The organism is Aquisalimonas sp. 2447 (assembly GCF_012044895.1).
Taxonomy (GTDB): domain Bacteria; phylum Pseudomonadota; class Gammaproteobacteria; order Nitrococcales; family Aquisalimonadaceae; genus Aquisalimonas.
Window position 1 is genome coordinate 1 of sequence record NZ_CP050695.1, and the last position, 229831, is coordinate 229831.

General features: G+C 65.9%; 200 protein-coding genes, 1 pseudogene and 2 riboswitches (1 of these 203 cut by a window edge). Of the genes and pseudogenes, 112 read left to right on the plus strand and 89 right to left on the minus strand.

Features of this window, described 5'->3' with window-relative positions; all coding sequences use genetic code 11:
• The 4 genes from dnaA to gyrB all read left to right on the plus strand — a co-directional run bounded on the left by dnaA (window position 1) and on the right by gyrB (window position 6418).
• Complete coding sequence (gene dnaA / locus KU884_RS00005) at window positions 1-1347, plus strand: chromosomal replication initiator protein DnaA (protein WP_167780698.1); 1347 nt, start codon at window positions 1-3, stop codon at window positions 1345-1347.
• A gap of 235 nt (window positions 1348-1582) precedes the next feature.
• On the plus strand, window positions 1583-2683 hold the full coding sequence (gene dnaN / locus KU884_RS00010; RefSeq protein ID WP_167780699.1) for a DNA polymerase III subunit beta: 1101 nt from the start codon (window positions 1583-1585) through the stop codon (window positions 2681-2683).
• 73 nt (window positions 2684-2756) lie between these two features.
• The gene (gene recF, locus KU884_RS00015) at window positions 2757-3824 is read left to right on the plus strand and encodes a DNA replication/repair protein RecF (protein ID WP_167780700.1); all 1068 of its coding nucleotides are present in this window, start codon (window positions 2757-2759) and stop codon (window positions 3822-3824) included.
• A 176-nt stretch (window positions 3825-4000) separates the two neighbouring features.
• Window positions 4001-6418, plus strand: coding sequence for a DNA topoisomerase (ATP-hydrolyzing) subunit B (gene gyrB, locus KU884_RS00020; RefSeq protein ID WP_167780701.1), 2418 nt, complete (start codon window positions 4001-4003; stop codon window positions 6416-6418).
• An 83-nt stretch (window positions 6419-6501) separates the two neighbouring features.
• On the opposite strand, the gene KU884_RS00025 is transcribed toward gyrB, so the two are convergent.
• From KU884_RS00025 to glyQ, 4 genes are read right to left on the minus strand one after another with little or no spacing between them, the layout of a single operon-like run.
• Window positions 6502-7311, minus strand: coding sequence for a 1-acyl-sn-glycerol-3-phosphate acyltransferase (locus KU884_RS00025; protein ID WP_254432283.1), 810 nt, complete (start codon window positions 7309-7311; stop codon window positions 6502-6504).
• A gap of 45 nt (window positions 7312-7356) precedes the next feature.
• Window positions 7357-7926 carry a D-glycero-beta-D-manno-heptose 1,7-bisphosphate 7-phosphatase gene (gmhB, locus tag KU884_RS00030; RefSeq protein ID WP_167780702.1) on the minus strand — a complete coding sequence of 190 codons (570 nt, stop codon included), beginning with the start codon at window positions 7924-7926 and terminating at the stop codon, window positions 7357-7359.
• Entirely contained in the window at window positions 7923-10007 is a 2085-nt protein-coding gene (gene glyS, locus KU884_RS00035) for a glycine--tRNA ligase subunit beta (RefSeq protein WP_167780703.1), read from the minus strand. The genes gmhB and glyS overlap by 4 nt, the downstream gene beginning before the upstream one ends.
• Window positions 10000-10938 (minus strand): glycine--tRNA ligase subunit alpha, encoded by a 939-nt coding sequence (gene glyQ / locus KU884_RS00040; RefSeq protein WP_254432123.1) that lies wholly within the window; start codon window positions 10936-10938, stop codon window positions 10000-10002. Before glyQ ends, glyS begins: the two co-directional genes overlap by 8 nt.
• 633 nt (window positions 10939-11571) lie before the next feature.
• On the opposite strand from glyQ, the gene KU884_RS00045 reads away from it, so the two are divergent.
• The 6 genes from KU884_RS00045 (at window position 11572) to glnG (ending at window position 17852) form a co-directional block, all read left to right on the plus strand.
• Complete coding sequence (locus tag KU884_RS00045; RefSeq protein ID WP_254432124.1) at window positions 11572-12621, plus strand: tRNA (5-methylaminomethyl-2-thiouridylate)-methyltransferase; 1050 nt, start codon at window positions 11572-11574, stop codon at window positions 12619-12621.
• Window positions 12614-12865, plus strand: coding sequence for a sulfurtransferase TusA family protein (locus KU884_RS00050; protein WP_254432125.1), 252 nt, complete (start codon window positions 12614-12616; stop codon window positions 12863-12865). The genes KU884_RS00045 and KU884_RS00050 overlap by 8 nt, the downstream gene beginning before the upstream one ends.
• 213 nt (window positions 12866-13078) lie before the next feature.
• Complete coding sequence (gene glnA / locus KU884_RS00055; RefSeq protein ID WP_167780705.1) at window positions 13079-14494, plus strand: glutamate--ammonia ligase; 1416 nt, start codon at window positions 13079-13081, stop codon at window positions 14492-14494.
• 126 nt (window positions 14495-14620) lie between these two features.
• Window positions 14621-15202 carry a DUF4124 domain-containing protein gene (locus tag KU884_RS00060; RefSeq protein ID WP_167780706.1) on the plus strand — a complete coding sequence of 194 codons (582 nt, stop codon included), beginning with the start codon at window positions 14621-14623 and terminating at the stop codon, window positions 15200-15202.
• A 192-nt stretch (window positions 15203-15394) separates the two neighbouring features.
• The gene (gene glnL, locus KU884_RS00065) at window positions 15395-16468 is read left to right on the plus strand and encodes a nitrogen regulation protein NR(II) (protein WP_167780707.1); all 1074 of its coding nucleotides are present in this window, start codon (window positions 15395-15397) and stop codon (window positions 16466-16468) included.
• Entirely contained in the window at window positions 16452-17852 is a 1401-nt protein-coding gene (glnG, locus tag KU884_RS00070; protein WP_167784052.1) for a nitrogen regulation protein NR(I), read from the plus strand. Before glnL ends, glnG begins: the two co-directional genes overlap by 17 nt.
• Window positions 17853-17886: 34 nt before the next feature.
• On the opposite strand, the gene fabG is transcribed toward glnG, so the two are convergent.
• A complete protein-coding gene (gene fabG / locus KU884_RS00075; RefSeq protein WP_167780708.1) occupies window positions 17887-18630 on the minus strand; it encodes a 3-oxoacyl-[acyl-carrier-protein] reductase in 744 nt (247 codons plus the stop codon).
• 196 nt (window positions 18631-18826) lie between these two features.
• Between fabG and KU884_RS00080 the strand changes: the two genes are divergently transcribed.
• Window positions 18827-19291: a tRNA (cytidine(34)-2'-O)-methyltransferase gene (locus tag KU884_RS00080; protein ID WP_167780709.1), complete on the plus strand. Its 465-nt coding sequence runs from the start codon at window positions 18827-18829 to the stop codon at window positions 19289-19291.
• A gap of 39 nt (window positions 19292-19330) precedes the next feature.
• Here the strand turns inward: KU884_RS00080 and KU884_RS00085 are convergent, their stop codons facing one another.
• From KU884_RS00085 to KU884_RS00095, 3 genes are read right to left on the minus strand one after another with little or no spacing between them, the layout of a single operon-like run.
• Complete coding sequence (locus KU884_RS00085) at window positions 19331-20332, minus strand: NAD(P)H-dependent glycerol-3-phosphate dehydrogenase (protein WP_167780710.1); 1002 nt, start codon at window positions 20330-20332, stop codon at window positions 19331-19333.
• A gap of 5 nt (window positions 20333-20337) precedes the next feature.
• On the minus strand, window positions 20338-20859 hold the full coding sequence (secB, locus tag KU884_RS00090; RefSeq protein WP_167780711.1) for a protein-export chaperone SecB: 522 nt from the start codon (window positions 20857-20859) through the stop codon (window positions 20338-20340).
• A gap of 58 nt (window positions 20860-20917) precedes the next feature.
• Window positions 20918-21346, minus strand: coding sequence for a rhodanese-like domain-containing protein (locus KU884_RS00095; protein ID WP_167780712.1), 429 nt, complete (start codon window positions 21344-21346; stop codon window positions 20918-20920).
• Window positions 21347-21581: 235 nt separating this feature from the next.
• Between KU884_RS00095 and KU884_RS00100 the strand changes: the two genes are divergently transcribed.
• The 7 genes from KU884_RS00100 to KU884_RS00130 all read left to right on the plus strand — a co-directional run bounded on the left by KU884_RS00100 (window position 21582) and on the right by KU884_RS00130 (window position 27134).
• Complete coding sequence (locus KU884_RS00100; protein ID WP_167780713.1) at window positions 21582-22730, plus strand: murein hydrolase activator EnvC; 1149 nt, start codon at window positions 21582-21584, stop codon at window positions 22728-22730.
• A 78-nt stretch (window positions 22731-22808) separates the two neighbouring features.
• Entirely contained in the window at window positions 22809-24029 is a 1221-nt protein-coding gene (locus KU884_RS00105) for a S41 family peptidase (protein WP_167780714.1), read from the plus strand.
• Complete coding sequence (locus KU884_RS00110) at window positions 24029-24775, plus strand: divergent polysaccharide deacetylase family protein (RefSeq protein WP_167780715.1); 747 nt, start codon at window positions 24029-24031, stop codon at window positions 24773-24775. Before KU884_RS00105 ends, KU884_RS00110 begins: the two co-directional genes overlap by 1 nt.
• A gap of 36 nt (window positions 24776-24811) precedes the next feature.
• The gene (locus tag KU884_RS00115; protein WP_167780716.1) at window positions 24812-25630 is read left to right on the plus strand and encodes a motility protein A; all 819 of its coding nucleotides are present in this window, start codon (window positions 24812-24814) and stop codon (window positions 25628-25630) included.
• Window positions 25627-26358 carry an OmpA family protein gene (locus KU884_RS00120; RefSeq protein WP_167780717.1) on the plus strand — a complete coding sequence of 244 codons (732 nt, stop codon included), beginning with the start codon at window positions 25627-25629 and terminating at the stop codon, window positions 26356-26358. Before KU884_RS00115 ends, KU884_RS00120 begins: the two co-directional genes overlap by 4 nt.
• A gap of 77 nt (window positions 26359-26435) precedes the next feature.
• The gene (locus tag KU884_RS00125; protein ID WP_167780718.1) at window positions 26436-26690 is read left to right on the plus strand and encodes a YcgL domain-containing protein; all 255 of its coding nucleotides are present in this window, start codon (window positions 26436-26438) and stop codon (window positions 26688-26690) included.
• Between the two features lie 87 nt (window positions 26691-26777).
• Window positions 26778-27134, plus strand: a complete 357-nt coding sequence (locus KU884_RS00130) for a hypothetical protein (protein ID WP_167780719.1) — start codon at window positions 26778-26780, stop codon at window positions 27132-27134.
• A 16-nt stretch (window positions 27135-27150) separates the two neighbouring features.
• Here KU884_RS00130 and tesB read toward each other — a convergent pair whose 3' ends face one another.
• From tesB to KU884_RS00190, 12 genes are all read right to left on the minus strand, one after another.
• Complete coding sequence (gene tesB / locus KU884_RS00135; RefSeq protein ID WP_167780720.1) at window positions 27151-28017, minus strand: acyl-CoA thioesterase II; 867 nt, start codon at window positions 28015-28017, stop codon at window positions 27151-27153.
• 136 nt (window positions 28018-28153) lie between these two features.
• The gene (gene ubiB, locus KU884_RS00140) at window positions 28154-29812 is read right to left on the minus strand and encodes a ubiquinone biosynthesis regulatory protein kinase UbiB (RefSeq protein WP_167780721.1); all 1659 of its coding nucleotides are present in this window, start codon (window positions 29810-29812) and stop codon (window positions 28154-28156) included.
• A complete protein-coding gene (locus tag KU884_RS00145; protein WP_167780722.1) occupies window positions 29809-30423 on the minus strand; it encodes an SCP2 domain-containing protein in 615 nt (204 codons plus the stop codon). Before KU884_RS00145 ends, ubiB begins: the two co-directional genes overlap by 4 nt.
• A 28-nt stretch (window positions 30424-30451) precedes the next feature.
• Window positions 30452-31213, minus strand: coding sequence for a class I SAM-dependent methyltransferase (locus tag KU884_RS00150; RefSeq protein ID WP_305793267.1), 762 nt, complete (start codon window positions 31211-31213; stop codon window positions 30452-30454).
• A gap of 433 nt (window positions 31214-31646) precedes the next feature.
• Window positions 31647-32000 carry a gamma-butyrobetaine hydroxylase-like domain-containing protein gene (locus KU884_RS00155; protein ID WP_167780724.1) on the minus strand — a complete coding sequence of 118 codons (354 nt, stop codon included), beginning with the start codon at window positions 31998-32000 and terminating at the stop codon, window positions 31647-31649.
• Between the two features lie 176 nt (window positions 32001-32176).
• Window positions 32177-33505 carry an ATP-dependent protease ATPase subunit HslU gene (hslU, locus tag KU884_RS00160; RefSeq protein WP_167780725.1) on the minus strand — a complete coding sequence of 443 codons (1329 nt, stop codon included), beginning with the start codon at window positions 33503-33505 and terminating at the stop codon, window positions 32177-32179.
• 7 nt (window positions 33506-33512) lie between these two features.
• Window positions 33513-34073 (minus strand): ATP-dependent protease subunit HslV, encoded by a 561-nt coding sequence (gene hslV / locus KU884_RS00165; protein ID WP_167780726.1) that lies wholly within the window; start codon window positions 34071-34073, stop codon window positions 33513-33515.
• A gap of 100 nt (window positions 34074-34173) precedes the next feature.
• Entirely contained in the window at window positions 34174-35088 is a 915-nt protein-coding gene (gene xerC, locus KU884_RS00170) for a tyrosine recombinase XerC (RefSeq protein WP_167780727.1), read from the minus strand.
• A gap of 2 nt (window positions 35089-35090) precedes the next feature.
• Window positions 35091-35786: a DUF484 family protein gene (locus KU884_RS00175; RefSeq protein ID WP_167780728.1), complete on the minus strand. Its 696-nt coding sequence runs from the start codon at window positions 35784-35786 to the stop codon at window positions 35091-35093.
• A gap of 121 nt (window positions 35787-35907) precedes the next feature.
• Window positions 35908-36750, minus strand: a complete 843-nt coding sequence (gene dapF, locus KU884_RS00180; RefSeq protein ID WP_167780729.1) for a diaminopimelate epimerase — start codon at window positions 36748-36750, stop codon at window positions 35908-35910.
• Window positions 36747-38006 (minus strand): diaminopimelate decarboxylase, encoded by a 1260-nt coding sequence (gene lysA / locus KU884_RS00185; RefSeq protein WP_167780730.1) that lies wholly within the window; start codon window positions 38004-38006, stop codon window positions 36747-36749. Before lysA ends, dapF begins: the two co-directional genes overlap by 4 nt.
• Window positions 38003-38149, minus strand: a complete 147-nt coding sequence (locus KU884_RS00190; RefSeq protein ID WP_167780731.1) for a lipoprotein — start codon at window positions 38147-38149, stop codon at window positions 38003-38005. Before KU884_RS00190 ends, lysA begins: the two co-directional genes overlap by 4 nt.
• A gap of 492 nt (window positions 38150-38641) precedes the next feature.
• Between KU884_RS00190 and KU884_RS00195 the strand changes: the two genes are divergently transcribed.
• Window positions 38642-39313, plus strand: a complete 672-nt coding sequence (locus KU884_RS00195) for an alpha/beta hydrolase (RefSeq protein WP_167780732.1) — start codon at window positions 38642-38644, stop codon at window positions 39311-39313.
• Window positions 39314-39408: 95 nt separating this feature from the next.
• Here the strand turns inward: KU884_RS00195 and argH are convergent, their stop codons facing one another.
• Window positions 39409-40806, minus strand: a complete 1398-nt coding sequence (argH, locus tag KU884_RS00200) for an argininosuccinate lyase (RefSeq protein WP_167780733.1) — start codon at window positions 40804-40806, stop codon at window positions 39409-39411.
• 283 nt (window positions 40807-41089) lie between these two features.
• Between argH and KU884_RS00205 the strand changes: the two genes are divergently transcribed.
• The 6 genes from KU884_RS00205 (at window position 41090) to KU884_RS00230 (ending at window position 47261) form a co-directional block, all read left to right on the plus strand.
• Window positions 41090-42190 carry a sensor histidine kinase gene (locus tag KU884_RS00205; RefSeq protein WP_167780734.1) on the plus strand — a complete coding sequence of 367 codons (1101 nt, stop codon included), beginning with the start codon at window positions 41090-41092 and terminating at the stop codon, window positions 42188-42190.
• Window positions 42168-42920 (plus strand): LytTR family DNA-binding domain-containing protein, encoded by a 753-nt coding sequence (locus KU884_RS00210; protein ID WP_167780735.1) that lies wholly within the window; start codon window positions 42168-42170, stop codon window positions 42918-42920. The genes KU884_RS00205 and KU884_RS00210 overlap by 23 nt, the downstream gene beginning before the upstream one ends.
• Before the next feature lie 89 nt (window positions 42921-43009).
• Entirely contained in the window at window positions 43010-43951 is a 942-nt protein-coding gene (hemC, locus tag KU884_RS00215; RefSeq protein WP_167780736.1) for a hydroxymethylbilane synthase, read from the plus strand.
• Window positions 43952-43954: 3 nt separating this feature from the next.
• Entirely contained in the window at window positions 43955-44761 is an 807-nt protein-coding gene (locus KU884_RS00220) for a uroporphyrinogen-III synthase (RefSeq protein ID WP_167780737.1), read from the plus strand.
• Window positions 44758-46005, plus strand: coding sequence for a uroporphyrinogen-III C-methyltransferase (locus tag KU884_RS00225; RefSeq protein WP_167780738.1), 1248 nt, complete (start codon window positions 44758-44760; stop codon window positions 46003-46005). The genes KU884_RS00220 and KU884_RS00225 overlap by 4 nt, the downstream gene beginning before the upstream one ends.
• On the plus strand, window positions 46002-47261 hold the full coding sequence (locus tag KU884_RS00230; protein ID WP_167780739.1) for a heme biosynthesis HemY N-terminal domain-containing protein: 1260 nt from the start codon (window positions 46002-46004) through the stop codon (window positions 47259-47261). The genes KU884_RS00225 and KU884_RS00230 overlap by 4 nt, the downstream gene beginning before the upstream one ends.
• A 48-nt stretch (window positions 47262-47309) precedes the next feature.
• On the opposite strand, the gene KU884_RS00235 is transcribed toward KU884_RS00230, so the two are convergent.
• From KU884_RS00235 to KU884_RS00250, 4 genes are all read right to left on the minus strand, one after another.
• Window positions 47310-48290 (minus strand): quinone oxidoreductase, encoded by a 981-nt coding sequence (locus KU884_RS00235; RefSeq protein WP_167780740.1) that lies wholly within the window; start codon window positions 48288-48290, stop codon window positions 47310-47312.
• A 31-nt stretch (window positions 48291-48321) separates the two neighbouring features.
• Window positions 48322-50616 (minus strand): NADP-dependent malic enzyme, encoded by a 2295-nt coding sequence (locus tag KU884_RS00240; RefSeq protein ID WP_167780741.1) that lies wholly within the window; start codon window positions 50614-50616, stop codon window positions 48322-48324.
• Between the two features lie 104 nt (window positions 50617-50720).
• Window positions 50721-51497 (minus strand): alpha/beta fold hydrolase, encoded by a 777-nt coding sequence (locus tag KU884_RS00245; protein ID WP_167780742.1) that lies wholly within the window; start codon window positions 51495-51497, stop codon window positions 50721-50723.
• Window positions 51494-56335 (minus strand): NAD-glutamate dehydrogenase, encoded by a 4842-nt coding sequence (locus tag KU884_RS00250; RefSeq protein ID WP_167780743.1) that lies wholly within the window; start codon window positions 56333-56335, stop codon window positions 51494-51496. The genes KU884_RS00245 and KU884_RS00250 overlap by 4 nt, the downstream gene beginning before the upstream one ends.
• Before the next feature lie 142 nt (window positions 56336-56477).
• On the opposite strand from KU884_RS00250, the gene KU884_RS00255 reads away from it, so the two are divergent.
• Both KU884_RS00255 and KU884_RS00260 read left to right on the plus strand, forming a co-directional pair.
• Window positions 56478-57131: a hypothetical protein gene (locus tag KU884_RS00255; protein ID WP_167780744.1), complete on the plus strand. Its 654-nt coding sequence runs from the start codon at window positions 56478-56480 to the stop codon at window positions 57129-57131.
• The gene (locus KU884_RS00260) at window positions 57131-58177 is read left to right on the plus strand and encodes an alpha/beta fold hydrolase (RefSeq protein WP_167780745.1); all 1047 of its coding nucleotides are present in this window, start codon (window positions 57131-57133) and stop codon (window positions 58175-58177) included. The genes KU884_RS00255 and KU884_RS00260 overlap by 1 nt, the downstream gene beginning before the upstream one ends.
• Window positions 58178-58246: 69 nt before the next feature.
• Here the strand turns inward: KU884_RS00260 and KU884_RS00265 are convergent, their stop codons facing one another.
• The 14 genes from KU884_RS00265 to KU884_RS00330 all read right to left on the minus strand — a co-directional run bounded on the left by KU884_RS00265 (window position 58247) and on the right by KU884_RS00330 (window position 75934).
• A complete protein-coding gene (locus KU884_RS00265; RefSeq protein WP_167780746.1) occupies window positions 58247-59242 on the minus strand; it encodes a 3-oxoacyl-ACP synthase III family protein in 996 nt (331 codons plus the stop codon).
• 628 nt (window positions 59243-59870) lie between these two features.
• Window positions 59871-61649 (minus strand): dihydrolipoyl dehydrogenase, encoded by a 1779-nt coding sequence (lpdA, locus tag KU884_RS00270; protein ID WP_167780747.1) that lies wholly within the window; start codon window positions 61647-61649, stop codon window positions 59871-59873.
• A 245-nt stretch (window positions 61650-61894) separates the two neighbouring features.
• Complete coding sequence (gene aceF / locus KU884_RS00275; RefSeq protein ID WP_167780748.1) at window positions 61895-63574, minus strand: dihydrolipoyllysine-residue acetyltransferase; 1680 nt, start codon at window positions 63572-63574, stop codon at window positions 61895-61897.
• Window positions 63575-63639: 65 nt separating this feature from the next.
• Window positions 63640-66297 carry a pyruvate dehydrogenase (acetyl-transferring), homodimeric type gene (aceE, locus tag KU884_RS00280; protein ID WP_167780749.1) on the minus strand — a complete coding sequence of 886 codons (2658 nt, stop codon included), beginning with the start codon at window positions 66295-66297 and terminating at the stop codon, window positions 63640-63642.
• Window positions 66298-66522: 225 nt separating this feature from the next.
• On the minus strand, window positions 66523-67149 hold the full coding sequence (locus KU884_RS00285) for a DUF502 domain-containing protein (protein WP_167780750.1): 627 nt from the start codon (window positions 67147-67149) through the stop codon (window positions 66523-66525).
• Window positions 67150-67205: 56 nt separating this feature from the next.
• The gene (locus tag KU884_RS00290) at window positions 67206-67919 is read right to left on the minus strand and encodes a DUF4197 domain-containing protein (protein WP_167780751.1); all 714 of its coding nucleotides are present in this window, start codon (window positions 67917-67919) and stop codon (window positions 67206-67208) included.
• A 111-nt stretch (window positions 67920-68030) separates the two neighbouring features.
• Window positions 68031-68345, minus strand: a complete 315-nt coding sequence (locus tag KU884_RS00295; protein ID WP_167780752.1) for a high-potential iron-sulfur protein — start codon at window positions 68343-68345, stop codon at window positions 68031-68033.
• 177 nt (window positions 68346-68522) lie between these two features.
• Window positions 68523-69245, minus strand: coding sequence for a hypothetical protein (locus tag KU884_RS00300; protein WP_167780753.1), 723 nt, complete (start codon window positions 69243-69245; stop codon window positions 68523-68525).
• A gap of 70 nt (window positions 69246-69315) precedes the next feature.
• On the minus strand, window positions 69316-70233 hold the full coding sequence (hemF, locus tag KU884_RS00305; RefSeq protein ID WP_167780754.1) for an oxygen-dependent coproporphyrinogen oxidase: 918 nt from the start codon (window positions 70231-70233) through the stop codon (window positions 69316-69318).
• 9 nt (window positions 70234-70242) lie between these two features.
• Window positions 70243-70791, minus strand: coding sequence for an L-threonylcarbamoyladenylate synthase (locus tag KU884_RS00310; protein ID WP_167784053.1), 549 nt, complete (start codon window positions 70789-70791; stop codon window positions 70243-70245).
• Between the two features lie 35 nt (window positions 70792-70826).
• Complete coding sequence (locus KU884_RS00315) at window positions 70827-73184, minus strand: DNA topoisomerase I (protein WP_167780755.1); 2358 nt, start codon at window positions 73182-73184, stop codon at window positions 70827-70829.
• A gap of 124 nt (window positions 73185-73308) precedes the next feature.
• Entirely contained in the window at window positions 73309-73785 is a 477-nt protein-coding gene (locus KU884_RS00320; protein WP_167780756.1) for a DUF494 domain-containing protein, read from the minus strand.
• Window positions 73782-74906: a DNA-processing protein DprA gene (gene dprA, locus KU884_RS00325; RefSeq protein WP_167780757.1), complete on the minus strand. Its 1125-nt coding sequence runs from the start codon at window positions 74904-74906 to the stop codon at window positions 73782-73784. Before dprA ends, KU884_RS00320 begins: the two co-directional genes overlap by 4 nt.
• A 5-nt stretch (window positions 74907-74911) precedes the next feature.
• Complete coding sequence (locus tag KU884_RS00330; protein WP_254432126.1) at window positions 74912-75934, minus strand: LysM peptidoglycan-binding domain-containing protein; 1023 nt, start codon at window positions 75932-75934, stop codon at window positions 74912-74914.
• A gap of 127 nt (window positions 75935-76061) precedes the next feature.
• On the opposite strand from KU884_RS00330, the gene def reads away from it, so the two are divergent.
• The 9 genes from def (at window position 76062) to KU884_RS00375 (ending at window position 86361) form a co-directional block, all read left to right on the plus strand.
• A complete protein-coding gene (def, locus tag KU884_RS00335; RefSeq protein WP_167780758.1) occupies window positions 76062-76565 on the plus strand; it encodes a peptide deformylase in 504 nt (167 codons plus the stop codon).
• Window positions 76566-76643: 78 nt separating this feature from the next.
• A complete protein-coding gene (fmt, locus tag KU884_RS00340; RefSeq protein ID WP_167780759.1) occupies window positions 76644-77585 on the plus strand; it encodes a methionyl-tRNA formyltransferase in 942 nt (313 codons plus the stop codon).
• On the plus strand, window positions 77585-78910 hold the full coding sequence (rsmB, locus tag KU884_RS00345; protein ID WP_167780760.1) for a 16S rRNA (cytosine(967)-C(5))-methyltransferase RsmB: 1326 nt from the start codon (window positions 77585-77587) through the stop codon (window positions 78908-78910). The genes fmt and rsmB overlap by 1 nt, the downstream gene beginning before the upstream one ends.
• The gene (locus KU884_RS00350; protein ID WP_167780761.1) at window positions 78907-79494 is read left to right on the plus strand and encodes a DUF4390 domain-containing protein; all 588 of its coding nucleotides are present in this window, start codon (window positions 78907-78909) and stop codon (window positions 79492-79494) included. The genes rsmB and KU884_RS00350 overlap by 4 nt, the downstream gene beginning before the upstream one ends.
• Entirely contained in the window at window positions 79476-81686 is a 2211-nt protein-coding gene (locus KU884_RS00355; RefSeq protein ID WP_167780762.1) for an ATP-binding protein, read from the plus strand. The genes KU884_RS00350 and KU884_RS00355 overlap by 19 nt, the downstream gene beginning before the upstream one ends.
• Complete coding sequence (locus KU884_RS00360; RefSeq protein WP_167780763.1) at window positions 81683-83044, plus strand: sigma-54 dependent transcriptional regulator; 1362 nt, start codon at window positions 81683-81685, stop codon at window positions 83042-83044. Before KU884_RS00355 ends, KU884_RS00360 begins: the two co-directional genes overlap by 4 nt.
• A 36-nt stretch (window positions 83045-83080) precedes the next feature.
• Entirely contained in the window at window positions 83081-84457 is a 1377-nt protein-coding gene (gene trkA / locus KU884_RS00365; RefSeq protein WP_167780764.1) for a Trk system potassium transporter TrkA, read from the plus strand.
• Window positions 84458-84473: 16 nt separating this feature from the next.
• Window positions 84474-85925 (plus strand): TrkH family potassium uptake protein, encoded by a 1452-nt coding sequence (locus KU884_RS00370; protein ID WP_167780765.1) that lies wholly within the window; start codon window positions 84474-84476, stop codon window positions 85923-85925.
• Window positions 85926-86052: 127 nt separating this feature from the next.
• The gene (locus tag KU884_RS00375; RefSeq protein ID WP_167780766.1) at window positions 86053-86361 is read left to right on the plus strand and encodes a tetratricopeptide repeat protein; all 309 of its coding nucleotides are present in this window, start codon (window positions 86053-86055) and stop codon (window positions 86359-86361) included.
• Window positions 86362-86406: 45 nt separating this feature from the next.
• On the opposite strand, the gene KU884_RS00380 is transcribed toward KU884_RS00375, so the two are convergent.
• The gene (locus tag KU884_RS00380) at window positions 86407-87288 is read right to left on the minus strand and encodes a lysophospholipid acyltransferase family protein (protein WP_167780767.1); all 882 of its coding nucleotides are present in this window, start codon (window positions 87286-87288) and stop codon (window positions 86407-86409) included.
• Between the two features lie 135 nt (window positions 87289-87423).
• Here KU884_RS00380 and KU884_RS00385 point away from each other — a divergent pair, with 135 nt between their 5' ends.
• The 11 genes from KU884_RS00385 (at window position 87424) to tatC (ending at window position 93985) form a co-directional block, all read left to right on the plus strand.
• Window positions 87424-87942 carry a hypothetical protein gene (locus KU884_RS00385; protein ID WP_167780768.1) on the plus strand — a complete coding sequence of 173 codons (519 nt, stop codon included), beginning with the start codon at window positions 87424-87426 and terminating at the stop codon, window positions 87940-87942.
• Between the two features lie 366 nt (window positions 87943-88308).
• Window positions 88309-88758 carry a D-aminoacyl-tRNA deacylase gene (dtd, locus tag KU884_RS00390; RefSeq protein WP_167780769.1) on the plus strand — a complete coding sequence of 150 codons (450 nt, stop codon included), beginning with the start codon at window positions 88309-88311 and terminating at the stop codon, window positions 88756-88758.
• A gap of 83 nt (window positions 88759-88841) precedes the next feature.
• Window positions 88842-89435: an imidazoleglycerol-phosphate dehydratase HisB gene (hisB, locus tag KU884_RS00395; RefSeq protein ID WP_167780770.1), complete on the plus strand. Its 594-nt coding sequence runs from the start codon at window positions 88842-88844 to the stop codon at window positions 89433-89435.
• Between the two features lie 21 nt (window positions 89436-89456).
• A complete protein-coding gene (hisH, locus tag KU884_RS00400; protein ID WP_167780771.1) occupies window positions 89457-90104 on the plus strand; it encodes an imidazole glycerol phosphate synthase subunit HisH in 648 nt (215 codons plus the stop codon).
• A 9-nt stretch (window positions 90105-90113) separates the two neighbouring features.
• On the plus strand, window positions 90114-90869 hold the full coding sequence (hisA, locus tag KU884_RS00405) for a 1-(5-phosphoribosyl)-5-[(5-phosphoribosylamino)methylideneamino]imidazole-4-carboxamide isomerase (protein WP_167780772.1): 756 nt from the start codon (window positions 90114-90116) through the stop codon (window positions 90867-90869).
• Window positions 90866-91651 carry an imidazole glycerol phosphate synthase subunit HisF gene (hisF, locus tag KU884_RS00410; protein ID WP_167780773.1) on the plus strand — a complete coding sequence of 262 codons (786 nt, stop codon included), beginning with the start codon at window positions 90866-90868 and terminating at the stop codon, window positions 91649-91651. The genes hisA and hisF overlap by 4 nt, the downstream gene beginning before the upstream one ends.
• Window positions 91648-92040 (plus strand): phosphoribosyl-AMP cyclohydrolase, encoded by a 393-nt coding sequence (gene hisI, locus KU884_RS00415; RefSeq protein WP_167780774.1) that lies wholly within the window; start codon window positions 91648-91650, stop codon window positions 92038-92040. Before hisF ends, hisI begins: the two co-directional genes overlap by 4 nt.
• Entirely contained in the window at window positions 92033-92365 is a 333-nt protein-coding gene (locus tag KU884_RS00420; protein ID WP_254432127.1) for a phosphoribosyl-ATP diphosphatase, read from the plus strand. Before hisI ends, KU884_RS00420 begins: the two co-directional genes overlap by 8 nt.
• Before the next feature lie 39 nt (window positions 92366-92404).
• A complete protein-coding gene (tatA, locus tag KU884_RS00425; RefSeq protein ID WP_167780776.1) occupies window positions 92405-92686 on the plus strand; it encodes a twin-arginine translocase TatA/TatE family subunit in 282 nt (93 codons plus the stop codon).
• A gap of 116 nt (window positions 92687-92802) precedes the next feature.
• Window positions 92803-93240, plus strand: coding sequence for a Sec-independent protein translocase protein TatB (gene tatB / locus KU884_RS00430; RefSeq protein ID WP_167780777.1), 438 nt, complete (start codon window positions 92803-92805; stop codon window positions 93238-93240).
• Window positions 93227-93985 carry a twin-arginine translocase subunit TatC gene (tatC, locus tag KU884_RS00435; RefSeq protein WP_167780778.1) on the plus strand — a complete coding sequence of 253 codons (759 nt, stop codon included), beginning with the start codon at window positions 93227-93229 and terminating at the stop codon, window positions 93983-93985. The genes tatB and tatC overlap by 14 nt, the downstream gene beginning before the upstream one ends.
• A 25-nt stretch (window positions 93986-94010) precedes the next feature.
• On the opposite strand, the gene KU884_RS00440 is transcribed toward tatC, so the two are convergent.
• Window positions 94011-95792: a hypothetical protein gene (locus tag KU884_RS00440; protein WP_167780779.1), complete on the minus strand. Its 1782-nt coding sequence runs from the start codon at window positions 95790-95792 to the stop codon at window positions 94011-94013.
• A gap of 430 nt (window positions 95793-96222) precedes the next feature.
• Between KU884_RS00440 and KU884_RS00445 the strand changes: the two genes are divergently transcribed.
• From KU884_RS00445 to KU884_RS00485, 9 genes are all read left to right on the plus strand, one after another.
• Window positions 96223-99054 carry a 2-oxoglutarate dehydrogenase E1 component gene (locus tag KU884_RS00445; RefSeq protein ID WP_167780780.1) on the plus strand — a complete coding sequence of 944 codons (2832 nt, stop codon included), beginning with the start codon at window positions 96223-96225 and terminating at the stop codon, window positions 99052-99054.
• Window positions 99055-99181: 127 nt separating this feature from the next.
• Window positions 99182-100510 (plus strand): 2-oxoglutarate dehydrogenase complex dihydrolipoyllysine-residue succinyltransferase, encoded by a 1329-nt coding sequence (gene odhB, locus KU884_RS00450; protein WP_167780781.1) that lies wholly within the window; start codon window positions 99182-99184, stop codon window positions 100508-100510.
• Between the two features lie 36 nt (window positions 100511-100546).
• Complete coding sequence (gene lpdA / locus KU884_RS00455; protein ID WP_167780782.1) at window positions 100547-101968, plus strand: dihydrolipoyl dehydrogenase; 1422 nt, start codon at window positions 100547-100549, stop codon at window positions 101966-101968.
• Between the two features lie 229 nt (window positions 101969-102197).
• Window positions 102198-103196: an oxidoreductase gene (locus KU884_RS00460; RefSeq protein WP_167780783.1), complete on the plus strand. Its 999-nt coding sequence runs from the start codon at window positions 102198-102200 to the stop codon at window positions 103194-103196.
• Between the two features lies 1 nt (window position 103197).
• Window positions 103198-104082, plus strand: a complete 885-nt coding sequence (gene prpB / locus KU884_RS00465) for a methylisocitrate lyase (protein ID WP_167780784.1) — start codon at window positions 103198-103200, stop codon at window positions 104080-104082.
• 51 nt (window positions 104083-104133) lie between these two features.
• Window positions 104134-105261, plus strand: coding sequence for a 2-methylcitrate synthase (prpC, locus tag KU884_RS00470; protein ID WP_167780785.1), 1128 nt, complete (start codon window positions 104134-104136; stop codon window positions 105259-105261).
• Window positions 105262-105370: 109 nt separating this feature from the next.
• Window positions 105371-107998, plus strand: coding sequence for a Fe/S-dependent 2-methylisocitrate dehydratase AcnD (acnD, locus tag KU884_RS00475; protein WP_167780786.1), 2628 nt, complete (start codon window positions 105371-105373; stop codon window positions 107996-107998).
• Window positions 107999-108075: 77 nt separating this feature from the next.
• Window positions 108076-109257 carry a 2-methylaconitate cis-trans isomerase PrpF gene (prpF, locus tag KU884_RS00480; RefSeq protein WP_167780787.1) on the plus strand — a complete coding sequence of 394 codons (1182 nt, stop codon included), beginning with the start codon at window positions 108076-108078 and terminating at the stop codon, window positions 109255-109257.
• An 84-nt stretch (window positions 109258-109341) separates the two neighbouring features.
• Window positions 109342-110793: a bifunctional 2-methylcitrate dehydratase/aconitate hydratase gene (locus KU884_RS00485; RefSeq protein WP_167780788.1), complete on the plus strand. Its 1452-nt coding sequence runs from the start codon at window positions 109342-109344 to the stop codon at window positions 110791-110793.
• A 162-nt stretch (window positions 110794-110955) separates the two neighbouring features.
• Here KU884_RS00485 and KU884_RS00490 read toward each other — a convergent pair whose 3' ends face one another.
• The 4 genes from KU884_RS00490 to KU884_RS00505 form a co-directional block, all read right to left on the minus strand.
• Window positions 110956-111381, minus strand: coding sequence for an OsmC family protein (locus KU884_RS00490; RefSeq protein WP_167780789.1), 426 nt, complete (start codon window positions 111379-111381; stop codon window positions 110956-110958).
• Window positions 111382-111531: 150 nt separating this feature from the next.
• Window positions 111532-111948: an Hsp20/alpha crystallin family protein gene (locus KU884_RS00495; RefSeq protein ID WP_217351396.1), complete on the minus strand. Its 417-nt coding sequence runs from the start codon at window positions 111946-111948 to the stop codon at window positions 111532-111534.
• A gap of 20 nt (window positions 111949-111968) precedes the next feature.
• On the minus strand, window positions 111969-112421 hold the full coding sequence (locus KU884_RS00500) for an Hsp20/alpha crystallin family protein (RefSeq protein WP_167780790.1): 453 nt from the start codon (window positions 112419-112421) through the stop codon (window positions 111969-111971).
• 204 nt (window positions 112422-112625) lie between these two features.
• Complete coding sequence (locus KU884_RS00505) at window positions 112626-114656, minus strand: winged helix-turn-helix domain-containing protein (protein WP_167780791.1); 2031 nt, start codon at window positions 114654-114656, stop codon at window positions 112626-112628.
• Between the two features lie 323 nt (window positions 114657-114979).
• On the opposite strand from KU884_RS00505, the gene KU884_RS00510 reads away from it, so the two are divergent.
• Window positions 114980-115555 carry an outer membrane beta-barrel protein gene (locus KU884_RS00510; RefSeq protein WP_167780792.1) on the plus strand — a complete coding sequence of 192 codons (576 nt, stop codon included), beginning with the start codon at window positions 114980-114982 and terminating at the stop codon, window positions 115553-115555.
• Between the two features lie 106 nt (window positions 115556-115661).
• On the opposite strand, the gene betA is transcribed toward KU884_RS00510, so the two are convergent.
• From betA to betI, 3 genes are read right to left on the minus strand one after another with little or no spacing between them, the layout of a single operon-like run.
• Window positions 115662-117377 (minus strand): choline dehydrogenase, encoded by a 1716-nt coding sequence (gene betA, locus KU884_RS00515; RefSeq protein ID WP_254432128.1) that lies wholly within the window; start codon window positions 117375-117377, stop codon window positions 115662-115664.
• 47 nt (window positions 117378-117424) lie between these two features.
• Window positions 117425-118888, minus strand: a complete 1464-nt coding sequence (betB, locus tag KU884_RS00520) for a betaine-aldehyde dehydrogenase (RefSeq protein WP_174813701.1) — start codon at window positions 118886-118888, stop codon at window positions 117425-117427.
• Window positions 118881-119483: a transcriptional regulator BetI gene (gene betI / locus KU884_RS00525; RefSeq protein ID WP_167780793.1), complete on the minus strand. Its 603-nt coding sequence runs from the start codon at window positions 119481-119483 to the stop codon at window positions 118881-118883. The genes betB and betI overlap by 8 nt, the downstream gene beginning before the upstream one ends.
• 208 nt (window positions 119484-119691) lie before the next feature.
• On the opposite strand from betI, the gene KU884_RS00530 reads away from it, so the two are divergent.
• Both KU884_RS00530 and cobU read left to right on the plus strand, forming a co-directional pair.
• A complete protein-coding gene (locus KU884_RS00530) occupies window positions 119692-120639 on the plus strand; it encodes an ABC transporter substrate-binding protein (RefSeq protein WP_167780794.1) in 948 nt (315 codons plus the stop codon).
• 88 nt (window positions 120640-120727) lie between these two features.
• The gene (cobU, locus tag KU884_RS00535) at window positions 120728-121264 is read left to right on the plus strand and encodes a bifunctional adenosylcobinamide kinase/adenosylcobinamide-phosphate guanylyltransferase (RefSeq protein WP_167780795.1); all 537 of its coding nucleotides are present in this window, start codon (window positions 120728-120730) and stop codon (window positions 121262-121264) included.
• A gap of 295 nt (window positions 121265-121559) precedes the next feature.
• On the opposite strand, the gene cobS is transcribed toward cobU, so the two are convergent.
• Genes cobS through cobT form a run of 3 tightly spaced genes read right to left on the minus strand, consistent with a single transcriptional unit; the run spans window position 121560 to window position 123986 of the window.
• Window positions 121560-122324 (minus strand): adenosylcobinamide-GDP ribazoletransferase, encoded by a 765-nt coding sequence (gene cobS, locus KU884_RS00540; RefSeq protein WP_167780796.1) that lies wholly within the window; start codon window positions 122322-122324, stop codon window positions 121560-121562.
• Window positions 122324-122944 (minus strand): histidine phosphatase family protein, encoded by a 621-nt coding sequence (locus KU884_RS00545; protein ID WP_167780797.1) that lies wholly within the window; start codon window positions 122942-122944, stop codon window positions 122324-122326. The genes cobS and KU884_RS00545 overlap by 1 nt, the downstream gene beginning before the upstream one ends.
• Window positions 122931-123986, minus strand: a complete 1056-nt coding sequence (gene cobT / locus KU884_RS00550) for a nicotinate-nucleotide--dimethylbenzimidazole phosphoribosyltransferase (RefSeq protein ID WP_167780798.1) — start codon at window positions 123984-123986, stop codon at window positions 122931-122933. The genes KU884_RS00545 and cobT overlap by 14 nt, the downstream gene beginning before the upstream one ends.
• Window positions 123987-124105: 119 nt before the next feature.
• On the opposite strand from cobT, the gene cbiB reads away from it, so the two are divergent.
• The 14 genes from cbiB to KU884_RS18800 all read left to right on the plus strand — a co-directional run bounded on the left by cbiB (window position 124106) and on the right by KU884_RS18800 (window position 141747).
• Window positions 124106-125038, plus strand: a complete 933-nt coding sequence (gene cbiB / locus KU884_RS00555; RefSeq protein ID WP_167784058.1) for an adenosylcobinamide-phosphate synthase CbiB — start codon at window positions 124106-124108, stop codon at window positions 125036-125038.
• Entirely contained in the window at window positions 125011-126018 is a 1008-nt protein-coding gene (gene cobD / locus KU884_RS00560) for a threonine-phosphate decarboxylase CobD (protein ID WP_167780799.1), read from the plus strand. Before cbiB ends, cobD begins: the two co-directional genes overlap by 28 nt.
• A 62-nt stretch (window positions 126019-126080) precedes the next feature.
• Window positions 126081-126323: riboswitch (cobalamin riboswitch) on the plus strand.
• Between the two features lie 128 nt (window positions 126324-126451).
• A complete protein-coding gene (locus KU884_RS00565) occupies window positions 126452-128245 on the plus strand; it encodes a TonB-dependent receptor domain-containing protein (RefSeq protein ID WP_217351397.1) in 1794 nt (597 codons plus the stop codon).
• Window positions 128245-132714, plus strand: coding sequence for a cobaltochelatase subunit CobN (locus tag KU884_RS00570; protein WP_254432129.1), 4470 nt, complete (start codon window positions 128245-128247; stop codon window positions 132712-132714). Before KU884_RS00565 ends, KU884_RS00570 begins: the two co-directional genes overlap by 1 nt.
• A 101-nt stretch (window positions 132715-132815) precedes the next feature.
• Window positions 132816-133259, plus strand: coding sequence for a MotA/TolQ/ExbB proton channel family protein (locus KU884_RS00575; RefSeq protein ID WP_167780800.1), 444 nt, complete (start codon window positions 132816-132818; stop codon window positions 133257-133259).
• A complete protein-coding gene (locus tag KU884_RS00580) occupies window positions 133256-133555 on the plus strand; it encodes a DUF2149 domain-containing protein (RefSeq protein WP_167780801.1) in 300 nt (99 codons plus the stop codon). Before KU884_RS00575 ends, KU884_RS00580 begins: the two co-directional genes overlap by 4 nt.
• Complete coding sequence (locus tag KU884_RS00585) at window positions 133552-134469, plus strand: cobalamin-binding protein (RefSeq protein ID WP_167780802.1); 918 nt, start codon at window positions 133552-133554, stop codon at window positions 134467-134469. Before KU884_RS00580 ends, KU884_RS00585 begins: the two co-directional genes overlap by 4 nt.
• A gap of 97 nt (window positions 134470-134566) precedes the next feature.
• Window positions 134567-135478: an iron ABC transporter permease gene (locus KU884_RS00590; RefSeq protein ID WP_174813753.1), complete on the plus strand. Its 912-nt coding sequence runs from the start codon at window positions 134567-134569 to the stop codon at window positions 135476-135478.
• Window positions 135478-136299, plus strand: a complete 822-nt coding sequence (locus KU884_RS00595; RefSeq protein ID WP_167780803.1) for an ABC transporter ATP-binding protein — start codon at window positions 135478-135480, stop codon at window positions 136297-136299. Before KU884_RS00590 ends, KU884_RS00595 begins: the two co-directional genes overlap by 1 nt.
• Window positions 136300-136373: 74 nt before the next feature.
• Window positions 136374-137630 carry a cobyrinate a,c-diamide synthase gene (locus KU884_RS00600; RefSeq protein WP_254432229.1) on the plus strand — a complete coding sequence of 419 codons (1257 nt, stop codon included), beginning with the start codon at window positions 136374-136376 and terminating at the stop codon, window positions 137628-137630.
• Window positions 137623-138234 carry a cob(I)yrinic acid a,c-diamide adenosyltransferase gene (cobO, locus tag KU884_RS00605; protein WP_167780804.1) on the plus strand — a complete coding sequence of 204 codons (612 nt, stop codon included), beginning with the start codon at window positions 137623-137625 and terminating at the stop codon, window positions 138232-138234. The genes KU884_RS00600 and cobO overlap by 8 nt, the downstream gene beginning before the upstream one ends.
• A 14-nt stretch (window positions 138235-138248) precedes the next feature.
• Window positions 138249-139715 (plus strand): cobyric acid synthase, encoded by a 1467-nt coding sequence (locus KU884_RS00610; RefSeq protein WP_167780805.1) that lies wholly within the window; start codon window positions 138249-138251, stop codon window positions 139713-139715.
• Between the two features lie 992 nt (window positions 139716-140707).
• On the plus strand, window positions 140708-141508 hold the full coding sequence (locus KU884_RS00615; protein ID WP_254432130.1) for a reverse transcriptase domain-containing protein: 801 nt from the start codon (window positions 140708-140710) through the stop codon (window positions 141506-141508).
• A complete protein-coding gene (locus KU884_RS18800) occupies window positions 141508-141747 on the plus strand; it encodes a hypothetical protein (protein WP_217351354.1) in 240 nt (79 codons plus the stop codon). Before KU884_RS00615 ends, KU884_RS18800 begins: the two co-directional genes overlap by 1 nt.
• Window positions 141748-141905: 158 nt before the next feature.
• On the opposite strand, the gene speE is transcribed toward KU884_RS18800, so the two are convergent.
• Window positions 141906-142769 (minus strand): polyamine aminopropyltransferase, encoded by an 864-nt coding sequence (speE, locus tag KU884_RS00620; RefSeq protein ID WP_167780806.1) that lies wholly within the window; start codon window positions 142767-142769, stop codon window positions 141906-141908.
• 260 nt (window positions 142770-143029) lie between these two features.
• Here speE and KU884_RS00625 point away from each other — a divergent pair, with 260 nt between their 5' ends.
• The 5 genes from KU884_RS00625 (at window position 143030) to KU884_RS00645 (ending at window position 149694) form a co-directional block, all read left to right on the plus strand.
• A complete protein-coding gene (locus KU884_RS00625; RefSeq protein ID WP_167780807.1) occupies window positions 143030-144193 on the plus strand; it encodes an ABC transporter substrate-binding protein in 1164 nt (387 codons plus the stop codon).
• Window positions 144194-144204: 11 nt separating this feature from the next.
• Window positions 144205-146343, plus strand: a complete 2139-nt coding sequence (locus tag KU884_RS00630; RefSeq protein ID WP_167780808.1) for a methyl-accepting chemotaxis protein — start codon at window positions 144205-144207, stop codon at window positions 146341-146343.
• Window positions 146344-146453: 110 nt separating this feature from the next.
• On the plus strand, window positions 146454-148334 hold the full coding sequence (gene speA / locus KU884_RS00635) for a biosynthetic arginine decarboxylase (protein WP_167780809.1): 1881 nt from the start codon (window positions 146454-146456) through the stop codon (window positions 148332-148334).
• 26 nt (window positions 148335-148360) lie between these two features.
• Complete coding sequence (locus KU884_RS00640; protein WP_167780810.1) at window positions 148361-149245, plus strand: NAD(P)-dependent oxidoreductase; 885 nt, start codon at window positions 148361-148363, stop codon at window positions 149243-149245.
• Between the two features lie 11 nt (window positions 149246-149256).
• Window positions 149257-149694 (plus strand): SseB family protein, encoded by a 438-nt coding sequence (locus tag KU884_RS00645; RefSeq protein WP_167780811.1) that lies wholly within the window; start codon window positions 149257-149259, stop codon window positions 149692-149694.
• A 44-nt stretch (window positions 149695-149738) separates the two neighbouring features.
• Here KU884_RS00645 and KU884_RS00650 read toward each other — a convergent pair whose 3' ends face one another.
• The 4 genes from KU884_RS00650 to KU884_RS00665 form a co-directional block, all read right to left on the minus strand.
• Complete coding sequence (locus KU884_RS00650; protein ID WP_167780812.1) at window positions 149739-150374, minus strand: SPOR domain-containing protein; 636 nt, start codon at window positions 150372-150374, stop codon at window positions 149739-149741.
• Window positions 150375-150391: 17 nt separating this feature from the next.
• On the minus strand, window positions 150392-152152 hold the full coding sequence (gene argS / locus KU884_RS00655) for an arginine--tRNA ligase (protein ID WP_167780813.1): 1761 nt from the start codon (window positions 152150-152152) through the stop codon (window positions 150392-150394).
• Window positions 152153-152417: 265 nt separating this feature from the next.
• Complete coding sequence (locus KU884_RS00660) at window positions 152418-152948, minus strand: TIGR02444 family protein (RefSeq protein WP_167780814.1); 531 nt, start codon at window positions 152946-152948, stop codon at window positions 152418-152420.
• Between the two features lie 9 nt (window positions 152949-152957).
• Window positions 152958-153542 (minus strand): DNA-J related domain-containing protein, encoded by a 585-nt coding sequence (locus tag KU884_RS00665; protein WP_167780815.1) that lies wholly within the window; start codon window positions 153540-153542, stop codon window positions 152958-152960.
• Between the two features lie 462 nt (window positions 153543-154004).
• Here KU884_RS00665 and KU884_RS00670 point away from each other — a divergent pair, with 462 nt between their 5' ends.
• Window positions 154005-156200: a primosomal protein N' gene (locus KU884_RS00670; protein WP_167780816.1), complete on the plus strand. Its 2196-nt coding sequence runs from the start codon at window positions 154005-154007 to the stop codon at window positions 156198-156200.
• Window positions 156201-156264: 64 nt separating this feature from the next.
• Here KU884_RS00670 and KU884_RS00675 read toward each other — a convergent pair whose 3' ends face one another.
• The 3 genes from KU884_RS00675 to KU884_RS00685 are packed head-to-tail and all read right to left on the minus strand — an operon-like array spanning window position 156265 to window position 159107.
• A complete protein-coding gene (locus tag KU884_RS00675; RefSeq protein ID WP_167780817.1) occupies window positions 156265-157671 on the minus strand; it encodes an NAD(P)(+) transhydrogenase (Re/Si-specific) subunit beta in 1407 nt (468 codons plus the stop codon).
• A 12-nt stretch (window positions 157672-157683) separates the two neighbouring features.
• Window positions 157684-157977 (minus strand): NAD(P) transhydrogenase subunit alpha, encoded by a 294-nt coding sequence (locus tag KU884_RS00680; protein WP_254432230.1) that lies wholly within the window; start codon window positions 157975-157977, stop codon window positions 157684-157686.
• Window positions 157971-159107: a Re/Si-specific NAD(P)(+) transhydrogenase subunit alpha gene (locus KU884_RS00685; protein WP_167780819.1), complete on the minus strand. Its 1137-nt coding sequence runs from the start codon at window positions 159105-159107 to the stop codon at window positions 157971-157973. The genes KU884_RS00680 and KU884_RS00685 overlap by 7 nt, the downstream gene beginning before the upstream one ends.
• Before the next feature lie 411 nt (window positions 159108-159518).
• Between KU884_RS00685 and KU884_RS00690 the strand changes: the two genes are divergently transcribed.
• From KU884_RS00690 to KU884_RS00705, 4 genes are all read left to right on the plus strand, one after another.
• The gene (locus tag KU884_RS00690; protein ID WP_167784062.1) at window positions 159519-160097 is read left to right on the plus strand and encodes an HNH endonuclease; all 579 of its coding nucleotides are present in this window, start codon (window positions 159519-159521) and stop codon (window positions 160095-160097) included.
• 328 nt (window positions 160098-160425) lie between these two features.
• On the plus strand, window positions 160426-162147 hold the full coding sequence (leuA, locus tag KU884_RS00695) for a 2-isopropylmalate synthase (RefSeq protein ID WP_167780820.1): 1722 nt from the start codon (window positions 160426-160428) through the stop codon (window positions 162145-162147).
• A 256-nt stretch (window positions 162148-162403) separates the two neighbouring features.
• The gene (locus KU884_RS00700; RefSeq protein ID WP_254432132.1) at window positions 162404-163336 is read left to right on the plus strand and encodes a 5'-3' exonuclease H3TH domain-containing protein; all 933 of its coding nucleotides are present in this window, start codon (window positions 162404-162406) and stop codon (window positions 163334-163336) included.
• The gene (locus KU884_RS00705) at window positions 163317-164192 is read left to right on the plus strand and encodes a fructosamine kinase family protein (RefSeq protein ID WP_217351398.1); all 876 of its coding nucleotides are present in this window, start codon (window positions 163317-163319) and stop codon (window positions 164190-164192) included. The genes KU884_RS00700 and KU884_RS00705 overlap by 20 nt, the downstream gene beginning before the upstream one ends.
• A gap of 196 nt (window positions 164193-164388) precedes the next feature.
• Here the strand turns inward: KU884_RS00705 and KU884_RS00710 are convergent, their stop codons facing one another.
• The 6 genes from KU884_RS00710 to ubiD all read right to left on the minus strand — a co-directional run bounded on the left by KU884_RS00710 (window position 164389) and on the right by ubiD (window position 172726).
• On the minus strand, window positions 164389-165156 hold the full coding sequence (locus KU884_RS00710; protein ID WP_254432133.1) for a VacJ family lipoprotein: 768 nt from the start codon (window positions 165154-165156) through the stop codon (window positions 164389-164391).
• On the minus strand, window positions 165138-166214 hold the full coding sequence (locus KU884_RS00715) for a phytoene/squalene synthase family protein (protein ID WP_167780822.1): 1077 nt from the start codon (window positions 166212-166214) through the stop codon (window positions 165138-165140). Before KU884_RS00715 ends, KU884_RS00710 begins: the two co-directional genes overlap by 19 nt.
• The gene (locus KU884_RS00720) at window positions 166211-167038 is read right to left on the minus strand and encodes an alpha/beta fold hydrolase (RefSeq protein ID WP_167780823.1); all 828 of its coding nucleotides are present in this window, start codon (window positions 167036-167038) and stop codon (window positions 166211-166213) included. The genes KU884_RS00715 and KU884_RS00720 overlap by 4 nt, the downstream gene beginning before the upstream one ends.
• Before the next feature lie 58 nt (window positions 167039-167096).
• On the minus strand, window positions 167097-169898 hold the full coding sequence (locus KU884_RS00725; protein ID WP_167780824.1) for a PAS domain S-box protein: 2802 nt from the start codon (window positions 169896-169898) through the stop codon (window positions 167097-167099).
• 117 nt (window positions 169899-170015) lie between these two features.
• The gene (locus KU884_RS00730; RefSeq protein WP_167780825.1) at window positions 170016-171080 is read right to left on the minus strand and encodes a CDP-6-deoxy-delta-3,4-glucoseen reductase; all 1065 of its coding nucleotides are present in this window, start codon (window positions 171078-171080) and stop codon (window positions 170016-170018) included.
• A 176-nt stretch (window positions 171081-171256) separates the two neighbouring features.
• Entirely contained in the window at window positions 171257-172726 is a 1470-nt protein-coding gene (ubiD, locus tag KU884_RS00735) for a 4-hydroxy-3-polyprenylbenzoate decarboxylase (RefSeq protein ID WP_167784065.1), read from the minus strand.
• Window positions 172727-172856: 130 nt separating this feature from the next.
• Window positions 172857-173091: riboswitch (cobalamin riboswitch) on the plus strand.
• Window positions 173092-173273: 182 nt separating this feature from the next.
• On the opposite strand from ubiD, the gene KU884_RS00740 reads away from it, so the two are divergent.
• From KU884_RS00740 to KU884_RS00760, 5 genes are all read left to right on the plus strand, one after another.
• Window positions 173274-175409 (plus strand): TonB-dependent siderophore receptor, encoded by a 2136-nt coding sequence (locus KU884_RS00740; protein ID WP_167780826.1) that lies wholly within the window; start codon window positions 173274-173276, stop codon window positions 175407-175409.
• Window positions 175409-176851: a PepSY-associated TM helix domain-containing protein gene (locus tag KU884_RS00745; RefSeq protein WP_167780827.1), complete on the plus strand. Its 1443-nt coding sequence runs from the start codon at window positions 175409-175411 to the stop codon at window positions 176849-176851. Before KU884_RS00740 ends, KU884_RS00745 begins: the two co-directional genes overlap by 1 nt.
• A 14-nt stretch (window positions 176852-176865) precedes the next feature.
• Complete coding sequence (locus KU884_RS00750; protein WP_167780828.1) at window positions 176866-177762, plus strand: CPBP family intramembrane glutamic endopeptidase; 897 nt, start codon at window positions 176866-176868, stop codon at window positions 177760-177762.
• 447 nt (window positions 177763-178209) lie between these two features.
• Window positions 178210-178827, plus strand: a complete 618-nt coding sequence (locus KU884_RS00755) for an AAA family ATPase (RefSeq protein ID WP_167780829.1) — start codon at window positions 178210-178212, stop codon at window positions 178825-178827.
• A gap of 129 nt (window positions 178828-178956) precedes the next feature.
• Window positions 178957-179877 (plus strand): hypothetical protein, encoded by a 921-nt coding sequence (locus tag KU884_RS00760; RefSeq protein WP_254432134.1) that lies wholly within the window; start codon window positions 178957-178959, stop codon window positions 179875-179877.
• Window positions 179878-180243: 366 nt separating this feature from the next.
• Here the strand turns inward: KU884_RS00760 and KU884_RS00765 are convergent, their stop codons facing one another.
• Both KU884_RS00765 and KU884_RS00770 read right to left on the minus strand, forming a co-directional pair.
• Window positions 180244-181311, minus strand: coding sequence for an IS3 family transposase (locus KU884_RS00765; protein WP_167780831.1), 1068 nt, complete (start codon window positions 181309-181311; stop codon window positions 180244-180246).
• Window positions 181308-181694 carry a transposase gene (locus KU884_RS00770; protein WP_167780832.1) on the minus strand — a complete coding sequence of 129 codons (387 nt, stop codon included), beginning with the start codon at window positions 181692-181694 and terminating at the stop codon, window positions 181308-181310. Before KU884_RS00770 ends, KU884_RS00765 begins: the two co-directional genes overlap by 4 nt.
• A 246-nt stretch (window positions 181695-181940) precedes the next feature.
• On the opposite strand from KU884_RS00770, the gene KU884_RS00775 reads away from it, so the two are divergent.
• The 7 genes from KU884_RS00775 to KU884_RS00805 all read left to right on the plus strand — a co-directional run bounded on the left by KU884_RS00775 (window position 181941) and on the right by KU884_RS00805 (window position 185491).
• Entirely contained in the window at window positions 181941-182402 is a 462-nt protein-coding gene (locus KU884_RS00775; protein ID WP_254432231.1) for a gamma-glutamylcyclotransferase, read from the plus strand.
• 75 nt (window positions 182403-182477) lie between these two features.
• The gene (locus KU884_RS00780) at window positions 182478-183137 is read left to right on the plus strand and encodes a DUF5343 domain-containing protein (RefSeq protein ID WP_167780834.1); all 660 of its coding nucleotides are present in this window, start codon (window positions 182478-182480) and stop codon (window positions 183135-183137) included.
• Window positions 183138-183139: 2 nt separating this feature from the next.
• Window positions 183140-183712 carry a Swt1 family HEPN domain-containing protein gene (locus tag KU884_RS00785; RefSeq protein WP_167780835.1) on the plus strand — a complete coding sequence of 191 codons (573 nt, stop codon included), beginning with the start codon at window positions 183140-183142 and terminating at the stop codon, window positions 183710-183712.
• Window positions 183713-184030: 318 nt separating this feature from the next.
• Window positions 184031-184192, plus strand: a complete 162-nt coding sequence (locus KU884_RS19190) for a GFA family protein (protein ID WP_217351458.1) — start codon at window positions 184031-184033, stop codon at window positions 184190-184192.
• A gap of 78 nt (window positions 184193-184270) precedes the next feature.
• Window positions 184271-184873, plus strand: coding sequence for a GNAT family N-acetyltransferase (locus KU884_RS00795; protein WP_167780836.1), 603 nt, complete (start codon window positions 184271-184273; stop codon window positions 184871-184873).
• Window positions 184874-184988: 115 nt separating this feature from the next.
• Entirely contained in the window at window positions 184989-185231 is a 243-nt protein-coding gene (locus tag KU884_RS00800; RefSeq protein WP_167780837.1) for a type II toxin-antitoxin system Phd/YefM family antitoxin, read from the plus strand.
• Window positions 185228-185491 (plus strand): Txe/YoeB family addiction module toxin, encoded by a 264-nt coding sequence (locus tag KU884_RS00805; RefSeq protein WP_167780838.1) that lies wholly within the window; start codon window positions 185228-185230, stop codon window positions 185489-185491. The genes KU884_RS00800 and KU884_RS00805 overlap by 4 nt, the downstream gene beginning before the upstream one ends.
• A gap of 127 nt (window positions 185492-185618) precedes the next feature.
• On the opposite strand, the gene KU884_RS00810 is transcribed toward KU884_RS00805, so the two are convergent.
• Window positions 185619-186755: an aminotransferase class V-fold PLP-dependent enzyme gene (locus KU884_RS00810; RefSeq protein WP_167780839.1), complete on the minus strand. Its 1137-nt coding sequence runs from the start codon at window positions 186753-186755 to the stop codon at window positions 185619-185621.
• A 188-nt stretch (window positions 186756-186943) separates the two neighbouring features.
• Between KU884_RS00810 and KU884_RS00815 the strand changes: the two genes are divergently transcribed.
• The 6 genes and pseudogenes from KU884_RS00815 (at window position 186944) to KU884_RS19195 (ending at window position 197008) form a co-directional block, all read left to right on the plus strand.
• Window positions 186944-189736: a DEAD/DEAH box helicase family protein gene (locus KU884_RS00815; protein ID WP_167780840.1), complete on the plus strand. Its 2793-nt coding sequence runs from the start codon at window positions 186944-186946 to the stop codon at window positions 189734-189736.
• Window positions 189737-189738: 2 nt separating this feature from the next.
• A complete protein-coding gene (locus KU884_RS00820; protein ID WP_167780841.1) occupies window positions 189739-191292 on the plus strand; it encodes a restriction endonuclease subunit S in 1554 nt (517 codons plus the stop codon).
• Window positions 191289-193205, plus strand: a complete 1917-nt coding sequence (locus KU884_RS00825; RefSeq protein WP_167780842.1) for an ATP-binding protein — start codon at window positions 191289-191291, stop codon at window positions 193203-193205. Before KU884_RS00820 ends, KU884_RS00825 begins: the two co-directional genes overlap by 4 nt.
• Window positions 193206-193296: 91 nt before the next feature.
• Window positions 193297-194289 (plus strand): virulence protein RhuM/Fic/DOC family protein, encoded by a 993-nt coding sequence (gene rhuM, locus KU884_RS00830; RefSeq protein ID WP_167780843.1) that lies wholly within the window; start codon window positions 193297-193299, stop codon window positions 194287-194289.
• Window positions 194290-194417: 128 nt separating this feature from the next.
• Entirely contained in the window at window positions 194418-195515 is a 1098-nt protein-coding gene (locus KU884_RS00835; protein WP_167780844.1) for a Fic family protein, read from the plus strand.
• Between the two features lie 12 nt (window positions 195516-195527).
• A pseudogene (locus tag KU884_RS19195) lies at window positions 195528-197008 on the plus strand (N-6 DNA methylase).
• A gap of 232 nt (window positions 197009-197240) precedes the next feature.
• Here KU884_RS19195 and KU884_RS00845 read toward each other — a convergent pair.
• Entirely contained in the window at window positions 197241-198089 is an 849-nt protein-coding gene (locus KU884_RS00845) for a hypothetical protein (RefSeq protein ID WP_167780845.1), read from the minus strand.
• A gap of 208 nt (window positions 198090-198297) precedes the next feature.
• On the opposite strand from KU884_RS00845, the gene KU884_RS00850 reads away from it, so the two are divergent.
• The 3 genes from KU884_RS00850 (at window position 198298) to KU884_RS00860 (ending at window position 199670) form a co-directional block, all read left to right on the plus strand.
• Window positions 198298-198735: a hypothetical protein gene (locus KU884_RS00850; RefSeq protein ID WP_174813702.1), complete on the plus strand. Its 438-nt coding sequence runs from the start codon at window positions 198298-198300 to the stop codon at window positions 198733-198735.
• Between the two features lie 387 nt (window positions 198736-199122).
• Window positions 199123-199380, plus strand: a complete 258-nt coding sequence (locus tag KU884_RS00855) for a type II toxin-antitoxin system Phd/YefM family antitoxin (protein WP_167780846.1) — start codon at window positions 199123-199125, stop codon at window positions 199378-199380.
• Window positions 199368-199670, plus strand: a complete 303-nt coding sequence (locus KU884_RS00860; RefSeq protein ID WP_167780847.1) for a type II toxin-antitoxin system RelE/ParE family toxin — start codon at window positions 199368-199370, stop codon at window positions 199668-199670. Before KU884_RS00855 ends, KU884_RS00860 begins: the two co-directional genes overlap by 13 nt.
• 354 nt (window positions 199671-200024) lie before the next feature.
• Here the strand turns inward: KU884_RS00860 and xth are convergent, their stop codons facing one another.
• The 6 genes from xth to KU884_RS00895 form a co-directional block, all read right to left on the minus strand.
• A complete protein-coding gene (xth, locus tag KU884_RS00870) occupies window positions 200025-200795 on the minus strand; it encodes an exodeoxyribonuclease III (RefSeq protein WP_167780848.1) in 771 nt (256 codons plus the stop codon).
• Window positions 200796-201233 (minus strand): HIT family protein, encoded by a 438-nt coding sequence (locus KU884_RS00875; protein ID WP_167780849.1) that lies wholly within the window; start codon window positions 201231-201233, stop codon window positions 200796-200798.
• Between the two features lie 382 nt (window positions 201234-201615).
• Window positions 201616-203658, minus strand: coding sequence for an oligopeptidase A (prlC, locus tag KU884_RS00880; protein ID WP_167780850.1), 2043 nt, complete (start codon window positions 203656-203658; stop codon window positions 201616-201618).
• A gap of 215 nt (window positions 203659-203873) precedes the next feature.
• Window positions 203874-204167 carry a type II toxin-antitoxin system RelE/ParE family toxin gene (locus tag KU884_RS00885; protein WP_167780851.1) on the minus strand — a complete coding sequence of 98 codons (294 nt, stop codon included), beginning with the start codon at window positions 204165-204167 and terminating at the stop codon, window positions 203874-203876.
• Window positions 204164-204373: a hypothetical protein gene (locus KU884_RS00890; RefSeq protein WP_254432136.1), complete on the minus strand. Its 210-nt coding sequence runs from the start codon at window positions 204371-204373 to the stop codon at window positions 204164-204166. Before KU884_RS00890 ends, KU884_RS00885 begins: the two co-directional genes overlap by 4 nt.
• Window positions 204374-204512: 139 nt before the next feature.
• The gene (locus tag KU884_RS00895) at window positions 204513-205193 is read right to left on the minus strand and encodes a hypothetical protein (protein ID WP_167780852.1); all 681 of its coding nucleotides are present in this window, start codon (window positions 205191-205193) and stop codon (window positions 204513-204515) included.
• Between the two features lie 512 nt (window positions 205194-205705).
• Between KU884_RS00895 and gorA the strand changes: the two genes are divergently transcribed.
• On the plus strand, window positions 205706-207055 hold the full coding sequence (gene gorA, locus KU884_RS00900) for a glutathione-disulfide reductase (protein ID WP_167780853.1): 1350 nt from the start codon (window positions 205706-205708) through the stop codon (window positions 207053-207055).
• Between the two features lie 267 nt (window positions 207056-207322).
• Window positions 207323-207853 carry a gamma carbonic anhydrase family protein gene (locus tag KU884_RS00905; protein WP_167780854.1) on the plus strand — a complete coding sequence of 177 codons (531 nt, stop codon included), beginning with the start codon at window positions 207323-207325 and terminating at the stop codon, window positions 207851-207853.
• A 19-nt stretch (window positions 207854-207872) separates the two neighbouring features.
• Here the strand turns inward: KU884_RS00905 and KU884_RS00910 are convergent, their stop codons facing one another.
• Window positions 207873-208031, minus strand: a complete 159-nt coding sequence (locus KU884_RS00910; RefSeq protein ID WP_167780855.1) for a DUF1328 domain-containing protein — start codon at window positions 208029-208031, stop codon at window positions 207873-207875.
• A 139-nt stretch (window positions 208032-208170) separates the two neighbouring features.
• Here KU884_RS00910 and KU884_RS00915 point away from each other — a divergent pair, with 139 nt between their 5' ends.
• A complete protein-coding gene (locus KU884_RS00915; protein WP_167780856.1) occupies window positions 208171-209217 on the plus strand; it encodes a succinylglutamate desuccinylase/aspartoacylase family protein in 1047 nt (348 codons plus the stop codon).
• A 42-nt stretch (window positions 209218-209259) separates the two neighbouring features.
• On the opposite strand, the gene KU884_RS00920 is transcribed toward KU884_RS00915, so the two are convergent.
• Window positions 209260-210300, minus strand: a complete 1041-nt coding sequence (locus KU884_RS00920) for a hypothetical protein (RefSeq protein ID WP_167780857.1) — start codon at window positions 210298-210300, stop codon at window positions 209260-209262.
• A gap of 91 nt (window positions 210301-210391) precedes the next feature.
• On the opposite strand from KU884_RS00920, the gene KU884_RS00925 reads away from it, so the two are divergent.
• The 4 genes from KU884_RS00925 to KU884_RS00940 all read left to right on the plus strand — a co-directional run bounded on the left by KU884_RS00925 (window position 210392) and on the right by KU884_RS00940 (window position 213642).
• Entirely contained in the window at window positions 210392-210772 is a 381-nt protein-coding gene (locus KU884_RS00925; protein WP_167780858.1) for a hypothetical protein, read from the plus strand.
• The gene (locus KU884_RS00930; RefSeq protein WP_167780859.1) at window positions 210769-211221 is read left to right on the plus strand and encodes a hypothetical protein; all 453 of its coding nucleotides are present in this window, start codon (window positions 210769-210771) and stop codon (window positions 211219-211221) included. The genes KU884_RS00925 and KU884_RS00930 overlap by 4 nt, the downstream gene beginning before the upstream one ends.
• Window positions 211197-212831, plus strand: a complete 1635-nt coding sequence (locus KU884_RS00935) for a hypothetical protein (protein ID WP_167780860.1) — start codon at window positions 211197-211199, stop codon at window positions 212829-212831. The genes KU884_RS00930 and KU884_RS00935 overlap by 25 nt, the downstream gene beginning before the upstream one ends.
• A gap of 82 nt (window positions 212832-212913) precedes the next feature.
• Window positions 212914-213642 (plus strand): rhomboid family intramembrane serine protease, encoded by a 729-nt coding sequence (locus KU884_RS00940; RefSeq protein ID WP_371807945.1) that lies wholly within the window; start codon window positions 212914-212916, stop codon window positions 213640-213642.
• 122 nt (window positions 213643-213764) lie between these two features.
• Here the strand turns inward: KU884_RS00940 and KU884_RS00945 are convergent, their stop codons facing one another.
• From KU884_RS00945 to KU884_RS00960, 4 genes are all read right to left on the minus strand, one after another.
• Window positions 213765-216842, minus strand: a complete 3078-nt coding sequence (locus KU884_RS00945; protein WP_167780861.1) for an efflux RND transporter permease subunit — start codon at window positions 216840-216842, stop codon at window positions 213765-213767.
• Between the two features lie 3 nt (window positions 216843-216845).
• Window positions 216846-217925, minus strand: coding sequence for an efflux RND transporter periplasmic adaptor subunit (locus KU884_RS00950; RefSeq protein ID WP_167780862.1), 1080 nt, complete (start codon window positions 217923-217925; stop codon window positions 216846-216848).
• A gap of 32 nt (window positions 217926-217957) precedes the next feature.
• Window positions 217958-218599 carry a TetR/AcrR family transcriptional regulator gene (locus tag KU884_RS00955; RefSeq protein ID WP_167780863.1) on the minus strand — a complete coding sequence of 214 codons (642 nt, stop codon included), beginning with the start codon at window positions 218597-218599 and terminating at the stop codon, window positions 217958-217960.
• 216 nt (window positions 218600-218815) lie between these two features.
• Window positions 218816-219163, minus strand: coding sequence for a hypothetical protein (locus KU884_RS00960; protein ID WP_167780864.1), 348 nt, complete (start codon window positions 219161-219163; stop codon window positions 218816-218818).
• Between the two features lie 151 nt (window positions 219164-219314).
• Between KU884_RS00960 and KU884_RS00965 the strand changes: the two genes are divergently transcribed.
• Window positions 219315-219647 (plus strand): hypothetical protein, encoded by a 333-nt coding sequence (locus tag KU884_RS00965; protein ID WP_167780865.1) that lies wholly within the window; start codon window positions 219315-219317, stop codon window positions 219645-219647.
• Between the two features lie 4 nt (window positions 219648-219651).
• Here the strand turns inward: KU884_RS00965 and KU884_RS00970 are convergent, their stop codons facing one another.
• The 8 genes from KU884_RS00970 to gltB form a co-directional block, all read right to left on the minus strand.
• On the minus strand, window positions 219652-221220 hold the full coding sequence (locus tag KU884_RS00970) for a bifunctional aminoglycoside phosphotransferase/ATP-binding protein (RefSeq protein WP_167780866.1): 1569 nt from the start codon (window positions 221218-221220) through the stop codon (window positions 219652-219654).
• Entirely contained in the window at window positions 221217-222059 is an 843-nt protein-coding gene (gene aroE, locus KU884_RS00975; protein WP_167780867.1) for a shikimate dehydrogenase, read from the minus strand. Before aroE ends, KU884_RS00970 begins: the two co-directional genes overlap by 4 nt.
• 14 nt (window positions 222060-222073) lie before the next feature.
• The gene (hemB, locus tag KU884_RS00980; protein WP_254432137.1) at window positions 222074-223099 is read right to left on the minus strand and encodes a porphobilinogen synthase; all 1026 of its coding nucleotides are present in this window, start codon (window positions 223097-223099) and stop codon (window positions 222074-222076) included.
• A 142-nt stretch (window positions 223100-223241) separates the two neighbouring features.
• Window positions 223242-224198 carry a radical SAM protein gene (locus tag KU884_RS00985; protein ID WP_167780868.1) on the minus strand — a complete coding sequence of 319 codons (957 nt, stop codon included), beginning with the start codon at window positions 224196-224198 and terminating at the stop codon, window positions 223242-223244.
• Window positions 224199-224279: 81 nt separating this feature from the next.
• Window positions 224280-224753, minus strand: a complete 474-nt coding sequence (locus KU884_RS00990; RefSeq protein ID WP_167780869.1) for a bis(5'-nucleosyl)-tetraphosphatase — start codon at window positions 224751-224753, stop codon at window positions 224280-224282.
• 24 nt (window positions 224754-224777) lie between these two features.
• Window positions 224778-225854, minus strand: coding sequence for a uroporphyrinogen decarboxylase (gene hemE / locus KU884_RS00995; RefSeq protein WP_167780871.1), 1077 nt, complete (start codon window positions 225852-225854; stop codon window positions 224778-224780).
• Window positions 225855-226006: 152 nt separating this feature from the next.
• Entirely contained in the window at window positions 226007-227413 is a 1407-nt protein-coding gene (locus KU884_RS01000) for an FAD-dependent oxidoreductase (RefSeq protein ID WP_167780872.1), read from the minus strand.
• 79 nt (window positions 227414-227492) lie between these two features.
• Window positions 227493-229831: the 3' portion of a glutamate synthase large subunit gene (gene gltB / locus KU884_RS01005; RefSeq protein WP_254432138.1), read on the minus strand. Its footprint extends 2137 nt past the window's final position; 2339 of the gene's 4476 nt are visible here — the last part of the coding sequence; its start codon lies beyond the right edge, outside the window; the stop codon is at window positions 227493-227495.

A 229831-nucleotide genomic window follows, 5' to 3' on the forward strand; every position in this document is an offset into this window, starting at 1 on the left:
GTGGCCGACTCGGTGTGGCACTATTGTCTCTCGCGGCTCGAAGGCGAGGTACCGGAGCAGCAGCTCAATACCTGGATTCGGCCATTGCAGGCCGTGGAGGACGGACGACGGTTACGGCTGCTGGCACCGAACCGATTCGTCATGGATTGGGTCCGTGATCATTTCCTCGAACGCATTCGCAGGCTGCTGGCAGAGCGGACCGGATCAACCGATACCTGGGACGTGGTACTGGAAATCGGAAGTCAGGCAGCTGCAACGCCAGCCGGAACATCGAGCGCCCGCACACGGGGGCCGAGCCCGAGCAATAGCGGAGCGCGCACGCCGGCAACCAGCAACATCAACCCCAAGTTCACCTTCGACACCTTTGTGGAAGGCAAATCCAACCAGCTGGCGCGGGCCGCTTGTACCCAGGTCGCCGGGAATCCGGGCGAGGCCTACAATCCGCTGTTTCTTTACGGCGGCGTCGGCCTGGGCAAGACCCACCTCATGCATGCCGTCGGTAATCTGATCCTCCGGGACCGGCCGGGTGCGAAGGTCCTGTACCTGCACTCGGAGCGGTTCGTGGGCGACATGGTCAAGGCGCTGCAACACAACGCCATCAACGAATTCAAGCGCCATTACCGAGGCGCGGATGCATTGCTGATTGACGACATCCAGTTCTTCGCCGGAAAAGAGCGTTCCCAGGAGGAATTCTTCCACACTTTCAATGCGTTGCTTGAAGGTCAGCAGCAGGTTGTCCTCACCTGTGACCGTTACCCCAAGGAGGTGGAGGGCCTCGAGGAGCGCCTGAAGTCCCGCTTCGGCTGGGGGCTCACCGTGGCCATCGAACCACCGGAACTGGAAACCCGCGTTGCCATCCTCATGAGCAAGGCCAGTCAGGGAGGCGTGGAGTTGCCGAACGAAGTCGCGTTCTTCATCGCCAAACGCATCTGGTCCAACATTCGTGAACTCGAAGGCGCTCTGCGGCGCGTGGTGGCGAACGCGCAATTCACCGGTCAACCCATTACCGTGGACTTCACCAAGGAAGCACTGCGGGATCTTCTGGCATTGCAGGATAAACTGGTCACCATCGAGAACATCCAGAAGACGGTGGCAGAGTATTTCAAGATCCGGGTGGCGGACCTGTTATCCAAACGCCGCAGTCGGTCCATTACCCGGCCGCGGCAAATCGGCATGTCCCTGGCCAAGGAGCTCACCAGCCACAGCCTGCCGGAGATCGGGGACGCCTTCGGCGGCAGGGACCACACCACGGTGTTGCATGCCTGTCGCAAGGTCCAGGAACTCAGGGACGCGGATACACGCATTGATGAGGACTACAACAACCTGTTGAGAACCCTGACCACATGATGTGGATAAGTCGTGGATGGCAAAGACGGGCACTGCGGGGTGAAATCTATCCACAGGTTATGACCAGGGAGTACCCGGTCAGCCTCACCGGATGTACCCCGGGGAAGTCCATCCCAAGCGGTTCTCACTGCAGACAAAACGCGACTTGTCCCATGGAGACCGCTGCCCTAGTAACAACAACAGGTTTTCTTCAAGATTCCCTAATTAGTAATTCATTGACCAGGTGGACGGTGTCATGAAGATCAAACTCCAACGTGAAGAGCTCCTCCGGCCGCTACAGTCCGTGATCGGCGTGGTTGAACGCAGGCAGACGTTGCCGGTCCTGGGTAACGTGCTGTTGGTCGCTGGCGACGACGGCATCTCGCTGACTGCGACGGATCTGGAAGTGGAACTCGTGGCAGCGGCCACGCAGGGTGTCCTGGAACCGGGGCAGGTCACGCTGCCGGCACGAAAGTTCATGGATATCGTCCGCAACCTCCCGGAGGGTGCGGAGGTCACCTTGGCGCTGGATGGTGACCGTGCCGTAGTGACCGCAGAGCGGAGCCGGTTCACGTTGTCGACCTTGCCGGCCAGCGAGTTCCCGACGGTCGAGGACATCGGGGAAACCCATCCACTGGTGTTGCCTCAGCATGACCTCCGGGAGCTCATCGACAAGACCCACTTCGCCATGGCCCTGCAGGACGTGCGCTATTATCTGAACGGTCTGCTACTGGAACTCGAACCGGGGCGGCTGCGCGCGGTGGCCACGGACGGGCACCGTCTGGCGCTGGGCGAAATCGACGGCGATGTCAGTACCGAACGACAGCAGCAGGTTATCGTGCCGCGTAAAGGGGTGCAGGAATTGTTGCGGCTTCTGGATGACACGGATGAGCAGGTACGGGTGGAGCTGGGTGGCAACCACATCCGCGTGACGCTCCCCCACTTGCGCTTTACGTCGAAGCTCATCGACGGACGTTTCCCGGACTACCAACGGGTCATTCCCGCGGTGGACGATCGGGTGCTGGAGACATCCCGGGAGACGTTGCGGCAGGCGCTGGTACGGGCGTCGATTCTCTCCAATGAAAAGTACCGGGGAGTCCGCTTCGTCCTGGCATCGGAGGAGCTGCGCATTCAGTCCAATAATCCGGAGCAGGAACAGGCTGACGAGGAGCTCGCGGTGCAGTATCAGGCGGAAGGCATGGAGGTGGGTTTCAATGCCAGTTACCTGCTGGACGCCCTGAACGCGATTGACGGCGCGAACGTGCGGATGGGGCTGGTGGATTCCAGCTCCAGCACCATCCTCGAGGATCCCGAAAACGGGCGCTTCCGGTACGTCGTCATGCCGATGCGGCTGTAATGCAGGGTGTATCAGGGCCCTTGATGGGGCTCCGGATGGGATTCGTTGACGGGGATAAAGGGAGCGGCCGCCAGTGGCGGTACATAAGCTGAGCCTGTCTGGAATCCGCAATCTCGTCGATGGGCGGGTGGGATTTCACCCGCACTGCAACGTGATCACTGGTGCGAATGCGGCGGGCAAGACCAGCGTGCTCGAGGCGATCCATATCCTGGCGCGGGCTCGGAGCTTCCGTGCGGGTCGGCTTGACCGGGTCCGTCGGGATGGCAAGGCTCCCTTGATCCTCCAGGGCGAAGTTGATGACGGGTGGCAGGTGCATCGGGTCGGGGTGGGCCGGGATGATAGCGGGACCCGGGTTCGCGTGGATGGCGAGGATGCCCGGGGGCTGTCGCAGCTGGCGCGACTGTTGCCGGTGCAGATCGTCAATACGGAGAGCCAGCGGCTGCTACAGGACGGTCCGGAAACGCGGCGGAGTTACCTCAACTGGACCGTGTTTCACGTGGAACACGATTTCCATGGCGCCTGGCGGCGTTTCGATCGCGCGCTGCGACAGCGGAATGCTGCCTTGCGCGAAGGACAGTGGCGGCTCGCTTACTCGCTTGAGCCGGAGCTGGTGAGCGCTGGCGAAGTCGTGGACGGACTACGACGGCGGGTTCTGGCGGCGCTGGAACCCCGGGTCCAGGAACGGGCGGCGCAGTGGCTGGGACCGATAAAGATCGAGCTGCACTACCGCCAGGGCTGGGCCAAGAATCGGGGGCTTGGGGAGGCCCTGGAGGCGCAGCACGCCTCCGAAGCCGCCGTGGGTTTCACCATGGTTGGTCCCCAGCGTGCAGAACTGCAGATTCTGGCCGAAGGCATGGAAGCGCGCGAGCGGCTTTCCCGTGGGCAGCAGAAAGTGCTGGTGATTGCGCTGCTGCTTGCCCAGGCGGAGGTTGTTGCAGCCGTTGGCGGGCCGCGCCCGGTGCTGCTGGTGGATGATCTTCCCGCGGAACTCGATAACGAACACCGGGATGACGTGGTGGCGTCACTGCTGGCGAGCTCCAGTCAGTGCTTCTTCACTGCCATCGCTGCGGCTGCACTTCCCGTGGACCAGGGGACACAGTTCCACGTGGAACAAGGCGTTATTACGGAAATGGTATACTGACGGACTTTGGCCCCAAGTCCGTATGCTGTTGCCCCGCTGTCCCTGGACGCGTCGGGGGTGCCGTTATCGCAGAACACGGGCCCGGGGTTCGGGCACTGCACGACGTTGCCGAGTAGAGCGGGACCGCAGAAGCGATTCCGGGACGAGAAACAGCGACGCACCAGAAGGGATCCAGAATGAGTTTCAACCCCACCTACGATTCCGAAAGCATCAAGGTGCTCCGTGGCCTGGATGCCGTCCGCAAGCGCCCTGGCATGTACATCGGTGATACCGATGACGGCACGGGGCTTCACCACATGGTGTTCGAGGTGGTGGATAACTCCATTGACGAGGCATTGGGCGGGTACTGCTCGGAGATCTCGGTGGTCATCCATGCGGACGAGTCGATTACCGTCAGTGATGACGGGCGTGGTATTCCCGTCGATGAGCACGAGGAAGAGGGCCGGTCCGCTGCCGAAGTCATCATGACCGTCCTCCATGCCGGTGGGAAATTCGATAACAACAGCTACAAGGTCTCCGGGGGTTTGCACGGCGTTGGCGTCTCCGTGGTGAATGCGCTGTCGGAACGGCTCCAGCTCACCATCAAGCGTAACGGGCATATTCACCTGCTTGAGTTCGCGCTCGGGGAACCGGTAGAGCCACTTCGAATCATCGGTGAGACGGAAGACACCGGCACGCAGATTACCTTCCGCCCCAGCGAGGAAATCTTCACCAACATCGATTTCCACTTTGACCTGTTGGCCAAGCGGTTCCGGGAGCTGTCCTTCCTCAACCCTGGCGTCCGCATCGCGCTGCGCGACGAGCGCAGCGAGAAGGAAGACGTCTTCCAGTACGACGGTGGTATCCGTGCTTTCGTCGAGCACCTGAACAAGAACAAGACGCCCCTCAATCGCGAGGTCCTGCACATGACCGAGTGGCGGGGGGACATCTGCGTGGACATCGCGCTACAGTGGAATGACTCCTACCAGGAGAATATTTTCTGCTTTACCAACAACATTCCCCAGCGGGACGGTGGCACGCACATGGCCGGGTTTCGCGCCGGCCTGACCCGGACCATCAATCAGTATCTGGAAAGCGAAGGCTTTCTTAAGAAGGCCAAGGCCACTCCCACCGGCGACGACGCCCGGGAGGGGCTCACCGCAGTGATTTCGGTGAAGGTGCCGGATCCGAAGTTTTCCTCGCAGACCAAGGACAAGCTGGTGTCGTCCGAGGTGAAAACGGCTGTAGAGTCCGTGGTGGCGCAAGGTCTGCATGACTTTCTGTATGAGCGCCCCGGGGATGCCAAGTCCATCTGCGAGAAAGTGGTGGATGCGTCACGGGCCCGGGAAGCGGCCCGTAAGGCGCGCGAGATGACCCGACGCAAGGGGGCGCTGGATGTGGCCGGGTTGCCGGGCAAGCTTGCTGATTGCCAGGAACGGGATCCGTCCCTTTCGGAACTGTACCTGGTGGAGGGTGACTCCGCCGGCGGTTCCGCCAAACAGGGACGGGACCGGAGAACGCAGGCGATTCTGCCCCTCAAGGGCAAAATCCTGAACGTGGAAAAGGCCCGGTTCGACAAGATGCTCTCGTCGGCGGAAGTCGGGACATTGATCACCGCCCTGGGCTGCGGCATCGGCCGGGACGATTTTGATCCTGACAAACTGCGTTATCACCGCATCATCATCATGACCGACGCCGATGTGGACGGTTCGCATATCCGCACGCTGCTGTTGACCTTCTTTTATCGGCAGATGCTGACCCTGGTGGAACGCGGCCACGTCTACATCGCGCAGCCGCCTCTTTACAAGATCAAGCGCGGCAAGCAGGAGCACTACGTCAAGGATGAGCGCGAGCTCACCGAGTACTTGTTGCAGCTGGCATTGAATAATGCCGTCCTGCACCCCGGCGGTGACGGCGTCCCCATCCGGGAGCAGGGGCTGGAGGATCTGGCGCGCAAATACCTGCACGTCATGGACGTCATTGAGCACATGGCGCGGACTCAGGATCGTGAACTCCTGGAAGGTTTCCTGAGCGCCGAGGTGATCACTGAGAGCCATTTTGGCGACGCCGGAGGCATGCAGCAGTGGTTCCAGGCGGTGGTGGACCGCTTGAATGTGCATCAACCACAAGGGACGCGCTACCAGGTGACCGTCACGGCGGGAACCGATGGCGGCCTGCAGGAGGCGGTGGTGTCCAAACGGCGGCACGGTATCCGTCACGACTACCGGTTTACGCCGGAATTCTTCCTGACGCCGGAGTACAAGGCCATCGCGGATCTGGCCGGTGTGCTGGTAGACCTGCTAGGCGAGGGAGCCATGGTGCAGCGAGGTGAGCGCAGCCGGGAAGTGTCGACCCTGCGGGAGGTGATCGAGTGGTTGCTGGAAGAGGCGAAGCGGGGTCAGAACATCCAGCGCTACAAGGGGTTGGGGGAAATGAATCCGGAGCAGCTGTGGGAGACGACCATGAATCCCGACACCCGGCGGCTGCTGCAGGTGCGCATCGAGGACGCCGTGGGCGCCGACGAAGTGTTCACCACCCTCATGGGGGATCATGTGGAACCGCGGCGGGAGTTTATCGAGCGTAACGCGCTGGCAGCGACGAACCTCGACATCTGATGCGCTCTCCGTCCGGACCCCGAATTCGGGGTCCGGAACGCGAACACTTCCGGAGGTGTTCCACGTGGAACACCTCCGGGACGTCAGTCCCTCCCCTGCCCCGGCCCGTCCGTCACCGGGGTTTCGTACACCTGGCTGATCTCCCGTGTATTGCCCTCGATCCACTGCCGGATCCGCTCCAGAAACTCCTCCGGAGTCGGCTCCTCGGACACCATGGGCTTGCCAATCCGCACCCGCACAACGCCCGGGTACTTCAGGAACGAGTTTCTGGGCCAGAATTCACCCGCGTTATGCGCCACTGGTACCACCGGCGTTCCGGTTTCCCACGCCAGGACGGCCCCGCCACGGCGATAATTGCCGCTACGGCCGGCGGGTATGCGCGTCCCTTCCGGGAAAACGATGACCCAGCGTCCTTGGGCTAGCCGCTCACGGCCCTGCTCAAGCATCTGCTGCATTGCTTCCTTGCGTGCACCTCGATCAATGCCAATGGGCGACAGCATGCCCAGGGCCCAGCCGATCATGGGCAGCTTCAGCAGCTCACGCTTGAGCACCCAGGTTTGTGGGTTGAACCAGTTCTGCAGGGCCAGGGTTTCCCACGCTGACTGGTGCTTGCACATCACGACGCAGGGGGTATCGGGAATGTTGTCGGCGCCTTCCACCTCGTAACGGATGCCACAGACCATCCGCGTCCACCACTGGAGGCTGTAGCTCCAGCTGACGAAGAACCAGTAACGCCGTTGATAAGGCAGTAGCGCGGCAATGCCCAGGCCGACAGTGCCGTAGGGCAGCGTGATCGCCAGCGCCCCTAGCGCCCAGATTACCGAACGCGGCAGCGCCCGCAGTTTCTCCCCAGCGGATCGCTGCAGCAGCGGAGGTTTGCGCTTGATCTCCACCAATGGCTCTCCTCTTGTTGGTCTTTGTGGTGTTGCTGTCCCCGCCTACCGCCCGTCTTTGCTCTCCGGGGCGTGGGCTCCCAGCAGCAGCGCGTCCGCGGCGGCGGCCAGGTCGGTATAGACGGCCACAGCACCGTGGGCTGTCTGCGCGGCGGTGGCTTCGCCGTTCCCTGTACGCACCAGCAGGGGCAGCGCCCCCACCGCGGCTGCGGCATCCAGGTCCCTTTGACTGTCCCCGATCACGGGAAGGTTCTGCAAGTCGAGGTCGAACGTCTCCGCCGCACGGCGCAGCAGCCCAGGACGGGGCTTGCGGCAGTCGCAGCCGTCCTCCGGTCGGTGCGGACAATGGAAAATGGCGTCAACCTGCCCGCCGCACTCGGCGACTTGACTGCACAAGACGTCGTGGATGTCCGTCAGCATGGCTTCGGAGAGCAGGCCACGCCCAACGCCGGATTGATTGGTGCAGACAATCACCCGCCAGCCCGCGCTGCTCAGACGGGCCATGGCCTCGATGCTCCCGGGTAACGGCTGCCACTCTGCCACGGACTTGATGTACGCGTCGGAATCGGCGTTGATGACGCCGTCCCGGTCCAGGATGACCGCTGGCCCGCTCATGCACCGCCGGCGGGCAGCCGGGAGATATCCGCAACCCGGGTGAACAGACCGGCCAGCCGTTGCAGCAATGCCAGACGGTTTGCCCGCACGGCGGCATCCTCGGCCATCACCATGACGCCGTCGAAGAACCGGTCCACCACCTCCCGCAGGGTGGCCAGCCGTTCCAGGGCTTCCCCGTAGTGGCCTTGCCCGGCCAGGTCGTCGATTTCCGCCACCAGGGGTGCCATGGCGTCGGCCAGGGCACGCTCCTCAGCCATGGCAAACAGGGCCGGGTCCGGCTCCCCGGGGATGGGCTCGTCGCTTTTGCGCAGAATGTTGCGCACCCGCTTGTTCGCCGCCGCAAGACTTTCCGCCGCGTCGAGCTCCAGGAAGCGGGCGCAGGCCTGGAGCCGGTGGTGGATGTCCAGGGGATCATCCAGGTCGAGGGCGGCGACGGCGTCGAAGACTTCCGCACCAATCCCCTGCTCCTGGTAGTAGCGTTTCAGGCGATCCAGGCAGAAAGTCAGCACCGCCTCGCCGTCCGCGGCGCTGGCCACGTCCTCGGGCAGTGCTGCCGCAGCCGCGCCGAACAACTGGCGCAGTGGCAGGGAACGTTCCCGTTCGATCAGCGTCCGCATCAGGCCCAGCGCCGCCCGGCGCAGGGCGAAGGGATCCTTGTCGCCGGTGGGGCCCTGGCCAATGGCGAAAATGCCCACCAGGGTATCCACCCGGTCGGCGATGGCCAGCACCTGACCCACCGGGCTTTGTGGCGTGTCATCCCCGGCAAAGCGCGGCTGGTACTGCTCCTCCATGGCGGCGGCAATCTCGGGATCCTCGCCATCGTGCCGCGCGTAGTACCGACCCATGATCCCCTGGAGTTCCGGGAACTCATCCACCATTTCCGTGAGCAGATCGCACTTCGCCAGCAGTGCTGCCCGCTCTCCGGCGCGGGCCTCCACGCCGATGCGATCCGCCACGGCGCCGGCCAGGGTTGCCACCCGCTGCTGTTTGTCGTGGAGCGACCCCAGGCGCTGCTGGAAGACGATGCCCTTCAGCCCCTCGATCCGGTCGGCCAGCGCCTGCCGCCGATCCTGATTCCAGAAGAACTCGGCGTCGGCGAGCCGCGGGCGGATAACGCGCTCGTTGCCCCGCACTACCTCATCCGGATCGTAGCTCTCCAGGTTGGCGATCATGATGAACCGCGGCAGCAGGGCACCATCGCCACCCCGCACGGGAAAAACCTTCTGATGGCCCTGCATGCTGGAGATCAACGCCTCGGCGGGGACCTTCAGGAAGCGCTGGTCGAAGCTGCCCACCATGGCCACGGGCCACTCCACCAGCGCAGCGACTTCATCCAGAAGCGCGTCGTCCGCCACCAGTGCACCGCCCAGCGTCGTGGCCAACCGCCGACCCTCCTCGGCGATGGTGTCACGTCGCCGAGCCAGATCCGCGATGACATAACCCTCGCGCTCCAGGCGCTCCGCGTACTCCGCCCCATGGGAAAGAGTCAACGGCTGCGGCGCATGGAACCGGTGCCCCCGTGTGGTGCGTCCGCTGGAGGTCCCCAGTATCGGCATCTCCACCACCTCATCGCCGAACAGCACAATGCTCCAGTGCACCGGGCGCACGAACGCGACATCGCTGCTGCCCCAGCGCATGCGCTTGGGGATCGGCAGGGCATCCAGCGCCGCGTGGATGATTGCCGGCAGCAGCGCCGTGGTGCGTTCTCCGGCCTGTTCACCGCGATAGACCAGCCAGGCGCCCTTGTCCGTCTCCATGGTCTCCAGGGCATCAAGGCCCACACCACAGGAGCGTGCGAACCCCTCGGCGGCCTTGGTGGGTTGGCCCTCAGCGTCGTAGGCTGCCTGGATCGCCGGACCTTTGCGCTCAATGGTTTGATCGGGCTGGCGATCAGCCAGGGCGTCCACCACCACAGCCAGTCGCCGCGGGGTGGCATACGCTGAGCTGTGCTTGAAGCCAATGCCGGCGCCTTCCAGCCCAGCGGTCACCCCGCGCTGGAAGGCATCCCGCAGCGTCCGCAGGGCCGCGGGCGGCAGTTCCTCAGTGCCGATCTCGATCAGCAGATCCTTGAACTCAGCCATGGGCCACCTCCGCCGAGGCCGGCTGCAGCGGGAAGCCCAGTTCCTCGCGGCGCTGGTAGTAGAGTTTCGCCACCTCCCGGGCCAGGGTGCGCACCCGGAGAATGTAGCGTTGCCGCTCGGTCACCGAGATGGCATGCCGGGCATCCAGGAGATTGAAGGTGTGCGAAGCCTTCAGGCACTGCTCGTACGCCGGCAGTGGCAATCCCAGTTCCACCAGGCGCAGACTCTCCCGTTCGCACTGCTCGAACCAGCGGAAGTGTGCCTCCACGTCGGCGTGTTCGAAGTTGTAAGCGGACTGCTCCACCTCGTTCTGGTGATAGACATCGCCGTAGGTGACCACGCCCTGGGGGCCACGGGCCCACACCAGCTCGAAGACGCTCTCGCAGGACTGCAGATACATGGCGATGCGTTCCAGCCCATAGGTGATCTCCCCCATCACCGGGCGGCAGTCCAGCCCGCCCACCTGCTGGAAGTAGGTGAACTGGCTGATTTCCATGCCGTTCAGCCACACTTCCCAGCCCAGACCCCAGGCACCCAGAGTGGGAGACTCCCAGTTGTCCTCGACGAAACGGATGTCGTGCACCAGCGGGTCCAGGCCCAGGTGGCGCAGCGAGCCCAGATACAGTTCCTGGAACTCCGCTGGCGAGGGTTTCATCACCACCTGGAACTGGTAGTAGTGCTGCAGGCGATTGGGATTCTCGCCGTAACGCCCGTCGGTGGGGCGCCGGGACGGCTGCACATAGGCCGCATTCCAGGGTTCCGGACCGATGGCCCGCAGACAGGTTGCCGGGTGGAAGGTCCCGGCCCCGACCTCCATGTCCAGCGGCTGCATGACGACGCAGCCCTGGCTGGCCCAGTAGTCCTGCAACGCCTGGATCAGGCCCTGGAACGTGTCCGTGGCCCGCGCCGGTATCTGCTGGTGTTCAGCCACAATGCCCCCTGGTTGCTCGTTTTGCCTGCATGCGCCTTCAACCGGGCGCTAGTGTCCTGTAACTCAAATTCGTTGCATTTTGAGCGCCTGTGCGGCGCCAGGGCCTGTCCTCTGGGCGGCTGAGCCGGCGTTATCGGTCCTCGCCGTAGTGACGGCTACGCCTTCGGACCGATGGCCTTGTCTCAGCCGCCCAGAGGACAGGCAAAATACAACGAACTTGGGTTACAGGACACTAGGGAAACGCTGAACAATTCCCGCGTGCCTCTGCGCGTCATGGCGGCGCTCTGGCAAGGCGGCGTTCGCAGTGAATGGCCGCAACCCTTTACAAGAACGCCAACGCAGTCCGGAGCGCCCCCATGACGCGCCCTGCGGCCGATCAGCGCGCCCACAGCCGGCGTTGCGCTGCTTGACTGTACCGGCAGTACAGCGCTGCGCAGCGCGCCTTGTCTGTGGGTGCGCTGATCGGCCAGAGGCGCGCGCGAATTGTTCAGCGTTTCCCTAGCCCGGGCAGACGAGTATACCTGTTCGGGCTTTGGCCCGAGAAGGCGCCAACGCGCTCCCGTCAACCACGGGCATGTTACCCTTTGCGGCTATCCGTACCACCGGAACGAACGCGAGCTAACGGACCGAGACATGATGAGCAGGACACCGCGCGCTGTCGCGCTGATTTCCGGAGGCCTGGATTCCATGCTTGCTGCCCGCGTGGTCAAGGAGCAGGGCGTCCACGTGGAGGGCCTCAATTTCTACACCGGCTTTTGCGTCGAGGGCCACACTCACGCCGTGCGCGCCCAGGACAAGGCGCGGCCGAAACGCAACAACGCCCTGTGGGTTGCCGAGCAGTTGGACATGAAGCTCCACATCATCGATGTCGTGGAGGATTACAAGGACGTGGTGATCAATCCGCGTCACGGTTATGGCCAGTTCATGAACCCGTGTCTCGATTGCAAGGGTTTCATGGTGGGCAAGGCCCGGGAGTGGATGGAGGCCAACGGCTTCGATTTCATCATCACCGGTGAAGTCATCGGCCAGCGCCCGAAATCCCAGCTCAAGCGGACCATGCCGGTGATCGCCACGGAGTCCGGTGCCCACGAGCGGCTGCTGCGGCCCCTGTGCGCCAAACTGCTGGAGCCCACGCTGCCGGAGCGCGAGGGCTGGGTGGACCGGGAGCAGCTGTTCGACTGGAGCGGGCGCTCCCGCAAGCCGCAGATGGACCTGGCGGAGTCCTTCGGCCTGGAAGACTACGCTCAACCCGCCGGCGGCTGCTGCTTCCTTACCGATCCCAGTTATTCACGCAAGCTCCGGGATCTCTGGCAGGCGCGGGGAGAGCGTCGTTACGAGCTCGACGACATCATGCTACTGAAGATGGGGCGGCACCTCCGCCCAAGGCCCCATTTCAAGCTCATCATTTCCCGCGAGGACGGGGAAAACCGGTTCATGCACGGCTACCGCAAGCAGTTCACGCACCTTGTCCCCACCAGTCACGGTGGACCGCTGGCGCTGCTGGACGGGGAGGCCCGTGACGGTGACCTGGAGCTAGCCGCACGCCTGGTGGCACGATTCAGCCAGGGGCGCGATGCCGATCAGGTCCGTGTCGCGGTCACCGAGCGGAACGGACCGGAACGGGAGCTGGAGGTCACCCCCATGGCTGCCGACGACGTGCCGCGGGAGTGGTACGTTGCCTGAACCAGCAATCGTCGACGCCCGTGGCCTGCTTTGCCCCCTGCCGGTGATTCGCACGCAGGATGCCATTGCCGGGCTGTCGCCGGGCTGCCGTGTCCGGGTCCTCGCCACCGATCCCGGTGTCCATGCGGACATTCCGGCCTGGTGCCGCGTTCATGGCCATACCCTCGAGGCCATCGAACACAGCGGTGATGACGATGGTGCGATCAGCGTGTGGATTCGCGTGGCCGCTGACGAGGCCAGCTGATTGACGGCCTGGCACATGCCGGCAAGTGCACGTTTATGGTGCAAATGCCCTGTCTCATGCTTTACCGTGGTGCATTGTTGCGTCTTTCAGCGCGTCCTTGCACCAGAAACGCCCGTAACTCGCTGTATTGTGGTGCTGGCACGGTCCATGCTTCATAGAGCCGCGAGTCGAATTCTCAACTGACGCACAATGCAGTCTGATCTGGAGGTAGGCATGTCAAGCACCGCAGCTGACGTTCTCAAAATGATTCAGGACGAGGACATCAAGTTCGTCGACCTGCGCTTCACGGATACGAAGGGTAAGGAACAGCACGTCACCATCCCCGCCACCGAGGTGGAGGACGACTTTTTCGAAGACGGCAAGATGTTCGATGGCTCCAGCATCCAGGGCTGGAAGGGCATCAACGAGTCGGACATGATTCTCATGCCCGATCCGTCCACGGCCACCATGGACCCGTTCTTCGATGAGCCGACCCTGAACATCACCTGCGACATCATCGAACCCAACACCATGCAGGGCTATGAGCGCGATCCGCGCTCGGTGGCCAAGCGCGCTGAGGCCTACCTGCAGTCCACCGGCCTGGGTGACACCGCCTTCTTCGGCCCGGAACCGGAGTTCTTCGTCTTCGATGACGTCCGCTGGGGCGCCACCATGAGCGGCAACTTCTACCGGATCGATTCCGAAGAGGCCGGCTGGAACTCCGAGCGCGTCTACGACGACGGCAACATGGGTCACCGCCCGAAGGTCAAGGGCGGTTACTTCCCGGTGCCGCCGGTGGACAGCCTGCACGACATCCGGACTTCGATGGTCCTGGCCATGGAAGAACTCGGCCTCAAGGTGGAGGTGCATCACCACGAGGTGGCCACCGCCGGGCAGTGCGAGATCGGCGTTGCCTTCAACACCCTGGTGAAGAAGGCCGACGAAGTGCAGAAGCTCAAGTACGCCGTGCACAACGTCGCCTCTGCCTACGGCAAGACCGCCACCTTCATGCCCAAACCCCTGGTGGGTGATAACGGCAGCGGCATGCACGTGCACATGTCCTTCGCGAAGGACGGCACCAACCAGTTCACCGGTGACCAGTACGGTGGCCTGAGCGAGACCGCGCTCTACTACATTGGCGGCATTATCAAGCACGCCAAGGCCATCAACGCCTTCGCCAACGCCTCCACCAACAGCTACAAGCGTCTGGTTCCGGGCTTCGAAGCGCCGGTGCTGCTGGCCTACTCCGCCCGCAACCGCTCGGCGTCCATCCGGGTGCCGTGGATCTCCAATCCCAAGGCCCGTCGCGTCGAGGTGCGTTTCCCCGATCCCACGGCCAACCCGTATCTGGCGTTCGCAGCCATGCTGATGGCCGGCCTTGACGGCGTCCAGAACAAGATCCACCCCGGCGATGCCATGGACAAGGACCTCTACGATCTGCCACCGGAAGAAGAGGCCGAGATCCCCAAGGTCGCCTTCTCCCTGGAGGAAGCCCTGGAGGCCCTGGACAAGGACCGCGAGTTCCTCAAGCAGGGTGGCGTGTTCACCGACGACACCATCGACGCCTACATCGAACTCAAGGGCGAGGATGTGCAGCAGCTGCGCATGACCACGCACCCGATGGAGTTCGACCTGTACTACAGCGTCTGACTGCGCCCGTCCATGCGGCAATCGAAACCCCGGCTCCGGCCGGGGTTTTTTTTGGCCTGGCAATGTCGAACCATCTCTGCCGGACCGTCTCCCCCGCTCTTCGTCCTCCTGTGCTAAATTCTGACCATGATGATCCGTGTGCTGACTCTGCTGATCTGCCTCGCCCCGGCGGCACTGCTGGCGGACGTCTACAAGCATGTCGACGAGGATGGCAATGTCACCTACACCGACGAGCCGCGGGAAGGCGCTGAGCGTCTGGAGTCCGACGAACCGGTGTCGTCCTACCAGTTTCGTGCTCCGTCACGTCAGCAGCCGCGTTCCGCGCCGGCAGATGACGACCGGGATGATCCGTCCGCCTATGCACGCGTGCGCATCATCCAGCCGGAGGATGAGGGTACGGTGCGGGACAACCAGGGCTACGTGGACGTCCAGGTAGCCCTGGATCCGAATCTCCGTGACGGGCATCGGGTCCAGTTCGTCCTTGACGGCGAACCGCGGGGCGAGCTCAGTCGCTCCACCAGCCAACGCCTCACCGAGGTGCATCGGGGTGAGCACCGGCTGCAGGTCCGGGTCGTCGATGGTGCAGGCAACACTGTCGCCGAGTCGGATCCGGTGACGTTCTATATGCATCAAGCCTCTCGACTGATGCCTGGAAGCCAGCAGGGCGCCGGCCCCAACCCGGGTGGCGTGCCCTTCCCCGGGAACTGACCCCCCCGTTTCTCTTTGCACCAAAATAGGGCATCCTGATAGTGCGCGTGCACCTGAAGTGCGCGCCGGTCTCTCGCCTTCCCCGGTCAATGAAGCGCCGCGGTGCCCGGCATTGCTGGCGTTAGCGGCCCTGCTGCGCCCTGTTTGTCGTTGCCCGGCAATGCTGGTTTGGTTTTTGCTAGGACACTGGTCATGAGCCCGCAAGAGCAACCGACACCCGCCGCGCGCGCACTGGATAACATGAGCAGCGCCGTGCTGCTCTGCGATGACGGTGGCTGCATCCGCTACATCAACAGTGCCGCCGAGGTGATGTTCGGTCTCAGCGCCCGTCAGGTGATGGGGCATCGGCTCCCCGCCAACGCGGTTCCGTGCGCCACAAGCTTGGAAGATGCCGTTATCCACGCCCTGGGCACCGGCGAGCCCTATACGAACAGGGAGATGGTGCTGGAAGTCGGCCTGGACCGCCGGGTGACCGTGGACCTGACGGTGACGCCCCTGAGCCGGAGTGAGGTGCTGCTGGAGATCAGCGACCTCAACCGGCGGCTGCGGATCACCCGGGAGCAGAACCTGATCAACCAGAACCAGGCCACGCGCCATCTTCTGCGCGGCCTGGCCCACGAGATCAAGAATCCCCTGGGCGGGCTGCGTGGCGCCGCCCAGTTACTGGAGCGTGAGCTGGGTGACTCGGATCTCAGGGAGTACACGCAGATCATCATCGGCGAAGCCGATCGCTTGCGCACGCTGGTCAACGGGCTGCTGGGGCCCAACACCCGGCCGCAGCGACGCGAGACCAACATCCACGAAGTCCTGGAGCGGGTTCGGCAGTTGGTGGCTGCAGAGGCGCCCCCCGGGATCACCATCCGGCGGGATTACGATCCCAGCATTCCGGCGCTGATCGCAGAACCCAATCAGTTGATTCAGGCGACGCTGAACATCCTGCGCAACTCCCTGCAGTCCCTGGGGGACAGTGGCGAAATCACGTTGCGCACGCGTACCCAGCGCCAGTTCACCATCGCGGACACGCCGCACCGCCTGGTGGTGCGGGTGGATCTCATCGACAACGGGCCCGGCATCCCACCGGACCTGCAGGAACGCATTTTCTATCCCATGGTCACGGGGCGTCCCGAAGGCACCGGGCTCGGTCTGTCCATTGCGCAGACGCTGGTCCACCAGCACGGCGGTCTGATCGAGTGCTGGAGTGAGCCCGGGCATACGGAATTCACCCTGTGGTTACCGCTGGAGGCGGATGATGACAACGAAGGATGATGTCTGGCTGGTCGACGACGATCGCTCCATCCGTTGGGTCCTGGATAAGGCCCTGCGCCAGGCGGGAATGCAGTCACGCAGTTTCGAAACGGGTGATGCAGCCCTGCAGGCGCTGCAGCATGGACGTCCCGGGGTCCTGATGACCGACATCCGCATGCCCGGTCTCGACGGCCTGGGCTTGCTGGAGCGCGTCCAGGAGCGCTGGCCGGACTTGCCGGTGATCGTGATCACCGCCCACTCCGATCTGGACGCGGCGGTGTCCGCCTACCAGGGCGGAGCCTTCGAGTACCTGCCGAAACCCTTCGACGTGGACGAGGCCGTGGACCTGGTCCGCCGTGCCCTGCAGAGTGCCCGGGAGCAGGCCGCCACCAGTGCCGCCCAGGACGAGAGCACGCCGGAGATCATCGGCGAGGCGCCGGCCATGCAGGAGGTCTTCCGCGCCATCGGGCGCCTGTCCTCTTCCAATATCACCGTGCTTATCAACGGTGAATCCGGCACCGGCAAGGAGTTGGTGGCTCAGGCGCTGCATCGGCACAGCCCGCGGCGGGATAACCCGTTCATCGCGCTGAACATGGCGGCGATTCCCCGGGACCTGATGGAGTCGGAGCTGTTCGGTCACGAGAAGGGCGCCTTCACGGGGGCCCAGCAGACCCGACAGGGGCGCTTCGAGCAGGCGGACGGCGGCACGCTGTTCCTGGATGAAATCGGCGACATGCCTGCCGAGCTGCAGACGCGCCTGCTCCGCGTCCTTGCCGACGGCGAGTTCTACCGTGTCGGTGGCCATACCTCGCGGACGGTGGACGTGCGCATCATTGCCGCCACCCACCAGGACCTGGAGAGCCGGGTCGCCGAGGGCAGTTTCCGCGAGGATCTGTTTCACCGGCTCAATGTCATTCGGGTGCATCTACCGGCGCTGCGGGAGCGTCGCGAGGACATCCCCAAGCTGGCACGCTTTTTCCTTGCCAAGGCCGCTGACGATCTCAACGTCGAGATCAAGCAGCTACGTCCGGAGGTGGAACGCTTTCTGATGGGGCTGACGTGGGCCGGCAATGTTCGCCAGCTGGAGAATACCTGCCGCTGGCTGACGGTGATGGCCAACGGCAGCGAGATCCACATGGAGGACCTGCCACCGGAGCTCCGCCAGGACAAGGTGGTGGAGGGCAGCACCGAGGACTGGGAAGAGTCGCTTGCAGTCTGGGCGGAGCGGGCGCTCGCCCGGGGTGAGGAGCACATTCTAGACAACGCCACCCCGCGCTTCGAGCGCATCATGATCGAAGTGGCCGTGCGTGCCACCGGCGGACGTCGCCAGGAGGCAGCGCGGCTGTTGGGCTGGGGGCGCAACACCCTGACCCGCAAGATCAAGGAACTGAATCTGGATTTCTGAACCCCGGGGCCGCGCCGGCCCCGGGGGAAGGGCGTTACATGTAGACGCCGCCGTTGACGTTGATCTGCTGTCCGGTGACATAACTGCCGTGGGCGGCCAGGAACACCACCGCTTCGGCGATCTCCTCCGGCTGACCGAACCGGCCCATGGGAATCTTGGCCAGTATTTTCTCCTGCACGTTCTCCGGGACCTGCTGCAGCATCTCCGTCATGGTAAAACCCGGTGCGATGGCGTTGACGGTGATGTTGTTTTTCGCCACTTCCTGGGCCGCACTCTTGGTAAAAGCGATGATGCCGCCCTTGCTGGCGGAATAGTTGGTCTGGCCGAAGTTGCCGGCCTGCCCCACGAACGAGCTGATGTTGATGATGCGCCCGTACTTCTGTTCCTGCATCGTCGGCAGCGCCGCGCTCACGGTGTAGTAGACGCTGTTGAGGTTGGTGTTGATGACATCTTCCCAGTCGTCGTCCGTGAGCTTTTTCAGGGTCTTGTCCTTGGTGATGCCGGCGTTGTTCACCAGGATGTCCAGCCGTCCCCAGTGGTCAATGGTCTTGGTGACGATGCCGCGGGCCTCGTCCTTCTTGCTGACATCGGCCTGCAGGACCAGCGCCTCGCCGCCCTTCTGCTTGATCTCCTCGGCGACCTGCTCGGCCTCCTTCTGGCCACCACGGTAGTTGATGGCCACCTTGGCGCCCAGGGATGCCAGCTCCAGGGCAATGACCCGCCCGATCCCGCGGGATCCGCCGGTGACGATGGCTACCTGATTGTCCAGTCGATTCATCTCAACACCTCCTCTCACTTGCTTCTGCTTGGTATTCGGGGCTGGAGCACGTTCCGCTTCATGGTCGGGCCAGGCCCGGGTCGGGATCAAGTCCTTTCGCGTCGTTGCCCGATCCTCGGCCGCCCCCTGCAAGCATAGCCGGGTTGTCCTGTCTTCTCATTGCGCAGTGCCGGCCGTGGCGGGAGAATGCGTTGTCATGCTCCACGTCATCCTGCTGCACCCGGAAATTCCCCCGAACACGGGCAATGCCATGCGTCTGTGCGCGAATACCGGCGCCGAACTGCACCTGGTGGAGCCATTGGGGTTCACATTGGATGACAGCCGCCTGCGCCGGGCGGGACTGGACTACGCCGAGTGGTCCCGCATCCACGTACATGCCGATCTGCAAAGCTGTCTGCTGGCCACGGACGCTGAACGGTGTTTCGCCCTCACCACACGCGGCACGGCCAGTGTCTACGCAACGTGCTTTCGCCCGGGCGACGCCCTGTTGTTTGGTCAGGAGACGGCGGGGCTGCCGGATGCGGTGCTGGCGGGAATACCACCCGAGCGGTGGCTGCGATTGCCCATGCGGCCGGACAGCCGTAGCCTCAACCTCTCCAATGCGGTGGCGGTCACGGTGTTCGAGGCCTGGCGACAGTTGGGGTTTCCGGGCGCCCGGTGAAGCCCGGCTGTCGGGGACAGCGCACTATTCTGCGTTTCCTTAGAATTCCGATTTGCGGCTGCGGGCCATAAGCGCGTCCAGGGCCTCATGAGCGGGACGCCCGTGGTTTACCACGGCGTGCACTTGCTCGCAGATGGGCATCTCCACCGCCTGGGCTGCGGCCAGGGAGTGAACTTCTGCCGCCGTGCGCACACTTTCCACCGTCTGGCCAATGGCGGTCACCGCCTCGGTGAGCGATTGCCCCCGTCCCAGCGCCAGCCCCAGCCGCCGGTTGCGGGACTGGTCGTCGGTGCAGGTGAGGATGAGATCCCCCACCCCGGAGAGGCCCATGAAGGTGCGGGAATCCGCGCCCATGGCCTCCCCCAGCCGCACCACCTCGGCCAGACCACGGGTAATCAGCCCGGCCCGGGTGTTGGCACCCAGCCCCATGCCGTCACCGATGCCGGTGGCCACCGCGAGTACGTTCTTCACCGCTCCGCCCAGTTCCACGCCGACGATGTCGTCGCTGGTGTAGGGGCGGAAGTTGCTGCCATGAAAAGCCGCCGCCAGTTCGGTGGCAAAGCGGTGGTCGCCGGAAGCGATGGTCACGGCAGTGGGCAGGCCCGCCGCCACCTCCCGGGCGAAGCTGGGCCCGGAGAGGACGGCCGTGGGGCGCCCGGGCAGATGTTGCTCCACCACCTGATGCAGCAGGCCCCCGGAGTTGGCTTCCAGGCCCTTGGTGGCCCAGGCAATCCGGGTATCTGGACCCGCCAGCGGCACCAGTTCCGCAATAAGCTCGACGAAGCCATGGCTGGGAACGACGATCAGTACATCCTGAACACCGTCCAGTGCCGCGGCCAGGTCACCGGTGGCCGCGAGATTGTCCGGGAACGTACTGTCCGGTAGATGACGGTGATTGCAGCGGGCCTGTTCCAGGGTGGCCATGTGGCCGGCATCGTGGCCCCAGAGGCGCACCGGCACGCCGTTGCGGGCCAGCACCAGGGCCAGTGCCGTGCCCCAGGAGCCGGCGCCGAGAACGGCCATGGGCTGCATCGTCGTCATGCCCGTTAGTGCGTGCTGCCGGACTGGTTATCGTCCGCCGTCTCGGCGGCCTGCTGCTGTTCCTGCTGCTGCTTGCGTCGCTGCATGTAAAGCGCCTCGAAGTTCACCGGCGCCAGCACCATCTGCGGGAAGCCGCCCTTGGTGACGGCGTCGGAAATCGCCTCGCGGGCATAGGGGAACAGCTGCGCCGGGCAGTAGCTGCCCAGCAACGCCTCCAGGGTCTGCTCCTCGAACCCGGAGAGCACGAAAATGCCGGCCTGCTGGACTTCGCACAGGTACGCCGTCTTGTCGTCCTGCTTGGCGGTGACGGTGACGCGGACCACCGTCTCGTAGGTGTTCTCGGCGATGCGCGTGGTGCGCGTGTCCAGGTCCACGCTGACTTCGGGCTTCCATTCGCCGGAGAAGATTCCGGGAGAGTTGGGTGCCTCGAAGGAGAAATCACGCACGTAGATCTTGCGGATGGCGAACTGCTGCTTGTTTTCCTGCTGTTGCCCCTGTCCGCCGGCGGCTTCGTTGTCTTCTGCCATGTTGGCAACTCCCTGTGTTTTGTCGTGGAGCGGTTCGCGCGAAGTGCTCGCTATTCGATCAAGTATGGACGGGGAGGTTGGCCTCCTGCCAGCCGTTGAAGCCGCCCTGGAGCTGATGCACCTTCTCGAAGCCCTTCTCCTTGAGCTGCTTGCCGACCTTGCCGCCCTGCATGCCCTGGGCATCATAGACGATCACCGGCTTGTCCTTGTGCTTGTCCAGCTTCTTGTGGCGCTGGTCCAGGTTGCCGTTGGGCACGTTGATGGCGCCGGGCAGATGACCCTTGCCGAAATCCGCCTCGCTGCGGATGTCGACGAAGAGCGCGTCCTCGCGGTTGTACAACCGCGTGGCCTCGGTGCTGTCCACCGGCGGCACGCCCCGGGCGAAGCGCGTGGACTCGCTCACCACGATCCACACGACGACCATGGCCAGGGCCAGAAACAGGACCCAGTTGTTGGTAACGAATTCGATCAGCTGGTCCATCGACATAAGGTATTGTCCTGGTGACTCGGGCATTCCGGATGGCGCCGGCGCATTGCCGCGCCAATACGCGGTTGGCGCGTCAGGGTAGCGGCTCCGTCCCGGGTTGCCAATCCCGCGACGAATCTGGAAGCCCGGCGGCAAAAGCCCGTATTATACAACCGGCCGATGGCGGCGATTCGTTACCGGCATGTCCGCACGCCGCCCGCCGCGATCTTTTTGCCGCTGCGCTTCAGGGGTCCCGTTGCCACGCTCTCCCGTTCTCCGTGTCTGTGCCGGCCTGACCGTGCTGTATGTGGCGGTCACAGGCGCGCGGGCAGAGGATTACCGGGAGTCCGCCGCGGAACTCGAGGCACTGCGCGAGCGCATCGAAGCGGTGGAGAGCGACCTCAGCGAGCGTCAGCAGCGCCGGGATCAAGTGGTCACCGAGCTGCGGGAACTCGAGCAGGCCATCGGTGCGGCGGTGAATCGCCTCGAGGATCTGGATCAGCGTCTGCAGCAGGGCGAGGCGCGGGCGGACGAGCTCCGCGAGGCGGTGGCCGCCGAGGAGGAGACTGTTCGCGAGCACCGGCGGGTGCTGCGCGCCGCCGTGCGCGAAGCCTACGTCAGCGGCCGTCAGGAGGTGCTGAAACTGCTGCTCAACCAGCAGGATCCTGCAGCAGTGGACCGTCTGCTGGTGTACATGGACTACGTCGGCGAGGCCCGTGCCGAGCGCATCCAGAGCGCGATGGTGGCGATGCAGGAGTACCGCGACCTGCGCGACGAACTGGAACAGGAACTGGCAGAAGTGGAACGCCTGCACCAGCAACAGCAGGCGGAACGCCGCAGCCTGAGCCAGCGCCGCCAGGAGCGCAGCAGCGTTCTGGAGCGCGTGGAGGCCGCCATTGGCGACGACGAGCAGCGCCTGGAGCGTCTGGCCGAAGATGAAGCCGAGCTCGAGGCGCTGCTGGATGACCTGCGTGACGCTCTGGCTGACGTCCCCGAACGTGACCTTGACCGTGCATCCTTCAGCGAACAGCGCGGTGGCCTGCCCTGGCCGGTCACCGGTGAACTGGCGGCGGAGTTTGGCGATCCACGACGCAGCGGCGGCGACTGGCGCGGCGTGCTGGTGCGCAGCGAAATGGGGACGCCGGTGGAAGCCGTGGCTCACGGGCGCGTTGTCTTCGCGGACTGGTTGCGCGGTCTGGGTTTATTGGTGATCATCGAGCATGGCGATGGCCACATGACGCTGTATGGCCACAACCAGAGTCTGTACAAGGACGTCGGTGACTGGGTCGAGGCGGGTGACGTGATCGCCCGGGTCGGTGACAGTGGCGGTCGTGACCGCGCCGGCTTGTACTTCGAACTGCGCGTCGCCGGTCAGCCCGAGGATCCGCTGCGCTGGCTGGACTGACGGCCCTTCCGGCCGGCGCCGTGTTCCCGAACCCGACGGTATTTCCGGAGAGTCGCTGCCCCGGGGGGCAGAACCACTATGAAACGATTAGCTCGCAAGACCCTGCTGCCGCTGGTAGCGGGGGTGATGCTCGGCGTCGCCGGCACCCTGACCACCAGTGTCATTGCCGACCGCAGCGGTGTCTCCGTGGACCTGCCCCTGGAGCAGTTACGCACCTTCAGTGAAGTCTTCAACCGGGTGAAGAGCGACTATGTCGCCGAGACCACCTCCGGCGAGCTGATCGAAGACGCCATCCGCGGCATGCTCAGTGGCCTCGACCCCCACTCCAGCTACCTCAAGCCGGACGAGTTCGAAGAGGTTCAGTCCGGTACCCGGGGGGAGTTCGGTGGCCTGGGTATCGAGGTGGGCCGTGAGGACGGCTTCGTCAAGGTGATCGCACCCATCGACGACACGCCGGCGGAGCGGGCCGGGCTGCAGCCCGGTGACCTCATCATCCGTGTGGATGGACAATCCACCAAGGGCCTGGAACTGAACGAAGCGGTGCGCCTGATGCGTGGCGAACCCGGCACGGAAATCGAGCTCACCATCATGCGCGACACGGACGACGGGCCGTTCACCGTCACCCTGGAGCGGGCGGTGATCCAGGTCACCAGCGTGCGCGCACGCATGCTCGACGATGACTACGGCTACGTCCGCATCAGTCAGTTCCAGTCCCGCACCGGGCCGCAGCTGCTGGATGCCATCGAGGAGCTGCAGACCGAGGGCAACGGGCGCATGCGCGGCCTGGTGCTGGATCTGCGCAACAACCCCGGTGGTGTGCTCCAGGCTGCCGTCGCCGTGTCCGACGCCTTCCTGCACGAGGGTCGCATCGTCTACACCGAGGGTCGCCGCGATCGCGCGCGTATGGAGTTCGACGCAACACCCAATGACGTCCTGGGGGGGGCGCCCATCGTGGTGCTGATCAACAGCGGCTCCGCCTCTGCCTCGGAGATTGTTGCCGGGGCGCTGCAGGACCATCGCCGCGCCGTGCTCATGGGCAACAACACCTTCGGCAAGGGCTCGGTGCAGAGCATCCTGCCCCTGAGCGGCGGCTCGGCGGTGAAACTCACCACTGCCAAGTATTTCACGCCCTCGGGCCGGGTGATCGAGGAGGGCGGCATCGATCCTGACGTGCGCCTGGATCGCGAGACCCGGCCCCGGCGGGGTGATGACGACGACGAGCGTGATCACGCCATCGACGAGGCGCTGAACCTGCTCAAGGGGCTCAACATCTTTCAGGAGCAGGGGGCCGGGCGCTGATGGGGCGGTTCGTAGCCCTGCTGGCGGCGCTTGTGTGGCTGCCGGCCCTGGTGGGCGCCGGTGACCGACCGGCGGTGCTGCTGGTGATCGACGACATGGGTGACCGCCCGGCGGAGGGGGATCGCGTGGTCGCCGTGGATGCACCCCTGGTCTGTTCCATGCTGCCGCACACGCCCCATGCCGAGCGTCAGGCCCGTGCCTGTCATGCGGCGGGCAAGGACGTCATGCTGCATCTGCCCATGCAGGCCACCGAGGACGTGCCCCTGGGGCCCGGTGGCGTGACCCTGGACATGCCGCCGGAGGAGTTCCGCGAGGTGGTCACCGACAGCCTCGACGCCGTGCCCCACGCGCGCTCGCTGAACAACCATATGGGCAGCCTGCTCACTCGCCACCCGGGGCATATGACCTGGCTCATGGAGGTGTTGCAGGAGGAGGGCGGGCTGTTATTCCTGGACAGCCGCACCTCGGAGCGCACCGTCGCCAAAGACATGGCACTGGAGGCGGAGCTGCCGGCACTGGCGCGGGACGTGTTCCTGGATCATCACCGGGATACCGAGGCGATCCGCGCTCAGCTCCATCAGTTGTTCCGCACGGCGCACCGCGAAGGCACCGCCGTGGGCATCGGCCACCCCTACCCCGAGACCCTGGATGTTCTCGAGCAGGATCTGCGCCAGTTCGCAGAGACGTACCAGGTAGAGCTGGTAGGCTTGGACGAACTCTATGAGCGCCGGAACAACCAGCACTGACCCGGCGCCGACCTGCTTGCAACGGTAGAGGCGCCCATGAACCCGTCCACAATGATCGGCATGATCTTCGGCCTGGTCCTGCTGGCCGCCGTGCTGCTGTTTGCCGCCGAAGACGCCTACGCCTATCTCAATCTGCCCGGCCTCGGTATTGTCATTGTCGGTACCCTGGCGGCCACCTTCATCAGCTATCCGTTGCGCGAAGTCCTGCGGGTCCTGGGATTGCTGGGTATCGTCTTCCGTAACGAGCGCCTCTACACCCGGGACGACATGAACGAGCTGGTCAACATGGCCACGCTCTGGTTCCGGGACGACCTGCGCGCCGTGGAACGGGCCCTGGACCGGGTGCGCAATCCCTTCCTGCGCACCGGCGTGCAGCTGGTCATTGACGGCACCCCCGAGCAGGACATCCTGGATCTGCTGCGCTGGCGTATCGCCCGGCTGCGTACCCGCGAGCATGCCGAGGCACAGATGTTCCGTTCCATGGCCAGCTTCGCCCCGGCGTTCGGAATGATCGGCACCCTGGTGGGGTTGATCAACATGCTGTTCGTGCTGGATACCGGCGACATGACCGTCATCGGCCAGCACATGGGCGTGGCCCTGCTCACCACCTTCTACGGCATTCTGCTGGCAAACCTGCTGTTCAAGCCGGTGGCGGTGAAGCTGGAGCGCCGTACCGAGGAGCGGCTGATCGCCATGAACATGGTGCTCGAAGGGGTGGCGCTGATCTGCCAGAAGCGTAACCCGACCTTCGTGCGCGAGACCCTGCGCTCGTTCATGGCCGAGTACCAGGACGAAATCCGCGAAGCCCCGGCAACGGCGCCGAAGAACCCGAGCACGGGGGCGCGGCGGTCATGAGCGAACTGTTGGCCCAGGGGCGTCACGGGGACGGCGGCAGCCGCTTCCGCGAAGAGCTGCTGGTGCCCGAGGGGGCTGACACGGAGGCGGAATCCGGTTGGATGCTGATCTACCTGGACGTGCTGACCCTGCTGCTGGTGCTGTTCATCGTCCTGCTCGCCTTCTCCGACCCGGACCCGAGTCCGCCCCAGGCCGCCCCCGAGACGCTGGTGATTCCGGTGCCGGCGCCGGCCACGGGCACGGCACTGCTGCCGGGCACCGAACAACCCGGCATGGAGGCGGAGCCCGCGGCCCGGGAAATGGACGGGCCTGATCTGGAGACCGACCGGGTGGAGGTGATCGAGGAGCGCGATCGGGTCAGCCTGCGCATCCAGGACAGTCTGCTGTTTCAGTCAGGGGCCGCCAGTCTCACCACCGAGGGCACCAGCGTGCTGGACGAGCTGGTGCAGGTCCTGCAGGATCACCCCGGCCAGATCTCCGTGGAAGGCCACACCGACAATGTGCCCATCCGCACCCAGGCATTCCCTTCCAACTGGGAACTCTCCACCGCCCGGGCGACGGAGGTGCTGCGCTACCTGGAGTCCGCCGGTGTGCCGGCGGAACGCATGCGGGCCGTGGGGCGTGCGGATACCGACCCGGTGGCACCCAATACCAATGCTCCCGGTCGAGCCGCCAATCGTCGCGTGGACCTCATTCTCCACCGGGACGACGAACAGACCGCACCCTGAGCCGTAACGCAGCAGCTCTTGCCGTCGGGTCCCGGAGTGTGGATACTCCCGGCGCCCGACCACGGTGAGGTTCTGCTATGTTATGTGCTGTCTACAAGGGCCCCAAGGCGCCCGATACCTACTTGTTCGTGCCTGGCCACGCAGCGCTGGATGAGGTGCCGGAGAACGTGCGGCAGGGCTTTGGCCCGCTGGAGCACGTCATGGATCTGGTACTGACCCCGGAGCGCCGTCTGGCCCGCATCCACGCCTGCGATCTCATGCGCCGCTTGCTGCGGGATGGCTGCTTCATTCAGATGCCTCCGGAGGATGATCGCGAGCCCCGGGAGATGTGACGGACATCACTATGCTGCAGCGCGATGTACGGGTAGAATTCAGAGAGCTACGCGAATATCTTCCAGACCTGAGTGAGGTGTGTGGCAATGCAACGGATCTGCCTGCTACTTGGCGTTTTGTGTACCCTGGCCGTCCCCGGCCTGGCAACGGCTCAGGACACCGTCGACCCCGTGCCGCTGCAGCTGAGCCTGCAGCTGGAGGCCGATGACGCGCTGCTCGACAGCGATGCGGCCCGGGCGAATGCTACCGCAGACCAGCCGCAGCCCCGTCCCGCTGTCCGCGGCGCGGTGAATCGCTCCGGTTCGGGCTACCAGGTTCGCGCCGTCATTCCGTCACTGTGTGAGGACGGCCTGCCCGGTGGACAGGTGGTGGATACCTATAATCGGGTCATGGACTGCGAGGACGACACCGTCGGCGTGTCCATCTCCATTCGCAATTACTGAGGCCTTCTCCTGCCCGTCAGTCCTCGTCGGTGGGGCGGATCAGCCCTTCCTGCACCACCGAAGCCACCAGGTCGCCATCACGGCTGAAGATATGGCCGCGGGTGAACCCCCGCGCATTGGAGGCACTGGGGCTGTCCATGTGGTAAAGCAACCACTCATCCATGCGGAACGGGCGGTGGAACCACATGGCGTGGTCCAGGCTGGCCATCTGCGTGCGCTCCTGAAAGATGCTGCGGCCATGGGGAAGCAGGGCCGTGGCTAGCAGTCGGAAATCCGAGGCATAGGCCAGCAGGGCTCGGTGGACGCCATCGTCGTCAGGGAGCGGGCCGCGGGCGCGCATCCAGGAGTTGCGGAATGGCGCCATGGGTTCGGGGGCCATGGGGTCGTCGGGCTCGATGGGGCGAATTTCGATGGGGCGCTGGTGGATCAGCGTATCCAGGAAGTGCTGTGGTAGCCGGTCGCGGAAGCGCTCCATCAGGTCCACTTCGCTCTCCACGTCCTCCGGTGCCGGGATGTCCTCGGGCATGTCCAGCTGGTGGTCGCAGCCCTCTTCCTGGATCTGGAACGACACGGACATGTTGAAGATCGGCCGCCCATGCTGGATGGCAACGATGCGCCGGGTGTTGAAGCTGCCGCCGTCCCGGGTGCGCTCCACGTCATAGACAATGGGCGCCTCGGCATCGCCGGCGCGCAGGAAGTAGGCGTGCAGGGAGTGGGCGAAACGGTCCTCCGCCACGGTGCGGCCGGCGGCCACCAGGGCCTGGCCCAGCACCTGACCGCCGAACACCCGCGACCCGACGATGGCCCGGCTTTCGCCCCGGAAAAGATTGACTTCCAGCTGCTCAAGATCGAGCAGGCCGACCAGTTTGTCCAGTTGACTCATGTCGCAACCCCGTCAATAGCCATGTCCTTGCCGCGGCGCAGCAGCAGGTGCAGGCGGAAGGTCGTTTCAAAGAATGATGATGCGATGCCGCACCGACATCACGATAACGCGGCAGGATACCAGATTTCCCCGAGGCTCAGCGGCGTAGCCAGCCAACTCCGGCGATGATGGCGCCGATGACACCCAGCCCCCAGCTGGCCACGGAGACCCCGCCTAGCTCCGGCTCCGGCGGCGAACCCAGGATTTCCAGCACGATGGCGCCGATGATCACCAGCGCGCCCACCAGCGTGCCCTCACGGCGCCAGCCGCTGCGGTCCACCGCCTGACGCAACGCCTGCAGCTCCTGGCGCTGGTTGTCCATCTGTCGGCGGGTGTCGTGCAGTGCCTCCAGGGCTTCCAGCAGCCGCTGTGGCATGCGCGGCAGCTCTTCGCCCCAGTGGGGAAGCTCGCGGCGGATGTTGCGCAGCACCGCGCCGACGCCGAGTTCCTCGCGCATCCAGCGCTCCATGTAAGGCTTGGCGGTGCGCCAGAGATCGAGTTCGGGGTAGAGCTGCCGCCCCAGGCCTTCAATGTTCAGCAGGGTCTTCTGCAGCAGCACCAGCTGCGGCTGGATCTCCATGTCGAAACGCCGGCCGGTCTGGAACAGCCGCATCAGCAGGGCGCCAAAGGAGATCTCCCGCAGCGGGCGCTCGAAGATCGGTTCGCATACGGTGCGGATGGCCGCTTCAAACTCCTCCACGCGGGTGCCCGGGGGCACCCAGCCGGATTCCACATGTAGCTCGGCCACCCGGCGGTAGTCGCGGTTGAAGAAGGCGAGAAAGTTCTCTGCCAGGTAGCGGTGGTCCACCGGCCCGAGACTGCCGACAATGCCGAAGTCAACGGCGATGTAGCGCGGGTCCGCCGGCGCGGAGGTGTCCACGAAGATGTTGCCCGGGTGCATGTCGGCGTGGAAGAAGCTGTCGCGGAAGACCTGGGTGAAGAAGATCTCCACACCCTTCTCCGCCAGACGGCGCAGATCCACCTCCTGTGCCCGCAGCGTCTCCATGTGGTTCACCGGTACCCCGCTGATCCGCTCCATGACCATGACGTGCGCGGTGGTGAGATGGAAGTGCACCGCCGGGACGTACAGCAACTCCGAGTCCTGGAAATTGCGTCGCAGCTGCGAGGCGTTGGCGGCCTCGCGCATGAGATCCAGCTCGTCGATCAGGGTTTTCTCGAACTCCGCCACCACTTCCCGCGGCCGCAGTCGCCGGCCGTGAGACCAGTACCGCTGGGTCAGGGTGGCGAAGGTGTACATGAGGCCGAGATCACGCCGGATAACCGGCTCGATGTCCGGGCGCACGACCTTGACCACCACTTCCTGGCCGTCGCGCAGGCGCGCGCCATGGACCTGGGCAATGGAGGCCGACGCAATCGGTGTGTCGTCGAAGCGCTGGAACACCTCGCCCAGCGGGTGTTCGTAGGAGCGCTCGATGATGGCCCGGGCCGCATCGGCGGGGAACGGCGGCACCCGGTCCTGCAGCCGCGCCAGCTCGTCGGCGATGTCCGGTGGCAGCAGGTCGCGCCGGGTGGAGAGGATCTGGCCGAACTTGACGAAAATCGGCCCCAATTCCTCCAGAGCTTGCCGGATGCGCTCGCCCCGGGTGCCGTGGCTGCGTCGTACCCAGTTCCAGGGCATGAAATACCGGGTCCACTGCAGCGGCCGCAGCAGCCGGGTGGCCAGGATGACGTCGTCCAGGCCGTACTTCACCAGCACCCAGTTGATGTGCAGTAGTCGCAGGCCGCGCCGGATCATGCTCCGTCGTCCCGTGTACGCTGTTCCAGCAGGGTAACGCGTGCCGCCAGGCGGTCGGCGTCGCTGCGCAGGCGGTCCACGTCGTCCAGGAAGGCATCCAGTTCGGCCCGTGGGGGCAGGTCACGCCGCTCCTCGGTGAGGTATTCCGCCAGGTTGCGTCCGGCGGCGTCGCGACTCTCGGCGAACCAGCCACGCACACCGCGGACCAGGCGGCCGATCTGGTGGGCCGGCGCGTCGCCCAGGTAGGTGGCGAGTCCCTCTTCCCAGTCCACGTCCAGGTCACGGAAGAAGCGCCGTACCTGCTGGGCCACGGCGGCATCACCCTCGAAGCGCAGGCCACTGCCGCCCGTCTCCGGGTTCCGTGCCAGGGCGAGCAGATCGCCGAGCCGCCCGTTGACCGTGACGTCGGCGACGTCCTCCCCGGGTTCTGCCAGGTGCAGGCCGTCGGTGGTGAAGGTGGCGTCGACGGTGATCTCCGGCTCGCTCAGGGCGACGCGGATGCGGCGGCCGGTGAGTGGCGCGACCCGCGTGGCGGCGTCCGGGTCCAGCCGTATGATGCGGGCGAGGATGCGGTTTGCCGGATCCAGCAGCAAGCCCAGGGGAGTGGTCATCAAGCGCCTCCGGTGGCTGCCGTATGGCTCAGTAGCGGTAGCCGCGGTGGATGGCCACCACGCCGCCGCTCATGTTGGTGTAGTCGCAGTCTTCCAGTCCGGCGCCGAGCATCATGTCCCGCAACGTGGCCTGATCCGGGTGCATACGGATGGACTCGGCCAGATAGCGGTAGCTGTCGGCATCATTGGTGACCAGCTTGCCCATGCGGGGTAGCACCTGGAACGAGTAGGCGTCGTAGACCGGGCGCAGCGCCTTGATGTAGAGCTGGGAGAACTCCAGCACCAGGGCGAACCCACCGGGCTTGAGCACCCGACGCATCTCCCGCAGGGCCTGTTCCTTGTCGGTGACGTTACGTAGGCCGAAGGCGATGGTCACCCGGTCGAAGCTGCCGCTGGCAAAGGGCAGGTGTTCGGCGTTGACCTGGGCATGGTCGATGGGGCGCAGCCAGCCGGCGTCGATGAGGCGGTTGCGGCCCTCGGTGAGCATGGCCTCGTTGATGTCGGTCATCACCACCTGCCCCTCGCGCCCGACCTTCGGCGCCATGAGCTCTACCAGGTCACCGGTGCCCGCGGCGAGATCCAGCACCCGCTGTCCCGGGCGCAGCCGTGCCATGGCCACCGTCTGGCGCTTCCACAGGCGGTGCAGTCCGGCGGACATCAGATCGTTCATCAGGTCGTAGCGACCGGCCACAGAGCGAAAGACCTCGCCCACCCGGGCAGCCTTCTCGCCGCGCGGCACGCGCTGGTAGCCGAAGTCGATGGTGTCGTCGTCCGGGGTCTGGGTGGTCACGGGTGCGTTCCTGTTCGCTACTGGCTGTCGATGATGGTTGCCAACGGTACCACTATGGCGGGGTGCGGAGAACTGGGTCACGGTTGCTCGTGTGCCGTGGGTCGGGGCGCCGGAGTCGGGTACATCGGTCACGGACACGCCGTGAATACATCCATGTAGGCTCGACTGCGGCCGTCCTGGCCGCAGACGGTCCGTGACCGATGCACCCGACTCCGGCGCCGCGGCCTGTGAGAGCGTAGGGTGGACCTTCAGGTCCACCATGACGGCTTCGATGGACCGCCTTGGCTTGCGGGTGGCAAGGCGGTGGACCTGAAGGTCCACCCTACGTCTATGTAGGACAACATGGGAGCGCCTCAGCGTAGGAGCGGCGCGAGCCGCGACCCGTCGGGCGCATTTTGAATGCACCGGTCACCCACCGCCGTCCGTGCCCGCATCACACCCGCCGCTGATACCCCGCGGCGGCCAGTGCATCCAGGTACTTCTGCCAGTAGTCGTCCTTGTTCGCGCCCAGCTCGTACAGATACTCCCACGTGTACAGCCCGGTGTGGTGTCCGTCGTCGAAATGCAGGCGCACCGCGTAGTTGCCCACCGGCTCGATGCGGGTGATGTTCACGTCTTCCTTGTTCACCTGCAGCACTTCCTGCCCCGGGCCATGGCCCTTCACCTCCGCCGAGGGGGAGTGGACGCGCAGGTATTCACAGGAAAGCTCGAAGCGGCTGCCGTCGTCGAAGCTCACCTCGAGCACCTTCGAGGCCTGGTGCAGTTGCAGTTCGGTCGGGTTCGGCATGGCGGTCTCCCGGACAGGTGTTTATGCGCTGGGGCAGCAGACCGTAGGGCAGACCTTCGGGTCTGCCGCTCGAGCGTCGATTAGCCGTGTAGGGCGGACCTTCAGGTCCGCCATTGCGGGCTCCGACGAGCCGCCTTGGCCGGCATGTTGGGGGAAGGTGGACCTGAAGGTCCACCCTACAGAATGTACCGGCTGAGATCCTCGTCCTTGGCCAGATCCCGCAGGTGCTCGTCCACGTACGCCGCGTCCACGGTGATGGTGTCGTTGCTGCGGTCCGGGGCCTGATAGGAGATCTCCTCCAGCAGGCGCTCCATGACCGTGTGTAGACGCCGGGCACCGATGTTCTCGGTGCGCTCGTTCACCTCCCAGGCCACCTGGGCGATGCGGTCGATCCCGTCATCGGTGAACACGAGCTCGCAGCCCTCGGTCTTCATCAACGCCGTGTACTGCTCGGTGAGCGAGGCGCTGGGTTCGGTGAGGATGCGCACGAAGTCCTCCACCTGGAGCGCGCTTAGCTCCACGCGGATGGGCAGGCGGCCCTGGAGCTCGGGGATCAGGTCCGAGGGCTTGGACAGGTGGAAGGCGCCGGAGGCGATGAACAGGATGTGATCGGTGCGGACCATGCCGTGCTTGGTGGACACGGTGGAGCCCTCCACCAGGGGCAGCAGGTCTCGCTGCACGCCCTCCCGGGAGACATCGCCGCCCTGCCCGCTCTCGGCGCGCTTGGCCACCTTGTCCAGCTCGTCCAGGAAGACGATGCCGTTCTGCTCCACCCGCTCCACGGCGGCGACCTTGACCTCCTCTTCATTGACCAGCCGCGCCGCTTCCTCTTCCTGGAGCACCTTGCGGGCATCACGGATCTTCATCTTGCGCTTCTGCGTACGCTGCCCGCCCATGTTCTGGAACATGCTCTGGAGCTGGTTGGTCATCTCCTCCATGCCCGGCGGGGCCATGATGTCCACGCTGGGGGAGTGCGCGGAGACGTCGACTTCCACCTCGCGGTCGTCCAGGTCACCGAAGCGCAGCTTGTTGCGCATTTTCGTGCGGGTGGCCTCGCTGTGGTCGTCGGCGTCACTGCTGTGGGTGGTGGCCCGCGGCAGCAGGATGTCCAGCAGCCGTTCCTCGGCGGCCTCCTCGGCGCGGTACTGGACCTTCTCCATTTCCTCTTCGCGGATCATCTTGATGGCGTAGTCCACCAGATCCCGGACGATGGACTCCACGTCACGGCCCACGTAGCCCACTTCGGTGAACTTGGTGGCCTCCACTTTCACGAAGGGCGCCCGGGCCAGCTTCGCCAGGCGCCGGGCGATCTCGGTCTTGCCCACGCCGGTGGGGCCGATCATGAGAATGTTCTTGGGCGTCACCTCACCGCGCAGGGGCTCGTCGAGCTGCATGCGCCGCCAGCGGTTGCGCAGGGCGATGGCCACGGCCCGCTTGGCATCGGCCTGGCCGATGATGTGGGTATCCAGCTCCTGGACGATCTCCCGGGGGGTCATCTCGGACATGGTCTTCTCAGGCCTCCACGGTGGGGTTGCTACCTGGCAGTTCCTCGATGGTGAGGTACCGGTTGGTGTAGACACAGATGTCGGCGGCGATGTTCAGCCCCTTTTCGACGATCTCGCGGGCGCCCAGCTGCGTCTCGTCCAGCAGGGCGGTGGCGGCGGCCTGGGCGTACGGACCGCCGGAGCCGATGCTGATCAGGTCCCGTTCGGGTTCGATGACGTCGCCATTGCCGGAGATCATCAGGGTGAGATCCTTGTCCGCCACCACCAGCAGCGCCTCCAGGCGCCGCAGCGCGCGGTCCGAGCGCCAGTCCTTGGCCAGCTCCACGGCGGAGCGCGCCAGGTTGCCCCGGTGCTTCTCGAGCTGGCCTTCGAAGCGCTCGAACAGGGTGAATGCGTCGGCCGTGCCGCCGGCGAAGCCGGCAATGACCTCGTTGTGGAAGAGCCGTCGCACCTTGCGGGCGTTGCCCTTCATCACGGTGTTGCCCAGGGAGACCTGGCCGTCGCCGCCCAGGGCCACCTGGCCGTTGCGGCGTACGGCGAGAATGGTAGTGCCTTCAAACTGTTCCACGAGCCTGCGACTCCTGTGCCGGGGTGGATAGCGCCCGATAGTCTATCAGGCAGGGCTCCCCCGGTGATGGGGGCGGGGCTGCCGATTTAAAGGGCGCGGGTCACTGGTCGTCACCACGGCGACGGGCCCGGGGGTGGGCGGCGTCATAGGTCCGGGCCAGGTGCTGGAAGTCCAGGTGGGTGTAGACCTGGGTGGTGCCGATGCTGGCGTGCCCCAACAGCTCCTGCACGGCGCGGAGATCACCGCTGGATTCCAGCATGTGGCTGGCGAAGGAGTGGCGCAGCATATGCGGGTGGACGGCCTGACCCAGCAGCTGCCCGGCCAGCCGCGCCAGGCGGTCCTCGATGCTGCGCACGGACAGCCGCCCGCCGCGACGATTGACGAACACCGCCTGTTCCTCGATGCGGGCCAGGCCGCCGCGGGTCTGCAGCCATTCGCCCAGGCGCTCCCTTGCCTTGCGACCGATGGGCAGCAGGCGGTCCTTGGCCCCCTTGCCGGTGACGCGCACCACGCCTTCCCGCAGATCCAGGCCGTTCAGGTCCAGGGAGGCGGCCTCGCTCAGTCGCAGGCCGCAGGAGTAGAGCAGCTCGAACAGGGCCAGGTCGCGGAGCAGGAGCGAGTCCTCCCCCGGATCCAGGCCGTCCAGCAGGCGTGCCACGCTGTCCACGTCCAGGGTGCGGGGCAGGCGCTTGCCACTCTTGGGTGCAGGGATATCGGTGGCCGGATCGTGCTGCAGGGCGCCCTCGCGCACCAGATAGCGGAAGAACGTACGCAGGGCCGCCAGGCGGCGCTGCAGGGAGCGTCCGGAGAGTCCGTGGCGATGACCGTCGGCCACGAACTGGCGAACATGGCTGGCGTGGAGGTCGCTCCAGTCGGCGAGGGCCTGTTGGTCGCACCATCGGATCAGGGCGTCCAGATCGCGGCCGTAGTGCTTCCGGGTCAGATGGGCAAGTCGGCGTTCACTGCGCAGGTGGTTGTCGAAACGCTGCAGCCACTCCAGCGCCGCCGGGTCCATGGCTATGCCGAGGCCGTCCGGTAGGGGCGCAGGGCGCGGCCGGCGAGCTGGCCCAGCTGGCGCAGGAACACGGTGCCCTGACTGGGGTTGAAGCGATCGGCGTCGAAGCTGCCCACCGCCAGCACACCCGTGACGTCGTGATTGTCACTGATGGGCACCACCGCCGCGGAGCCCAGCCGGGTGCTGGCGTGGCCGAACAGCGCCTGTGCCTGCTCCTCGCCCAGGTGACCCAGTCGCGGCTGGCCCGAGGCCATCAGGTCCGCGAGGGCGTCGCGCCCGGTTCCGCTCAGGCAGTCCTGATCACCCACCGCGAACTCCTCGGGGAAGAGGGCGATGGCCATCAGGTCGGACTCGAACTGGTGGCGCAGCCCGTCCTTGAGGGTCTGCAGCAGCCCGTCCAGGTCCTGGCTGTCCATGAGCTCCAGGGTGAGCCGGTGTAGCTGGTCGGCCAGGCGGTCGTTGTCCCGGGCCACCTGCAGGAGTTCGTCCAGACGGCCCTTGAGTTTCCGGTTCTCGTCCCGCAACCGGTCCACCTGGTAGGTGATCAGCGAGGTGGCATCGCCACACTCGTGGGGGACGCGCAGGTGAACCGTGAGTTCCGGGTGCCGGTTGAAGAACTCCGGGTTCTGCTGCAGATAGGCCGCAATGGCCTCTTCCGGGAGCTGTTCGTCCACTCCCGCGCTGTTCTGGCTGGTCATCGCCATCCTCCCGTGAGGCGCCTGCGATGGTGTTGTTGTCGTCCGGGTGCCCTGCCCGTGGGCCGGCGGGGCCGCCGATAGCAACGAATGCGTGTCAGTCTATCGGACCTGGCCGGAGCCGTCATCGTCCGGGTGGCAGGTCGATGCTGCCGTGGAAGACCGTGGTGGCCGGGCCGGTCATCCACACCGGCGACCCCTCGCCGGCCCATTCAATCACCAGGCGGCCGCCGGGGAGATCCACCCGGACGATGCTGTCCAGCAGACCCTGCACATGTCCTGCGACCGCCGCCGCGCAGGCGCCGGTGCCACAGGCCAGGGTTTCGCCGGCGCCGCGCTCGTACACCCGCAGCCGGATGTGCCCACGGTCGACGACCTCCATGAAACCGGCGTTGACCCGGGCCGGAAATGCCGCATGGCGCTCGATGGCGGGGCCCAGCCGGTCCACTGGCGCGGTGTCGACGCGGTCCACCTGCAGCACGGCATGGGGGTTGCCCATGGAGACGGCGCCGATGGTGAGTTCCTCGCCGGCCACCTCCAGGGGATACAGGGCCGCCCGCAGCCCGGCATGGAAGGGGATGGCCTCCGGCTCCAGGCGAGGCGGCCCCATGTTCACGGTAATGCGCCCGTCGGATTCCACGGTGACCTCCGTGGGCCCGCCCAGGGTCTGGATGCGCAGATGGGTCTGTGTTGTCAGCCCCTGATCCAGCAGGAAACGTGCAAGGCAGCGCACCCCGTTGCCGCACTGCTCCACTTCCGAGCCATCGCCGTTGAAGATGCGGTAGCGGAAGTCCATGCCGGGCTCCGTGGCGGATTCGGCCAGCAGCACCTGATCGCAGCCGACGCCGAACCGGCGGTCCGCCAGGTGGCGGATCGTTGCCGTGTCCAGGTCCACGGACTGGCGGATGGCATCAATGACCACGAAGTCGTTGCCCAGACCGTGCATCTTGGTGAACGCCAGGCTCATGCCGACGCCTCCGGCAGGGTGCGCTCCGGGGCCAGCTGATCCTCCACGGTTTCCCGCCGGCGAGCCAGGTGCACCTGGTCGCCGTCTACCAGCAGTTCCGGCGGCCGCCCACGGGTGTTGTAGTTGGAGCTCATGACGAAGCCGTAGGCGCCGGCGGAATGCACCGCCAGCAGATCGCCGGGTGCCAGGGCCAGCTGTCGGTCCTTGCCCAGGAAATCCCCGGTTTCGCAGACCGGACCGACAATGTCCCATCTGTGGGCTGGTGTGTCGCTGCGCTCCTGCACCGGCACGATCGCCTGCCAGGCGGAATAGAGGGACGGGCGCAGCAGGTCGTTCATGGCGGCGTCGACGATGGCGAAGTTCCGCGCTTCCGTGGGCTTCAAGTATTCCACCCGCGTGAGCAGTACCCCCGCATTGGCGGCGATGGAGCGGCCCGGCTCCACCAGTACCCGCAGGCCGCGCCGGCGCAGGTGCGGCAGCAGGGCGCTGGCGTACTCCGCCGGCTCCGGCGGGGTTTCGTCGTCGTAGCACACGCCGAGGCCGCCACCGATGTCGATGTGCTCCAGGGAGACGCCGCTGCCCTCGAGCCGGTCCAGCAGGGCCAGCACCCGCTCCAGGGCGTCCTCGAAGGGCGCTGTGCGGGTGAGCTGGGAGCCGATGTGGAAGTCCACGCCGGTGAAGCGCAGATGCGCGAAGGTGGCATGGCGCCGGTACAGCGCCTCCGCGGAGGCGACGTCGATGCCGAACTTGTTCTCGTGCAGGCCGGTGGAGATGTAGGGGTGGGTGCCCGCGTCCACGTCGGGGTTCACCCGCAGGGACACCCGCGCCACGTGACCGAGTCGCCCGGCCACGTGGTCCAGGCGCTCCAGCTCCGCCTCGGATTCCACGTTGAAACAGCCAACCCCGGCATTCAGGGCCTGCGCCATTTCATAGCGGCTCTTGCCGACCCCGGAGAACACCACCTTGGCGGGATCGGCGCCCACGCGCAGCACCCGCTCCAGTTCGCCGCCGGAGACGATGTCAAAGCCCGACCCCAGTCGCGCCAGGGTGTCCAGTACCGCCAGATTGCTGTTGGCCTTGACCGCGTAGCAGATCAGGTGGTCCACGCCCTCGAAGGCCCGGTCGTAGGCGCGCCAGTGCGCCTCCAGTGCGCCACGGGAGTACACGTAGGCCGGCGTGCCGTGCTCTGCGGCGATGTCCGCCAGGGGCACGTCCTCGGCGTGGAGGGAACCGTTCCGGTCGCTGAACGGGGTCATGCAGTCTCCTTCTCCGGCACGCTCACGGGCGTCGGGCTGGCGCTGGCGTTGTCGTCCTCGTCTTCGGGCAGATACAGATCACCCTTCTGCCCGCACCCGGCCAGCAACAGGGTCAGCAGTAAAATAAAGGCGATTCGCCGCATGACCAATCCTCCCGCGAAACGCATCAGTATACCGGTTGCCCCACCAACGACGCGACGACCACTGATTCCCCTCCTTGTGGGAGCGACGTCAGTCGCGACAGAGGGGGCCTGCGTCATGCCGACGACCGTAGTGCATCTTGATGCACCGTCTACCCCAACGCCCTGTGAGGATGGCGCTTCCCTGGAATGCTCCCGGACAGGTCGCCGCAGATCGTGTTGCGGGCTTCGTCCCGGGGCCGCTGACCGGGTACTCCGGTCCCGGACACGCTGTGAATACATCCCTGTACGCTCGGCACTGGCCTTCCATGGCCAGTGACGGTCCGGGACCGGAGTACCCGGTCAGCGGCCGTGCCTGTTTGATGCTGCCCTGCTTCGACCCCCTGGCTCCGACGTTGTCGGCGACTGCCGGATCGGCCACGCCCAGTGGCACAACCCGCCGTGGCGGCGGTAGGATGCAGCGAACTTTGGTACCGGAACCGGACGGAGATACCCATGAGCGAGGAAGTGCTGGATTGTGTCGAGGCGGGGGCGCGGGACAACGCCGTGGCCAGCGTCATCTGGCTGCACGGCCTGGGGGCCGACGGCCACGACTTCGAGCCCATTGTTCCCGAGCTGCGCCTGCCCGAAAACCTGCCCGTGCGCTTCGTCTTCCCGCACGCGCCGGTGCGACCGGTGACCCTCAACGGCGGCATGGCCATGCGGGCCTGGTACGACATCATCGCCCTGGGCGGCAATGCGCAGCAGGATGAGCCGGGGATTCGCGAGTCCGAGCAGCATGCCCATGCGCTGATCCGCCGTGAGAACGACCGCGGCATTCCCAGTGGCCGTATCGTTCTGGCCGGCTTCTCCCAGGGCGGCGCCATCGCCCTGCACACCGGCGTGCGCTATCCGGAGCCCCTGGCCGGGGTCATGGGCCTGTCCACCTATCTGCCACTTACCGAATCCGTCTCCGCGGAGCGAAGCAGCGCCAACAGTGACACGCCGATGTTCATGGCCCACGGCACCGCCGACCCGGTGCTGCCCATGCAGATGGGCCAGAAGTCCCGGGAATTCCTGGAGCAGCTGGGCTACCGCGTGGAGTGGCACGACTACCCCATGGAACACGCGGTGTGCCTGGAGGAGATCCAGGCCATCGGCGACTGGCTGCAGCGGGTGCTGGCGTAGAGCGAACCGTAGGGCGGACCTTCAGGTCCGCCGTCAAAAGCCATGCACGCCAAGGCGGCTTCTGGAAGCCTGATCGGCGGATCTGAAGATCCGCCCTACGCCTGGTTCAGGCGCTCGCGTGCCTTCTTGACCTGCGCCCGCACCTGCGCCGGGGCGGTGCCGCCGATGTGGTTGCGGGCGGCCAGGGAGCCTTCCAGGGTGAGCACCTCGTAGACGTCGTCACCGATGGTGTCGGAGAAGCCCTGCAGGGTGGCCAGATCCATGTCGGCCAGGTCCACGCCGTTGTCCACCCCGTGGCGGACGGCGGCGCCGACGATGGCGTGGGCGTCGCGGAAGGCCACGCCCTGGCGCACCAGGTAGTCGGCCAGGTCCGTCGCGGTGGAAAACCCCTTCTTGGCCGCGGCGAACATGTTGTCCCGTTTGGGCGCCATGGCCGGCACCATGTCGGCGAAGGCGCGCAGACAGTCCAGCACCGTGTCCACGGTATCGAACAGCGGCTCCTTGTCCTCCTGGTTGTCCCGGTTGTAGGCCAGCGGCTGGGACTTCATCAGCGTCAGCAGACCCACCAGGTGGCCGTTCACCCGGGCGGTCTTGCCGCGCACGATCTCCGCCACGTCCGGGTTCTTCTTCTGCGGCATGATGCTGGAGCCGGTACAGAAGCGGTCCGGCAGGTCGACGAAGTCGAACATGGGCGAGGTCCAGAGGATCATCTCCTCGGCCATGCGCGAGGTGTGGGTCAGCAGAATCGCCGCCGCCGCCGTGAACTCCATGGCGAAGTCGCGATCCGACACTGAATCCAGCGAGTTGTCGCTGGGGCGGTCAAAGTCGAGCTCCGCGCAGGTCATGTCGCGGTCGATGGGGTAACTGGTTCCCGCCAGGGCCGCCGACCCCAGGGGCATGACGTTCAGCCGCCGCCGGCAGTCTTCCATGCGCGCCTGGTCCCGCACCAGCATCTCGTACCAGGCCAGCAGGTGGTGGCCGAAACTCAGCGGCTGGGCCACCTGCAGGTGGGTGAACCCGGGCATGATGGTGTCCGCCTCGCGGTCGGCGAGCTCCACCAGCCCCCGCTGGAAGCGCATGAGCTCCGCGCAGACGGCATCGATCGCCTCGCGCAGGTAAAGCCGGATATCGGTGGCGATCTGATCGTTGCGCGAGCGCCCGGTATGCAGCTTCTTGCCCGCCTCGCCGATGCGATCGGTGAGGCGCTTTTCGATGTTCATGTGCACATCTTCCAGGGCTGGTGACCACTGGAACTCGCCGCCATCGATCTCCGCCTCGATCTCCCGCAGCCCTTGGACGATGGCATCGCGGTCCGCCTCGGTGAGCACCCCCCCGGCGGCGAGCATGCGCGCATGGGCAATGGAGCCCCGGATGTCCTGTCGGTACAGCCGCCGGTCGAAGTGCTCCGAGGCGGTGAAAGCCTCGACGAAGGCGTCAGTCGCTTCGGTGAAGCGGCCGGTCCAGAGTTGCTGGCTGGAGTTGTTATCGCTCATGGATGGAGAACCGATGTCGGCGGTGGATGTAGAGGGCGTCGAGCGAAGGTTCAATCGCTGACGCGCCACGCGTGGGACCCGGGTTTCCGGTGACGGACCGTCTCCAGCCATGGACGGCTGGAGACGAGCGTACAGGGATGTATCCACAGCGTGTCCGTCACCGGAAACGCGGGTTCTACGCCCCGGATCGAAGCCCCAGAGTATATCAGCGCCGGAACACCCGCTGCTTGCCGTGCGCTCCGTCACCCACCACACTTGACGGCAAACGGCCCAACGGCGCGCCATGGACAACAACCAACGAACTGACACGCCGGTCGACACCGGCTTCCTGCCGGACTTCTGCAACCTGCGCACCATCCTGGTGGTGGTGGTGATCGCCGAGTTGCTGGTGTTCGTGCTGGTGCTTGCCCAGCCCCCCGGAGTTGATCGCTGGCATGCGCTGAGTCTGTATACCCTCTACGTCCAGTGGATCGCCCTCGGCTGCACCGTGGCTCTGTGCCTCAGCCGTGGCTGGCTTGCCCGCATGCGTCCCCAAAAGGCCGGCATGATCGCCTGGCTGATGGTGCTCGCCATCACCGCTGCCGTCGCCTGGCTTGCATGGAGCCTGGTGCTCACCGCGGGCGGCGATCACCCCGCGGGCTTCATCCTCCGCAGCCTGGGCATTGCCGCACTGGTGTCCGCCCTGGCCCTACGCTACTTCTACCTGCAACAGGACTGGCGGCGGCGCGTCGAAGGCGCCTCCGCCGCCCGCGTGCAGGCCCTGCAGGCGCGCATTCGCCCCCACTTCCTGTTCAACAGCCTCAACACCATCGCGTCCATGATCCGTGCCCGACCCGAGCAGGCCGAAACCGCCGTGGAAGACCTGGCCGACCTGTTCCGCGCCAGCCTCGAATCCGGTGACCGTCTGGCGAGACTGGATGACGAGATCCAGCTGGCGGAAGGGTACCTGCACATGGAGGAGCTCCGCCTGGGGGAACGCCTGGTGGTGGAGTGGCAGATTGACGCACTGCCCGGCGACGCCGCGCTGCCGCCGCTGACCCTGCAGCCGCTGCTGGAGAACGCCGTCTACCATGGCATCGAGCCCCGCCGGGATGGCGGTACCATCCGTATCCTGGGCCAGTGCCAGGAGCACACCCTGATGATCTGCGTCGACAATCCGCTGCCCGCCCCGGGGCGGGATGGGGCCTCCCAGGGCGGGCTGGGCATGGCCCAGGCCAACGTGGCCGAGCGGTTACGCCACGCGTTTGGCACCACCGCGGAGCTGCTGACGGCGACGGACGCAGAGCGGTACCGTGTCTGCCTCCATCTGCCGTACCGGCCGGTGGGCGCCGGAACACAGGGAGGCAGTGACGGAGAGAGCGATGCGCATCCTCATCGTCGATGACGAAGCCCCGGCTCGCGAACGGCTGGCACAGCAGGTGTCCGACCTGGGCGGGCACGAGGTGGTGGCCGGCGCCAGCGACGGCGACGAGGCCATCCGCCTGGCCCGCAAGCACCAGCCGGACGTGGTGCTCATGGACATCCGTATGCCCGGCACCGACGGCGTCGCCGCCGCCCGCGCTCTGGCGGATGCTGATGCGCCACCGGCGGTGATCTTTGTCACCGCATACGGCGAACACGCTCTGGCCGCCTTCGATGCCCAGGCGGTGGACTACCTGGTCAAGCCCGTGCGACGCCAGCGCCTGCAGCAGGCACTTGAACGCGCCTGCCGGGTCACCCGGCCGCAGTTGGAGGCCCTGGGTACCCAGGGCGGCAGCGGCGAGGGGCCCCGGGGCCACATTCTCTGCCGGCGTCGGGGGGTGCTGGAGCTCCTGCCGGTGGCGGATATCCACTACCTCCGGGCCGATAACAAGTATGTCAGTGTCTGCCATACCGGTGGCGAAGACCTGATCGAGGAATCCCTGCGCCAGCTGGAAGACGAGTTCAACGGCTGGTTCGTGCGCATTCACCGCAATGCCCTGGTGGCCCGGGACCGGCTCGGGCGGCTCGAGAAGGACGGCGCCGGCCGCTACTGCCTGGCGCTCCGTGGGCTGACCGCCCGGCTTGAAGTCAGTCGCCGGCACGTCAGTCACGTCAAGGAGCTGCTTGAGTCCATGGGCCAGCCATCGGGCTGAGGGGCCGCCCGCTGGAGCGCGGGATTCGGCAGCCATGGTCAACTCGTGGCATCCTGTTGCGTCACCGCACCACGCCCGAGGAGCCCGGAATGTCCGTCGAGACGCTGCGTATTGCCACTCGTAAATCACCCCTCGCCGTGTGGCAGGCCGAGCACGTTGCCGAACGGCTGCAGGCGGCGCATCCCGGGCTGAACGTCGAGCTTGTGCGCATGAGTACGCGCGGTGATCGCATCCTTGATGCGCCGTTGGCGCGCATCGGCGGCAAGGGATTGTTTCTCAAGGAGCTGGAAGAGGGGCTTCTGGACGGGCGTGCCGATATCGCCGTGCACTCCATGAAGGATGTCCCCGCCGCCATCACCCCCGACCTCCATCTGCCGGTGATTCCCGAGCGGGCGGATCCCCGTGATGCCTTTCTCTCCGTACACTACACCAGCCTGTCCGACATCCCCGAAGGCGGCCTTGTGGGGAGTGCCAGTCTGCGTCGCCAGTGCCAGATCCGCGCGGCGCGGCCCGATCTGCGGGTCGAGACCTTGCGAGGCAGCGTGAATACCCGGCTGGCAAAGCTCGATGAAGGTCAGTTCGACGCCATCATTCTCGCCGCATCCGGCCTCCAGCGCCTGCAGATGGAGGCGCGCATCACACGCACCCTGCCGCCGGAGGAAAGCCTGCCCGCCGTGGGCCAGGGAGCGCTGGGGATCCAGTGCCGCACGGGCGACGATGTGGTGGAGCGGTTGATCGCACCGCTGGATCATCAGCACAGCCATATCCGCGTTGCTGCGGAGCGGGCCATGAACCGGGAGCTTGAAGGCAGTTGTCAGGTGCCCTTCGGCGCCTACGCCGAACTGGATGGTGACCGCCTGCGTCTGCGAGGCCTGGTGGGTTCACCGGATGGCAGCGAGGTTGTCCGGGGGGAAATCACCGGCACCGCCGCCGAGGCCGACACCCTGGGAACCGCTCTCGGAAGGGATCTTCTTGATCGCGGCGCCCGCGAGATCCTCACGCGGCTGTTCGCCGAGGACGAGGCCCACTGAGCCGTGTCCGCGGGCGACGGCGAGCTCGCCGGCGTGGGTGTGCTGGTGACACGGCCGGCGCACCAGGCCGAGCCCCTGTGCGCCGAACTGGAACGGCGGGGCGCCACCGTCACCCGTTTTCCGGTGCTGGCAATCGGTCCGCCCGAGGACCCGGCAGCCAGGGATCAGGGAATCCAGCGGCTGGCCGTGATGGACTGGGTCATTTTTGTCAGCCCCAATGCTGTGCATGCCCTGCTCGGTCGCCTGCATGAACTGGGTTGCGCCTGGCCAACCGGCGTGCGCACCGCCGGAGTCGGTGCCGGTACCGCCGCGGCGCTGGAAGAGTGGGGGCTGCATGTGGACTGTGTGCCGGATACTGGATTCGACAGTGAATCCCTGCTGGTGCAGCCGGCGTTCCGGCAGATGACCGGGCGGCGGACTATGCTGGTGCGAGGCGACGGTGGGCGGGAGATTCTGCGGCAAACCCTGGAGACGCGTGGCGCCGAGGTCGATGTGGTGACCGCGTACCGTCGCCTGCGGCCCGCCACGGACCCGGCGGTGCTGGACGCTGCATGGGCAGGCGGGGCGCTGGATGTGGCTGTGGTGACCAGCAGTACTGCGTTGGATAACCTGCTCACGCTGGCCGGGCCGCGGCGCCGTGAGCGCTTGCTTGCCACTGGCCTGGTGGTGATCAGCGAGCGTGTTGCCGCCCGGGCCTCGGGGCTTGGGTTCGCTAATGGTATTGTTGCAATAGAAGGCACCAGCGCAGCGGCCATGAGTGATGCCGTGGCCCGCTGGGCGAACGAAAACCGGAGACAGGCCAACCCATGACTGATCCTTCCAGGAACAACGACAAACCGGATGAACCGTCAACGGAGAGCACCGTCGACGAATCCACGCGGCCGCAGGCAGAGACAGCCGCCGCTGAGAGCGACGCGGTCACGCCGGAAGGTGGCCAGGGCAATGGTGGTGCCCCGGTGCCCGCCACCGGCGCTGCAGATGGCGGTGACGGTGGCAATCGCCGTGCACTGACCACGGCGACGGTGGCCTTGATCGTGGCGCTGCTGGTGCTGGTGGCCGTTGCTGTCGGCGGCTGGTGGCTCTGGGATCGGCTGCAGGCCCTGGAGGACGCCAGCGACGAGTATGCCGAGCGCATGGAAGTCGCCGAGCTGCGGGAACAGCTGAGCAGCCGCGACGAGCGGCTCACTGGCCGGGTGGACAACCTTTCCGAGGAGCATGCCAGCCACGTTCGCTCGCTGGCTCGGGCCGAGGAGAGCATGGAGACCATCCGCGAAAGCCAGCGGCGGGCGGATGAGCAGATGGACCGGATCGAAGAGCTGGCCGCTGCGCACCGGGACGACTGGATCCACGCCGAGGCCGCCTACCTCTACGGCATCGCGCGGTACCGCACCCGTTTCCATGGTGACGTGGACGGCGCCCTGCAGGCCCTGAAGGAGGCGGACAGGCTGCTGGAGGAACTCGGCGGTGAGACCGTCGAGCAACGCCAGGCTGTCGCCGATGCCATCAATGCCCTGCTCGACGTGCGCCGCCCCGACCGCGAAGGCATGGCCGGAGACCTCCGTGGTCTGATCAGGGCGATCGATACCTGGCCTCTGAAACAGCCCGAACGGCGGGTGGAAACCGGCGAGGTCCCGCGCCAGCGCGAAGCAGAGCTGGACTCCCTGGAAGGCTGGGCCGATGCCGGCGTCCGCGCCTGGGAGCAGTTCCGTGAGGCCATTGGTTCGCTGGTGGTGGTGCGTCGGGACGAGGCGCCACCGCGCCTCATGGCACCCGAGGAGAGCCACTACCTGCGCGAGAATCTGCGGTTGAAACTGCTCACCGCGAGGCTGGCGCTGCTCGACGGCGAGACGGCGATCTACCGCGACAGCCTCGCGGATGTGGAGGATTGGCTGGAGCGTCACTTCGAGACCGACGACGACAGCGTGCGCGAGGCCCTGAGCACGGTTCGGGATCTGCGTGATGCCCGTCTGACCGCGGACCTGCCGGACCTTGGCGAGATCCTGCCGGATCACAGGGCACCGGCTCGGGGCGCGACCAGGGAGGATGCTGAATGAAACGCCTGTTCGTCATCCTCGTTATTCTGTTCGCCAGCGCCGCGGCGGCCATCTGGTTCCACGAGCAGTCCGGGTACGTGCTCGTCTCCGTCGGTGGCACTGCCGTGGAGACTAGCCTGTTCTTTGCCGTGGGTGCCGTCGTCGTTGCGGTCATCGCCGTGCTGGTGGTTGTCGGCGTGCTACGGCGTGCCGGTTCCATGCCCCGGAACATGCGCCGCTGGATGGCCGAGCGTCGCGCCGGACGTGCCCGCGGACGGCTGGTGCGTGGCCTGGCCCGGCTAGCCGAGGGCAACTACCAGCAGGCCGAGCGCTCGCTGATCCAATCCGTGGACGCCAGCGAAACGCCGGTGCTCCACTACCTGAGTGCGGCCTGGGCCGCCCACCGCTCCGGTGCCGACGGTCGCCGCGACAGCTACCTGGCCCTGGCCGACAAGGCCGATCCCGATGCGCGCCTGGCCATTGGGCTGCTGCAGGCCCAGCTGTACCTGGAAGACGAACAGTGGGAGACGGCGTTCGCGACCTTGAACCTGCTCCAGGAGCGGTATCCGCGGCATTCGCGGGTGCTGCACCTGCTGGTGCGCGCCTGTGAAGTGCTGGGTGAGTGGGAGCGGGTTCTGGATCTGCTGCCGCGTCTGCGCCGCCACGCGGAGATGGACTCGGCGCGGCTGCAGCAACTGGAGCGCAAGGCCGCCATCGGTCTGCTGGATCAGGCTTCGCGGCAGTCCATGGATGCCGTGGAACGCGCCTGGGCGCGGTTGCCGCGCCATCTCAACGACGACCCGGAGGTTCTCCTGGCGTATGCCGATGCCGCGCTCGGCAATGCACCGGGCAGCGAACAACTGGAGAAGCGCCTGCGCCTCGCCCTTCGCGGCAAATGGGATCCGCGCTACGTGGACCGCTACGGGCGCCTGCAGCTGGACGATCCCGAGCGGCCCTTCAACATTGCCGAGGGCTGGCTGCGCGAGCATCCGGAGGATCCGGACCTGCTCCTGGCAGTGGGCCGACTGGCCGTCCGCAGCCGCCTTTGGGGGCGGGCGCGCTCGTATCTGGAAGCCTGCGTTGCCCGCAAACCCAGTGCCGAGGCCTCCTACCTGCTGGCGGACCTGCTGGAACACATGGGCGAGCGTGATGCTGCCCGTCGTGCCTACCGGCGCGCCGCCGAACAGGCCGCCGGCCTGCAGCCGCTCCCCGAACTGGAGCATCTGCGCCAGCCGCAGCCCAGCGAGGCCGGGGAGACTCGCGAGAAGTCGGCGTAGGGCGGACCTGAAGGTCCGCCCTACTGTCGGCTCCGAGCTCGCGCTTACTCAGTCCAGGGTCAGCACCGTCGACCCCGTGGTCCGGCGTCCTTCCAGCGCCCGGTGCGCTTCGGCAGCGTCCTTCAGCGGGAAGCGGTGATTGACTTCGATGGTCACCACCCCCTTCTGCACCAGATCGAACAGTTCGCCTGCGGCGTTTTCCAGCTCCTCGCGGGCGGCCACGTAGTTGAACAGCGTCGGCCGGGTGATGAACAGCGAGCCCTTCGCCGCCAGGGCGCCCAGATTCAGCGGTGCCACCGGCCCCGAGGACTGGCCGAAGGTCACCATCAGGCCGCGGGGCCGCAGGCAGTCCAGGGAGCCGTCAAAGGTGGCCTGGCCCACGGAGTCGTAGACCACCGGCAGGCCCACGCCGCCGGTCAGCTCCTTCACCCGCTGCACGAAATCCTCGGTGTTGTAGTTGATGGTGTGGTGGCAACCGTGGGCGCGGGCGAGTTCCGCCTTTTCCTCGTTGCCCACGGTACCGATCACCGTCGCCCCCAGGTGGCTGGCCCACTGGCACACAATCAGGCCCACCCCGCCGGCCGCCGCATGGATCAGGATGGTGTCGCCGGCCTTCACTGGGTAGGTGCGCCGCAGCAGATACCAGGCCGTCATGCCCTTGAGCATCATGGCGGCGGCGGTCTCGTCGCTGATGCCGTCCGGCACTTTCACCAGTCGGTCCGCGGCCATGACGCGCTGTTCGCAGTAGGCGCCCGGCGGGCCGGCCGCGTACGCGACCCGGTCACCGGGCGCAACGTGGGTCACATCCGGGCCCACGGCCTCCACCACGCCGGCCGCCTCCATGCCCGGGGTGAAAGGCAGCTGCGGCGGCGGATACAGGCCCGTGCGGAAATACACGTCGATGAAGTTCAGCCCCACTACCGTGTGCCGGATCAACGCCTGTCCCTGACCAGGCTCACCGACGCTGACGTCCTCCCAGGCCATGTTCTCCGGGCCGCCGGTTTGCTGAACGACGATTGCCTTGGCCATTGTTTCCCCTCCTCCAGTTGTCTCGTGTTGGTCAATCGGCTCTCGCGGCGTCCTCACCGGAGGGCATCATGCTCGCCTCCACGGCCGAAAGGGCGGTCATGTTAATGATGCCACGCACCGTCACCGACGGAGTGAGGATGTGGGCGGGACGGTTGGTGCCCAGCAGGATCGGCCCCACCGAAACCCCTTCGCTGGTGGCCTTGAGCAGGTTGAAGGCGATGTTGGAGGCGTCCAGGGTGGGCAGGATCAGCAGGTTCGCCGTGCCCTTGAGCCGCGCGTTGGGGAAGATGCGCTGGCGAATCTCCTCGGAAATGGCGGCATCGCCGTGCATCTCGCCTTCCACTTCCAGATTCGGGTCCCGCGCCTCGATGAGCTGCAGCGCCTCCCGCATCTTCACCGCCGAGGCGGCATCGGAGGAGCCGAAACTGGAGTGCGACAGCAGCGCCACCTTGGGCGTCATGCCGAAGCGGCGTACCTCGTCGGCGGCGAGAATGGTCATCTCCGCGAGCTGCTGGGCCGTGGGGTCCTGGTTGACGTAGGTGTCACACAGGAAGAACGTGCCCTTGGGCAGGATCAGCGTGTTCATGGCCGCCATGTTACGCACTCCGGGGCGACGCCCCAGCACCGACTCGATGTGGCCCAGCTGGCGGTGGTAGCGGCCGTCGATGCCGCAGAGCATGGCGTCCGCCTCGCCGCGCCGGACCATTAGCGCGGCGATCACCGTATTGCGGGTGCGCACCACGTTGCGTGCCTGGTCCGGCGTGATGCCCTTGCGCTCCATGATGGAGTGGTACAGCGTCCAGTACTCGCGGTAGCGCGGGTCATCCTCCGGGTCCGCCAGCTCGAAGTCTTCGTCCATCTTCAGGCGCAGCCCCATCCGTTCCAGGCGCATTTCCACGACCTTGCGACGGCCGATGAGAATGGGCTTCGCCAGGCGGTCATCCACGACCACCTGCACGGCGCGCAGCACGCGCTCCTGTTCCCCTTCGGCGTAGACCACCCGCTTGGGGTTCTCCCGGGCGCGCTCGAATAGCGGTTTCATCAGCAGCCCGGACTGGAACACGAACTGGTTCAGTCGCAGCTTGTAGGCCTGCATGTCCTCGATGGGGCGCACGGCCACGCCGCTATCCATGGCGGCCTGGGCCACCGCCGGGGCGATGCGCGAGATCAGCCGCGGGTCGAAGGGCTTGGGGATGAGGTAGTCGCGGCCGAACTGCAGCGGCTTGCCGCCGTAGGCGGTGACCACCACGTCGGAGGATTCCTCCATGGCCAGTGCGGCGATGGCCTCGACACAGGCGAGTTTCATTTCCTCGTTGATGGTGGTGGCGCCGACGTCCAGGGCCCCGCGGAAGATGAACGGGAAACACAGGACGTTGTTCACCTGGTTGGGGTAATCCGAGCGACCGGTGGCGATAACGCAGTCCGGGCGTTCCTCCTGGGCCTCCTCGGGGATGATCTCCGGGGTCGGGTTGGCCATGGCGAACACCAGCGGATCGCGGGCCATCTTCGCGACCATGGCGCGGGTGAGCACGCCGGGCCCGGAGAGGCCGATGAAGATGTCGGCACTGTCCATGGCATCGTCCAGGGTGCGCGCGTCGGTGTCCCGGGCAAAGGCGGCCTTGCGCTTGTCCAGGTTGTCGCGGCCGCTGTGGATCACGCCCCGGGAGTCCAGCATGGTGATGTGCTCACGGGGCAAGCCCAGGCTGACCAGCAGCTCCAGGCAGGAAATGGCTGCGGCGCCGGCGCCGGAGCACACCACGGTGACGTCCTCCACGTTCTTGCCCACCACCCGCAGACCGTTGCGGACTGCTGCCGCGGTAATGATGGCGGTGCCATGCTGGTCGTCGTGGAAGACCGGGATGTTCATGCGCTCCTTGAGCTGCTCCTCCACCTGGAAGCACTCCGGCGCCTTGATGTCCTCCAGGTTGATGCCGCCGAAGGTGGGTTCCAGGCTGGCAATGATCTCCACCAGGCGGTCCGGGTCGCGTTCCTGGATCTCGATATCGAACACGTCGATGCCCGAGAACTTCTTGAACAGCACGCCCTTGCCTTCCATCACCGGCTTGGAGGCCAGCGGACCGATGGCGCCGAGACCCAGTACCGCCGTGCCGTTGGTGACCACGCCCACCAGGTTGCCGCGGGCGGTAACGCTGGCCGCCTCGGTTTCGTCCTCGACGATGAGCTCGCAGGCCGCGGCGACTCCGGGTGAGTAGGCCAGGGCCAGGTCGCGCTGGGTGGCCAGGGGCTTGGTGGGGACGACCTGGAGTTTTCCGGGTCTGGGGTGGCGATGGTATTCCAGCGCGTTTTCGCGCAAGTCATCGGACATGCTGTTTCTCCTCGATGGTTCTGGGCCGTGGGCGTCCTTTACCCAGGGCTGCGGTCGGCTGGCACCATGATACCGGCCGGATCAACAGGGTCCACCGATGGCGGTCACGGGCCGTCGGCCAGGAAAGCGCGCAGCCGCCGGGTGAACGCATCCGGCTGTTCGGCGTGTAGCCAGTGGCCAGCCCCGGGAAGCGCCTCGATCCGCGCCTCCGGGAATAGCGATCTGATGTCTGCATGGGCGGATTCCGGCACATAGTCGGATTTCTCGCCGTGCAGGAACAGGGATGGCCCCGCATAGTTGGTATCGAACTCCGGGAAATCCGCAATCACCGGCAGATTGCTCTCCAGCGTCGCCAGCGGGATACGCCAGCGGAAGCCACCGTTGGCCGCCTCGAGATTGGTGAGCAGGAACTGGCGCAGCCCGGCCTCGGGGATGTCGTCGGCCAGCGCCTCGCTGGCGGCGCCGCGTGAGCCGAGACGCTGGGGATCCATGCGCTGCAGCGCGCGCAGCAGCCGCCCGTGGCCGTGATCGCCGTAGGCCATGGGCGCGATGTCGGCCACCAGTAGCCGGCGCACGTAGTCGCTATCAGTGAGTGCCAGCGCCATGGCCACTTTGCCGCCCATGCTGTGACCGACCACGGTCGCCGGAGGAATGCCGTGCTGGTCCATGGTGGCGGCCACGGCGCTGGCCATGTCCGGGTAGTGCATGTGTTCCACATGGGGCGACTGGCCGTGGTTGGGCAGATCCATGGTCACCACCAGATGATCGGATGCCAGATCACGGGCGATCCGGTTCCAGTTGGTGCCGGAACCGAACAGTCCGTGCAGGATGACCACGGCCGGCCCCTCGCCCTGGATGCGGGTGTTCAACGACTGGTTCATGATTCGGGCATGCCCTGGCTGTGTTGCCGTCCGGAAAGGACGGCCACGTTTTTCAGGTCCTGCACCGCCACCGTCAGCATGGCAAGGTCCGGGTGACCACCACCGTCGATGTCAGCCAGGGTCTGCTGCAGGCGTGCCGCCGGTCCGGCCAGGGCCAGCTGCCACTGGTCCACGAGGTCGGCGGGCGCCAGTGCCGGATCATCCTGTTGCAGGACACTGGTGGCAAGCAAGCGCAGGTAGAGAGCGTAATCGTCTTCCAGGCCCATGCGGCACCGCTCTTCCCAGGCGTTGCCGGTCTCCAGGGCGTGGATGGCAGTCTCCAGCCAGCGCAGGGACATGGCCTGGCCGAGCTGGAAGTAGACCGCCGCCGCTCGCTCCGGGTCGGCACCGGTCTCGGCGGCGACAATGGAGATGTCCAGTGCTGCCGCCAGCGGGCTCAGACAGGCCAGCCTCCGGGCCAGATCCACGGGCACGTTGCTGGCGGTCAGTTCGTCGACCCGGGCGACCAGGGCTTCGTGGTCCGGCTGCGGCAGCACCTGGTCAAGGCGTCCGCCCAGGGTCTCGATCAGGGCCGCCATGCGCTCCACCAATTCGGGGCTGGACAGGCCCGAGGGCAGCTGCCGCAGCAGCCACAGCGCAGTGCTTTCGGCCAGCCGCAGGGTCTCCAGCCGCAGGGACTGCTGCAGACCGGCATCGATCAGGTTGTCCTGGGCGTCCAGGGCGTCCCAGAGCGATTCCAGGGCATAGACCCGGCGGGCCGCGAAGTAGGCGCGTGCCACGTCCCCGGCGGCGACGCCGGTCTTGTCCTGCATGCGGAACAGAAACCCGGCGCCCATGCGGTTGAGCATGTCGTTGGTGATCTGGGTGGCAATGATCTCCCGGCGCAGGCGGTGGTCGGGCATGAACGCCCGGTGTCCCTCCTGAAGCGGTCGCGGGAAATAGCGCACCAGGATGTCCTGCAGGCTCTCGTCGTCGACCAGGTCACTGTCCACCAGGGTTTGGAAGCCGGTGAGCTTGGCGTACGCCAGCAGCACCGCGAGTTCCGGCCGGGTCAGTCCCTGTCCGGCCTGGGCTCGCTCCTCCAGTTCCACATCGTCCGGCAGCGCCTCCAGGGAGCGATCCAGTTCGCCGGCCTGCTCCAGGGCACGGAGCTGGCGGGCGTGCTCGCCCACCAGGTCGCCAGCACGGGCACTCATGGTGCTCAGCGCCTCGGTCTGCCGGTAGTTGTCCGTGAGCACCAGCCCGGCCACCTCATCGGACATCTCTGCCAGCAGGCGACTGCGCTGTTTGGCAGTGAGGTCACCCCGCTCCATCTCCTCGTTGAGCAGGATCTTGATGTTCACCTCGTGATCGGAGCAGCTAACGCCGCCGGCGTTGTCGATGGCATCGGTGTTGATGTAGCCGCCGTGGCGGGCGAATTCCACGCGTCCCCGCTGGGTGACGCCCAGATTGCCGCCCTCGCCCACCACGCGGCAGCGCAGCTGCCCCGCGTCCACCCGAATGGCGTCGTTGGCGCGGTCGCCGACCTCCAGGTGTGTCTCCGTGGAGGCCTTGATGTAGGTCCCGATACCACCGTTCCAGAACAGGTCCACCGGGGCCAGGAGAATGGCGTGCATGAGCTCGTTGGGGGTGAGCCGGTCGGCCTCGATGCCCAGCGCCTGTCGTGCCTCCGGACCTAGCTCGATGGATTTCGCGGAGCGGGGGAAAATCCCCCCGCCCCGGGAGATCAGCTTGCGGTTGTAGTTATCCCAGCTGGAGCGGGGCTTGTGGAACAGCCGCTGGCGTTCGGCGTAGCTCGTGGCGGGGTCAGGCTCGGGATCGATGAAGATGTGGCGGTGATCGAAGGCGGCCACCAGCCGGATGTGTTCCGAGAGCAGCATGCCGTTGCCGAACACGTCGCCGGACATATCGCCGACGCCGGCCACGGTGAACGCCTCGTTCTGGATGTCGCGGCCGAGTTCACGGAAGTGACGCATCACCGCCACCCAGGCTCCCCGCGCCGTGATGGCCATTTTCTTGTGGTCGTACCCATTGGAGCCCCCGGAGGCGAAGGCGTCCTGGAGCCAGAAACCGTAATCCTGGGCGATGCCGTTGGCGATGTCGGAAAAGGTTGCGGTGCCCTTGTCGGCGGCTACCACCAGATAGGGGTCGTCGTCATCGTGGCGGACCACCGACGGTGGTGGCTCGATGCGGTCGCCCACGTAGTTGTCGGTGACATCCAGCAGGGCGCTGATGAACAGACGGTAGCAGGCCTCCACCTCCGCGGGCTGCGCGTCGCGCTCCTCGGGCAACTGCTTGGCGATGAACCCGCCCTTGGCCCCCACGGGGATGATGACCGCGTTCTTGACCATCTGGGCCTTCATCAGCCCCAGCACCTCCGTGCGGAAGTCCTCCCTGCGTTCGGACCAGCGCAGCCCGCCGCGGGCCACCTTGCCGCCGCGCAAATGCACGCCCTCGGTGCGCGGCGAGTAGACGTAGACTTCATAGGCCGGCCAGGGTCGCGGCATTTCCGGAATGCGTGCCGGAATCAGTTTGAAGCTCAGTGCCGATCCGGGTGAACCGACGGCCTTGCTCTGATAGGCATTGGTGCGCACCGTGGCCTGGATGGCCGCCAGCAATCGGCGCAGCATGCGGTCCTCGTCCAGACTGGGGACGTCCACCAGGGCGCGTTCGATCTGCTCGGCCAGGCGGGTGGCACGCTTGCTGTCACAGCGCTCGAGATCGAAAAGGTTGTGGAACAGGCGGATCAGCAGCCGCGCGATGCGCGGATTGTTGGCCAGGGTCTCTTCCATGTACGCCTGGCTGTAGGGGGTGCCCGCCTGGCGGAGATAGCGGCTGTAGGCCCGGAGAACGGCGATTTCGTCCCAGCTCAGGCGGGCGGCCAGCACCAGGTGGTTGAAACCGTCATCCTCGGCGTGGCGATACCAGACCGCGGTGAAGGCCTGCTCGACGTTGCCCCGGAGCTGCTCCACGTCCAGCTCACCGCCGGGGTAGCGCAGGCCGAAGTCGTGGATCCAGGCATCCGCGGTCCCGGCGCCCCGGGGCTGCACCACGTAGGGGCGTTCGTCCAGGACACGCACCCCCATGTTCTCGAGGACCGGCAGCGCATCGGACAGGGTAATGCTGCCACCGCGATGGTAGAGCCGCAGCCGCAGGGTGTCTTCGGGGGCTTCCAGGGGGCGGTAGAGGACGATGTTGAGGCTGTGCTGAGCGTCCAGTTCCTCCAGGCGCTCGATGTCGTGAGCGGCGACCCGCGCCGAGGTGTCCTCGCGGTATGCGGCGCTGAAACTCTGGCCGTAGCGCTCATACAGCAGGTTGCCACGGGCTTCGCCGCAGTAGTCGCGCAGTGAGTCGTGGAGGTCGTCCGTCCAGGCGCGGATGGTCTCGGCCAGCTGCCGTTCCAGTTCGGTGGTGTCCACCTCCAGGGACGCGCCGTGTTGCACGTGCACGATGAAGTGGATGCGCGCCAGCACGGACTCCGAGAGGTTGACCGTGAATTCACAGTGGGCGGCGTCATAGGCCGCCTCCAGCAGCGCCTGCATGCGCTGCCGTACATCGGTGTTGTAGCGGTCCCGTGGCACGAACACCAGGCAGGAGACAAAACGCCGGTAGGTGTCCTCGCGCACGAACAGGCGCACCCGCTGCCGCTCCTGCAGCTGCAGGATGCCCATGGCGATGTCGTAGAGCCGCTCCGGATGGACCTGGAACAGCTCGTCCCGGGGGAAGGTCTCCAGGATGTTGATCAGGGCCTTGCTGGCGTGCCCCGGATGGGGCAGATCGGCCTGCTCCAGTACCTGCTGGATCTTGCGGCGCAGCAGCGGGATCGCCCGCGGGTTGCGGTTGTACGCCGCCGAGGTGTAGAGGCCGAGGAACCGGTGCTCGCCGATGACCCGGCCCTGTTCGTCCAGGCGCTTCACGCCCACGTAATCCATGTAGCCCGGCCGGTGGATCGGGGCCCGGTGGGTGGACTTGGTCAGGATCAGGAGTTCGGGTTCCCTGGCCATGGCGCGCACGGCCTCGGGAAGGGCGCTGAAGCTGTCCGACGGCCCCTTGGCACCCGGCCGGCGCAGGATGCCGAGCCCGGAGCCCTTGACCGGGGTCAGGGCGTCCTCGCCGTTACGGGTCTCGAGTTCGTAGCAGCGGTAGCCGAGAAAGGTAAAGTGGTCGGCGCTCAGCCACTCCAGGAAGGCGAGGCTCTCGTCGCGGTCCGCTCCCGCTGACCCGCGGGTTTCCAGTTCCCGGCGCGCCTCCTCCATGCGCTGGTGCATGGGTTTCCAGTCCGTGACCACCAGGTCCACGTTCTCCAGCACGGAGGTGACGTCCTGTTCGATGGTCTGCAGGCGCTCGGGGGAGCTCTGGCGATCCACCTCGAAGTGCATGCACGCTTCCGCCTGACTGCCCTGGTCCTGCGAGATGGCCTCGACCGTGCCCTGGGCATCGCGGCGCAACGGAATGATGGGGTGGATGATCAGGTGCACTGTCAGGCCCTGGCGGTTCAGTGCCATGGCCAGTGAGTCCACCAGGAACGGTTGGTCCGGGCAGACAACCTGGACAATGGTGTGGGTGGATTCCCAGCCGTGGTGCTCGGGTTCCGGGTTGTATACGTGGACCCGGTGCTGATTGTGGCGGCGTTTGCGTGCCAGGTGCCAGTGCGACAGGGCGGCGCCGTAAAGATCCGCCGCGGGCCGGCTTGTCAGGTCGTCCGCCGCCACACGGGCGAAGAACCAGCGCATGAACGTGGTGATGGCTTCCTGCTCGTCCGGCGGGCATCGTTCGGCGACGCGCTGTTCGACGGTCTGCAGCAGCTCGGCTTTGCGTCGCTCGGCATTCGTGGTCATGGGGCACCGCCTTTGTTGTTCTTCGCCTCCTCTCAGCATACGAGGTGCACCGGCAGTGTGCACACCCGGCGACGGCGATGTGCGGGCCGGCGGTGATCCGTTAGACTGCGGGATCACAGGTATTGGCAGCGAGGCAGAGGTAATGACCGAGTCGCTCGAGGAAGTGCAGCGTCGGGTGCGGCGGCAGCTCCGCCATGGCCCTCCGGATGCCGAGGATCAGACCCGCATCGCGCTCTATCTGCAGGCCGTGAAAGGGCTCAACGCCTCCGTGCTGGCCAAGCTGGAGTGGCAGCCCGTGGAGTGGCTGCCGTACCGCTTCCTGCACGGCCAGTATTACCGGGAGCTGGAATTGTCCACGCTGCTGGGCCGCGCGACACGGTGGTCTTCCCAGCCGCTGATCTATATGGAGGCGGGGACACTGAGTATGGATCTCTGGTCGCGTACCGAGGCGGCTCGTTATCTGCCCGGCTTTTTCGAAGTGGACGAGCGCTTCTACAGCTACATGGCTTTGAGCCATGCGTTCATGTCCGTGATCCGGTTCCTGCCGTTGCTGCCCCCGCACCAGGACCTGGAGTCCGACTCCTTCCTCAGTGCCATCAAGGCCATTGAGGACGAGAACGGCCGCCAGATCCAGACCCAGATCCGGATGCTTAAGGAGCTGGACGGCGGACTGTCCCGGGACGAGCGCGAGCGGGTCGTCGAGGATCAGCGCCAGCGCGTGGAGGCCTCGTTCGCGCAGCTCCTGGGCACGCTGGGGCAGCCGCCCGGGGCAACGATGCAGGGAGGTGACTCCTGATGCCGGTGTTCGAGCACGACGGCCAGTCGCTGTACTACGAGCTGCACGGCCGCGAGGGTGACCCGGTTGTTACCATCATCAATGGCTTGTCCATGCGTACCAGCCATTGGGCGCCTTACTTCGAGCAGTTGCCGGCGCGGGGCTGCCGGGTGCTCACCTATGACATGGTGGGCCAGGGGGCATCCTCGAAGCCGGTGCTGGGTGCGGACTTCGACGACCACGCCACTATGCTGGCGGCGCTGCATACCCATCTAGGCCTGGAGCGGCCGTATGTGATGGGGATTTCCTTCGGCGGCGTGGTGGCGCTCAAGTATGCGATTCGTTATCCGAATCGCATTGGCGGCCTGATCCCGGCGAGCACTTTCTCCGAGCTGGACGCCCAGCTCGAGGGGCACTCGGTGAACCTCTACCAGGGGCTGGCCAGGGTGGGTTTCGAGTTCTATCTCGATCTGCTCATGCCGCTGAATTTCAGCAACGACTATATTGCCGCCAACCGCGATCTGCTGCACGTGATCAAGCGCGTGGGGGCGTCCAACAACGAGCTCTATGGTATCCAGAATCTCATGGAGTCGCTGGCGGATTTCCGCTCCATCACGCCGGAGCTGAAGCACATCACCTGCCCGACCATGATCCTCAATGCCGAGTTCGATTGCCTCACGCCGCGGCATCTCCACGACATTATGCGGGAGAACATCCCCAGTTCACGGCTGGTGCTGGTGCCCTGGGTCTGCCATGCGTTCACGCTGGAGATACCGGAGCTGACCAGTCGGTTGTTGGCCGATTTCGTGAAATCCGTGGAATCGGGGCAGTGGGAGGGGGATCAGAGTGTGTGGATTGCCGCGGAGAATCCCGAGGCCAGCACCATACTCACCCGCTGCTCCCAGGATCACCTGCGGTCGATCCCGGTAGCGAAGCCCGGGCAGAAGGCGGCCGGTGGCGGCAGCACCGGGAAGAGCACGACTACCCGGCGGGAGAGCGTTACACCCCGAAAGAAGTCGGCCAGCAAGCCGGCCAAGGCGTCGAGCAAGAAGACCTCGAAGACTTGAGCTGAACGGTCCGTCGAGGAGGGGACGGGTTGCCACTCCATGCTGGAGTGGCAACCTGCACTGCTCTGGCTACATCCGGAAAGCGACGGCGGCCTGGTTGTAGCCGACGCCGGAACCGATCATGACCACCAGGTCTCCACTCTTGATGCGCCCTTCGTCCACGCTCCTGGACAGCGCCATGGGTATGCAGGCGGAGCCGGTGTAGCCCCACTTGTCCATGATCTTGGGCGCCTTTTCCTGGGGCAGCCCGATGTTGTCGGCGGCAAGTTCCACGGTATGGCGGTTCACCTGGGTGAAAATCACCTGGTCCACGTCAGCGACGGTGAAGCCGTTCTGCTCGGACAGGCGCTTGAACAGCAGGGGCCAGCCTTCGTCGTTGATCTCCGGCGGGTAGCGCTTGACCATGCGCACGTTGGTGCGACCTGCGCGTACCGATTCCTCGGTGGCGGGTTCGGCGGTGCCGCCGGAGTAGATGCCCCAGCAGTCGGAGTATTCGCCATTGGCCAGGAAGGAGGAGCCGATGAAGCCGGGCTCCTCGGAGGGCTCCACCACGGCTGCCCCGGCGCCGTCACCGTAGAAGAACACGGTGGGGTCGGTGGGGTCGGCGAGCTTGCGCATCATGTACACGCCCACTACCAGGATGGTGCGGAAGTGGTTGTTGGTGGCCAGCAGGCCGGCGGCGTTGGCCAGCGCCGTGGGGAAGGAGGCGCAGGCGCAGGCGACGTCGAAGGTGCCGGCCTGTTTTGCGCCCAGCTTCTGCTGCAGGACCACGGAGGTGGACGGAGTAATGTAGTCCGGCGAGTCGGTGCCCAGAATGATGAGGTCCACGTCCTCGGGCTTGCGGCCGGCCTTTTCCAGCGCCTGTTTCGCGGCCGGCAGGGCGAGATCGGAGGAGGCCCAGTCGTCGGGGGCGTACCAGCGCTGCTCGATACCGGTGCCGGCGTGGAGTTTACCCACCACTTCGGGCTTGCCAAGTTTCGTGAAGCGCTCGTTGAGCTCGTCGTTGGTGATGCAGCGTTCGGGCAGGTAGTGCGCCGTAGAGACGATCTTGGCGTTACGATTCATGGGTGATGGACCTCTGAATTAAAACATGACTCGGTAGTCACACAAGTGTTGCAGAGTACCTGAAAGATGCAAACAGTCCAACGGGTGGGGCGGGGTGTTCGTTGTCTTGTGGCGGCGGGGATGGTGTCCGCGGCTCCGCACGCTCCGCTTACGGAAGCTGCGCTTCCTACCCGCCGCTCCGGGTTGGCCTGGCGACAGCACATCCCTGTGCTGACGCCAGGTCGCTTCATCCATGAAGCGACCCCTAACGGGGCCGGACACCCTCCGCTCTGGCGCTGCGCAAGTCGCTGCGGACACCATCCCCGCCGCCACAAGACAACGAACGAATTGTTGATGGGTGGAGTTGGCGAATGCCGTGCCGCTATCAATCGCCGCGTTCGGATTTCCGGGGTGGGAAGTGCGGTTGGGGCGACTAGCGGAGCTCCGGCCCGGAGGCCGCCCGGCCCCGAAGGGGTGGCCGCATGGATGCGGCCACCGGCGCCCAGCACAAGGATGTGCTGTAAGCCGGCCAGGCCGGAGGGACGGAAACTTTCCTTCGTAAGAAGGAAAGTTAGGCGGAGCTTCGGAGCCACAACCGCACTTCCCACCCCGGAAATCCGAACCCCGATCAGGCCCCGGAGCTATCCCCCTACTTCTTCTTCGGAATATACAGATCCGTGATCGTCCCCTCGGCCACTTCCGCGGCGAAGCCCACCGTTTCGCTGAGGGTGGGGTGGGGGTGGATGGTGAGGCCGATGTCGGTGGCGTCGCTGCCCATCTCGATGGCGTGGACCACCTCGGCGATGAGATCACCGGCGCTGACACCGACGATGGCGCCGCCCACCACCTGGCCGGTGGCCTCGTCGAACAGCAGCTTGGTCATGCCCTCCTCGCGGCCCATGGCCAGGGCCCGGCCGCTGGCCTGCCAGGGGAACGTGGCCTTCTCCACCTTCACGCCCTGCTCCTTCGCCTGCTCCTCGGTGAGGCCCACCCAGGCGACTTCCGGATCCGTGTACGCCACCGACGGAATCACCCGGGCGTCGAAGGCGCTCTTCTGGCCGGCGATGACCTCGGCGGCCACCTTGCCCTCGTGGGTGGCCTTGTGGGCGAGCATGGGCTGGCCGATGACGTCGCCGATGGCGAAGATGTGAGGTACCTGCGTGCGCATCTGCTCGTCGGCATGAATGAAACCGCGATCCAGCTCCAGCCCCGCCGCCTCGGCATTGATGAGATCACCGTTGGGTCGCCGGCCCACCGACACCAGCACCCGGTCGAAGGTGTCCGATTCCGGCGCGTCCTTGCCCTCGAAGGACACCTTGATGCCCTTCTTCTGGGCCTCCATGCCGGTGACCTTCGCGCCGGTGTAGATGTTCTCGTAGCGGGCGCGGATGCGCTTCTCGAAGGGGCGGAGAATGTCCTTGTCGGCGCCGGCCATGAGCCGGTCCATGAGCTCCACCACCGTCACCTTGGAGCCCAGGGCCTCGTAGACCGTGGCCATCTCCAGGCCGATGATGCCGCCGCCCACCACCAGCAGCCGCTTGGGGATGTCCGCCAGTTCCAGGGCACCGGTGGAGTCCATGACCCGCGGGTCGTCCAGGTCCATCCCCGGCGGCGCCACCGGTCGGGAGCCGGCGGCGACGATGGCGTGCTTGAACTTGATCGTGCGCGCGCCGTCCTTGCCGTCGACTTTCAGCTCATGGGGGCCCGCAAACTCTGCCTTGCCCGTGACCGTTTCCACCTTGCGCTGCTTGGCCATGCTGGCCAGCCCGCCGGTGAGCTTCTTCACCACGCTGGACTTCCAGTCCCGCAGCTTGTCCAGCTCGATCTTCGGCTTGCCGAAGACCACGCCGTGGTCCTTGAACTGCTCGGCGGTGTCGAGAATGTGACCCACGTGGAGCAGCGCCTTGGAGGGAATGCAGCCCACGTTCAGGCAGACCCCACCCAGCGTCTCGTAGCGCTCCACGAGAATCACCTTGAGCCCCAGGTCGGCGGCCCGGAAGGCGGCGGTATAGCCACCAGGGCCGGCGCCGATGACGACGACATCGCAATCGGCATCGGCGGGGGCGTTGGAGGGTGTGGCGGTCGGAGCGGGCTTCGGGGCCTCCGGCGCTGCCGCCGGGGCCGGCTTCTCGGGCGCCTTTTCCGGCTCCGTGGGCTTGTCCGCGGGCGCCTGGCTTGCGCCCCCGCCCTCGGTGGCCTCCAGTTCCAGGATGACGTCGCCTTCCTTCACCTGGTCGCCGACCTTGATCTTCACCGAGGTCACCGTGCCGCCGGTGGTGGCGGGCACCTCCATGGTGGCCTTGTCGGACTCCAGGGTGATGAGCGACTGCTCCGGCTCCACCGTGTCGCCGTCGCTCACCAGGACTTCGATGACATCCACGGCGTTGAAATCGCCGATGTCCGGAACCGTGATCGTTGTTGTCGCCATGGGTCGGATCCTTCTGTGTTCGGTTGCGCAGGCCCGGGCCGGGAGCTGCCGGGGACCGTCCGATATCGTGATCGATCGTTGCCAGGTGGCACGAAGCGGCGAGGGCGGGGAACGGGTGGCGGACTGTCTGCGAGAGGGACCTCGCAGACAAGCCTACAAGGACGTATTCACGGCGTGTCCGCCAGCCGTTCCCCGCCCTCGCCGCGCCCCGAACCCCGGCACCTCCACACCTCGGCCGATTCACCTCAAAGCAGCAGCTTCCGCAAATCCGCCAGCAGGCCCGCCAGATAGCTGGTGAACCGGGCTGCCGCGGCCCCGTCGATCACCCGGTGGTCGTAGGAGAGCGACAGCGGCAGCATCAGCCGCGGCTCGAACTCCTTGCCGTTCCACTTGGGCTTCATCTCCGACTTCGACACCCCGAGAATCGCCACCTCCGGCGCATTGACGATGGGCGTGAACGCGGTGCCGCCAATCCCGCCCAGACTGGAGATGCTGAACGTGCCGCCCTGCATGTCCTTTGGTCCGAGCTTGCCGTCCCGCGCCTTCACGCTGAGTTCGCCGAGATCCCGGGCAATCTGGTAGACACCCTTCTTGTCGGCATCCTTGATCACCGGCACCACTAGCCCCTGGGGCGTATCCACCGCCACGCCCACATTGATGTAGTGCTTGACGATGATGGCGTCGCCCTCGGGCTTGAGCGAACTGTTGAACTCCCTGTATTTCGCCAGCGCCCCGGCGGAGGCCTTGACCATGAACGCCAGCGGCGTGAGCTTCACACCTTCCTTGTCGGCGGCATCCTTCTCTGTCTTGCGGAAGGCCTCCAGCTCCGTGATGTCCGCCTCGTCGAACTGGGTGACGTGGGGCAGGTTCAGCCAGCTGCGCTGCAGGTGCGGCCCGGAGAGCTTCTTGATCCGGGAGAGCGGGACTTCCTCCACCTCGCCGAACTTGCTGAAATCCACCGGCGGGATCGGCGGAATGCCCGTTCCGCTGCCGGTTGCCGGGGCGGCGGCGGGAGCGCCGGCACCGCTTTGGGCCTGACTGACAATGCCCTTCACGAAACGCTGCACGTCCTCTTTGAGGATGCGTCCCTTGCGCCCGGATCCCGCGTCCTTGAGGTGGCCCAGGTCCACGCCAAGGTCCCGGGCGAAGCGCCGTACCGCCGGGGAAGCGTGGGCCCGCTTGTGGGCATCGCTGTCGATCTTCTGGGTGGGAATCGGCGCGGCGTCGGCCTCCACCTGGTGCACGTGATGTTCCGCTGGAGCCGGCTGGACCGGTTGTTCGCTGCCGCCAGCCGGGGCCTCCGCGTCGGGTTTCTCCGCGGCGGGTGCGGCCGCTGCCTCACCGCCACCGGCACCCTCAAGCTCCAGGATGCGATCCCCTTCGGCCACCTGGTCACCCACCTTGATGTGGACGGTGCCGACGGTGCCGCCCGCCGGGGCGGGCACCTCCATGGTGGCCTTGTCGGACTCCAGGGTGATGAGGGATTGCTCGGGCTCCACCGTGTCGCCCTCGCTCACCAGGACTTCGATGACGTCGACCTTGTCGAAATCGCCGATGTCCGGAACGGTGACCGTCTGGCTGCCGCCGCTACCGCCGGACGACGTGGACTGTGGCGCCTGCTCGGGCTGCGGTGCCGGCGCGTTCTGTGCCGCAGCCGGCTCCTCTGCCGGGCCGGAGCTGCCGTCCGCGGCGGGCTCCAGCTCGAGAATGGTGTCCCCCTCCTTGACCTGGTCGCCCACCTTGATTTTGACCCCTTTGACCGTGCCCGCTTCCGGCGCGGGCACTTCCATGGTGGCCTTGTCGGATTCCAGGGTGATGAGGGATTGCTCGGCCTCCACGGTGTCACCGTCGGAGACCAGGACTTCGATGACATCGACGGCGTCGAAATCGCCGATGTCGGGTACCGTGATCGTCTTCGTGGCCATGATCGGGTCCTTTTCGAGACGTCTCGGCCCGGGGCGACGGCCCGCCCCGGGCGCAGGAATGCCGGTTACGCCCGGGCCGGGTTGGGCTTGTCCGGGTCGATGCCGTACTTCTTGATGGCCTTGGTCACCGTGGCGGCGTCTAGCTGACCCTCATCGGCCAGGGCCTTCAGGGCGGCGACGGTGACGTAGTAGCGGTCCACCTCGAAGTGATGGCGCAACTGCTCGCGGGTGTCCGAGCGGCCGAAACCGTCGGTGCCGAGCACGTAGAAGCGCCGATCCATGAAGCCACGGATCTGATCCGGCACGGCCTGCATGTAGTCGGTGGCGGCGATGGCCGGACCCTTGCGGCCCTTCATCTGATCCTCCACCCAGCACGTTGTCGGCTTCTTGTCCGGGTGCAGCAGATTCCAGCGTTCCGCCTCCAGCCCGTCCCGTCGCAGTTCGTTGAACGACGGGCAACCCCAGAGATCCGCATCCACCTTCCAGTCCTGCTTGAGCATGTCGGCGGCGGCAATCACCTCACGGAAGATGGTGCCCGCCCCCATGAGCTGCACCTTGTTCTTGCCCTTGCCGCCTTCCCGGAACAGGTACATGCCCTTGCGGATGCCTTCCTCGGCGCCCTTGGGCATGTCCGGCTGGGGGTAGTTCTCGTTCATCATGGTGATGTAGTAGAAGACGTTCTCGCCCTCCTTGTACATCCGCCGCAGCCCGTCCTGGATGACCACCGCCATCTCGTAGGGGAAGGTGGGATCGTAGGACACGCAGTTGGGAATGGTGGAGCTCAGCAGCAGGCTGTGGCCGTCCTGGTGCTGCAGCCCCTCGCCGTTCAGCGTGGTTCGCCCGGCGGTGCCGCCCATGAGGAAGCCGCGCGCCTGCATGTCGCCTGCCGCCCAGGCCAGATCGCCGATGCGCTGGAAGCCGAACATGGAGTAGTAGGCATAGAAGGGCACCATGTGCACGCCGTGGTTGCTGTACGCCGTGCCGGCGGCGATCCAGGAGCTGAAGGCCCCCGCCTCGTTGATGCCCTCCTGCAGGATCTGACCGTTCTTGCTCTCCTTGTAGAGCATGAGCTGGTCCGAGTCCTCGGGCTCGTACAGCTGGCCCACGGAGGAGTAGATCCCCATCTGCCGGAACAGACCCTCCATGCCGAAGGTGCGTGCCTCGTCCGGGACGATGGGAACGATGTGTTTCGCCAGCTTCTTGTCCCGGGTGAGTATGGACAGCAGACGCACGAACGCCATGGTGGTGGACATCTCGCGCTCGCCGGAATCCTTGAGCAGCAGCTCGAAGGCCGAGAGGTCCGGGATCTCCAGCGCCGGTGCGTCGGTGCGCCGCTGCGGCAGGTAGCCCCCCAGAGCCTTGCGCCGCTCGTGGAGATACTGCATCTCCGGGCTGTCTTCGTCCGGCTTGTAGAACGGCGCCTTCTCCAGTTCCTCGTCGGGAATCGGGATCTCGAACCGGTCCCGGTACTCCTTGAGTGCCTCCAGGCCCATCTTCTTCTGCTGGTGAGCGATGTTCTGCCCCTCGCCGGACTGGCCCATGCCGTAGCCCTTGACGGTCTTCGCCAGGATGACCGTGGGCTGGCCCCGGTGCTCCTGGGCCGAATGGTAGGCGGCGTAGACCTTGTGCGGATCGTGACCGCCGCGGTTGAGTCGGCGGATGTCCTCATCGGACATGTTCGAGACCATCTCCTTGAGTTCCGGGTACTTGCCGAAGAAGTGTTCCCGGGTGTACGCGCCGCCCTTGGCCTTGAAGTTCTGGTACTCGCCGTCGACGGCCTCTTCCATGCGCTTGAGCAGCAGACCCTTGTCATCCTTGTCGATGAGCGGATCCCAGTAGGAGCCCCAGATCACCTTGAGCACGTTCCAGCCGGTGCCGCGGAACTCGCCTTCCAGCTCCTGGATGATCTTGCCGTTGCCGCGCACCGGCCCGTCCAGGCGCTGCAGGTTGCAGTTGACCACGAACACCAGGTTGTCGAGCCCCTCCCGGGCGGCCACGTCGATGGCGCCCAGGGATTCCGGCTCGTCCATCTCGCCATCGCCCATGAAGGCCCAGACCTTGCGATCACCCATGTCGATGATGCCGCGGTGGTGCAGGTACTTCATGAACCGCGCCTGGTAGATGGCCATGATCGGCCCCAGACCCATGGATACCGTGGGGAACTGCCAGTAGTCCGGCATCAGCCAGGGATGCGGGTAGGAGGTGACGCCCTTGCCGCCCACGTCCTGGCGGAAGCCCCGCAGATGCTCCTCGTCCAGCCGGCCTTCCAGGTAGGAACGGGCATAAACACCCGGGGAGGAGTGGCCCTGGATGAATACCATGTCGCCGCCGTGTTCATCGTTGGGCGCGCGCCAGAAGTGGTTGAAGCCAACATCGTAGAGGGTGGCGCTGGAGGCAAAGCTGGCAATGTGGCCGCCGACTCCGGGCCGTGCCTCGTTCCCCTGGAGTACCATGGCCATGGCGTTCCAGCGGATGATGGAGCGTAAGCGCCACTCCAGGGCGTGGTCACCCGGAGAACGCGTCTCCATGTGCGGGGGGATGGTGTTGAGGTAGGCCGTTGTCGACTTGAACGGGATGTACCCGCCACGGCGTCGGGCCTTGTCCACCAGGGTTTCGATGAGGAAGTGGGCCCGGTCCGGCCCCTCCATCTCGATCACTGCTTCCAGGGCTTCCAGCCACTCGCCTGTCTCCTGGGGATCGATGTCATCCGGTCTTTCGGCCATGGACCTGCCTCGATTGTTGTGCCCGTGGTCACCGCAGCGAATCGCTGGCCAGTCTTGCGGCAGCGATCTGGCCCTCAAGCCTTGTGAGCAGCGAGGTGCTTGGTGACTTCAGGCGTGGCTTTTTCATGGTGCCCGGTCGGGCACGCGTTTCTCCTCTTCCGTTTTCATCATAGAAGCCCGGTGCGCCGCTGACCACACCGTATTTTGCCGTTGTGGGACAAGGATTTATTCCGCTGCTTTATGTTGCGATGCGCCACGGTTGGCCTGGGTGGACATGCCTGCGGTCAGGGCGAACCGCATGGCTTCATCAATGCCCATGTCCACCGGCTCCAGGTGTTTTCGCGGCAGAATCAGGGTGTAACCGCCGACCTGATAGCTCATGGGCATGTACACCGCGACCTCGTCCTCGTCGGCCATGTTCCCGGGGAGGCCGTCCCAGTCCTGCCGGGTGACCAGCCCCATGAGGCGCGCCGAGGTATCCCCCAGAGACACGCGCACCAGCACCACCTGGGATGCCTGCCGCTGATTGCCGCCGGAGACAAAGGCCATCAGGTCCTGCACCGCCGAGTAGACGGTCTTGATCAGGGGGATGCGCTGGACGAGACCCTCGCTCCACTCGAATAGACGCCGGATCAGGTAGGCCTGCAGCAGCACCCCCACGCAGAAAATCAGGGCGATGCCGAGCAGCAGGCCGATGCCGGGGACATACCAGCTCTCCGGGAGAATGAAACGGATAATGCCGCCGAGGACGTTCTCGGCGGTGCGGGCGATCCAGACGATGAGATAAACGGTGACGAATACCGGCAGTATGGCTGCCAGTCCTTTCAGGAAGATGCCGCTAATGTGGCGCATTGGTCCCTCCGTGGGGTGTGCGAGGTGCTCGCGGAGGTGGCTCCGCGATTGCCGGATCAGGAATCGTTGCCGCCGAAGTACTCGCGTAGCAGTTCGGTGGTCCGGGCGGCCGGGTTCTCCCGTATGCGGCCCTCCTCTTCGGCCAGCACGGCGAAAAGGCCCTCCAGGGCCCGGTCCGTGACGTAGCGGTCAAGATCGAGCTCCAGTTCCGGGAGTCCTGGCAGGCGGTTATAGCTGTCACGCAACGGTTGGTAGACGCGGTAGACTCCTGCTTCGCCCAGGTGCTTCTGCACCACGGGCTCGTAACGTTCCTGCAGCGTCGCTTCCGACTGGTCGCGCAGGTAACGGGTGGCGGCGTCGTCCTCGCCCCGGATGACGGCGTAGACGTCAGACGGGCGCATGTCCCTGATCGCGTCAGTGAAGATGGGAGCGGCCTCGGTGGCGGCAGCCTCGGCCGCACGATTCATGCGTTGCTCGAGTTCGTCCACCTGGCCGCCGAGGCCAACCCTGCGGAGCTGACCGGCGGCGCTGTGGAACTCCTCCGGCAGGCCGATGCGGATCATGGCGTTGCCCAGGTAGCCATCCTCGCGTCCGGTGCGATCCACGGTGCGCTCCGTGCCCACGCGCAGGGCCTCGCGGATGGCCTCGGTTCCGCGGTCGTCATCGTCGGCGCCTTGCGCGAACGGCAGATCACGGGGCAGCTCGAAGCCGGCACATGCGGTGAGCAGGAGGCTCAGGAGCAACAGGGGAAACGCACGGGGGAGACGCATGGCAAGCCATCCTCGGCATCGGGGAGTTGACCACCAATGATACGCGGGCGCACCAAACACGACAGCCCTCGCGGAGAGGGCTGTCGTGGGTGGGGTTGGTGAGGCCGAGGGTCAGCCGGCCCAGGCGCTGCACCAGCCCTTGTCCTTCACCAGGACGTCGGCGAACTCGGGGTGATGGCAGCCACCCCAGCCGTCTTCCTCCTCGCCGGCCCAGAAGGCGCAGTTGTCGCAGCGCTGGTCTTCTTCGAAGTCCGGGTGATCGGAGTCGGCACCGTCGTTGACGTAGTCCAGCGCGTGTCCGTCCTCGGCCTTGGCCATGGCCTGCACCTTGCCCTGATGGATCAGCGTGGCCAGCGGCAGCGCCGCAACGGCCATGGCGCCGGTCTTGAGGAACTTGCGACGACCCGTATCGGTTGGTTCTGTCATGGTGTTTCCTCTCGGCTTGCTTCGGATTATTGGCAGATCTCCCTGATGGTACCCGACGCGGACCGGGCAGCTAACAGGGGAGCGGCCTCGGGCGCACGGTTCCTTGACCTGGGTCAAGTCCGTTCGTCGTACCAGGTCGCTGTGATGACCGGTGGGGCCGCCGAGAGTTCCTCGGCATCAGGGAAGCGAGCCGCGCACGCCCGCCGTGCGTGGGGGGCCGGAAACGATACGGCCATGGTCATTGAGCCACAGTTCGTCGCCGCCGGCCTGATGAAACGCCATGATGAGCCGCCCGTCACGAAGATCAACGGTATGACGCTCGGTGATCGTGAAGGTCTGTCCCTGGAAGCTCACCTGCCCGGGGAAAACGCGAATGTACCTCGGGGGCTCCTCCGGGTCCGGGCTCCAGCGGGGAGAAGTCCATGCGGGCAGATCCCTGGGCGGTTGCAGCGCCCGGGGTGTTGGCGCACCTGCCTCGCCGCTGGTCACATGCTGCGCCGGTGTGAGGTCGAGCGCCCAGCCGGCGTCGGCGGCGTGATTGCGCAGGTGCTGTAGCAGTGCATCATGCTGGGCGGCGTAATCGCCTGCCGTCTCCAGCGGGAAGGGATGGTGCCAGACCGCTGCCGGTGTGGCCCGCAAGGCCCGCAGCCGGATGCTGCGCCAGGTGTCGGCGGCCAGGGCCGTGGCGGTGCCGCCGAACGGCGTCACAACGGCGGCGCCCCGCGGGTCGCGGATGGCACCGGCGAATGCTTCCCCCTCGATCCGTCCGGCGCAGTAGAGCACCAGCATGGGCCGGTGCCGGCCGCCGATCCGGTCATGCGCCGAATCCGGGTCGCCCAACAGGTGCCGCACGACCAGTTGCAGATCAACGCGATGCAGGGTGGTAATGTTTGCCGCCATGCCGCTTCTCCCGTCCACGCACAGCCAGTACACGGGAAGTCTGCGGCATCGCGCCGCGGCGCACTTGTCTTCAGGCGCCGCCCAACCAGTCTCGAGGCGTCAAATAACGGCTGGTCAGCGCCTCTTCCGGTGAACCGGGTTCGGGCTGGTAACCGTACTGCCAGCGCGCCAGCGGGGGCAGGGACATGAGGATGGATTCGGTGCGGCCGCCGGACTGAATGCCGAACTTGGTGCCGCGGTCGAACAGCAGGTTGAATTCCACGTAGCGTCCACGCCGGTAGAGCTGGAACTGACGTTCGCGCTCCCCGTAGGCCATGGCGCGGCGCTCCTGGACGATGGGCAGATAGGCCGGGCGGAAGTGATCGCCCACCGAGCGCATGAAGGCGAAGCACTGCTCAAAGCCCCAGGCATCCAGGTCGTCGAAGAACAGGCCGCCCACCCCCCGCTGTTCGCCGCGATGGGGCAGGTGGAAGTAGTCGTCGCACCACTGTTTGTAGCGGGGGTAGACGTCCTCACCGAATGGCGCGCAGGCGGCCTGCGCCGTGGCATGCCAGTGCCGGCAATCGGCGTCGAAGCCGTAGTAGGGCGTGAGATCGAAGCCACCGCCGAACCACCACACCGGTTCGGCGTCCGGGTGCTCGGCGATGAAAAAGCGCACGTTGGCGTGGCTGGTGGGGACATAGGGATTGTGGGGGTGGATCACCAGCGACACGCCCATGGCCTGGAAACTGCGGCCGGCGAGCTCGGGGCGACGCTCCGAGGCCGCCGCCGGCAGGCTGTCGCCGTGGACGTGGGAGAAGTTGATCCCGGCCTGTTCGAACACCGTGCCGTCGTGGAGCACCCGCGAGCGGCCGCCGCCGCCCTCGGACCGGTCCCAGGCGTCCTCGTGGAAGCGGGCGGTGCCGTCTTCCGACTCCAGGGCGGCGCAGAGGTGGTCCTGCAGGCCGTGGAGGTAGTTTTTCACCGCGGACACGTCGGGTTGCGTCATGGTCCGTCCTCAGTGGCGCAGGATGCCGCCGGTGGTGCCGTCGCGGATCTCTGTAGGGCGGCCTCGCCCGCCGGTGTCACCGTGGACGACATGGTCGACCCGGCCGCCAAGGCGCCAGCGCGCTTCGGTGGCCGTCAGTGCCGGACGTGAGCCGCTGCGGTTGGCGCTGGTGGACACCAGGGCATCGCCGAAGTCGTTGCTGAGTCGCGCCGCCAGCGGGTGATCGGTGACCCTCACGGCAAGGGTGCCGCGGCCACCGGTGAGCCAGGCAGGCACATCGCGCCGGCAGGGCAGCACCCAGGTGACCGGCCCCGGCCAGGTGGCCAGCGCCTGATCCAGCTGTGTGGCGGTGGCGGCCAGATACGGCAGCAACAGATCGATGCGGCCGGCTAGCAGGATGACGCCCTTGCCCTGACTGCGGCCCTTGAGGTGCAGCAGCCGCTGCACCGCCTCGCCGTTCAGCGGGTCGCAGCCCAGTCCGAAAACGGCCTCGGTGGGATAGGCGATCAACCCGCCCCGCTCCAGGAGGCGGTTGACCGCCAGCAGCCGCAGGTGCATGGCCAGGGCCTTGTTCTTGCGGTCGCGGGACACGACTAGCTGCTCTTGGCGGTGCGCTTCTTCGGCGCGGCCTTGCTGGTGCTCTTGGCGGCAGTCTTGCCCTTGCCCTTGGCTTTGCCCTTGCGCTCCGGCGCCTTGGCAATCAGCTCCTGGCAGGCGGCGAGATCCAGGCTTTCCGGCTCCACGTCCTTGGGAATCTTGGCGTTCTTGTTGCCGTCGGTGACATAGGGGCCGTAGCGCCCCCGCAGCACCCGGATGCCGCCCTCGAATTCGTTGATAATGCGGTTGGCGTCCTCGCGCTTCTTCTCGGCGACGACCTCCAGCGCCCGCTCCAGAGTGATGGTGTAGGGGTCATCCTCCTTGAGCGAGGCGAACTTGTTGCCGTATTTCACGTAGGGGCCGAAGCGGCCGATGCTCGCCTGTACCGGTTCACCCTCCGGCGTCTCGCCGAGACTGCGCGGCAACTGGAACAGCGCCATCGCCTCGTCCAGGGTGATGGTATCCATGTCCTGTCCGGGGCGCAGACCGGCGAAGCGCGGTTTCTCCTCGTCGTCCTTGGTGCCCAGCTGCACGAACGGGCCGTAACGACCCACGCGCACCTGCACCGGCTTGCCGGACTTGGGGTCGGTGCCCAGTTCCCGCGCCTGCACCACCTCCTCCCGGGAGATGTCTTTCTTCTCTTCCACCCGCGCCTTGAAGGGGGTCCAGAAGTCCTTCAGAAGCGGCACCCAGTCCTTCTGGCCCAGGGAGATCTCATCGAGATCGTCCTCCAGCCGGGCGGTGAAGTCGTAGTCCACATACTGGGTGAAGTGATCGGTGAGGAACTTGTTCACCACCCGGCCGATGGGCGTGGGCCGGAAGCGCCGGTTCTCCAGTTCCACGTACTCGCGGCTGAGCAGCGTCGAGATGATGCTGGCATAGGTGGACGGACGGCCGATGCCGTACTCCTCCAGCGTGCGCACCAGGCTCGCCTCGCTGTAGCGCGGCGGTGGTTCGGTGAAGTGCTGCTCCGGCCGGATCTGCACCAGCGTCACCCGGTCGCCTTCTTCAATGGGGGGCAGAATGCGGTCGCTGCTGTCCGCCTTGGCGTCGTCCACGCCCTCCTGGTAGACGGCCATGAAGCCCGGGTCGGCAACCGTGGAGCCGGTGGCCCGCAGGGTATTGCCATCACCGCATTCCAGATCCACCGCAACGGTGTTGATGGTTGCATGAATCATCTGCGAAGCCATGGCGCGTTTCCACACCAGTTCGTAGAGCCGTTGCTGGTCCTGGGTGAGCTGGCTCTTGAGCTCGTCCGGATGGCGCGCCGCCGACGTGGGGCGGATGGCCTCGTGGGCCTCCTGGGCATTCTTCGCCTTCGTGCGGTACACCTGCGGTGCCTCGGGCACCTTGTCCTTGCCAAAGCGGTCAGCGATGACGCTGCGCATCTCCTGCACGGCTTCCTGGGCCAGGTTCACCGAGTCGGTACGCATGTAGGTGATCAGGCCCACGGCGCCGCTGCCGGTGTCGATGCCCTCGTAGAGCTGCTGCGCGATGCGCATGGTGCGCTGAGCGCCGAAGCCCAGCTTGCGCGAGGCCTCCTGCTGCAGCGTGGAGGTGGTGAACGGCGCCGCCGGGTTGCGCCGGCGCTGCTTGCGTTCCACCTTCTTCACCGGCAAGCCATCCTGGCCGGCGGCCTCCAGGGCCTTCTGCACCTCGGTGGCGCGGTCCTCGTTGTTGATGGTGAACTGCTCGATCTTCTCGCCCTGGAAGTAGGTGAGCTTCGCCTGGAAGGGCTGCTCCTCCTTCTTCAGGTCGGACTCGATGGTCCAGTATTCCCTGGGCTGGAATGCCTCGATCTCCTCCTCGCGCTCGACGATCATGCGCAGCGCAGGGGACTGCACGCGACCGGCGGAGAGTCCGCTGTGGATCTTGCGCCACAAGAGCGGCGAGAGATTGAAACCCACCAGATAGTCCAGGGCGCGCCGCGCCTGCTGGGCGTTCACCAGATCCATGGACAGGTCACGGGCGTTCTCGATGGCGTCCTGGATGGAGCGCTTGGTGATTTCGTGGAAGACCACCCGGCGCACGGGCTTGTCCTTGAGCAGCTTCTTCTCGCGCAGCAGCTCGTAGAGATGCCAGGCAATGGCCTCGCCCTCGCGGTCCGGGTCAGTCGCCAGGTAAAGGGCGTCGGCGTCCTTGAGCGCCTTGGCGATGGCATCGACATGCTTCTTGTTCTTGTCGATCACCGAGTAGCGCATGGCGAAGTCATTATCCGGATCCACCGCGCCCTCCTTGGGCACGAGATCCCGCACATGGCCGTAGGACGCCATCACCTGGTACTCGGACCCCAGGTATTTGTTGATCGTCTTCGCTTTCGCCGGTGATTCGACGATGACCAGAGATTTGCTCATCAGACAATAAAACCCCGCGATGCGAGGTTCCCGATTGCTGGGTGGGTTGTCAGGGGCGTCGCGCCAAGGCACCGTGCCGCCGCGCTCGCCCGAGTCGATGACACGGCATGTTCCCGGTGTCGTGTCAGTGGATCAGGTGCATGGGATTGTCGAACAGGTAGTTCTCCATCCACGCAAACGCCTCTTCCTGGCCCGGCTGGTTGAACAGAACCATCAGTGTCACCCACTTCACCTGGTCCAGGTCCACATCGTCGTCGTCCAGCGCCATCAGCCGGTCAATGATCACTTCGCGGCTCACCGGCGTCAGCACGCCGATCTGTTCCAGGAAGATGACGAAGCCACGGCTTTCCAGGTCCAGTTTGCCGGCTTCGCGGTCGCTGAACAGCCGCAGGGACATGCTTCTGTTCAGTGCTGCGCCCCCCGGGAGCTCCCGTGACTCCCCCAGTTCGTCCAGCCAGGCAAAGGCGCGGCGTACTTCGCCGGGGTGAAAACCTGCCTCGAACAGTTCGCCTTCCAGCGAATCCCGATCCGGTTGCGGTTCGTCGTCATAGAGGTAGTTCTCGAACAGGTACATCAAGACGTCGAACACGTTTTCCTTCATTCATTCCGTCCCGCCCGGGCGTAGCGACCGCCGGGCATTGCTTCGATGCGGCCAGACAATTCAAGTAGTAGGAGAATGGAGGAAACCACATCAGGCGTCAATGCGGTGCGCTGCAGCACGGTTTCCAGGGGCACGGGGTCGTGGCCGACGGCTTCCAGGACGCGTCGGTGATCATCGTCCAGGCCGGATTCGTCGCTCTCGCTGGTGCGCGCCCCGTCCCCGGGTGCCGTGCCGGACAGCGGGTTCAGCATGGCGCCAATCTCCTCGAGAATCTCGTCCGCCTGTTCCACCAGTTTCGCTGAGCCCTCGCGGATGAGTAGATGGCAGCCCCGCGCCAGGGGGTTGTGAATGGAGCCGGGAATGGCAAAGACTTCGCGACCCTGTTCCAGCGCGCAGCGGGCCGTGATGAGCGAACCAGAGCGCGGACTCGCCTCCACCACCAGCGTGCCGGTGGCCAGACCGCTGATGATGCGGTTGCGGCGCGGGAAATGCCCCGCGCGGGCCGGCGTGCCGCAGGGAAATTCGGTGACCACGGCGCCTCTGCGGGCGACGCGGTGGGCCAGGGAGCGGTTACGGGCCGGGTAGATGCGATCCGGTCCGGTGGCGGTGACGGCGATGGTCAGCCCGTCGGCCTCCAGGGCTCCTTCATGGGCCGCAGCGTCCACGCCCAGGGCGAGGCCGCTGGTGATGGTGAGCCCGCGGGCGGCCAGGTGGCGGCTGAATTCCCTGGCCGTCTGCCGGCCACCGCTGGTGGGGTTGCGGCTCCCGACCACGGACAGCTGGGGAACCGATAGCACGTCGGGGTCGCCGTTGACGAACAGGCCCAGCGGTGGGCTGTCGATTTCCCGCAGCAGCGCCGGGTAGCGGGCGTCTGCCCAGGGGATGAAGTGGTGGTCGTCCGGTGCCGCCTCGAGCCAGGCGTGATCCAGCGCGATGCCGTCATGATCCGGGGCCTGGAGGCCCGAGATCACCGCCGGGGTGGCACCGGATTGCCGCCACGCCGTGGCGCCGGCGTCCAGCGCCGCAGCAGCCGAGCCGAAACGTTCCACCAGCGCCAGCGCCAGGGCCGTGCTCAGTCGCGGCGTGCGCGCCAGCGCCAGCCAGGCCTGTTGTTCCGTCATGGTGCTCAGGGGTTACGCACGATATCCATGGTGTTCATGGCACGCGTGGCACGCATCACCAGCCCGAAGCTCAGCTCGTCGAAGACCTCGAAGATGATCATTTCGCCGGCCCGCTCCTCGGGGAGGGTCACGGTCTCGCCCGCCACGTCATCGCGCACCTCGCGCCCCGCCTTGTAGACGGCAAGGACGTGACCGTCCTCCATGCCGTGTTCGGTGCCACGGTTGACCACCACCACGTCGAACTGACCGATCTGTGTCACGCCGTCCATCACGTCCATGATGACCCCGCGCACGTCATCCTCCGGTGCCCGCGGCTGGAAGGTGGTGCGGATCGGGCCGGCGGGCGCCTCGAGCAGCCGGTCACCGGCGCGGATCTCGCGGTTGCTGCTGGCCACCTGGGCGGTCCCCGGGTCGCCGTGGCGCGTCACGCGGGCGTCGCCCAGATAGGTGGCCTCGAAGCCGAGGACGCGGTCGGTGTCCGGGTCCACATAGGGGTCACCCTTGCGGACGATCATGAAACTCTCGGTCTGATCGTCGGGCAGGTTGCGGACGTAGACGTTGTCCCCGCGGGTTGCCATGACCCGTTCGTCCTCGCCGGCAACGATGTAGGCGGCGTCCTCGAGGGTTTCTTCATCCACCACGCGGCTGCGGTTCAGGAACGGGCGAATCGCCTCCATGGGGATGGTGCTGATGGCGGGCTCCAGCTCTTCCTCGCGAACCTCCGGTGACAGGCGCACGGTGCGCTGGCCGCGATCCACGGTGAGCCGGGGTTCGCCGTCGACGAAAACCAGGTGGATGACGTCGCCCGGGTAGATCAGGTGCGGGTTTTCAATCTCCGGGTTGACGTGCCAGATCTCCGGCCACAGCCAGGGGCTCTCCAGAAAGCGCTCGGAGATGTCCCACAGGGTATCGCCACGCTGGACCGTGTAGCGCTCCGGGTGATCATCCCGGAAAGGGTCATCCGCAAGAGCTGCCGGCACGGCGAAAAGCAGCCCGCACAGCAGTGCGATCAGCATCCTGGTTCGCATGAGGTAATCCTTATCCGTGTCGACCTGTGTTGCAGGCGCGGTCGACATTCCGTTCCAAATTGCCTGCGGGTCACTTATGATTCTAGACTTTACGCTAACCTGAACTCATCTGTTGCGCAACGGACTCATGCCCAAACTCGACATTCTTCAATATCCGGATCCGCGCCTGCGAACCGTCGCCCGGCCCGTGGCTGAAGTGGATGACCGCATCCGCACGCTGGCGGACGACATGCTGGAAACCATGTACGAGGCGCCGGGCATTGGTCTGGCGGCGACCCAGGTGGATGTCCACGAACGGGTGGTGGTCATTGATGTGTCCGATGATCGTGATCAGCCCCTGGTGCTGGTGAACCCGGAAATCACCGGGTCCGGCGGCAGTGCACGCGGACAGGAAGGCTGCCTGTCGGTGCCCGGTTACCAGGACATGGTCGAGCGTGCCGAGTGGGTTCGGGTCCGTGCGCTGGACCGGACTGGTGGGGCGCTTGAGTTCGACGCGGATGGCCTGCTGGCCGTCTGCGTGCAGCACGAGATCGATCACCTCGACGGCAAGCTGTTCCTGGATCATCTCTCCGAGCTCAAGCGCAAGCGGGCGCACCGTAAACTGACCAAGCAGGCCCGCCTTTCAGCCTGAACCGGGGGTGGACGCCAGCAGGCGGTCAGCCATCGTTCCGGTCGGCAGATCTCTGCCGGCCCCGATCATTGAGTTCTCATGTCACATCAGGCCCGAATCGCCTTCGCCGGCACGCCGGATTTTGCTGTGCCGGCCCTGCGCGTGTTGCTGGATCATCCTGCCACGGTGGCGGGCGTGTGGACGCAACCCGACCGACCTGCCGGCCGCGGTCGACGGCCGCGGCCGTCGCCGGTGAAGGCGTTGGCGGAGGCCGCGGGCGTGCCGGTGCATCAACCGGACACCCTGACCAGCCCCGCCGGCCGGGAGGCACTGGTGGCCGCCGCGCCGGACCTGCTCGTGGTGGTCGCCTACGGCTTGCTGCTGCCCCGGCCGGTACTGGAACTGCCCGCGCGCGGCTGCGTCAATCTGCATGCCTCGCTGCTGCCCCGCTGGCGTGGGGCAGCGCCCATCCAGCGTGCGGTGATGGCGGGTGATCAGGAGACCGGTGTCTGCCTGATGCACATGGATGCCGGCCTGGATACCGGCCCGGTTTACGGTTGTCGCCGGACTCCGGTCGCCGCGGACGACACCGGTGGCAGTCTCCACGACCGCCTGGCCGAGCAGGGTGCGCAGCTGTTGGGTGACAACCTGGACGATCTGCTGGCCGGTGTGTTGACACCGGAGCCACAGCCGGCCGAGGGCGTGACCTATGCGCGCAAGCTGGACAAGCGTGAAGCGCGGCTGGACTGGAGTGCCGATGCCGCCGTTCTCGCCCGGCAGGTGGCCGCGTTCAACCCCTGGCCGGTGGCGGAAACGGACTGGAGCGGCGTGCGACTGCGCATCTGGCGTGCAGAGGCGCGTGCGGAGGAATCCACGGCCCTGCCGGGGACCGTCACGGCAGTGGATGCCGCGGGTATCGATGTGGCCTGTGGTCGCGGCACGCTGCGGCTGCACGAGTTGCAGGCGCCGGGGGGCCGTCGCCAGCCGGTGGACCAGTTCATCAACGGCCACGCGCTGGCCGTGGGAGCCCGGTTCCACTAATGCCGGCGGGGAAGCGCCAAGGTCCGCCGCAGACCGGCGCCCGGCTGGCAGCGGCGCAGGCGGTCCAGGCGGTTGCCGAGGGGCGCTCCCTGGCCGAGGTGTTACCCGAGCTACTGCCGCGGGTGCCCGCCGGCGAAGGGGGGCTTGCCCAGGAGCTCGCCTACGGTGCGCTGCGCTGGCATCCGCGTCTGGACTGGATTCTGAGCCAATTGCTCGAGCGGCCCTTGCGGCGCCGCGACCGGGACGTGCACGCCCTGCTGATGGTGGGTCTCTACCAGTGCCTGGAGACCCGCATCCCCGACCATGCCGCCGTGTCCGAGACAGTGGTGGCTGCACGCTCCCTGGGAAGGCGCTGGGCGGCCGGACTGGTCAATGCCATCCTGCGGCGCTATCTCAAGGAGCGCGAGTCGCTGGAGGCCCGGTGGCAATCGGTGCCCACGGCGCTTTACGCACACCCGCACTGGTTACTGGAGGTCTACCGTCAGGCCTGGCCGGATGACTGGACGGCGCTGTTGGAGGCCAACAACCAGCGTCCGCCCATGACCCTGCGGGTCAATCGCCGGCAACAGGGCCGGGCGGCTTACCTGCAACGGCTGGAGGATGCCGGCCTCGGAGCGGGCGCGCACCCGCTGGCGGCGGATGCGGTGGTGCTGGATGAGCCGGTCCCGGTGGACCGGCTCCCGGGTTTCAGTTCCGGTGCCGTGTCGGTTCAGGATGCGGCCGGTCAGCAGGCGGCGGCGCTGCTGGACGTTCAGCCCGGGCACCGGGTGCTGGATCTCTGCGCCGCCCCCGGCGGCAAGACCTGTCATATCCTGGAGGTGCAACCGGCGCTGGCCGAGCTGGTGGCGGTGGACCAGGCGCCGACGCGGCTGCATCGTGTCCAGGAGAACCTGGATCGCCTGGGGCTATCGGCGCGTCTGGTTGCCGGTGACGGGGCGCGTCCGGAGGATTGGTGGGACGGCACCCCATTCCATCGCATCCTCCTGGACGCACCCTGTACCGCCTCCGGTGTGGTCCGCCGTCATCCGGACATCAAACTGCTCCGTGAGCACGGTGATCCGGACAAGCTGCAGCAGCTGCAGGCCGCGTTGCTCGCGGCTGCCTGGCCCCTGCTGGCGCCAGGGGGTATGCTGGTTTACGCGACGTGTTCCGTGCTGCCCAAGGAGAACGATGAGGTGCTTGGGCCCTTCGTTGCTGCGCACCAGGATGCCAGGCTCATCGCCATTGACGCGCCCTGGGGGCGGTCGCTGGCCTGTGGCCGACAGATCATCAGCGGGGAATCGGGCATGGATGGCTTCTACTACGCATGCCTGGTCAAGCAATGACGGTGTCGATACCCCGAAATGATCCGTCGCGCCGCGGCCTGCTGACAGTGCTGTTGCTGCTGTTGCTGCTGGCACCCACCGCCTCGGCGCACGCCGCCCTCAATCTTGCGGGGGCCGATGTCCGTGATGACGACGGCGGCATCTATCTCAATGCCCGGTTTGACGTCACCCTCAGTCGCGAGGCAGAGGAGGCGCTGCAGAGCGGCGTGCCTCTGCGCCTGGAGATGCAGCTCCGGGTAACGCGGCCACGCGGTTGGTGGTGGTGGGATGCGGAGCTGGTGGACGAGGCGGTGCACACCGAGTTGCGTTATCACGCCCTGAGCCGTCGCTATGTCGTGCTGCACGAGTCCACCGGCGAGCGACGGACCTTCTTCCGCCGGGATGCCGCCCTCAACGCCTGGGCCAGCATCGCCGGGCACCAGGTCATCGCCCGTGAACGGCTCGATACCGATACCCGTTACCAGCTGCACCTGCGCGCCCGGCTGGACGCCAGCAGTCTGCCGTATCCGCTGCGCACGGTGGCGCTGGTATCGCCGGAGTGGCGTCTGACCAGTGAGTGGTACGAATGGCCACTGCAGGGATGAAACGGGCGCGTCTGGGACTGGCCCTGCGCATTGCGCTGTGCCTGTTGTTGCTCGGTTCGCTGTACCTGCTGAGCCTCGCCACCCAGCACTCCGATCTGTTTGGCCGCCTGCATCCCTGGTTGCTGATCATCAACAGCGTCATCCTGGTGGTGCTGGTGGTGCTGATCGCCTTCAACCTGTGGAGGCTGCTCTCCCAGCGACGGCGCGGCCAGCCCGGCAGCCGGATTACTGTGCGCCTGGTGAGCATGTTCGTGGTGCTGGCCGTGGTGCCGGTGAGCGTAGTTTACTACTTCTCCATCCAGTTCCTGGATCGTGGTGTCGACGCCTGGTTCGACGAACGGGTCGAGCAGCAGGCCATGGAGGATGCGCTGCGCCTGTCCCAGGCGTCCTTTGATACCCGCAAACGGGAACTGCTGCAGCGCACCCAGTCGTCGGCACTGGAGATCGCCGATGTGCCCGACGGTCTGCTGCCGCTGGTGCTTGAGCGCCTTCGCTCCCAGGATGGTGCCGCCGAGGTGACCGTCATGCGCTCCAGTGGTCGTGTCCTCGCCACCAACGCCCGTGATCCGGATGCCGCGATACTGCCGCACCAGCCGGAGGACGACGTGCTCCTGCAGGTGCGCATGGGCCGGCCCTATGTAGGGCTCGACCCCATCGGCGACGACGGTCTGCACATCCGTGTGCTGGTCCCCGCTCCGGGTGCCCAGGGGGCGCCGGATCAACGCATTCTGCAGACGCTCTACCCGGTGTCGCCGCGGCTCAATGATCTCGCCGAACGGGTGCAGGACGCCTACTCGCAATACCACGAGGTGAGCTACCTGAGCCGGCCGCTCAAGGAGACCTTCACCATTACGCTGTCGCTGGTGCTGCTCATCAGCCTGCTGTTCGCCGTCTGGGCCGCGTTCTACGCCGCCCGGCGGCTGGTGGAGCCGGTGCGCTCTCTCGCCGAGGGCACCCAGGCGGTGGCGGCGGGTGATTACGGTCGCCAGCTGCCACCGGCCGGCAACGATGAACTCGGCTTCCTGGTGCGCTCGTTCAACGAGATGAGTCGCCGGGTGGCCCAGGCGCGGGACGAGGCCAAGGGCAGCCAGGCGCAGGTGGAGAACCAGCGCGCCTACCTGGAGACGGTGCTGGCGCGACTCTCGTCCGGGGTGCTGGCCGTGGACGGCGCTGGCAATATTCGCACCTGGAACCATGCCGCCGACCAGATCTTCGGCCTGGCGTTGCGGCCATACAGCGGTAAGCCGCTGAATCGTATCACCGACAAGCACCCGCACCTGGAGCCTTTCGTTGCTCTGGTGACGCGGCGCATGGAAGGACGCGATGGTGAGTGGCGGGAGCAGCTCAACCTGTTCGGCCCCCAGGGTCGCCAGGTCCTCACCTGTAGCGGGGCGACGCTGCCGGGGGGCGGCCAGGGGAGTGGCGGCCACGTCATCGTGGTGGACGACGTGACCACGCTGATCCAGGCCCAGCGCGATGCCGCCTGGGGCGAGGTGGCGCGGCGGCTCGCCCACGAGATCAAGAATCCGCTGACGCCCATTCAGCTGGCCGCCGAGCGGCTGCGCCGCAAGCTCCAGCCCACCGTTGAGGGCCGTGACGCGGATGTGCTGGAGCGTTCCACCCAGACCATCATCCAGCAGGTGGACGCCATGAAGGCCATGGTCAACGCCTTCAATGAGTATGCGCGACCGCCGCGACTGGATCTCGCCATGTCGTCACTGAATCGGATTGTCCGCGAGGTGGCGGACCTGTACCGCGGCGGCGAGGGGGCTCCGCACATCGCGCTGGACCTGGACGAATCCCTGCCGGGGATTCTCGTGGACGCCGGCCGTATCCGCCAGTTGCTGCACAATCTGATCAAGAATGCCCAGGAGGCGACCCCGGCCGGCGAGCACTGCGACGTGACCATGCTGACTCGCCATCGGGACGAACCCGGCTTCCACGGTATCGAGCTGCAGGTGGCCGATCATGGGCCCGGGTTCAGTGACGAGGTGATCGAGCGGCTGTTCGAGCCCTACGTCACCACCAAGGCGAAGGGAACCGGACTTGGCATGCCCATTGTCAAGAAGATCGTCGAAGAGCATAACGGCAGCATCAGCGCCGAGAATACGCCGACCGGAGCCTGCGTGACAGTACGCCTGCCCATGCCCGAGGTCGTGCGACTGGAGCCACGCGCGGAGGAGAGTCAATGAGTGCACCAACCATCCTGGTGGTGGACGACGAGCCGGATATCCGCAGTCTCGTCCAGGAGATCCTGGAAGACGAGGAGTATGCCGTGCGCGTCGCTGCCGACGCCGCCGACGCGCGGGAAGCGCTGCGCGCCGGGCGCCCGGACCTGATCCTGCTGGACATCTGGATGCCGGACACCGACGGCATCACCCTGTTGAAGGAGTGGGCCGAAGGGGACGGGCTGCCCTGCCCCGTGGTCATGATTTCCGGGCACGGCAACATCGAGTCCGCCGTCGAGGCGACGCGCCTCGGGGCCTACGACTTCATCGAGAAGCCGCTGTCCCTTGCCAAGCTGCTCCTGGTGGTGGAGCGAGCCCTGGAGGCGGATCGCCTGGTGCGGGAAAACCGCGGCTTGCGGGCCGAGAGCGAGGGTGTGCCGGAACCGGTCGGCGATAGCGCGGTCATCCGCGAGGTGCGGGCCCAGGCGCGGCGCATCGCCGGGCACCATACCTGGGTGCTGATCACCGGTGAGGCGGGTAGCGGCAAGCGCAACATCGCCCGCTACATGCACGCGCACAGCCCCCGTAGCGGAGGGCCCTTCGTGGAGGTGGCTGCGGGCTCCCTGGCGGGCGGCAGCAGTGCGGCGCCGGAGCTGTTCGGCAGCGAGCAGGACAGCCGCGTCAGCTACGGGCGCCTGGAGCAGGCCAACCAGGGCACCCTGTTCATCGACGAGGTGGCGGATCTGGACATGGGCGCCCAGGTCCGGCTGCTGAGCGCGCTGACGGCGCAGAAGTTCCACCGTGTCGGCGGCGCAGATCCGGTGGCGGTGGACGTGCGGGTGCTGGCGGCGACGCGCACGGACCTGGAACTGGAAGTGCGCGAGGGGCGTTTCCGCGAAGATCTGTACTACCACCTGAACGTCGTGCCCCTGCGGGTACCGCCGTTGCGCGAGCATCCGGAGGACATCCCCGCCCTGCTGGATTTCTACCTGGAGCGTTTCGTCGCCCGCGACAAACTGCCGCGACGCCGCTTCACCGAGGCGGCTCTCGCGCGCTTGCGTGCCTACCCATGGCCCGGTAACGTCCGCGAGCTCAAGAACCTGGTGCAGCGCCTGCTGATCCTGGGTGAGGGGGAAGAGATCGATGCCCGCGAAGTGGATGCGGCGCTGGGGGGCGCCGCGGGCTCGGCGCCGGAAGCGCGTGGCCTGCCCTTCGACCAGCCGCTGCGGGAGGCGCGCGAGGATTTCGAGCGCATGTACCTGCAGCATCAGTTGCGCGAGGCCGGCGGCAGCGTGGGCGAGCTGGCCAAGCTCGCGGGGATGGAGCGCACCCATCTCTACCGCAAACTCAAGGCCCTGGGCATTGACCCCCACGATTACTGAGCACCGGCGCGACCGCCGGTAAGGATCGGGCAATCCATGAAGATCATCATCCTCGGTGCCGGTCAGGTGGGCAGTTCGCTGGCGCAGAATCTTGCCAGCGAGGCCAACGACGTCACCCTGGTGGACACCGACGACCGCCGGCTCCAGGACCTGCAGGATCGCCTGGATCTGCGCACCGTGGTGGGCAGCGCCACCCACCCCACTGTGCTCAAGGGCGCGGGCGCCGATGATGCCGACCTGATGATCGCGGTGACCAACAGCGACGAATCCAACATGGTGGCCTGCCAGGTGGGCTATACCCTGTTCCACACACCCACACGGATCGCCCGGGTGCGGGCGCCGGAGTACCTGGCCTATCCGCAGCTGTTCTCGCCGGATGCCCTGCCCGTGGATGTGCTCATCAGCCCCGAGCAGCTGGTGACGCAGTACGTGAAGCGCCTGATCGAGCACCCCGGTGCCCTGCAGGTGCTGGACTTCGCCGGCGGCAAGGTGCGCATGGTGGCGGTGCGCGCCTACTACGGCGGGCCCCTGGTGGGCCAGGCCCTGCGCACCCTGCGCGAGCACATGCCCAACGTGCAGACCCGTGTCGCCGCCCTGTTCCGCCGCGGTCAGGCCATCATTCCCGAAGGCGACACCATCATCGAGGCGGGTGACGAAGTGTTCTTCGTCGCCGCGCGCAAGAACATCCGCGCCGTGATGAGCGAGCTGCGTAAACTGGACAAGCCGGTCAAGCGCATCATGCTCGCCGGCGGTGGCAACATCGGCAAGCGCCTGGCGCAGACCCTGGAGAGCCGTTACCAGGTGAAGATCATCGAGCGCTCCGCCGAGCGCGCCCGGGCCATCTCCGAAGAGTTGAACCGCTCCATCGTGCTGCTGGGCGACGCCGCCGACGAGGAGCTGCTGCTGGAGGAGAACATCGACAACACGGACATCTTCTGCGCGCTCACCAACGACGACGAGGCCAACATCCTCTCCGGCATGCTGGCCAAGCGGCGCGGCGCGCGCATGGTGATGTCGCTGATCAACCGCCCCGCCTACGTGGATCTGGTCCAGGGCAGCGAAGACATCGACATCGCCATCTCGCCCCAGCAGGCCACCATCGGCACCCTGCTCGCCCACGTCCGCCGTGGCGATGTCGTCATGGTGCACAGCCTGCGGCGTGGCGCCGCGGAAGCCATCGAGGCGGTGGCTCACGGTGATTCCCGCTCGTCGCGGGTGGTGGGGCGGCGCATCGAGAACATCCCCCTGCCCCAGGGCACCACCATCGGCTGCATCGTGCGCGGCGACGAAGTGATCATGGGCCACCACGACACCGTCATTGAGCCCGAGGACCACGTCATCCTGTTCCTGGTGGACAAGCGCCGCATCCCCGAAGTGGAGCGGCTGTTCCAGGTGGGTGTGACCTTCATCTGAGGGCAGGGATTCCGATATGCACTGGTCGGTGGTGGAGCGAATCGTCGGGCTGTTGCTGATGCTGTTCAGCCTCACCATGCTGCCGCCGGCCGTGGTGGCGCTGATCTACGGTGACCCGGGGTTGGTGCCATTCCTGACCGCCGCGGTGGTGATTTTCCTGGCGGGCGCTCTGGCCTGGCTGCCGGTGCGCAATGCCCGCCACGACCTGCGCACCCGCGACGGCTTCCTGGTGGTGGTCCTGTTCTGGATGGTGCTGGGTCTGGCCGGAGGGCTGCCGCTGTTCCTGTCGGTGGACCCGGATATCCCGTGGACGGATGCGGCCTTCGAGAGTCTCTCCGGGCTGACCACCACGGGCTCCACGGTACTCACGGGCATTGATCATCTGCCGGAATCCATCCGATTCTACCGCCAGCAGCTGCAGTGGCTGGGCGGCATGGGCATCATTGTCCTGGCCGTTGCCATCCTGCCCATGCTGGGTGTCGGTGGTATGCAGCTCTACCGCGCCGAGCTGCCCGGGCCGGTGAAGGACGCCAAGCTCACGCCGCGGATCGCCGGCACCGCCAAGGCCCTGTGGTATATCTACCTGAGCCTGACCATTGCCTGCGCCCTGGCCTACTGGCTGGCGGGCATGAGCGCGTTCGATGCCATCGGTCACAGCTTCTCCACCGTCGCCATCGGTGGCTACTCCACCTATGACGCCAGCTTCGGCCACTTCGACAATCCCGTGATTTCCACGATTGCGGTGGTGTTCATGCTCATCGCCGCCATCAACTTCGCCATGCACTTCGTGGCTTGGCGAACCCGCTCACTGCGCCACTACCTGCAGGATACGGAGGTGTGCTGGTTCCTGGGCATCATGACGACGCTGGTGCTCATCGTCAGCGCCACGCTGTTGCTCACCGGTTACTTCGGTGGTGTTGGCGAGACCATGCACCATGCCGTTTTCCAGACTGTCTCCATTGCCAGTACGGCCGGGTTCACCAGCACCGAGTTTGCCGCCTGGCCGGTGTTCCTGCCGGTCTTGCTGGTCATGGCGGCGTTCATCGGCGGCTGCGCCATGTCCACCGGCGGCGGTATCAAGGTCGTGCGCTTCGTGCTGCTGCTCAAGCAGGGACACCGCGAGATCATCCGGCTGGTGCACCCGCAGGCGCAGGTGTTGGTGAAGATGGGGCGGCGTGCCGTGGACGAACGGGTCATCAACGCGGTGTGGGGGTTCTTCGCCGCCTATATCGCCCTGTTCGCCGTGATGATGCTGGCACTCATGGGCACGGGCCTGGATCAGGTCACCGCCTTCTCGGCGGTGGCCGCCACCATCACGAACCTGGGCCCCGGGCTGGGTGACGTGTCCGGGCATTTCGGCGACATCAACGCCGTCGCCAAGTGGGTGTTGATGTTCGCCATGCTTCTTGGCCGGCTGGAAGTGTTCACCCTGCTGGTGCTGTTCACGCCGGCATTCTGGCGGCGTTAACGGCGCGCCCCCCGGATTGACCGGCGCCACCGTTCGTCGGCCCACACGGCGCCAGTCCTTGAAATCCCTTGCCCGCGGACGCATTCCATGGCCGATCATCAAGGATTCGTCGTTCGGGAGTACGCTCATGCTGGAACGCCTGGAGAACCTGCTGGCCTCGGGTCAGGATTCACCCATGCTGCGCCTGTCCCTGGGCCAGGGCTATCTCAAGGAGGGGCGTCACGAGGAGGCAGTGGACCACCTCCGTCGAGCCCTGGAGCAGGATTCCGGCTATTCGGCGGCTTGGAAGGCACTGGGCCAGGCGCTGGCTGCGGCGGGTGATCCGGACGGCGCGCGCGCCGCCTACGACGACGGCATTCGGATTGCCCGGGACAATGGCGATCTCCAGGCCGCCAAGGAGATGGAGGTGTTCCGCAAACGCCTGGACAAGTCCTGAGTGAACATGGGCGTCGCGCTGCCTGACGGGACTGCCGGTGTTTCCTCAGCGGTAGGGGCTGTGCTGGCCTTCCGGTGCCGGGCGAAAGCGGCGATAGGTCCACTGGTACTGGGCCGGCGCCCGGCGGACGCAGTTCTCGACGCCGGCGTTGACGGCGGTGGCGGCGGCCACCGGGTCGTCACTGTCGATGCCGGCGGGTGCGGGGATGACGTGCAGGCGAAAGCCCCGGCCCCATGGCAGCCGCTCCATGAACGAGAACAGCACCGGTGCCCCGGTTTTCCGCGCCATCTGCGAGAGCAGTCCCATGGTCCGCGCGGGCACTCCGAAAAAGGGCGCAAACTCGCCGCTGTCCCTGGGAGTCTGATCCGGCAGCATGCCCACCAGTTCGCCCTGTCGAAGCGCCCTGTAGAGCTTGCGAATGCCGGAGGCCGTCGCCGGTACCGTGCGCGAGCCGGTGCGTTCCCGTGCTTCCACCAGCAACGGTTCCAGGTCCGGGGCCCGGGGCGGGCGGTAGAGGCCATGCACCTGGAAACGTCGGTTGACGAACAGGTTCACCAGCTCCCAGTTGCCCAGGTGGGGTCCCGCGAGAAGGACTCCGCGGTCCCCGGGCCAGTGCTCGGCGACGGTGTCCAGCGCTTCCGGGTTGACCACCAGCCGCCGGATACGGCTATCCCCGGCATGCCAGATGATGCCTGTCTCCATGATTTGCTTGCCCAGTTCACGGAAGCTGGCGCGGTAAAGGCGCCGGCGTGCGCTGGGCCCGAGTTCGGGAAAGCACAACGCCAGATTGATGCGCGCGACCCGCTGCGGGCGCCCCGGCAGCAGCGCAACGATGCTGCCGATGAGGACCCCGATGCCGTGGGCTACGGGCAGGGGCAGCCAGCTGTTGAAGCGTAGCAGTGCGCGTATGATATTGATGCGGGACACGAAAGCTCTCCGAACCCGTGGCAGTTGCCACGGCCCTGCTACAGTGAGGGGGCGGAGTATAGCGTGTTTGCCGCGGGCATCGAGACCCTCGGATGACCCGGCCTCGGCCGGACAAGAAGCAGTGGAGGAGGTGTCATGGACTGGAACAAGCAGATGGAAGAAATGATGAGTACCTGGACCGAGACCCAGCGCCGCATGTGGGACAACTGGCTGGAGACGGTGAAGCGATTCAGCAATGACATGCCCCAGGGCGGCGCCGGGCCCGGTCAGGATTACAAGGCCAACCTGGAGGCTTGGGAAAAGTCGGTGCGGCAGGCGCTGGAGGCCCAGAACGAGTGGGCCAAGCGCTGGTCCGAGCAGTCCGGTGGCAAACCGCCGGAAGGCATGGAGCAGTGGATGCAGCAGATGCAGGAGATGATGAAGGGTTGGACCGAGGCCCAGAAGCAACTCTGGGATGCGTGGTTCCAGAGCATCCAGCAGGTTGATCCCGGCAAGGCTGCCAGCCAGTGGGAAAAGGAAAGCAAGCAGGTGCTGGAGGCGTGGCAACAGGCCGCGCAACGCGCTCAGGACACCATGATGCAGTGGTCGCAGACCATGCAGCAGGGTCAGGGGGGCGGCTCCGGCAGCAAAGGGGGCGGCGGCAAGAAATCCTGACGGCGTCCCGGGTTCGATTTCCCGGTGGAGGCTCCGCGTGTTTCTCCTCGGTGATCGGGCCCGGGAGGTTTCGGTCTACCATAAAGAATACCGGCGCGGTCCGTGCGCCGGTTGGCAGGTTTGCTCAGCTGAAGGTGCTCTGCGCGATCAATCCGTGATCGGTGGTCGTCCGTGACTGCAGTTGCGCTATCCGTATTGTGTTTTTAGATCCTGGCCATCCTGGCCGCGGGTGCATCCTGCATCGAGGTGACGAGCACAGATTGCCACAGGCGCTGTTTCGGACAAGTCGGTAAACGCCGACATGTTTTGTAGGAATTTTCTGACAAGGCCGCATCGGCTGGTGCGGATGACGTGCGGGGGAAACCAGTGATCGGGTTGTTGCAGCGGGTGACCGGTGCTGCGGTTACCGTCGAAGGTGCGTGTGTCGGCGAGATCGGGCCGGGCCTGCTGGTCCTGGTGGGTGTGCAGAGGAACGACGGCGCACGGGAGCGGGACCGGTTGCTGGAGCGGCTGCTGGATTACCGGGTGTTTCCGGACGACGCCGGCCGCATGAACCGTTCGTTGCGCACCACCGGCGGCGGTCTGCTGTTGGTGCCACAATTCACCCTGGCCGCGGACACGCGCAAGGGGACCCGGGCGAGTTTCGGACCTGCGGCGGACCCGGAGCACGGTCAGGCGCTCTTCCAGGAACTGGTTGCCGGTGCCGGCCGGCTGCACGCACCGGTGGCGGCCGGGCGCTTCGGCGCCGACATGCAGGTGACACTCACCAATGATGGGCCGGTGACGTTCTGGCTCGAGGCACGACCGCCTGCATGATGTGTGGCGCGGGGATGGCAAGGCCGCCCCGTGTGCTATGATGCCTAGCCGATTCGCCGAGACCGTCAACAGGGCGCTGGATCATGGCTGCACGCAAGGCCACCGTTGAACGCAACACCCTCGAAACCCGGGTCAAGGTGACCGTGGACCTGGACGGTCAGGGTCACGCTGATCTGGCCACCGGGGTCCCCTTCTTCGACCATATGCTCGACCAGGTGGCCCGCCACGGGATGCTTGACCTGGCCGTGCACGCCGATGGCGATACCCAGATCGATGATCACCACACCGTCGAGGACGTGGGCATCGCCCTGGGGCAGGCGCTGAGAGAGGCGCTGGGCGACAAGGCGGGTATTCGCCGCTTCGGCCATGCGTACTGCCCGCTGGACGAGGCGCTCAGCCGCGCGGTGGTGGATCTCTCCGGGCGGCCGGGCCTGGAGTTTCACGTCGCCTTCCCCCGGGATCGCGTGGGCGGCTTCGACGTGGAGCTGGTGCAGGAGTTCATGCAGGGGTTGGTCAACCACGCCTTCATGACCCTGCACGTGGACGGGATCCGTGGGCTGAACACCCACCACGTGATCGAAACGGTCTTCAAGGCCCTCGGGCGGGCGCTACGCACGGCTGTGGAGCAGGATACCCGGGCTGCCGGGGCAACTCCATCCACGAAAGGCGCACTCTAAACCCCGTACGAGAGGCAGTGCATGACAACCATTGCGGTCATCGACTACGGCATGGGCAATCTGCGCTCCGTGGCCAAGGCCCTGGAGCACGTGGACGATCGGGCCCGGGTCCAGGTGACCTGGGACCCGGCGGTGATCCGTCGCGCTGCCCGCGTGGTGCTGCCCGGCGTGGGCGCCATTGGCGATTGCATGCACGAGCTCCAGCGGCTGGAGCTGGACGCGGTGATTCGCGAAGTCGCCGGAGACAAGCCGTTTCTCGGTGTCTGCCTCGGCATGCAGGCGCTGCTGTCCAGTAGCGAGGAGAACGGCGGTACCACGGCCCTCGGGCTGGTTCCCGGAGAGGTCCGGCACTTTACTGCCGGTTTTCGCGATGCCGGCATTGCGCCGCCCGGCAAGGTGCCGCACATGGGCTGGAACCGTGTCCGGCAGGTGCGTGAGCACCCGCTGTGGACGGGCATCGCCGATGAGAGCTGGTTCTACTTCGTGCACAGCTATTACGTACCGCTGCTGGACGGTACGCTGACGGCCGGTGTTGCGCACTACGGCATGGACTTTACCGCCGTGATCGCGCGCGAGAACATGTTCGCCACGCAGTTTCACCCGGAGAAGAGCCAGCACGCCGGGCTGAGGCTGCTCGCCAATTTCACCCGCTGGGACGGGACCGCATAGGCTGGAGATATGCTGCTGATACCTGCCATTGACCTCAAGGACGGCCGCTGTGTCCGGCTGCGTCAGGGCAACATGGATGACGAAACCATCTTTTCCGATGACCCGGTGGCCATGGCCGAGCGCTGGGTAGAGGCCGGCTCGCGCCGCATCCACCTGGTGGATCTCGACGGCGCCGTGCAGGGCTTTCCGGTGAACGCGGATATCATCGGCCGCATTGCCGAGGCCTTCCCCGACGTGGAGATCCAGGTCGGCGGCGGCATCCGCGATTTCAACACCATCCAGACGTTCCTGGACGTCGGTGTGGATTACGTCATCATCGGCACCCAGGCGGTGCGCACGCCGCATTTCGTCGACGATGCCTGCCTGGAGTTCCCCGGGCACATCATCGTCGGCCTTGATGCCCGCGACGGCAAAGTGGCCGTGGAAGGCTGGGCGAAGCTCTCGAGCCACAGCGCCGTGGATATGGCCAGGCGTTTCGAGGAGGCCGGGGTCGAGGCCCTGGTGTTCACCGACATCGGTCGCGACGGCATGATGCGCGGTGTCAACACCGGCGCCACCCGGGAGCTTGCCCGCAGTGTCGACATCCCGGTGATCGCCTCCGGTGGCGTCACCACGCTGGATGACGTGCGCGATCTCTGCGAAGCAGGCAAGGACGGCGTGTCCGGGGCGATCATTGGCCGCGCCCTGTACGAGGGCAAGCTGGACCTGCGCGAAGCGCAGAAGGTGGTCAACGGCGCCGGCGGCGGGGACAGGGGCGTGTCATGAGCCTGGCCAAGCGCATCATCCCGTGCCTGGACGTGGACGCCGGGCGCGTGGTCAAGGGTGTGCAGTTCGTGGATATCCGGGACGCCGGCGACCCGGTAGAGATCGCCCGGCGCTATGACCAGGCCGGTGCCGACGAAATCACCTTTCTCGACATCACCGCCAGTTCCGATGAGCGCGACACCCTGGTGCAGGTGGTGGAGGCCGTGGCCGCCGAAGTGTTCATGCCGCTCACCGTCGGCGGCGGCATCCGCACGCCCGCCGACATTCGCCGCATGCTCAACGCCGGCGCGGACAAGGTGGGCATCAATACCGCCGCTATCCACAATCCGGAGTTCGTCTCCGAGGCGGCGGACCGCTTCGGTTCCCAGTGCATCGTGGTGGCCGTGGACGCCAAGCGCGTGTCGTCGGCGGAGGCCGAGCCGCGCTGGGAGGTGTTCACCCACGGCGGGCGCCGTTCCACCGGTATCGACGCGGTGGAATGGACACGCCAGATGGCCGAGCGTGGTGCCGGGGAAATCCTGCTCACCAGCATGGACCGCGACGGCACCCGCGAGGGCTTCGATCTGGCGCTCACCCGCGCTGTCAGCGAGGCCGTGACGGTGCCGGTGATTGCCTCCGGTGGGGTGGGCAGCCTGCAGCATCTGGTGGACGGTGTGGTGGAGGGGTGTGCCGATGCCGTGCTCGCTGCCAGCATTTTCCACTTCAATGAGCACAGCATCAGCGAAGCCAAGGAATACATGGCAGCCCGCGGCGTGCCGGTGCGCCTGCAGGAGGAGACATGAGCGAATCGGGCTGGCTGGACGAACTGGCCTGGGGTGAGGCGGGGCTTCTGCCCGCCATCGCCCAGGATGCCGACAGCGGCGAGGTGCTGATGGTGGCCTGGATGAACCGCGATGCCCTGGCCGCCACCGTTGCATCCGGCGAGGCGGTATACTGGTCCCGCTCCCGCGGCCGGTTCTGGCACAAGGGCGAGGAGTCCGGGCACACCCAGACGGTTCGGGAGGTGCGGATCGACTGCGACGCTGACGTGATCCTCTTGAAAGTGGTGCAGCACGGTGGCGTGGCCTGCCATACCGGCCGGCGCAGCTGCTTCTTCCGGCGGCTGCAGGGCGGCGCCTGGGAAGAGGTGGCCCGGGTGCTGCGTGACCCGAAGGAGATCTATGGTGAGTAAGCCAACGGGGGATGCGGTCCTGCGGGAACTGCAGCGAGTGCTGGAAGCCCGCAAGCAGGCCGATGCGGATAGCTCCTACGTTGCGAAGCTCTACGCCAATGGTCTGGACGGCATACTCAAGAAGGTGGGCGAAGAGGCCACCGAGACCGTCATGGCGGCGAAGGACGGGGATCGTGAGCGCATAGTTTATGAAACCGCGGATCTGTGGTTCCATACACTGGTCATGCTCGCGGCCATGGATCTGGGCCCCGACGACATCCTGGCCGAGCTGGAACGCCGGTTCGGCCTCTCCGGGCTGGACGAGAAGGCGTCCCGCCCGAGCTGACATTGAGCGCGACGGTGGTCGCGCAGGAGATGAGTATTCATGGGTATCGGTGGTATCAGTGTCGGTTCATTGCTGGTCATCCTGCTGATCGTTCTGCTGTTGTTCGGCACCAAGAAGCTGCGCAATGTGGGCACCGATCTGGGCGGAGCCATCAAGGGGTTCCGTAGTGCCATGAAGGACGGTGAGAAGGGCGGTGAAAGCGATGAGGCCAGCGGCGAGGAGAGTGGCGAGGGCAACGAGCCCGCACAGCTGCAGGAATCCGCCGAGGCCGAGAGCGGCAAGAAGGAGCAGACACAGCAGTCCCGGGAACACTCCTCCTGAGGAGGCAGTCCGCGCCGTTCGCCCCGCTTCCGGCAGCTGGTCTGGCGGGGGCGGTATGCCTTTGACGCCGGGACCGGTGATCCTGCCCGCCGATCCGGAGAGCGCCTTCCGCCGCCATGTTTGATATCAGCTTCGTGGAACTGCTCCTGATCCTGGTCGTCGCCCTGGTGGTGATCGGCCCGGAACGGCTGCCCCGGGTGGCCCGGACCATGGGCTTCTGGGTTGGCCGGGCCCGCTCCGTATTCAACTCGGTGCGCCGCGACATCGAGCGGGAGGCGCGGCTCGATGAGCTCAAGAAGGCGGAACGGGACTTCCGCAAGGATCTGGACCTCGGTCTTGACGAGGACGTGACCAGGGATGTGGATGGCAAGTCCGGCGCCAGCCGGTCGGCGTCATCGCGGCGTGAGAACAAGGCCGGTGATGACGCTGCCGATACCACCAGTGCGGGCAATGCGCCCCGCTCCATCGCCGATGACGACGCGCCGGCGGTTGAGCAGGCTGGCGACGTGAAGAAGAGCGGCGAACGCAGGCAGGGTGACGATGGCAATACCTGAGTTTGACGAGGACCGCCCGTTCCTCAGTCACCTGCTGGAATTGCGCACGCGCCTGATGCGGGCACTGGCGGCGGTTCTTGTCGCCTTTCTGTGCATCTATCCGTTCTACAATCACCTGTTCACGTTCGTGGCAACGCCCTTGCGGCGCGTGCTGCCGGACGGCGAGCTCCTGGCCATTCAGGTGGCCTCGCCCTTCCTGATTCCCATGAAGCTCTCGCTGGTGGCGGCGCTGTTCGCGGCCATGCCATTCATTCTCTACCAGCTGTGGGCGTTCGTGGCGCCGGGGCTGTACCGGCATGAGCGCACGCTGGTGTGGCCGTTGATGATCTCCAGCACCCTGCTGTTCTACTTCGGCGCCCTGTTCGCGTACTTCGTGGTGCTGCCGCTGGTGTTCCCGTTCTTCGCCGGTGTGGCGCCTCTGGGCGTGAGCTACCAGCCGGATATCAGCGAGTACCTGAGCTTTGTGCTGACCATGCTGGTGGTTTTCGGTCTCGCCTTCGAGGTGCCCATTGCCACCATGCTGATGATCCGAACCGGCGCAACCACCCGGGATGCACTGGCCGCCAAGCGACCGTATGTCATCGTCGCCGCGTTTGCCGGCGGCATGCTGCTGACGCCGCCGGATATCATCTCCCAGGTCATGCTGGCCATTCCCGTGTGGTTGCTGTTCGAGCTGGGCTTGTGGCTGTCGAAGTGGTACGGCGTGAAGGCGCCGGACGAAGAAACGGATTCCTCCGGGTCCTGAGGCGGCGCCTGAAGCCGGCGAGAGGTCAGCGTGCCCCGTCTGCGGCCGGCAGTACCCGGTAGCGGTAGTGGCCGTACACCCGGGTGCTTTCCAGTATTTCCGTGAGCTGAACCTGGATGACCAGCTCACCGAGATTCAGGGCCAGGCGGGTACCAACGTCGTAGACGTTGGCTGGTGCAATCAGCGTCGCTGAGGCCATTAGCGGGTTGACCCGGGGCACGATCAGCGTGCGCATGTATGCGGAGCCGGCGCCGGGACCGCTGATGGCCTTGCTGGCGGCAGCGTGGCCGCTGTCCGCCAGGAACTCCAGGCCCATCTCCAGTCCCTGTTCGCTGCGGGTGCGCAACCAGCGCACTGTGGCCAGTCGCCAGTTGTCCGCGCGGTTGTCGGAATCCGGTTCGCCATGGGCGACCAGATCGCCCACCCGGGTGCCGAGCGGGCAACGCCGTGGATGAAAAACGGCCATGCCGCCCGCGCTCTGATTCTTGCGACTGAAGGTTGCGCTGACCACCGTGGGGCCGGTTTCGGCTGTGTGATCCTCGCCACGCGCATCAATCCGGTTGGCCTTGGTCCAGATATCGTCGGCCTCGGCGTCGAAAGCGTTGAATTGCGCTGTCCTCCGCCCGTTGGAGCCGTGCGGTCGCAGGTCCTCGTCTCCGGCCAGTTCCAGGCCGGTGCCGCCCCTGGATGCGTCGGCGATTTTGCGGCGCCAGCGCCGTTCATCGTCCTCGGGTTGAAAGGGCTGCTGACCGTTCAGCATGAAGTGGCAACGGGCCAGGCCGTCGACCAGGCGAATCCGGGCCATGGTGGGCCGGCGCTCCGAGGTGCGCTCCTGGCGTCCGCCGAGGGCATCCTGGAAGCGCTGGTACATGCTGCGTTGCAGTCGTTGTGACAGCGTGCTGGTGTGCCGGCCATGCCGGATGTTTTCGTCGAGCTGGGCGATTTGCTGATCCAGCGTGGACACCAGTTGTCCCAGTTCCAGGACCCGTGCGTCTTTCACCGGGACGCTGGTGCCGTGTTGTTGGGCAACGTACCGGGGCGGGAAGTCCGAGGCCAGATCCAGAACGAAGGAGCCACCCAGTGGGGCCTCCGGGGACGGACGGCTGAGGCGCGCGAAATGCACCCAGCGGCCGATGCGCCGGTAAAGCTCCTCGGCCTCATCCTGCATCAGGTGGTAGGGATTGGCGAGGGACAGGATCACGCTCCGCAAGTAGGCCTGCTTCACTGAAAGCGCGGTTTCGTCGCTGTCACGCGTGCCTTCGATGGGGAGCGCCTGCAGCTTCAGCGCTTCCGCATTCGCGTACAACGTGTGCAGGGTCTGCCAGAAGCCCCGGGGCTCCGGCATGTAGATGCGGTAGGCCTCGAGCAGGGCGCGCCCCTGGGTAAGCAGCGCACGCTGGATGGCAAGCTGCGCCTCGGTGCGGCGCAGCCGGCGAGCCTTCATCTGTTCGTTGACGGCGTGGCGAAAGCCGACGGTGAGTTCCTGATACAGGCTGCTCACAGTCTCTGCCTGCGCTGCGGCGTCCTCCGGCAAGGGCAGGCTGGCGGCGCGATAGCGCTTCACAAGGGTTTCAGCGATATCATTGACTACCGGGCGGAGCGCTTCCGCCAGCTGAAAACGCGACAGCCTGCGCAGCGGCGATCGGTTCATTCCGCGGATGCCGTCCAGCAGGATCTCGGCACAGGCATCCGGATTGCCCCGGGGGAGTTCCCGCAGCCACTGGACGAGCTGCTCCTGCGTCAGGCGGGAGAACGCCCCGTTCTCGGATTCAATCGCCGGTACGTTCAGTAGTGTGGGGCTGTGCATCGCGGGGACCGTCGCATTTTTCCAGACACACGTTACCACACGTCTCCATGATGGACCCGTTGCGTCGGCATGGGAACGCGCTCGGTGCGGCCGGAAAAGGCGCCCGACAGTTGCTTTGCTACACCTACCCACGTTATTTTGACCCTTCGGGACGGTTGCATGCGAAAACTTACCTTTATGTAAGTTTCTGGTGTCCGAGCGAGTCCCATGCGGTCGGGCACTTCAACAACCGTTGTACCCTTGCTTCCGGAACAACTGGCGATATGGGACGTTTCCCGGACAATTGCGCTGATCCGCTGCCGCGGTGCCTCGCCGCACCGACGCATTGCGGTATCCGTCTATTCCTGCATCAACGTCCCGCCGCTGCCTTGCCCCCTGTTTGCCGATCCAGCCGCCTACCCAGCCGCCATCATGGCGAAGGTGATACGACATGAAGCGCTCGTTTCAACAGCAGCTCAGTACTTCCTACCTGGCGGGTGGCAACGCCGCCTTTATCGAGGACCTCTACGAGCAGTACCTGACGGATGCGACTCTCGTGCCCGCCGAATGGCGGGCCTACTTCCAGGGGCTCGAGGCCGCCGAGCCGCGACAGACCCGGGAAGTGCCCCACAGTCAGGTGCGCGAGGAGTTCGCGCGCATGGCGCGCCGCAACGGCGGTGCCGCCCCTGCCGCCGGGGCGGCCGGCGGTCTGTCCCCGGATGCCGCGGAGAAACAGGCGGCGGTGCTGCGGCTGATCAACGCCTGGCGCATCCGCGGCCACCAGGCCGCCAATCTTGACCCGCTCGATCTGCGTGAGTCCCATCGGGTGCCGGACCTGGACCCGGCCTTTCATAACCTCACGGACTCGGACATGGACAGCGAATTCAACACCGGTTCGCTGTTCACGGCTGATCGCATGAAGCTCAGGGACATCATCGCGTTCCTGAAGAAGACGTACGGCGGGACCATCGGTTCCGAATACATGCACATCACCGATACCCGCGAAAAACGCTGGATACAGGAGCGCCTGGAACGCGTGCAGGGCGAGCCCGACCTGCGTCAGGACCAGCGCCGTACCATCCTGGAGCGCCTCTCCGCTGCCGAGGGCATCGAGAAGTACCTGCATTCCAAGTACGTCGGCCAGAAGCGCTTCTCCCTGGAAGGCGGCGAATCGCTGATACCGCTGCTGGACGAGCTGATCCAGCGCGGAGGCAGCCAGGGCGTGAAGGAGATGGTCCTGGGCATGGCCCACCGCGGGCGGTTGAACGTGCTCATCAATCTCCTTGGCAAGTCCCCTGCCGAGCTGTTCCAGGAGTTCGAGGGGAACTTCAATCTGGAGAATGCCGGCTCCGGGGACGTGAAGTACCATCTGGGCTACTCCTCGGACCTGCAGACGGGCGGCGGCGCCCTGCATTTGGCCCTGGCCTTCAATCCCTCGCATCTGGAGATCGTCAACCCGGTGGTGGAGGGCTCGGTACGGGCGCGCATGCAGCGCCGCCACGATCGCTGGGGCGAGGAAGTGCTCCCCGTGCTGATCCACGGGGACGCGGCGTTTGCCGGCCAGGGCGTGATCATGGAGACGTTCCAGCTGTCCCAGGCCCGCGGTTTCTACACCGGCGGCACCGTTCACGTGATCATCAACAACCAGATCGGTTTCACCACCTCCAATCCGCTGGACTCCCGCTCCACCCTGTACTGCACCGAGGTGGCGAAGATGGTGCAGGCGCCGATTTTCCATGTGAACGGCGACGATCCGGAGGCGGTGGTGTTCGCCACCCAGCTGGCCCTGGACTTCCGCGAGCGTTTCCGCAAGGACGTGGTCATCGACATGATCTGCTACCGGCGCCATGGTCACAACGAGGCCGACGAGCCGGCGGCGACACAGCCGATGATGTACGGCAAGATCAAGAAACACCCCACCGTGCGCAAGCTCTACGGCGAGCGCCTGGTGGAGAGTGGCGTGATTGCCGCCGAGGATCTGGACACCATCGGTCGCGACTACCGGGATGCCCTGGACAACGAGGAAGTGGTCGCGCCCCACATTCTCACCGGCGTGCGTAACGACTATGCCGTGGACTGGGACACCTACTTCCAGGGCAACTGGGACGACCCGGTGGACACGAACCTGTCGCCGCAGGTGCTCCGCGAGCTCAACGAAACGTTGCAGCAGCTGCCGGACCGCTTCGAACTCAACCCCCGTGTTGCCGGCATTATGGAAAGCCGCCGCAAGATGGGCGCGGGCGCGCTGGCCATGGACTGGGGCTTTGCCGAGACCATGGCCTACGCGGGACTGCTGCGTGAGGGCTACAAGGTCCGCCTGACCGGCCAGGACAGCGGTCGCGGCACCTTCTCGCACCGCCACGCAGTGCTCCACAACGCCAACGACGGCAGTACCTACGTGCCGCTGAAGAACATCACCACGGAGCCGGGCGACTTTGTCGTCATCGACTCCCTGCTCTCCGAGGAGGCGGTGCTCGGTTTCGAGTACGGCTACGCCACCAACGACCCCCAGACCATGGTGATCTGGGAGGCCCAGTTCGGCGATTTCGTCAACGGCGCCCAGGTGGTGATCGACCAGTTCATTACCTCCGGCGAGACCAAGTGGGGTCGACTGGCGGGGTTGACCATGTACCTGCCCCATGGCTACGAAGGCCAGGGGCCGGAACATTCATCGGCCCGCCTGGAGCGCTTCCTGCAGCTGTGTGCGGACAACAACATTCAGGTCTGCGTGCCCACGACGCCGGCGCAGTTCTTCCACATGATTCGTCGGCAGCAGCTGCGCAGCTATCGCAAGCCCCTGATCGTCTTTACGCCCAAGAGCCTGCTGCGTCACAAGCTCTCCACGTCGGCGCTGGAGAACCTCACCGAGGGGCACTGGCACAACGTCATCGACGAGATCGACAACATCAAAGTCAAGGACGTGCGCAAGGTGATCCTGTGCAGTGGCAAGGTCTACTATGATCTGCTCACCGAGCGCCGCAACCGCGAGCTCAAGGACATCGCCATCGTCCGCGTCGAGCAACTCTACCCGTTCCCGGAGAATGACCTGGCCGCGCTGTTGCGGCGCCGGTACGGTAAGGCCAAGACCGTTGTCTGGTGCCAGGAGGAGCCTAAGAACCAGGGGGCCTGGTACTCCAGTCAGCACCATTTCCGCCGCTGCATGAAAGAGACCCAGGAGCTGCACTACGCGGGCCGGCCTGCGTCCGCGTCTCCGGCCGTGGGCTACCCGAAGATCCATCACGAACAGCAGCGCAAGCTGGTGGAGGACGCGCTGACCCTCTGAGGGCACGCGTCACCGCGGCCTGCTACGCTACAGCGAAGGCGGGCCGCGCTCACATCGTGGCCGGCGCTCGCCAGCCCGGCTATGCACCGTCCGGACACACCGGAATCAATAACAAGCGAGGCACTGGATGAGCATCGAAATCAAGGTACCGCCGCTGCCGGAGTCCGTCTCCGAAGCTACCGTCGTCACCTGGCACAAACAGCCCGGGGATGCTGTCGCCCGGGACGAGAACCTGGTCGACATCGAAACCGACAAGGTGGTGCTGGAAGTGCCGGCGCCGGCCGACGGCGTGCTCGGCGAGATCCAGGCCGGCGAGGGCGAGACCGTGGCGGCCCATCAGGTGATCGGTAGCCTGGAAGAAAAGGGCGCCGCTGGCAGCGCTGCCCCGTCCCAGTCCGGAACTGCACCCGCCGACGAGCCGGAAGCCAAACCGGCTTCGCAGGAGCAGCCGGCCGCCGCCCGCGCCTCCGAACACGACAGTGCTGATACATCGGCCGTGGACGACGCCGAACTCAGTCCCGCAGTGCGTCGCCTGGTGATGGAAAACAACCTGAACCCGCAAGCAATCAAGGCGACGGGCCCGGGCGGGCGGATCACCAAGGAAGACGTGCTTGCCCATCTGGAAGGCGGGGCTGAACCCGCTTCTGCGCCGGAGGCGCCGCAACCGCCGACGCCACCGGCGCGCGATCCTTCCCGGGAGGCCAAGGAGGCGGAACCGGAACCGTTGGGTGGTGCACCCGCTGCCGCCGGTGGCGAGCGCTCCGAGCGTCGTGTGCCGATGACCCGCCTGCGCCAGCGCATTGCCGAGCGACTGGTGGAGGCGCAGCAGACCGCAGCCATGCTGACCACCTTCAACGAGGTCAACATGAAACCGGTCATGGAGTTGCGCGGTCGCTACAAAGAACAGTTCGAGAAGACCCACGGCATCAAGCTCGGCTTCATGAGCTTCTTCGTCAAGGCGGCCTGCGAGGCGCTGAAGCGTTATCCGGCGGTGAATGCGTCCATCGACGGCACCGACATCATCTACCATGGTTACCAGGACATCGGTATCGCCGTGAGCACCGATCGTGGTCTGGTGGTCCCGGTGCTGCGCAATGCCGAGCACCAGAGTTACGCCGAGATCGAGAAGAACATCGTCGATTTCGGCACACGCGCCCGGGACGGCAAGCTGACCATGGATGAGCTTACCGGGGGAACCTTTTCCATTACTAACGGCGGCATCTTCGGTTCGCTGCTGTCGACACCGATACTCAATCCGCCGCAGAGCGCCATCCTGGGCATGCACAAGACCCAGGAGCGGCCGGTGGTGGAAAACGGCGAGATCGTGATCCGGCCTATGATGTACCTGGCGCTGTCCTACGACCACCGCATCATCGACGGCAAGGAGGCTGTGAGCTTCCTGGTGGCGCTCAAGGAATGCATCGAGGACCCGGCGCGACTGTTGCTCGAAGTCTGAGCCCGGCCGGTCCTCACACAACATCGGGAGTATTTCATGTCCAAGAATTTCGACGTCATCGTCATCGGCGGCGGGCCTGCGGGTTACGTCGCCGCCATTCGGGCAGCGCAGCTGGGCCTCAGTACCGCCGTGGTGGACAATTTCGTGTTCAAGGACGGCGAGCCCGCTCTAGGCGGAACCTGCCTGAACGTGGGCTGTATTCCCTCCAAGGCGCTTCTGGACTCCTCCGAGCAGTACCACAAAGTGACGCATACCCTGTCCGCCCACGGCATCAAGGCGAAGGACGTGGAACTGGACGTCAAGGAGATGATCAAGCGCAAGGACAAAGTGGTGAAGGACCTCACCGGCGGCATTGCGCAGCTGTTCAAGGCCAACAAGATCACCTGGGTCCAGGGCCACGGCAAGCTGCTCGATAACAAGCAGGTGCAGGTCACCCGCCACAAGGGCGAGCAGGAAACCTACCAGGCCGAGAGCATCATTCTGGCTCCGGGGTCCCGTCCCATCGACATCGACGCCGCACCGCTGGACGGCGAGCGTATCGTCAATTCCGATGGCGCCCTGGAATTCCAGGAGGTGCCGAAACGCCTGGGCATCATCGGCGCCGGCGTCATCGGCTTGGAAATGGGCAGCGTGTGGAGCCGCCTGGGCTCCAAGGTCACCCTGCTGGAGGCTCAGGATCAGTTCCTGCCGCCGGTGGACCAGCGCGTGGCCAAGGCCGCCCAGGCGGAATTCAAAAAGCAGGGGCTGGACATCCGCTTCGGTGCCCGGGTGACCCAGGCGAAGACGGCCAAGAACGTGACCGTCCATTACGAGGACAAGAACGGCAAGCAGAGCATCCAGGTGGACAAGCTCGTGGTCTGCGTGGGCCGGCGTCCCAATACCGGCGATCTCTTCTCCGAGGACGCGAATCTGCTCCTCGACGAGCGCGGTTTCGTCAACGTCAACGAGCAGTGCGAGACCAATCTGCCGGGGGTTTATGCCATTGGTGACGTGGTCCGCGGCCCCATGCTGGCGCATAAGGGCTCTGAGGAAGGCGTCATGGTCGCTGAACGGATTGCCGGCAAGCCGGGGCATGTCAACTACGACACCATTCCCTGGGTCATTTACACCCACCCCGAGATTGCCTGGGTGGGGCGCACCGAGGAGGCGCTCAAGCACGCCGGCGTGCCCTTCAAGAGTGGCACGTTCAACTTTGGTGCCACGGGTCGGGCGCGGGCCATGGAAGATCTGGCCGGCATGGTCAAGGTCATCGCCCATGCCGAAACCGACCGCATCCTCGGTGTGCACATTGTCGGGCCCCAGGCCTCGGAGTTGATTGCCGAGGCCGTGGTGGCAATGGAATTCCATGCCAGTGCCGAAGACCTGGCGCGCATCATCCACGCCCACCCGACCCTTTCCGAGGCGGTACACGAGGCGGCCCTGTCCGTGTCCAAGCGGGCCATCCACAAGGCCAACTGAGCCAGGGCATGCTCCGCGGGGGCGCGGCCCCCGCGGAGCAATTTCAATCGACCACGAGAGCCACTATTAAAATAAAAAAGGCTTTTCGGCGCGGCTTTGCACCAAGCCGCGTACGAAATAGGCCGCTCATGACCTGTTTTTCACGCTATCCTTCTGATTGTGCTGTTTTTTGGGAAGGGGTTCCCTGCTGAGTTAGACTAACTCACCAGATCGGTTCAGGGGGTGAAGTATGAGTTCCTTCAAGGCTTTACGCATTCATGAGGCGGAACAAGGAACCACCGCCCGGATCGATGACGTCACGCTGGACGATCTCTCCGAAGGGGCGGTGGAGATTCGCACCTCCTGGTCCGGCATCAACTTCAAGGACGCCCTGGCTGTCACCGGCAAGGGCAAGATCGCCCGCAAGTTCCCGCTGGTGGCCGGCATCGATGCCGCCGGGACGGTGGAGGCCTCCGAGGATCCCCGCTACAAGCCGGGGCAGAAGGTGGTGATCACCGGCTGGGGCATGGGTGAAAACCACGACGGCGGCTACGCCGAGCGCACTCGGGTGCGCGGCGACTGGGTCGTACCCCTGCCGGATGAACTTGACCTGCGTCGCGCCATGATCGTCGGAACCGCCGGGTTCACTGCCGCCATGGCCCTGGTGCGCATGGAACAGAACGGTCAGCGGCCGGATCAGGGTCCGGTCGTCATCACCGGAGCCAGCGGTGGCGTCGGCAGCTTCGCTACCCGCCTGTTCAGCCGCGCCGGCTACCAGGTGACCGCCATGACCGGGAAGGCCGATGCCGCTGATTACCTGCGCGGCCTGGGTGCCAGTGACATCCTCGATCCGGCGCAGGTGGATTTCGGCAAGCGTCCGCTGGAGAAAGCGGAATGGGCCGGCGCCGTGGACGCCCTCGGCGGCGAGCCACTCACCTGGCTGACACGCACCACGCAGCCCTTTGGCAACATCGCCGCCATCGGCCTGGCCCAGGGGATCGAGCTGAACACCTCGGTGATGCCCTTCATTCTGCGCGGGGTCAATCTGCTGGGCATCGAGTCCGTCTACTGCCCCATGACCCTGCGCCTGAAGATCTGGGAGCGGCTGGGCGAGCTGCTGCACGACGACGATTTCGACGCCATCTGCAATGGCGAGATCGGCCTCGACCAGGTGCCGAGCGCCTGCGCCGAACTAATGGACCGCAAGGTCCGTGGCCGCACCCTGGTGCGCCTGAGTGGAGAACAGTGACATGAGCAAGCCATCATCAGCCGGTGCCCGTTTCCGGGCGGCCCAGGAGGCCGAACGGCCTTTGCAGATCGCCGGCACCATCAATGCCTATTCCGCCCTGCTCGCCGAGCGGGCGGGCTTTCGCGCCATCTATCTGTCCGGTGGCGGTGTGGCCAATGCCTCGTACGGGTTGCCGGATCTGGGCATCACCCAGCTCTCCGACGTGCTGGAGGATGCGCGCCGGATTACCGGGATCACCGACGTGCCCCTGCTGGTGGATGTCGATACCGGCTGGGGCAGTGCGTTCAATATCGGCCGGACCATCCGCGAGATGGAGCGCGCCGGTGTCGCTGCCGTCCATCTTGAGGACCAGGTGGCGGCCAAACGCTGCGGCCACCGCCCCAACAAGGAGCTCGTCTCCCGCGATGAGATGGTGGATCGGGTGAAGGCCGGCGTGGACGCCCGCCAGGACGAGCAGTTCGTGTTCATGGCGCGCACAGACGCCTATGCCTCCGAGGGCATGGAGGCGGCGCTGGACCGCGCGAATGCCTACGTGGAAGCCGGCGCGGACATGATCTTCGCCGAGGCCCTGCACAGCCTGGACGAGTTCAAGGCCTTTGCCGACCGGGTGCCGGTGCCGGTGCTGGCGAACATCACCGAATTCGGCAAGACGCCGCTGTTCACCACCAGCGAGCTGCGCGATGCCGGCGCCGGCATGGTGCTGTATCCGCTGTCGGCCTTCCGGGCCATGAGCCGGGCCGCCGAGACCGTCTACGCCAGCATCCGCGAGAACGGCACCCAGTCCGGGGTGGTGGACACCATGCAGACCCGGGACGAACTCTACGAGGTGCTGGGCTACCACGAGTACGAGCGCAAGCTCGACGCCCTGTTCCAGAAAGACAAGTAAACCCGGCGCAGCAGACCGGGACCCGATAGCGAACCGAGAGAGAGGCGCACCATGACGGAGAAGAAAGTTGGCGGAGCCGGCCTGCGCGGGCAGTCTGCCGGCGCGACGGCCCTGTGCACCGTGGGCCAGAAGGGAACGGGCCTGACCTATCGCGGCTACGACGTGCGTGATCTGGCGGACAACACCAGTTTCGAGGAGGTGGCCTATCTGATCCTCCATGGCGAGTTGCCCACGCGCAGCCAGCTGGACGCCTACATCAAGCGCCTCAAGGGTATGCGCGATCTGCCGCAGCCACTCCGTGAGGTGCTGGAGCGCATCCCGAAGGACGCCCATCCCATGGACGTCATGCGCACCGGCGCCTCGATGCTGGGCAACCTGGAGACGGAGACCGATTTCTCCCAGCAAAAGGACGTCGCAGACCGCCTCCTGGCGGTATTCCCGTCCATCATCAACTACTGGTACCGCTATTCCCACGACGGTGTGCGCATCGACCCGAACACCGACGACGACTCCATCGGCGGGCACTTCCTGCACCTGCTCCACGGCGAGCCGGCCAGCGAGTTGCATTCGGACGTGATGAACGTCTCGCTGATCCTCTACGCCGAGCACGAGTTCAACGCCTCCACCTTCACCGCCCGGGTGTGCGCCTCGACGCTGTCGGACATGCATTCCTGCGTCACCGGCGCCATCGGCTCCCTGCGCGGGCCGCTGCACGGCGGCGCCAACGAGGCGGCCATGGCCATGATCGAGCAGTGGTCCTCCCCGGACGAGGCCAGGCGCGAGCTCAAGGCCATGCTGGACCGCAAGGACAAGGTCATGGGCTTCGGCCACGCCATCTACCGCGAGTCCGACCCGCGCAACGCCGTGATCAAGGGATGGTCCAGGAAGCTCGCCGAGGACGTGGGCGACACGGTGCTCTATCCGGTGAGCGAGGCCGTGGAGCAGCTCATGTGGGACGAGAAGAAGCTGTTCGCCAACGCCGACTTCTACCACGCCTCGGCCTATCATTTCATGGGCATTCCCACGAAGCTGTTCACGCCCATCTTCGTGATGTCGCGGCTCACCGGCTGGGCCGCGCACGTGATGGAGCAGCGGGAGAACAACCGCATCATCCGGCCCAGCGCCGACTACGTGGGCCCGGAACTGCGCGAGGTCACCCCCATCGACCAGCGCGGCTGACACACCACCCGCGAATCCCCCGGGCGCCCGCGTGACGCGACGCCCGGGTCATTGCAGGACCCCGGCGGGCCACCCTGCGCCCCGCCACGAATCCGAGACGGATACCGCCATGTCTGACGTGACCAATACCGACTACCGCAAGCCCCTGCCGGGCACCGATCTGGACTACTTCGACGCGCGCGCAGCCGTGGACGCCATCAAGCCCGGAGCCTGGGCGGGGCTGCCCTACACCTCCCGCGTGTTCGCCGAGAACCTGGTGCGGCGCTGTGACCCATCCAGACTCACGGACAGTCTCAACCAGCTCATCGAGCGCCGGCGTGACCTGGACTTTCCCTGGTACCCGGCGCGGGTGGTATGTCACGACATCCTTGGCCAGACGGCCCTGGTGGATCTGGCCGGCCTGCGCGACGCCATTGCCGAAAAGGGCGGCGACCCGTCCAAGGTCAATCCGGTGGTGCCCACCCAGTTGATCGTCGACCACTCCCTGGCCGTGGAGCACGCCGGCTTCGAGAAGGACGCCTTCGAGAAGAACCGCGCCATCGAGGAGCGGCGCAACGAGGATCGTTTCCACTTCATCGACTGGACCAAGAAGGCGTTCGACAACGTCGACGTGATCCCGCCGGGCAACGGCATCATGCACCAGATCAATCTGGAGAAGATCTCCCCGGTGGTGCAGGCCGTCGACGGTATCGCCTACCCGGATACCTGCGTGGGCACCGACAGCCACACCCCGCACGTGGACGCCCTGGGTGTGATCGCCATCGGCGTCGGCGGCCTGGAGGCGGAGAACGTCATGCTCGGCCGCGCCTCCTACATGCGCCTGCCAGACATCGTCGGCGTGGAACTCACGGGTAAACCGCAGCCGGGCGTCACCGCCACCGACATCGTGCTGGCGATCACCGAGTTCCTGCGTAACGAGCGGGTGGTTTCGTCGTATCTGGAATTCTACGGCGAGGGCGCCAAGGCACTGACCGTGGGGGACCGCGCCACCATCTCCAACATGACCCCGGAGTTCGGCGCTACCGCGGCCATGTTCTACATCGACCAGCAGACCCTGGACTACCTCACCCTCACCGGCCGCGAGCCGGAACAGGTGAAACTGGTGGAGAACTACGCAAAGACCGTGGGGTTGTGGGCGGACGATCTGGAGACCGCCGAGTACGAGCGCGTGCTGCGTTTCGATCTCTCCTCGGTGGTGCGCAACGTCGCCGGCCCGTCCAGCCCGCACAAGCGGGTGTCCACCACGGATCTCGCCAGTGCAGGCATCGCCGGCGAGGTGGAGGAGCGTGACGACGGCCTGATGCCGGATGGTGCAGTGATCATCGCGGCCATCACCAGCTGCACCAACACCAGCAACCCGCGCAACGTCATCGCCGCCGGGCTGCTGGCGAAGAAGGCCAATCAGCTCGGCCTGCAGCGCAAGCCCTGGGTGAAGACCTCGCTGGCCCCCGGCTCCAAGGCGGTGCAGCTCTACCTGGAAGAGGCCAACCTGTTGTCACATCTGGAAGACCTGGGCTTCGGCATCGTCGCCTTCGCCTGCACCACCTGCAACGGCATGAGCGGCGCCCTGGACCCGAAGATCCAGCAGGAGATCATCGACCGCGACCTCTACTCCGTGGCGGTGCTCTCCGGCAACCGCAACTTCGACGGCCGCATCCACCCCTACGCCAAGCAGGCGTTCCTGGCCTCGCCGCCCATGGTGGTGGCCTACGCCATCGCCGGCACCGTGCGCTTCGACATCGAGAAGGGCGTGCTCGGCCATGATGCCGACGGCAACCCGGTCACCCTCAAGGACCTGTGGCCCAGCGAGGACGAGATCGACGCCATGGTGCGGGATTCCGTCAAACCGGAGCACTTCCGCAACGTCTACTTCCCCATGTTCAGGAAGTCCACCGACGCGAAAGTGCAGGTGAGCCCGCTGTATGAGTGGCGGCCGCAGAGCACCTATATCCGCCGCCCGCCGTACTGGGAAGGCGCACTGGCGCACAAGCCGACCCTGCAGGGCATGCGCCCGCTGGCGGTGCTCGGTGACAACATCACCACCGACCACCTCTCGCCCTCCAACGCCATCATGGCCGACAGCGCCGCGGGCGAATACCTGGCGAAAATGGGCCTGCCAGAGGAGGACTTCAACTCCTACGCCACTCACCGGGGCGACCACCTCACCGCCCAGCGCGCGACCCTGGCGAATCCCAAGCTGATCAACGAGATGGCCGTGGACGCCAACGGCGAGGTGAAACAGGGCTCGCTCACCCGGCTGGAGCCGGACGGCAAGGTCATGCGCATGTGGGACGCTATCGAGACCTACATGGAGCGCAAGCAGCCGCTGATCATCGTCGCCGGCGCTGACTATGGCCAGGGCTCGTCCCGGGACTGGGCGGCCAAGGGCGTGCGGCTGGCCGGCGTGGAGGCCATCGCCGCCGAGGGCTTCGAGCGCATCCACCGCACCAACCTGGTGGGCATGGGTGTGATGCCGCTGCAGTTCCAGGAGGGCACCACCCGCAAGACCCTGGGCCTGGACGGCACCGAAGTCTACGACGTGGAAGGCGACCTTGCCCCGGGCGCGACGCTGAACCTGGTGGTGACCCGCGCCAACGGCGAGCGCGTGGACGTGCCGGTGATCTGCCGGCTGGATACCGCCGAGGAGGTCTCCATCTACGAGGCCGGCGGCATCCTGCAGCGCTTCGCCAAGGACTTCCTGGAGGCGGACCCGGACGCAACCGCGCTGGAGCAGTAAGCCCCGGCCCACGACGATGATCGAACCGCCCACCCACGCTCGCCGCGTGGCGGGCGCTGACCCCGGAAACCGATGTCATGGCCCATCAACCCCAGATCCGTATTCCTGCCACCTACATGCGTGGCGGCACCAGCAAGGGCGTGTTCTTCCGCCTGCAGGACCTGCCGGAGGCCGCGCAGGTGCCCGGCGCCGCCCGGGACAACCTGCTGCTGCGGGTGATCGGCAGCCCCGACCCCTACGGCAAGCACACCGACGGCATGGGCGGGGCCACCTCCAGCACCAGCAAGACGGTGATCCTGTCCGCGAGCGACAGCCCCGATCACGACGTGGACTACCTGTTCGGCCAGGTGTCCATCGACAAGCCGTTCGTGGACTGGAGCGGCAACTGCGGCAACCTCTCCGCCGCCGTGGGGCCGTTCGCCATCGCCAACGGCCTGGTAGACCCGGCCCGCATTCCGGACAACGGGGTCGCCGAGGTGCGCATCTGGCAGGCCAACATCCAGAAGACCATCATCGGCCGTGTGCCCATGGTGAACGGCGAGGTGCAGGAAACCGGCGATTTCGAGCTGGACGGCGTCACCTTCCCGGCGGCCGAAGTGCCCGTGGAGTTCATGAACCCCGCCGATGGCGAAGGGGCTTTGTTCCCCACCGGCAACCTGGTGGACGAGCTGGAGGTGCCCGGTGTGGGCCGGCTCGAAGCCACACTGATCAACGCCGGCATCCCCACGGTGTTCATCAACGCCGACGCCATCGGCTACACCGGCACGGAGCTGCAGGAGGCCATCAACGGCAACCCGGAACAGCTCGCCATATTCGAGACCATCCGCGCCCATGGCGCCGTGCGCATGGGGCTCATCGACCACGTGGACGACGCGGCCAACCGCCAGCACACGCCCAAGGTCGCTTTCGTCGCCCCGCCGAAAGACTACGAGGCCTCCAGCGGCAAGAGCGTGCGCGCCGGCGATATCGACCTGCTGGTGCGGGCGCTGTCCATGGGCAAGCTCCACCACGCCATGATGGGTACCGCGGCCGTGGCCATCGGCACCGCCGCGGCCATCCCCGGCACCCTGGTGAACTGCGCCGCCGGGGGCGGCGATCGCGACAGCGTCCACTTCGGCCACCCCTCCGGCACCCTGCGCGTGGGCGCCAGGGCGGTCCAGGAGAACGGCGAGTGGACCGTGGCCAAGGTCAGCATGAGCCGCAGTGCCCGCGTGCTCATGGAAGGCCACGTGCGCATCCCCGGCAACGTGCTCGCGTAATGGCGGACGGGCCGCGCCGCTGACGGCTGCGGCGCCAGTGAACTATAGTCGGACTGTCCACCCACGCGAGGAGGAGGCCGACCCATGAGCGCAGCCGACGGTATCAAGTCCGCCCAGCGGCCCGACCCGGATCCGGAACTGGTGACCATGGCCGAGTACGTGGCCAGCGCCAGTATCGACAGCGACGAGGCCTACGACACCGGCCGCCACATGCTCATGGACAGCCTGGCGTGCGCCATGCTGGCCCTGCAGTACCCGGCCTGTACCAAGCTGCTGGGGCCGGTGGTGCCCGAGGCGCAGATGGCCAATGGCGTGAAGGTGCCGGGTACCGCCTACCAGCTCGACCCGGTGCAGGGCGCGTTCAACATCGGCGCCATGATCCGCTGGCTGGACTTCAACGACACCTGGCTAGCGGCGGAGTGGGGTCACCCCTCGGACAACCTGGGCGGCGTGCTCGCCGTGGCCGACTACATCAGCCGCCGCAACATCGCCAACGGCCGCGAGCCGCTGACCATGCGCGACGTGCTCACCGCCGCCATCAAGTGCCACGAGATCCAGGGCGTGATCGCGCTGGAGAACAGCTTCAATCGCGTCGGCCTGGACCACGTCATGCTCTGCCGTATCGCCACCGCCGCGGTGGCCACGAAACTGCTGGGCGGCGACAAGGACGACGTCATCACCGCGCTCTCCCACGCCTGGATCGACGGCTCCAGCCTGCGCACCTACCGCCACGCGCCCAACACCGGCTCGCGCAAGAGCTGGGCGGCCGGGGATGCCTCCGCCCGCGGCGTGCGTCTGGCGCTGATCACACGCACCGGCGAGATGGGCTACCCCTCGGCGCTGTCGGCCAAGGGCTGGGGCTTCAACGACGTGCTGTTCAAGGGCAACCCGCTCAAGTTCAGCCAGGGCTATGGCAGCTACGTCATGGAGAACATCCTGTTCAAGATCTCCTTCCCCGCGGAGTTCCACGCCCAGACCGCCGCCGAGGCGGCCATGACGCTGCATCCCGAGGTGAAGGACCGCATCGACGATATCGACAGGATCGTCATCGAGACCCAGGAGGCGGGGGTGCGCATCATCGACAAGACCGGCCCCCTGGACAACCCGGCCGACCGTGACCACTGCATCCAGTACATGACCGCCGTACCGCTGATCTTCGGCCGCCTCACCGCCGATGACTACGAGGATGACGTCGCCGCCGATCCGCGTATCGACGCCCTGCGCGACAAGATGGAGGTCACGGAGAACCCCCGGTTCTCCAAGGACTACCTGGACCCGGACAAGCGCTCCATCGGCAACGCCGTGCAGGTGCTCTTCAAGGACGGCTCCAGTACCGATCGCGTCGCCGTGGAATACCCCATCGGCCATCGCCGTCGGCGTGACGAGGGGATCCCGGTGCTGGTGGAGAAGTTCGACAGTGCGCTGGCCACGCGCTTCGCCCCGCGTCAGGCCGAACGGATCCGCAACGCCTGTGCCGACCAGAAGCGCCTGGAGCAGATGCCGGTGAACGCCTTCATGGACCTGTGGGCGCTGTAGACGCGGACTGGATTGGTCGCGACTGACGTCGCTCCCACACGGCCTTGCGAGTCCCCCGTAGGGCGGACCTTCAGGTCCGCCAGCGCGGGTCATGACGGCCATCGTGGCCCGCATCTCGACCACGGCGGACCTGAAGGTCCGCCCTACGGCGCTACGGCGCGGTCACCCCTCCAGGGTTGCGTCCATGGTGATCTCCGCATTCAACAGCTTGGAGATCGGGCACCCCGCCTTGGCGTTGTTTGCCGCCGTGTCGAACGCCGCCTGATCGGCGCCCGGCACTTTGGCGGTCACTGTCAGATGCACCTTGGTCACGGCGAAGCCGTCGTCCACCTTGTCCAGGGTCACCTCTGCCTTTGTGCGGATGCTGTCTGGCGTGAGGCCGGCCGCCCCGAGTTGCCCGGACAGTGCCATGGAGAAACAACCCGCATGGGCCGCACCGATCAGCTCTTCGGGATTGCTGCCTTTCTCGTCTTCGAAGCGGGTGCCGAACCCGTACGCCACATCGACCACGGCGCCGCTCTCGGTGGACACAACGCCCTTGCCCTGTTTGAGATCACCCTTCCACTCCGCGTTTGCGCTGCGCTTCATGGTGCTTCCCTCCCGGGTCATGATTGTTCACTCGGCTCGCCGGCCGGGCCGTTGCCCGGCACGGCTTCACCCTACAGCGTAGACCGCCCTGAACAAAAAAGGGCCGCCCACCTCGCGGTGCGCGGCCCTTGTGTTGCGCGAGACACGCCGTCAGGCAGTCTGGATGTCGATCCGCCGCCGCCGGTGACTGTCCTGTTTCGGCAGCTTCACCGTCAGTACGCCGTCACGGATCGACGCCTCGGCATTGGTGGTGTCGATATCGTCGCCCAGGGTGAACCGGCGGGCGTACCGACTGGCGCGGACCTCGGCGAACATGGGCGTCACGTTCTCCGGCATGTCCACCGTGATGCGCCCCTCGATTTCGAGAACCTTGTTGCCGATCTCCACGTCCAGCGTGTCCTTGGTCACGCCGGGCATGTCGGCCACCAGGTACAGCGCGTCATCCTCCTCGTAGATCTCCACCGGCGGCACCAGGCTGCGCTCGGGCCGGCTGGCCTCGCTCTGCTGCAGTACCTGGTCCTGCTGCCGCTCCATTTCCCGGTTGCGTGCAGTCTGCATCTCCGTCATGGCTATCACCTCCCCTGTTCTCAAGCCGCCTTGATCTCGATCCGGCGCGGACGCTGCTCGGCTGCCTTCTCCAGCCGGATGTTCAGCACACCGTCCTGCATGTGCGCCTGGACCTTGTCGGCGTCCACTCCCTCGGGCAGCCGGATGGCGCGATTGAACTCGCCAGTGAACCGCTCGCGCCGGTAGTAGGTCCGCCCCTGCTCGTCGTCCGCCGGCCACTGCCGCTTGCCGCTGATGAGCAGGGTGTTGTTCTCGATGCTCAGCTCCAGGTCATCCTTGCTCAGACCGGGCGCGAAGACATAGACGTTCACGGCGTCTTCCGTCTCGCCCACGTTCACGTAGGGAAACGCCCCACGCGGTGCCGAGCGCAGATCGCTGGAGCCGAAGTCACCGAACGCCTCGTCCATCAGCCGCAGCGCACGGCTCAGCTCGTTGAATACGGGAACATCGAAACGTGCCAGATCACCGAACATGACCCATCACCTCCTTGAGTAACCGACCCTTGGGTGAAACCGTGTTCCACCGGGCCGGCTGGCGGCTCGAAGGAGACCGCCCAGCCGTTCCGGGGCACTAGTTCAGATGGGGTTTCGGGCGCGTGGTTTCAAGGGGGTTACGCCAACGAATCCGCCTTTGATCAGTCAGTTGGCGTTTCGGGACACCCGGCACGGGGCGGTGCGTCAGTGGTGGTAGTTGCCGGCGGGCTGTTTCAACGCCTGGCCGCTGTACAGGAGCTTCCGGGTCTGTGGCGACGGGGTGCGCCCTGCGTGCTCCTCAAGCGCGGCCCGGCACCGGTCCCAGGCGGTTTCCGCCGCGCTGGCGGCGCCGGTATGGCCGTAGTGGCGGATCAGGGCCTGCCACGCGGGTTCGTTCTCCGGCACCAGATTGACCAGTGTCTCGAGCCAGTGACTGACGGTGCCCGAGGGGAACTCACCGGTATCGGCCGCATCCAGGATGCGTGCCGCCACCCTGTGGCGCAGGCTGTCGGCGGGCAGGAACCGGTGCAGTTCTTCACTCGGCGCCGTGCACAGGCTCTGCGCCAGGTGCAGCAGGGTGCGAACCTCGTCCTGCTCTAGCGTGGGTTGTTCCATCAGCCGCAGCAGGCGCCAGTAGTCCACCTGGCAAAGGCCGTTATCCAGGGCCACGAGGCCCGGACGGGTCATGATCAACGGCTCACTGCCAAGCTGCTTGCGCAGCCGGTGGATTGCGGTGTCCAGCGTCTGCTGGGCGCGATCGCCTTCGCTGTCCGGCCACAGGCGGTCAGCCAGGGCCTCACGGCTGATCCAGGAGCGCCCGTCGCCGAGGCAGGCGAGGGCCAGGAGGAGGTCCTGCATGCGCGGGCCAAGCTGCACTGGGTGGCCGTCCAGGAGAATGCGCGGTGCGCCGAGGACATCGATCTGCAGCGGCCAGTACCAGCCGTTGATCTCGGCGGAACGCTCCTCCGGTGGGCGCAGGCGGCGCAGGCGAATGAGCATCTGCACGTACTCCGGCTCGATACCGGCATCCAGGGCGTGGGCGCATAGCTCGGCCATGATGTCCCGCCGCCACCAGGGGTAGTTCACGTAATGCTCGGCGCTGCCGACTTCCAGCGCATGGCGCAGCGCCTTGAGTCCGCGGCGGTGCATGCCGAGCTTGAACGCCACCTGGGCCTGGAGCAGGCCGCGCATGAACTGTACGGGCTTCGACGAGCGCATGCGGCGTCCGACCCGTCGCGCCTGCGCGATGTGGTAGAGGCCGCTGGGCAGCCGGCCGGCGTCCAGATGAAGCTGACCCAGGCCCATATGCGTCACCGCCTGGGGGAAGATGGCACCGGACTGTACTGCCAGTCGTACGGATTCCGCTGCATGATGTTCGGCGCGTGGCGGTCGTTTCTCCAGTGCGTGCAGCCAGGCCTGCACATAGTGGTACCCGGAGCGATCAAGCAGGTATTCAGGCGGTGCAGCAGCACCCATGGTATCGAGCCACTGCCTTCCCTCCTCGGCGTTGCCGCGGCTCAGCGCGAGCATCGCGGCCTGCATGCACAGGTGCGAGTCCCAGGAGTGGACGCCGCTGTCGCGGGCCAGGTCCATGCCCAGCTGGATCTCCTCCTGACACTTGTCGTAGTCCAGGAACAGCCGGCGGATCATGGCGCTCACTGAGTGGCAGAGCAGGCGCGCGCGGATATCGTCCGTGCGGTCCCGCAGTGCCATCATACGACTGGAGAGCCCGTCAGCAGCGGTCAGACGGCCGCACCAGATGCGATGCAGCAGGAGATGGTTGGCGGCATTGAGGCGGAGGTAGGCTGGGCCTTCGTTCTCGAAGGCCTCTTCGCAGCTTTCGGCGAACATGGCCATGCGGGGGTGGTCCGGCTGTCGGAATACCAGAGCACCGAAAAAGCTGGAATCGATTTCCAGTTCCACCGAACGGGGGGCCCGGAGTGCGTGCCTGTGCTCATCGAAGAATCGCAACAGCGGATCGAGCCTGTCGAACCGGGACAGCGTGTGAATGCGTCCGTTGACTGCCAGCACCAGGGCCAGCCAAGGGGCTAGATCGTCCCTATCCGCCAGTTCCGGTAACAGCCTTTCTGCCTCGGCGGCTGCCTCACAGGGAGAAGCCCAGTAGGTCGCCTGCGCGGACAGCAGCTGATTCGTGGCCCGGGTTGCCGGCCCCGTGAGTTGCCACTCGCCCGGGAGCGCGTATGCCGCGGTTGCGTGCGCCTGATTGGAAGCCAAGGGTAACTCCTGTGGGCTTGGTTCCAGCGACGAGAACAAGGGGGATTTCACCGATCCAACGTTCGTTAGGGTCAGCCCAGAGTCTGAAAGTGCCGTCCCCGCGCGGCCGGGTCAAGTCACTCTGTAAGGTGAATGTAAGGTGAATGAGGGTATTTTGTGACTCGCCTCTCGTTTTCGGAGGTCGGAGTGGTGATTCGCTCGGCTTTTGCCATAGGGCTGAATTATTGTGCATGACCGGGCAGGCGTTGGCGCGATTGATGCATTTCCCCACTGCGATTGCCCGAAGGATAACGCTAAACAACGAAACGACCAGGAGTTCGAGAATGATGAAGAAGAGTCTGAGCGCGTTGGCGCTCGCGGGAATGATGGTGCCGGGTTTCGCAGGCGCACAGGGCCTGAGCTACAACTACGTAGAGGGTGGCCTGGCGCTTTATCCGAGCGCGGACAATAACCAGGACTTCGTGGGCCTGGATGCCAACGGGCGTTTCGCTGTTACCGAGGACGTCTTCGTTCTGGGTGGGTTCCAGTATCTTACGGACGACATTGACTATACCTCCTTCCACGTGGGGGGTGGTTACCGGTTCGCGATTGATCCCAGTACCGACCTCTGGGGGGGGCTGACGATCGAATATCAGGAGTTTGACTGGCCTGGCAGCCAGGGTTTGGGCGGAGGCTCCTTTGATGACACGAGCCTCGGTGTTCGGGGTGGCGTCCGTCATCGCCTGAACCAGGACCTGGAACTGAGCGGTGAACTGCGCCTGGTGACCGGAGATCTGGACTACGTCGGTTTCCGTGGCTCTGTTCAGTACTTCCTGCGGCAGGATCTGGGTCTGGTCGGTTCGGTGGACGTCTTTGACGGTAATCTTGGCCTGATCGGCGGCGCCCGGTTCTCGTTCTGAACTCGGAAACCCCGTCCGAAATGCGGACGGGGGTGCATTCTCCTCGAAAACCTCTGCCGGTCCGGCTCTGACGTCGGCCCGGCAGCCCCCTACTGCATGGCGGGATTCAGTCCACCGGGCGCTCAGGTGTCCCTTCGCGTTGTTTGGTCTGCCAGTCCGCGGGCTGGTACCAGGGCTGGTCCTCCACCAGCGGCTCGCGGCCGCGTACGGCATCCGCGATCTTTTCAGCGATCATGATGGTGGGTGCATTGAGGTTGCCGCTGGCGATGCGCGGCATGATGGAGGCGTCCACTACCCGCAGTCCGTCCACGCCGAACACCCGCCCCTGGCTGTCCACCACTGCCTCGGGGTCGTCCGCGGTGCCCATGCGGCAGGTACAGGAGGGGTGGTAGGCGCTTTCGCCATGCTGGCGCACGAAGGCGTCCAGCTCCGCGTCCGTGGTGACCTCCGGCCCCGGCGACAACTCCTCCTCGCGGAACGCGTCCATGGGCGCCTGAGCCATGATCTCCCGGGTCAGGCGGATGCTCTGGCGCATCTCGTAACGGTCGCGCTCGGTGCTCATGTAGTTGAACAGGATGCGTGGTGCTTCGTGCGGATCGGCGCTCTTCAGCGTCACCGAGCCGCGGCTCTCCGGGCGCATGGGACCCACGTGCGCCTGGAACCCGTGGCGGTCCTGGGTGGTGGCACCGTCATAGGTGATCGCCATGGGCAGGAAGTGGTACTGGAGGTTCGGCTGCTCCACCCCGGCATCGCTGCGGATGAAACCACCGGATTCGAAATGGTTGGTGGCGCCCAGCCCGGTGCGCTTGATCAGCCACTCTGCACCGATCATGGCCTTGTTCCAAGGCTTCATGGCGCTGTAGAGGCTGATGGGCTTGCTGCAGCCGTACTGGACGTAGATTTCCAGGTGGTCCTGCAGATTCCGGCCCACGCCGGGGCGGTCGGCGACCACCTCGATGCCGTGCTCGCGCAGGTGGTCCGCCGGGCCGATGCCGGAGAGCATCAGCGTCTGCGGCGAATTGACAGCGCCGGCGCACAGCAGGACCTCCCGCTCGGCGTGGATGTTGCCACTCTGACCGTTCTGCTCTGCCACCACGCCGATGGCCCGCTCGCCAGCCATGATAACGCGGCGGGTGAAGGTGCGCGTGCGGACGGTAAGGTTGGGGCGCTTTATGACCGGCCGCAGGTAGCCGTTGGCCGTGCTCCAGCGCCAGCCGTCCTTGGTGGTCTGGAACATGGGGCCGAAGCCTTCCTGCTGGTAGCCGTTCATGTCCTCGGTGTGCGGGTAGCCCGCCGCCACGCCTGCCTCGACGAAGGCCCCGTACAGGGGATTCTTCATGGCCCCGGTGGTGACGTGCAGCGGCCCGCCGGCGCCGTGGTAGGCGTTCTCGCCCTGGTCGAAATCCTCGGCCTTGCGGAAGTAGGGCAGGCAGTGCTTGTACTGCCAGCCATCCAGACCGAAGTCCTTCGCCCAGTTCTCGTAGTCCAGCGCGTGGCCGCGCACATATGCCATGCCGTTGATGGAGCTGGAACCGCCCAGTACCCGGCCGCGCGGGCAGTACATGGCGCGGTTGTCCATGTGCGGGTCGGGCTCGGCATGGTAGTACCAGTTGTACTTGTCGTTCGCCAGCGGGTGGGCGAAGGCCGAGGGCATGTGGATGAACAGGCTGCGGTCCATCGGCCCGGCCTCCAGCAGCAGCACGGAGGTGTCGGGATCCTCGGTGAGCCGGTTGGCAAGCACGGCGCCGGCAGAGCCCGCGCCGACGATGATGTAATCGAACCGCTCTTCGCTGGCCATTGAAGTCTGCTCCGCTTTGTCCATTCGCACCTGTCCGCCGCCTGCCGGGCGCGGACAGATGCCGGATTCACTCAGTAGGGGGCGTCCACGGCGCCGGAGGCCACGAACACGCTTTTCAGCCGTGTGTAGTGGGTCAGGGCGTGACGGCTGTTCTCGCGGCCGATGCCGGACTGCTTCACGCCGCCGAAGGGCATCTCGATGGGTGTGAGGTTGTAGTGGTTGATCCAGCAGGTCCCGGCATCCAGCGCCGCCACCACTCGGTGGGCGCGGTTGAGGTCGCGGGTGAACACCCCGGCGGCCAGACCGTAGTCCGTGGCATTGGCGCGGCGGACCACGTCGTCCTCGTCGCGGAACGGCAGCACCGACATTACCGGGCCGAAGATCTCCTCGCGGACGATGGCCATGTCGTCGCGGCAGTCGGCGAAGATGGTGGGGGCGATGAAACAGCCCTCTTCGCAGCCGGGCACCTGGACGCGTTCGCCGCCGGTGACGAGCCGGGCCCCCTCGGCCTTGCCGCGCTCGATATAGGTCAGTACCTGTTCGCCGTGTTCCGGCGAGATCATTGCTCCCACGTCGGTGGCGGGATCCTTCGGATCACCGACGCGCAGCTTCTCGGTGCGCCCCTTGAGGCGCTTCAGGAACTCGTCCATCACGCTCTCGTGAACGAACACCCGAGTGCCATTGGTGCAGATCTCGCCCTGGGTGTAGAAGTTGCCCAGCAGCGCACCGGAGACGGCGTCGTCAAGGCTGGCGTCGTCCCAGACGATCAGCGGGGACTTGCCACCGAGTTCCATGGTGACGGCCTTGAGGGTGTCAGCGGCATCCCGCATCACCGCCTTGCCGGTACCCACCTCGCCGGTGAGGGAGACCTTGGCGATCCCGGGGTGGCGCACCAGCGCCTGGCCGGTCTCGGCAAAGCCGTGCACGACGTTGAAGACGCCGTCCGGTAGCCCGGCTTCGCGGAATAGCTCCGCCAAACGCATGGCGGACAGCGGGGTGAGCTCGGCGGGTTTGAAGATCATGGCGTTGCCGGCGGCGAGCGCAGGCGCGGACTTCCAGCAGGCGATCTGCAGCGGATAGTTCCAAGCGCCGATGCCGGCGCATACGCCCAGCGGTTCCGGGCGGGTGTAGAAGAAGCCGCCGTCCACCTCCTGGTACTCGCCCTGCAGCGAGGCGGCCTGACCGGCGAAGTATTCCAGGCAGTCGGCACCGGAGTCCACGTCCGCCTCGGGGGTCTCGGCAATGGGTTTGCCACCGTCCAGGCATTCCAGCTCCGCAAGCTCCTGGCGATGGCTACGCAGCAGCTCCGCCGTGCGCTGGAGCACCCGCCCGCGGGCGACACCGCTCATGGCGGCCCACTGGCGCTGCCCTTCGCGGGCGGCAGTCACGGCGCGGTCCACATCGGCGGGCCCGGCCAGGGCGACCTGTGCCAGCACGGCGCCGGTGGCAGGATTGCGCGTGGCGAAGCGTTCGCCGCCGTCGGCGTCCACCGCGGCGCCATTGATCCACAGAAGCCGATCGGTCAGTTCAGGCATCCATTATCTCCAGTTCCCGTGCCCGTAATTGTGTTTCCAAATAGTCCCGGGCCATGGCGCGTGCCTCGGCGACGTTGAGTCGGCCGGTGCGCATCATCGCGCGTAACCACAGCCCGTCGATCATCACCCCCAGCCCGGAGGCGATCTCGACGGCATCCTCTTCAGGTACCAGTTGGCGCAGGCTGTACAGCAGATTGCTCTCCAGCCGGTTGGTCACCACCCGCTGCACCCGTGCCAGCTCCGGGCGGTGGTTGACCTGGCCCCAGAACGCCAGCCATGCGCTGACCACCGCCGGGCTGGACTGTGACTCGGCGAAGTTGGCGTCGATCACGGCCAGCAGGCGGGAGCGCGGATCAGCCGCGACGCGCAGGCGGTCGCGGAATTCCATCCCCAGCGCCCGGGCCAGATGCCGGAACGTGGCGTGGAGGAGACCCGCCTTATCACCGAAATAGTGCGCCACCAGGCCGGGCGATGTGCCGGCGCGCTTGGCCACGCGCGACAGTGTGGTTCCGTGGAGGCCTTCCTCATGGATGATCTCCACGGTGGCTTCAATGAACTGCAACTGTCGAATCGGCTCCATCCCCCGCTTGGGCATGCCTGGTTTCCTCCCTTGCTGCTTCGCTGGCGAAGCCTGCGTGCCGCCGGCCTGCCTGGCCCGTGATTCTGATTATTCAGTTTATTTGATGTTGATTGATTATTCAATTAAAGTTGATCTCAGCGTCGGGCGGCACTCAGCGCCCACGTGCCTTGATAGTCAATTACACACGCGCCTGATTCGGCAGCGATTGTGCGGAGGTAACAACATGAAATACGGACTGATTGGAGCGGTGACTGCCACGGCGCTCGGCATGGCAACAGCGACGGCCCATGCGGGCGACCCTTCCGAATGTCGTGAAGTTGGTTTCTCCAACGTCAGCTGGACCGGTGTCACGGTGAAAACCGAAACCGTCGCCTGGATGCTCGAAGAGCTGGGCTATGAGACCGAAGTGACCACGGCATCGGTGCAGATCGCCTTCCAGGCGGTGGCCAGTGGCGAGCGCGACGCGTTCTTCGGTCTCTGGTTGCCCACCCAGCGCAGCATGATCGAGCCTCATTTTGAACGTGGCGACGTGGAGAAAGTGGTTGCCAACCTGGAAGGCGCCAAGTACACGCTGGCGGTACCGCAGTATGTCTACGATGCCGGCGTCACCCATTTCGAGGATCTCAACGAGCACGCCGACAAGTTCGAGAGCCGTTTCTACGGCATCGAGGCCGGCAACGACGGCAACGAGATAATCCTCGACATGATCGACGACGATGCCTACAGCCTTGGTGGCTGGGATCTGATGGAATCCTCCGAGGCGGGGATGCTCTCGCAGGTGGATCGGGCCATCGATCGCGAGGAATGGGTGGTGTACCTGGGCTGGGCCCCGCACCCCATGAACACCAACTTCGACATGGCCTACCTGCACGGCGGTGAGGACTACTTTGGCCCCGACCAGGGCGGCGCCACGGTGTACACCCTGGCCACCACCGGCTACGTGGACAAGTGCCCGAACGTCGGTCGCCTGCTGGAGCAGTTCACGCTCAGCGTGGAAGAGCAGAGCATCGGCCAGTCCTACGTCACTGACGACGATATGGATTACGCCGAGGCCGGTCGTGCGCTGATCCAGGATCATCCCGAACTGCTGGAGCGCTGGCTGGACGGTGTGACCACCTACGACGGCGAGCGCGAAGCCCTGGCGGTGATCCGCGAGTCGCTGGACCTGTAACGACTCCGGCTGAAAATCGGTGTTAGGAAAAGCCCGGCCCTTGCGCCGGGCTTTCTTTTTCCGGCCGACCCACCCTATGCTCCCTGACATGAACAAGATCCTGGTCCTTGGAGGAATTCGCTCGGGCAAGAGCGGCCTGGCGGAGCGGTTAGCGGCACTCTCCCCGCCAGTGTGCTACGTGGCGACGGCCTCTCCCGGGGATGCGGAAATGGCGGAACGGATCCGTCGGCATCGGGAACAACGCCCTGCGGAGTGGGATCTGGTGGAGGAGCCGGTCGCCCTGGGCGCCGTCATGGCCGCCCGCGCCAGCCAGGCGCCGACGCTTCTGGTGGATTGCATGAGCCTGTGGCTGGGCCAGCTCCTTGCGGCGGGAGACGATGCCGCGTTCCAGCGCGAGCGCCACGCCTTCGTGGACGCGGTCACCGCCTACCCCGGCGGTGTCGTCATCGTCAGCAATGAGGTGGGCCTGGGCACCATCGGCATGGACGCCCTGACCCGCCGCTTCGCCGACGAGCTGGGCTGGCTCAACCAGGATCTCGCCCAACGCTGCGACACCGTCGTCCTCACCGTCGCCGGCCTGCCGCAGGTGCTGAAGGGTGAACTGCCTGAAGAGGCCTGCCGCTGATCGCGGCTTACGCCGCTCCTACGCGGGCGGTGGCCGCCATCACGCCGTAGGAGCCGCGCAAGCCGCGACAACCAACGGCGAGGCATCAATCGGTGGATGGCATCGGGTGTCGCGGTGCATCAAGATGCACCCTACGTTTGCCATGGCCCGGTACCTTCCAACGGCCCCGCGTAGAGTGCATCTTGATGCACCGCGAACAATACCGGACGGCCTTCTTACGCCCCTGCGGCCCTCTCCGGCGCCATCGCCGCCACCGGATCCCGTGGGGCGGACCTTCGGGTCCGCCGTCCCGACCTCACCCGCCGCCGGCGCCCGCGAGCACCATTACTGCCGCCACCAGCACCGCCGTCTCCACCGTCTCCAGCAGCGCCCCGGCGGTGTCGCCGGTGAAGCCGCCCAGGACCCGCCGCATCAGCCGCACACCCAGGGCAAACACGGCCATGGCCGTGACCAGCATCACCACGCCGGCCCATCCGCCGAGGGCGAGCGTGACAACGGCGCTGCCGCCGGCGGTGACGGCCAGCGCGCTGCCGGCCAGGTGTCGTGCCCCGGACTCGCCCAGCCCGCCGGCCCGGACGTAGGGCAGCACGGGGAACAGCAGGGCACAGGCCGCGCGGCCGAGCAGCGGCGCGCTCAGCAGTCCGATCCACCCGTGCTGGACCTCCAGCAGCACGGCCACGGCCGCGACCTTGGCCAGCAGGGCCAGCACCAGCACTACCACGCCGGCGGGACCACAGGTGGGGTCCTTCATGATGGCCAGGGTGCGCTCCCGGTCCCCGTGGCCGCCGAGCCAGGCATCCGCGGTGTCCGCCAGGCCGTCCAGGTGCAGCGCCCCGGTCAGCGCTGCCAGAACGGAAACGATCACGACAGCGGCTGGCAGCGCTGGCAGCCCCAGCCAGGTCGCCGTGGCCCCGAGCATGGCCAGGAGGAAACCGATGCCCAGGCCCACCAGCGGATAGGCGGCGACGGCCATTCCCTGGTCTCGGGCATCCAGTTCAGCCGGCAGCCGCACCGGGATTCGGGTCAGGAAGGCGATGGCCAGGAGCAGGCCGCGCCACATCAGCCCTGCGCTCCGTGGGCGATGAGGCAGCTCAGCAGCCCGTGCTCGGTGTGGTCCATGCGGATGCGGCTGCGGCAGGCGTAGGGCACGTTGAGCCCGGCCATGAGGCGTGTCGGCGGCACTTCGAGCACGCAGGCGACAATCATGCGAATCACGCCGCCGTGGCCCACTACGAGCACGTGCTGACCGCGGATGGCCTCACGCCAGTGATGCCAGCCTGCTTCCACCCGCTGGTGGAACGCACTCAGGCTCTCGCCCCCGGGTGGCGGGTAACGGTCGCCGTCGGACCAGAACGCGGCCAGCCGGTCGCCGTCGCGGGCCAGAATCTCCTCGGTCTTCATGCCTTCCCACTCGCCGAAGGAGATCTCCTTGAACGCAGGCTCCACGTGCAGCGGGATGTCGCGCTCCAGCGCCAGCGCTTCCGCGAACGCGTGACAGCGCTGCAGGGGCGACGTCACGATGGCTTCCCAGCCGGCCTCACGGGCGACGGCGGCGCGCATCTGCTCCCAGCCCGTGGAACTCAGTGGGTCGTCCAGGTGGCCGCGGTACCGCTGCCCGCCCTCCGGCGCACCATGGCGCAGCAGATCCACCCAGGTGGAGCGGGAGTCACTCCTCGGCATCACTGACACCTGCGTCCTCGAAGGTGGCCATATCCCGCTGGATTGCACAGGCGGACCGCAGCAGTGGCACCGCCACGGCGGCCCCGCTGCCCTCGCCCAGCCGCATGCCCAGATCCAGCAAGGGCGTGCTTTCCAGCGCCTGGAGTATGGTGTCGTGCCCGGCTTCCCGGGAGCGGTGGGCGAAGTGCAGCCACGCCGCCACCCCCGGGCTGTGCTGTACCGCAACCAGTGCCGCCACTGAGACGATGAACCCGTCCACGAGCACCGGCAGCCGCCGCGCTGCGGCTCCGCGAATCGCTGCGGCGATGGCGGCGATCTCCAGGCCGCCCAGCGAGCCCAGCACGGCCAGGGGCGAACAATCGTTGCCGTGGCGCGCCAGCCCGGCGGCCACCGCATCGCGCTTGCGGGTCAGCCCGGCGTCATCCACGCCGGTTCCCCGGCCAGTCAGTACGCCGGGCGGCATGTTGAGGAGCATGCACGCCACCGCGGCTGCACTGGTGGTGTTGCCGATACCCATGTCGCCGGCGATGAACAGCTCCGCGCCCGCCTCCGCGGCCCTGGCGGCCGCTGCATCGCCCACGGCCAGGGCGGCGTCGCGCTCGTCAGCCGTCATGGCCGGTTCCCGGGTCAGGTTGCGGGTGCCTGCCATGATGGTGGCATCGCGCACGCCCTCCAGGGGCGGCAGTGGCTCCGCTGTGCCGAGGTTCACCACTTCCATGTTTGCGTCGAGCTGGCGAGAGAGCACGCTGATGGCGGCTCCGCCGGCAGCGAAGTTGCGAACCATCTGCCCGGTTACCGCCTGCGGAAAGGCGGAGACGCCTTCGGCGCAGACGCCGTGATCACCAGCGAATATGGTGATATAGACGCGCTCCACCGAGGGTGTGGCCAACGCCTGTTGTCCGGCCAGGCGGATCGCTGCCTCCTCCAGGCGTCCCAGGGAGCCGGGGGGCTTGGTCAGACGCATCTGTCGTTGGCGGGCCGCGTCGGACGCCGACTCATCCGGTTCGGGGATGGGGGTGTCCCAAAGGTGGCCTGCGTTCATGGGTGCATTCCCGTTAAAAAAAGCGCGACCGATGTTCGGTCGCGGCCTCGTGGGTGTCAAGCAGGTTCCGGTCAAGCGTAGACTACCGGCTTTTCGCGAACTTGCGTGCCGCCGTTGCCATGTTGATCGCCCTGGTATGTATTGCTGCCGTGTTGCTGGACGCCGCGCTGGGAGAGCCCCGCCGAGGGCATCCGCTGGTGGCGTTCGGCAATCTGGTCGGGGGCGTGGAGCGGTGCCTGAATCATCCGGGCCGGGCCGCCGCGGGGCGTGGCGTGCTGGCGGCGCTGGTCCTGGTCGTGCCCCCAGTGGCGCTGGCGTGGGGTGTTATCGCGGTCGTCCCGTTGCCACTGGTCCTGCTGTTGGAGGCCCTGGTGCTCTATCTGGCGCTGGGCCTGCGCAGTCTCACGGAACATGCGCGGGCGGTGGCAGCACCCCTTTCAGCGGGTGATCTGACGGGGGCGCGCACCGCGGTGGGCGCCCTGGTCAGTCGCGATACCGGGCAACTGGAGGACAGCGGCGTCGCCGTCGCCACCGTGGAGTCGGTGCTGGAAAATGGCGCCGACGCTGTGTTCGCCAGTCTGTTCTGGTTCATCGTGGCGGGGGTGCCCGGGGTGATCCTGCACCGGCTGGTGAATACCCTGGACGCCATGTGGGGTTACCGCACGGCGCGGTATCATCGTTTCGGCTGGTTTGTCGCCCGTCTGGATGACGTTCTGAACTGGATCCCCGCTCGCCTGACCGCGCTGAGTTACGCGCTGGTGGGGCAGACAGCCTCCGCGTGGCGTTGCTGGCGCAGCCAGGCGGCGGCGTGGGACAGCCCCAACGCCGGCCCGGTGATGGCTGCCGGCGCCGGCGCCCTCGGCGTGACCCTGGGGGGCGATGCGCCCTATCACGGGGGGTGGAAAAAGCGGCCACGACTCGGCACCGGTCCGGCGCCCGCCGCCGACGCCATCGCCGCTGCCATTCGCCTGGTCCGCCGCGCCGTCATGCTGTGGCTTGTACTGATTGCTGTTGGAGGCGGCCTATGGGCCCTGACCACGGCGGGCGGTTGAATCGCGCCGCCCGGGACTACGACATCCCGGTGGGCGACTGGCTGGACCTGTCCACGGGCATCAATCCGCGTCCCTGGCCTGTGCCCGCGGTACCGACCGAAGTCTGGCAGCGGCTGCCGGAGGCGGACGACGGCCTCGACGCCGTTGCCCGCCGCTGGGCCGGCGCACCGCCGCATGCCGGCTGCCTGCCCGTCGCCGGTAGTCAGGCCGCCATTCAGGGCCTGCCGCGGCTGCGGCCCGCCTGCCGGGTTGGCGTGCCGCAGCCGGGTTATGCGGAGCATGCCTGGTGGTGGCAACAGGCGGGGCATACGGTGGTTCCCGTCGCCCACGATGCTGTGGACGGGCAGATCGCCGAACTGGATGCGCTGGTGTGGATCCATCCCAACAATCCCACCGGGCTGGCAGTTCCCGTGGACCGACTGCTGGCCTGGCATGCGACCCTCGCCGCCCGCGGGGGGTGGCTGGTGGTGGACGAGGCGTTTGTCGATCCGACCCCCGGGATCAGCCTTGCCCCCTGGGCCGACCGTGACGGACTCCTGGTGCTGCGCTCCCTGGGCAAGTTCTTCGGCCTTGCGGGACTGCGCGGCGGCCTGCTGCTCGCACCGCAGTCCGTCTGCCAGGCCCTCGACCAAGTGCTGGGCCCCTGGGCGGTCAGCCATCCCACCCGCTGGCTCATGGCCCGGTCCCTGGCCGACACCGTCTGGCAGACCCAGGCACGCCAATGGCTGGCCGACGCCGCCAGCGCGCTGGACACAACGCTCGGGCGCCATGGACTGCCCCCTGCCGGAGGCACCCCGCTGTTCCGCTACTGCCCGCATCCGCAGGCGGCGACCATCCACCACGAACTGGCCCAGCAGGGCATTCTCGTGCGGCTGTTTGAGCAGCCGTCTGCACTGCGCTTCGGTCTGCCTCCGGACTCCGCCACTCTGGAGCGCCTGGACCAAACGCTGGCACGAACCTGCCACGCTACCACCTCGTAGGGTGCATCTTGATGCACCGCAAAAACGGCCCTGCATTTGACTCGACACCACCCCCTTGCTAGCTTGCCTGTCTCCCAGCAGGTGTCCCTCGCCGTTTCCGAATGCGGCGTCGGGATGAAACGGGAAGCCGGTACCGGCCCGCCACCCAGGCATGCGGCCCCAGTCCGGCGCTGCCCCCGCAACGGTGTTTGAGTCAAAGGCGGCTACAAAGCCACTGTGCACGATGCACGGGAAGGCGGTCGCCCAGGGATGAACCCTCACCCCGCTCATCAGCCCGTAGACCGGCCTGCCGGGTATGCCGCGCGTTGCGGAGGGCGACGCACAGGCCGGCAGACCCGCCTCCGCGCCCGCCGCCCTGTGAAAACCCGCCGCACGCGCCACCAATCCAAAACCAGATCAAGTCCGTGCGGGTGGCACGGCGAAGGGGACCACAATGCGTATGATTTCAACCCGCCAGGCCGCTTTGGCGACCGCCTGTCTGATTCCGTTGGCGACAGCCGCCGACGACGAACCCACGCTCCAGCTCAACCCACTGGTGGTGACGCCGACACTGTCCACCCAGACGGTGGATGAGAGTCTCAGCTCCGTGACCGTCATCGACCGCGAGACCCTGGATCAGCAGCAGCCGCGCGAATTGTCGGATGTGCTTCGCGGGCAACCAGGTATCGATATCTCGACCACGGGCTCCTTCGGCAAGGGCACCAGCATCTACACGCGCGGCACCGGCGCGGAGTCCACCGTGCTACTCATCGACGGGATCCGCATCCGATCTGCGACAAATGGCAATCCGCCATGGCAGTTCATCCCGCCGCAACTGGTGGATCAGATCGAAGTCGTGAGAGGGCCGCGAGCGAGTCTCTATGGTGCGGACGCGACTGGGGGTGTCATACAGGCGTTCACGCCCGACGGCCGGGACCGTGACACCGCCTGGATTCAGGGCGGTGCGGGTTCGTTCGGATCTCACGAATACGGTGCAGGCTTCTCCGGCAGCGCCGGAAACACGGCTTACAGCCTGGGGTTGAATCACTTCCATACCGACGGTGTCGAGGTGCGCGAAGGTGGCGATGATCGGGGTTTCCGGAACACCTCTGGCTTGGCTCGCCTGTCTCACCGGTTCGACGGTGGTATCGAACTCGGTTTGACGGGTTTTCGGGCGCATGGGCGGACGGCCTTCGATGGCGGTAGAACGGATTTCGTCAAGCAGGCCGCCGGAACGGAGCTCACTGTGCCGGTTTCGCCAGTCTGGCTGACGTCGGTTCAGTTCAGTGAGGCTCGCGACGAAGAAGAGCAGGTGGACGACGACTCTGTATTTGACACGCGCACGCGTACCGCGCGCATAGAGAACCACCATGCGGCCGGGCCGCACGACGTGGTTTTTGGTGCGGAGTTCGTACGCGATGAAGTGGACGGATCCACCGACTACGACGAAGACGGGCGTGATAATCGAGCGGTATTCGGCCAAACCGTTTTCGTGCTGGACGATGCCGATCTTCAGTTGAGCCTTCGCTGGGACGACAATGAGGCGTTCGGTGATCGGGCAACCGGCGCCGCCGCCATTGGCGTCCGGCTGGACAACGCCCACCGCGTACGCTTGAGTTACGGCACTGCGTTTCGGGCGCCGACGTTCAATGATCTTTATTTCCCCGGCTTCGGCAATCCCGATCTGTCTCCGGAACGTTCCCAGACCGCCGAACTCGGTTTTCGAGGCCAGTACCGGACGGGCTACTGGGACGTCGCCCTCTTCGAAACCCATGTGGATGATCTGATCCAGTTCGATGCAGCCACGTTTTCCCCGCAGAACGTGGCTCGGGCCAGGATTCAGGGTTTAGAGGTGGCCGCCGGCCGCCGGCTAGGAAGCGTAGAAATCAATGCTGCCGCGACCCTTATGGACCCGCGGGACCGGGAGACCGGCAATCGCCTCGCCCGGCGGGCGAGGCAGAGCGCGCGCCTAGACGTCGACCGGCAAATGGGCGCGGTATCACTGGGGGTCACCGGCCTGGTACAGGGTGACAGGTACAACGCCGCTGAGAACGAAGAACGTCTTTCGGGTTTCGGCTTGGTGAACCTGCGCGCCGGCTGGAAATTCGCCCGTAACTGGTCGGCGCGGCTGACCGTCGATAATGTGCTGGACAAGGATTACGTCACGGCGCGAAACAGTTCCGACGAGTTTGATTACAAGAACGCCGGCCGCAGCGCCTTCCTGAGCGTCCGTTACGGGAATCGTTGATGTTGCGCCTGATGGCATTCTGCCTGTTGTTGATGCCCGCCTTCGCCTCCGCGGCGACGGTGGTTGGCATCGTCTCCGAGCGCTCCGCCGCCGAAATGGCGGCCGGGGCGCACGAGTTCCTGGATGCCCATCCGGACCACGAGGTGGTGCTGCGCACGCCGGAGCAGCTTGCCGGCAAGTCCGACAGCGAAGTTGCGGCCCTGTGGCAGGACGCCGACGCGGTGCTCCTGGCGGCGGTGTTCGGCGACCAGGTGGGGCGGCTGGAGCGGCTGATGCGGCAGCAGCCGCCGGCGGGCGAGACGCCGATTCTGGCCATCAACAGTGACCGTCGGATCACCCGGCTCTCGCGGCTGGGCGGCGAACGGGTGCTGGACGGGCTCTCCGATGACGATCTCACCGAGCTTACCCTCAACCCGGACCCCGGCGAGGATGCCCGCGAACACCTGGCCCAACGGCAGGAGCGCTTCGCGGACCAGGCCGACTGGCTGACGGGGCGTGCCTTCTACCAGGGCCGCAGTCCGGAACACATCGACGGCCTGTTCCGCTGGCTGCTGGCGGAGGCGGGAGAGTCCATGGACGTCCCGGAGCCCCGGCCGCGTGACACCATCCGCTACTACCGCCACGGCACCGCCAGCCCGGATGCGGACGCCATGGAGCTGGACGACGGCCCCGCCGTTGCCCTGCTGGATACCGACTACGGCGACCGTCCCGGTGATCGGGACCTGCTGGATGCCGCCTGCGCCGCGCTGGAAGAGCGTGGCATCCAGTGTTTCGCCGTACTGGCCCGCTGGGGCGGTGCCAGTGTCGAGGCGGTGGAAACCCTGGCCGAGCGGGCAGCGCCGGCGGATCTGGCGGGGGTCGTGAGCCTGCAGTACTTCACCGTGGGCGGCGGCGAGGGCCGTCGCGACGCCACCGCCGCACTCACCGAACTGGACGTGCCCGTGATCAAGGGCATCCGCCTGAGCGGTCTCACCGAACCGGAGTGGCTGCTGTCCGAAGACGGCATCCCCTGGGATTCGGTGCACTACCAACTGGCCATGCCGGAGCTGCAGGGCATCAGCCAGCCCATGGTGCTGGCCGTCTCCCGGCCCACGGAAGTGGACGAGCGCACCGGCCTGGAGCTGAGCCTGACCCGCCCGGTGGACGAGCGTGTCACCGCCCTGGCGCACCGGCTGCAGCGCTGGAGCGCGCTGCAGACCACCGACAACGCCGACAAGCGCGTGGCTCTGGTCTACTACAACCACCCGCCGGGCCGCCACAACGTGGGCGCCGACAAGCTCGATGTCCCGGAATCCCTGTTCGAGATGCTCCAGCAGCTGCAGGCGGCGGGCTACGACACCGGCGAGCTGCCCGAGAGTGCCGAGGCCCTGCACGACAAGATCCAGGACCGCGGCATCAATCTGCCGGACAACCGCGCCGGCCTGGACGATCTGCTCGGCCGGGTGCCGTCCCTGTCCCGGGAGGAGTATCGAGCCTACTTCGACACCCTGCCCGAGGCCGTCCAGGCGGAACTGGAGCATGGCCCGGTGGGCTACCTCCACGCCCGGCTCATGGACGCCAAGGATCAGGAACACCGGGCCCTGGCCGAGAGCCTGCTGGAGCGCAGTGTCGGGGATCTGCGGCACATGCTTCGCAACCATGAGCACGCTTCCCAGCAGCGGGCGCTGGACCTGCTGCGGCAGTACGAGCAGCAATGGCAGGCCCTGCTTGATCAGGGCGGCGATACCGAGGACGTGACCAAGTTGCGCGATGCCCTGATCCGCACCGGCATTCCCGGGTTGTCCGGCTGGGGCGATGCGCCCGGTGAGGCCATGGTGCGCGATGGCGAAATGGTTTTCCCCGGTGTGCGCTTCGGCAACGTCTTCATCGGCCCGCAGCCGCCGCGGGGCTGGGAAGTGAGCGAATCCCTGCTGCATGCCAACACCACTTTTCCGCCCACCCACCAGTACGTGGGCTTCTACCACTGGATGCGTGACCACTTCGAGGCGGATGCGCTGGTGTACGTGGGCCGCCACTCCACTCGGGAATTCCTGCCGCGGCGGCGCGCGGGGCTGGCCGGTGACGACTACCCCGAGATCCTCGGCGGCGACCTGCCCGTGATCTACCCCTACATCGTCGACGGCGTGGGCGAGGGCATCCAGGCCAAGCGCCGCGCCATGGGCGTGATGATCAGCCACCTGACGCCGGCCCTGGAGACCACGGAGCTCTACGACGATCTGCTGGAACTGCGGCAGCTGGTGGAGACCTTCGAATCTGCCACGGACCCGGATTCGCCGACGCGTGCCCGTGCGGTGGAGACCCTGCGGGAACGTATCGAGGCCCTGGACCTCACCGAGGAGATCGAGCACGAACTCGAGCACGGCCATGACCACGATCACGGTGATGGCAACGGCCACGGTGACGACGACGATCACGGCAGCGAGTCGGCCCACGACGAGCATGGGCGTGACGAAGCGGACCATGCAGGACACGAAGAGAGCCACGACGACCCTGATCACGCCGATGAGCATCACGACGATGACCACGGCAGCCGCAGTCTCGATGACGTGGACGAGGAACTGCTCGTGCACGAGGTGGGCCACTACGTGACCCACATGCAGGAACAGTTCATGCCCATCGGCCTGCACGTCTTCGGCCGTGACTGGGACGACGACGCGGTGGACATGATGATCGCGTCCATGGCCGGGGACGACGAGCCCGAGGAGGGCTGGCGGGAGGATCTGGCGAACTCACCGGGTAACGAAATGGCGAACTTCCTGGCCGCCCTGGAGGGCCGTTTCGTCGAGCCCGGTCGTGGCAACGATCCGGTGCGCACCCCCGCCGTGCTGCCCACGGGCCGGAACTTCCACGCCCTCTCCGGCGACCTGGTGCCCACACGGGTGGCCTGGTCCCTGGGTCAGGAGATGGCGGCGGATGCCCGCGACCGCGGCGATCCCGAGGCCGAGGGCAGCGAGGCCATCGTCCTCTGGGCGTCGGATACGGTGCGCGACGAGGGCGTGATGGTCGCCTTCGGCCTGGACATGCTGGGGGTGCGGCCGAAGTGGAACTCCCGCGGCATCGTCGAGGGGCTGGAGCGCATGCCGCTGGAGGAGCGCTCCCGTCGGCGGGACGCCCTGTTGACCACCTCCGGCCTGTTCCGGGACCTCTACGAGGACCAGCTGGTGTGGCTGGATCAGGCCGTTCGCGTCGCCCTGGACGGGGCCTCGGAGACCATTCGCGCGGAGCACCCGCAGCTCGACGGCGCCCTGGACGAGGCCCTGCGGCCGTTGCCGGACGCGCTGCGCGACCCCGGTGACGAGCCCCTGGAGCGCAACGATGTCGCCGCCCGCTGGGTGGCGGACACCCGGGAGATGCTGGGCAACGGTGCAGACCCACGGCAGGCCGGCCGCGACGCGGCGCTGCGCGTCTTCGGCACGGCACCCGGGTCCTACGGTGCCGGCGTCAACCGCCTGGCGGAGCGCTCCGGCGCCTGGGAGGACCGCGCGGAGCTGGCGGACGCCTACCTGCGCCGCATGGGCCACGCCTACGGCAAGGACGCCAGTGGCGAGCCGTCCCACGCCGCGTTCGAGAGCCGGCTGCAATCCGTGGGGCGCACCTACCTGGGCCGTGCCAGCCACGTCTACGGTCTGCTGGACAACGACGACGGCTTCGATTTCCAGGGCGGGCTGTCCCTGGCGGTGGAGACCCTCACCGGCGACGCCCCGGACAACCGCGTGCTCATGCACGCCGACGTGGACAACCCGCGCGTGGAGTCTCTGCACCGCGCCCTGCTGGGAGAGTTGCGCCGGCAGAACCTGAATCCGCAGTGGCTGGAACCGCTCATGAACCACGGCTACGCCGGCGCCCGCACCATGGGCGCGGACTTCATGGACAACCTCTGGGGCTGGCAGGTGACCAACCCCGAGGTGGTGCGCTCCTGGGTGTGGGATGCGGTGAACGATGTCTATTTCCAGGACAGCCACGGCATCGGCCTGGACGACTTCCTGGAGGAAGACCACAACATCCACGTGAAGATGCACATGCAGGCCATCACCCTGGTGGCGGCGCACCGGGAGTTCTGGGATGCCGATGAGGAGGTGTTGGACGAATTGATCCAGGACTTCGCCGAATCGGTGGTGGAGCACGGCTTGCCCGGCGGCGGCCACACCCGCCCCGACCATCCGACCATGGACTGGGTGGCGGACCAGCTCGCCGACGCGGAGCTGGCGCAGGCGTTCGATGGCGTCCGTGCCGCCGCCCAGATGGACCAGGTGGAGCACGCCATGGATCCGGCGACGGTGGCGGAGATCAGCATTACGGATGAGCTGGCCGAGGCGGCGGACGACGCGGCCGAGGAACAGCAGGAACAGACCGAGGATGAGGCCGGTGACGATGCCATGGAGGGAGGGTTCGTCCTGTTACCGTGGCTGGTTGTCGGTGCGGCCTTCCTGCTGCTTGCCGGTGGTGTTTATGCGGGGCGCAGATTTTGACGCTGCTGCCCGCCAGGCTGGGATATAGCGCTGTGCTTCTTGGAAGGGTCGGCCGACCGCGAGGCGACACGCTTTCAAATTGCATAACAACGAGGTGAACCATGTTCACATCGGCAACACTGGAAATCATGGATGCCCTGGTCGGCTGGCTGCTGGAGCCGGTGATCGTGGCGCTGCTGGCGTTGGTGGCCCTGGCCCTGTGGGAGCTGGGGCTTGCGCTGGGTGAACGTACCGGCGGGTTGCGGCGCCTGGAGGCCACGGGTGACGCCAATGCCGTGGCGCGCCGCGCGCAGCGCCGGATCGATCGCGCCGATCTGCTGGCCCGGGTCGGGCCCATGCTTGGCCTCATGGGCACGCTGATCCCCCTCGGGCCGGGGCTCGCCGCCCTGGGGCGGGGTGAGCTGGACGTGCTGGCGCAGGCGGTGACCGTGGCCTTCAACACCACCGTGCTGGGGCTGCTCATCGGTATCCTCGGCTTCCTGGTAGGGCGCCTGCGCCGCCGCTGGTACGACGCCGTGATGGAGCGGCTGGAGAGCCCGGCATGAGCGTGCCTTCGTATCGCCGCAGCCGTTTCGACACCGGCGATGAAGACCCCATGGGGCCGCTGGCCAACCTGGCGGATATCATGCTGGTGTTCGCCGTGGGGCTGATGGTCGCGCTGGCTGCGTCGAGCCAGGGGCTCGAGCAGGCCAGCGAAGGCGGCATGGATGTGGAGGCCGGCGAAGAGCTCCCCGAGGTGCCGGCCGGTGCCGGCGAGGCCGGCAGTGGGTACGAGGCCGTGGGCCAGGTCTATCGCGATCCGGAAACGGGCCGCATGGTCCTCATCGGAGGTGATGAATGAACGCAGGTATCCACGGTCCCCGGGTTCGCCGTCCATGGGGTAGCAGTGCGCTGGTCCTGCTGGGCGCGCTGTCCTCCGGTATCGCCGTCGCCGACGGCCCGTGCGTGGTGGACGACGCGGATCGCGAGGTGTGTCTGGACGCCCCGGCCGAGCGCATCGTCTCCCTCTCCCCCGGCGCCACCGAGCTGGTGTTTGCCGCCGGCGGCGGTGAGCGCATCGTCGGTACCGTCAGCTACAGCGACTACCCCCCCGAGGCGGAGGACATTCCGCGCATCGGCAGCTACAAGCGCCTGGACATGGAAGCGCTGCTGGAGCGTGAGCCCGACCTGGTGGTGGGCTGGTCCAGTGGCAATCCCACCGAGCAGCTGGAGCGGCTGCAGGATCTGGGGCTCACTGTCTACCTTTCCGAGCCCCGGGAGCTGGATCACGTGGCCACCACCGTCGAGCGGCTGGGTCGGCTCACCGGTAGTGCATCCACCGCCGACCGGGTTGCGGCGGCGTACCGGGATGAACTCGCCGCCATCGAGGAGCAGTACGGCAACGCCGACCCGGTGCGGGTGTTCTACCAGGTCTGGCCCGACCCGCTGATGACCGTCAACGACGACCATCTGATCAGCCAGGCGGCGGCGCTGTGTGGTGGCGAGAACGTGTTCGGCGAGCTTGGCAGTCTCACTCCGCGTATCGACAAGGAATCCGTACTGGACCGTAACCCCGAGGCCATCGTTGCCGGTGGCATGGGGGAGGCCGACGAGACCTGGCTGGACGACTGGCGCGGTTTCCAAAGCCTGGAAGCCGTGACCCAGGGGAATCTGTTCTTCGTGCCGCCGTCCAGTATCCAGCGCCCGACGCCGCGACTGGTGGAAGGCACGCGCACCCTCTGCGCGCACCTGGAGAAGGCCCGTGAGCGCCGCTGATGGCGGCGTTTCACCGGCCACCGCGGCGCCCGCCGTGGCCGTGGGCCGGCTGCTGCCGCCCCTGCTGATCCTGCTGTGCCTGGGGGTGGCCTCGGTGATGGTGGCGGTGGCCGTGGGCAGCGTGCCCATCCCGCTGCCGGAGCTGTGGGCGGTGTTCACCGGCGAGGGCTCCGCGCTGCACCGCACCCTGGTGCTGGAGCTGCGCGCCCCCCGGGCCCTGGCCGCGTTCGCCGTGGGCGGGCTGCTGGCGGTGGCCGGGGCCCTGATGCAGGTGCTGCTGCGCAACCCGCTGGCGGACCCCTACGTGCTTGGCCTCTCCGGCGGCGCGGCAGTGGGTGCCCTGGCCGCCATGCTCCTGGGACTGGGTGCGGCCATCGTCTCCGGCGCGGCGTTCGCGGGTGCCCTGCTGTCCACCGTGCTGGTGTTCGGCATCGCCCACGGCACCGGGAGCTGGACGCCCACACGGCTGTTGCTCACCGGTGTGGTGGTGGCCGCCGGCTGGGGCGCCGTAATCACCTTCATGCTGGCGGTGGGCCCCACCGAGCGCCTGCCGGGCATGCTCTACTGGTTGATGGGCGACCTCACCTACGCCCGGACGCCCTGGATCGCCCTGTCCACGGTCGCGGTGGCCTGCATGCTGGCGATGCCGCTGGGGCGCAGTCTCAACGTTCTGGCCCGCGGGCCCATGCAGGCCGCAGCCCTCGGGGTGCCCGTACGCGCGCTGGAGTGGTCCATCTACATCGGCGCCAGCCTGATCACCGCCGTGGCCGTGACCACCGCCGGCAGCATCGGCTTTGTCGGCCTGGTGGTGCCACACATGCTGCGCCTGGTGCTGGGCAACGACCAGCGGTTGATCCTGCCCGCCGCCGCCCTGGCCGGCGGCATCCTCGTGACCCTGGCGGACACCCTGGCGCGCACCATGATCGCGCCGGAGCAGCTGCCGGTGGGCGTGATCACCGCACTCCTGGGTGTCCCCACATTCCTGTACCTGCTGTACCGGAGTCGCTGATGAGTAGCGTTCTCGCTGCGGACAAGTTGATCATCGACATCCCGGGCCGGCCGGACGGCGTGCCCCTTGATCTCGCCGTGGAACCGGGGCAGGTGTGGGGGGTGCTGGGTCCCAACGGCGCCGGCAAGACCACCTTGTTGCACACCCTTGCCGGCCTGCGCCCGCCGCGTAGCGGCCGGGTGACCCTGGACGGCCGACCGCTGCGCAGCTATCGGCGCAAACACGTGGCGCGCTCGGTGGGTGTGGTGTTTCAGGAACGCCAGGACGGTTTCCCCGCCACCGTACTCGAGACCGTGCTCATTGGCCGTCACCCCTATCTCGCGGCCTGGGACATGGAAACCGCCGAGGACGTTGCCATCGCCCGGGCGGCACTCGCCCGCATGGAACTGGACGGCCTGGACGAGCGCCTGGTCAGCACCCTCTCCGGTGGTGAGCGCCAGCGGGTGGCCATCGCCACCGCCCTGGCCCAGGACCCGGACGTCTGGCTCGCCGACGAGCCCACCAATCATCTGGATCTGCGCCACCAGGTGGCGGTGATGGAACTGCTGCGCGCCCAGGCCGTGGCCGAGCGCGGCATCTTCCTGTGCCTGCACGACATCAACCTGGCGGCGCGCTGGTGCGATCATCTGCTGCTGCTCTACCCTGACGGCGCCGCATGCTGGGGGCCGGCGGAGCACATGCTGGTGCCGGAGGCCCTGGAGCGCCTGTACGGCCAGCCCCTGGCCCGGGCCACCGTGGATGGCGCCCAGGTGTTCGTCCCCGCCGGGGCAGGCACCATCCAGCCGGCGCGCCCGGAATCCCATGCAAGGAGACCATCGTGACCGACGAATCCCCTGTCCGCGGGCGCGCGCCCGCGGCACTGATCAGCGCCCCGGGCTCCGGTTCCGGCAAGTCCATGATCACCGCCGCCCTGGCGCGGCTGCACCGCAATGCCGGCCGCCACGTGCGCGTGTTCAAGTACGGTCCGGACTACCTGGACCCCATGGTGCTGGAGCGCGCCTCGGGCAATCCCGTCTACCAGCTTCACCCGTGGATGACCGGCATGGCCGAGTGCCGCTGGCGGCTGGCCGAGGCCGTCCGGGACGCGGATCTGGTGCTGGTGGAGGGGTCCATGGGTCTGTTCGACGGTGATCCGTCCAGCGCGGACCTGGCCGCGGCCACGGGGCTGCCGGTGGTGCCGGTGATCGAGGCGGCGGGCATGGGGCAGACCTTCGGCGCCGTGGCGCTGGGGCTGGACCTGTACCGGGACAATGTTCATCTCTCCGGGGTGATCGCCAACCGCACCGGCAGCGTCGGCCACGGCCGCATGCTGGCGGAGGCGCTACCCGAGCGCATGCCGTTACTGGGGGCGGTACAGCGCAACGAGGCCCTGCATATCCCCGATCGGCACCTGGGGCTGGTGCAGGCCGGCGAGGTGGCCGATCTGGATCTGCAGCTGGACGCGGCGGCCGAGGTGCTCCGGGAAGCGGGGCTGGAGGCATTGCCGGCCACCGTGGAGCTGGTGGCGGATCCGCTGCCGCTACCGCCACGGTTGCTGGAGGGGGTCCGGATCGCCATTGCCCGGGACAGCGCCTTCGCCTTCATCTACCGCGCCAACGTGGAGCTGCTCGCCGCCATGGGCGCGGAGCTGGTGGAGTTCTCGCCGCTGGCCGATCAGGCGCTGCCGGAGTGCGACGCCCTGTGGCTGCCCGGCGGTTACCCGGAACTCCACGCTCGCCAGTTCGCGGACAACCTGCCCATGCTGCTGGCCATGCGTGCCCACCACGCCGAGGGGAAGCCCATCCTGGCGGAGTGCGGCGGGCTCATGGCCTGCATGGAGGCGCTGGTGGACGGCGACGGGCACGCGCACCGCATGCTGGGCCTGCTGCCCGGGCGGGCGGTCATGGCCGGCAAGCTCACCGGCCTCGGGCTGCAGTCCCTGGCCACGCCCCATGGCGAGCTGCGCGGCCACACCTTCCACCACTCGCGGCTGGAGACCGAGCTGGAGCCCGTTGCCCGCACGGTGCGCAACCGCACCGGCACCGCCGGCGAGGCGGTCTACCGGCAGGGATCGCTCACCGCCAGCTACTACCATGCCTATTTCCCGTCCGCGCCGGCGGCGGCCGCCGCCCTGTTCCGCGGCACGTTTTTCGAGGAGACCGACCATGCGTGAAAACGCCAAGGACCCGGAACGCCATGCCGCACGCATGGCGAAGAAGAAGCGCGCCATCGACGAGCGCATCGCCCGCGCCCAGGAGGACAAGGGCGTACTGGTGGTGCTGACGGGCCCCGGCAAGGGCAAGAGCAGTTCCGGATTCGGCATGGTCGCCCGCGCCCTGGGCCACGGCATGAAAGTGGGTATCGTGCAGTTCATCAAGGGTGCGTTCGTGACCGGCGAGGACCGCTTCTTCCGGGACCATCCGAGCGTCACCTACCACGTCATGGGCGAGGGTTACACCTGGGATACCCAGGACCGCACCCGGGACGAGGAGGCGGCCGGCGCGGCGTGGGAGCAAGTTGCCGCCATGCTGAAGGACCCGTCCTATCACCTGGTGCTGCTGGACGAACTCAACATCGCCCTGCGCTACGAGTATCTCGATCTCGACCGGGTGCTGGACGACCTCATGGCCCGCCCGGACATGCAGCACGTGGTCGTCACCGGCCGCAACGCCAAGCAGGAACTCATCGACATCGCCGATACCGTTACCGAGATGCAGGTGGTGAAGCACGCCTTCAAGGACGGGGGCGTGCGCGCTCAAAAGGGCGTGGAACTCTAGGCGACGACACCACCATGACCACGCTGATGATCCAGGGCACCACCTCCGACGCCGGCAAGAGCACGGTGGTGGCCGCCCTGTGCCGCTGGCTCAGGCATCGGGGGGTGTCCGTGGCCCCGTTCAAGCCCCAGAACATGGCACTGAACAGCGCCGTCACCAGCGACGGCGGCGAAATCGGCCGCTCCACCGCGCTGCAGGCCCAGGCCTGCGGGATCGCCCCCCACAGCGACATGAACCCCGTGCTCCTCAAGCCCCAGAGCGACCGCGGTGCCCAGGTGATCCTGCGCGGGCAGGTCTACGGCAACATGGACGCGGTGGACTACCACGCCTTCAAGGCCAGCGCCCGGGAGGCGGTGCACTCCGCCTGGCAGGCGCTGGTCGCCCGTTACGACGTGATCATCGCCGAGGGTGCCGGCAGCCCGGCGGAGATCAACCTGCGGGAGAATGACATCGCCAACATGGGCTTCGCCGAGATGGTGGACTGCCCCGTGCTGCTGGTGGGTGATATCGACCGTGGCGGGGTGTTCGCGCAACTGGTGGGGACCCTGGAGCTTGTCTCCGCCGCGGAGCGGGAACGCGTCCGGGGGTTCCTGATCAACCGTTTCCGCGGTGACCCCGCACTGCTGGACAGCGGCCTGGAGTGGCTCACGGAGCGCACCGGCACGCCCGTACTTGGCGTGCTGCCCCACCTCCAGGGCCTAGTGCTGGACGCCGAGGACAGCATCGGCCGCACCGGCCGCGAGGCGGGCACCGATGCCCTGCGGGTGGTGGTGCCCGCCCTGCCGCGCATGAGCAACCACAACGACTTCGATCCGTTGCGGCTGCACCCGCAGGTGGACTTGACGTTCGTGGGCCCCGATCAACCGCAACCGCCGGCGGATCTGATCATCCTCCCCGGCAGCAAGAGCACCCGCACGGATCTCGCCTGGCTGCGGCAGCAGGGCTGGGAACAGTCCATTCGCCGCCATGTGCGCTACGGCGGGCACGTGTTCGGCATTTGCGGTGGTTTTCAGATGCTCGGCCACAGCGTTGCCGATCCCGAGGGGCTGGAAGGCCCGGCTGGCACCACGCCCGGGCTGGGGTTGCTGGACGTGGAGACGCGGCTCATCCCCGGAAAACAGCTGCGCCAGGTCACTGGCCATCTTGAGCCGGAAGGCGCGGCGCTCCGCGGCTACGAGATCCACAATGGCGTCACCGAGGGCGCAGCCCTGGAACGGCCGCTGGTACGGCTCGGCGACCGGCCGGATGGTGCCAGCAGCGATGACGGCCAGGTCATGGGCTGCTACGTCCACGGCCTGTTCGACCACCCCGACGCCGCCAATGCCTTGCTCGCCCGGGCCGGGCTCGACCACCAGGGTGCGGTGGACTACCACGCTCACCGGGAGGCGGAGCTGGACCGCTTGGGAGGGATGGTGGCCGAGCACATGGACACGGGGCGTCTACGGGCGATGCTCGGGCTGATGGACGCCCGTGTGGAGTGACGGGCGGGGGCCGCGCCCACGTAGGGCGCATCTTGATGCACCTTCCGGGACATGCCGTCCTTCGTGGGGCGATCGGAGGTCACGGAATACGCCAGCCGTGGTGGCAGAGACCGTAGGGCGGACCTTCAGGAGCGCCAGGCGAAGCCTGGTCGCTTGGGATTGGTGGCATGGAGGCGGCCATGAAATTGCGAGAGGGACCCAGCGGGCCGTTGAGCCCGCCCGGTAGAGGTTGGCCACCAGCCGGAAGCGAGTCTTGCGCTGCAGTGGGTAACTGCTGTGGTGAAGCGTAGACAGCGAGTGTCCAGGCTGCGTGATTGAGCCCCGAAATCCGCGACATTGTGGGTGCCGACGGTGTCTGAAGACCGGAAGGCAGTAACGCTGCACTGTAGAGGCCTGGTGTGGTGTGCCCGCCGGGGTCCGAGAGCGGGGCATGGGCACATTGGGGTCCCCCAGGAACCTGGGAGGGCCTGTCGTCTCCGCCTAAGAAGTAGACGGTGCGGGCGACCGCTGATCCGCAGTCCGGGCCAGTGGTGGGAGCGTCCTCCTGCTGCTGGAGCGAAGGCTGAGGGCGCTGCGGCGGTATGGTGCTGCGAGGACAGCCAGAGCGGTGCCAGACGGGCGGCAGGCAGTCGGAGTCTCCCATAGTACCGGAGCAGCCGGGGAACGCGCCCCAGCGGACCCGGTGAAGGGGAAGGGGAGACCGTGTGAGTGGAGCTGTTGGAGGGACCGATGGCGGAGGCATTGGACTCTGATCTCATCTCAACGCGATGCCAACAGATAGCGGATCTGGCGCGGCGTCTTCCGGACAGGCCGCTTTTGACGTTGGCCCATCACATTGACGAGGCGTGGTTGCGTGAGGCGTATCGACGCACGCGCAAGGACGGGGCGCCGGGCGTTGATGGCCGCACGGGTGCCGCCTACGGCGAGGAGCTTGAGGCGAACCTGAGCTCGCTGCTGGAGCGGGCGAAGTCCGGGCGTACCGGGCGCCGCCGGTGCGGGGCACCTCGATCCCCAAGGGTGACGGGAGCGAGCGCCGAGCGCTCGGCATTCCGACGTTTGAGGACAAGGTGCTCCAGCGGGCGGTGGCGATGGTGCTGGAGGCGGTCTACGAGCCGGAGTTCCACGAGGGCTCGTACGGCTTCCGCCTGGGACGCTCGGCGCACCAGGCGCTGCAGGCGGTCTGGCGGCCGTTGATGGCGATGGGCGGTGGCTGGGTGATTGATCTTGACGTGCGCAAGTTCTTTGACCGGGTCGACCATGGTCTGTTGCGGGAGGTGCTGCGTCGGCGGGTACGTGACGGCGTGCTGGTTCGGTTGATCGGCAAATGGTTGAACGCCGGCGTGCTGGAGGAAGGGCAGTGGCGCCAGCCCGGGCGGGGCACCCCGCAGGGCGGGGTGATCTCGCCGATGCTCGCCAACATTTTCCTCCACGAGGTGCTGGATACGTGGTTCGAGGACAGTGTCCGGCCCCGGTTGCGCGGTGAGGCGCACCTGGTGCGTTTTGCCGACGATGCGCTGCTGGTGTTCGCCTGCGAGAGCGATGCCCGGCGGGTGATGGAGGTGCTGCCCAAGCGTTTTGCGCGCTACGGGCTGGAACTCCACCCGGAGAAGACCCGGGTTGTGCGGTTCGACCGGCCCGGATCGGGCGGAGGACCGCACCCGGAGACCTTCGATTTTCTCGGCTTCACCCACTACTGGGGGCGGTCGAGGCGAGGGCGCTGGTGGTCAAGCGCAAGACGGCGCGGGATCGGCTGCGCCGGGCCATGCATGCAATCGATCGTTGGTGCTGTGTGATGCGGCATCACCCCGTGGTTGAGCAGTGGCAAGCCCTGAACCGCAGACTCCGGGGCCACTACGCCTACTTCGGCGTGCGTGGTAACTTTGCAGCGATCGACCAGGTCCGCTCCCAGGCGATGCGCTCCTGGCACCGATGGCTGTCGCGGCGCTCGCAGAAGGCGGCGATCCCGTGGTCGGAGTTCTCCCGGTTCCTGGAGTGTTACCCGCTCGCCCGGGCCAGGATCTGCGCCACGTAGCGAAGCCACTCACACGAGGAGCCACTTGCGGGAAACCCGCACGAGTGGATCTGTGGGGGCCGGCCGGGTAACCGGCCGGCCTACCGACGTCCGCCGATTGGGCTTCGATGGGCCACGTCGGCTTGCATGTCTTGTTTCGGCGGACCTGAAGGTCCGCCCTACTGGTCTGTTAACAGATCCCGGCAGAACTCGGGGACGGCCAGGGCGGCGCGGTGCATGGCGGCGTTGTAGTACGCCGTGGCGAAGGGTTTGGCCCGGGCGTCGGCTTCGCGGAAGGCGGTGAGGTCGGCGCCCTTGCCGGCGACCGTGGCCGACCACCAGCCGGAGGGGTAGCTGCACACCGGGAACTGCAGGGTCACCACCCGGGTGAAGCCGGCGCCGCGCATGGCGGCGTGCAGATCCCGCAGAATGGTGTCCACGTGCAGGATCGGAGATTCGCTCTGCTGTACGATCAGCCCGTCATCCGCCAGTGCCCGGTGGACGTCGCGGAAGAACGCCTCGCCGAACAGACCCTCCGCTGGTCCCACCGGATCCGTGCTGTCGACGATGATGACGTCCACGCTGCCCGCGGGCAGGTCCTTGATGTACTGGATGCCGTCCTCGAAACGCAGCTCTGCGCGCGGGTCGTCGTTGGCGCTGCAGAGCTCCGGGAAGAATGCCTCCGCCGCGCGTGTGACGCCGGCGTCGATGTCCACCTGGGTGCACCGCTTCACACCGGGGTGCTTGAGTACCTCACGCAGCATGCCGCAGTCACCGCCGCCGATGATGAGCACGTTACGCGGCGCTGGATGAGTGAACAGCGCCGGGTGGGACATCATCTCGTGGTAGGTGAAGTTGTCACGGCTGGTAAGCATCACGCAGCCGTCGATCACCAGCAGCCGCCCCCATCGCTTGGTCTGATAGACCTCGATGTGCTGGTAGGGGGTCTGCTCTTCGTGGAGCTTGTCGGTGATCTCCAGCGAAAACGCGACGCCTTCGTCGCCAAAGGGCTCGCTGAACCAGTGTTCGCCATCCAGTGCCATGGGGGCTCCCTGTGGTGGGGTGCGGGCGTATCGGCCGGGATTATGCGCAAAGACCTGCCACGTTGCCACCTTGTGACGGAATGGGCGGATTCGCATCCGGTGTATACCGGACACTCGACAATGGGCACGAAAGACACAGCCACACTCCGAGGGCTGGTCATACAGGGGCGGTGCGGCCCGGCCGGACGGGCTGTCTAATGAAACGGCACATGCCGCCGATAACTGCCTGACAGAGCATCGTTCAAAGGGTGGGGAAAACAATGATCGCGAACTACCGTTGGGCGGGGTTGGCGGCGGCCTTCTGCCTGTTGCCATCACTGGCGTCGGCCGAGCTGCGCATCGGCATGGTGGCACCATTCTCCGGGCCCGCCTCCGATCTTGGCGAGGGCATGCGTGCAGGTATCGAAGCGCATTTCCGTGAGGTCAATGCCGACGGCGGCATCAACGGCCGGGAATTGACTCTGATCACTCGCGACGATCAGTACGAGCCCATGCAGGCCGCTCCGGCGACACGGGAGCTGATCGAGGACGAAGACATTCTCGCCTCGGTGGGCAACGTCGGCACGCCCACGGCCATCGTGACCATTCCCATTCACAACCAGGAAGAGACCCTCCTGTTTGGCGCTTTCACCGGGGCCGGCGTGCTGCGCCAGGATCCGCCGGACCGCCATGTCATCAACTTCCGCGCCTCCTATCACCAGGAGACCGCCGCCATGGTGGATGGCCTCCTGGAAGCCGGGATCGAGCCCGAGGAGATTGCCTTCTTCACCCAGAACGACGGTTTCGGTGATGCGGGTTACTCCGGTGCCATGGCGGCGCTGGAGGCACACGATGTACCCGACCGGGAGCGTCTGGCTCACGGGCGTTACACCCGAGGCACCACCAACATCCACCACGGCCTTGCCACCATTCTGGAGGCTCGAACCGAGCCCAGGGCGGTGATCATGGTGGGCACCTATGCGCCCATTGCCGAGTTCATCGAAGAGGCATACTGGGATCTCCCCGACACGGTCTTCCTGGCGGTGTCGTTTGTCGGCAGCCACGCCCTGCGTGACGCACTCGACCCGGACATGGCCGAAGGCATCGTGGTCACCCAGGTGGTGCCACCCCTGGATGCGGATGTGCCCGCGGTGGCCGATTACCACGACGCCCTGGACGCCCATGACAGTGCTCTGGCCCCGAACTTTATCTCCCTCGAGGGCTATCTGGCCGCGCGGACTTTCGTCGAAGGACTGCGGCAGGCGGGGGACGACCCCGGCCGCGAGGACGTGGTGGACGGACTGCTCTCACTGGGCGAATTCGATATCGGCGTTGGCGAGACGCTGACACTGGGCGCCGGGAACCACCAGGCCAGTGACACCGTCTGGCCAACTCGCCTGACCGACGGCGAGTACGTACTGCTCGACTGGGCCGACCTTTACTGAGGACTCAAGCCATGCGTCTGCAAATGAGTATCCGCGCCATGCTGCTGGGTCTGTTTGGTACCGCCATCGTGGCGGCACTGGCCCTGGCTGCTGTGGCACTGCTGTCCAACGCCCGCCTGGTGGCCACCCAGGACTACATTCTCAATGAGATCATGCCCAACCAGGTTGCCCGCACCGAGGTAGGCAACGTGCTCGGCGCCTTCGGTGAACGGCATGCGGATCTGATCGCCGCCCAGAATGTCGCGGCCCTTGCCGAGGCAACCTCCGTGGAGGAGTTGGAGCAGACCTACCGTGCGGCGCGTGGCGATCTCGGCGGTGTCGAAGGTGGTGACGGACGCGCACGGCCGCTTGCCGAGCAGCTGGACGCCGGGTATGGCGCTCTGGTGGACGCCGATGAGCGCCTGGAGGAGGCGCGGCGGGAAAACCTGGAGTTGCTGGAACGCATTCAGGAACGCGTGGACACCATGGACGAGCACATCCGCGAAGTCATGGTGGAAGCCGAGCTCATGGCCGGCCAGGCGACCCTCCGGCAGGTGCGCCGGGAGCGGGATCTACGCCAGGAGCTCGAGGCCGTCGGCGGCGATGTCCGCGCGCTGCCGCCCATGCTGGTGGAGGGGCTCATCGAGCGGGGCCTGGACGTGGTCGGCCTGAGCGGTGCAGTCCGGGTTGCCGTGGCCGAGCTCAACGGGCTTGCCAGCGACCTGCGGCTGGTGGACGACCCGTTCATGCTCACCAGCATGCGGCGCAACGAGATCGACCAGCAGCTCGGCCTCGCCACCCGCTCGGCAGCGACCATCCGGGATTCCGAGTGGGCCGACTCCCGGCAGCGCGAGCAAGCAGGCCATCTGCACGACATCGTCACCGAGCTTGGCGAGCTGATGGTGAACGATGACGCCTCCGTCTACGATCTGCGCCACCAGCAAATCGCCCTGGAGGGTGAGCAGGCTGATGCCCTGACTGCCGTTCGCAGTGCCACTGCCGAGATGCGCGGTGCCATCCAGGATCTCGAGGAACACGTCACCGCCGAGGCCGCGGAGGCGGCTTCTGCCGCCCAGACGGCGGCGGATGCGGGCAGGAACACCATCATCATCGTCACCCTGGCGGTGATCGGCTTGCTGGCCGTATTCGGCCTGCGCACCATCCAGCGGGTGCTCAAACCCCTGGGCCAGATGCGCCGGCAGATGGAGAGCATGGGCGGCGCCGCCAGTCAGACGGGTGACCTGAGTATGCGCATCCACACCGGGCGTGACGATGAGCTGGGCCGCACCGCCGATGCCTTCAATGCCATGATGGAGACCTTCCAGAGCATGATCCGTAGCATCGTCGAGACGGCAGACGGCGTGCAGCAGCAGTCGTCCCGGCTCGAGGAACTGAGCCAGGCCAGTCGCGATTCCGGCTCCCGGCAGCAGGGCGAGACCGAGGAGGTGGCGGCGGCGGTCAACGAAATGGCCAACACCGTTCAGGAAGTGGCGCGCAATACCCAGCACGCTGCGGAGCTGGCCAACAATGGCCGCGATGCCGCTAGTCATGGCAAGACCGTCGTCGACGAGACCACCGGCTCCATCAACCGTCTGTCCGAGGCGGTGGAGCGTGCCGTGAAGGTGATCGGTGATCTCAAAGGCCAGAGTGACGGCATCACCAAGGTGCTGTCGGTGATCCAGGAAGTCTCCGAGCAGACCAACCTGCTGGCGCTGAACGCCGCCATCGAGGCCGCCCGGGCCGGAGAACACGGCCGCGGCTTCGCCGTGGTGGCGGACGAGGTGCGCACGCTGGCCAGCCGTGTGCAGACGTCGGCACGCGAGATCGAGGAGATGATCGAGAAGCTCCAGGGCGGCGCCGACGAAGGCGTGCAGGTCATGCAGGAGAGCCGCCAGCAGGCCGAGCACAGCGTCACCCAGGCCGGCGAGGCCGGTGCGGCGCTGGAGACCCTGAGTACCACGGTCAGCGAGATCTCGGACATGAACACCCAGATCGCCAGCGCTGCCGAGGAGCAGAGCGCCACCGCCGATACCATCAACGAGAGCATCACGCGGCTTAGCGACATCGCACGGGAGAACGCCGAGTCCAACAGCCAGGTGGTGGCGGCCAACGAGGAGCTGGCGCGCCTGGCCGGTGAGCTGCGCGAGATGGCGGGGCGTTTCCGGACGTGATGGTTTCAGCCGGGAAAGGTTAGTACCCTGATGCGTCCCCGTGGGCGGCCAGGTCCGGCCGCCCACGGGGGCAGGACCATTCCGCAACGGCATTCAGGGTACCGCACCGCATGAGCGACTGGACCGTCCAGCAGGCGCGCAATCTCTACAATACCGCGCACTGGGGCAGCGGCTATTTCGACATCGACAATGCCGGCCGCGTGGTAGTCCACCCCCGCGGCGCTGCTGACGGGCCGGGCATCGATCTCTCGGGGCTGGTCGACCGGGTGCAGGCCGCCGGGCTCGCCCTGCCGGTGCTGGTGCGTTTCGTCGACATCCTCCACGACCGGGTCGATCGCCTCTGCAGCGCCTTCCAGGCTGCCATGGCTGCCGAGGACTACCGCGGCGGCTACACCGCCGTCTATCCCATCAAGGTGAACCAGCAGCGCCGGGTGGTGGAGGAGATCCTGCACCACGGCGGCAACCGGGTGGGCCTGGAAGCCGGCAGCAAGCCGGAGCTCATGGCCGTGCTGGCGCTGGCCCCGGACGGCGGCACCATCATCTGCAACGGCTACAAGGACCGCGAGTACGTGCGTCTGGCCCTGCTCGGTCAGCAGCTCGGTCTCGATGTGCGCATCGTCATGGAGAAGCGCAGCGAGGTGGAGCTGGTGGTGAGCGAGTCACGCCGGTTGGGTATTTCGCCGCGGCTGGGCATGCGCGTGCGCCTGGCGTCCATCGGTGCCGGCAAGTGGCAGAACACCGGTGGCGAGAAGTCCAAATTCGGCCTCAGTGCCTCCCAGGCGCTGGCGGTGGTGGAGCGGCTGCAGGCGGAGGGCATGGCCGACAGCCTGGGGCTGCTGCACTTCCATCTGGGTTCCCAGATCCCCAACGTGCGGGATATCCGTCGCGGCATGCGGGAGGCGGCCCGCTACTATGCCGAGCTGCGCGCCATGGGCATTCCCGTGACCACCATGGACGTGGGTGGCGGCCTCGGCGTGGACTACGAGGGCACCCGCTCCCGCAACTTCTGCTCCATGAACTACAGCCTCGGCGAGTACGCGGCCAACGTGGTCCGTGCCCTGGCCGAGACCTGCGCCGAGCACGACCTGCCGCACCCCGACATCATCTCGGAGTCCGGCCGGGCCCTCACCGCTCACCATGCCGTGCTGCTAACCAACGTCATCGACCACGATAACGGCCGTGGTGCCGCACCCGCGGCGCCGGAGCAGGACGACCCCCAGATCCTGCGGGAGCTCTGGGACACGCTGAACGAGTCCTCCGCCCGCTCGCCCATCGAGCGCTACCACGATGCGGTGAACGGGCTGCAGGAGGCGCAGGCCATGTACACCCACGGTGTGCTGGGCCTGCGCCAGCGCGCCAGGGCAGAGGAGTACTACACCGCCATCTGCCACCAGGTGCGGGACGCACTCAACCCGGCGGCACGCAACCACCGGGAGGTGCTGGACGACCTCAACGAGAAGCTGGCAGACAAGCTGTTCTGCAATCTCTCCATCTTCCAGTCCATGCCGGACGTCTGGGCCATCGACCAGGTCTTCCCGGTGCTGCCGTTACAGGGCCTGGAGCAGCGACCCACGGCCCGGGCCGTGCTGCAGGATCTCACCTGCGACTCTGACGGTAGCGTGCAGTACTACGTGGACGGCGAGGGCGTGGAGAGCACCCTGCCCCTGCCTCCGTTCCGGCCGGGTGAGCCCTACCGCCTGGGCGTTTTCCTGGTGGGCGCATACCAGGAGATCCTGGGGGATATGCACAACCTCTTTGGCGACACGGCGGCCATCAACGTGCACCAGGAGGGAAATGACTTCCGGCTCAGCGACCCGGTGCCCGGCGATACCGTGGAGGACGTCCTGCGCTACGTGCATTTCCGCCGGGAGAGCCTGATGCAGGCCTATCAGGCAAGAGTTGCCGCCGCCGAACTGGACGCTGAACAGCGCCGGGAGTGCCTGCAGCTGCTGGAAGCGGGGCTGGGCGGCTATACCTACCTTGAAGACTGACAACACCGTTTCGGGAGGATCACACCATGAAGGCAGGCGTCATCGGAATGGGAGCCATGGGCTCGGGCATGGCCAGGAACCTGCACAAGGCCGGCCTGCTGGCCGCTGTGTGGAATCGCACTCCAGAGCGGGCGCAGGAGATTGCCGGGGAACTGGAGGTGCAGGCTGCCGATAGCCCGGCCGCCCTGGCGCAGGCCTGCGATGTCATTATCACCTGCGTCTCCCGGGACGAGGACGTGCTCGCGGTGATGGACGCCATGGCTCCGGGGCTTGCGGCGGGCAAGACCGTCGTGGATACCTCCACCATCGCCGTGAATACGGCCAAGCAGGCCGCCGCGAAGCTCGCTACGGCCGGCGTCGAGTTCCTCGATGCCCCCGTCTCCGGCGGCAAGGAGGGGGCCCAGAACGGCCAGCTGGTGTTCATGGTGGGCGGTGATCCGGATGTGTTCGCCCGGCTCGAGCCGGCCTTCGACGCCATGGGCAAGAGCGCCACGCACATGGGCGAGATCGGCTCCGGCCAGGCCACCAAGGCGGTGAACCAGATCATGGCCGCCGGCATCAACCAGGCCGTCACCGAGGCCCTGGCCTTTGGCCAGGCGTCCGGGCTGGACATGGACAAGGTCATCCAGGTGGTCAGCGGTGGCGCGGCCGGCAACTGGTTCCTGCAGATGCGCGGACCCACGATGGTGAAAGGCACCTTCGAGCCCGGTTTCAAGCTCGGCCTGCATCACAAGGATCTCACCATCTGTCGCCAGATGCTGGAGAACATGAACGTGGCCCTGCCCATCGTGGAAATGACGCTCAAGCACTACCAGCGCCTGATGGACGCCGGTCACGGCGACGAGGATATCTCCGCCCTGTACCGGGATAAGCAGGCCATGTTCACCAACGGCAACAAGCGCTCGCTGTAAGGAGAACACCCATGACCGAGAACGGCGATACCGACGATCGCTTCGACACCTTCGAACCCGTCAATCACCTGGAACGCGCACTGATGGCGGCGCAGAGCGGCGAGACCGCCACCGTGGATTTCATGGAGCAGCTCGCCGGCGCGCAGGTGGCGATCCTGGTGGACCAGGAGTTCGCCACCACCGAGCACCCGGAAGGCGTACGCCCGCTGGTGCTGGAGGGTCCGGATGGCGAAGGACTGCTCGCCTTGTTTACCGCGCCGTCCAGGGGTTACCCCATGACCGAGCAGAATCCGGACTTCGCCTTCTCCGTGGAAGTCTCCTTCGCCTGGGCGGTGAACAGCACCTGGGAGGGCATGGGGCTGGTGGTGAACCCCGGCTGGCGTGTCGGGCTGACCATTCCGGCGGAGACCGTCAGCGCCATGAAGGGGGCGCAGCCGAAACCATCGTAGTACCCCAGGTTCAGCGGCACCGGGGGCGCTGCGGCGCAGCCGCTCTAACCCCGCATGCGCAGCAGAATACTGTCCACGTTTTCGTCTTCCAGGCGGCCGCGGATGGCTTCCACCCGTCCCCGGTCGGCGAACGGGCCGATGCGTACACGATGCCACGTCTCGCCACCGTCCACCTCGACGCTGTGGATGTCTGCCTGGACGCCCATCAGGGCGAGCCGGGCCTTGAGCCGATCGGCGTCCTCGTGGGAGCGGAACGAACCAGCCTGGACCATGTACTGGGCGTCGTCATCCGGTTCGGGCTCCGGCTGTGGTGCGGGGGCGGCAGGCGTTTCGCTGTCCGGGGCGGGCACCGGCGTGTCATCCCCCGGGGGCACCGCGGAGACCTCCGGTTCCGATTCATCCGGGACGACCACTTCCATCTCCGAGAGCAGCTCGTAGAACTCGAAGCGCGGTCGGCCGTTGCCCTCGTCCGTCTGCTGCGTATCACCGTCACCGGCGCTGCTGCCGCTGGCGATTTCCGTCACGCCACCGTCGCGCTCGTGGTGCATGTGCACCAGGTACGCGATGAAAAGCCCCGGCAGCAGGCCGCTGAGCACCAGCAGCCACGCCGGGGCGCGGCCGGTGTTGCTGCTGCGGGACTGGGGTTTGCGCCTTGCGCCGGTCTGCTTGCTTTTCGCCATGCCGTGTCCGTGGTCGCCTACATGCTCTCGGGGGCGGAGACACCGAGCAGCGCGAGGCCGTTGCGAATCACCTGACGGGCCGCCAGGACCAGGTTCAGGCGAGCATCGCGCAGATCGGCGTCGTCGACCAGGAACTGGTGCGCGTTATAGTAAGTGTGCACATGGCTGGCCAGCTCCCGCAGGTAATGGGCGACCTGGTGTGGTTCCCGGGCGCCTGCGGCGATCTCGATCAATTCGGGGTAGCGGCCGATGGCGCTCACCAGCTCCGTCTCGTGGGGCTCCACCAGTCGGGTCAGGTGGCGGTCGCCGTTGGCGGCGTCATGGCTCAGCCCTTTCTCCCGCAACTGCCCCAGCACGCTGCAGATCCGCGCATGGGCGTACTGGATGTAGTACACCGGGTTGTCGTTGGACTGGGACTTGGCCAGTTCCAGGTCGAAGTCCAGGTGCTGCTCCGGCTTGCGCATGACATAGAAGAACCGTGCGGCGTCGTCGCCCACGTCCTCCCGTAGCTCCCGCAGGGTGACGAATTGCCCGGAGCGGGTGGACATCTGCATGCGCTCGGCGCCCCGGTAGAGGATCGCGAACTGCACCAGGCGGATGTCCAGTTGCTCGGGCTGTTTGTCGAAGGCCTGCAGTGCGGCGTGGACGCGGGGGACATAGCCGTGGTGGTCGGCGCCCCAGACGTCAATGCAGCCGGCAAAGCCGCGCTGGAACTTGTTCAGGTGGTAGGCGATGTCCGATGCGAAGTAGGTGTAGGCACCGTTTTCGCGGCGTACCACCCGGTCCTTCTCGTCGCCAAATGCACTGGCGCGGAACCAGGTGGCGCCTTCGTCCTGGTACAGGTGGCCGGCGGCATCGAGCTGCGTCAGCGCGTCCTCCACGGCGCCGCTCTGTGTCAGCGAGCGTTCCGAGAACCATTCGTCGTAGTGGACGCCGAAGTCTCCCAGGTCATCGCGGATGTCGTCCAGCACCTGGTTCAGGGCCAACTGGAAGACGGTCTCGAACGCCTCGGTGCCCAGCAGTTCCTTGCAGCGGATCACCAGGGTGTCGATGTACTCTTCCTTGTCGCCGCCTTCGGACTCGTCCAGGGGCATCTCGGCCAGCACCACCTCGGCGGGATGCAGCAGGCTGTCACCGTGCATCTCGACCAGACGCCGGGCGATGTCGCGCACATACTCGCCGCGGTAGGCGTTATCGGGCAGGCGCAGGGTTTCACCCTGGTGCTCCAGGTACCGCAGCCAGACACTGGCGGCGAGGATATCCATCTGCCGGCCGGCATCGTTGACGTAGTATTCGCGGTGGACCGTGTAGCCGGCGGTGGTGAGCAGGCTCGCCAGGGCGCCGCCGAATGCCGCGCCGCGACCATGCCCCACGTGCAGCGGGCCGGTGGGGTTGGCAGAGACGAACTCGAGATTGATCGCCTCACCGGCGCCCAGGGCTGACTTTCCGTAGTCCGCGCCCTGGTTGAGCGCGTCGCGAACGGCGGCGTAGGCGGCGTCGGCGGTGATGGTGACGTTGATGAAGCCGGGGCCGGCGATGTCCACGCGCTCGATGCCCGGGTCGGCCGGCATGGCGGCGACCAGGTGTTCGGCGAGGTCGCGGGGTTTCATGCGGGCCTGTTTGGCCAGGATCATGGCGGTGTTCACGGCGTAGTCGCCGTGGGTCTTGTCGCGGGCGCGCTCGACCTGCACGTCCACCCGGGTGTCAGCGGGCAGGGTGCCGTCACGGGCGAGCGTATCCACGGCGGTGGAGATCAGGCTGCGCAGCTTCTCTTTCATGCGTTACACGGGGCCGTCGGTGAGGGTTTGCGCGCGTATTATCCCGGTTCGGGGCGTCCCCCACAAATCGGTCTTCGGTGGTCTTGGCGGAGATTTTTCGCAAGACCTGGTTTCGGCCTCGATCGGGGGCGCCGGGGAGTGGGTACTCCGCTGCCGGACACGCCGCAAGTACGTCCGTGTAGGCTCGGCTGCGGCCGTCCTGGCCGCAGACGGTCCGGCAGCGGAGCACCCACTCCCCGGCTACGGGGTACCCTCAAGGGTGCAGTCACTCGCCACCTACGGCATCGCGAAGGACGCGGATGAAGGTGTCATCCGCCGCGTTGTCGGTGACGCCAAGGCAGTCCAAGTACCTCGTCAGGACCGTCTCCACGGCGGCGTCCGGATCAGTCACCGCCTCCCTGGCAGCGCCAGGGGCCAGCATCGCCAGCACCCGGGTCTGCAGGTACCGCTCCAGTTCCAGCTCCTGGTCCAGGAGGCGGCGACGTAACTCTGCCGCGCCAGTGTCCGCGGTTGCCCGATGGCGAAGTCCGTTGCGGGCCCGGCGATAGGGGCGGAGCAAGTCGGCTTCCAGCGATTCGCTCTCAGCCACGACAGCAGTCACTGTTGGTAGCGACGCCGGCCCATGGCCGTTGGCCGCGCTCCACAGCAGGGTCAGGAGTGCGGTGACGCACACACCATTGTTGTCCTGAAGGGCCAGAACGGTCTCCTTTACCCCGGGTTGGCCGTACATGCGGGCCAGGGCCGCCCAGGCGGAATCGGCAAGGTGGTCCGGGTTGAGGTCGGAGGGCGCGTTCACGGATCCGGCTCAGGTGATCAGGACCAGGCGCGCCTCGTTGAGGCGCTGGAGGGTTTCCGTGTCACCACCCTTGTCCGGGTGGTGCTGCTGCGCCAGCTGGCGGTAGCGGCGGGTGACCTGGTCGGCGTCCACGGGCTCCTCCAGGCCGAGGAGGTCCAGCGCTTCCCGGTGGCGTTCGCCACCGTCCAGTCGCCGCCAGAACCCGCTCAGCATCGCCTCCAGGGTTGCTGCGTCCATGGCGTCCAGGTTGGCCAGTTCCAGATAATAGGTGCGCAGCGGGTCCGTCTGAGCCATGGCCCCTGTATCTGCGGTCGATGCGGAGGACAGCGGGCGCAGACTGATACTCAAACAGTGTATGTCCAGCCACTCGCCGCGAGCCGCCAGGCGCTCCTGCAGGCGGTAGAGGCAGTGGAACAGAAGGAAGTGGACCCGGAATAATGCCATCTGGTCGCCCAGGTCGGCACCGGCAAAGGGAGCGAGCTCCGCTTTTTCCAGGCGTCCGAGGAGGGCATGCTCCGTCTGGCCGTCCGGCGCCTGGCGCACCTGTTCCAGCACGGCGTCCAGTAACTGATGATCGGCGGTGGTCTCGGTCATGCCGCTGATGCTACACCTGACCTCTAGTGTCCTGTAACCCAAATGCAACGAGTTTGGGTTACAGGACACTAGCTGCTCGCCACAGCGCCACCGGGGCGAGTGACGTGGCGTTGGTCAAAAGCCCTGGTCGTCCGCGCCCGGGATTCGATGTAACAGGCTTGACAAAAGCGGGATTGTGCACAGGAGGCCGGGTGCTCCCGCAAGAGCCCGGTTAATCGACGATATTTCAAGTGGTGGTTTGCTGAGTATTCGTAACTGTTTGTATTGGAAGAGAAACGCGGAGTTCGTTGAATTATTGGGCAATGTAACAGCCTCCCTGACAGAACAGGCACTTCCCGGCGGAATCACGAATTCGTCCACACGGTTATCCACAGGTTCTGTGGATGACCGGGGAAGCCGGGAGCGACGCATTCACCGTGGCCCGGTACACTCGCCGGCACGGATATCGACTCGGGAAACCCCATGACCGATGCACTGGTCATTCACGTTGCGGTGCCCGCACCCATGGACGGCACCCTGGACTACCTTCCGCCTGCCGGCTCTGCGGAGCCGCCGGCAGTGGGCTCGCGGGTTCGTGTGCCGTTCGGGCGTCGTCGCGTGGTGGGTATCGTCACTGGCAGCGGCGAGCGCCCCCGTGTGTCCGGTCACCGCCTGCGCCGCATCCAGGAGGTGCTGGACACCGATCCGCTGCTGCCGGCGGAGTTGCTGCAGCTCGGCCTCTGGGCCGCTGATTACTACCATCACCCGCCCGGCGAGGTGTTGACCGGGTTTTTGCCGGTGCCACTGCGCCAGGGTCAGCCCGCGGAACGCCGCCCGCCGGAGTACTGGCAACTCACCGAGACCGGGCGTGGCACCAATCTCGAGGCGCTGCGCCGGCGGGCACCCCGGCAGGCGGCCGTGCTGGAACGCCTTGCCGAGGCGCCCGAGGGGTTGCCGGTGGCCGCGCTGGCGGATCTGGAAGGGGACTGGCGCAGCGCGCTGCGTACCCTGGAGCAGCGTGACCTGCTGGTGCGAACCACCCCGCGGCAGAGCAGTGCCACCATCGCGCCACCGGCCCTGAATGAAGCGCAGCAGCAAGCGGCCGAAGCCATCGTTGAGTCCCTGGGCGGGTTTCGTGCGCATCTGCTGGAAGGCGTCACGGGGAGTGGCAAGACCGAGGTGTATCTGGCCGCGGTGGACGCCACCCTGGCGCGCGGCGAACAGGTGCTGGTGCTGGTCCCGGAGATCGGGCTGACGCCGCAGCTCATCGAGCGTTTCAACGCACGGGTTCCCGGCCGCGTCGCCGTGCTCCATTCCGCCCTGGCCGATGGTGAGCGCAGGGACGCCTGGCTCGCCGCCGCCGCCGGCGATGTGGACGTGTTGATCGGGACCCGCTCGGCCCTGTTCACGCCGCTGCCGCGCCCGGGCCTGTTCATTGTCGACGAGGAACACGACGCCTCGCTGAAGCAGCAGGACGGTTTCCGTTACAACGCCCGGGATCTCGCCGCGGTGCGCGCGCGGGATGTGGACCGTCCGCTGGTGCTGGGCTCGGCCACCCCTTCGCTGGAGAGTCTCCACAACGCCGAGGCCGGACGTTACAGCTTGCTGGACCTGCCCCGGCGGGCCGGTGCAGCCCGGCCGCCGCGCATGGAGTTGCTCGACATCCGCGGCCAGCCGCTGGATGCCGGGGTGGCACGTCCCGTCCAGGAGCGGATGCAGCAGCACCTGGACGGCCACGGTCAGGTGCTGCTGTTCCTCAACCGGCGCGGTTTCGCACCCGTGCTCCTGTGCCACGACTGCGGCTGGATTGCCGGCTGCCCCCGCTGCGATGCACGCCTCACCTGGCACCAGCACGCTCACCGGCTTCGCTGCCACCACTGCGGCTATGAACGCCCGGTGGACCGCCAGTGCCAGGAGTGCGGTAGTACCGATCTGCGGGATGTGGGGCAGGGAACGGAAAAGCTGGAGCACGCGTTGTCCGCGCGTTTCCCGGACCACGGCGTGGTCCGTGTCGACCGTGACAGTACCCGGCGCAAGGGCGCCATGAGCGACATGCTGGAGCAGGCGCGCCGGGGCGAGGCGCGGATCCTGCTGGGTACGCAGATGCTGGCCAAGGGCCACGACCTGCCCGATATAAGTCTGGTGGCGATCCTGGATTGTGATCACGGGCTGTTCGGGTCGGATTTCCGCGCGCCGGAGCGCATGGCCCAGCTGATCACGCAGGTGGCCGGTCGGGCCGGCCGGCGTGAGCGCCCCGGTGAAGTATTGATCCAGACCCACCACCCGGAACACCCGCTGCTGGATACCCTGCTGCGCGAAGGCTACGGCCGCTTCGCCCGGACCATGCTCACGGAGCGCCGGGAGGCCGCGTTGCCGCCGCATACCCACATGGCCCTGATCCGTAGCGAGGCGGTGGACGCCGAGGCCCCGAAGGCGTTCCTGGAGGCGGTGCGCGAGGCCGGAGAAGCCCAGTGCGGTGATGACGTTCTCCTGATGGGGCCGGTGCCGGCACCCATGGAGCGGCGCGCCGGCCGCTACCGCGCCCAACTGTTGCTGCAGGCAGCACAGCGGTCGCCGCTGCACGCGCTGCTGCGCCGACTCGTGCCGGTCTTGCCGGATCTCCCCGGGGCCCGGCGTGCCCGCTGGTCCGTGGATGTGGATCCCCAGGACATGCTGTAGGGAAGCGACAAAAAAAGGCCGCCCGAAGGCGGCCTTTTCCTGGTCGTGCCAGAGACTGTCCCGGTCAGAGATCCTTGACCGTGGCGGCCATGGAGCTGGCCACCTTCTGGGCATCGCCGAAGACCATCTTGGTCTTGTCGCCGAAGAACAGGTGGTTCTCCACGCCGGAGAAACCGGTGCCGCGGCCGCGCTTGATGACCAGCACGTTCTCGGCATCTTCCACGTCGAGAATGGGCATGCCGTAGATGGGGCTGGACTCGTCGTTCTTGGCTGCCGGGTTGACCACGTCGTTGGCACCGATGACCAGGGCCACGTCGGTGACCTTGAAGTCCTCGTTGATCTCTTCCATGTCGTAGATCATGTCGTACGGCACCCCGGCTTCGGCCAGCAGCACGTTCATGTGGCCGGGCATGCGGCCCGCCACCGGGTGGATGGCGAACTTCACGTCCACGCCGCGTCCCTGCAGGCTCTGCACCATTTCCCAGATCTTGTGCTGGGCCTGGCCAACGGCCATGCCGTAGCCGGGAACGATGACGACGCTGTCGGCGTAGGCCATGAGGTAAGCCGCATCCTCGGCGCCCATCTCTTTCATCTCGCCTTCGGGACCTTCACTGGCCGACTGCGTGGTGCCGAAGCCGCTGAACAGCACGTTGGAGATCGGCCGGTTCATGGCCTTGGCCATCAGGTGCGTGAGCAGCATGCCCGCTGCACCCACCAGCGTCCCGGCGATGATCAGCGCAGCGTTGCCGAGCACATAGCCCTTGAAGCCGACGGCGAGGCCGGTGAGGGCGTTGAACAGGGAGATGACCACCGGCATGTCGGCGCCACCGATGGGCACGGTCATGAACACACCGAACAGCAGCGCCAGGGCGAAGAACACGAAGATCGGAAACACGCCGCCGCTGAAGAACACCCAGATCCCGGCGAGCACCATGGCAGCGAACAGGACGATGTTCACGATCTGCTGTGCCGGCATCAGGCTGCTGCGCTGCATGCGGCCGTCAAGCTTTGCCCAGGCCACCAGGGAGCCGGAGAAGGCCACCGTGCCGATGAGACCGCCGAGGACCGCCAGGAAGGTGATGTCGCTGCCCAGCTGCTGGTAGATGGCGGTGTCGCCGGAACCGGCCAGCTTCCGCTGGGCCTCCAGCAGTGCCACGGCACCGATGCCGCCGGCCGAGCCGCCGCCCATGCCGTTGTACAGCGCCACCATCTGCGGCATCTCGGTCATCTGCACGCGTTTGGCGGTGACCCAGGCGACGGCGGTGCCGATGCCAATACCGAGAATGATGAGCAGGTAGTTGGAGAAGCCGGAGATTTCGCCGTGGAAGAAAGTGACCACCACGGCCAGCACCATGCCGACACCGGCCCACATGACGCCCTTGCGCGCCGTCTTCGGCGAGCTCATGGCCTTGAGCCCGACGATGAAAAGGACGGCCGCCAGGAAGTAACTTAACTGTATGAGAGTTTCCATTCCTGCGCCCCCTTATCCTTCGTCTTTGCTGCTCTTGAACATGTCGAGCATGCGCTCAGTGACCACGTAGCCGCCGACGGCGTTGCCCGCGCCCAGCAACACGGCAATGAAGCCGATGAGCTGTTCCATGGGCGTCTGGGCATGCCCCAGCGCGATCATCGCACCGACGACGACGATACCGTGGATGAAGTTGGAGCCGGACATCAGCGGTGTATGCAGGATGACCGGCACCCGGGAGATCACTTCATAGCCCGCCACTGCGGAGAGCATGAAGATATACAGTGCAGTGAATCCCTCGATCATGATTTTTTGCCTCCTTCCAGGCGCTCACGGGTGGGGCCGTGCTTGATCTCGCCGTCATGAGTCAGGCAGCTGTCCGCCAGCACCTGGTCATCCCAGTCCAGGTTCAGCTCGCCGTCCTTGATGATCAGCGTCAGGAAGTTGTAGAGGTTGCGCGAGTACATCTCGCTGGCGTGCTGGCACAGGGCACTGGCGGTGTTCTTCGGCCCGTACACGATGACGCCGTTGTGGTCCACTTCCTTGCCCGCCTTGGTGAGCTCGCAGTTGCCGCCGGTCTCCGCGGCCAGATCGATGATTACGGCGCCGCGCTTCATGCGCTCCACCGTGGCCTTGTCGATGAGCTTCGGCGCCGGCTTGCCGGGGATTGCCGCGGTGGTGATCACGGCGTCCGCCTTGGCTACGTGGTCGGCCAGGACATCGGCCTGCTGCTGCTTTTCTTCGTCGGTGAGCTCGCGCGCATAGCCGCCTTCGCCCTCCGCGGAGACGCCGGTCTTGATGAACTTGCCGCCCAGCGATTCCACCTGTTCCTTGGTGGCAGAGCGCACGTCGTAGGCCTCCACCACCGCGCCGAGGCGCTTGGCCGTGGCAATAGCCTGCAGACCGGCGACGCCGGCACCGATGACCACCACCGTGCTCGGGCGGATTGTGCCCGCGGCGGTGGTCATCATGGGGAAGAGCTTCTGGCTCATGTTGGCGGCCAGCAGTGCCGACTTGTAGCCGACAATCGAAGCCTGCGAGGACAGCGCGTCGATGGACTGGGCCCGCGTGATGCGCGGCACCAGTTCCACGGAGAAGCTGGTGACGTTGCCCTTGGTCAGTGCCTTGATGCGGCTGTCACCCTCGTGGGGCGACATGAAGCCCATGAGCACGCTGCCCTTCTTGAGCTTGCCCGCGTCTTCCGCGCTGGGTGGCTGTACCCGGAGGACGACATCCGCGTCCTTGTAGAGCTTGTCGGCGGATTCAACGATGGTGACGCCTTCGTAGGCGTCGTCGTTGAAGCCGCTCTCCTTGCCGGCGCCGGATTCCATGAGGATTTCCACGCCGAGCTTGTCCAGGTTTTTGATGACGCTCGGCACCAAGGCGACCCGGCGCTCTCCTGGCTGGGTCTCCTTGGGCACGGCTACACGTATTGCCATGATTGATGTCTCCCGTCTTTCCAACAGGGTGGGTCCGAGTGGTTGGCTGCGGCGCCATTGCCTGGCCCGGCTCCGGTGACGCGTTTGCCATGGAACGCCGAGGCCCGCGCACTCCGGGCGTTGGCAGGTCTCCCCCCGCTTGCCGCAGCCCCGGACAAAAAAGCGCGGTCGGATGCTCCGGCCGCGCTGGCCTGAAAAGAATAACGCAAGTGTTACCGGTTTTGAAGGAATCAGCGCCCATTCCGGTATGCGCGGTCCGGATTACAAAGCCTTTACAAGGGCCGCACCGGGATTGCCTTTTTCCTGGACATCTGGAATATATAAGAAGTGTGGCCCGCATCGGGGCGCCGTCAAGGAGAGCCCATCGTGCTCGACCTGAGTAACCAGATCCTGCGCACGGACGTGTCCGGCATGCCGCTGGAGTGGATTACCTACCAGGAAGCGGCGCGCCTGTATTACATGGAGCAGGTGGTCTACAGCTGCGGCCGGCTCCTGTATCGCATCCACGGTGGTCACAACGCGGCCACCGGGCGTCGCAGCGTCCTCGAGCTGAACTCCATCATCGCCACCAACGGCGCCGTGCAGGCCATTCTCAAGGGCCATAGCGGCTACACGCCGCCACTGGACAACAAGGCCCTGTTCCGGCGCGACGACCACATCTGCATGTACTGCGGCGGCCGGTTCTCCACCAGCGGCTTGTCGCGGGACCACGTCACACCCATCAGTCAGTCGGGCCAGGATGTCTGGACCAACGTGGTTGCCGCCTGCAAGCGCTGCAACAACGACAAGGCCGGGCGTACGCCGGAACAGGCGGGCATGCAGCTGCTGGCGGTGCCGTTCAAGCCCACCCACGCGGAGTATGTCTATCTCAAGGGCCGGCGCATTCTCGCCGACCAGATGGAGTTCCTGCGTGCCCACTTCCCCCGCACCAGTCCGCTCCGCAATCGCAGCGTGGCGGCGGAAGAAGGGGTTGACCTCTCGGGCGGATAGGCCTAGCGTTAGGACATGATGAACCAGACGGCGAAACTGCTTCGACTGCGACTGCTGGGCCCGGCTTCCTGAAGGAAGACCGGGATTCAGTGTTCGTCGTTGCTTGTTGTGGTTTCGGCAGTCGGGTTGAAACAATGTCCTCTTCAAGTTTTCCAGTGAATCGGTCCTGCGGGCGGTGGATGACCATCCACTCGCCGGTTTACTGCGCCCTCCTGTTTGCTCTTCTGCGACTGCTCGGCGGCCACCGGGCGGCTGGCAGCCCGATGGCCGATACCTGCGCGCCAGCGCTGACGGGATGAACAGTTCGAGGAATTCGGAGCAAGCAATCATGTTGAAACAGCCCAGTGACAAATACCGTGCCTTTCCACAGGTCCCACTGAAGGACCGAACCTGGCCGGACGCCGTGATCGAGCGTCCGCCGCACTGGTGCAGTGTCGACCTGCGCGATGGCAATCAGGCGCTGATCGAGCCCATGGACGGCGAGCGCAAGCGGCGCATGTTCGATGCCCTGGTGGGCATCGGCTTCAAGGAGGTCGAGGTGGGTTTCCCCGCCGCTTCGCAGACGGACTATGACTTCTGCCGGGAGCTCATCGACAGCGGCAGCATTCCCGATGACGTCTACATCCAGGTGCTCACGCAGTCGCGGCCGGAGCTCATCGAGAAAACCTTCGAGGCCGTGCGGGGCGCGCCCAACGTCATTCTCCATCTCTACAACTCCACCTCCACCGTGCAGCGGCGGGTGGTGTTCGGCATGGACCGGGACGGCATCACCGAGCTGGCCGTGGAAGGCGCCAGGCTGGTGAAGGCCCTGGCGGCGAAGCAGCCGGAGACCCGCTGGCTGTTCCAGTACTCGCCGGAGAGCTTCACCCAGACGGAGCTGGACTACGCCGTGGAGATCGTGGACGCCGTCAACGACGTCTGGCAGCCGACGCCGGAGAACCGGGTGATCGTCAACCTGCCGGCGACGGTGGAAGTCTCCACGCCGAACATCCATGCCGACCAGATCGAGTGGTTCTGCCGACAGGTCAAGCGCCGCGATGGCATCATCCTCTCGGTCCACCCTCACAACGATCGCGGCACCGCCGTGGCGGCGGCGGAACTGGCGGTGATGGCGGGTGCCGATCGCATCGAAGGCACGCTGTTCGGCAATGGCGAGCGCACCGGCAACGTGGACCTGGTCACCCTGGCGATGAATCTCTACACCCAGGGCGTGCATCCGGGGCTGGATTTCTCGGACATCAACGAGACCGTGCGGCTGGTGGAGTACTGCAACCAGCTGCCCGTGCATCCGCGCCATCCCTATGCCGGCGAGCTGGTGTTCACGGCGTTCTCGGGATCCCATCAGGACGCCATCAAGAAGGGCTTTGCCGCGCAGGCGAAGGACGGCATCTGGGAGGTGCCCTACCTGCCCATCGACCCCAAGGACGTGGGTCGCAGCTACGAGGCGGTGATCCGCATCAACAGCCAGTCGGGCAAGGGCGGCATCAGCTACCTGATGGAGCGCGATTACGGCATGACCATGCCGCGGCGGCTGCAGATCGAGTTCAGCCACGTGATTCAGAAGGTCACCGACGACACCGGCCGGGAGCTCACGGCACCGGAAATCTGGGACGCGTTCCAGAACGAGTACATGCAGGTCCCCCACCCGTTCGAACTGGTGGACTACCGTGAGGGCACCGATGCCGACGGCAACGACAAGCTCACCGCCACCATCCGCGAACATGGTGAAGAGCGGATCATCGCCGCCGAGGGCAACGGCCCCATCGATGCCTTCGTCACGGCACTGTCCCGGCATATGGGGGTGGAGCTGCAGGTGGCCGACTACACCGAGCACGCCACCAACGCCGGCGCCAACGCCCAGGCGGTGGCCTACGTGGAGATGCGGGGCCCGGACGGGACCACTCTGTTCGGCGTGGCCCGCCATGGCAACATTGTCACCGCCTCCCTGCATGCGCTGCTCAATGCCGTGAACCGGCTTGCCGGCCGCAGTGTGCTGGACGACGCCGGTGACGAAGAGCTCAAGGCGGCGCGGAAGGAAACCACCGCCTAAGGGCTCCTGGCCGCTGTCGCGACTGACGTCGCTCCCACACCTGGACCATCCCGTGGGAGCGACGTCAGTCGCGTAGGGTGCATCTTGATGTACCTTCTCGCGATATGCTGCCCGAGGCGGCATGCCGGAGGCCGTTTGCGGTGCATCAAGATGCACCCTGCGGTGCCGGGGCACGGATGGTCGCCGGAGCCATGGAGCGTCTCCCTCAACGGTGCCTCGCCAACCCCGGGCTTCCGTGGGAGCGGCTTCAGCCGCGATGATGCTCACGCCTGGTAAACTCCGCACCATGCAGCTTCTCTACCTCATCGACGCCAGCGTCTACATCTTTCGCGCCTGGTTCTCCATCGACGAGAGCCTTCGTGACGACGCAGGGAACCCCGCCAACGCCGTCTACGGCTACGGCAACTTCCTGCTGGATTTCCTCGAGGACGCGACACCGGAGCATGCGCTAGCGGCCTTCGACGAGAGCCTGACCACCTGCTTTCGCAACGACACCTATCCGGCCTACAAGGCCAACCGGCCCGAGGCGCCGGAAGACCTCAAGCGCCAGATCGCCATCTGCCAGCAGCTCACCCGCGCCCTCGGGGTGACCGCGCTGAGCAGCGACCGCTACGAGGCGGACGATCTCATCGGCACCGTCGCCCACCGTTTCCGCGACGACGGTTTCAGCATGCGCTATCTCACCTCGGACAAGGACTACGCCCAGCTGCTGGAGCCCGGTGACCGCCTGGTGGACGCCAGCGGCCGCCGCAGCATGGACTGCTACACCGTGTCCGAGACCCTGGGCGTGCGGGCAGACCAGGTTCCCGATCTGCTGGGGCTGGCCGGCGACAGCGTGGACAACATCCCCGGCGTTCCGGGGGTCGGGCCGAAAACGGCCCAGGTCCTGCTGGCTCAACTGGGAAACCTGGAGGGCATCTACACGGGGCTGGATACGGTGCCGACCTTGCCGCTGCGGGGGGCTGCGCGGGTCCGGCGTCTGCTGGAGGAGCACCGGGACATGGCGTTCCTGTCCCGGGAGCTAGCCACCATTCGGCGCGATGCGCCGCTGGACCCCGTTCACGACACAATTCATCTGGCCGGCACCGACGCCGACGCCCTGGCGGCCCTGCCGTTGCCCGAGCGCGTGCGCCGGCGTGCCGCCAGCCGCGTTGCCGATGGAGAGGAGCATGCCCTGGTCAGCGATTGACGCCGCCATCGCCACCGCCGCCGGAACGCCGTACGCCACCCGCCATCGCGCCCCGGTGGGTGGCGGCAGCATCAACGCCGCCTACCGGCTGGAGGGCGACGACAGTGCCTGGTTCGTCAAGGTGAACCGGGCCGACGCCCTGGACATGTTCCAGGCCGAGGCGGAGGGCCTGGAGGAGATGGCCGCGGCCGATGCCATCCGCGTGCCGCGGCCGTTGACCTGGGGCGAGGCCACGGGGCGCAGCTACCTGGTGATGGAGTGGTTGACCCTGCACGGCCGAGGTGACGGAGCCGCCCTGGGCGAGCAGCTTGCCGGCATGCACCGCTACACCGCCGAGCGCCACGGCTGGCACCGAGACAACACCATCGGCTCGACGCCCCAGGTGAACACCCCGGATGCCGACTGGGCCCGCTTCTACCGGGAGCACCGTCTGCGCTTCCAGCTGCAGCTGGCGGCGGACAACGGCCATGCCGGCGTCCTGCAGCGTGATGGTGAACGCCTGTGCGAGGTGCTGCCCGCGTTCTTCAGTGACTACAGGCCGGCGCCGTCACTGCTTCACGGCGATCTCTGGTCCGGCAACATCGCCTTCGATGACAGCCGCCATCCGGTGCTCTACGACCCGGCGGTCTACTACGGCGACCGGGAGAGCGATCTGGCCATGTCGGAGCTGTTCGGCCGCATGCCCCGGGCCGCCTATGACGCCTACGAGGCTGCCTGGCCGCTGGATGCCGGTTACGGCGTCCGCCGGGATCTCTATCAGCTCTATCACGTGCTCAACCACCTGAATCTCTTCGGCGGCATGTACGCGAGGCACGCGGAGGACATGATCCGGCGGTTGCTGGCGGAGGTGGGGTGAGCGGGTAATGCGAGGGCTCTGGTCGCGGCTTGCGCCGCTCCTACGTGGCGCCGTGAAAACCGCGGCAACCGTAGGGTGGACCTTCAGGTCCACCATTGCGGGCTTCGATGCGCCACCCGGGCCGGCAAACCAGGGGAAGGCGGACCTGAAGGTCCGCCCTACGTCCTGCTACGATCCGATGCTCGGGCTTGTGCCCTCACCAGTCGAAATCGTCGTCCAGGTCGTCGAAGAAGTCCGCCTCCGGCGGTTCGCCGTCCCAGATCAGATTGTCCCGGTATTGCCGGTAGGCGGAGCGGGTGAAATCGTACTCGTCCAGCGCGGCTTCGCTGCGGAAGCGGGCGGCCTGGTCGAGACGGGCCCGGGTGTTCACCAGGTCCAGGGCGTAGAGCGGTAACGCAACGGTCCAGCCAACGTAGGTCACCGGATTGCTTGCCAGAGACACCGGGATGTCATTGATGTCACGGGTATTGTTCGGCCCGTAGGCCGGCAGTACCAGGTACATGCCCTCCGGCGCTCCCCAGACGGCCAGCGTCTGGCCGAAGTCCTCGTCGCCGGTGGATTCCAGCCCCAGCGGCGTAGCGACGTCGAACAGCCCGGCAAGGCCCAGCGTGCTGTTGATCAGAAAACGCCCCGTGTCCCTGGCACCGTCCCCGGGCTTGCCCTGGAGGGTGTTATTCAGGGCGTTGCCGGGCTCGCCCATGTTGTCGAAGAAGTTGGTGACACCGCGGCGGGCGAAGCGGGGCGTGACGAAGACGTAGGCATCTGCCAGCGGCTTGGCGACGAAGCGGTCCAGCTGTTCGTTGAAGACGTAGACTTGGCGGTTGGCCGGCTCGATGGGATCCCAGGCGTCCGGCTCGGGTGGTGGCGGGCTGCCGGCACACGCGGTCATGACTGGCAGCAGGAGTGCCAACAGGCTGGCGCGCAGCGACCGTATGGGGCCGGTCCTCACGGCGTGCGGGTCCACGGCGTCTCCTCCACTGTCGTGATCAGGCTGGGGTGGCAATCCCCCGGCGCGGGCAGGCCGCGTGCGGCCCGGGCGAACGTGCCCCGTAGCAGGCCGTCGTGGCGTATGCTCACGCCGCATTCCGCCACCACGGCGCGAACACGCCAGCGCGTTATCTTCACCTGGTCGGCGGCGGTGAAACCCGGCGCCCTGCCGATGTTACGCAGTGTGTAGAGTGCCATACACACCGCCCAGGCGCAGAACCTGCGAATGCCAGGCTGGTCCCGTGGCACCGCCAGCGTGTATGCCATGGCTTCCCGGAGGTGGCCATGGGCGGCGGCCACCAGTTCCAGAACGCCGTCGCGAAACGGGGGTTCACCATACCACTCGGCGCCGGCGGTCAGGGCGCATCCATGGCGGGCAAAGGTGTCCCGGGGCAGCCAGCAGACACCGCTGGCGCGATCATCCCAGACATCCTTGAGAATGTTGGTCATCTGCAGCCCCTGACCGAAGGCCACGGCCCGCTCCCGCATGTCCGCCCGGTCACGGGCGATGGCCGGTACGTCCAGTGCAAACAGGTCGGTGAGCATCTCGCCGACAACCCCGGCGACCCGGTAGCAGTAGCCGTGGAACTCTTCCGTGGTGGCCAGCCCGGCGGGTGACTTGAGCCGCTCGAAACGGGCCATGCCCGCCGTCATGATGGTGACACAGCGGCGCACCGGCGCCTGCTGCTCCGGCGGCAGACCGTGGAAAATGGCGAACACGCGTCGGGGGTCGGTGGCCAGTGCATGCTCCGCCGCGGTGGCGCTGGTCAGTTTGCCTTCCAGGGCGGCGCCGAGATCGTCGGCGGCGTCCGGGTTCTCCAGGGCAGCAACCAGCAGATCGAACCGCGCCTGCTTTTCCTCCGGCGCGAGGGCGGTGGCGTCCTCGATGGTATCGGCGAGCCGGCACAGCAGGTAGGCGTTGCCGATGGCGGGGCGCAGGGTCTCCGGCAGTTGCGGGATGGTCAGGGCGAACGTGCGCGAGACCCCGGTGAGCGCCCGGTCCAGGAATGCGGTATCGCTCACGGAGATGGTCATGCCGGCTGTCGGGCGTCGACGCCGGCGAGGAACGCCAGTACGCGACGATTGAACTCCCGCGGCTGTTCCAGCGGCAGCATGTGCCCGGTGCGTGGGAGCAGTTCCAGGCGTGCGTCCGGGAGATGGTCCGCCAGATAGCGTGCATTCTCCGGGGGCCACACACGGTCATCCTCGCCGTGGACGATCAGGCAGGGCACGGTCACCCGGTGCAGACGGGGGCTGTTCATGGTGTGGCGGCTGGCGGAGTCCAGCTGAGCGTGGAAGGCGTGGGCCGGCTGCGGTTCCCGCTCCTGGAACTGCAGGATGCGGTCGGTCAGGTCCGGGATGCGGGCGCGGTAGTCCGGGTGATAGAAGAGTTCGTTCATACGCTCCGTGACCGTGCGCGGGTCGCTGGCGGCGCGGTCCATGTTCAGCACATCCCACACGCCCTGCTCCGGCGGCATGTACGCGGGATCCGCCGGGCCCACACCGGTGGCCACCAGCGTCATGCTGTGCACGCGTTGCGGATGCAGGTGGTAGAACTCCTGCGCCACCAGGCCGCCCATGGAGACCCCGACCAGATGCGCCGCCTCCACTCCTGCGGCGTCCATGACCGCCCCCAGGTCACCGGCGAAGTCCGCCATGGTGTACGGCCCCTCCGGCATGTCCGAGCGGCCGACGCCGCGGTTGTCCGGCAGAATGGTACAGTGGTGCCGGGCGAACTCGGGGAGCTGCAGGCCCCATGCGCGGCCGCTGCCGCCGAGTCCCATGATCAGCACCACGGGTGAGCCCTCACCGTGGATTTCGTAATACAGCGCGACGCCGTGGTGTTCCGCCTTCGCCATCCTGTCTCCCCTGCGCCCGTACAGCGAAGGCGCAGTATAGCGGCTGAGGCAGGGCTGGTCAGGGGCCCGGGTCCAGTTGGACCAGGTGAAGCGGGTTGCCGCCGGAGCGATTGTCGTCGATCCGCGCCAGACGCAGCCGCATGGTCGATGTGGTTCCCTGGCAGCCCGTGATGCGGACATGCACGGTATGGCCGCGCCCGCCGCTCGGCGAGGCCAGCGCCGCGACCACTTGGTGGCGGTCCTCCGCATGGATCAGTTCGACGAATGGCCGCCCCGTCAGCGCCTCGACGTCACAGCGCAGGACCGTGCGCAGGGCCTCGTTGAGCTGTTGCACGGTAGCCTCCTCGCCGTCCAGCAGCGCCATGCCCACCGCCGCCTGCTCGAAGATGCCGCGGAACCGGGCCTCGCTGGTGCGCAGGGCGGCCTCGGCCACCTTGCGCGGGGTAATGTCCTGGGCCTGCTTGAGCAGATACCGGGGTTCGCCGCCGGGGTCACGGACCAGCGATGTGCTGGTCAGCGCCCAGGCGATGCCACCGTCACGATGGCGGAGGCGCTGCTCGACGGGCCCCGTGGGGCGGCCGCCGTCAAGCAGCAGCCGGTTGGTGCGGTAGTTGGCCTCACGGTCTTCCGGGTGCAGGAGATCGGTGGAGCGCATGGCCAGCAGATCCTCGGCGTCGTACCCCACCAGACTGCACAGGGCCGCGTTGGCACGCAGGAAGTGGCCGTCCAGGGCAATCAGCGCCATGCCCACGGCCACGTCCTCGAAAGCGCTGTGGAAGCGCGCCTCACCCTCGTGGCGTTCGGAGGCGTCCGTCATGACCACCACGGCACCGGTGACGTGACCATCGTCCACCATGGGGGAGACGGTGTAGTCGGCGGGGAAGAGACTGCCGTCCCCGCGGCGGAAAACCGCGCCGTCTGCCTGTTTGAATTGCTTCTGCTCGAGGCACGTCTGCAGCGGCCAGTCATCGGCCACCGCGTCATCCCGGTGGCGCAGCAGCGCTTCCAGGGGTTGCCCCTCGATGGTCGCCGGTTCGCGGCTGAGCAGGTGACAGGCCGCGGCGTTGGCGAACACCACTCGCCCCCGGGTATCCAGCCCGAAGATCGCTTCGGCAGCGGCGTTGAGGATGAGGTCGTGACGGTGGTTGATCCGCTGCAGGGCCTGTTCGGTCTGCTTCTGGTCGGTGATGTCGCGGATCTGGCTGGCGACGTAGAGTTCCCGGCCGTCGTTGTCGCGGAGCAAGCTACCAGTGACCTCTACCCAAAGGACGCGCCCCGTCTTGTGCAGGTAGCGTTTTTCCACCCGGAAGCTGTCCCCGGAGGCGTTGCGGATGGCGTCCAGTTGCTCGCGGGTCGCATGCTGGTCTGCCGGGTGTGTCAGGTCGTGGTAGGTCATGTTCAGCAGCTCGTCCTGAGCGTAGCCGAGGATGTCGCACAGGGCCTGGTTCACATACAGGCAGTGGCCCGTTTCCGGATGGAACAGGCTCATGCCGGTGGACGCGCGGTCGAAGGCCTCGCGGAACGGGTCGTCCGACAGCGGAGCTTGCGTGGCATCGGTGGCTTCCGGTCGCCGCAGGATCAGGAGTTCCGCCTCGGCGTTACTCATGCCCTGTGGCAGTCGCAGCAGGCGCCCGGATAGCCGGTATCCGGTGCCATCGGCCGCGCTGGCCAGGAACGTCAGCTCGGCGTTGTCCTCCGGGTTGTCCGTGTCGGCCGGCTCGCCGGGCGGGGACTCGTGGTGTACCACGCTGGCCAGGGAGCGGCCGATAAGTTCGTCCGGCGTGAGTCCCAGCACCTGTGTTACGCCCGGCGATGCGTTCAGAATCATCCGCGACTCTGAAAGGCGCAGCACGGCGTCACCGCTCGCCCCTTCCAGCAGGTCCAGGCAGTGTTCCGTGGTGGTGCGCGCAACGGTTTCCCGGTCCAGCGTTTCCCGGGTGGCCGCGTAATCCCGGTGTAGCAGTTGCAATTGCTGCCGGGTCTGGTCGAGATCGCCTGTCAGGGCGCCGGTGGTCGAGCGCTGGCGGCGAACCAGCCATCCGGCCATGCCCGTTAGCACCAGTCCGCCCAGCAGCGGCCAGGCCGCGGTCGCACTGAGCCAGGTGGGTCGGTCGGCCGGTGTCAGGTACGCCGTCCAGCGTTGCGACGCGATGACGAACTCCCGCTGCGCGTGGAGTTGCTCTCGCAACGCGGACGCATCGGTGTGTTCGGCAACTCCGGCATTGTCCCCGGGGCCGTACAGCAGGAGGTTTTCGCGATCGCCCTTGAAGATGTGCATGGTCAGTTCGCGGTCGTCGCGGGCGATGCTTGCCAGCCGGTCCAGCCGCAGGCCCAGAGCAATGACGCCGTCGGCTGCCCCGCCGGCGGAGACCGGAAGGAACGCCATGAAGCCCGGCGTGGCGTCGCCGTTAACCTGGAATACCACGGTGTCGCGATTGCCCGTCAGCTTGCCGGACTCCAGAGCGCGGTCCAGCGCCTGTCGTGACGCCCGGGTACCGTCATTGCCGGTCTCCAGCAGGCGACTGGCGACGGCCTGTCCGCCGGTCGTGGACAACAGCGGCGTGACGCGGAACTGGTCACTGTCAGTGACCGGCTCCAGCCAGGCGAGGAACTCCAGGCTACTGTCGCTGGCCGGTTCCCGGGTGCTCGGTGGCTCTTCGACGTCGATCCTGGCGCCGGCGCGGATCATCAGGGCAAGATTCTGCGCCCGCTCCACGTCCCGTGCGATGGTGTCGTCGAGAGCGTCGAGTGTCCGCTCTGCGGCGGCATGGAATGCGTTGACGTCCTTCTGGTGGGCCTGGTGAGCGGTGATTCCGGTGACCAGGGCGGTCACCAGCAGACCGCACGCCAGCACCGCCACGGTCGGTGTCGTGGGGGGAGGTCGGCGTCCTGCGGGGGCGTCCGGGCCCGTGTGGCTTCCACGCATGTTTGTCCGTCCCATGGAATGTTTGTCCACTCTGCCCCTGGCCGGGGGCGTTTAATCGGTTGCGGCGTCGTCCTGTGCCCCTGCTGTCAGGTCCGGCCTGGAGTCGGCGGCGAACTCGAAGGCATCCAGATACAGATGGTCCGGGTCGACCCCGTGGCGGTGAAAATCCCGCTGGGCTGCGGCGATCATTGCCGGCGGCCCACTCATATAGACCGCATGGCCGCCAAGATCCGGGTAGTCATGCAGCAGCATGTTATGCACCAGGCCGATTCTGCCCTCCCAGTCATCGTCAGTCCGCGGCTCCGACAGGCAGGGCGTGTACGTGAGCCAGGAGCAGCGCTCCGCCAGGGTGCGCAGTTCCTTGTCCAGGTACAGATCCTGGCGTTGGCGAACGCCCCAGTAGAGATGTGCCTCGCGATTGTTATCAATATGGACTAGATGGTCCAACATGCTCTTCAGCGGTGCAATCCCTGTGCTGCCCGCCATCATCAGAATGGGGCGTTCGTCATCCTCGCGCAGGTAGAACTGCCCGTAGGGCCCCTCCATGCGCAGCAACGCCTTCTTCTCCATGTTGAAAAAGACCTGCTCGCTGAACTCGCCGCCCTCAATATGGCGGACGTGCAACTCCAGCAGCTCATCGTCATGGGGTGCATTGGCCAGGGAGAAACTGCGCCGCCGGCCGTCCCGGAGCAGGATGTCGATGTACTGGCCCGGCAGGAAGGCCAGCCGCTCGGCCTCCGGCAGCTTCAGCTGCAGGCGCATGACGTCGCGGGACAAGCGTTCCATGCCCGCGACGCGGCAGCGTGTCCGCCGGGGTGCCAGATCGCCCGCATCCCGCACTTCACGCACCTCGATCACCAGGTCACTGGTGGGGCGGGCCTGGCAGAACAACGCCTGGCCCACGGCCACCGCCGTCTCGTCCAGGCAGTCGGGCGGCTCGCCGCCGGGGTAGTCGATCTCGCCCTCGACCACCTTGCCCATGCAGGTCAGGCAGGTGCCGTTGCGGCAGCTGTAAGGGATGATCAGCCCGTGCCTGAGCGCGGCGTCCAGGACGGATTCTTCCCCGGTGACAGGGAACTGGTGACCGCTGGGCTCAATGGTGACCTGGTAGCTCATGTCCGTGACCCGTGGTGCGTGCGACTGACACCGGCGCGCCCCGCAGGGGCCTCGCCCATTGTGACGTAACGCCCCGTTCACTGGAACGCCGCAACGCCAATGCCCTTACATAGCGGACCACCCGGAAACCGACCCGGTTCCCGAAGGTCCGCGGTCAACGACCACCTGGCGCCTGCTCAGGTGTCGATGCCCAGCTCGTCCCAGCGCGCATCGACCCGCTGCTTGATCTCCGGGTCCATGGTGATGGGCCGCCCCCATTCGCGGTTGGTCTCGCCCTTCCACTTGTTGGTGGCGTCGAAGCCGATCTTCGAGCCGAGCCCCGAGACCGGCGAGGCGAAGTCCAGGGAGTCGATGGGCGAGTTGTCCACGAAGGTGCTGTCGCGCTGCGGGTCCATGCGGGTGGTCATGGCCCAGATCACGTCGTTCCAGTCCCGGGCGTTGACGTCGTCGTCGGTGACAATGACGAACTTGGTGTACATGAACTGCCGCAGGAACGACCACACCCCCAGCATCACCCGCTTGGCGTGGCCCGGGTACTGCTTCTTCATGGTCACCACCGCCATGCGGTAGGAACAGCCCTCCGGCGGCAGGTAGAAGTCGGTGATCTCCGGGAACTGCTTCTGCAGTATGGGCACGAACACCTCGTTCAGGGCCACCCCGAGAACGGCGGGCTCGTCCGGCGGCCGGCCGGTGTAAGTGCTGTGATACACCGGATTGCTGCGGTGGGTGATGCGGTCGATGGTGAACACCGGGAAGCGGTCCACCTCGTTGTAGTAGCCGGTGTGGTCGCCGAACGGCCCCTCGTCGGCCCAGTCGTCCGGGTAAATGTGGCCCTCCAGCACGATCTCCGCCGAGGCCGGTACCTGCAGGTCGGAGCCCAGGCATTTGCCGAGCTCCGTCTTGCTGCCCCGCAACAGCCCGGCGAAGGCGTACTCGGAGAGCGTGTCCGGCACCGGCGTGACGGCGCCCAGGATGGTGGCCGGGTCCGCGCCCAGGGCCACGGCCACCGGGAAGGGCTCGCCGGGGTGTTCCTGCTGCCACTCCTGGAAGTCCAGGGCGCCGCCGCGGTGGCCCAGCCAGCGCATGATCACCCGGTTGCGGCCGATCACCTGCTGGCGGTAGATGCCCAGGTTCTGCCGCTCCTTGTGCGGGCCGCGGGTGACCACCAGCGCCCAGGTGATCAGCGGCCCGGCGTCGCCGGGCCAGCAGGTCCAGATGGGCAGGCGTGAGAGATCCACGTTCTCGCCCTCGACCACGTGCTCCTGGCACTCCGGGCGGCGCACCGTCTTCGGCCCCATGTTCAGTACCTGCTTGAAGATGGGCAGTTGTTTCCAGGCATCCTTCATGCCCTTGGGTGGGTCCGGCTCCTTGAGGAAGGCGAGCAGCTTGCCGATCTCCCGCAGCGCCTCGGTATCCTCGGCGCCCATGCCCAGGGCCACGCGGTAGGGGGTGCCGAACAGGTTGCCCAGCACCGGCGTGCGCGAGCCCACAGGGTTCTCGAACAGCAGCGCCGGGCCGCTCTTGCGCAGGGTCCGGTCGCAGATCTCGGTCATCTCCAGGTAGGGATCCACCGATGCGGAAACGCGCTTGAGCTCGCCGTCGCGCTCCAGCCGATCCATGAAGTCGCGCAAATCCCGATACTTCATCTCGCCCATGCTGGCGCCTCTCTCGTTGCAGAACCAACGTGTGTGACCGACCCGACCCGTGATCATCGCATGCCGCCGTCCCTTTTCGCAGGTTTCTGGATCGCTTGATTCGGCATCTCGCACCCGGTAGGTTCACCGCTTGCTCTCGGGTGCCTTCAGGCCGTTCCGGCCGGAAAGGTGAAACGGGAACCCGGTGAGGCAGGAGCCAATAGCTGCTGCCGAGTCCGGGACTGCCCCCGCAACGGTGAGCGTGTTGCAGCGGACCATCCCCGCCACTGTGGCTGATGCCACGGGAAGGCGGTCCGCTCGGGTGTCTTGACGCCCGCACGCGAGTCCGGAGACCGGCCCGATGAGCCGTCCCGCATTCATGCGGGACATCTCCTGGTGGTGCGAGGGGCACTGCTGGCGAGGACGCCGCGACTCGGTGCCTGTCGGCCATGCCGTGCAGTCCGTTCCGCCTGTCCACCACGCCCGGACAGGTCGCCTCCTCGTTCCCTGGTCCCTCGCCCGCAGGAGCTTTGATAACCAAGGGACAGGAGCAACCAGGATGAACACGGAGCGTGCGCGCAACGCGAATCCACGACGGTCCTCCGGGGACGTGCTGACAGCCGCCAGCCTGGTGCTGGCATTGTCGCTGACCGGTATCGCCGCCGCCGGTGATCACACCACACTCCGGGTGCTGGAGGTGGAAGGTGCCGGAGCCACGGACGAACTGGGTCTCGACCAGCCGGCAAGCACCGCCAGCCGCCTGGGTCTGCCGCTGGAGGATCTCCCCGCCAGCGCCACGGTGATCGACGCAGACACCCAGCGCGCCCGCGGCGTGCGGAACACGCGCGAGGCAGTCGAAGCGGCCGGCGGATTCACCGGCGGCGAGCCACCGGGGGCACCGGCCTCCTTTTCCAGTCGCGGGTTCACCGGCAACGACATCACCATCCTCTACGACGGCGTCCGGGTGGCGGTGCCAAGCATGTTCGCAAGGCCGGGCAGCAACTGGCTCTACGATCGTGTGGAAGTGCTGCGCGGCCCGGCCTCGGTGCTCCACGGCGAGGGCGCGGTGGCGGGTGCCATCAATTTCGTGCCGCGCCGGCCCGATCCGGAGCAAAGCTCCGGGGACCTGCTGCTCGGCGCTGGCTCATTCGGTGAAACGCGGGTTGCCGCCGGCGCCGGCGGGCCCACGGAGGTGGACGGCCTCTCCTACCGGGTTGATGCCAGCCGCCTGACGCGCGACGGCGAGATCGACCGCAGCGGCGCCCGGTACGAGAGCCTCGGGGGATCGCTCCGCTTCGATGCCTCCGAGCGGCTGCGGTTCACCCTCTCCGGGGAGGTCCAGCGTGATGACATCGAGCCCTATTTCGGCACCCCGGTAATCGACGGCGGCATCGACGAGCGGACCGTCGGCAACAACTACAATGTAGCCGATGCCGAGATGGACATGGAGGGCTACTGGCTGCGCTTCGACACCGACTTCGCCGCCACGGATCGCCTGCAGGTGCGCAACCGGGTCTACGCCCACACCGGCGAGCGCAACTGGAAAAACGTCGAGGCCTACAACTACGACCCCGACGAGGACGTGATCCGCCGCAGCGTGCCCATCCAGATCACCCATGACCAGACGCTGTTCGGCAACCGCCTGGAGGCGATCCACGACCACACCCTGCTCGGACTGCCCCACCGGGTGAGCGTGGGCCTGGATGTCAGTCGCAACCGATTCGAGCACAGCAATAATTCACCCTATCAAGGGGAGGATACGGTCGATGTGGACAACCCGGATCCCGGGCTTTACTTCTCGGATACCCCGTTTGAGCCGGGTGTACGAACCACCAACCACCGCTATGCGGTATTCGGCGAGAACCGCCTGCGGCTCGGCGGCGGCCTGAGTCTTGTCGGTGGCCTTCGTCACGAACTCATCCGCCTGGACGGCGAGGATCTGCGGGAGGACGAGCGCACCACCGAACGGTACCGTCCGACCACCGGCCGCATCGGAGCCGTGTGGGAACTCCCCGCCGGGGTCACCACCTACGCCCAGTACGCCACCGGCGCCAAGCCCACCGGCAGCACCGTGACCTTCTCGCCCGGGAGCGAGGGCGACCGCCTGGAGCGCTCCCGCGGAGTCGAGCTGGGGTTGCGGCAGCGCGCGTGGGATGATCGGCTGCAGTGGACCATCGCCGTGTACGACATCGCCAAGCGCAACCTCAGCGTGCGTGACCCGGACGACCGGGACCTGGAACGCCAGATCGGCCGCCAGGAGTCCCGGGGTGTGGAACTGGAGGTCGCCGTCCGCCCGTGGCGGGACTGGCGGTTCCAGGCGGACGGCACGCTACTGAACGCCGAGTTCGCCGACTACGCCACCGAGGACGACCGCTACGACGGCAACACCCCGCCCAACGTGCCGGAGCGCCTGGCGAACCTGCGCGCCGAATGGTTCGCCACCGATCGGCTCACGCTGGAAGCCAACACCCGCTACGTGGGCCCACGCCAGGGCAATGATGCCAATACCGTCGATGTGCCCTCGTACACACTGTTCGGCGCCGCCGCCACGTGGCAGTTCCGCTCGGCGGAAGTGACCCTGCGCGGGCGCAACCTCACCGACGAGCAGCACGTGAGCTGGAGCTCGTTCGGCGGCAGCCAGTGGCTGCTGGGCGAGTCCCGCAGCGTCGACCTCACCCTGAGCACGCACTTCTGATGTCGGTGAAGCGGCACATCTACCTCTGGCACCGCTACCTGGGCATCGCCCTGTGCCTGCTCATCGCCATGTGGTTCGCCTCGGGCATCGTGCTCATGTACGTGGGCTACCCGTCGCTGGACGACGAGGCCCGCCTGGCCGGGCTGCCCCCACTGGAGGCCGATATGGAGCTGGTGTCTCCCGGCGCGGTGGTTGAGCGCTACGGCGACGTGGACGCCCTGCGCCTCAACGCCGCACCCGGTCGGCCCGCGTATCACGTTCGGCAAGGCGGTGAATGGCACAGCGTCGATGCCGCCACCGGCGCGCCCCTGACGCTGGAAGACATGGACGTCCAGGCCGCCGCACGCCGCCACGCCGGCGCCGAGGTGGCCGCCCTGGAGCCCGTGGAAGTGGACCAGTGGACCGTACCGGGGCGTTTCAACGCCCACCGGCCCCTGGTGCGCGCCCGCATGGACGACGACGCCGTCTCCTGGCTCTATCTATCTTCCAGCACGGGCGAGGTGGTGCAGACCACGACGCGTTTCGAGCGGGGCTGGAACTGGGTGGGCGCTGTGGTGCACTGGATCTACCCGTGGCAACTTCGCCAGCACCCCGAGCTGTGGCGGCAGTTCGTCATCTGGCTGTGCGTGCCGGCCATCGCACTGATCATCACGGGCACCCTGGTCGGCATCTGGCGGCTTCGTGTCCGGCGGCGCTACAAGGGCGGCCGCATGACCCCCTACCGGGGCTGGCACCGCTGGCACCACATCCTCGGCATCGCCTGCGTGGTGTTCGTGTTCACGTTCATGGTGAGCGGCCTGCTGTCCATGAATCCCGGTCGCGTGTTCACTTCTCCCGCCCCGGATCGCGAACAGACGGCGACGTGGGAGGATGGCCCCCTGATCACCGAGGCTGTCGTTCCACCGGCCGCGTTGCTCGCCAATGCCCCCGATGGCGTGCGCGAGCTGGAATGGGACCGTCAGGCCGGTGCCCCGCTCGTCCACCTCCACGGCGCCGACACCAGCCGCGTGCGCCGGGCCGATGGCAGCCCCTTCGAGCCGGACGCTGACACCCTGACCGCCCGCGCCGAAGGGCTGGTCAGTGAAGGCAGCATCACCGAGACCACCCGGCTCACGGACTACGACTACTACTACTACGCCCGCCGCAGCCACCGGCCCCTGCCCGTGCTTCGCCTGCGCTTCGACGACCCGGACGGCACCACCCTCTACATCAACCCGGAGACGGCGGCCATTGAATCCCGCATCGACCACAGCGGACGCTGGCGGCGCTGGCTGTACAATGGCCTCCACAGCCTGGACTTCCCGGTGCTGTGGGAGCGCCGGCCGCTGTGGGACGTGGTGGTGCTGAGCCTGTCGCTGGCGGGGCTGGCGTTCAGCCTCACCGGCGCCGTGATCGGCTGGAAACGGCTGGTGGGCCGCGTCCGGGTGAAACGACGACACTGAGGTGAGACTTGTCCATGCGGGCAATTCCCTGGCGGCACATGGAGCCGCTGGCCCTGACACTCTGGTGCGCCTTGCTGGCCGTGGCCGGCTCGCTGCTAACCCAGTGGCCGCTGCGCCTCGACGGCCTCCCAGCCGCCGGCCGGCCCGCCCTGATGGCCCTGGCGCTGGTGGTGTTCCTCGCCGCCCTGCTGCGTCCGTGGCAGAAGGGTTTCGCCCGCCGGTGGACTGTCTACCGCCTTGGCCCCCCGAAGGCCAGCGCCGGCGGCTTCATCCTGCTGCTGGTTGCCATCCCGGTGCTCAACTACGGCGGCATCGCCGTGTTCACCGCACTGACGGAGCCGGAACAGGTCTGGGTGCCGGTGCTGGAGGGCGTCCTCGCCCAACCCGGCGGCCTCTGGATGCTTCTGATCATGTTGCTGCTGGCCGCCCCGCTCATCGAGGAACTGCTGGTGCGCGGCCGTCTGCAATACCAGGTGGGCCAGCGCTGGGGCGTTCCGGCTGCCATCGCCATCTCCGCCACCGTGTTCGCCTGGCTGCATGGCTTGCCGCAACTGGTGCCCGTCTACGTCGCCTTCGGCGTGCTCCTGGGTGTGGCCGTGTGGCTCACCGGCAGCGTGTGGACCGGCGTGCTCATCCACGCCCTGCACAACGGCGCCACATTCGGGCTCTTCCTGCTGGCGTCGGCCATGGACGTGGCCCCACCCGAGGCCACCGAAGCCGCGGAGGACACCGCCGCCCTCCTGCAGGCCGGTGGATCAGCCCTGCTTCTCGGCGCGGCCCTCCTAGCCCTGGCACTGCGCATCGGCCGCTGGCCCGGCCGCAAGACGGGCGGACCAGTCCGCTGGCAACCTCTGGTGTGGATCGGGCCACCGCTGCTGGCACTGAACGCCGCACCGTTCATTACTGGCTGATTCGCCGGTTAGAACAACCGTTTGGCAGCCAAAGCGATTTCCGGTAGCGTCTCAATTAAGCGACGCCGGACAGGCCCCGTCATGGATAACAACAACAGGGAACGAGCGGGGCGGACGTGCCCAAGGCAAAATCGGCGGACTGGCGCCGCTCACTCCTCGACGATCGAACACAGAAGCGCCGGAGTCAATCGGCGTCCCTGCCCGTGCGCCAACACTGCGGTGCTTCAAGCGAACTCACTCAAGAACCGCATCCAGCAGTATCGGCATTTGATTCCTGGCGTCTTTCCTCGCTGTAGTTATCGGTGTGTAATCCCGGCGAAAACCCCGCTTGGCGGGCTTCGGGGGCGACAGACTGAGCGTTACACACCAGTATTGGCGTGTTTCATCACACCAGTAGTGGTGCCTACTTCTAGTTAGGCAGAGTGCTTTGGAAATGGCAGAAAGATAATGAAATTAACTGAAATTCGCGTACGTAATTTCCGGTCAATTGAAGCGGAACAGCATTTCCCAATCCAGGGTGAAATGACGTTGGTTGGCCCTAATAACTCTGGAAAAACTAACCTTCTGAGGGCAATTCAGGTTTTGTTTACCGGCCAAGCAAACACCTATGGGTACACGCGTGAGAGCGATCTCACATTTGGTGTTGGCAAAGCAAGAACGAGTATTGCGGCGATATTTGACGGCGATCCTCAAACGGAAAAAGAGATCTATGATAGCGTCGACGAGCTTCATGAATTGCAGGGTACTGAGAGAACCGGCAGCCAACTCAACCTCACCCTTTACTTCACCGATACGGACACCCCGGTATATAGCTTCTTCCCTAATATTAAAAGACCTAAGCCAGGCGCACAGGCTGCGCAATACTGCCGAACCCACATAGCCCTTCTTAATCGACTAATTAGTATGTTTAGTCTTCACTACGTACCCTCTGCTAAGAGCATTGGCCAGATATACCAAGATCTCCTGACGCCTTTTCTTCGCCGAAAGGTATCGAAAGTAATCGAGCCTCATCTTTCAGAAATAAACGACAGCCTAGAAGAGGCTGCGGACGCACTAAATGCGTAGCTTAAAAGCGCCAACCTTTCGGAATATGAAGCCGGTTTCTCTCTGCCTAATCAATCGGTCGAAGCTTTAGTGTCTGGCTTCGACTTTATGATCTCCGACCCTCAGAAGACGCCAATACACGAAAAAGGGATGGGGTTTCAGTCCGCAGCCTTATTAGCGGCTTTTCGATGGATAACGAAACAAGAAAAATCGGAGGGGCGAGAACCGTTGTGGCTACTAGAAGAGCCAGAGTCGTATCTGCATCCAGATCTTGCGGGAAATTGTAATTCTATTTTGGAGAATTTGGCTCAAGATGCAACTGTGATTAAGACTACACACTCCATGGCGTTTGTGCCACAAAATCCGAATCATGTGAGTGGTACTCGCCTTAATTCGAAGAACAGAACGGAAGTAGAGAGTTATAAAACGTTCTCGGAAGCAGTATCTTCTATCCGAGGCGCCCTAGGTATCAAATTCGGTGATTTCTACAACTTGGCTCTCTTCAATATACTTGTGGAAGGCCCAACGGACAGAGAGCTATTTGAATGGGTGCTAGATAAGCTGCCGGAGGACAGTTATCCACTTTCATTTGTTCGACACTCAAGATTCGAAGACTTCGGTGGCGTTAAGCATCTTTCTGGGTTCCTTAGGGCAACATATCAGTTTATTAGGCAAGAATACGCCTGTGTAGCAGTATTCGATGGCGACGACGCAGGAGAGAAGGAACGAAAGGATCTTCAAGCCTACTTCGGGCAGAAATCAATCCCATTCGAAGCAAACAGGCATTTTGTATCGGTACGTTCACGCTTTGCTATCGAAGGCCTCTTCCCTGATGATTGGATTAAAACCATCTATGAAGAGCATCCGTCGTGGTTTGATTCATTCGCAGTTGACGCAGGCGGTGAACTCGAACCGTTTAAGGTAAAGGATGGGAAGAAGTCACAAATGCAGGCCAAGCTGATCTCTCTCGCACAAGCCGAGAAGAGTTTGGATTGGGCTATCCGCTTCATCAATGTTTTCCAAATGATTGACTCCGCATTAGATTCGCTTCACGAAAAGCTAGACAACTAGCGATGAATATCCGTCGAGGCCTAACAAGAGCGTCAACGCGGACCGGCTTTTCCGCTGGCACTCCAAAGCCGGCCGGTTACGCTGGGCGTTAGATGCACACGGAGACGACACCATGAATAAATTAGTTTGCCCGCATTGCGGGAAACCGGGGCTTTCTATCCTACGCAAGATGTGCCTGGGACCAGCCGTGCCTGCAAAGTGTAAAGTATGTGGCAAGAAAGTCGGAGTACCATACACCACCATGTTTGCCATCATTCCTTTCATTGCAGCCATTCTCGCCTCAGCGCTCGTAGAATCGTTCGCGTTCAAGGCTGGACTTTTGGTCGGAACGTGTCAACGTTTTTCCGACAATGACCGGCGGTTTTCTTAGTGAACAGGCTCCTCTTCAGTGACGGTCACGGGTGTATGCGCTGGCATGTTCTCCGGGGCCTGATCCAGCAGCTCGGCGGCTGTGGTGATTCCGTCGCCGGGATTGATCGCCATGACGGCCGGCGGCAGGCTCGCCCGCGGCGCCCCGTTGGGGTAGCGCTGCGGGTGTGCAGCATAGTGCGCGGCGAGCGCCTGCTCGCGTCGGGCATGGACGGCCTCGACGTGGCCGTGAAAGACGTCGGCCGGGGTGTAGAACCCGATGCCTTCGTGGGGCCGGTGCTGATAGCTGGTCATGAACTGCTGCATCCACTCGCGGGCATGGCGGATGTCCCGGAACCGCCCCGGGTAGCCGGGGCTGTACTTGATGGTCTTAAACTGCGCCTCGCTGACGGGATTGTCGTTGCTCACCCGGGGGCGCGAGTAGCTGCGACGCACGCCGAAGGCGTCCAGGAAGTCCCGGTAGCTGTGGGCGATCATGGGCGCACCGCGGTCCTGGTGGACGGTCAGCTGCCCGGCCGGGATCTGATGGCGCGTCAGCGCATGGCGGAACAGGTGTTGGGCGAGTGCTGCGTTCTCCTTGGCGCTGATCATCCAGGCGATGGGGTAGCGGCTGAACAGATCCAGGATCAGGTACAGGTTCAAATAGCGCCGAGGCACCACCGTCGGAAGTCTGGAGATATCCCATGTCCAGGCGGCGTTCGGACGCTCGGCGATCACCCGCGGAACAGCGTGATTCTGGGGCGGTCGCTGTGGGCGCCGCTCACGCGTTTGCCCATCGGCGCGCAGCACGCGGTACATCGTCGACACCGAGGCCAGCACACGCCCCTCATTGAGTTCAGTGGCATGGATCACCCGCACGCTCGTATCCTGATAACGCTCGCTGCCGGCCAGATCACGGATGCGTTCGCGCTCCGCTGGCCCCAGTTGGCGTGGTTGGGGGCGCGGTGCACGCTTCGGCAATGCATGGCTGCGATCCCGGGGATAGCTCCCGGTGCGGGAGATCCCCAGCGCCGCGCAGGCGCGGCTGCGGGGAACATGCACAGGGCGCTCGTTGAGGACCGTCATTGCGAGCGCTCGTCGTTGCCGGCCCGGGCGACCAGATCCCGCAGTTTTTTTTGGAGCTCGACCAGATCCTCCGCCACCTGGGCGCGATGCTCGAGCTGCTCCTTCTCCCGGCGCAGCTTGGCAATCTCGCGGTCCCGCGGGTCGGTCGGCTTACGCCCACCGGTCTTGGGCTCCAGACCCTGTGTGCCGGTCTCGGCCAACGTCTGGCGCCATTGGGTGAGCTGCGCGGCATACAGGCCGTTGCGGCGCAACCACTCGCCCTTCTCGCCACGCGGGAGGGCATCGACTTCAGCCAGCAGGCGCTGCTTCTCGGCTGCGGAGAACCGCCGCCGTGTACGCCTCTCCAAGGTCGGATCAGTGGGTACTTCGTTCGAGTCGCTCACAGTCTTCGGCTCCTACGAAAGCCCTGGCTCCTTTATACAGGAATCAAAAGGGGCACTGTCGACTATGAGGTTGACACCCAGGGGGTCGGCGGATTCGGTGCGATGACTTTTATCCACATGCGTTGGATACCCCTGGAGCCGCGCTAGATGAAGTCGGAATTGCAGCGGAAGTTGCTCCGCAAAGCGGCTGAACCCGAACTTTAGCGGTAAGGAGGATTTGTGCTCTGCTTCTCGTATGGTTCCAATATGTCGCTCGCACGACTACAGGACCGTGTGCCGTCAGCCGGATTTGTGGCCATAGGGACTTTGCCAGCGCATAGGCTACGATGCCATAAAGTCAGTAGAGATGGCTCTGGGAAATGTGACGCTGAGGAAACCGGAAACCCCGAGGACCGCGTTGTCGGGGTGGTGTACGAGATTTCAGATGACGACAAAACGGCGCTTGATCGGAAGGAAGGGCTGGGCTCTGGGTACGACGAGAAGGAAGTTGAAGTCACTACAGCTCAAGGACAGTTAACGGCCTTGATATACTTTGCTACAAACACCAATTCTCAGTTGAAGCCATATCGCTGGTACAAGGAGCACGTCCTAATCGGGGCCCGTAAGAATGGCTTGCCACCTGAATACATTGCTCAGATTGAGGCAATGGAAGCCATCGACGATCCAGACACAGAGAGGCACGATCGTGAACTGGCAATTTACCGTTAGCAATCAAATCCAGCCGACGCTCGTACCTTGCGCGGCCGATTTGTGGCGTTAGCGGGAACATGGGAGGAGAGATATATGGCGCTAATGACCGCCTACTTACTCAAAACAAGCAATCTCGGGGAATTCTTCAATGCCCTTCAATCGGCGAAAGCCCCGGAGCGATTCACCAACAAGTTTCTGAAGGACCTTGACTTCACGAGCAGCAATGACCGTTTGCTTATCGGTGTTCTAAAGGGACTGGGGTTCATTGACGAAAATGGCGTGCCGGAGCAACGTTATTACGAGTTTCTCGATCCTGCGAATTCCGGGAAAGTGTTGGCCGAGGCGATTGAGGACGCCTACGGTGATCTCTTCGATATTCGAAAAGACGCTCAGAACATGGACGTGGCACAAGTTAGAGGGAAGTTTAAGAGTCTGACGCAGGGGCAAGAATCAGACAACGTGATCAACAATATGGCCGCCACCTTTACGGCGCTCTGCGAGCACGCTGACTGGAGTCCGCGACAAAAACCTGAGCCGGCGGTCAAGCAAGAAGAGGAAAAGGTGGGAGAGGCAGATAAGAAGGAGCGGACTCCCAAGCACGGTGCGGCGTCGGAGGAAGAAGATGCACCCGAAGGCTTGACGAATCGGGAAAAGCTGCAGCTGCATTATAATATCCAATTGATACTGCCGAACTCGCGCGATCCGGCAGTTTTTGACGCCTTGTTTACCAGCCTCAAAAAGCATCTCTTGTGACCATGACCAATCACGAAGACCAAGTCTACTCGTTTGTGTACCGCGGGCACCTGGCTCGGCAGGCCATAGGACAGCCATCGAGGGCCGCGCACGAAAACAGAATTGCCCAGCGGCTCCCTCTGGAGTTAATGGAAGACAACCATCTGGAGGTGGCGGAACGGATGGCAGTGGTTTATTCCGCGATTGCCGCGTTCGAGCGATCCGTTCGCGCATTTATCAAGACGCGGCTGCTCGACCCTGAGGTGGTCGGGGAGGACTGGTGGGTGGAGTGCGTTCCCGAAAAACGTAGGCAGAAGGCACAAAACCGGAGAGATGAAGAGAATAAGATCCGGTACCACGCAAAGCGAGGAGACAGCCTCCTTGACTATACGGAGATTGAAGACCTGTCGGCGATAATAACCACCAATCAGGAACATTTTAAGGATTTCATACCCGATATCGAATGGGCGAAACATATCTTCAAGTCAGTCGAGCGTTCTAGAAATATCATTATGCATAGCGGAGAAATGGAAGCGGAAGACGTCGAGCGCTTGGGTATGGCCATGCGGGATTGGCTGAATCAGGTTGGTGGTTAACTTGGCACTCAAGCCGACTGGCCTACGCTTCGCTTCGCCCAGCGGCTTAGCTTTTCGTTGTCACACAGGGAGGTTGAGTTAATGAACCTATCAGGTAGCTGCCTTTGCGGGGGCGTCCAATATGAACTGAATGGCGGCGTTAGCGACGTTTACAATTGCCATGGCTCTATGTGCCGCAAGCTCCATGCAGCGGCGTTCCGAACCTGTGCAAAGGTGCAGGCCGATGACTGGAGGACCGTCAGAGGCCAAGAGCTGCTCAAAAGCTACGAGTCATCGCCGTGAGAGTTCAAGGTTTTTTGCTCAAATTGCGGTTCAAGCATTCATACGAAGTTCAGTGAAAAGCCAGAGGTCTATGCGCTTCCACTGGGCACCCTCGACACTGATCCCGGCGTGCGCGCAGACCGACATGTCTTCGTGGGCAGCAAGGCGCCATGGTTCGATATCTCCGACGATTTGCCTCAGTTCACGGAGAATGGCTGAGGCAGTGATAACAAGTCGCGTACGACGGACGTCCCTGACGGGCCGCCGCTTTGCTCAGCGTTAGTCAGAGGAAAAGCAGTGGAAGTTTCTCCCCTCACAATTGATGGCACTCACATCAGGCTGGAGCCCTTAGCGAAGTCGCACAGCGACGCGCTGTACGCGGCCGCAGCGGATGGGGAGCTGTGGAACTCGAAGGTCACCTCCGTGCCGGGGTCGTTGCAGGCGACTGCGGAGTACATCGACGATGCGCTCTCGGGGCAAGCGCAGGGGCGGTTTCTGCCGTTCGCCATCATCCGCAAGACCTCCGGCACCGTTGTCGGCACCACGCGCTATCGCGCGATCGAGCGCGCGCACCGCCGGCTGGAAATCGGTTCCACCTGGTTGGCGACGAGCGCACAGCGCACGGTGGTGAACACGGAAGCAAAGTTCCTGCTTCTAAAGCATGCCTTTGAAGTGCTCGGCTGCCTGCGAGTGGAGTTCCTGACGGATGTCCTTAACGAGGGCTCCCGGAAGGCCATCCTGCGCTTGGGCGCGAAGCAAGAAGGAATCCTGCGGTATCACATGGTCATGCCAGGTGGCCGTCAACGGGATTCCGTGTGCTATAGCATCGTCAGCCCGGAGTGGCCGGAGGTTAAGGCCGGCCTTGAGGCAAAGCTCCGCCAATCGAGAGAAATAACCTAACAACGGGGTCGAACGCGCCGCGGCTCACCCGGAGTCGTTATACGTGGCGTTCGTCTTGACGTACGTACCGGAAGGCGTACTCTTGGTGGAGGCTTTAACACGCAAGAGGTGCGTCATGAACGGAATCACGGCAACTGAGGGGCGCAGCAACCTCTATCGGTTGATCGACGAAACCGCCGAGTCCCATCAACCAATCGTCATCATGGGCAAGCGGAACAAAGCGGTCCTGGTATCCGAAGAAGACTGGTCGGCCATTCAGGAAACACTGTACCTGCTCTCCGTGCCAGGTATGCGGGAGTCTACTCGAGAGGGGATGGATACCCCCGTGGATGAATGCGATGAGGGACTGGATTGGTGACATGGAAGTTGGTGTACACCAAGCGAGCACAGAAAGATGCAAAGAAACTGGCCTCCAGCGGCCTTATGCCCAAAGACCAGGAGTTGTTGGCACTGATTGCAGAAGACCCATACCGCAAGCCGCCTCCGTTCGAGAGGCTCGTTGGTGATCTTGCGGGGGCCTGTTCACGCCGCATCAATATCCAGCATCGTCTGGTTTACCAAGTGCTTGAGGGCGATCGAGTCGTGAAAGTGCTCAGGCTCTGGAGCCACTACGAATAATGCATCATCAGCCGGCTGTTGCCGGACAGGTGTTCCACCGCTTCGCGGCTCCACAAATCCCGCCTCAAGCATCTGGACGTGAAGCCACCGCACCGCGATCACGTCAGCGGAGGGTCGGGCGCCTGTCTCACTCCCGGCCGGTAATTGCCGCCAACGCGTCCTCCAATCTGGCCACGGTCCGGTCTACGTGCTGGAGTTTGTCCAGCCCGAACAGGCCAATCCGGAACGTGCGGAAGTCGTCGGGCTCGTCGCACATGAGTGGCACCCCGGCCGCCGTCTGCAGGCCCTGATCCGCGAAGGCGCGGCCGTTGTGCAGGGTGGGGTCGTCGGTGTGGCAGACGACGACACCCGGCGCCTGGAACCCCTCGGCGGCAACGCTGGCGAAGCCGTGTTCCGAGAGCAGCCCGCGGACCCGGTTGCCCAGCTCGCTCTGGCGTTCCCGCAGCATTTCCAGGCTGGCTGCCTCGGTCTCCCGCAGGGTGTCACGGAAGCGCGCCAGGCTGTCAGTGGGCATGGTGGCGTGGTAGGCGTGGCCGCCGTCCTCGTAGGCGCGCATGATGACGCGCCACTTGCGGAGGTCCAGCGCAAAACTCGTGCTGGTGGTCTGCTCCAGGCGCTCCTCCGCCGTGCCGCTCAGCATCACCAGCCCGGCGCAGGGCGACGCGCTCCAGCCCTTCTGTGGTGCGCTGATGAGCACGTCGACGCCCAGCGCGCGCATGTCCACCCAGAGTGCGCCGGAGGCGATGCAGTCGAGGACGAACAGGCCACCGCTCTCGTGCGCCGCCTCGGCGAGGGCCCGCACGTAGTCGTCCGGCAGCAGAATGCCGGAGGCGGTCTCCACGTGGGGCGCGAAGACCACGGCGGGCTTCTCTGCGCGGATGGCCGCTACCGCCTCTTCCACCGGGGGCGGAGCGTACGGTGCCTGGCGCTGCGATGTTGTGGGCCGCGCCTTGAGCACGGTGGTGGCAGAGGCAATGCCGCCGGTGTCGAGGATCTGCGTCCAGCGATAGCTGAACCAGCCGTTGCGGATCACCAAGCAGTTCTGGCCGGTGGCGAACTGACGCGCCACCGCCTCCATGGCCCAGGTGCCGCCGCCGGGAACCACGATGGCCGCCTCGGCCCCGTATACGCGCCGTAGTCCGGCCGACAGCTCACGCATCACGCCCTGGAACGCGGCGGACATGTGGTTCAGGGAGCGATCGGTGAACACCACCGAGTACTCCAGGAGTTGGCGCGGTTCCTGACCCGGTGCCTGCGCGGACATGCGAGCCTCCAGCATGGTTGTTGCTGACAGGGACAGGTGTACGCCGATTCGCCGCTGTTGGGCAAGCGGCGGTGCTTGGTGGTTATCTATCGGTGCACTTTGCTAATCGGGCAGTAGCCACACTGCCCCGACCTTGGCTAAGGTGGCGAGGCCATAGAAGAATCACAAAACAACCGCCCGGGAGCCTCATGGACCCGAACCAAAGCCCGGAACAACGCGCCCGCGACCGCATCGATGACCAGCTCCGGTCTTCGGGCTGGGTCGTGCAGAGTCTGGCAGGCCTGAATCCACAGGCCGGGCGCGGCGTGGCGGTTCGCGAATACCCCACCGACTCCGGCCCCATGGACTACTTGTTGATGGTGGATGGCGAGCCGGTCGGGCTGATCGAGGCCAAGCGCGAGGAGGAAGGCCACCGGATTACCACGGTGGAGGAGCAGTCGGCCCGCTATGCCGGTGCCGAACTCAAGTACGTCGGCAAGGCCGATCTACGCTTCGTCTACGAGGCCACCGGCGAGATTACCCGCTTCACCGACCGCCGGGACCCGATCCCCCGGGCCCGCGAGCTGTTCCAGTTCCACCGTCCGGAGACTTTGGCCGAATGGCGCGGGCAGGCCGGCCCGTTCCGCAAGCGGCTGCAGGCCCTGCCGGCGCTGCAACCTGATGGCCTGCGCGACTGCCAGTTCCACGCCATCAGCAAACTGGAGACCTCCTTCAAAGAAAACCGCCCCCGGGCGCTGATCCAGATGGCCACCGGGGCCGGCAAGACCTTCACCGCCATCACCAGCATTTATCGTCTCCTCAAGCACGCTGGGGCCAAGCGCGTGCTCTTCCTGGTGGATACCCGCAACCTGGGTGTTCAGGCCGAGAACGAGTTCCACCAGTACCTGCCCCAGGACGACAACCGCAAGTTCACCGAGCTCTACACCGTCCAGCGCCTGCGCTCGCCCCATGTGCCCACCGATGGGCAGGTCTGCATCAGCACCATCCAGCGCCTGTATTCCATCCTCAAGGGTGAGCCGCTGGCCGAAGAGGCCGAGGACGAGATGCCCGGCCTGGACGCCCTGCGCAAGGATCCGCTGCCGGTGGTCTACAACGAGAAGGTGCCGCCGGAGTTCTTCGACGTCATCGTCATCGATGAGTGCCACCGCTCCATCTACAACCTCTGGCGCCAGGTGATCGAGTATTTCGACAGCTTCCTGGTGGGCCTCACCGCCACGCCGGACAACCGCACCTACGCCTTCTTCAACCAGAATGTGGTCAGCGAGTACCCCCTGGAGCAGTCCGTGGTGGACGGGGTGAACGTGGATCACTTCATCTGGCGCATCGACACCCGTCTGAGCCGGGAGGGCGGGAAGATCGAGGCGGAGGAGACGGTGGAGCACCGCGACCGTCTCACCCGGGAGCAACGCTGGCAGCAACTGGACGAGGATCTGGAATACCAGGGCGCCCAGCTCGACCGTAGCGTGGTCAATCCCAGCCAGATCCGCACCGTCATCCGCGCCTTCCGGGATGCGCTTCCGCGCATGTTCCCGGACCGGCGGCTGCCGGAGGGCGACGGCGGCCCGGCCGGCGTCGAGGTGCCCAAGACCCTGATCTTCGCCAAGACCGACGGCCACGCCGACGACATCATCAATACCGTCCGCGAGGAGTTCGCCGCGAGCAACGACTTCTGCCGCAAGATCACCTACCGCATCGACGGTGACCCCCAGAGCCTGCTCAACAGCTTCCGTAACGACTACAACCCGCGCATTGCCGTCACCGTGGACATGATCGCCACCGGCACCGATGTCAAACCCATTGAGTGTCTGCTGTTCATGCGCGATGTCAAAAGCCGCAACTACTATATGCAGATGGTCGGCCGCGGCACCCGCAGCCTGGACGCCGACGGCCTGCGCCAGGTCAACCGTTCCGCCACCGGTCCCAAGGCCCACTTCGTGCTGGTGGACGCCGTGGGCGTGAGCGAATCGAAGAAGATGGAAACCGGCAGCCTGGAGCGCAAGCCCAGCGTGCCCATGAAGGACCTCATGCAGGCCGTGACCATGGGCGTGCGCCATCCGGAGAGCCTGACGAGCCTGGCCGGCCGCCTGGCCCGCTTCAGCAAGCGGCTCAACGAGGAGCAACATCAGGAAGTGCGCAAGATCACCGGTGGCCCGGACCTCAACACCATCGCCTCCGAGCTGCTGGCCACCGATGACCCGGACGCCCTGCGCCGCGCAGCCCGCGAGACCCACCAGCTCCCCGACACGGCCGAACCCGCGCCGGAGCAGATCGAGTCGGTTCGCGAGGAGCGCGCCAGGGCCGCCACCGCCGCCATCACCGGCCCGTTGACCACCTACATCGAAGAGGTGCGCCAGCGCCAGGAGCAGGTGGTGGACGACATCAACCCGGACGAGGTCACAGTCAGCGACTGGGAAACCGACGCCGAAACCCACCGCGAGCAGCTACGCCAGGAATTTGCGGAATGGCTGGCGGCCCACCGGGACGACATCGACGCCCTGACCATTTACTACGCCCAGCCGCACCGGCGCCGCGAGATCACCGCCCGGGCCATCCGCGAGCTGCTGGAGGCCCTCAAGCGCGAGAAGCCCAAACTGGCCCCGGCGCGGGTCTGGGACGCCTACGCCCGCCTGGACGAGGTGCAGGCCCGCCGCCCGGAAACCGAACTGGCCCAGATCATCGCGCTGGTGCGCCGGGCCAGCGGTTGGGATGAGCAGCTCACCCCCTATGCCGACACCGTAAGGGCCAACTTCAAGCGCTGGGTCTTCGGCCGGCATTCCGGCAATCAGCCCAAGTTCAACGAGGAGCAGATGGCCTGGCTGGAAAAGATCCGCGACCACATCGCTGCCAGCTTCCACATCACCGTGGAAGACCTGGACTACGCCCCCTTCGACGCCGAAGGCGGACGAGGGCGCATGTGGCAACTATTCGGGGAGGATATGGAGACCGTGTTGGACCAGATGAATGATGAGATGGCGGCGTAACCATGGAACGGAGTGGCGAATTTGTTCCTAACAGTGGATGGGCCAGTGTCACATTGGCTGAAGTCGCTAAATGGGGCTCCGGAGGAACGCCGTCGAGGAAGAAAAAGGAGTTCTTCGGTGGCTCGATACCTTGGGTAAAGACTGGAGAGCTCAAAGAAAAATATATAGTCAAAACCGATGAGCATTTGACCTCACAAGCGATTGAACATTCTTCTGCAAAAATCTTTCCGAAGGGTTCCGTTGCGATAGCAATGTACGGGGCGACAATAGGGCATGCATCTATATTGAATATAGATGCAGCCACAAACCAAGCCTGCGCGGTTGCCGACGTAAGTGCTGGAGCAATTGACAGTCTATTCCTGTATTACTACATCAGCCGTATATCACCACAATTGGTTGATGCAGGAGTCGGCGGGGCTCAGCCAAACATTTCTCAGGGTTTTTTGAAAAGCTGGCCAATAAGTCTTCCTCCATTTGCAGAACAACGCCGCATTGTCGCCAAGATCGAGGAACTCTTCTCCGAACTGGACAAGGGCGTGGAAAGCTTGAAAACCGCCCGCGCTCAGCTCAAGACTTACCGCCAGTCCCTGCTCAAGGCCGCCTTCGAAGGCCGCCTTACCGAACAATGGCGACGCGACAACGCCGACAAACTCGAAACCGCTGATCAACTCCTTGAGCGCATCCGCGAAGAGCGCGAAGCGCGCTACCAGCAGCAGTTGGAAGAGTGGAAGGCCGCTGTGGCGGAGTGGGAGGCCGATGGAAAGTCCGGAAAGAAACCAAGGAAACCGGCTAAGCCGAAGAAGGCGGGTGACACGCCGTCAAACCCCGAAAACTCCCCGCCTGATGGTTGGGTTGGTGCCGGCATCATAGATGTTGCCCTCGTTGGAACTGGTGTGACCCCTCTCAAGAAGCGAAGAGATTTCTACGACGGTGGTGATATTCCTTGGGTGACGAGTGGGGCGGTAAACGACTTGTATGTCCGGGAACCTTCAGGATGGGTAACGGAGACCGCTCTTGAAGAGACAAATCTTCGGATTTATCCAAAGGGAACGTTGCTCGTCGCCATGTATGGTGAAGGCAAGACTCGTGGCAAGGCATCTGAATTAGCGATTGATGCAACAACGAACCAGGCGCTTGCAGCCATCGTAACCGAAGGAATTGCTGCACATATCAGGCCCTACTTGAAATGGTTCTTGGTTCATAACTACGAGAAGATCAGACTATCATCGTCCGGTGGGGTCCAGCCCAATCTGAACTTGGGCATTGTGGAGAATATGGAATTCCCACTTTGTTCGCTGGAAGAGCAAGAGCAGATTGTGAACCAAATCGAATCAAGGGTTTCAAGGTTATCGCAGTTGGAAGAAGAGCTCGAAGTCTCGTTTCAGCGGGCAGAGCTGCTGCGCCAATCAATCTTAAAACGTGCCTTCGAAGGCAAACTCGTCCCCCAGGATCCCAACGACGAACCCGCCAAGGCCCTGCTGGAGCGCATCCGTCAGGAACAGGCCGATGCGCCCAAGGCCAAGCGCCGCAAGCGCAAGACGGAGTCGCCGGCATGAGCCAGGTCACGGCACAGGCGCTGCTCGACCAGCTCCGGCAGCTCGATGAGTCGGATCGGGTCGAGGCCAAGCGGGCCTCGGCCATTGGCGAGTCGCTGCTGGAGACAGTCTGCGCCTTTGCCAATGAACCTGGCCTGGGTGGCGGCTGGCTGCTGCTGGGGGTGGAAAAGGCCTCGGATGCGCCCGGTGACTATCGGGTGACCGGAATCGCGGACCCTGACAAGCTGCTGAACGACCTGCATTCCCGCTGTGCCAATGCCTTCAACGTACCGCTGCGGATTCAGGCCCGGGCGGAGGCGCTGGATGAGGGCACGGTGATTCTGGTGGAGGTGCCGGAGGCGGAACCGGCGTCCCGCCCGGTTTACTTTGCCAATAAACAACTGCCGCGCTCGGCCTGGCGACGCGGCCCCAGTGGTGATTACCGTTGCAACCAGGACGACCTGGCCGAGTTGTATCAGGGGCGGTCCGGTCAGAGCTACGATGCCTCGGTGGTGTCCGGAGCCAGCCTGGACGATCTCGACCCGGACGCCGTTGAACATTACCGTGATGCCCGCCGCGCCGTGCGCCCAGAGGCCGAGGAGCTGAACTTCTCCGATGAGGAGCTGCTGGAGGCACTTGGCGCCGTGGCTCGCCAATCTGGTGAGCTGCACCCCACGGTGGCGGGTGTGCTCTTGTTCGGCCGGCGTGGCGCGCTGCGCCGCTTGTTCCCAGCGAACCGGGTGGATTACGTCCGCATCCCCGGCAAGGAGTGGATCGAAGACCCGCACGAGCGCTTCACCACCCTCGATCTGCGCGACACGCTGCCCCGGTTGATTCAGCGGGCCACGGCGGCGGTGCTGGACGACCTGCCGCGTGCGTTCCAGTTACCGGAAGGTGAGATTCGCCGGGGCGAGAAGACAGTGCTGCCGGATAAGGTGGTGCGCGAAGCTGTGGTCAATGCCGTGATGCACCGCAATTACCAGCGCCAGCAGCCCATCCAGTTGCTGCGCTACAGTAACCGCTTGGAAGTGCACAACCCGGGCTATTCCCTGAAAGCACTGGAGAACCTGGGCGAGCCGGGCTCGCAGTGGCGCAACCCGGTGATTGCCTCGGTTTTGCATGAAATGGGGTTGGCCGAGACTAAGGGCAGCGGCGTCCGCGTGATGCGCCGGCTGATGGAAGAGGCCGGATTGTCACCCCCGAGCTTCGATTCCGACCGCCACAACGACCAGTTCTCCGCCACCTACCTGTTCCACCACTTCCTGAGCGAGGAGGACATCGCCTGGCTTGGCCAGTTCCGGCATCTGGGGCTCGGCGAGGACGAGCAGCGGGCGCTGATCTTCGTTCGCGAGACTGGCCGCATCACCAACTCCGATTACCGCGATCTCAACCGGGTGGATACCCTGACGGCCAGCCAGCGCCTCTCGCGCCTGCGCGACCTGGGCTTGGTCGAGCAGGTGCCACGCGGCCCGGCGACCTACTATGTGCCGGGGGAACGGCTCGGCTCCCCGACAGCCGAGACGGAAGACGACCTCTTCTCCGGCTTACCTAGGGAGTCCGAAGGCTTATCACAGGAGTCGGGGGCCTTATCACAGGAGTCGGGGGCCTTATCGCAGGAGTCCCAACGTGACGAATCCGTCTGGGCGTACCGCGAGCAACTCCTGGCCGAATTGCCGAATGAGCTTAGAAGCGAGCTCGAACGGATCGGCCAGCGCAGCCGCGACCCGAAGCAGATGCCAAAACTCATACAAGCGCTTTGCGCCCTCAGGCCCTACGGAGCGCGCGAATTGGCCGTTCTTCTCAAGCGTCGCCAGGATTACCTGCATCGCCAACACATTGCTCCACTACTAGCGGAAGGTGTCGTGCAATACCAGTTTCCAAGCGAACCGAACCGTCCCGACCAGGCCTATATTGCGGCAGAGGACTGGTCATGAGTGCTCTCCGCATAGCTCGAAGCGTATGGCGTTTCGGCCGCGAAAACCGGGATCGCTGGCGCATTGATGACAACGACAGCAAGGAGGCTGCATGAGTGAAATCGTGATTTTCGAGGATGAAGCGCATTCGGTTGAAGTACGGCTGGAAGGGGAGACGCTGTGGGCCACCCAGAAGCAGATCGCGGAGCTGTTCGGCACGACGCCGGAGAACATCTTGATGCACCTGAGGAATGTGTATCGGGATGGGGAGCTGTCAGAATCGGCAACTGCTAAGGATTTCTTAGTCGTTCGCCAGGAAGGCAAGCGTCAGGTCCGCCGGCGGCTCAAGCACTATGATTTGGATGCCGTGATTTCCGTGGGCTACCGTGTCAACTCAACCCGCGCCACCCGCTTCCGCCAGTGGGCCACCCGCGTCCTCCGCGAGCACCTGACCCAGGGCTACAGCCTCAACGAGCACCGGCTGGCGCAGCAGGGCCTCTCCGAGTTGGAACAGGCGGTGGAACTGCTCGGCCAGACGCTCACCCGGCAGGAGCTAGTATCGGACTTGGGCCAGGAGGTGGTGGGCCTGATCCTCGGCTACGCCCGCACCTGGCGCCTACTGCAGGATTATGACGAAGGCGCCCTCGGCCTGCCGCCCGGCGCCCGGCCGGCCCGGGGCGTGCTGGCGCTCGAAGAGGCGCGCCGCGCCCTGGACGCCCTGGCCGGTGAACTACGCGAGCGGGGCGAGGCCACCGATCTGTTCGCGCGGGACCGGGGCGACGGGCTGGCCTCGATTCTGGGCAACCTGGAACAGAGCATGTTCGGTGAGGCGCTGTACAGGACGCGCGAGGAGCGCGCCGCCCACCTGCTGTACTTCGTCATCAAGAATCACCCCTTCTCCGACGGCAACAAGCGCTCCGGGGCCTTTCTCTTCCTGCTCTACCTGCGCCAGGAAGGCATGCGCCTGACCCTGAACGAACAAGGCCTGACTGCCCTGACGCTGCTCATCGCCGAGAGCGACCCCAAGGCCAAGGACCTGATGGTGCGGCTGGTGATGAACCTGATCGCCGAAGACGGCGGCGACAACCCAGCGCCCACGGAGTGAGCGCCGAGGTTCCGGGCGGGTGAGGATGTCGTGTTCAGGTTGGCGGGGATTTGAGAAGATTGCGGTAAATCTTCTCAAAAACCGCAAATTTTGAGAGCGTCACTAAGAGTGGGCTTCAGGAGACAGCGATGGTGCTGGACATCCAGGATCACTTTCCCCCAAGGGGCGCATTGGAGAGCGCTGCAGTGCTGCGTGCGCTGGTGGCGGCCCATCGCAGTCTGGCCGAGCTCAAAGGGGTGGCAAAGACCATCCCGAATGAAGGCTTGTTGGTTTCTACCCTGTCTCTGCAGGAAGCGCAGAGCAGTTCCGAAGTCGAGAACATCATCACCACTCAGGATGCCCTCTATCGCTACCAGCTCCAGCCGGAATCCGTGGACCCGGCCAGCAAGGAAGTCGCCCGCTATGCGGACGGCCTGCAGGTCGGATTCCGCGCGGTGCGGGAGACAGAATTGCTCACGCTGAACACCATTCTCCAGGTACAGGCCGTGCTGGAGGGCAACGATGCGGGGTTTCGCAGGACGCCGGGCACGGTCCTGAGAAACGAGTTGACGGGGGAAGTCGTTTATCGGCCGCCTTCACCGGAACGGGTGCCCGAGTTGATGGCGGAGTTGGAGCGCTATCTTCATGCGGAGGGTCCGGAAGACCCACTGGTGCGCATGGCGGTTGCCCACCACCAGTTCGAAACGATTCACCCGTTCTACGATGGCAATGGGCGTACGGGGCGGATTATCAACATTCTGTTTCTCGTCCGCGAGGGGCTGCTGGATTCGCCCATCCTCTACCTGAGCCGTTACATCAGTCAGACCAAGCCCGCCTACTACGATGAGCTGCAGAGGGTTCGGGACACCGGCGACTGGGAGAGCTGGCTGCTGTACCTGCTGCGTGGTGTGGAGGTGACGGCGCGGCACACCACCACGCTGGTGCAGGCCATTGGCCAGCTCCTGCAGCAGCACAAACACTTCATACGGGCGCGCTACAAGTTCTACAGTCAGGACCTGATCAACAACATCTTCCGCCACCCCTATACCAAGGTCGCCTTTGTGGAGAAGGACCTGGCCGTCTCCAGAGCGACGGCAACACGTTATCTGGACGAACTGGCCAAGGGCGGCATTCTCGAAAAGCATCGGCTCGGGCGGGAGAACTACTACATCAACCTGGAGCTTGTGCGCCTGCTATTCGATTTGCCGCCGATGGATATGCAGCAGTCCGGGCAACCAAACCGATAAGGACCGCACGCCATGAATGCCGAAAACCTCGTCAATAAGGTCTGGAACTTCTGCCACATGCTCCGCGACGACGGTGTGAGCTACGGCGATTACCTGGAACAGCTCACATACCTGATCTTTCTCAAGATGGCGGACGAATACAGCCGTCCGCCGTGGAACCGGGACGCCGGCATCCCCGAGCAGTACAACTGGCAGAGCCTCAAGGCGCGCAAAGGTGCGGAGCTGGAAGGCCATTACATCGAGCTGCTGCGCGAGCTGGGTCAGGAAAAGGGCATGCTGGGCCAGATCTTCACCAAGGCGCAGAACAAGATTCAGGACCCGGCCAAGCTGGCGCGGCTGATCGAGATGATCGACGCCGAGACCTGGGTGATGCTGGATGCCGAGGTCAAGGGCGACCTGTACGAAGGCCTGCTGGAGCGCAACGCGCAGGACACCAAGTCCGGCGCCGGCCAGTATTTCACCCCGCGCCCGCTGATCCGTGCCATGGTCGAGTGCGTGCAGCCGCAGCCGGGCAAAACCATCTGCGATCCGTCCTGCGGTACCGGCGGCTTCTTTCTGGCGGCTTATGACTACATCAAGGAACACCATCTGTCGGAGATGACCACCGAGCAGAAGCAGGCGCTCAAGCACGAGACCTTCTACGGTAACGAGATCGTCCCCAGCGCCCGCCGCATGTGCCTGATGAACCTCTTCCTGCACAATATCGGCGACATTGGCGACGAGCCCACCATCTCGCCCACCGACGCGCTACTGGCGGAGCAGCCGAAGCGGCACGACTACGTGCTGGCCAATCCCCCTTCGGCAAGAAGAGCACGCTCACCATCACCAATGAGGCCGGGGAACAGGAGCGCGAGGAGTTCGAGTACAACCGCCAGGACTTCTGGGCCACCACGTCGAACAAGCAGCTCAACTTCGTCCAGCACATCAGGACCCTGCTCAAGGAAAACGGTCAGGCCGCCGTGGTGGTGCCGGATAACGTGCTGTTCGAGGGCGGCGCGGGCGAGACGGTGCGCCGCAAGCTCATGGAAACCACCGAGCTGCACACCATCCTGCGCCTGCCCACGGGCATCTTCTACGCCCATGGCGTCAAGGCTAACGTGTTGTTCTTTGATGGCCGCCCGGGCCGCGCCGACCCCTGGACGGACGCCGTGTGGTTCTACGACTACCGCACCAACATCCACCACACCCTGAAGAAGAAGCCGCTGCGCGACCAGGACCTCCGCGAGTTCATCGAGTGCTACAAGCCGGGCGACCGCCGGAATCGCCAGGAAACCTGGAGCGAGGACAACCCCGAGGGCCGCTGGCGCTGCTACAGCCGCGAGGAGATCTTCAAGCGCGACAAGACCAGCCTGGATATATTCTGGCTACGCGACGACTCCCTGGGCGATCTGGACAACCTGCCCGACCCGGACGATATCGCGGAAGACATCATCGAGAACCTGGAGTCCGGTCTGGAGAGCTTCAGGAGCGTGTTGTCGGAATTGCGGTCCTGAACCCGACTCCGTCGCGTCTCGAGCCGTTGTGCCCCAGGGGCATGAAGCCGTCGCGTCCGGTAAGCGACAGATCATCATGACACCAAGGAACATGCCGGTTGCGGAGTCGCACGAGCCGTAGGGTGGACCTTCAGGTCCACCGTCACAGGCCCCACGGACGGCGGCATTTCAGGGGAAGTGTGGATGGTGGACCTGAAGGTCCACCCTACGGGTACGGCTACGGTCGGCGGGGTTACTCCAAGGGGCCGAGCCGCTCGCCGTGGGTCAGCCCCCGGAATAGCTGATAGGTCGTGCGTATAGCGGTGCCGTCCACGTTCGGTGCGCCCCGGCCGGCCAGCACGTCTCCCCTGTTGACCGTGCGCAGCTCGAACGACAGCCGGGTCCTGTCCGTGGCGTTCGGTACCGACGCATGCAGGTGAACGCCGGAGAAGCACAGCAGGTCGCCGGGCTCGATGCTCACGGGCATCGCGTCCTCCCAGCCCGGCGGGTCGGTGGCCAGTGGCAGCAGCGGGTAGTCGGTGTCCGGCCCGTCCGCTTTCAGGCGGCGCAGTAGCTCGCGGAAATCCCAGCCCTCGCTGTTGTTCGGCACGGGGCGTTCGAAATACGTGGGGAAGAAGGCGATGGTTCGTTCCGGCGTGGTTGGCCACACCGGGGCCCACCAGTTGGTCTGTGCCATGATGTTCGACCCCCAGGTATCCCTGTGCACGCCCAGCGGGCTGATCCGGCGGGCCCCGCTGCGGCTGGAGGCGCTCTGGACACGGAGTTCCAGTCCGTCGCCGAAGGTGTCGTCGATGCCCACGCCGACGTCCTGTAGCGCGGTGCGCAGCAGCGCGGTCACCGTGTCATCGGCCGCGACTGCATCCCGCAGCGCCTGGGCCGCGGCGTTGAGCGCCGCTTCCGGCAGGCGTTCGTGAACGGATTCCGGGTCGGCGCCAAGATGTTGCCGGCAGATCGCCCGCAGCCCATCCACCAGATACGTCACGGCCGCAAAGCCCCGGAAGACGATCAGGTCGCCCTGGTAGACGCGCTGGTTGCGGGCCTCCTCCGGGAGCGGACTGGAGGTGAGCAGGAATGACGCCATGATGTACCCTCGGCGTGCTCAAGCGATTTGGGCTCTACTATGCCGCCTCCGGCCAAACACCGGTGTCGCTGAACCGTCGCCGGATTGTCACTGGGATTCTTTGCGGGCGGTGCCGCCGGAGCTATCGTCGTCTGATCCGTCGAACGTCAGGGTTGCACGGCCCGGGCTGGGCTATAGTTGTTGGCGTACGTCTGAAAGGAGTCGACCCATGCCACCCTGGATGCTTGCCCCCTGGCTGTTTCCACTTTGGGCCGCGGGCGCGCTGCGCGCGCCTCTGAGTGGGGACGTCACTCAGGACATTTCGCCCTTCACGAATCTATTCTCGCCGCAGGTGGCACTGAACTTCGCCGGTGATCCGCGGATCGAGCGGGACGTGGTGTCGGAGGTGGCCAGCTATGGCCGGCAGCTCGGCGTGCTGACCGAGGCGTTGCTCGCCGTGGCGGGGGACAGCGACGACCCGGCCGTGCGGCGGCTCCGAGCGATGCAGGCGGACGTGGAGGCCGTCAAGGCGCGTCACGCAAGCGACCCGCGTGCCGCTGCCGAGCAGGCCATGGCGCGGCTGCGGCGCGAGGACCCGGCGGCGTTCGCGGTTCTGCTGGAACGCCTGTCCGCCGAGGATCCGGATGAACCCCCGGTTTCGCCTTGATTCTTGAACGTCTCGGCAGGGCGGATCTGAAGGTTCGCCCTACAGGTCCGCACTTGTATCGACGCACTGTGGGAGCGACGTCAGTCGCGATCGCCGACCCCTGTCGCCGAGGAGCTGGGGCGGCAGAGGACGCCTCGTATGCGAGGACTTCCCATGACGTGCCGTCAATGATCCGGAGCGCGCTCATATTACCTGCACGCTCGTCCAGGCCTGAGGAATGGAGCCGTCAACATCACTGCGACAAGCGCTGAGAAGTCCCGCCCTCGCGGGTGGCCTGTTCTTCGCGTTGCTCTCGATAGGCTACCCGTGCGCTCTGCGTTAGCTGCGATTCCCTCCCTCGAGAAGGTATACTATAGTGTCACTATTGATCTGATTCAGGGTGAGCCCATGAAAGTTGAGCTTGTTACGAACCTTAAGCGCCGAGCCACCAAGATTCTGGCCGATCTGCACGCGTCAAAGGAGCCGGTACTGATCACGGAACATGGCCAGCCATCCGCCTATCTTGTTGATGTGCAGGATTACGAGTTCATGCAGCGTCGCCTTGAGCTGCTTGAGGGGCTCTCACGGGGAGAGCGTGCAGCACTTGAGGGAAGAACGTGCAGCCAGAGTGAGGCCAGGGAGAAAATGAGTAAATGGCTGAGGTAATCTGGACTGAGACCGCCCTTCAAGAGTTGGAAGCAATCGCCGAGTACATCGCTCTGGATAATTCTGCCGCAGCAAGTCATCTTGTCCAGGAAGTGTTCGACAAGACCGAGCGCCTGGAAGATTTTCCCCAGTCCGGAAGAATTCCCCCAGAGCTGCCTGACTCGGTCTACAGGGAGGTAGTGATTCCGCCGTGCCGCATTTTTTATCGTGAGGATGAAAAGCGGGTTCTTGTCCTCTACGTCATGCGAGAAGAGCGGCAGCTTCGCGTGTACATGCTTGGTAGCAGCTAACCAGGCGCGTCACACGGATGCCTCTGACTCCGGTGCGCTTCGCCGACCCCGACCGCAACGCCTGTCGGGGTCGGTGACCATGACGGTCGGATAGCATACCTAAGGTTCCCGGGAGGCGGCGCTGTCGCTGCTGATGTCGTCGGGCATGCTCCGTTCAAACTGGTTGAAATAGGCCAGCGCGAAGACCAGGGGGGCGGTGTAGTCGATGGCATATTCGTTGGTGGAGTAGGATTCCAGCTCGTCCAGATACGCCTTTGCCGGCGGGACGTCGCCGTGTGGAGTCCGGTAATGGACAGGGAGGGGTGCGGTCGCGAGTAGAAAGCCGTTCAGGTGCGGCCCGCATCCGCGATAGCGTTACGCGGTGACGAACTCCGCCACCACCGGAGCGTGGTCGGAAGGCCGTTCCCAGCGCCGCGGTTCCACGTCCACCCGGCTTGCGGTGCACTGCGCGGCCAGGGCAGGGCTGGCGAGCACGAGGTCGATGCGCAGGCCGCGGTTACGCTTGAAGTTGTTCATGCGGTAGTCCCACCAGGAGAACACCTGCTCGTCCTGGGGAAAGCGGCGGAAGGTGTCTTCCAGGCCCAGGTCGGTGAGTGCTCTCAGTGCGGCGTGCTCCGGCTCGCTGAACAGGATCTTGCCGCGCCACTCCTCCGGGTCGTGCACGTCGGCGTCGGCGGGGGCGATGTTGAAATCGCCCACCACGGCGAGGCGCGGGTGGCGCGCCATTTCGTCGGCGATCCAGTCCCGCAGCCGCGCCAGCCAGTCCAGCTTGTAGGCGTACTTCTCGCTGCCGACTTCGGAGCCGTTGGGCACATACAGGTTGATGAAGCGCAGGTCGCCGATGGTGCCCGCCATGACGCGGCGCTGGGGGTCGTCCACGCCGGGGATGTCGGTGACGGTCTCGCTGATGGGCTGTTTCGCCAGCACGGCGACGCCGTTATAGGTCTTCTGACCGGCGTGGACCGCCTCGTAGCCGGCCTCGCTCAGGGCCGCGGCCGGGAAGTTGTCGTCGGTGAGTTTGGTTTCCTGCAGGCCCACCACGTCCGGCTGTTCCGTCTCCAGCCAGTGGAGCACGTGGGGCAGGCGCACCTTCAGGGAGTTGACGTTCCAGGAGGCCAGTTTCATTCAGGCCTCCCAGCCCAGCTTGGCGCGGATCTCCGCGGCCACGGCCTTGAGTTCCTCGGGGTCCGCCTGGTCCTTGCCGTGGCTGCGGCGATCCTGCCCTTCCCAGCGGGGGATGATGTGCTGGTGGTAGTGGAACACGGTCTGGCCGGCGGCCTCGCCGTTGAACTGGGTCAGGGCGATGCCGTGGGGCTGGATGGCGGCCTGGATGGCGCCGGCGACTTCCTGGACGCTGGCAATGAAAGTCTGCAGCAGGTCGGTGGGCATTTCCAGCAGGTTCGGGTAGTGGGCCTTGGGGATAACCAGGGTGTGGCCGCGTGAGGACGGAAAGGCGTCCATGAAGGCGAAAACGTGGTCGGTCTGGCCGACGATGGCGGCGGGGATTTCCCCGGAAACGATCTTGCAGAAGATGCAGTTCGGGTCGGTGGGGTACTCGGCCATTGCTTGACCTCCTTTCCTCGTCTGTTTGTCTGTAGGAATCCGAGCCTCTCAGGGTGCCCGGTTTCGGGGCGCGCGGAGCGGGTGATCCGATCACGGACACGCCGTGAATACATCCATGTAGGCTCGACTGCGGCCGTCCTGGCCGCAGACGGTCCGTGATCGGATCACCCGCTCCGCGCTATGTGCCAAATTCAGGGCGTAGGGTGCATCTTGATGCACCTTCCCGCGTTGAGCCAGCCGGCAGCGGGCATCATCGGGGGCCGTCACGGTGCATCAAGATGCGCCCTACGTGTGCCCGATTGCCCGGGCGGGTTACGGTGGATTTAAACATCCACCCTACGGGCCCCGTTGCCGGACGTAGGGTGGACCTTCAGGTCCACCGTCAGGCCGCCAGTCCACTGTGCCGAAGCAGCGCGTCCACATTCGGCTCGCGGCCGCGGAATGCCTTGTAGAGGTCCATCAGGTCCTCTGAGCCGCCCTTCTCCAGAATATGCACCAGGAAGTCGCGCCCGGCATTCTGGCTGAACACGCCCTCTTCCTCGAAGCGCGAGTAGGCGTCGGCGGAGAGGACTTCCGCCCACTTGTAGCTGTAGTAGCCCGCCGCGTAGCCCCCGGCGAAGATGTGCATGAAGCCGTGCGGGAAGCGGTGCCATTCCGGCGGGCGGACCACGGCGGTCATGTCCCGGGCCTCTTCCAGGGTTTCCAGCACGCGGGCGCCGCGGGACGGATCGTGTTCCAGATGCAGCTTGAAGTCGAACAGGGAGAATTCCAGCTGGCGCATCATCGCCATGGCGGACTGGAAGTTCTTCGCCGCCTGCATGCGCTGGAACAGATCCTCGGGGATGGGCTCGCCGGTATCCACGTGGGCGGCGAACAGGTCCAGGGCCTCACGCTCCCAGCACCAGTTCTCCATGAACTGGCTGGGCAGTTCCACCGCATCCCAGGGCACGCCGTGGATGCCGGCCACGGAGGCGGCGCCCACCCGGGTGAGCATGTGGTGCAGGCCGTGGCCGAATTCGTGGAACAGGGTCTCCACCTCGGTGTGGGTCAGCAGCGCCGGCCGGTCGCCCACCGGTGGCGCGAAGTTGCAGGTGAGAAAGGCCACCGGCGTCTGCACGCCGTCACCGGTATCGCGGCGCACCTTGCACTCGGCCATCCAGGCGCCGCTGCGCTTGTCGCTGCGGGCGTAGAGATCGGTGAAGAAACGCCCGCGCAGGGTGCCGTCCGGGTCGCGGATCTCGAAGAACTGCACGTCCCGGTGCCAGGTTTCCACGGCCTTGGTGTTCTCGCGTATTTCCACGCCGTAGAGGCGCTCCACCACCTGGAACAGGCCGTCGATCACCCGCTGCGCCGGGAAGTAGGGGCGCAGATCTTCCTGGGAGATGGCGTAGCGGCTCTGGCGCAGCTGTTCGGACGCGAAGGTCACGTCCCAGGGCTGAAGGTCATCCAGACCCAGCTCGTCCCGGGCGAAGGCCCGGAGTTCCTCGAATTCGCGCTCCGCCACCGGTTTGGCGCGCCGGGCGAGATCGGTGAGGAAGTCCATGACCGCCTGGGGGCTGTCGGCCATCTTGGTGGCCAGGGACAGCTCGGCGTAGTTGTCGTAGCCGAGCAGTCGCGCCTTTTCGTGGCGCAGGGCGAGGATTTCGTCCATGAGCGCCGTGTTGTCCCACTGGCCGGCATGCGGCCCCTGGTCGGAGGCGCGGGTGCCGAAGGCCTCATAGACCTCCCGGCGCAGGTCCCGGTCGCGGCAATGGGTGAGAACGGCGAACACGCTGGGGAAGTCCAGCCCGATCCGGTAACCGCTCTCGCCCGCCTGTTCCGCGGCCTGGCGGAGCATGGCCAGGTTGGACTCGGGCAGCCCGTCGAGCCGCGTGGCGTCGTCCAGTTGCTTATGCCAGGCGTTGGTGGCGTCGAGCAGGTTCTCCTGGAATTTCGAGCCCAGTTCCGAGAGCCGATTGGCGATCTCCCGGTAGCGGGCCTTCTTCTCCTCGGGGAGATCCACCCCCGCCAGGCGGAAGTCGCGCAGGGCATGTTCCACGGCGCGGCGACGGTCGGCGGGGAGCGCCGCGAAGTCGTCCCGATCGGCCACGGCCTGGAACGCCCGGAACAGGGCCTCGTTCTGCCCCATCTCGGTGGTGTATTCGGTGAGCTTGGGCAGGCACGCGTTGTACGCGGCCCGCAGTTCATCGGAGTTGGCCACGGCGTTCAGGTGGCTCACCGGTGACCACGCCTGGCTGAGCCGGTCGTCCATCGCCTCCAGCGGGCGCACCAGAGTGTCCCAGGTGAAAGGGTCGTCCTGTGCCAGCAGCGCGTCCAGGCGCGCCCGGTTGTCCGCCAGGAGGGTGTCGATGGCGGGCTCCACGTGCTCGGGCCGGATGGCGGAGAAGCGGGGCAGGTCGGTGGCTTCCAGCAGGGGGTTGGTCATTGCGTTCCTCTTGATCCACGGTGGCGTCATCACGGCGCCTCATTATGGACCGGGAAAGCGTTTGGGTGTGAGAGGGTCAGTTCCTGACAGACCATGCGGCGGGGGAGCTGGACGATCTCCGCCATGAGTTCGATGGCGCGACTGGTGAACTGGCCGATGCGCCGGGCGGCGCGGGCGGGACTCTGAATGCCGCGTCAAAGACGGTTCAGAGTCGTTTACTTGTGCGGAACATTGCGCAGCAGTCGAGCGCTGTGCATGACGCTGATCACGTCGATGCGATCCGGCAAGCTGCGGTAGATGATCCAGTACGGCGGCTCGATTACCTCGCGCACGTCCGGGAGTCTGAACTCGGGAACCATCCGCCCGGCCAAGGGGAAATCCGGGATTTGCTCAGCGCGTTTCAGGATCCTGTCGAGCAGCGCTACGGCGTTCTCCGGCGAGTCTTCGGCCACGTATTCACCGATCGCGCGCAGATCCGCCCGCGCGTGCGGGAGCCAGCGCAGCTTCATTCGCCGGGTAGATCCAGCTCGGCACGCACCGTGGCGGTATCAACCCCTTCGTTCGCGTCGCTCTCCGTCAGCCCGATCTCGATGGCACGGCGCACGGCCATGCGGTAGACCACATCGTCCCAGCTGGCGTTATCCGGCAACTGGTCGATCAGCTCGTGGGCGGCCTGTTTGACGTCCTGGGCATTCGCATTCATGGCTTTCAGCATAGCAATGATCTCGTCATGAGAGTGAGCCCTCGATCAGCGCCACGGAGCGTATGACCTCCATGAACGCGGGGCGATGTGCGGAAAGCACGCGCCTCTCCCGCGCGTTGGCCCAATAAAGGTGACTGTTGGCGCACTCGGGTCAGGCGGCGTCCAGGGCGCGCTCCACGGCCGCCACTTCCCGCTCGGCATCCTCCGGGGTCAGCCAGGTGTCGGGGCGGATGCCGTTGAAGTAGGCGTTGGCGACTACCTTGATGAGCCAGAAACCGTTGGGAAGATCATCGATAGAACTGCCGTAGGGTTTGTAGACACGTCTGACGCCGGGAAACTCTGGAAAGTAGTGCAAGATTGGAGGCTCACTTCCGCCACGCTCAAGCCGCTCTCGCAGTGTTTGCACCTCACTGATCGCCGCCTGTTCATTCTGGTCGAGAGGTCTTGGAGCGTCGTTCAACAGCCGGGTGAGCGCATCCGCGCACCGGATAGCGTAGGGGTGGTATGCGGGCTTAAGTAGTAGTCGGCCCTCTCGGGTGAGATAGACCAGTCGAACCATGGGCACGTCGACCTCCTCGTGCACCCGATCCCGGGAGCTGGCCGTCCAGTTGATCCAGCCTTCCACGCGGACGTTAAGCAGTGTCCCAAGCCAGCCTTTCTCAACCGGCAGCGCCAGGTCATGGTTCTCAGCACGCTCCTTGAGCCAATGCAGCTGCGCCACCATCCGTCCTTCCGGGGTGCTGTCCACCTTCTCGAACGGCTTGAGCACCGTATCCAGCAGAATGTCGCAGTTCTCGATGATGTCCAGGCGTTGTTCTTCGGTGTTAGGCATGGTGACTTCCGTCAGGGTTTGAGTACCTTAAGCGTACTTTGGTCGATGGTGACCTGCGTGCCACCGCCGGGCATGGTCTTGCGCATGAGGTCCGTCGCATAGCTGCTGTCGGGGTCGTGGTACTGGAGCAGTTCGGTGGCCGGGCCGATGTCCGCCTTGACCGCATCCGTGGGCTGGGTGACCTCCAGGATGTCGATCTGATCGGCGCGGTTGAAGCATGGGAGCGCCAGGTGGTTCTTGACTCCCTCCCTATCCCAGTGCCCATCGCGGTGGAAACGCTCCTGGACGTCCCGGAAACCCGCCTCGTCGAGCAGGTAGGCGGAGTTGCCCAGGTCCCGATCCCGGCCGTCTCACTCGACCCCGGGCCCGCGAATGGTTGCTGGTGCTCGAGGATGACGGTTCGATCCACCAACACCGCGCCTTGCCCGGGGTCGGGGTTGTACGTAGCCCTTACCCTTGTGGCGGCATGCTATCGTTGCAGCGTTTCGGCACACGGCTGAGGACGTTAACGTATGAGTACGCATTTCGATTGCATCGCCATCGGCGGTGGCAGCGGCGGCCTTGCGGCGGCACGCCGCGCCGCATCCCATGGGGCCAGCGCGGCGGTGGTGGAGAAGTCGTTGCTGGGCGGCACCTGCGTGAATGTGGGCTGCGTACCCAAGAAGGTGATGTGGAACGCCGCCCACACCCTGGAGGCGGTGCACCGGGCTCAGGATTTTGGCCTGGACGTTGCCTATCGCGGTCTTGACTGGGGCGCTCTGGTCGGTCGTCGTGCCGCCTACATCGAACGCCTCAACGGCATCTACGCCCGCAACCTGGACAAGGACGGCGTCACCCACATCCAGGGGCATGCCAGGTTCTTGGATGCGAACACCATCGAGGTGGACGGCGAGCGTTACACAGCCGACCACTTCATCATCGCCACCGGTGGCCAGCCGGTGGTTCCCGATGTCCCCGGCGCGGAACTGGGCATCGACTCCGACGGCTTCTTCGCGCTGCGCGAGCAGCCGCGTCGAGCCGCCGTGGTGGGCGCCGGTTACATCGCGGTGGAACTGGCCGGGGTGCTGGCCGGCCTGGGCACGGAGACCAGCCTGCTGGTACGTCGTCACGGGCCCCTGCGGGATTTCGACCAACTTATCCAGGAGGGGCTGCAGGAAGCGCTGCCCCAGCACGGTGTCGACCTGATGACCCACTGCACGCCCTCCAGGGTCGAGCGGGCGCCGGACGGCACGCTGACCCTGACCGCGGAAGATGGCCGCACCATCGAGGGTCTGGAGACGGTGATCTGGGCCGTGGGGCGCCGTGCGAACATTGACGGCCTGGGCCTGGACGCGGCGGGTGTTGCAACGGACCAGGCCGGCCAGGTGCCGGTGAACGAGTGGCAGGAGACCAACGTTCCCGGCATCTATTCCCTGGGCGATGTCACCGGCCGCATCCCGCTCACCCCGGTGGCCATCGCCACCGGCCGTCGTCTGGGTGACCGGCTTTTCGGTGGTCAGAAGGACCGCCGCATGGATTTCGAGAACGTGCCCACTGTGGTGTTCAGCCATCCTCCCATCGGCACCGTCGGCCTCACCGAGGCCGAGGCGCGGGAGCAGTACGGCGATGCCGTGACTTGCTTCAGCACGACCTTCGTGGCCATGGACTACGCCCTGTCGGACCACAAGCCCCGCACCCGCATGAAGTTAGTCACCGTCGGCGAGAAGCAGCGTGTCGTCGGCTGTCATATTCTTGGGACAGGGGCGGACGAAATGCTCCAGGGCTTCGCGGTGGCGGTGAAAATGGGTGCGGCTAAACGCGATTTCGACGAAACCGTCGCCATCCATCCGACCAGTGCGGAAGAGATGGTAACGATGACCTGACAATGCGATCCGATTTTGCCCGGGCCGAGGCGGTTCTGACTGCGGCGACTAGCGCAGCCCCGGAACGCAGGCTGCCCGGCCCCGAAGGGGTGGCCGCATGGATGCGGCCACCGGCGCTCAGCGCATGGATGCGCTGTAAGCCGGCCAGGCCGGAGTGGAGGGAGCTTTTCTTCGGCAGAAGAAAAGTTAGGCGGAGCTCCGGAGCCGCAGTCAGAACCGCCTCGGCCCGGGCAAAATCGGGACACCTATAGCAAGGAGACCGCACGCATGATCCGCACCTTCGAAACCTATCGCCCGAAGGTTGCCGACAGCGCCTGGGTGGATGCCACGGCCCTGGTGATCGGTGAAGTCGAACTGGGCGAAGATGCCTCCGTCTGGCCCATGACCGTGGTTCGCGGTGACGTGAACTGGATCCGCGTTGGCCCCCGCACCAACATCCAGGACGGCTCCGTGGTGCACGTGGCCCATGCCGGCGGCATGAACCCCACCGGGTATCCCACCGTCATCGGCGCCGACGTCACCGTCGGCCACAAGGCCATCGTCCACGCCTGCACCATCGAGGATGCCTGCCTCATCGGCATGGGCGCGACCATCATGGATGGTGCCGTGCTGGGTGCCGAGAGCATGCTGGGCGCGGGCGCCCTGGTGCCACCCGGCAAGGAGCTGCCCGGGGGGTATCTGTACGTGGGCAGCCCCGCCAAGGCCGTGCGAGAACTCACCGAAGACGAGCGGGACTTCCTGCGGTACTCCGCCGCGCATTACGTCAAGGTGAAGGATCGGCATCGCGGCGCCGTCTGAGGGCGCGTTCGGCGCCGCGTCAACGTTTGCTGCCGAAGATCAGACTCGCCAGGAACAGAATGATGAACAGAACGAAAAGGACCTGAGCGATCCAGGCGGCCGTTCCGGCGATGCCCGAGAAGCCAAGGGCCGCGGCCACGATGGCGACCACGAGAAACAGCAGGGTCCAGGACAGCATGGGTGTCTCCCTGACATTGGCCGACTGCCAGCCCCGGGGCAGTCGGTGGCTTGGTTGCTGATACCATAAACCCGCTTGCGCCGGGGTGAAAGCGGGACGCACCAGGCGGTGGCGTCCGCAACGAGCAGAAGGGGGAGCTTTGGCACGAGCGGCACTGGAGATCGCGGGCAACACCGTTGCGCCGGGAGCACGCGACACCGTGGAGCTGCCCGCGGGCCAGCTCTACACCCATACCCCCGTCAACATTCCCGTGCAGGTCATTCACGGGCGCCGGTCAGGGCCCTGCCTGGTGGTGACGGCGGGGGTCCACGGCGACGAGATCAACGGCGCCGAAATCATCCGGCGCCTGCTCCGTCAGCAGATGCTCAACCGCCTCGCCGGGACCCTGATCGCCGTGCCGGTGGTGAACGTGCTCGGGTTTATCGGTCGTTCGCGCTACCTGCCGGATCGGCGGGATCTGAATCGGAGTTTTCCCGGCAGCGAATCGGGGTCCATGGCCTCGCGGCTGGCCTATCTGGTGCGCACCGAGGTGATCGCACGGGCAACCCATGCCATCGATCTGCACACTGCGGCCATTCACCGGGACAATCTGCCGCAGATCCGGGCGGACCTGAGCGATGCCGGGGATGACGCCCTGGCGCGGGCGTTCGGTTTGCCGGTGGTGCTGGATTCCCCGCTGATCGAGGGCAGCCTGCGCAGCGCCGCACGCGAGGAAGGGGTGCCGGTCATCACCTACGAGGGCGGCGAGGCGCTGCGCTTCAATGAGCAGGCGATCCGCGCGGGGGTCAAGGGTGTGATCCGGGTGATGCGCCATCTCGGTATGCTGGCGCCGACGCGGCGTGGCCGCCCGACGCCGGAGCCGCACTATATTGCCAACTCCAGCAGCTGGATGCGGGCGGGCCAGGACGGACTGTTCCGCGCGGCCGTCGCGCTGGGGGACCGCGTGCGCGCGGGCCAGCCGCTGGGCTGGATTTCGGATCCCTTCGGTGGTGCGGAGATCGCGGTGGAGGCGGCCTTCTCCGGTCTGGTGATCGGGCGGGCGAACATGCCGCTGGTCCACGAGGGCGAAGCGCTGTTCCACGTGGCCCGGTTCGATCAGGTGGGTCGGGTGCACCGGGAGATGGAGCGGTTCAGCGAGTCGCTGGAGAGCGGCGAGGAGTGGGAGGAGGAGCCGCCGATCGTCTAGTGGTGAACTCCGAACGCCACCCCGCCTTGATGCACGCGAAGCTTATCGCCGGTACATCCATAATCCCCCGCCGGCGATGAGCATCAGCGGTCCGCCGATGACCAGCAGGTACCACTCCAGGGGCTGACCGGTACGCAGGCGGTAGGCGCTCCCGGCGGCGATCCACGGCTGCTCGCCATGGGTGAGGATCCATCCCACGGGAGCATCCAGTGACTCCTCCACGGCCAGAACCGGCAGCCAGTCGGCGTCGTGCTCGATGTCCCCGCGGTTGTTCAGCGGCGCATGCCAGACACCGTCGTCACTGCCGGTGTAGAGCGTATCCGCGGTAATGGCCATGCTGAGGATGCGGCGGTCGCCGATGAGGCCGCTGACGTGTTGCCAGTCGTCGTCGGGGGTGGTCTGGCGGTAGAGCCCCTGGTCCGTACCGGCGAGCACGGTACCGTTGCGCAGCTGCTGGAAGCTCAGCACCTTCACTGCCTCCGGCAGTCCCGCGTTGTCCGCCGTCCAGGCCTCCTCCTCGCGGTCGTAGCGATGAACGCCGGCCTCGATGCTGCCGCTGCGCAGCAGGGTCTCGCCCTCGTGGCTGCTGCTGAGTACCCGGTAGACGATGGCGTCCTCGTCCGGGTGGCCCAGGAACTCCCAGCTGTCGGCCGTGTCCCGTGCCCGTTGCCAGACGCCGCCGTCACCGGCGGCGTAAAGGGTGTCGTCGTCCAGTGTGAGGTGGGCGATACGGCCCGAAGGGGCCTCGTCGCCTTCGGCTCCGGTCCAGGTGTCATCCTCCAGGCGCAGGACGCCGTCGGTGGTGCCGGCGTGTAGCTGGCCGTCGACACTCAGTAGCACAGTGCTGCGGGCATCCCCGGGGAGGTCAGGGTGGGGTTCCCAGCCATCGCCGGTGTGTCCCTGCACGTTGCCGTCCTGGGTCGCGAGTACCGGGCCATCCCGCCACCAGTTCATGGCGGTGACGTGCTGGCCGCGGGCCGGGTCGTCGGCTTGCCAGCGTGGCTCCATCGGATAGCGGGCAACGGCCAGAAGGGCCAGGGCGCCAGCGGCGATCATGATGGCTGCAAGGGGCTTGCGGTGCATGGGAATCCCGTCCTCGTCTCGTGTGGTTCCCAGTATGCCACCCCTGGCCACCGTGTGATCCATGCCTCTTTAGTCAGCGCCTGAATGCGGTATGATCGGAAATCGATTTGCCATGGAGCTCAATGGTTTGGACGCAAGACTTCGTGTGACGTCGTGGCTTCTGCCCGTCACCTTTGCCGGTGTGTTGCTGGTGTCGGTGCCGCCAGTGCCGGTGCAGGCATCCGATGCCGCCGGCGGTCCGGCACTGGACGAAAAGGATTGTCGCACCCTGATGATGCTGTATCGCGCACTGCGCGACGAGGGCGTGGAGTCGGGTGACGCACCGGCCGTGGCAGTCGGCGACGCCATTCTGAACCGTCCGGGCTGTGGCGAGACACGTGGTGAACTGCAGGAAGTCCGACGCGGCAGTGGAGTGAACCCCTGGGACGAGCGGGCACCCGGTGGTTTCGGCGCCAACGGGGCAGAGCAGTGAACATTTTGCGGGCGATGGTGGTGGGGCTGCTGCTGGTGTGCATGACGGCGTCCGCCGGGCAGCGGGATTTCGAACCCATCGGTGAGCGCGACGAGGAGCTGCCGCACCTGCCGGCGGCGGAACGCCAGCAGGTGGAGGACTGGGTTCAGGAGGTGGTCCGTTCCTGGAACAGCCGCGGGCTGGCGGATTATCTGGCGCCCTCGTTCCCGGAGCGGCAGCGGCTGCTGAATGCCCTCGAGGAACAGGTGCCCCCCGATGCGCGCCTGCGGCTGCTGGCCGTGGGACCCATGCGGATCGTGGACGAGGAACGGAGCGCACAGGCGATCACCCGGACTGTTCGTGTCGCGGTGCGCCTTCAGGTGGAAGGCACCGGGGAAGACGGTAGCCTGCAGCGGCGCGAAGGGCGTCAGGATCTGATCATTCGATGGATACGAGAACTGCCGCAATAGGACTCGGACTGGCCATCGGTCTGATGACTCCGCCGCTGGCACACAGTGGCGAGTCGTCGGGGTGGAGTGTGCGCGGGGATACGACGTCCCGCATCGAGTACTACGACATCAGCGGTGACCGCCGCCTCGGCAGTTACGCAGAAGATGGGCTACAGGCCTACCAGGAGCTCAACCTCGGCATCCGCCACGACACCGGTGACGGGCAGCGCTGGGATCTTGACCTCTCCGGGGTTTTCAGCGGTTCCGAGTACAGAACGCTCGACGACGGTGCACACCTGGAGTACGTACGCCTGAGCTACGAGGGCGCCGATGGGCCGGCGCCGTATCGCCTGGATCTGGGTGACCAGCGTGCCCGCTTCAGCCGCCTCAGCCTTGATCAGGATCTCCGCGGGGTGCGGCTGGAAACGCAGCCGCGACTGGGCCAGACCAATCACTCCCTGGTGTGGATCTCGGGTGCCTATCGGCGGCACTGGTACGGGGATGACGAGACACTGGCGCCATCGCTGGTGGCACCGGAGGGGGACTTCCACGGGGCGTCCTGGCTGGTGGCCGACCCGGTGTTCGGTGATATCTCGCTGAATCTGGCACACCATGACCAGACGGCGTTTACCGGCGCGGAGGACACGCATCTCGTGACCAGCCTGGCACTCTCCCGGGAGTTTCAGCTGCTTCATCAGCACCTTGACGCCGAGGCAGAGTGGGCGCGCCTGGAGGGGGAGCAATGGTCCGGTGTGCACCAGGACCCTGAGCAATCAGTGCAGGACAGGGGGTGGCACGCCCAGGTCAGCGGTCGCGATGACATGTTGCCTCTGCCGGTGGACTACGCCGTGCGCTACGAGCGTTACGGTGAAGACTTTGAGCCTGTCGGTACGAAGGTGGTTGGAGATAGCCGCACGCTCGGTGCGTCCGCCGGTCTCAGCCTGAATGAGCGTGTCCGGTTGCAAGGGCGCTACAATCGCTATGTGGATCAGGCCGCCGGCCTCAACCCGGTGCGTGTCGACGAGCACGGCATGGAGTTGGCCATGCCCTTCGCCGTTGGGCCAGTGCTGTCGCGGCAGACCCTGGATGTCAGCCACCGTGAGCGCGCCGACCGCCAGGGGGGCATCGACCAGCTCACCCGCCGTGCCAGTTGGGATATGCGCCTGCCTCTCGCAGCCACGCATGAGGCCCAAGTGGAGCTTTTCTGGCTGGACCTGGATGACCGTGCCGCGGACACCCTGGACCGTCGTGAGCGCCGGTTGGGCCTGGCCCATGAAAGCCGCTTCCGCGTCGGCGAGCTGGATGTTACGGCCGCGCCCGGCGTGGCCTATCGCAGCCGGGACGGGCACCTGGAACAGCACACCCTGAGCCCCACGCTCTCGCTGGCCGCCGCTGGTGCCCTGCACGAACTTGGTGTCGCTCTCGGCTACCGCCGCCTGGACCGGCCCGGGCTGGTGGCGCCGGATGCCGAGGAGTATCACCTGGCCATGGACTGGCGTTACCGGCGGGACCGCCACGTGCTCGGGGTGGAGTACGAACACCAACTCGCCGAGGCGCGGTCCGGCGAGGAACTTGATCTCTGGCGCGCAGGTCTGTTCTGGCGTTACGACTTCTCCCGCGACAGCCTCTGACCGCCGTACACTGTCTGGCGCGGTTGCCCCCTTCGCGCGCCCGGACTACAGTGCGCGAACACAACGCTTGAGGGTTCGCTCAATGCAGGACTGGGAAGGCCGGGCTGCACCCGAGCCGCCGCAACAGCCGCCACCGCCGCGACGCCCTGCCGGGCCGTCGATGCTGCCGCCGGTGATCCTGACACTGCTGATCATCAACGGCGCCGTGTTCCTGGCACAGGGCGTCATGGGTCAGTGGTTGCTGGCGAATTTCGCCCTCTGGCCGCTGGGCGCCTCCGACGCCTTGATGACGCGTCTGGGTCTGGGGGATGTGCCGTCGTTCCAGGTCTGGCAGCTGCTGACCTACGGTTTTCTTCATGGCGGCACGCTTCACATCGCGGTGAACATGTTCGCCCTGTGGATGTTCGGCGTGGCCCTGGAGAACCTCTGGGGATCGCGTCGGTTCGCGTTCTACTTCCTGTTCTGCGTCATCGGCGCCGGGCTCATCCAGCTGGTGGTGGCCACCAATGCGGCGGCGGACGGCAGCGTCTATCCCACCGTGGGCGCCTCCGGCGGGGTGTTCGGCATTCTCCTCGGTTTCGGCATGATGTTTCCCAACCAGCGCATCATGCTTCTGATTCCGCCGATCCCCATGAAGGCCAAGTACTTCGTGGTGGCCTACGGGGCCTTCGAGCTCTGGGCCGGTGTCACGGGCTCACTGTCCGGCATTGCCCACTTCGCGCACCTGGGCGGCATGGTGTTCGGGCTGCTGCTGATCCTGTACTGGCGCAAGACCGGCAGCTTCATCAAGCGTCGGCCCGGGCCGTTCTGACGCGGCCGTTGTTGCAAGGATGAAGGCGGACCTGAAGGTCCGCCCTACGCCTGGAAGGGGCTGGCCCGCTGGTCGGAGGAGGTAGGGTGGACCTTCAGGTCCACCTCCCCCGGCCGTACCGCTTACGCTTCCTGCGCCTTGGGCTGCCGCCACTCCCGCACACGCACCGCGGCGTTCTCCAGCAGCGAATACGCCGCCGGGATCACCACCAGCGTCAGCAGCATGGAGGAAATCATGCCGCTGATGATGGCAATGGCCAGCGGACCCTGGGTTTCGGCGCCGGCACCCGCGCCGATGGCGGCGGGCAGCATGGCCAGGATCAGTGTCAGCGAGGTCATCAGGATCGGCCGCAGACGAATCGGGCACGCTTCTGCCAGGGCCTCGTTCACCGACAGGCCGCGCTTGACCCGGTACTGGTTGGTGAGGTCGACCAGCAGGATGCCGTTTTTGGTCACCAGCCCCACCAGCAGCACCAGCCCGATCATGGAGTAGATGTTCAGTGTGTGATTGAACAGCCACAGCCCCACGATGCCGCCCACCATGGCCAGCGGCAGCGCCGCCAGGATGATGAACGGCTGCAGGAAGGAGTTGAACTGGCTGCCCAGTACCATGTACACCAGCAGCACTGCCACCACGAACACGAACACGATCGCCGCGGCGGTACGTTCGAACTCCTCGGCCTGACCCACCAGGTTCAGGGAATAGCCCAGAGGCAGGATGTCCGCCGCCTCCTCTTCCACCATTTCCACCGCCTCCGCCAGGGGAACCGCCGGATTGGAATAGAACTGTGCGGCATACTGCAGGTCGTAGCGGCCGATCACCGCCGGGCCCAGCTCCGGTTCGAAGGAGGCCAGGGTGTCCAGCCGCACCATGTCGCCGGATTCGGAGCGCAGGAAGAGCTTGCTCAGGTCTTCCGGAGTACGCAGTTCACCCTCCCGCGCCTTGAGGCGGACGTCGTAGCGCTCGCCATCGCCGGGATCATCGTTGTAGCGCGCCACGTCGATGCCGCCGGCCAGGACGTTCGCCGCGCGGGTAACATCGAAGGTGCTGATGCCCAGGGTGCGGGCACGGTCGCGATCCACGTCCAGCACCAGCTCCGGCTGGTCCAGATCAAGATCCAGGTCCAGCGTGTCGATTTCGTCGCGACCGCTCAGGCGTTCCTCCATCTCTTCGGCCAGGCTGGCGACCTCGTCCAGATCCGGGCCGCTGATGTTGAACTGCAGTGCCTCGCCACGCTGACCACCGATCAGCGGTACTGACGAGGCGAATGCCTGCACGCCGCTGAGTCCCGCCAGCTGGCCCTGCACCTGCTCGGTGATCTCCTGCTGGCTGAGCCGCCGCTCCTCGCGGGGGTCGAGGCGCACGAAGGAGATGCCGTTGTTCACCTGGCCCTGGTCACCCAGCCCGATGGCCGTGAAGTAGCTGGCAACCCCTTCCTGATCGCCCAGGATTTCTTCCACCGCCTGCAGCTTTTCATCCGTGTAATCGATGCTGGAGCCCAGCGGTGTTTCGATGCTCACCAGGAACTGCCCCTCGTCCTCGTCGGGGGAGAACTCCCCGCCGAGTTGGGGCAGCAGGCTGCCGGCGGCAACGGTCGCCACCAGCACCACCGCCAGGGTGATCCAGCGAAAGCGTAGAACCTTGCCCAGCAACCAGCGGTATCCTGTCTCCATACCGCGGAAACCGCTTTCCAGCACGTTGTAGAGCTTGCCGTGTTCCTTGGGCACATACAGAAACCGAGAGCACAGCATGGGCGTCAGGGTCAGGGCCACGATGCTGGAGGCAAGCACCCCCATGGCCACCACCACGGCGAAGGACTCGAAGAACCGCCCGATGATGCCGTCCATGAACAGCACGGGCAGGAAGATTGCGATCAGCGACAGTGTCGTCGCAATGATGGCGAAGAAGACCTCGTTGGAGCCGACAATGGCCCCCTCCACCGGGTCCTCGATCCCCTGCTCCCGGTGTCGGAAGATGTTCTCCAGCACCACGATGGCGTCGTCCACCACCACGCCGATAAGCAGCAGCATCGCCAGCATGGTGAGCGAGTTCAGCGTGTAGCCGAAGAAGAAGATGACTGCGATCACCGAGGCCAGGGCCACCGGTATCGACAAGGTAACGATCAGCGTCGAGCGCAGGTTCTTCAGGAACAGCCACAGCACGAACGCCGCGAACAGGATGCCCAGACCAATGGTCAGGTACAGGGTGTCGATCATCTCCAGGATGAACACCGACTGATCCGAGGCGATGTTCACCTCCATGCCGGGGGGCAGCTGGGGCCGGATCTCGTTATCCAGCCGTTCCTTGACCTCGTCGATGATGGCCACGGTGTTGGTGCCGGAGACCTTGACCACACCGAGCCCCACCGTGGGCTCACCGTTGAAGCGCGCGAGGGCACGGGGGTCCTCGAGGCCGTCGATGACCTCGGCGACGTCCCGCAGGCGGATCAACGCGCCGTCCTGGGAGGCGACGATGAGCTGCTCCAGTGCCTCTGGCTGGTGGTATTCCATGTCCAGCTTCAGCAACCGCTCGGTGCGCTCGGCGACCAGGAACCCGCCGGGAAGCTGGAAATGCTCGGTTTCGATGGCGTTGATCAGATCGGTGACGGTGAGGCCGAACGCCGCCAGCCGGTCCGGTTGAACCTCGATGCGGATATTGCGCTCCAGGCCACCACCGATCTGGATTTCGCCGACGCCGTCGATGTTCTCGATCTGCGGTCGCACCACGTTGCGGGCGTAGGTGCCGAGTTGCTGCAGTGTGCGATCACCCTGGACGCTGAGCCACATGATGGCCTGGGCGTCGGTTTCCACCTTCTGGATGACGGGGTCTTCGGCGTCTTCCGGCAGTTGTGAGCGGATCTCGTTGATCTTCGCCTGGACCTCGTTGAAGGCCGCGTCGATGTCCACGTCCAGGTCGAAGGTGACGGTCACCACGGACGTGCCCGGACTGGAATTGGACTGGATGGAGTCGATGCCCGGGACGGTGTTCACCGCCCGTTCCACTTCCGAGGTGATGGAGGCGTCGATGATGTCCGGATCGGCGCCCGGCTGCGCCACCACAACGTTGACCACCGGGAAGTCGATGTTGGGAATGCGGTCGGTTCCCAGTTCCTGGTAGCCGATCACGCCGAACAGCACCAGTACGGCGCTGATCATGACCGCCAGGACGTGTCGCCGGATCGATAGCTCGGGCAGCGTCATGGATCAGTCCTCGCCGGTGCGGATGGTGGCGCCGTCGGAGAGAAAGCCGGCACCGTCCACGGCAATGGTCTCGCCTTCTTCGAGGCCCGAGGCGATCTCGATGGTATCGGCCCTGCGCTGGCCCACCTCCACCTGGCGCTGGTGAGCGATGTCGTCTTCGATGACGAAGACCACCTCGCCGGCGGGGCGCTGAATCACGGCCTCCGCCGGCACCACGATGCTCTCGCGTTCCTCGATGGTGACTTCGGCGTTGACACTGCCACCCTGGCGCCAGCCGCCCGGGTTCTCCACGTTGACGATGGCCTCGAAGGTGCGGCTCTCCCCGGCGAGTCCGGGGCGGAGTTCGCCGATGTTCCCCTCTACTTCGCCGCCGGCCACGGGGGCCCGCAGGTGCACGGGCTGTCCCACCGCCAGGTGCTGGGCCGTGGTCTCGGGGAAGGGCAGGCGGACCCGCAGGAGGTCCTGACTGACAACGGTGAACATCGGTTCGCCCGGCGAGGTGTAGTCACCTTCGGAGACGAATCGCTCATCGATGGCGCCGTCCACCGGCGCGTCGATGCGGGTTTTCCTGAGGTCGCGCTCGGCGTTGCGGACCCGGGCGCGGGCGCCTTCCAGGTCCTCTTCCAGCGACTCGACCTCGCCTTCGGTGGCGTCGAACTGGGACTGGGTGACGTAGCCGTCCTCCAGGAGTTCTGCGTTGCGCTCCAGTTCCCGCCGCTGGGTGCGCAGGGTGACTTCCAGCCGCCGCTGGTCGGTGCGGGCCTGGGCCAGGGCCAGTTCGTAGGGTTCCCGGTCGATCTGCAGCAGCTGGTCGCCGCGGGAGACCGTTTGGCCCTCTTCCACGTAGATTTCCTCGATGGGGCCCGAAACTTCGGCGGTCAGGGACGGTGCCGTCTTGCTGGTGAGCCGGCCAATGGTGGTCTCGCTCACCTGTACGGTGGCCATGCCTGCCTCTTCGGTGGTGATCAGCACCCCGGAAGGGCCGCTGTTGCCGTCTTCGCCGTTGTTGCCGTCGTCGTTGTCGCACGCGGTCACGGCAACCGCCAGTCCGGCGAGCAGGAGCAGGCTCAGTATGCGTGGCATGATCATGGTTCCTTGCATGGTTGAAATCGCGATTACTGTCCTGCGGCGATGTGGGCTTCCAGCCCGGGCCGCAGGAGATCAATCAGTGCGCTGCAGTAGGCGTCGGGGCTGCAGTCAGTGCTCTGTCCGCCGATCCGGGGGAGGACGTCCCGGAGCTGGAAATAGACGAAGGTGCTGCCCAACAGCATGAGCGAGACACTGAGCGCGGTGGTGCCGTCCCGCCGTCCGCTGACGAGACTGCGGTCCACGATCCGCAGCAGTTCCTGCATGCCCTCGCCGATGGTTTCCTCGGCGCGTTCGCGACGCGGATCCCCGCGGTTGCTGAGCATCTGGCGCAGGAACAGGTTCACCGCCGCCGGTTCCTGCAGCATGGTGTCCAGGTGCTCCCGGGCGAAGCGCTCCAGTCGCTCCGTGACGGGGATGGTGTCGTCCCGCAGGCCGTCCAGCAGCTCGTCGAAGGTCAGCCGCGAGTCCTGGAGGACGGCTTCGTACAGGTTCGCCTTGTTGCCGAAGTGATGGAACACGTTGGCCTTGCTGACCCGGGCGCGGCCGGCGATGTCGCGGATGGACACGCCTTCGAACCCGCGTTCGGTAAACAATTCCCGCGCCGCAGTCAGCACCCGGTCGGCGGCTTCCGTACGCGGAGCCGTATAGTCTGCGTCGTGTTCCGGCATGTTCGGCTCCCACAGTGGTTTGGTCGGCGGCCGGCTGCTCAGGCTTCGGGATGGGCCGGAGTCGTACGGCATGGTTCGGCGTCGTTCATCTCGGCTCGGTGAGGTGTTCCAGCGCGTTCGTGGACCGGGACCGTCTTGCAGAGGGGTGCTGACCGGTCGGTCGGACAGCTGACTGTACCGTCACAGCCACGGCGATGCAAGGCGGTCAGGCCGGGATCACCCGCCGGCGTTGACACCGGCCAGCAGTAGCAGGGCTGCGACCACGGCGGCGAGGGCGTGCAGGAGGATCAGCGGCAGGACGATGGGCTCATCCCGCCGGCGCACGGCGAGGGTGAACAGGCCGCCCAGCGCTGCCAGCAGGAACAGGAAAAAGGCGCTGTTGAGCAGCAGGTTCTGGGGGCCGGTGAATACCCGCACGGCGAGCAGGGTCAGGGCGGACAGTGCGGTCAGGGCGTGGGCATACCCCAGGGGCACCACCGGCCGGCGTCGCTTGTGGCCGAGCCAGAGGGTGGTGGCGCCAAGCGCCATGGCGAGCAGAAACAGGAGCAGACTGGCGAGGGCCATATCGGTGTCGCACGGTGATGGAAAACGGTGACGGTATCACGCCGGGAACCAGGCTGGCTGCAACCTTCGCGGGCCGGGGCGGTCTGAGCGTGACGGAACCTGTTCCGGCACGAACGCGGGTTACAGGACACGAGCGAATCAGGAGGCTGTCATGGTCCATCCGTCCCGCGCTGTCGCTGCGCTGATCCTGGCATTGGGAGTTGCCTTGATTCCTGCATCCGCCGAGGACCTGGATCCGGGGGCCTGGGAGTACGCCATGGAACGCATGCTCCTGCGGGATCGGGTGCGTCTGATCATCGATGACGAGACGGCCATGGAGGCGCACATGCGTTTTTTCGGTGATCGTCGGGAGGCGCGTGCGGAGGGTGAATTCCGTGGGCGGGCACTGAACGTCCGCTGCCAGCGTAACCCGTTGGTGGATGCGCTGAATTGCTGGGTGCGGGTGGATGGTGAACTGCGCAGCAACCACGTGGTGGTGCAGTAGGCCGCTACGCTGACAGTCGCCCCAGGGCCTGAAAGTCGGGGTCTGCTGCGGTGTCCACCACCAGCGTGTGCGCCTTTTCCTCGGGGCCGGGCACGTCGCGGGCCTGCAACTGGTGCTCCAGCACCGTCAGGTCGGCGTCCGACGGATCGGTGCCGGCCTGCTGGCGCCGGCGGATACGCTCCCGCAGTTCGTTCTCAGCCGCTTCGCAGGCGACGAGCGTGAACGGGACGCCGATACGGCTCGCCAGATGCCGGAACCGCTCGCGCTGGTCCCGGCGCAGACTGGCGGCGTCGACGACCACGCTGGTCCCGGTCTCTAGGATCCCGTCGGCCAGCATCTCCAGCCGTTGGTAGGTGCGTGCGGACAGATCCGCCCCGTACAGGCCTTCGCCAACACCGGCGTCTGTCCGGGAGCGGGCGTCCAGGCCCGCCAGGCGCTTGCGTTCCACGTCCGAGCGCAGGCGGATGGCGCCCAGCCGTTCAACCACCGCCTGAGCCACGGTGGATTTCCCGCTTCCGGAGAGGCCGTGCATGAGCACCAGTTGCGGTGTGGCTGGCTGCATTTCCGCCTCGGCAACCTTGATGTAGGCGTCGCGCGCGGCTGTGGCGCGCTCGCGCACGTCGTCCGGCGCATCCTCGTCAGCAGCGCGCAGGCCGCTGATCTTGGCGCGGACCAGGGCGCGATAGGCGCGGTAGAATGGCAGCAGCGCCACGCCGTGGTAATCACCGGTCTCTTCCAGGTAGGTGCTGAGGAACCGTGCGGCCAGATCGGGCCGTTGCCTGCTGCGCAGGTCCATGCCGAGGAAGGCGACCTCGTTCATGACGTCGATCCAGCGCAGCTCCGGCGCAAATTCGATGCCGTCGAAAATCACCGGCCGGCCGTCCACGTCGACGATGTTGCCCAGGTGCAGGTCACCGTGACACTCGCGGATGCGCCCCTCCCGGTGGCGTTGCCGGAACACTGGGTCCAGCTGTTGCAGGCAGTCCTCCGTCCAGTCCTTCAGGCGCTGAATGCGCGGGTCGGCGCCGAGTTGCTCGCGCAGTGCCACCAGGTTGTCCCGCGCCGGTTCGGCAACAGCGGCCGGCGTTCCCCATTCGGAGTCTTCGTCCGCCACGGCCGCGGCGTCGTGGAATACCGCCATCTGGCGGGCGACGTCCTCGATCTCGTCAGCGGTGAGTTGATCGTGCTCCAGCAGGCGGTCGAACAGGCGGGTGTCATCGAAGCGGCGCATCTGCACCGCCCAGTCGAGCACCGCTCCATCACCATCGATGGCGGGATCGTCAGGCGTGCCCGTTATGCCGATGCGCCGGAGATAGATCGCGGGTGCGAGGCGGCCGTTCAGGCGCAGTTCTTCGTCACAGGCGTGCCGGCGCTGCTCCAGGGTGGTGAAGTCGAGAAAGCCCAGGTCCAGGGGCTTTTTCAGTTTGTAGGCGTAGTCGTCGGTGAGCAGCAGGGTGGAGATATGGGTCTCCACCGTGGTCACCGTGCCCACGGCATGCGGGTACCGCGCCGGATCCTGCAGCCGTTGGGTCATGCGCCGGTGCTGGTCCGCGGTCAGTTCATCGCCGTTCACTTCCGTGCTTCCTCGGCGATGGCCCCCCGCAATTCCTGAATAACCGGTGCCGTGTCGGGGGTGACGCCCCGCCAGAGACGGAAGGATTCGGCTGCCTGCTCCACCAGCATGCCCAGCCCGTCGATGGTCCGGGTGGCGCCCTGTTCGCGGGCCCAGCGCAGGAATACCGGTTCGGTGGCGCCGTAGACCATGTCGTAGGCGGTGGCGTTGTCCGCGAAGATGCCTTCGGGGAGAGGGGGCAGTTCGCCGCTGAGTCCGGTGGACGTGCCGTTGATGACCACATCGAAGGGGCCATGACCGGCAACGTCTTCGAAGCCGCACGCAGCGGTGTCTTCGGCGTCGTGACACAGTGGCAGCAACTCGGCCGCCTTGTGCACGGTGCGGTTGGCGATCAGCAGCATGGCGGGGTGTTCACCGGCAATGAGCTGGAGGACGCCGCGTACGGCGCCGCCGGCACCCAGCACCAGTACCCGCCGCCCCTGGATGGTGACGCCGTGATTGCCGCGCAGATCCCGGACCAGGCCTTCGCCGTCGGTGTTGTCGCCATGACGCCCGCCGTCGTTGCGGAATAACAGGGTGTTCACGGCCCCGCACGCCTCGGCCCGGGGGCTGCGGCTGTCGGCCACGGCCCAGGCCTCTTCCTTGAAGGGCACGGTGACATTGAGCCCACTGCCGCCGCTTTCCTGGAAGAGCTCCACGGCTTCGGCGAAGCCGTCCAGCGAGACTTCCAGGCGGTCATACTGGATGTCCTCGCCGGTCTGCTCGGCAAACCGGGCGTGGATCCAGGGGGAGCGGCTGTGGCCGATGGGGTTGCCGAAAACGGCGTAGCGGTCAGTCATGTTCGAGGTTCCGTTCACCGGCCTTCTTCTTCGCGCAACCATTGCGCGACCCGGCCGGCGAAGTAGGTGAGAATCCCGTCAGCGCCGGCGCGCTTCATGGCGGTGAGTGCCTCCAGAGCGCAGGCCCGTTCGTCCAGCCAGCCTTCCTTCACCGCTGCCATCAGCATGGCGTATTCACCGCTGACCTGGTAGGCGAACGTGGGGGCGCCGAACGTGGTGTGTACGCGGTGGATGACGTCCAGGTAAGGCATGGCCGGCTTGACCATGACCATGTCGGCGCCTTCTTCCAGGTCCAGGGCCACCTCGCGGATGGCCTCGTCCGTGTTGGCCGGGTCCATCTGGTAGGTCTGCTTGCCCGCGGCGCCCAGATTGGTGGCCGAGCCCACGGCGTCGCGGAACGGGCCGTAGTAGCTGGAGGCGTACTTGGCAGAGTAGGCCATGATGCGGGTGTGTGGGTGGGCGGCGGCCTCCAGGGCCTCGCGGATGGCGCCGATCCGCCCATCCATCATGTCCGAGGGTGCGACGATGTCCACGCCCGCCTCGGCGTGGCAGAGTGCCTGGCGCACCAGGATCTCCACGGTGTCGTCGTTGAGGATGTGGCCTTGTTCGTCCATGACGCCGTCCTGGCCGTGGCTGGTGAACGGGTCCAGGGCCACGTCGGTCATGACGCCGAGCTCGGGAAGCTGCGCCTTGACGGCGCGGACGGCACGCGGGGCCAGGCCGTTGGGGTTGCAGGCCTCGCGCGCGTCCGGCGTTTTCAGGTCCGGCGGCGTGACCGGGAAGATCGCAATGGCCGGCACGCCCAGTTCCAGCAGCCTTGCAGCCTCTTCCAGCAACAGGTCGATGGACAGCCGCTCGACGCCGGGCATGGAGGGGACCGGCTCGCGCTTACCCTCGCCGTCGATGACGAACAGCGGCTGGATGAGATCATCGCAGCTCAGCCGGTTTTCCCGCATCAGCCGGCGGGAGAAGGCATCACGGCGCATGCGGCGCATGCGCACGCCCGGAAAATAGCCGATGGTGGTGCTGTGCGTGGTCATTGGGCATCCTGCGTCGGGTTGTCCGCCGCATTATGCCTGCCGCGAGGTCATCCACCCAAACGAAGCCCCGGCGCTAAGAATGCCGTCCCCGCGTAGGGTGGACCTTCAGGTCCACCCTACGTTCTGCCCGGGCTATAGCCACCTACCCGCCACAGCTGGCGCCGCCGAGCACACAGAACTTGGCGCAATGGGGGTGGTTCAGGGCCACGTCCGTGAAGCTGCCAAGCAGCGTGCGGCTGAGCTCGAACTGCGGGTCGTAGGGGAGCAGGGTGCAGGGCACCACCACCGGATGCTCCGCTCCCTTGCGCTTGATCACCATCCGGGAGCTGGCGCACATCATGTCGTCCGGCGAGGCGCCGGTCTTGGCCCAGCAGGCCTCGGTGATCTCGGGCACATCGATGGTTTCGTCCATCTCCGGGAAGAGCACCACCCGCGCAGGGTCGTCCGCGTCCAGCGCGATGCGCTCGCGACGGAACAGGTTCCGGTAGCCGGCCCGCATCTCGGCCTCGGTCTCGCCGGAGAACAGCCGCCCGGCGATGTCCACGTTGAAGCCGTTGCTGGTCAGCCAGTGCAGTCCCTTGACGGTGGGTGCCCAGGATTTGGGGCCGCGCTCTTCCTCGTGCACCGCCTCGTCATAATGGTCAATGGACACGCGCACGGTCAGGCGGTCGCCGTACTCTCGCCGTAGCGACAGTAGCCCGTCGGCACACTTCATCATTGGCTTCATGGCGTTGGTGAGCACCAGAACGTCGAACCCCCGGCCCAGCGCATCCTCGAGGATCGCCAGGATGTCCGGGTTCATGAACGGTTCACCGCCGGTGAGGCCAATACTGCGGGTACCCAGGTTTTCCCGCTGGATTTCATCCAGATACTCTGCGACTTCGTCGGTGGTGAGATACACCAGGCTGTCGTTGCGGGGCGAGGATTCGATGTAGCAGTTGCGGCACTCCAGGTTGCAGAGTGTGCCGGTGCACAACCACAGCGTCTCCAGACGTTGCAAACGCACATGGGCGCGCGGCTCACCGTCTGCTGTGGTCCGGGGGTCCCGGAACTTGCGGGGGTCGATCAGATAGTGTGGCGTCCTGGCGACGTCATCCATCGGCGAATCTCCGAACATGGAAACCTGGGGGCAGGGTAATCGATCCGCAGGTCGCGCCCCATGAGGGAAAGTGCGTAATCTTCACTGCCGGCTTGCAGAGGCCTGTTCACCACCGTCGCTTTGCGCCGGGCCGCTCTCGTGATTGCTGAGGCGCTGCTCCGCCCACTCCAGCACTCGCTTGACCCGGGGAGAGGCGAGCTGACGGGCCCGGCGGAAGCTGACCCACCGGTATTCCTGGTGCTCGGGACGGCCGAGTTCGGGGTTCACGCCCAGCACCACATGGCGGCTGTGGGTCTCCGCCAGGTAATAGCGCGCAACTTTTCCCCGGGCGTAGGGGCCGGTCTCGACGTAGTCATGGCCGCGGATGAAGTCCAGATCGCGGATGCCGGTTTCCTCGCGGACTTCCCGGAGTGCGGCCTGGATGGGTTTCTCGCCGTCTTCCACCTGGCCTTTGGGGGAATCCCAGTACTGAAAGGCGCGGAGCAGCAGGCAGCGCCAGGCATCGCCCTCGCGCCGCACCACCACGACTCCTGCGGAAAGCGTCCGCACCTTCATGCCGGTATCCTCGGTTATGCCTGCTTACCCCTGATGATAGCGGGGACTGAGCGCGTGTACTGCCTCGATCATGGCGCCGGCATGATCCGGGTTCACCTCCGGGTGGATGCCGTGGCCCAGGTTGAACACGTGCCCGGTGCCGGTGCCGTACGATGCGAGGATCTCACCGACGTGCTGCTCGATCACGGTGGGCGACGCGTACAGGGCGCTGGGATCCAGGTTGCCCTGAAGCGCGACGCGATCCCCCACGCGCCGGCGGGCATCGCCGATGTCCTGGGTCCAGTCGATGCCCAGGCCGTCCGCACCGAACCCCGCCATGGCCTCCAGCCAGGGGCCACCGTTCTTGGTAAAGAACACGACCGGCACGCGCCGGCCCTCTGCTGTCTTGGACAGCCCGGAGATGATTTGTTCCGCGTAACGTAGCGAGAACTCCCGGTAGGTCTGCGGTGTCAGGACGCCGCCCCAGGTGTCGAAGATCATCAGGCTCTGGGCGCCGGCGGCGATCTGCGCATTGAGATAGGCGGTGACGGCACGGGCAGTCTTGTCCAGCAGCCGGTGCATGAGATCGGGCCGGTCATAGAGCATGCCCTTGCACCAGGCGTAGTTCTTCGAACTGCTGCCCTCGATCATGTAGGTGGCCAGGGTCCACGGACTGCCAGCGAAACCAATCAGCGGCACCCGGCCGTTCAGTTCCTGGCGGATCAGCCGTACTGCGTCCGGGACGTACCGGAGTTCATCTTCCGGGTCGGGGATGGGGAGTGCATCCACTGCCGCCTCGTCCCGCACCGTGCGCTCGAAGCGGGGCCCTTCGCCGGTGACGAAATGCAGCCCCAGGCCCATGGCGTCGGGAATGGTAAGGATGTCGGAGAACAGGATGGCGGCGTCCAGGCGAAACCGCTCCAGGGGCTGGAGGGTGACCTCACAGGCGAGTTCCGGAGTCCGGCACAGGGTCATGAAGTCGCCGGCCCGCTGCCGGGTGGCCCGGTATTCCGGCAGATAGCGCCCGGCCTGGCGCATCATCCACACGGGCGTGCGCTCGGTGGGTTCACGCAGCAGGGCGCGGAGGAGGAGGTCGTTCTGGAGCGGGGCGGGTGTGGTCAACGCAGCCTCCTGAGCCGTGGTGATTGTGCCGAAATTTCGTGCGTGCAGTCTTTGTAGGAGCGACGTCAGTCGCGATTGTCGCGTGCATCGACGGCGCAATCGCGACTGACGTCGCTCCTACAGGGGCAGAGCCGGGACCTCCGCCGGAGGCCTCAGACCTCCAGGTAGTTCAGGATCCCCTTGGCGGCCTCGCGGCCTTCGAACACGGCGGTGACCACCAGGTCGGAGCCGCGCACCATGTCGCCGCCGGAGAAGATCTTCGGGTTGCCGGTCTGGCCGAAGAACTGCTCATCCTTGCGGATGGTGACACGATCCCGGTCGTCCGTGTCGATGGCGTAGTCGCTGAACCACTCCGCCGGGCTGGGGCGGAAGCCGAAGGCGATCAGCACCCGGTCGGCGGGGATCACCTCCTCACTGCCGGGTACCGGTTCCGGGCGCCGGCGGCCGCGCTCGTCGGGCTCACCCAGTTGGGTGGTGACCACCTTGACGCCCTCCACCTTGCCGTCACCGACGATCTCCACCGGCTGCCGGTTCCACATGAACTTCACGCCCTCTTCCTTGGCGTTGACCACCTCGCGACGGGAGCCGGGCATGTTCTCCTCGTCCCGGCGGTAGGCGCAGGTCACGCTCTTGGCGCCCTGACGGATGGAGGTGCGGTTGCAGTCCATGGCGGTGTCGCCGCCGCCGAGGATGACCACCCGCTTGCCCTGCATGTCGATGAACTCGCCCGGATCCTGCTGGTAACCGAGTTCCTTGTTGATGTTCGATACCAGGAACGGCAGCGCCTCGTAGACACCGGGCAGGTCCTCCCCCGGAAAGCCGCCGCGCATGTAGGTATAGGTACCCATGCCCAGGAACACGGCGTCGTATTCGCGCTCCAGTTCGGCGAACTCCACGTCCTTGCCGATCTCGGTGTTGAGCCGGAATTCGACGCCCATCTCTTCCATGATGTTGCGCCGGGTGCGGACGATCTCCTTCTCCAGCTTGAACGGCGGGATACCGAAGGTCAGCAGACCACCGATCTCCGGGTACTTGTCGTAGACCACCGCCTTGACGCCGCTGCGCACGAGGATGTCCGCAGCCCCCAGGCCGGCGGGTCCGGCACCGATCACGGCCACCTTCTTGCCGGTATCCACGACGCCGGACATGTCCGGGCGCCAGCCGGCCTTGAAGGCCTCGTCGGTGATGTAGCGCTCGATATTGCCGATGGTCACGGCGCCGAAGCCGTCGTTCAGCGTGCAGGCGCCTTCGCACAGGCGGTCCTGCGGACACACGCGGCCGCAGACTTCCGGCAGGGAATTGGTGCGGTGGGAGAGCTCGGCGGCCTCGAACAGATTCCCCTCGGCGATGAGCTTCAGCCAGTTGGGGATGTAGTTGTGCACGGGGCACTTCCACTCGCAGTAGGGGTTACCGCAGTCCAGACAGCGGTCGGCCTGGGCGGCGGCGGTCTCCTTGTCGAACTGGTCGTAGATCTCGTTGAAGTTGCCGACACGGACCTCCACGGCTTCCTTTCGCGGGTCCTGACGCGGGACTTCGATGAACTGAAAGTTGTTTCCCATGGGTTCCTGTCGCGTTCGTCGTTATCGGGTGTACCGGGTAAGGAGACGGCCGGCGCCCTGCGGCGCCGGCCGGGATGGATCACGCGGCCTGGCGCAGGGTGTCCAGAATGCTCTGGAGATCCGCCGCCTTCGGCTTCACCAGCCAGAATCGCCGGCTGTAGTCGCGGAAGTTGTCCAGGATCTCCTGGCCCCATGCGCTGCCCGTCTCGCGGACGTACTCGCGGATCATGCTCTTGAGGTAGTTCCGGTGCGCTTCCATGGACTCCGACTGCACCCGGTGGATGTCGATGAGTTCGTGGTTGTAGCTGTCCACGAACTCGTTTTCCAGGTCCAGCACGAAGGCGAAGCCGCCGGTCATGCCGGCGCCGAAGTTCAGCCCGGTAGGGCCGAGACAGCAGACCACGCCACCGGTCATGTACTCGCAGCCATGGTCCCCCATGCCCTCCACCACGGCATGCGCGCCGGAGTTCCGTACCGCGAACCGCTCACCCACGGTGCCGGCGGCGAACAGCTTGCCGCCGGTGGCACCGTACAGGCAGGTATTGCCCATGATGGTGGTCGCGTTGGTGCGGAAGGTGCTGGCCTTCGGCGGATGGATGACCAGTTTGCCGCCGGCCATGCCCTTGCCGACATAGTCGTTGGCGTCGCCGGCCAGGTGCATGTGCAGACCGGCCGCGTTCCAGACACCGAAGCTCTGCCCCGCGCTGCCCTCCAGGCGCAGCACCAACGGATGGTCCGCCATGCCGTAGTTGCCGTGACGCTGGGCAATCTCGCCGGACAGCCGCGCACCGATGGAGCGGTTCATGTTCTTCACCGGGAAGTGGAACTCGCCTCCGGATTTCGACTCGATGGCCGGCAGGCACTGGCGCACCATCTCCTCGGCCAGTTCACCCTTGTCGAAGGGCACGTTGCTGGGCTCGATGCAGTGGCGCGGCTTGTCCGCCGGCACGCCGCCGTCGGAGAGCAGCGGCGTCAGGTCCAGCTGCTGCTGCTTCTCCGTCTCGCCCGGGAGGATCTCCAGCAGGTCGGTGCGGCCGATGAGGTCCTCAAGCCGGCGCACGCCGAGCTTGGCCATCCACTCCCGGGTTTCCTCGGCGACGAAGCGGAAGTAGTTGGCCACCTTCTCGGGGGTGCCGATGAAGTGCTTGAGCCGCAGCACCTTCTCCTGGGTGGCCACGCCGGTGGCGCAGTTGTTCAGGTGGCAGATGCGCAGGTACTTGCAGCCCATGGCCACCATGGGCGCGGTGCCGAAGCCGAAGCTCTCGGCGCCGAGAATGGCGCCCTTGATGACGTCGAGCCCCGTCTTCATGCCGCCATCGGCCTGCACGCGCACCTTGCCGCGCAGGTCGTTGGCGCGCAGGGCGTGGTGGGTTTCCACCAGACCCAGCTCCCACGGGGCGCCGGCGTACTTCACCGAGGTCAGCGGACTGGCGCCGGTGCCACCGTCATAGCCCGCGATGGTTATGAGGTCGGCGTATGCCTTGGCCACGCCGGCGGCGATGGTGCCGACACCGGCCACGGACACCAGTTTCACCGAGACCAGCGCCTGCGGATTGACCTGCTTGAGGTCGAAGATCAGCTGGGCCAGGTCCTCGATGGAGTAAATGTCGTGGTGCGGCGGCGGCGAGATCAGCGCCACGCCGGGCTTGGAGAAGCGCAGCCGGCCGATCATCTCGTTGACCTTGTGGCCGGGCAGCTGACCGCCCTCGCCGGGCTTGGCACCCTGGGCCACCTTGATCTGCAGCACCTCGGCGTTCACCAGGTAGTGCGGCGTGACGCCGAAGCGCCCCGAGGCCACCTGCTTGATCTTGGACATGCGCTCGGTGCCGTAGCGCGCTTCGTCCTCGCCGCCCTCGCCCGAGTTGGAGCGCCCGCCCAGGCGGTTCATGGCAATGGCCAGGGACTCGTGGGCCTCGGGGGAGAGCGCGCCCAGGGACATGCCGGCGGAGTCGAAGCGCGGCAGGATGTCCTCGATGGGCTCGACCTCGTCGATATCCAGCGCAGTCTCGCCATCCTTGAGCCTGAGCAGGTCGCGGAAGACCATGGGCTGGCGCTTGTTCACCAACTCGGCGAACTCGTTCCATACGCCCCGGTCACCGGTTTCCACGGCCTCCTGCAGCAGCTGCACCACGTCCGGATTGAAGGCGTGGTACTCGCCGTTCTGCACGTACTTGAGCAGCCCGCCCTTGCGCACCGGGATGCGCGGTGTGAACGCTTCCCGGGCCAACACCTTCTGGTCGCTCTCCAGATCCCGGAAGCGGCTGCCCTGGATACGGCTGACGCTGCCGGTGAAGCACTGCTCCACCACCTCGTCGGCCAGACCCACCACCTCGAACAGCTGGGCACCCCGGTAGCTGGCGATGGTGGAGATGCCCATCTTCGAGAGGATCTTGAACAGGCCCTTGTTGATGCCCTTGC

Bases quoted from the DNA above. Each gene is read 5' to 3' on its own strand.
- KU884_RS00985 (WP_167780868.1), bottom strand. From the start codon at position 224,198: ATGGATGACGTCGCCAGGACGCCACACTATCTGATCGACCCCCGCAAG.
- cbiB (WP_167784058.1), top strand. From the start codon at position 124,106: ATGTTGATCGCCCTGGTATGTATTGCTGCCGTGTTGCTGGACGCCGCG.
- KU884_RS00245 (WP_167780742.1), bottom strand. From the start codon at position 51,497: ATGAACCAGTCGTTGAACACCCGCATCCAGGGCGAGGGGCCGGCCGTG.
- KU884_RS00630 (WP_167780808.1), top strand. From the start codon at position 144,205: ATGCGTCTGCAAATGAGTATCCGCGCCATGCTGCTGGGTCTGTTTGGT.
- cobD (WP_167780799.1), top strand. From the start codon at position 125,011: ATGGGCCCTGACCACGGCGGGCGGTTGAATCGCGCCGCCCGGGACTAC.
- prlC (WP_167780850.1), bottom strand. From the start codon at position 203,658: ATGACCAACCCCCTGCTGGAAGCCACCGACCTGCCCCGCTTCTCCGCC.
- KU884_RS00935 (WP_167780860.1), top strand. From the start codon at position 211,197: ATGGATACGAGAACTGCCGCAATAGGACTCGGACTGGCCATCGGTCTG.
- KU884_RS00375 (WP_167780766.1), top strand. From the start codon at position 86,053: ATGCTGGAACGCCTGGAGAACCTGCTGGCCTCGGGTCAGGATTCACCC.
- KU884_RS00125 (WP_167780718.1), top strand. From the start codon at position 26,436: ATGTTATGTGCTGTCTACAAGGGCCCCAAGGCGCCCGATACCTACTTG.
- KU884_RS00130 (WP_167780719.1), top strand. From the start codon at position 26,778: ATGCAACGGATCTGCCTGCTACTTGGCGTTTTGTGTACCCTGGCCGTC.
- fabG (WP_167780708.1), bottom strand. From the start codon at position 18,630: ATGAATCGACTGGACAATCAGGTAGCCATCGTCACCGGCGGATCCCGC.
- hemB (WP_254432137.1), bottom strand. From the start codon at position 223,099: ATGACCACGCACAGCACCACCATCGGCTATTTTCCGGGCGTGCGCATG.
- leuA (WP_167780820.1), top strand. From the start codon at position 160,426: ATGTTGAAACAGCCCAGTGACAAATACCGTGCCTTTCCACAGGTCCCA.
- KU884_RS00885 (WP_167780851.1), bottom strand. From the start codon at position 204,167: ATGAAGCTGCGCTGGCTCCCGCACGCGCGGGCGGATCTGCGCGCGATC.
- KU884_RS00785 (WP_167780835.1), top strand. From the start codon at position 183,140: ATGACCAATCACGAAGACCAAGTCTACTCGTTTGTGTACCGCGGGCAC.
- speE (WP_167780806.1), bottom strand. From the start codon at position 142,769: ATGGCACTGGATGGCGAACACTGGTTCAGCGAGCCCTTTGGCGACGAA.
- xth (WP_167780848.1), bottom strand. From the start codon at position 200,795: ATGAAACTGGCCTCCTGGAACGTCAACTCCCTGAAGGTGCGCCTGCCC.
- KU884_RS00095 (WP_167780712.1), bottom strand. From the start codon at position 21,346: ATGTCGATGGACCAGCTGATCGAATTCGTTACCAACAACTGGGTCCTG.
- KU884_RS00990 (WP_167780869.1), bottom strand. From the start codon at position 224,753: ATGAAGGTGCGGACGCTTTCCGCAGGAGTCGTGGTGGTGCGGCGCGAG.
- KU884_RS00600 (WP_254432229.1), top strand. From the start codon at position 136,374: ATGATCACCGCCGCCCTGGCGCGGCTGCACCGCAATGCCGGCCGCCAC.
- KU884_RS00775 (WP_254432231.1), top strand. From the start codon at position 181,941: ATGTCGCTCGCACGACTACAGGACCGTGTGCCGTCAGCCGGATTTGTG.
- KU884_RS00310 (WP_167784053.1), bottom strand. From the start codon at position 70,791: ATGCACCTGCGGCTGCTGGCGGTCAACCGCCTCCTGGAGCGGGGCGGG.
- KU884_RS00595 (WP_167780803.1), top strand. From the start codon at position 135,478: ATGAGTAGCGTTCTCGCTGCGGACAAGTTGATCATCGACATCCCGGGC.
- KU884_RS00755 (WP_167780829.1), top strand. From the start codon at position 178,210: ATGAAATTAACTGAAATTCGCGTACGTAATTTCCGGTCAATTGAAGCG.
- KU884_RS00610 (WP_167780805.1), top strand. From the start codon at position 138,249: ATGACCACGCTGATGATCCAGGGCACCACCTCCGACGCCGGCAAGAGC.
- prpC (WP_167780785.1), top strand. From the start codon at position 104,134: ATGACGGAGAAGAAAGTTGGCGGAGCCGGCCTGCGCGGGCAGTCTGCC.
- KU884_RS00110 (WP_167780715.1), top strand. From the start codon at position 24,029: ATGGGGCGGTTCGTAGCCCTGCTGGCGGCGCTTGTGTGGCTGCCGGCC.
- KU884_RS00350 (WP_167780761.1), top strand. From the start codon at position 78,907: ATGACGGTGTCGATACCCCGAAATGATCCGTCGCGCCGCGGCCTGCTG.
- ubiB (WP_167780721.1), bottom strand. From the start codon at position 29,812: ATGATCCGGCGCGGCCTGCGACTACTGCACATCAACTGGGTGCTGGTG.
- KU884_RS01000 (WP_167780872.1), bottom strand. From the start codon at position 227,413: ATGGGAAACAACTTTCAGTTCATCGAAGTCCCGCGTCAGGACCCGCGA.
- KU884_RS00565 (WP_217351397.1), top strand. From the start codon at position 126,452: ATGCGTATGATTTCAACCCGCCAGGCCGCTTTGGCGACCGCCTGTCTG.
- KU884_RS00705 (WP_217351398.1), top strand. From the start codon at position 163,317: ATGCCCTGGTCAGCGATTGACGCCGCCATCGCCACCGCCGCCGGAACG.
- KU884_RS00230 (WP_167780739.1), top strand. From the start codon at position 46,002: ATGAAACGCCTGTTCGTCATCCTCGTTATTCTGTTCGCCAGCGCCGCG.
- KU884_RS00760 (WP_254432134.1), top strand. From the start codon at position 178,957: ATGGGGTTTCAGTCCGCAGCCTTATTAGCGGCTTTTCGATGGATAACG.
- dapF (WP_167780729.1), bottom strand. From the start codon at position 36,750: ATGAGCCTGGCGTTCACCAAGATGCACGGTCTGGGCAACGACTTCGTG.
- KU884_RS00105 (WP_167780714.1), top strand. From the start codon at position 22,809: ATGAAACGATTAGCTCGCAAGACCCTGCTGCCGCTGGTAGCGGGGGTG.
- KU884_RS00240 (WP_167780741.1), bottom strand. From the start codon at position 50,616: ATGTCCGATGACTTGCGCGAAAACGCGCTGGAATACCATCGCCACCCC.
- prpB (WP_167780784.1), top strand. From the start codon at position 103,198: ATGAGCAAGCCATCATCAGCCGGTGCCCGTTTCCGGGCGGCCCAGGAG.
- xerC (WP_167780727.1), bottom strand. From the start codon at position 35,088: ATGGACCCGGCGGCGCTGGAGTGGCTGCAGCGTTTCGACAACCACCTG.
- KU884_RS00370 (WP_167780765.1), top strand. From the start codon at position 84,474: ATGCACTGGTCGGTGGTGGAGCGAATCGTCGGGCTGTTGCTGATGCTG.
- KU884_RS00720 (WP_167780823.1), bottom strand. From the start codon at position 167,038: ATGGCGAAGGCGGAACACCACGGCGTCGCGCTGTATTACGAAATCCAC.
- KU884_RS00740 (WP_167780826.1), top strand. From the start codon at position 173,274: ATGAACACGGAGCGTGCGCGCAACGCGAATCCACGACGGTCCTCCGGG.
- KU884_RS00440 (WP_167780779.1), bottom strand. From the start codon at position 95,792: ATGCACAGCCCCACACTACTGAACGTACCGGCGATTGAATCCGAGAAC.
- KU884_RS00445 (WP_167780780.1), top strand. From the start codon at position 96,223: ATGAAGCGCTCGTTTCAACAGCAGCTCAGTACTTCCTACCTGGCGGGT.
- glnL (WP_167780707.1), top strand. From the start codon at position 15,395: ATGAGCCCGCAAGAGCAACCGACACCCGCCGCGCGCGCACTGGATAAC.
- gorA (WP_167780853.1), top strand. From the start codon at position 205,706: ATGAGTACGCATTTCGATTGCATCGCCATCGGCGGTGGCAGCGGCGGC.
- dnaN (WP_167780699.1), top strand. From the start codon at position 1,583: ATGAAGATCAAACTCCAACGTGAAGAGCTCCTCCGGCCGCTACAGTCC.
- KU884_RS00690 (WP_167784062.1), top strand. From the start codon at position 159,519: ATGCCGCTGGAGTGGATTACCTACCAGGAAGCGGCGCGCCTGTATTAC.
- KU884_RS00060 (WP_167780706.1), top strand. From the start codon at position 14,621: ATGATGATCCGTGTGCTGACTCTGCTGATCTGCCTCGCCCCGGCGGCA.
- KU884_RS00225 (WP_167780738.1), top strand. From the start codon at position 44,758: ATGACTGATCCTTCCAGGAACAACGACAAACCGGATGAACCGTCAACG.
- KU884_RS00860 (WP_167780847.1), top strand. From the start codon at position 199,368: ATGGCTGAGGTAATCTGGACTGAGACCGCCCTTCAAGAGTTGGAAGCA.
- KU884_RS00260 (WP_167780745.1), top strand. From the start codon at position 57,131: ATGCCGGTGTTCGAGCACGACGGCCAGTCGCTGTACTACGAGCTGCAC.
- argS (WP_167780813.1), bottom strand. From the start codon at position 152,152: ATGAAAGAGAAGCTGCGCAGCCTGATCTCCACCGCCGTGGATACGCTC.
- KU884_RS00290 (WP_167780751.1), bottom strand. From the start codon at position 67,919: ATGCGTCTCCCCCGTGCGTTTCCCCTGTTGCTCCTGAGCCTCCTGCTC.
- KU884_RS00765 (WP_167780831.1), bottom strand. From the start codon at position 181,311: ATGACGGTCCTCAACGAGCGCCCTGTGCATGTTCCCCGCAGCCGCGCC.
- hisA (WP_167780772.1), top strand. From the start codon at position 90,114: ATGCTGCTGATACCTGCCATTGACCTCAAGGACGGCCGCTGTGTCCGG.
- KU884_RS18800 (WP_217351354.1), top strand. From the start codon at position 141,508: ATGCGGCATCACCCCGTGGTTGAGCAGTGGCAAGCCCTGAACCGCAGA.
- KU884_RS00925 (WP_167780858.1), top strand. From the start codon at position 210,392: ATGATCGGAAATCGATTTGCCATGGAGCTCAATGGTTTGGACGCAAGA.
- KU884_RS00590 (WP_174813753.1), top strand. From the start codon at position 134,567: ATGGTGGCGGTGGCCGTGGGCAGCGTGCCCATCCCGCTGCCGGAGCTG.
- hisI (WP_167780774.1), top strand. From the start codon at position 91,648: ATGAGCGAATCGGGCTGGCTGGACGAACTGGCCTGGGGTGAGGCGGGG.
- KU884_RS00175 (WP_167780728.1), bottom strand. From the start codon at position 35,786: ATGACCAGCCAGAACAGCGCGGGAGTGGACGAACAGCTCCCGGAAGAG.
- KU884_RS00645 (WP_167780811.1), top strand. From the start codon at position 149,257: ATGACCGAGAACGGCGATACCGACGATCGCTTCGACACCTTCGAACCC.
- hemF (WP_167780754.1), bottom strand. From the start codon at position 70,233: ATGACGCAACCCGACGTGTCCGCGGTGAAAAACTACCTCCACGGCCTG.
- KU884_RS00205 (WP_167780734.1), top strand. From the start codon at position 41,090: ATGGACAACAACCAACGAACTGACACGCCGGTCGACACCGGCTTCCTG.
- KU884_RS00665 (WP_167780815.1), bottom strand. From the start codon at position 153,542: ATGACCGAGACCACCGCCGATCATCAGTTACTGGACGCCGTGCTGGAA.
- odhB (WP_167780781.1), top strand. From the start codon at position 99,182: ATGAGCATCGAAATCAAGGTACCGCCGCTGCCGGAGTCCGTCTCCGAA.
- gmhB (WP_167780702.1), bottom strand. From the start codon at position 7,926: ATGAGCGGGCCAGCGGTCATCCTGGACCGGGACGGCGTCATCAACGCC.
- KU884_RS00960 (WP_167780864.1), bottom strand. From the start codon at position 219,163: ATGGCCCTCGCCAGTCTGCTCCTGTTTCTGCTCGCCATGGCGCTTGGC.
- KU884_RS00905 (WP_167780854.1), top strand. From the start codon at position 207,323: ATGATCCGCACCTTCGAAACCTATCGCCCGAAGGTTGCCGACAGCGCC.
- tatB (WP_167780777.1), top strand. From the start codon at position 92,803: ATGTTTGATATCAGCTTCGTGGAACTGCTCCTGATCCTGGTCGTCGCC.
- KU884_RS00495 (WP_217351396.1), bottom strand. From the start codon at position 111,948: ATGACGGAGATGCAGACTGCACGCAACCGGGAAATGGAGCGGCAGCAG.
- KU884_RS00675 (WP_167780817.1), bottom strand. From the start codon at position 157,671: ATGGAAACTCTCATACAGTTAAGTTACTTCCTGGCGGCCGTCCTTTTC.
- KU884_RS00190 (WP_167780731.1), bottom strand. From the start codon at position 38,149: ATGCGGCGAATCGCCTTTATTTTACTGCTGACCCTGTTGCTGGCCGGG.
- KU884_RS00155 (WP_167780724.1), bottom strand. From the start codon at position 32,000: ATGCCGAACCCGACCGAACTGCAACTGCACCAGGCCTCGAAGGTGCTC.
- glnG (WP_167784052.1), top strand. From the start codon at position 16,452: ATGACAACGAAGGATGATGTCTGGCTGGTCGACGACGATCGCTCCATC.
- KU884_RS00265 (WP_167780746.1), bottom strand. From the start codon at position 59,242: ATGAATCGTAACGCCAAGATCGTCTCTACGGCGCACTACCTGCCCGAA.
- KU884_RS00235 (WP_167780740.1), bottom strand. From the start codon at position 48,290: ATGGCCAAGGCAATCGTCGTTCAGCAAACCGGCGGCCCGGAGAACATG.
- KU884_RS00255 (WP_167780744.1), top strand. From the start codon at position 56,478: ATGACCGAGTCGCTCGAGGAAGTGCAGCGTCGGGTGCGGCGGCAGCTC.
- cobS (WP_167780796.1), bottom strand. From the start codon at position 122,324: ATGTGGCGCGGCCTGCTCCTGGCCATCGCCTTCCTGACCCGAATCCCG.
- KU884_RS00685 (WP_167780819.1), bottom strand. From the start codon at position 159,107: ATGGCAATACGTGTAGCCGTGCCCAAGGAGACCCAGCCAGGAGAGCGC.
- KU884_RS00085 (WP_167780710.1), bottom strand. From the start codon at position 20,332: ATGACGACGATGCAGCCCATGGCCGTTCTCGGCGCCGGCTCCTGGGGC.
- KU884_RS00625 (WP_167780807.1), top strand. From the start codon at position 143,030: ATGATCGCGAACTACCGTTGGGCGGGGTTGGCGGCGGCCTTCTGCCTG.
- KU884_RS00730 (WP_167780825.1), bottom strand. From the start codon at position 171,080: ATGAGCTACCAGGTCACCATTGAGCCCAGCGGTCACCAGTTCCCTGTC.
- hslU (WP_167780725.1), bottom strand. From the start codon at position 33,505: ATGTCCGAGATGACCCCCCGGGAGATCGTCCAGGAGCTGGATACCCAC.
- KU884_RS00385 (WP_167780768.1), top strand. From the start codon at position 87,424: ATGGACTGGAACAAGCAGATGGAAGAAATGATGAGTACCTGGACCGAG.
- cobU (WP_167780795.1), top strand. From the start codon at position 120,728: ATGAACAAGATCCTGGTCCTTGGAGGAATTCGCTCGGGCAAGAGCGGC.
- betB (WP_174813701.1), bottom strand. From the start codon at position 118,888: ATGCCTGAACTGACCGATCGGCTTCTGTGGATCAATGGCGCCGCGGTG.
- gyrB (WP_167780701.1), top strand. From the start codon at position 4,001: ATGAGTTTCAACCCCACCTACGATTCCGAAAGCATCAAGGTGCTCCGT.
- cobT (WP_167780798.1), bottom strand. From the start codon at position 123,986: ATGAACGCAGGCCACCTTTGGGACACCCCCATCCCCGAACCGGATGAG.
- KU884_RS00895 (WP_167780852.1), bottom strand. From the start codon at position 205,193: ATGCCTAACACCGAAGAACAACGCCTGGACATCATCGAGAACTGCGAC.
- KU884_RS00145 (WP_167780722.1), bottom strand. From the start codon at position 30,423: ATGACCACTCCCCTGGGCTTGCTGCTGGATCCGGCAAACCGCATCCTC.
- KU884_RS00120 (WP_167780717.1), top strand. From the start codon at position 25,627: ATGAGCGAACTGTTGGCCCAGGGGCGTCACGGGGACGGCGGCAGCCGC.
- tesB (WP_167780720.1), bottom strand. From the start codon at position 28,017: ATGAGTCAACTGGACAAACTGGTCGGCCTGCTCGATCTTGAGCAGCTG.
- KU884_RS00530 (WP_167780794.1), top strand. From the start codon at position 119,692: ATGAAATACGGACTGATTGGAGCGGTGACTGCCACGGCGCTCGGCATG.
- KU884_RS00920 (WP_167780857.1), bottom strand. From the start codon at position 210,300: ATGCACCGCAAGCCCCTTGCAGCCATCATGATCGCCGCTGGCGCCCTG.
- ubiD (WP_167784065.1), bottom strand. From the start codon at position 172,726: ATGAAGTATCGGGATTTGCGCGACTTCATGGATCGGCTGGAGCGCGAC.
- def (WP_167780758.1), top strand. From the start codon at position 76,062: ATGCCCAAACTCGACATTCTTCAATATCCGGATCCGCGCCTGCGAACC.
- lpdA (WP_167780782.1), top strand. From the start codon at position 100,547: ATGTCCAAGAATTTCGACGTCATCGTCATCGGCGGCGGGCCTGCGGGT.
- KU884_RS00490 (WP_167780789.1), bottom strand. From the start codon at position 111,381: ATGAAGCGCAGCGCAAACGCGGAGTGGAAGGGTGATCTCAAACAGGGC.
- glyS (WP_167780703.1), bottom strand. From the start codon at position 10,007: ATGGCTGAGTTCAAGGATCTGCTGATCGAGATCGGCACTGAGGAACTG.
- KU884_RS00820 (WP_167780841.1), top strand. From the start codon at position 189,739: ATGGAACGGAGTGGCGAATTTGTTCCTAACAGTGGATGGGCCAGTGTC.
- KU884_RS00670 (WP_167780816.1), top strand. From the start codon at position 154,005: ATGACCGATGCACTGGTCATTCACGTTGCGGTGCCCGCACCCATGGAC.
- KU884_RS00295 (WP_167780752.1), bottom strand. From the start codon at position 68,345: ATGACAGAACCAACCGATACGGGTCGTCGCAAGTTCCTCAAGACCGGC.
- KU884_RS00570 (WP_254432129.1), top strand. From the start codon at position 128,245: ATGTTGCGCCTGATGGCATTCTGCCTGTTGTTGATGCCCGCCTTCGCC.
- KU884_RS00845 (WP_167780845.1), bottom strand. From the start codon at position 198,089: ATGGCGTCATTCCTGCTCACCTCCAGTCCGCTCCCGGAGGAGGCCCGC.
- hisB (WP_167780770.1), top strand. From the start codon at position 88,842: ATGGCTGCACGCAAGGCCACCGTTGAACGCAACACCCTCGAAACCCGG.
- glnA (WP_167780705.1), top strand. From the start codon at position 13,079: ATGTCAAGCACCGCAGCTGACGTTCTCAAAATGATTCAGGACGAGGAC.
- tatA (WP_167780776.1), top strand. From the start codon at position 92,405: ATGGGTATCGGTGGTATCAGTGTCGGTTCATTGCTGGTCATCCTGCTG.
- KU884_RS00855 (WP_167780846.1), top strand. From the start codon at position 199,123: ATGAAAGTTGAGCTTGTTACGAACCTTAAGCGCCGAGCCACCAAGATT.
- KU884_RS00965 (WP_167780865.1), top strand. From the start codon at position 219,315: ATGGTCCATCCGTCCCGCGCTGTCGCTGCGCTGATCCTGGCATTGGGA.
- KU884_RS00800 (WP_167780837.1), top strand. From the start codon at position 184,989: ATGAACGGAATCACGGCAACTGAGGGGCGCAGCAACCTCTATCGGTTG.
- KU884_RS00360 (WP_167780763.1), top strand. From the start codon at position 81,683: ATGAGTGCACCAACCATCCTGGTGGTGGACGACGAGCCGGATATCCGC.
- KU884_RS00650 (WP_167780812.1), bottom strand. From the start codon at position 150,374: ATGGCGAAAAGCAAGCAGACCGGCGCAAGGCGCAAACCCCAGTCCCGC.
- KU884_RS00750 (WP_167780828.1), top strand. From the start codon at position 176,866: ATGCGGGCAATTCCCTGGCGGCACATGGAGCCGCTGGCCCTGACACTC.
- KU884_RS00045 (WP_254432124.1), top strand. From the start codon at position 11,572: ATGATGAGCAGGACACCGCGCGCTGTCGCGCTGATTTCCGGAGGCCTG.
- KU884_RS00700 (WP_254432132.1), top strand. From the start codon at position 162,404: ATGATGCTCACGCCTGGTAAACTCCGCACCATGCAGCTTCTCTACCTC.
- secB (WP_167780711.1), bottom strand. From the start codon at position 20,859: ATGGCAGAAGACAACGAAGCCGCCGGCGGACAGGGGCAACAGCAGGAA.
- KU884_RS00585 (WP_167780802.1), top strand. From the start codon at position 133,552: ATGAACGCAGGTATCCACGGTCCCCGGGTTCGCCGTCCATGGGGTAGC.
- KU884_RS00835 (WP_167780844.1), top strand. From the start codon at position 194,418: ATGGTGCTGGACATCCAGGATCACTTTCCCCCAAGGGGCGCATTGGAG.
- KU884_RS00195 (WP_167780732.1), top strand. From the start codon at position 38,642: ATGAGCGAGGAAGTGCTGGATTGTGTCGAGGCGGGGGCGCGGGACAAC.
- aceE (WP_167780749.1), bottom strand. From the start codon at position 66,297: ATGGCCGAAAGACCGGATGACATCGATCCCCAGGAGACAGGCGAGTGG.
- KU884_RS00210 (WP_167780735.1), top strand. From the start codon at position 42,168: ATGCGCATCCTCATCGTCGATGACGAAGCCCCGGCTCGCGAACGGCTG.
- KU884_RS00510 (WP_167780792.1), top strand. From the start codon at position 114,980: ATGATGAAGAAGAGTCTGAGCGCGTTGGCGCTCGCGGGAATGATGGTG.
- KU884_RS00575 (WP_167780800.1), top strand. From the start codon at position 132,816: ATGTTCACATCGGCAACACTGGAAATCATGGATGCCCTGGTCGGCTGG.
- cobO (WP_167780804.1), top strand. From the start codon at position 137,623: ATGCGTGAAAACGCCAAGGACCCGGAACGCCATGCCGCACGCATGGCG.
- KU884_RS00285 (WP_167780750.1), bottom strand. From the start codon at position 67,149: ATGCGCCACATTAGCGGCATCTTCCTGAAAGGACTGGCAGCCATACTG.
- KU884_RS00950 (WP_167780862.1), bottom strand. From the start codon at position 217,925: ATGCCACGCATACTGAGCCTGCTCCTGCTCGCCGGACTGGCGGTTGCC.
- KU884_RS00330 (WP_254432126.1), bottom strand. From the start codon at position 75,934: ATGCGAACCAGGATGCTGATCGCACTGCTGTGCGGGCTGCTTTTCGCC.
- betI (WP_167780793.1), bottom strand. From the start codon at position 119,483: ATGCCCAAGCGGGGGATGGAGCCGATTCGACAGTTGCAGTTCATTGAA.
- fmt (WP_167780759.1), top strand. From the start codon at position 76,644: ATGTCACATCAGGCCCGAATCGCCTTCGCCGGCACGCCGGATTTTGCT.
- speA (WP_167780809.1), top strand. From the start codon at position 146,454: ATGAGCGACTGGACCGTCCAGCAGGCGCGCAATCTCTACAATACCGCG.
- KU884_RS00355 (WP_167780762.1), top strand. From the start codon at position 79,476: ATGGCCACTGCAGGGATGAAACGGGCGCGTCTGGGACTGGCCCTGCGC.
- rsmB (WP_167780760.1), top strand. From the start codon at position 77,585: ATGCCGGCGGGGAAGCGCCAAGGTCCGCCGCAGACCGGCGCCCGGCTG.
- KU884_RS00825 (WP_167780842.1), top strand. From the start codon at position 191,289: ATGAGCCAGGTCACGGCACAGGCGCTGCTCGACCAGCTCCGGCAGCTC.
- KU884_RS00850 (WP_174813702.1), top strand. From the start codon at position 198,298: ATGCCACCCTGGATGCTTGCCCCCTGGCTGTTTCCACTTTGGGCCGCG.
- KU884_RS00640 (WP_167780810.1), top strand. From the start codon at position 148,361: ATGAAGGCAGGCGTCATCGGAATGGGAGCCATGGGCTCGGGCATGGCC.
- argH (WP_167780733.1), bottom strand. From the start codon at position 40,806: ATGAGCGATAACAACTCCAGCCAGCAACTCTGGACCGGCCGCTTCACC.
- KU884_RS00945 (WP_167780861.1), bottom strand. From the start codon at position 216,842: ATGACGCTGCCCGAGCTATCGATCCGGCGACACGTCCTGGCGGTCATG.
- KU884_RS00080 (WP_167780709.1), top strand. From the start codon at position 18,827: ATGCTCCACGTCATCCTGCTGCACCCGGAAATTCCCCCGAACACGGGC.
- KU884_RS00320 (WP_167780756.1), bottom strand. From the start codon at position 73,785: ATGAAGGAAAACGTGTTCGACGTCTTGATGTACCTGTTCGAGAACTAC.
- trkA (WP_167780764.1), top strand. From the start codon at position 83,081: ATGAAGATCATCATCCTCGGTGCCGGTCAGGTGGGCAGTTCGCTGGCG.
- KU884_RS00115 (WP_167780716.1), top strand. From the start codon at position 24,812: ATGAACCCGTCCACAATGATCGGCATGATCTTCGGCCTGGTCCTGCTG.
- KU884_RS00500 (WP_167780790.1), bottom strand. From the start codon at position 112,421: ATGTTCGGTGATCTGGCACGTTTCGATGTTCCCGTATTCAACGAGCTG.
- dprA (WP_167780757.1), bottom strand. From the start codon at position 74,906: ATGACGGAACAACAGGCCTGGCTGGCGCTGGCGCGCACGCCGCGACTG.
- KU884_RS00955 (WP_167780863.1), bottom strand. From the start codon at position 218,599: ATGCCGGAACACGACGCAGACTATACGGCTCCGCGTACGGAAGCCGCC.
- hemC (WP_167780736.1), top strand. From the start codon at position 43,010: ATGTCCGTCGAGACGCTGCGTATTGCCACTCGTAAATCACCCCTCGCC.
- prpF (WP_167780787.1), top strand. From the start codon at position 108,076: ATGGCCCATCAACCCCAGATCCGTATTCCTGCCACCTACATGCGTGGC.
- rhuM (WP_167780843.1), top strand. From the start codon at position 193,297: ATGAGTGAAATCGTGATTTTCGAGGATGAAGCGCATTCGGTTGAAGTA.
- aroE (WP_167780867.1), bottom strand. From the start codon at position 222,059: ATGACTGACCGCTACGCCGTTTTCGGCAACCCCATCGGCCACAGCCGC.
- hisF (WP_167780773.1), top strand. From the start codon at position 90,866: ATGAGCCTGGCCAAGCGCATCATCCCGTGCCTGGACGTGGACGCCGGG.
- lysA (WP_167780730.1), bottom strand. From the start codon at position 38,006: ATGACCCCGTTCAGCGACCGGAACGGTTCCCTCCACGCCGAGGACGTG.
- KU884_RS00460 (WP_167780783.1), top strand. From the start codon at position 102,198: ATGAGTTCCTTCAAGGCTTTACGCATTCATGAGGCGGAACAAGGAACC.
- aceF (WP_167780748.1), bottom strand. From the start codon at position 63,574: ATGGCCACGAAGACGATCACGGTACCCGACATCGGCGATTTCGACGCC.
- KU884_RS00545 (WP_167780797.1), bottom strand. From the start codon at position 122,944: ATGCCGAGGAGTGACTCCCGCTCCACCTGGGTGGATCTGCTGCGCCAT.
- KU884_RS00715 (WP_167780822.1), bottom strand. From the start codon at position 166,214: ATGACCATCTCCGTGAGCGATACCGCATTCCTGGACCGGGCGCTCACC.
- betA (WP_254432128.1), bottom strand. From the start codon at position 117,377: ATGGACAAAGCGGAGCAGACTTCAATGGCCAGCGAAGAGCGGTTCGAT.
- KU884_RS00875 (WP_167780849.1), bottom strand. From the start codon at position 201,233: ATGGCCGAGTACCCCACCGACCCGAACTGCATCTTCTGCAAGATCGTT.
- KU884_RS00890 (WP_254432136.1), bottom strand. From the start codon at position 204,373: ATGCTGAAAGCCATGAATGCGAATGCCCAGGACGTCAAACAGGCCGCC.
- acnD (WP_167780786.1), top strand. From the start codon at position 105,371: ATGTCTGACGTGACCAATACCGACTACCGCAAGCCCCTGCCGGGCACC.
- KU884_RS00940 (WP_371807945.1), top strand. From the start codon at position 212,914: ATGCAGGACTGGGAAGGCCGGGCTGCACCCGAGCCGCCGCAACAGCCG.
- KU884_RS00315 (WP_167780755.1), bottom strand. From the start codon at position 73,184: ATGAGCAAATCTCTGGTCATCGTCGAATCACCGGCGAAAGCGAAGACG.
- hisH (WP_167780771.1), top strand. From the start codon at position 89,457: ATGACAACCATTGCGGTCATCGACTACGGCATGGGCAATCTGCGCTCC.
- KU884_RS00815 (WP_167780840.1), top strand. From the start codon at position 186,944: ATGGACCCGAACCAAAGCCCGGAACAACGCGCCCGCGACCGCATCGAT.
- lpdA (WP_167780747.1), bottom strand. From the start codon at position 61,649: ATGGCGACAACAACGATCACGGTTCCGGACATCGGCGATTTCAACGCC.
- KU884_RS00485 (WP_167780788.1), top strand. From the start codon at position 109,342: ATGAGCGCAGCCGACGGTATCAAGTCCGCCCAGCGGCCCGACCCGGAT.
- KU884_RS00810 (WP_167780839.1), bottom strand. From the start codon at position 186,755: ATGTCCGCGCAGGCACCGGGTCAGGAACCGCGCCAACTCCTGGAGTAC.
- KU884_RS00580 (WP_167780801.1), top strand. From the start codon at position 133,256: ATGAGCGTGCCTTCGTATCGCCGCAGCCGTTTCGACACCGGCGATGAA.
- tatC (WP_167780778.1), top strand. From the start codon at position 93,227: ATGGCAATACCTGAGTTTGACGAGGACCGCCCGTTCCTCAGTCACCTG.
- KU884_RS00745 (WP_167780827.1), top strand. From the start codon at position 175,409: ATGTCGGTGAAGCGGCACATCTACCTCTGGCACCGCTACCTGGGCATC.
- KU884_RS00910 (WP_167780855.1), bottom strand. From the start codon at position 208,031: ATGCTGTCCTGGACCCTGCTGTTTCTCGTGGTCGCCATCGTGGCCGCG.
- KU884_RS00300 (WP_167780753.1), bottom strand. From the start codon at position 69,245: ATGGCGGCAAACATTACCACCCTGCATCGCGTTGATCTGCAACTGGTC.
- KU884_RS00250 (WP_167780743.1), bottom strand. From the start codon at position 56,335: ATGACCACGAATGCCGAGCGACGCAAAGCCGAGCTGCTGCAGACCGTC.
- KU884_RS00780 (WP_167780834.1), top strand. From the start codon at position 182,478: ATGGCGCTAATGACCGCCTACTTACTCAAAACAAGCAATCTCGGGGAA.